200 protein-coding genes, 4 tRNA genes, 1 rRNA gene and 1 pseudogene (2 of these 206 cut by a window edge) are annotated in these 230686 nt (G+C 37.2%); 163 read left to right on the top strand and 43 right to left on the bottom strand.

Annotation, left to right across the window (positions count from 1 at the left end; genetic code table 11):
• The 16 genes from AC6IWN_RS17555 to AC6IWN_RS17630 form a co-directional block, all read left to right on the top strand.
• A 23S ribosomal RNA gene (locus AC6IWN_RS17555) occupies positions 1-2110 on the top strand; it begins 792 nt to the left of the window's first position.
• Positions 2111-2274: 164 nt separating this feature from the next.
• A tRNA-Asn gene (locus tag AC6IWN_RS17560) sits at positions 2275-2346 on the top strand.
• A 35-nt stretch (positions 2347-2381) separates the two neighbouring features.
• Positions 2382-2452 (top strand) — tRNA-Cys (locus AC6IWN_RS17565).
• Positions 2453-2644: 192 nt separating this feature from the next.
• Positions 2645-3211: a GNAT family N-acetyltransferase gene (locus AC6IWN_RS17570; protein ID WP_497989212.1), complete on the top strand. Its 567-nt coding sequence runs from the start codon at positions 2645-2647 to the stop codon at positions 3209-3211.
• Between the two features lie 286 nt (positions 3212-3497).
• Entirely contained in the window at positions 3498-3857 is a 360-nt protein-coding gene (locus AC6IWN_RS17575; RefSeq protein WP_497989214.1) for a response regulator, read from the top strand.
• A gap of 26 nt (positions 3858-3883) precedes the next feature.
• Positions 3884-5932 (top strand): chemotaxis protein CheW, encoded by a 2049-nt coding sequence (locus AC6IWN_RS17580; protein ID WP_497989216.1) that lies wholly within the window; start codon positions 3884-3886, stop codon positions 5930-5932.
• Between the two features lie 101 nt (positions 5933-6033).
• Positions 6034-6531, top strand: a complete 498-nt coding sequence (locus AC6IWN_RS17585; protein WP_497989217.1) for a chemotaxis protein CheW — start codon at positions 6034-6036, stop codon at positions 6529-6531.
• 84 nt (positions 6532-6615) lie between these two features.
• Positions 6616-8442 (top strand): methyl-accepting chemotaxis protein, encoded by a 1827-nt coding sequence (locus AC6IWN_RS17590; RefSeq protein WP_497989219.1) that lies wholly within the window; start codon positions 6616-6618, stop codon positions 8440-8442.
• 298 nt (positions 8443-8740) lie between these two features.
• On the top strand, positions 8741-9382 hold the full coding sequence (locus AC6IWN_RS17595; protein ID WP_497989221.1) for an MBL fold metallo-hydrolase: 642 nt from the start codon (positions 8741-8743) through the stop codon (positions 9380-9382).
• Between the two features lie 174 nt (positions 9383-9556).
• Positions 9557-9627 (top strand) — tRNA-Cys (locus AC6IWN_RS17600).
• A gap of 312 nt (positions 9628-9939) precedes the next feature.
• Positions 9940-11418, top strand: coding sequence for a leucine-rich repeat domain-containing protein (locus tag AC6IWN_RS17605; RefSeq protein ID WP_497989223.1), 1479 nt, complete (start codon positions 9940-9942; stop codon positions 11416-11418).
• Between the two features lie 258 nt (positions 11419-11676).
• Positions 11677-12780: a helix-turn-helix domain-containing protein gene (locus AC6IWN_RS17610; protein ID WP_497989225.1), complete on the top strand. Its 1104-nt coding sequence runs from the start codon at positions 11677-11679 to the stop codon at positions 12778-12780.
• A gap of 18 nt (positions 12781-12798) precedes the next feature.
• On the top strand, positions 12799-13002 hold the full coding sequence (locus AC6IWN_RS17615) for a PLDc N-terminal domain-containing protein (RefSeq protein ID WP_497989227.1): 204 nt from the start codon (positions 12799-12801) through the stop codon (positions 13000-13002).
• The gene (locus tag AC6IWN_RS17620; RefSeq protein WP_497989228.1) at positions 12999-13916 is read left to right on the top strand and encodes an ABC transporter ATP-binding protein; all 918 of its coding nucleotides are present in this window, start codon (positions 12999-13001) and stop codon (positions 13914-13916) included. Before AC6IWN_RS17615 ends, AC6IWN_RS17620 begins: the two co-directional genes overlap by 4 nt.
• On the top strand, positions 13913-14677 hold the full coding sequence (locus AC6IWN_RS17625) for an ABC transporter permease (RefSeq protein ID WP_497989230.1): 765 nt from the start codon (positions 13913-13915) through the stop codon (positions 14675-14677). The genes AC6IWN_RS17620 and AC6IWN_RS17625 overlap by 4 nt, the downstream gene beginning before the upstream one ends.
• Before the next feature lie 98 nt (positions 14678-14775).
• On the top strand, positions 14776-15309 hold the full coding sequence (locus AC6IWN_RS17630) for an inorganic diphosphatase (protein WP_497989232.1): 534 nt from the start codon (positions 14776-14778) through the stop codon (positions 15307-15309).
• A gap of 241 nt (positions 15310-15550) precedes the next feature.
• Here the strand turns inward: AC6IWN_RS17630 and AC6IWN_RS17635 are convergent, their stop codons facing one another.
• Positions 15551-16507, bottom strand: a complete 957-nt coding sequence (locus tag AC6IWN_RS17635; protein WP_497989234.1) for a permease prefix domain 1-containing protein — start codon at positions 16505-16507, stop codon at positions 15551-15553.
• A gap of 8 nt (positions 16508-16515) precedes the next feature.
• Complete coding sequence (locus tag AC6IWN_RS17640; protein ID WP_497989235.1) at positions 16516-16839, bottom strand: PadR family transcriptional regulator; 324 nt, start codon at positions 16837-16839, stop codon at positions 16516-16518.
• 217 nt (positions 16840-17056) lie between these two features.
• Here AC6IWN_RS17640 and AC6IWN_RS17645 point away from each other — a divergent pair, with 217 nt between their 5' ends.
• The 17 genes from AC6IWN_RS17645 to AC6IWN_RS17725 all read left to right on the top strand — a co-directional run bounded on the left by AC6IWN_RS17645 (position 17057) and on the right by AC6IWN_RS17725 (position 33045).
• On the top strand, positions 17057-17575 hold the full coding sequence (locus tag AC6IWN_RS17645; protein WP_497989236.1) for an STM3941 family protein: 519 nt from the start codon (positions 17057-17059) through the stop codon (positions 17573-17575).
• A 192-nt stretch (positions 17576-17767) separates the two neighbouring features.
• The gene (rpsF, locus tag AC6IWN_RS17650) at positions 17768-18055 is read left to right on the top strand and encodes a 30S ribosomal protein S6 (protein ID WP_497989237.1); all 288 of its coding nucleotides are present in this window, start codon (positions 17768-17770) and stop codon (positions 18053-18055) included.
• 103 nt (positions 18056-18158) lie between these two features.
• Positions 18159-18608 (top strand): single-stranded DNA-binding protein, encoded by a 450-nt coding sequence (locus AC6IWN_RS17655; RefSeq protein ID WP_497989239.1) that lies wholly within the window; start codon positions 18159-18161, stop codon positions 18606-18608.
• 74 nt (positions 18609-18682) lie between these two features.
• Positions 18683-18958 carry a 30S ribosomal protein S18 gene (gene rpsR / locus AC6IWN_RS17660; protein WP_497989241.1) on the top strand — a complete coding sequence of 92 codons (276 nt, stop codon included), beginning with the start codon at positions 18683-18685 and terminating at the stop codon, positions 18956-18958.
• A gap of 74 nt (positions 18959-19032) precedes the next feature.
• Positions 19033-19299: a P-loop NTPase family protein gene (locus tag AC6IWN_RS17665; RefSeq protein ID WP_497989243.1), complete on the top strand. Its 267-nt coding sequence runs from the start codon at positions 19033-19035 to the stop codon at positions 19297-19299.
• Between the two features lie 128 nt (positions 19300-19427).
• Positions 19428-20375 (top strand): substrate-binding domain-containing protein, encoded by a 948-nt coding sequence (locus AC6IWN_RS17670; protein ID WP_497989245.1) that lies wholly within the window; start codon positions 19428-19430, stop codon positions 20373-20375.
• An 81-nt stretch (positions 20376-20456) separates the two neighbouring features.
• Entirely contained in the window at positions 20457-21404 is a 948-nt protein-coding gene (locus AC6IWN_RS17675) for a substrate-binding domain-containing protein (protein ID WP_497989247.1), read from the top strand.
• 241 nt (positions 21405-21645) lie between these two features.
• Entirely contained in the window at positions 21646-23028 is a 1383-nt protein-coding gene (locus AC6IWN_RS17680) for a substrate-binding domain-containing protein (RefSeq protein ID WP_497989249.1), read from the top strand.
• A 161-nt stretch (positions 23029-23189) separates the two neighbouring features.
• Positions 23190-24068: a phosphate ABC transporter permease subunit PstC gene (gene pstC / locus AC6IWN_RS17685; protein WP_497989250.1), complete on the top strand. Its 879-nt coding sequence runs from the start codon at positions 23190-23192 to the stop codon at positions 24066-24068.
• Positions 24061-24942: a phosphate ABC transporter permease PstA gene (gene pstA, locus AC6IWN_RS17690; RefSeq protein WP_497989251.1), complete on the top strand. Its 882-nt coding sequence runs from the start codon at positions 24061-24063 to the stop codon at positions 24940-24942. Before pstC ends, pstA begins: the two co-directional genes overlap by 8 nt.
• Positions 24942-25691, top strand: coding sequence for a phosphate ABC transporter ATP-binding protein PstB (gene pstB, locus AC6IWN_RS17695; RefSeq protein WP_497989253.1), 750 nt, complete (start codon positions 24942-24944; stop codon positions 25689-25691). The genes pstA and pstB overlap by 1 nt, the downstream gene beginning before the upstream one ends.
• Before the next feature lie 140 nt (positions 25692-25831).
• A complete protein-coding gene (locus AC6IWN_RS17700; RefSeq protein WP_497989255.1) occupies positions 25832-26848 on the top strand; it encodes a LacI family DNA-binding transcriptional regulator in 1017 nt (338 codons plus the stop codon).
• A 207-nt stretch (positions 26849-27055) separates the two neighbouring features.
• On the top strand, positions 27056-28120 hold the full coding sequence (locus tag AC6IWN_RS17705; protein ID WP_497989256.1) for an acyltransferase family protein: 1065 nt from the start codon (positions 27056-27058) through the stop codon (positions 28118-28120).
• Positions 28121-28295: 175 nt separating this feature from the next.
• Entirely contained in the window at positions 28296-30362 is a 2067-nt protein-coding gene (locus tag AC6IWN_RS17710) for a DHH family phosphoesterase (RefSeq protein ID WP_497989258.1), read from the top strand.
• A gap of 13 nt (positions 30363-30375) precedes the next feature.
• Positions 30376-30822: a 50S ribosomal protein L9 gene (rplI, locus tag AC6IWN_RS17715; RefSeq protein ID WP_497989260.1), complete on the top strand. Its 447-nt coding sequence runs from the start codon at positions 30376-30378 to the stop codon at positions 30820-30822.
• Positions 30823-30847: 25 nt separating this feature from the next.
• Positions 30848-32176, top strand: coding sequence for a replicative DNA helicase (gene dnaB, locus AC6IWN_RS17720; RefSeq protein WP_497989262.1), 1329 nt, complete (start codon positions 30848-30850; stop codon positions 32174-32176).
• Positions 32177-32361: 185 nt separating this feature from the next.
• Complete coding sequence (locus AC6IWN_RS17725; protein WP_497989264.1) at positions 32362-33045, top strand: helix-turn-helix domain-containing protein; 684 nt, start codon at positions 32362-32364, stop codon at positions 33043-33045.
• Between the two features lie 91 nt (positions 33046-33136).
• On the opposite strand, the gene fdxA is transcribed toward AC6IWN_RS17725, so the two are convergent.
• Positions 33137-33307: a 4Fe-4S ferredoxin gene (gene fdxA, locus AC6IWN_RS17730; RefSeq protein WP_497989266.1), complete on the bottom strand. Its 171-nt coding sequence runs from the start codon at positions 33305-33307 to the stop codon at positions 33137-33139.
• Positions 33308-33509: 202 nt separating this feature from the next.
• Here fdxA and AC6IWN_RS17735 point away from each other — a divergent pair, with 202 nt between their 5' ends.
• Positions 33510-33707: a DUF1858 domain-containing protein gene (locus AC6IWN_RS17735; RefSeq protein ID WP_497989268.1), complete on the top strand. Its 198-nt coding sequence runs from the start codon at positions 33510-33512 to the stop codon at positions 33705-33707.
• 75 nt (positions 33708-33782) lie between these two features.
• Here AC6IWN_RS17735 and AC6IWN_RS17740 read toward each other — a convergent pair whose 3' ends face one another.
• The gene (locus AC6IWN_RS17740) at positions 33783-34556 is read right to left on the bottom strand and encodes an adaptor protein MecA (RefSeq protein WP_497989270.1); all 774 of its coding nucleotides are present in this window, start codon (positions 34554-34556) and stop codon (positions 33783-33785) included.
• A gap of 293 nt (positions 34557-34849) precedes the next feature.
• Here AC6IWN_RS17740 and AC6IWN_RS17745 point away from each other — a divergent pair, with 293 nt between their 5' ends.
• From AC6IWN_RS17745 to rpiB, 7 genes are all read left to right on the top strand, one after another.
• Complete coding sequence (locus tag AC6IWN_RS17745; RefSeq protein WP_497989272.1) at positions 34850-36199, top strand: serine/threonine protein kinase; 1350 nt, start codon at positions 34850-34852, stop codon at positions 36197-36199.
• Between the two features lie 23 nt (positions 36200-36222).
• The gene (locus AC6IWN_RS17750; RefSeq protein ID WP_497989274.1) at positions 36223-36876 is read left to right on the top strand and encodes a hypothetical protein; all 654 of its coding nucleotides are present in this window, start codon (positions 36223-36225) and stop codon (positions 36874-36876) included.
• A 474-nt stretch (positions 36877-37350) separates the two neighbouring features.
• Positions 37351-39057, top strand: coding sequence for a glycosyl hydrolase family 18 protein (locus AC6IWN_RS17755; RefSeq protein ID WP_497989276.1), 1707 nt, complete (start codon positions 37351-37353; stop codon positions 39055-39057).
• Between the two features lie 594 nt (positions 39058-39651).
• Positions 39652-40398, top strand: a complete 747-nt coding sequence (locus tag AC6IWN_RS17760; protein WP_497989278.1) for an N-acetylmuramoyl-L-alanine amidase — start codon at positions 39652-39654, stop codon at positions 40396-40398.
• Between the two features lie 105 nt (positions 40399-40503).
• The gene (locus tag AC6IWN_RS17765) at positions 40504-41559 is read left to right on the top strand and encodes an L-threonylcarbamoyladenylate synthase (protein WP_497989280.1); all 1056 of its coding nucleotides are present in this window, start codon (positions 40504-40506) and stop codon (positions 41557-41559) included.
• Positions 41560-41647: 88 nt separating this feature from the next.
• Positions 41648-42106, top strand: coding sequence for a low molecular weight protein arginine phosphatase (locus tag AC6IWN_RS17770; protein WP_497989282.1), 459 nt, complete (start codon positions 41648-41650; stop codon positions 42104-42106).
• Positions 42107-42109: 3 nt separating this feature from the next.
• On the top strand, positions 42110-42541 hold the full coding sequence (gene rpiB / locus AC6IWN_RS17775) for a ribose 5-phosphate isomerase B (protein ID WP_497989284.1): 432 nt from the start codon (positions 42110-42112) through the stop codon (positions 42539-42541).
• On the opposite strand, the gene AC6IWN_RS17780 is transcribed toward rpiB, so the two are convergent.
• Positions 42510-43019 (bottom strand): DUF402 domain-containing protein, encoded by a 510-nt coding sequence (locus AC6IWN_RS17780; RefSeq protein WP_497989286.1) that lies wholly within the window; start codon positions 43017-43019, stop codon positions 42510-42512. The genes rpiB and AC6IWN_RS17780 overlap by 32 nt on opposite strands.
• 223 nt (positions 43020-43242) lie before the next feature.
• On the opposite strand from AC6IWN_RS17780, the gene AC6IWN_RS17785 reads away from it, so the two are divergent.
• Positions 43243-44055, top strand: coding sequence for a YwmB family TATA-box binding protein (locus AC6IWN_RS17785; RefSeq protein WP_497989288.1), 813 nt, complete (start codon positions 43243-43245; stop codon positions 44053-44055).
• Positions 44056-44206: 151 nt separating this feature from the next.
• Here the strand turns inward: AC6IWN_RS17785 and AC6IWN_RS17790 are convergent, their stop codons facing one another.
• Positions 44207-45862 carry a hypothetical protein gene (locus AC6IWN_RS17790; protein ID WP_497989290.1) on the bottom strand — a complete coding sequence of 552 codons (1656 nt, stop codon included), beginning with the start codon at positions 45860-45862 and terminating at the stop codon, positions 44207-44209.
• Between the two features lie 189 nt (positions 45863-46051).
• Here AC6IWN_RS17790 and AC6IWN_RS17795 point away from each other — a divergent pair, with 189 nt between their 5' ends.
• The 4 genes from AC6IWN_RS17795 (at position 46052) to AC6IWN_RS17810 (ending at position 52100) form a co-directional block, all read left to right on the top strand.
• The gene (locus AC6IWN_RS17795) at positions 46052-47224 is read left to right on the top strand and encodes a class I SAM-dependent methyltransferase (RefSeq protein WP_497989292.1); all 1173 of its coding nucleotides are present in this window, start codon (positions 46052-46054) and stop codon (positions 47222-47224) included.
• Positions 47225-47304: 80 nt separating this feature from the next.
• Positions 47305-49863, top strand: coding sequence for a hypothetical protein (locus tag AC6IWN_RS17800; protein WP_497989293.1), 2559 nt, complete (start codon positions 47305-47307; stop codon positions 49861-49863).
• A 50-nt stretch (positions 49864-49913) separates the two neighbouring features.
• Positions 49914-51029: an aminopeptidase gene (locus tag AC6IWN_RS17805; RefSeq protein WP_497989295.1), complete on the top strand. Its 1116-nt coding sequence runs from the start codon at positions 49914-49916 to the stop codon at positions 51027-51029.
• 54 nt (positions 51030-51083) lie between these two features.
• A complete protein-coding gene (locus AC6IWN_RS17810) occupies positions 51084-52100 on the top strand; it encodes a glycosyltransferase family 2 protein (protein ID WP_497989297.1) in 1017 nt (338 codons plus the stop codon).
• A 141-nt stretch (positions 52101-52241) separates the two neighbouring features.
• Here the strand turns inward: AC6IWN_RS17810 and AC6IWN_RS17815 are convergent, their stop codons facing one another.
• The gene (locus AC6IWN_RS17815; protein ID WP_497989299.1) at positions 52242-52925 is read right to left on the bottom strand and encodes a phosphatase PAP2 family protein; all 684 of its coding nucleotides are present in this window, start codon (positions 52923-52925) and stop codon (positions 52242-52244) included.
• Between the two features lie 344 nt (positions 52926-53269).
• On the opposite strand from AC6IWN_RS17815, the gene AC6IWN_RS17820 reads away from it, so the two are divergent.
• From AC6IWN_RS17820 to AC6IWN_RS17920, 21 genes are all read left to right on the top strand, one after another.
• Positions 53270-54445, top strand: coding sequence for a phosphopentomutase (locus AC6IWN_RS17820; protein WP_497989300.1), 1176 nt, complete (start codon positions 53270-53272; stop codon positions 54443-54445).
• Between the two features lie 41 nt (positions 54446-54486).
• Positions 54487-54972, top strand: coding sequence for a DNA-deoxyinosine glycosylase (locus AC6IWN_RS17825; protein WP_497989302.1), 486 nt, complete (start codon positions 54487-54489; stop codon positions 54970-54972).
• Positions 54973-55042: 70 nt separating this feature from the next.
• Entirely contained in the window at positions 55043-55489 is a 447-nt protein-coding gene (dtd, locus tag AC6IWN_RS17830; protein WP_497989304.1) for a D-aminoacyl-tRNA deacylase, read from the top strand.
• Positions 55490-55686: 197 nt separating this feature from the next.
• Positions 55687-57675, top strand: a complete 1989-nt coding sequence (locus AC6IWN_RS17835) for a methyl-accepting chemotaxis protein (protein WP_497989306.1) — start codon at positions 55687-55689, stop codon at positions 57673-57675.
• Positions 57676-57815: 140 nt separating this feature from the next.
• Positions 57816-58364 carry a stage V sporulation protein T gene (gene spoVT, locus AC6IWN_RS17840; RefSeq protein ID WP_497989308.1) on the top strand — a complete coding sequence of 183 codons (549 nt, stop codon included), beginning with the start codon at positions 57816-57818 and terminating at the stop codon, positions 58362-58364.
• A gap of 164 nt (positions 58365-58528) precedes the next feature.
• The gene (mazG, locus tag AC6IWN_RS17845; protein WP_497989310.1) at positions 58529-59311 is read left to right on the top strand and encodes a nucleoside triphosphate pyrophosphohydrolase; all 783 of its coding nucleotides are present in this window, start codon (positions 58529-58531) and stop codon (positions 59309-59311) included.
• Between the two features lie 35 nt (positions 59312-59346).
• A complete protein-coding gene (locus tag AC6IWN_RS17850) occupies positions 59347-59622 on the top strand; it encodes an HU family DNA-binding protein (protein ID WP_497989312.1) in 276 nt (91 codons plus the stop codon).
• Positions 59623-59752: 130 nt separating this feature from the next.
• The gene (locus AC6IWN_RS17855; protein ID WP_497989314.1) at positions 59753-59992 is read left to right on the top strand and encodes an RNA-binding S4 domain-containing protein; all 240 of its coding nucleotides are present in this window, start codon (positions 59753-59755) and stop codon (positions 59990-59992) included.
• 125 nt (positions 59993-60117) lie between these two features.
• Positions 60118-60411, top strand: a complete 294-nt coding sequence (gene yabP / locus AC6IWN_RS17860; protein ID WP_497989315.1) for a sporulation protein YabP — start codon at positions 60118-60120, stop codon at positions 60409-60411.
• Positions 60412-60420: 9 nt separating this feature from the next.
• Positions 60421-61101 (top strand): spore cortex biosynthesis protein YabQ, encoded by a 681-nt coding sequence (yabQ, locus tag AC6IWN_RS17865; RefSeq protein WP_497989317.1) that lies wholly within the window; start codon positions 60421-60423, stop codon positions 61099-61101.
• A gap of 57 nt (positions 61102-61158) precedes the next feature.
• Entirely contained in the window at positions 61159-61449 is a 291-nt protein-coding gene (locus AC6IWN_RS17870) for an FtsB family cell division protein (protein WP_497989319.1), read from the top strand.
• Between the two features lie 81 nt (positions 61450-61530).
• Positions 61531-61604: transfer RNA gene (locus AC6IWN_RS17875), tRNA-Met, on the top strand.
• A gap of 509 nt (positions 61605-62113) precedes the next feature.
• Positions 62114-64402 carry a stage II sporulation protein E gene (gene spoIIE, locus AC6IWN_RS17880; RefSeq protein WP_497989321.1) on the top strand — a complete coding sequence of 763 codons (2289 nt, stop codon included), beginning with the start codon at positions 62114-62116 and terminating at the stop codon, positions 64400-64402.
• Positions 64403-64496: 94 nt separating this feature from the next.
• Positions 64497-65927: a tRNA lysidine(34) synthetase TilS gene (gene tilS, locus AC6IWN_RS17885; protein WP_497989323.1), complete on the top strand. Its 1431-nt coding sequence runs from the start codon at positions 64497-64499 to the stop codon at positions 65925-65927.
• 3 nt (positions 65928-65930) lie between these two features.
• Positions 65931-66449 (top strand): hypoxanthine phosphoribosyltransferase, encoded by a 519-nt coding sequence (hpt, locus tag AC6IWN_RS17890; protein ID WP_497989325.1) that lies wholly within the window; start codon positions 65931-65933, stop codon positions 66447-66449.
• A 101-nt stretch (positions 66450-66550) separates the two neighbouring features.
• Entirely contained in the window at positions 66551-68383 is a 1833-nt protein-coding gene (gene ftsH / locus AC6IWN_RS17895; RefSeq protein WP_497989327.1) for an ATP-dependent zinc metalloprotease FtsH, read from the top strand.
• Positions 68384-68948: 565 nt separating this feature from the next.
• The gene (locus tag AC6IWN_RS17900; protein ID WP_497989328.1) at positions 68949-69749 is read left to right on the top strand and encodes a hypothetical protein; all 801 of its coding nucleotides are present in this window, start codon (positions 68949-68951) and stop codon (positions 69747-69749) included.
• A 91-nt stretch (positions 69750-69840) separates the two neighbouring features.
• Positions 69841-70959, top strand: coding sequence for an ATP-binding protein (locus AC6IWN_RS17905; protein ID WP_497989330.1), 1119 nt, complete (start codon positions 69841-69843; stop codon positions 70957-70959).
• 11 nt (positions 70960-70970) lie between these two features.
• Positions 70971-72443: a vWA domain-containing protein gene (locus AC6IWN_RS17910; RefSeq protein WP_497989331.1), complete on the top strand. Its 1473-nt coding sequence runs from the start codon at positions 70971-70973 to the stop codon at positions 72441-72443.
• Between the two features lie 144 nt (positions 72444-72587).
• Positions 72588-73214, top strand: a complete 627-nt coding sequence (locus tag AC6IWN_RS17915; protein WP_497989333.1) for a hypothetical protein — start codon at positions 72588-72590, stop codon at positions 73212-73214.
• 162 nt (positions 73215-73376) lie between these two features.
• Entirely contained in the window at positions 73377-73805 is a 429-nt protein-coding gene (locus tag AC6IWN_RS17920) for a putative ABC transporter permease (protein ID WP_497989335.1), read from the top strand.
• Here the strand turns inward: AC6IWN_RS17920 and AC6IWN_RS17925 are convergent.
• Positions 73802-74692: a DUF2156 domain-containing protein gene (locus AC6IWN_RS17925; protein WP_497989337.1), complete on the bottom strand. Its 891-nt coding sequence runs from the start codon at positions 74690-74692 to the stop codon at positions 73802-73804. The genes AC6IWN_RS17920 and AC6IWN_RS17925 overlap by 4 nt on opposite strands.
• 338 nt (positions 74693-75030) lie before the next feature.
• Between AC6IWN_RS17925 and AC6IWN_RS17930 the strand changes: the two genes are divergently transcribed.
• The 9 genes from AC6IWN_RS17930 (at position 75031) to AC6IWN_RS17970 (ending at position 83997) form a co-directional block, all read left to right on the top strand.
• Positions 75031-76785: a B12-binding domain-containing radical SAM protein gene (locus AC6IWN_RS17930; protein WP_497989338.1), complete on the top strand. Its 1755-nt coding sequence runs from the start codon at positions 75031-75033 to the stop codon at positions 76783-76785.
• Positions 76786-76797: 12 nt separating this feature from the next.
• Positions 76798-77496, top strand: a complete 699-nt coding sequence (nth, locus tag AC6IWN_RS17935) for an endonuclease III (protein WP_497989340.1) — start codon at positions 76798-76800, stop codon at positions 77494-77496.
• Between the two features lie 443 nt (positions 77497-77939).
• Positions 77940-79403 (top strand): VanW family protein, encoded by a 1464-nt coding sequence (locus AC6IWN_RS17940; RefSeq protein ID WP_497989341.1) that lies wholly within the window; start codon positions 77940-77942, stop codon positions 79401-79403.
• A 58-nt stretch (positions 79404-79461) separates the two neighbouring features.
• Entirely contained in the window at positions 79462-80445 is a 984-nt protein-coding gene (locus AC6IWN_RS17945) for an AIR synthase family protein (protein WP_497989343.1), read from the top strand.
• 46 nt (positions 80446-80491) lie between these two features.
• A complete protein-coding gene (locus tag AC6IWN_RS17950; protein ID WP_497989344.1) occupies positions 80492-80974 on the top strand; it encodes an Lrp/AsnC family transcriptional regulator in 483 nt (160 codons plus the stop codon).
• Complete coding sequence (locus AC6IWN_RS17955; RefSeq protein ID WP_497989346.1) at positions 80971-82134, top strand: aminotransferase class I/II-fold pyridoxal phosphate-dependent enzyme; 1164 nt, start codon at positions 80971-80973, stop codon at positions 82132-82134. Before AC6IWN_RS17950 ends, AC6IWN_RS17955 begins: the two co-directional genes overlap by 4 nt.
• 81 nt (positions 82135-82215) lie before the next feature.
• On the top strand, positions 82216-82692 hold the full coding sequence (locus tag AC6IWN_RS17960) for a chemotaxis protein CheX (RefSeq protein ID WP_497989348.1): 477 nt from the start codon (positions 82216-82218) through the stop codon (positions 82690-82692).
• Positions 82693-82871: 179 nt separating this feature from the next.
• Positions 82872-83363, top strand: coding sequence for a tRNA (cytidine(34)-2'-O)-methyltransferase (locus tag AC6IWN_RS17965; RefSeq protein WP_497989350.1), 492 nt, complete (start codon positions 82872-82874; stop codon positions 83361-83363).
• Between the two features lie 343 nt (positions 83364-83706).
• Positions 83707-83997, top strand: a complete 291-nt coding sequence (locus tag AC6IWN_RS17970) for a hypothetical protein (protein WP_497989352.1) — start codon at positions 83707-83709, stop codon at positions 83995-83997.
• A gap of 90 nt (positions 83998-84087) precedes the next feature.
• On the opposite strand, the gene AC6IWN_RS17975 is transcribed toward AC6IWN_RS17970, so the two are convergent.
• Positions 84088-85149 (bottom strand): ATP-binding protein, encoded by a 1062-nt coding sequence (locus tag AC6IWN_RS17975; protein ID WP_497989354.1) that lies wholly within the window; start codon positions 85147-85149, stop codon positions 84088-84090.
• A gap of 40 nt (positions 85150-85189) precedes the next feature.
• On the opposite strand from AC6IWN_RS17975, the gene AC6IWN_RS17980 reads away from it, so the two are divergent.
• A complete protein-coding gene (locus AC6IWN_RS17980) occupies positions 85190-85450 on the top strand; it encodes a hypothetical protein (RefSeq protein ID WP_497989355.1) in 261 nt (86 codons plus the stop codon).
• 347 nt (positions 85451-85797) lie between these two features.
• Here the strand turns inward: AC6IWN_RS17980 and AC6IWN_RS17985 are convergent, their stop codons facing one another.
• Positions 85798-86583 carry a sporulation initiation factor Spo0A C-terminal domain-containing protein gene (locus AC6IWN_RS17985; RefSeq protein WP_497989357.1) on the bottom strand — a complete coding sequence of 262 codons (786 nt, stop codon included), beginning with the start codon at positions 86581-86583 and terminating at the stop codon, positions 85798-85800.
• Positions 86584-87062: 479 nt separating this feature from the next.
• Between AC6IWN_RS17985 and AC6IWN_RS17990 the strand changes: the two genes are divergently transcribed.
• From AC6IWN_RS17990 to AC6IWN_RS18055, 14 genes and pseudogenes are all read left to right on the top strand, one after another.
• Positions 87063-94070: a DNRLRE domain-containing protein gene (locus AC6IWN_RS17990; protein ID WP_497989359.1), complete on the top strand. Its 7008-nt coding sequence runs from the start codon at positions 87063-87065 to the stop codon at positions 94068-94070.
• A gap of 876 nt (positions 94071-94946) precedes the next feature.
• Positions 94947-95453, top strand: a complete 507-nt coding sequence (locus AC6IWN_RS17995; protein ID WP_497989361.1) for a UPF0236 family transposase-like protein — start codon at positions 94947-94949, stop codon at positions 95451-95453.
• A pseudogene (locus tag AC6IWN_RS18000) lies at positions 95453-96415 on the top strand (ISLre2 family transposase). Before AC6IWN_RS17995 ends, AC6IWN_RS18000 begins: the two are co-directional and overlap by 1 nt.
• 273 nt (positions 96416-96688) lie before the next feature.
• Positions 96689-96955: an RHS repeat-associated core domain-containing protein gene (locus AC6IWN_RS18005; protein WP_497989363.1), complete on the top strand. Its 267-nt coding sequence runs from the start codon at positions 96689-96691 to the stop codon at positions 96953-96955.
• 95 nt (positions 96956-97050) lie between these two features.
• Positions 97051-97686: a hypothetical protein gene (locus tag AC6IWN_RS18010; RefSeq protein WP_497989365.1), complete on the top strand. Its 636-nt coding sequence runs from the start codon at positions 97051-97053 to the stop codon at positions 97684-97686.
• Between the two features lie 2 nt (positions 97687-97688).
• Positions 97689-98225, top strand: coding sequence for a DUF5104 domain-containing protein (locus tag AC6IWN_RS18015; RefSeq protein ID WP_497989367.1), 537 nt, complete (start codon positions 97689-97691; stop codon positions 98223-98225).
• A gap of 187 nt (positions 98226-98412) precedes the next feature.
• The gene (locus tag AC6IWN_RS18020; protein ID WP_497989369.1) at positions 98413-98685 is read left to right on the top strand and encodes a hypothetical protein; all 273 of its coding nucleotides are present in this window, start codon (positions 98413-98415) and stop codon (positions 98683-98685) included.
• Between the two features lie 16 nt (positions 98686-98701).
• Positions 98702-99238, top strand: a complete 537-nt coding sequence (locus AC6IWN_RS18025; RefSeq protein ID WP_497989371.1) for a DUF5104 domain-containing protein — start codon at positions 98702-98704, stop codon at positions 99236-99238.
• A 198-nt stretch (positions 99239-99436) separates the two neighbouring features.
• Positions 99437-99631 carry a hypothetical protein gene (locus AC6IWN_RS18030; RefSeq protein WP_497989373.1) on the top strand — a complete coding sequence of 65 codons (195 nt, stop codon included), beginning with the start codon at positions 99437-99439 and terminating at the stop codon, positions 99629-99631.
• Positions 99601-100116: a hypothetical protein gene (locus AC6IWN_RS18035; protein WP_497989375.1), complete on the top strand. Its 516-nt coding sequence runs from the start codon at positions 99601-99603 to the stop codon at positions 100114-100116. The genes AC6IWN_RS18030 and AC6IWN_RS18035 overlap by 31 nt, the downstream gene beginning before the upstream one ends.
• A 261-nt stretch (positions 100117-100377) precedes the next feature.
• Positions 100378-101319: a hypothetical protein gene (locus tag AC6IWN_RS18040; protein WP_497989377.1), complete on the top strand. Its 942-nt coding sequence runs from the start codon at positions 100378-100380 to the stop codon at positions 101317-101319.
• Positions 101320-101878: 559 nt separating this feature from the next.
• The gene (locus tag AC6IWN_RS18045; RefSeq protein ID WP_497989379.1) at positions 101879-102718 is read left to right on the top strand and encodes a polysaccharide deacetylase family protein; all 840 of its coding nucleotides are present in this window, start codon (positions 101879-101881) and stop codon (positions 102716-102718) included.
• Between the two features lie 317 nt (positions 102719-103035).
• Positions 103036-103734, top strand: coding sequence for a hypothetical protein (locus tag AC6IWN_RS18050; RefSeq protein ID WP_497989380.1), 699 nt, complete (start codon positions 103036-103038; stop codon positions 103732-103734).
• Positions 103735-103834: 100 nt separating this feature from the next.
• Positions 103835-104755 carry a polysaccharide deacetylase family protein gene (locus AC6IWN_RS18055; protein ID WP_497989382.1) on the top strand — a complete coding sequence of 307 codons (921 nt, stop codon included), beginning with the start codon at positions 103835-103837 and terminating at the stop codon, positions 104753-104755.
• A gap of 1014 nt (positions 104756-105769) precedes the next feature.
• Here AC6IWN_RS18055 and AC6IWN_RS18060 read toward each other — a convergent pair.
• From AC6IWN_RS18060 to AC6IWN_RS18070, 3 genes are read right to left on the bottom strand one after another with little or no spacing between them, the layout of a single operon-like run.
• Positions 105770-107173, bottom strand: a complete 1404-nt coding sequence (locus tag AC6IWN_RS18060; protein ID WP_497989383.1) for a sensor histidine kinase — start codon at positions 107171-107173, stop codon at positions 105770-105772.
• A gap of 17 nt (positions 107174-107190) precedes the next feature.
• Positions 107191-107916 (bottom strand): response regulator, encoded by a 726-nt coding sequence (locus AC6IWN_RS18065; RefSeq protein ID WP_497989385.1) that lies wholly within the window; start codon positions 107914-107916, stop codon positions 107191-107193.
• Between the two features lie 30 nt (positions 107917-107946).
• Positions 107947-110325, bottom strand: coding sequence for an endonuclease MutS2 (locus AC6IWN_RS18070; RefSeq protein WP_497989386.1), 2379 nt, complete (start codon positions 110323-110325; stop codon positions 107947-107949).
• 431 nt (positions 110326-110756) lie between these two features.
• On the opposite strand from AC6IWN_RS18070, the gene AC6IWN_RS18075 reads away from it, so the two are divergent.
• The 10 genes from AC6IWN_RS18075 to AC6IWN_RS18120 all read left to right on the top strand — a co-directional run bounded on the left by AC6IWN_RS18075 (position 110757) and on the right by AC6IWN_RS18120 (position 123180).
• A complete protein-coding gene (locus tag AC6IWN_RS18075; protein ID WP_497989388.1) occupies positions 110757-112058 on the top strand; it encodes a S1C family serine protease in 1302 nt (433 codons plus the stop codon).
• 276 nt (positions 112059-112334) lie between these two features.
• Positions 112335-113282 carry a 3'-5' exoribonuclease YhaM family protein gene (locus tag AC6IWN_RS18080; RefSeq protein ID WP_497989389.1) on the top strand — a complete coding sequence of 316 codons (948 nt, stop codon included), beginning with the start codon at positions 112335-112337 and terminating at the stop codon, positions 113280-113282.
• A 70-nt stretch (positions 113283-113352) separates the two neighbouring features.
• Complete coding sequence (gene rlmD / locus AC6IWN_RS18085) at positions 113353-114711, top strand: 23S rRNA (uracil(1939)-C(5))-methyltransferase RlmD (RefSeq protein ID WP_497992222.1); 1359 nt, start codon at positions 113353-113355, stop codon at positions 114709-114711.
• Positions 114712-114763: 52 nt separating this feature from the next.
• Positions 114764-115048 carry a hypothetical protein gene (locus tag AC6IWN_RS18090; RefSeq protein WP_497989391.1) on the top strand — a complete coding sequence of 95 codons (285 nt, stop codon included), beginning with the start codon at positions 114764-114766 and terminating at the stop codon, positions 115046-115048.
• Positions 115049-115348: 300 nt separating this feature from the next.
• Positions 115349-115438 (top strand): K(+)-transporting ATPase subunit F, encoded by a 90-nt coding sequence (kdpF, locus tag AC6IWN_RS18095; RefSeq protein ID WP_497989393.1) that lies wholly within the window; start codon positions 115349-115351, stop codon positions 115436-115438.
• Positions 115435-117123: a potassium-transporting ATPase subunit KdpA gene (gene kdpA, locus AC6IWN_RS18100; RefSeq protein ID WP_497989395.1), complete on the top strand. Its 1689-nt coding sequence runs from the start codon at positions 115435-115437 to the stop codon at positions 117121-117123. Before kdpF ends, kdpA begins: the two co-directional genes overlap by 4 nt.
• A gap of 9 nt (positions 117124-117132) precedes the next feature.
• Positions 117133-119187 carry a potassium-transporting ATPase subunit KdpB gene (kdpB, locus tag AC6IWN_RS18105; RefSeq protein WP_497989397.1) on the top strand — a complete coding sequence of 685 codons (2055 nt, stop codon included), beginning with the start codon at positions 117133-117135 and terminating at the stop codon, positions 119185-119187.
• A gap of 11 nt (positions 119188-119198) precedes the next feature.
• Positions 119199-119759: a K(+)-transporting ATPase subunit C gene (gene kdpC, locus AC6IWN_RS18110; RefSeq protein WP_497989399.1), complete on the top strand. Its 561-nt coding sequence runs from the start codon at positions 119199-119201 to the stop codon at positions 119757-119759.
• Positions 119760-119780: 21 nt separating this feature from the next.
• Positions 119781-122495: an ATP-binding protein gene (locus AC6IWN_RS18115; RefSeq protein ID WP_497989400.1), complete on the top strand. Its 2715-nt coding sequence runs from the start codon at positions 119781-119783 to the stop codon at positions 122493-122495.
• Complete coding sequence (locus tag AC6IWN_RS18120; RefSeq protein ID WP_497989401.1) at positions 122485-123180, top strand: response regulator; 696 nt, start codon at positions 122485-122487, stop codon at positions 123178-123180. Before AC6IWN_RS18115 ends, AC6IWN_RS18120 begins: the two co-directional genes overlap by 11 nt.
• 106 nt (positions 123181-123286) lie before the next feature.
• On the opposite strand, the gene AC6IWN_RS18125 is transcribed toward AC6IWN_RS18120, so the two are convergent.
• Positions 123287-124579: a LysM peptidoglycan-binding domain-containing protein gene (locus tag AC6IWN_RS18125; RefSeq protein WP_497989403.1), complete on the bottom strand. Its 1293-nt coding sequence runs from the start codon at positions 124577-124579 to the stop codon at positions 123287-123289.
• 261 nt (positions 124580-124840) lie between these two features.
• On the opposite strand from AC6IWN_RS18125, the gene AC6IWN_RS18130 reads away from it, so the two are divergent.
• From AC6IWN_RS18130 to AC6IWN_RS18140, 3 genes are all read left to right on the top strand, one after another.
• Positions 124841-126136 carry a LysM peptidoglycan-binding domain-containing protein gene (locus AC6IWN_RS18130; protein ID WP_497989405.1) on the top strand — a complete coding sequence of 432 codons (1296 nt, stop codon included), beginning with the start codon at positions 124841-124843 and terminating at the stop codon, positions 126134-126136.
• A gap of 152 nt (positions 126137-126288) precedes the next feature.
• Entirely contained in the window at positions 126289-126657 is a 369-nt protein-coding gene (locus tag AC6IWN_RS18135) for a VOC family protein (protein WP_497989407.1), read from the top strand.
• A gap of 75 nt (positions 126658-126732) precedes the next feature.
• Entirely contained in the window at positions 126733-127440 is a 708-nt protein-coding gene (locus AC6IWN_RS18140) for a cytochrome b5 domain-containing protein (protein WP_497989409.1), read from the top strand.
• Between the two features lie 80 nt (positions 127441-127520).
• Here the strand turns inward: AC6IWN_RS18140 and AC6IWN_RS18145 are convergent, their stop codons facing one another.
• Positions 127521-127871, bottom strand: coding sequence for a hypothetical protein (locus AC6IWN_RS18145; RefSeq protein WP_497989411.1), 351 nt, complete (start codon positions 127869-127871; stop codon positions 127521-127523).
• Between the two features lie 219 nt (positions 127872-128090).
• Between AC6IWN_RS18145 and AC6IWN_RS18150 the strand changes: the two genes are divergently transcribed.
• The 10 genes from AC6IWN_RS18150 (at position 128091) to AC6IWN_RS18195 (ending at position 136412) form a co-directional block, all read left to right on the top strand.
• Positions 128091-129056: a GNAT family N-acetyltransferase gene (locus AC6IWN_RS18150; RefSeq protein ID WP_497989413.1), complete on the top strand. Its 966-nt coding sequence runs from the start codon at positions 128091-128093 to the stop codon at positions 129054-129056.
• A 269-nt stretch (positions 129057-129325) separates the two neighbouring features.
• Complete coding sequence (locus AC6IWN_RS18155; RefSeq protein ID WP_497989415.1) at positions 129326-129694, top strand: MarR family winged helix-turn-helix transcriptional regulator; 369 nt, start codon at positions 129326-129328, stop codon at positions 129692-129694.
• Positions 129695-129812: 118 nt separating this feature from the next.
• Positions 129813-130883 carry an epoxyqueuosine reductase gene (locus AC6IWN_RS18160; RefSeq protein ID WP_497989417.1) on the top strand — a complete coding sequence of 357 codons (1071 nt, stop codon included), beginning with the start codon at positions 129813-129815 and terminating at the stop codon, positions 130881-130883.
• A 100-nt stretch (positions 130884-130983) separates the two neighbouring features.
• On the top strand, positions 130984-131319 hold the full coding sequence (locus AC6IWN_RS18165) for a hypothetical protein (protein ID WP_497989419.1): 336 nt from the start codon (positions 130984-130986) through the stop codon (positions 131317-131319).
• Positions 131320-131703: 384 nt separating this feature from the next.
• Positions 131704-132060: a PadR family transcriptional regulator gene (locus AC6IWN_RS18170; RefSeq protein ID WP_497989421.1), complete on the top strand. Its 357-nt coding sequence runs from the start codon at positions 131704-131706 to the stop codon at positions 132058-132060.
• Positions 132047-133054: a hypothetical protein gene (locus AC6IWN_RS18175; RefSeq protein WP_497989423.1), complete on the top strand. Its 1008-nt coding sequence runs from the start codon at positions 132047-132049 to the stop codon at positions 133052-133054. Before AC6IWN_RS18170 ends, AC6IWN_RS18175 begins: the two co-directional genes overlap by 14 nt.
• A 254-nt stretch (positions 133055-133308) precedes the next feature.
• Positions 133309-134355, top strand: coding sequence for an FUSC family protein (locus AC6IWN_RS18180; RefSeq protein WP_497989425.1), 1047 nt, complete (start codon positions 133309-133311; stop codon positions 134353-134355).
• 66 nt (positions 134356-134421) lie between these two features.
• The gene (pdaA, locus tag AC6IWN_RS18185; RefSeq protein ID WP_497989427.1) at positions 134422-135225 is read left to right on the top strand and encodes a delta-lactam-biosynthetic de-N-acetylase; all 804 of its coding nucleotides are present in this window, start codon (positions 134422-134424) and stop codon (positions 135223-135225) included.
• A gap of 17 nt (positions 135226-135242) precedes the next feature.
• Positions 135243-136094 carry a TerC/Alx family metal homeostasis membrane protein gene (locus AC6IWN_RS18190; RefSeq protein WP_497989429.1) on the top strand — a complete coding sequence of 284 codons (852 nt, stop codon included), beginning with the start codon at positions 135243-135245 and terminating at the stop codon, positions 136092-136094.
• A 147-nt stretch (positions 136095-136241) separates the two neighbouring features.
• Positions 136242-136412, top strand: a complete 171-nt coding sequence (locus tag AC6IWN_RS18195) for a hypothetical protein (RefSeq protein WP_497989431.1) — start codon at positions 136242-136244, stop codon at positions 136410-136412.
• 462 nt (positions 136413-136874) lie between these two features.
• Here the strand turns inward: AC6IWN_RS18195 and AC6IWN_RS18200 are convergent, their stop codons facing one another.
• The 3 genes from AC6IWN_RS18200 to AC6IWN_RS18210 form a co-directional block, all read right to left on the bottom strand.
• Positions 136875-138227 (bottom strand): ABC transporter permease, encoded by a 1353-nt coding sequence (locus AC6IWN_RS18200; protein WP_497989432.1) that lies wholly within the window; start codon positions 138225-138227, stop codon positions 136875-136877.
• A gap of 67 nt (positions 138228-138294) precedes the next feature.
• The gene (locus AC6IWN_RS18205; protein ID WP_497989434.1) at positions 138295-139626 is read right to left on the bottom strand and encodes an ABC transporter permease; all 1332 of its coding nucleotides are present in this window, start codon (positions 139624-139626) and stop codon (positions 138295-138297) included.
• Positions 139619-140554, bottom strand: coding sequence for an ABC transporter ATP-binding protein (locus AC6IWN_RS18210; RefSeq protein ID WP_497989436.1), 936 nt, complete (start codon positions 140552-140554; stop codon positions 139619-139621). The genes AC6IWN_RS18205 and AC6IWN_RS18210 overlap by 8 nt, the downstream gene beginning before the upstream one ends.
• A 368-nt stretch (positions 140555-140922) precedes the next feature.
• Between AC6IWN_RS18210 and AC6IWN_RS18215 the strand changes: the two genes are divergently transcribed.
• Positions 140923-142329 (top strand): MurL-like N-terminal domain-containing, encoded by a 1407-nt coding sequence (locus AC6IWN_RS18215; protein WP_497989438.1) that lies wholly within the window; start codon positions 140923-140925, stop codon positions 142327-142329.
• A 313-nt stretch (positions 142330-142642) separates the two neighbouring features.
• Positions 142643-143974, top strand: coding sequence for a UDP-N-acetylmuramoyl-L-alanine--D-glutamate ligase (gene murD / locus AC6IWN_RS18220; protein ID WP_497989440.1), 1332 nt, complete (start codon positions 142643-142645; stop codon positions 143972-143974).
• Positions 143975-144232: 258 nt separating this feature from the next.
• Here murD and AC6IWN_RS18225 read toward each other — a convergent pair whose 3' ends face one another.
• The 3 genes from AC6IWN_RS18225 to AC6IWN_RS18235 form a co-directional block, all read right to left on the bottom strand.
• Positions 144233-146524: a transglutaminase domain-containing protein gene (locus tag AC6IWN_RS18225; RefSeq protein ID WP_497989442.1), complete on the bottom strand. Its 2292-nt coding sequence runs from the start codon at positions 146522-146524 to the stop codon at positions 144233-144235.
• A gap of 73 nt (positions 146525-146597) precedes the next feature.
• Entirely contained in the window at positions 146598-148913 is a 2316-nt protein-coding gene (locus AC6IWN_RS18230; protein ID WP_497989444.1) for a transglutaminase domain-containing protein, read from the bottom strand.
• A 304-nt stretch (positions 148914-149217) separates the two neighbouring features.
• Entirely contained in the window at positions 149218-149379 is a 162-nt protein-coding gene (locus tag AC6IWN_RS18235) for a hypothetical protein (RefSeq protein ID WP_497989446.1), read from the bottom strand.
• 251 nt (positions 149380-149630) lie between these two features.
• Between AC6IWN_RS18235 and AC6IWN_RS18240 the strand changes: the two genes are divergently transcribed.
• Both AC6IWN_RS18240 and truA (AC6IWN_RS18245) read left to right on the top strand, forming a co-directional pair.
• Positions 149631-150998 (top strand): MATE family efflux transporter, encoded by a 1368-nt coding sequence (locus tag AC6IWN_RS18240; RefSeq protein ID WP_497989448.1) that lies wholly within the window; start codon positions 149631-149633, stop codon positions 150996-150998.
• Positions 150999-151049: 51 nt separating this feature from the next.
• Positions 151050-151790 (top strand): tRNA pseudouridine(38-40) synthase TruA, encoded by a 741-nt coding sequence (truA, locus tag AC6IWN_RS18245; protein ID WP_497989450.1) that lies wholly within the window; start codon positions 151050-151052, stop codon positions 151788-151790.
• Between the two features lie 108 nt (positions 151791-151898).
• Here the strand turns inward: truA (AC6IWN_RS18245) and AC6IWN_RS18250 are convergent, their stop codons facing one another.
• The 3 genes from AC6IWN_RS18250 to AC6IWN_RS18260 form a co-directional block, all read right to left on the bottom strand.
• Positions 151899-152327 (bottom strand): CBS domain-containing protein, encoded by a 429-nt coding sequence (locus tag AC6IWN_RS18250; protein WP_497989452.1) that lies wholly within the window; start codon positions 152325-152327, stop codon positions 151899-151901.
• 59 nt (positions 152328-152386) lie between these two features.
• Positions 152387-153322, bottom strand: a complete 936-nt coding sequence (locus AC6IWN_RS18255) for a metallophosphoesterase family protein (protein ID WP_497989454.1) — start codon at positions 153320-153322, stop codon at positions 152387-152389.
• Positions 153323-153613: 291 nt separating this feature from the next.
• Complete coding sequence (locus AC6IWN_RS18260; RefSeq protein ID WP_497989456.1) at positions 153614-154369, bottom strand: 3'-5' exonuclease; 756 nt, start codon at positions 154367-154369, stop codon at positions 153614-153616.
• A 545-nt stretch (positions 154370-154914) separates the two neighbouring features.
• Here AC6IWN_RS18260 and AC6IWN_RS18265 point away from each other — a divergent pair.
• From AC6IWN_RS18265 to AC6IWN_RS18275, 3 genes are all read left to right on the top strand, one after another.
• Complete coding sequence (locus AC6IWN_RS18265; RefSeq protein ID WP_497989458.1) at positions 154915-155922, top strand: aldo/keto reductase; 1008 nt, start codon at positions 154915-154917, stop codon at positions 155920-155922.
• 53 nt (positions 155923-155975) lie between these two features.
• Positions 155976-156713 carry a tRNA pseudouridine(38-40) synthase TruA gene (gene truA, locus AC6IWN_RS18270; RefSeq protein ID WP_497989460.1) on the top strand — a complete coding sequence of 246 codons (738 nt, stop codon included), beginning with the start codon at positions 155976-155978 and terminating at the stop codon, positions 156711-156713.
• A gap of 192 nt (positions 156714-156905) precedes the next feature.
• Positions 156906-157190, top strand: coding sequence for a DUF503 domain-containing protein (locus AC6IWN_RS18275; RefSeq protein WP_497989462.1), 285 nt, complete (start codon positions 156906-156908; stop codon positions 157188-157190).
• 583 nt (positions 157191-157773) lie between these two features.
• Here AC6IWN_RS18275 and AC6IWN_RS18280 read toward each other — a convergent pair.
• Entirely contained in the window at positions 157774-158991 is a 1218-nt protein-coding gene (locus AC6IWN_RS18280; protein ID WP_497989463.1) for a 6-phosphofructokinase, read from the bottom strand.
• Between the two features lie 516 nt (positions 158992-159507).
• Here AC6IWN_RS18280 and AC6IWN_RS18285 point away from each other — a divergent pair.
• A complete protein-coding gene (locus AC6IWN_RS18285) occupies positions 159508-160632 on the top strand; it encodes a GNAT family N-acetyltransferase (RefSeq protein WP_497989465.1) in 1125 nt (374 codons plus the stop codon).
• A 182-nt stretch (positions 160633-160814) separates the two neighbouring features.
• Here the strand turns inward: AC6IWN_RS18285 and AC6IWN_RS18290 are convergent, their stop codons facing one another.
• From AC6IWN_RS18290 to AC6IWN_RS18315, 6 genes are all read right to left on the bottom strand, one after another.
• Positions 160815-161459, bottom strand: a complete 645-nt coding sequence (locus tag AC6IWN_RS18290) for a CPBP family intramembrane glutamic endopeptidase (RefSeq protein ID WP_497989467.1) — start codon at positions 161457-161459, stop codon at positions 160815-160817.
• Positions 161460-161560: 101 nt separating this feature from the next.
• Positions 161561-161989 carry a hypothetical protein gene (locus AC6IWN_RS18295; protein ID WP_497989469.1) on the bottom strand — a complete coding sequence of 143 codons (429 nt, stop codon included), beginning with the start codon at positions 161987-161989 and terminating at the stop codon, positions 161561-161563.
• Complete coding sequence (locus AC6IWN_RS18300; protein ID WP_497989471.1) at positions 161979-162431, bottom strand: LytTR family DNA-binding domain-containing protein; 453 nt, start codon at positions 162429-162431, stop codon at positions 161979-161981. The genes AC6IWN_RS18295 and AC6IWN_RS18300 overlap by 11 nt, the downstream gene beginning before the upstream one ends.
• A 312-nt stretch (positions 162432-162743) precedes the next feature.
• Positions 162744-163949 carry an MFS transporter gene (locus AC6IWN_RS18305; RefSeq protein ID WP_497989473.1) on the bottom strand — a complete coding sequence of 402 codons (1206 nt, stop codon included), beginning with the start codon at positions 163947-163949 and terminating at the stop codon, positions 162744-162746.
• Positions 163950-164048: 99 nt separating this feature from the next.
• Positions 164049-165257, bottom strand: coding sequence for a class II aldolase/adducin family protein (locus tag AC6IWN_RS18310; protein WP_497989475.1), 1209 nt, complete (start codon positions 165255-165257; stop codon positions 164049-164051).
• 107 nt (positions 165258-165364) lie between these two features.
• Entirely contained in the window at positions 165365-166852 is a 1488-nt protein-coding gene (locus tag AC6IWN_RS18315; RefSeq protein ID WP_497989476.1) for an aspartate aminotransferase family protein, read from the bottom strand.
• A gap of 378 nt (positions 166853-167230) precedes the next feature.
• On the opposite strand from AC6IWN_RS18315, the gene AC6IWN_RS18320 reads away from it, so the two are divergent.
• From AC6IWN_RS18320 to AC6IWN_RS18370, 11 genes are all read left to right on the top strand, one after another.
• On the top strand, positions 167231-167881 hold the full coding sequence (locus AC6IWN_RS18320) for a TetR/AcrR family transcriptional regulator (RefSeq protein WP_497989478.1): 651 nt from the start codon (positions 167231-167233) through the stop codon (positions 167879-167881).
• Between the two features lie 301 nt (positions 167882-168182).
• Entirely contained in the window at positions 168183-169787 is a 1605-nt protein-coding gene (locus AC6IWN_RS18325) for a xylulokinase (protein ID WP_497989480.1), read from the top strand.
• A 5-nt stretch (positions 169788-169792) separates the two neighbouring features.
• Positions 169793-171160: an aldehyde dehydrogenase gene (locus AC6IWN_RS18330; protein WP_497989482.1), complete on the top strand. Its 1368-nt coding sequence runs from the start codon at positions 169793-169795 to the stop codon at positions 171158-171160.
• Positions 171161-171427: 267 nt separating this feature from the next.
• Entirely contained in the window at positions 171428-172294 is an 867-nt protein-coding gene (gene metF, locus AC6IWN_RS18335; RefSeq protein WP_497989484.1) for a methylenetetrahydrofolate reductase [NAD(P)H], read from the top strand.
• A gap of 164 nt (positions 172295-172458) precedes the next feature.
• A complete protein-coding gene (locus AC6IWN_RS18340) occupies positions 172459-173592 on the top strand; it encodes a GerMN domain-containing protein (RefSeq protein ID WP_497989486.1) in 1134 nt (377 codons plus the stop codon).
• A gap of 346 nt (positions 173593-173938) precedes the next feature.
• The gene (gene nrdJ / locus AC6IWN_RS18345) at positions 173939-176026 is read left to right on the top strand and encodes a ribonucleoside-triphosphate reductase, adenosylcobalamin-dependent (RefSeq protein WP_497989487.1); all 2088 of its coding nucleotides are present in this window, start codon (positions 173939-173941) and stop codon (positions 176024-176026) included.
• Between the two features lie 95 nt (positions 176027-176121).
• Positions 176122-177408, top strand: a complete 1287-nt coding sequence (locus tag AC6IWN_RS18350) for a LysM peptidoglycan-binding domain-containing protein (RefSeq protein ID WP_497989489.1) — start codon at positions 176122-176124, stop codon at positions 177406-177408.
• Between the two features lie 88 nt (positions 177409-177496).
• The gene (locus tag AC6IWN_RS18355; protein ID WP_497989491.1) at positions 177497-178504 is read left to right on the top strand and encodes a DUF4097 family beta strand repeat-containing protein; all 1008 of its coding nucleotides are present in this window, start codon (positions 177497-177499) and stop codon (positions 178502-178504) included.
• A gap of 293 nt (positions 178505-178797) precedes the next feature.
• Positions 178798-179841 carry a [FeFe] hydrogenase H-cluster radical SAM maturase HydE gene (gene hydE / locus AC6IWN_RS18360; protein ID WP_497992223.1) on the top strand — a complete coding sequence of 348 codons (1044 nt, stop codon included), beginning with the start codon at positions 178798-178800 and terminating at the stop codon, positions 179839-179841.
• A 119-nt stretch (positions 179842-179960) separates the two neighbouring features.
• A complete protein-coding gene (gene hydG, locus AC6IWN_RS18365) occupies positions 179961-181379 on the top strand; it encodes a [FeFe] hydrogenase H-cluster radical SAM maturase HydG (protein WP_497989493.1) in 1419 nt (472 codons plus the stop codon).
• Positions 181380-181643: 264 nt separating this feature from the next.
• Positions 181644-182456: a GTPase gene (locus tag AC6IWN_RS18370; RefSeq protein ID WP_497989495.1), complete on the top strand. Its 813-nt coding sequence runs from the start codon at positions 181644-181646 to the stop codon at positions 182454-182456.
• On the opposite strand, the gene AC6IWN_RS18375 is transcribed toward AC6IWN_RS18370, so the two are convergent.
• Positions 182453-184132, bottom strand: coding sequence for a DUF3298 domain-containing protein (locus AC6IWN_RS18375; RefSeq protein WP_497989497.1), 1680 nt, complete (start codon positions 184130-184132; stop codon positions 182453-182455). The genes AC6IWN_RS18370 and AC6IWN_RS18375 overlap by 4 nt on opposite strands.
• 446 nt (positions 184133-184578) lie before the next feature.
• On the opposite strand from AC6IWN_RS18375, the gene AC6IWN_RS18380 reads away from it, so the two are divergent.
• From AC6IWN_RS18380 to AC6IWN_RS18390, 3 genes are all read left to right on the top strand, one after another.
• Entirely contained in the window at positions 184579-185115 is a 537-nt protein-coding gene (locus AC6IWN_RS18380; protein WP_497989499.1) for a CDP-alcohol phosphatidyltransferase family protein, read from the top strand.
• Between the two features lie 262 nt (positions 185116-185377).
• Positions 185378-185692, top strand: coding sequence for a DUF2089 family protein (locus AC6IWN_RS18385; RefSeq protein WP_497989501.1), 315 nt, complete (start codon positions 185378-185380; stop codon positions 185690-185692).
• On the top strand, positions 185676-185885 hold the full coding sequence (locus AC6IWN_RS18390) for a hypothetical protein (protein ID WP_497989503.1): 210 nt from the start codon (positions 185676-185678) through the stop codon (positions 185883-185885). Before AC6IWN_RS18385 ends, AC6IWN_RS18390 begins: the two co-directional genes overlap by 17 nt.
• An 89-nt stretch (positions 185886-185974) precedes the next feature.
• Here the strand turns inward: AC6IWN_RS18390 and splB are convergent, their stop codons facing one another.
• Positions 185975-187015, bottom strand: coding sequence for a spore photoproduct lyase (gene splB, locus AC6IWN_RS18395; protein WP_497989505.1), 1041 nt, complete (start codon positions 187013-187015; stop codon positions 185975-185977).
• A gap of 266 nt (positions 187016-187281) precedes the next feature.
• Here splB and AC6IWN_RS18400 point away from each other — a divergent pair, with 266 nt between their 5' ends.
• From AC6IWN_RS18400 to AC6IWN_RS18425, 6 genes are all read left to right on the top strand, one after another.
• Positions 187282-188451, top strand: coding sequence for an IS110 family RNA-guided transposase (locus AC6IWN_RS18400; protein ID WP_497989507.1), 1170 nt, complete (start codon positions 187282-187284; stop codon positions 188449-188451).
• Positions 188452-189055: 604 nt separating this feature from the next.
• Positions 189056-190987, top strand: coding sequence for a 1,4-alpha-glucan branching protein GlgB (glgB, locus tag AC6IWN_RS18405; RefSeq protein ID WP_497989509.1), 1932 nt, complete (start codon positions 189056-189058; stop codon positions 190985-190987).
• 3 nt (positions 190988-190990) lie between these two features.
• Entirely contained in the window at positions 190991-192223 is a 1233-nt protein-coding gene (locus tag AC6IWN_RS18410; RefSeq protein ID WP_497989511.1) for a glucose-1-phosphate adenylyltransferase, read from the top strand.
• Between the two features lie 17 nt (positions 192224-192240).
• Positions 192241-193362 carry a glucose-1-phosphate adenylyltransferase subunit GlgD gene (gene glgD / locus AC6IWN_RS18415; protein WP_497989512.1) on the top strand — a complete coding sequence of 374 codons (1122 nt, stop codon included), beginning with the start codon at positions 192241-192243 and terminating at the stop codon, positions 193360-193362.
• Positions 193363-193386: 24 nt separating this feature from the next.
• The gene (gene glgA, locus AC6IWN_RS18420; protein ID WP_497989514.1) at positions 193387-194826 is read left to right on the top strand and encodes a glycogen synthase GlgA; all 1440 of its coding nucleotides are present in this window, start codon (positions 193387-193389) and stop codon (positions 194824-194826) included.
• Positions 194827-194990: 164 nt separating this feature from the next.
• Positions 194991-196406 (top strand): glycogen synthase, encoded by a 1416-nt coding sequence (locus tag AC6IWN_RS18425; RefSeq protein WP_497989516.1) that lies wholly within the window; start codon positions 194991-194993, stop codon positions 196404-196406.
• Between the two features lie 121 nt (positions 196407-196527).
• Here the strand turns inward: AC6IWN_RS18425 and AC6IWN_RS18430 are convergent, their stop codons facing one another.
• Complete coding sequence (locus tag AC6IWN_RS18430; protein WP_497989518.1) at positions 196528-197046, bottom strand: spore coat protein; 519 nt, start codon at positions 197044-197046, stop codon at positions 196528-196530.
• Positions 197047-197284: 238 nt separating this feature from the next.
• Here AC6IWN_RS18430 and AC6IWN_RS18435 point away from each other — a divergent pair, with 238 nt between their 5' ends.
• Positions 197285-197731 (top strand): DUF6591 domain-containing protein, encoded by a 447-nt coding sequence (locus tag AC6IWN_RS18435; RefSeq protein ID WP_497989519.1) that lies wholly within the window; start codon positions 197285-197287, stop codon positions 197729-197731.
• Between the two features lie 176 nt (positions 197732-197907).
• On the opposite strand, the gene AC6IWN_RS18440 is transcribed toward AC6IWN_RS18435, so the two are convergent.
• A complete protein-coding gene (locus tag AC6IWN_RS18440; RefSeq protein WP_497989521.1) occupies positions 197908-198789 on the bottom strand; it encodes a MerR family transcriptional regulator in 882 nt (293 codons plus the stop codon).
• Positions 198790-199208: 419 nt separating this feature from the next.
• On the opposite strand from AC6IWN_RS18440, the gene AC6IWN_RS18445 reads away from it, so the two are divergent.
• Complete coding sequence (locus AC6IWN_RS18445; protein WP_497989523.1) at positions 199209-199685, top strand: acyl-CoA thioesterase; 477 nt, start codon at positions 199209-199211, stop codon at positions 199683-199685.
• Positions 199686-199835: 150 nt separating this feature from the next.
• On the opposite strand, the gene AC6IWN_RS18450 is transcribed toward AC6IWN_RS18445, so the two are convergent.
• The gene (locus AC6IWN_RS18450; protein ID WP_497989525.1) at positions 199836-201794 is read right to left on the bottom strand and encodes an endonuclease MutS2; all 1959 of its coding nucleotides are present in this window, start codon (positions 201792-201794) and stop codon (positions 199836-199838) included.
• Between the two features lie 609 nt (positions 201795-202403).
• Between AC6IWN_RS18450 and AC6IWN_RS18455 the strand changes: the two genes are divergently transcribed.
• Positions 202404-203243 (top strand): peptidoglycan-binding domain-containing protein, encoded by an 840-nt coding sequence (locus AC6IWN_RS18455; RefSeq protein ID WP_497989526.1) that lies wholly within the window; start codon positions 202404-202406, stop codon positions 203241-203243.
• Between the two features lie 316 nt (positions 203244-203559).
• Here the strand turns inward: AC6IWN_RS18455 and AC6IWN_RS18460 are convergent, their stop codons facing one another.
• From AC6IWN_RS18460 to AC6IWN_RS18480, 5 genes are all read right to left on the bottom strand, one after another.
• Positions 203560-204756 (bottom strand): macrolide family glycosyltransferase, encoded by a 1197-nt coding sequence (locus AC6IWN_RS18460; RefSeq protein ID WP_497989528.1) that lies wholly within the window; start codon positions 204754-204756, stop codon positions 203560-203562.
• Between the two features lie 55 nt (positions 204757-204811).
• Complete coding sequence (locus AC6IWN_RS18465; protein ID WP_497989530.1) at positions 204812-205360, bottom strand: PadR family transcriptional regulator; 549 nt, start codon at positions 205358-205360, stop codon at positions 204812-204814.
• Positions 205361-205594: 234 nt separating this feature from the next.
• Positions 205595-207649: a thioredoxin domain-containing protein gene (locus tag AC6IWN_RS18470; protein WP_497989532.1), complete on the bottom strand. Its 2055-nt coding sequence runs from the start codon at positions 207647-207649 to the stop codon at positions 205595-205597.
• 194 nt (positions 207650-207843) lie between these two features.
• A complete protein-coding gene (locus AC6IWN_RS18475; RefSeq protein WP_497989534.1) occupies positions 207844-208239 on the bottom strand; it encodes a hypothetical protein in 396 nt (131 codons plus the stop codon).
• 65 nt (positions 208240-208304) lie between these two features.
• Positions 208305-209036: a VanZ family protein gene (locus AC6IWN_RS18480; protein ID WP_497989536.1), complete on the bottom strand. Its 732-nt coding sequence runs from the start codon at positions 209034-209036 to the stop codon at positions 208305-208307.
• A gap of 248 nt (positions 209037-209284) precedes the next feature.
• Between AC6IWN_RS18480 and cax the strand changes: the two genes are divergently transcribed.
• From cax to AC6IWN_RS18535, 11 genes are all read left to right on the top strand, one after another.
• A complete protein-coding gene (gene cax / locus AC6IWN_RS18485; RefSeq protein WP_497989538.1) occupies positions 209285-210331 on the top strand; it encodes a calcium/proton exchanger in 1047 nt (348 codons plus the stop codon).
• A 427-nt stretch (positions 210332-210758) separates the two neighbouring features.
• Positions 210759-210977, top strand: a complete 219-nt coding sequence (locus AC6IWN_RS18490) for a hypothetical protein (protein WP_497989540.1) — start codon at positions 210759-210761, stop codon at positions 210975-210977.
• Positions 210978-211065: 88 nt separating this feature from the next.
• The gene (locus AC6IWN_RS18495; RefSeq protein ID WP_497989542.1) at positions 211066-211299 is read left to right on the top strand and encodes an HPr family phosphocarrier protein; all 234 of its coding nucleotides are present in this window, start codon (positions 211066-211068) and stop codon (positions 211297-211299) included.
• 360 nt (positions 211300-211659) lie between these two features.
• The gene (locus AC6IWN_RS18500; RefSeq protein WP_497989544.1) at positions 211660-212235 is read left to right on the top strand and encodes a xanthine phosphoribosyltransferase; all 576 of its coding nucleotides are present in this window, start codon (positions 211660-211662) and stop codon (positions 212233-212235) included.
• Between the two features lie 89 nt (positions 212236-212324).
• Positions 212325-213461, top strand: a complete 1137-nt coding sequence (locus AC6IWN_RS18505) for a BMP family ABC transporter substrate-binding protein (RefSeq protein WP_497989546.1) — start codon at positions 212325-212327, stop codon at positions 213459-213461.
• Between the two features lie 36 nt (positions 213462-213497).
• The gene (locus AC6IWN_RS18510) at positions 213498-215021 is read left to right on the top strand and encodes an ABC transporter ATP-binding protein (RefSeq protein WP_497992224.1); all 1524 of its coding nucleotides are present in this window, start codon (positions 213498-213500) and stop codon (positions 215019-215021) included.
• Positions 215018-216118 carry an ABC transporter permease gene (locus AC6IWN_RS18515; RefSeq protein WP_497989548.1) on the top strand — a complete coding sequence of 367 codons (1101 nt, stop codon included), beginning with the start codon at positions 215018-215020 and terminating at the stop codon, positions 216116-216118. The genes AC6IWN_RS18510 and AC6IWN_RS18515 overlap by 4 nt, the downstream gene beginning before the upstream one ends.
• Positions 216112-217059: an ABC transporter permease gene (locus AC6IWN_RS18520; RefSeq protein WP_497989550.1), complete on the top strand. Its 948-nt coding sequence runs from the start codon at positions 216112-216114 to the stop codon at positions 217057-217059. Before AC6IWN_RS18515 ends, AC6IWN_RS18520 begins: the two co-directional genes overlap by 7 nt.
• Before the next feature lie 887 nt (positions 217060-217946).
• A complete protein-coding gene (locus tag AC6IWN_RS18525; RefSeq protein WP_497989552.1) occupies positions 217947-218408 on the top strand; it encodes a DUF2691 family protein in 462 nt (153 codons plus the stop codon).
• 103 nt (positions 218409-218511) lie between these two features.
• Positions 218512-218901 carry a hypothetical protein gene (locus AC6IWN_RS18530; RefSeq protein WP_497989554.1) on the top strand — a complete coding sequence of 130 codons (390 nt, stop codon included), beginning with the start codon at positions 218512-218514 and terminating at the stop codon, positions 218899-218901.
• Positions 218902-219024: 123 nt separating this feature from the next.
• Positions 219025-219378: a DUF2691 family protein gene (locus AC6IWN_RS18535; RefSeq protein ID WP_497989556.1), complete on the top strand. Its 354-nt coding sequence runs from the start codon at positions 219025-219027 to the stop codon at positions 219376-219378.
• A gap of 166 nt (positions 219379-219544) precedes the next feature.
• On the opposite strand, the gene AC6IWN_RS18540 is transcribed toward AC6IWN_RS18535, so the two are convergent.
• Entirely contained in the window at positions 219545-220558 is a 1014-nt protein-coding gene (locus AC6IWN_RS18540) for a CPBP family intramembrane glutamic endopeptidase (RefSeq protein WP_497989558.1), read from the bottom strand.
• Positions 220559-220890: 332 nt separating this feature from the next.
• Between AC6IWN_RS18540 and trxA the strand changes: the two genes are divergently transcribed.
• The 5 genes from trxA to pulA all read left to right on the top strand — a co-directional run bounded on the left by trxA (position 220891) and on the right by pulA (position 226944).
• Positions 220891-221217 carry a thioredoxin gene (trxA, locus tag AC6IWN_RS18545; RefSeq protein ID WP_497989560.1) on the top strand — a complete coding sequence of 109 codons (327 nt, stop codon included), beginning with the start codon at positions 220891-220893 and terminating at the stop codon, positions 221215-221217.
• 390 nt (positions 221218-221607) lie between these two features.
• Positions 221608-222291, top strand: a complete 684-nt coding sequence (locus AC6IWN_RS18550) for a Crp/Fnr family transcriptional regulator (RefSeq protein ID WP_497989562.1) — start codon at positions 221608-221610, stop codon at positions 222289-222291.
• Between the two features lie 10 nt (positions 222292-222301).
• Positions 222302-222982 carry a DNA alkylation repair protein gene (locus AC6IWN_RS18555; protein ID WP_497989564.1) on the top strand — a complete coding sequence of 227 codons (681 nt, stop codon included), beginning with the start codon at positions 222302-222304 and terminating at the stop codon, positions 222980-222982.
• 161 nt (positions 222983-223143) lie between these two features.
• Positions 223144-224748, top strand: a complete 1605-nt coding sequence (locus AC6IWN_RS18560; RefSeq protein ID WP_497989566.1) for an MBL fold metallo-hydrolase RNA specificity domain-containing protein — start codon at positions 223144-223146, stop codon at positions 224746-224748.
• A 222-nt stretch (positions 224749-224970) separates the two neighbouring features.
• On the top strand, positions 224971-226944 hold the full coding sequence (gene pulA, locus AC6IWN_RS18565; RefSeq protein ID WP_497989567.1) for a type I pullulanase: 1974 nt from the start codon (positions 224971-224973) through the stop codon (positions 226942-226944).
• An 82-nt stretch (positions 226945-227026) separates the two neighbouring features.
• On the opposite strand, the gene AC6IWN_RS18570 is transcribed toward pulA, so the two are convergent.
• Entirely contained in the window at positions 227027-227749 is a 723-nt protein-coding gene (locus AC6IWN_RS18570) for a nitroreductase family protein (protein WP_497989569.1), read from the bottom strand.
• Positions 227750-227994: 245 nt separating this feature from the next.
• Here AC6IWN_RS18570 and AC6IWN_RS18575 point away from each other — a divergent pair, with 245 nt between their 5' ends.
• Both AC6IWN_RS18575 and AC6IWN_RS18580 read left to right on the top strand, forming a co-directional pair.
• A complete protein-coding gene (locus AC6IWN_RS18575) occupies positions 227995-229950 on the top strand; it encodes an HD-GYP domain-containing protein (protein ID WP_497989571.1) in 1956 nt (651 codons plus the stop codon).
• 515 nt (positions 229951-230465) lie between these two features.
• A protein-coding gene (locus AC6IWN_RS18580; protein ID WP_497989572.1) for a CsbD family protein crosses the window boundary here: on the top strand, positions 230466-230686 show its 5' portion. The gene runs 7 nt beyond the window's last position; 221 of the gene's 228 nt are visible here — the first part of the coding sequence; the start codon lies at positions 230466-230468; its stop codon lies off the right edge, out of view.

Raw genomic sequence — 230686 nt, forward strand, 5'->3', positions numbered from 1 at the left:
TGGTGATGAGGTGTGGATAGGGGAGAAATTCCAATCGAACCCGGAGATAGCTGGTTCTCCTCGAAATAGCTTTAGGGCTAGCCTCGATATAGATTAACGGAGGTAGAGCACTGAATTGCCTAGGGGGCGTCAAAGCTTACCGAAGCATATCAAACTCCGAATGCCGTATAATTGTTTATCGGGAGTCAGACTGCACGAGATAAGTTGGGTAGTCAAAAGGGAAAGAGCCCAGACCACCAGCTAAGGTCCCAAAGTGCGTGTTAAGTGGAAAAGGATGTGGGATTTCGAAGACAACTAGGATGTTGGCTCAGAAGCAGCCATACATTCAAAGAGTGCGTAATAGCTCACTAGTCGAGAGGTCCTGCGCCAAAAATGTCCGGGGCTAAAACACGTCACCGAAGCTGTGGAATTGCACATAAGTGTAATTGGTAGAGGAGCATTCTTAAAACGACGAAGCGTTACCGTAAGGAGGCGTGGAGATTTAAGAAGAGAGAATGCCGGAATGAGTAGCGAGATAGAAGTGAGAATCTTCTAGGCCGAATATCCAAGGTTTCCGGGGTAAAGCTGATCTGCCCCGGGTAAGTCGGGACCTAAGGCGAGGCCGAAAGGCGTAGTCGATGGACAACAGGTTGATATTCCTGTACCTTATATAGACAGAACTGTGGGGACACGGAAGGGTAGGAAGAGCCGGGAATGGAAAAACCGGTTCAAGCACAAAGGTTAGTCTGGGAGGCAAATCCCCCGGATGTTACTGAAGTGTGATGAGGAGCGAATTTAAAGTAGTGAAGCTTCCGAACCCATGCCGTCAAGAAAATCCGCTATTGTTCTATGTAAGCCCGTACCGTAAACCGACACAGGTGGATGAGGAGAGAATCCTAAGGCCGACGGGAGAAGCATTGTTAAGGAACTCGGCAAAATAACCCCGTAACTTCGGGAGAAGGGGTGCCTACGCAAGTAGGCCGCAGAGAAATGGCCCAAGCAACTGTTTAGCAAAAACACAGGTCTATGCAAAACCGTAAGGTGAAGTATATGGGCTGACGCCTGCCCGGTGCTGGAAGGTTAAGGGGAGAGGTTAGGAGCAATCCGAAGCTTTGAACTTAAGCCCCAGTAAACGGCGGCCGTAACTATAACGGTCCTAAGGTAGCGAAATTCCTTGTCAGGTAAGTTCTGACCCGCACGAAAGGCGTAATGATTTGGGCACTGTCTCGACAATGCACCCGGTGAAATTGAAATACCAGTGAAGATGCTGGTTACCCGCGCCAGGACGGAAAGACCCCATGGAGCTTTACTCTAGCTTGATACTGGGATCCGGTAATGCATGCACAGGATAGGTGGGAGGCTGTGAAGTTGTAACTCTGGTTACAATGGAGCCACTGTTGGGATACCACCCTTGTGTTACTGGATTTCTAACATTCAGCCGTAATCCGGCTGGTGGACAATGTCAGGTGGGGAGTTTGACTGGGGCGGTCGCCTCCGAAAGGGTATCGGAGGCGCTCAAAGGTCTTCTCAGAATGGTTGGAAACCATTCGAAGAGTGCAAAGGCAGAAGAAGGCTTGACTGTGACACCGACGGGTGGAGCAGGTACGAAAGTAGGACTTAGTGATCCGGTGGTATAAAGTGGGATTGCCATCGCTCAACGGATAAAAGCTACCCTGGGGATAACAGGCTTATCACTCCCAAGAGTTCACATCGACGGAGTGGTTTGGCACCTCGATGTCGGCTCATCGCATCCTGGGGCTGTAGTAGGTCCCAAGGGTTGGGCTGTTCGCCCATTAAAGCGGTACGCGAGCTGGGTTCAGAACGTCGTGAGACAGTTCGGTCCCTATCCGGCGTGGGCGCAGGATATTTGAGAGGAGCTGACCTTAGTACGAGAGGACCGGGTTGGACGAACCACTGGTGCATCGGTTGTCATACCAATGGCATGGCCGAGTAGCCAAGTTTGGAAGGGATAAACGCTGAAGGCATCTAAGCGTGAAGCCCCCCTCAAGATAAGATATCCCATAGCATAAGCTAGTAAGACCCCTGGAAGACTACCAGGTAGATAGGACAAAGGTGGAAGTGCGGTAACGTATGTAGCTGATTGTTACTAATAGGTCGAGGGCTTGACCTTAAAAGGTTTAACAGTAAAGAAGGAACGAAAGTTCTTCGGATGACATTTTCTTGTGTAGGTTTTAGTCAATATCAAACAGAAATAGCTTTATGGGATTTCTGTTTTTTACATTATAAGGGTAATTGATAAAATTCTCCTTTTACAGAGGTATTGAAATCAATTATTCCTCGATAGCTCAATGGTAGAGCACACGGCTGTTAACCGTGGGGTTGTAGGTTCGAGTCCTACTCGGGGAGCTACTTCTGAAATATAGAAGTTTATATATATGTACGGCGACATAGCCAAGCGGTAAGGCATGGGTCTGCAACACCCTGATCACCAGTTCAAATCTGGTTGTCGCCTCTAATATTATTCAGCTCTAGTATCTAACCGATGCTAGAGCTTTTTTCGGAAATTCAGTAAGTTAATAGGATTTGTGAAACTATATTAGCAAAATATCTTTCAAGTTAATGTATACTTGAATGCAATTAATTTTTACTTATTAAATTCTTATTATTAAAAGGTAGTAATCCTACCTATATTTTGGAGGACATTATGATAGAGCTAAAGATAAAACCCACAATAACCGGCAAGAGAATTATACTCCGTCCGTTCATAAACGAAGATTTAATAGATTTGGAGGAATGCTTAAAAGACCCGGAGGTAAATAAGTTTACCGGAAGCGATTCGGACTATGATAAAGAGGCAATCCGTGAATGGTACAATACAAGAAATGATCAAGTCAATCGTCTGGATTTAGCGATCGTAGATAAAACGACCAATAGGTTAGTTGGAGAAGCAGTGGTAAACTTATATGACGAAGAAAAAAGTAGTATGAACTACCGAATTTTAATTGGTCCAAGAGGCCGAGATAAAGGATTCGGAACAGAAGCGACCGAATTAATGGTGGACTACATATTTATGAATACAGATTTAAAACAGCTTATGTTAGGTGTGTATGCGTTTAATCCGAGGGCACAAAGAGTGTACGAGAAGGTTGGATTTGTATTAGAAAGTATCGATAAAGATGATTTGGAATATGAGGGGCAAATGATTGATGCATATAATATGATATTAACGAGAGAAAATTGGAGAAGTAATATTAAAAATCAATCTTTATAAGTTAAGGTATAGTTTATTAATCTTATAATCGAAAAGGAAGTGAGAAAAGCTCGCTTCCTTTTTTTATTTAAAAATAACTTTAACTAAAAGAAAAACACAGTATTAACAATTTAATTGTTGGTAGAATATCATTTGTCGGATGATGTACATATATAGTATATAATGTCCTTTTATGCACATCCATGTTGCTATTTAGCATAATTAGGTATATAATATGTAATAAAATAGCAATAAATTTATACATGGAATGTGCAATACAATAAAAAGTCAATAGTGGGGGAATGAAATGCAGAAAGTATTAATTGTTGACGATGCACCATTCTTAAGGATGATGGTAACTAAGTTACTTACTGAGAATGGATATGAAGTTGCCGGTGAAGCGGAAAATGGTGAAATCGCTGTACAAAAGTATAAGGAATTGAAGCCGGATATTGTTACAATGGATATCACAATGCCGGTAAAAAGCGGTCTGGAAGCATTAAAAGAGATTATTGAGTATGATAGAGAAGCAAAGGTGGTTATGGTAACCGCTATGGGTCAACAGAGTATGGTATTTGAAGCAATTCAGCTAGGTGCAAAATCCTTTATCGTAAAACCGTTTAAAGATGATGTTTTCATCGCAACAATTAAGCAGGTTATCAAATAATATTACGGTTAAGGGAGGGCATACATTTGTCAAATTATAATTCCAATGATGTATTAGAAATGTTCATTTTTGAATTTTCTCAATTAATAAATCAATTGGAAGATCAGATCCTAGCAAATGAAAAAATGAATAGTTATACGGAAGATTCAGTAAATGAAATATTCCGTATTATGCATACATTAAAAGGGTCTTCCGCAATGATGGGTTTTGAGAATATATCAACTTTAGCTCATTCGATGGAGGATCTTTTTTATTGTATTCGCAATGGACAGGGAGAGTTGATAGATTATTCTGAGCTAGCAGATATTCTCCTTGAGTGTGTAGATCTTCTGAAAGTTGAAGAATTAAGAATTAGGGCTGGTCATCCGTTGGGAGATGTAAATGTGGATCTTATCAACCGGATTAAAGGGTTGGTTCCGAATCAGAGTCAGGAACGGAAAAAAGCAAAGTCATCCGCTTTCGGTGGTATATTATTGGAACCATTATCTGGTGAGGAGAATGATGGACAAGAAAGTTTTTATTATTATGCTCATATTCATTTTGAAGATGGAATCGGAATGGAAAACATGCGTGCCTTCTCGATTATACATGATTTAGAAGGGGTACAAAAGGACATATATCATATACCGACTGATATCGTTGAAAATATGAATAGTGCTGAAGTGATTCAAAATGATGGATTTATTGTGTTACTTAAATCAAATTGTTCTTATGAGACAATAGAGAATATTCTTAAAAAGACTGTCTTTTTAAAGACGCTTGAATTAAGTATAATACCGGACGAGCAAGAGTTTAGGAAACAATTAAATCATCTTTTAAAGAGTAATGGCATGTTAGTCCAATCGGTACAGGAACATGAGAGCTGCAACAAAAAAGATATGACTAATGATCTGAAATCGGTCAGTACCCAACAAAGCATAATCAGTGTTAATGTATCTAAACTAGATAAATTAATGGACCTGGTGGGTGAGATGGTTATTGCTGAAGCGATGGTAATCGAAAATTCTGATTTGGCAGGACTTGCGTTAAACAATTTTTATAAATCAGCACAGCATCTGAATAAGATTACGACAGAAATTCAGGATACGGTTATGGCTATCCGAATGGTTCCGCTTTCTGCAACATTTCATAAGATGTACCGTATTGTTAGGGATATGAATAAAAAATTAGGCAAGGAAACGGAACTGAATATCATTGGTGAAGACACAGAGGTAGATAAAAATATCATTGAACATATCTCTGACCCATTGATGCATCTCATTCGTAATTCCATCGATCATGGGATTGAAATGCCGGAGGAACGTATAAAAAATGGTAAGTCAAAAAACGGGCTAGTTACGATAGAAGCAAAAAACTCCGGCAGTGATGTTTTAATTCAGATTAAAGATGACGGAAGAGGTCTTGATAGGGACAAGATATTACAAAAAGCGAAAGAGAAGAACCTATTGAACGTACCAGAGACAGAGATTACAAACAAGGAATTATTCAGTTTAATATTATTTCCCGGCTTTTCAACAAATGACGAGATTACTGAGTTTTCGGGTAGAGGTGTTGGGATGGATGTGGTATCCAGTAATATCAACGAGGTTGGAGGATCCATATCAGTTGACAGTGTCCCGGATCAAGGGACTACCATTACATTAAAGATACCACTCACTCTGGCAATCATTGATGGTATGAACATTAAGGTGGCGAATGCTTATTATACGGTACCTACTATAAATGCAATAGAGTTTTTCAAACCGGAGAGTAATCATATTATTGTGGATCCGAACGGAAATGAAATGATCATGGTGAGAGGTCAATGCTTCCCGGTATTAAAGCTTTATGAAGTATTTAATATTAAGGGAGCAAAAACAAAACTTACTGACGGCATAATAATTATGGTTGAAGATAATGAAAAAACGTTTTGTTTATATGCAGACGAACTATATGGTCAGCAGCAGGTAGTGGTGAAAAGTTTACCCGAGTATGTACGAAAAACCAAGAAAATTCATGGACTATCAGGATGTACGTTACTTGGAAATGGAGGAATCAGCCTAATTCTCGACATAGCCGCATTATCGAGATTTTGATGAGAAAGTAAGTTATTAAGACATGTTGGTAAATGTATCTATGAGGAGCATTTCCTTGTAGTATTACATACGGATTAGAATAAAATGAGAGGGGATTTGTTATGCCGGAAATTGATATCAACGAGCTTGCGTATGAAGAAGATACGCAAAAAGGAAGATACTTAACCTTTACACTTGGGCTGGAAACATATGGATTAGAGATTAAGTATGTCACAGAAATTATAGGGATTCAAGCAATCACAGAATTACCGGAGCTATCAGAATATATAAAAGGCATTATTAATTTGAGGGGAAAGATTATACCTGTCATGGACGTAAGACTTCGTTTCAGAAAGGAGTACCGGGAATATAACGACAGGACTTGTATTATTGTAATTAATATTAATGATGTATCAGTAGGATTAATTGTGGATAGTGTATCAGAAGTATTATCAATAAAAGAACAGGACATCGTGGAGCCGCCAAAGATCAATAAGGGATTACAGAATAATTACATAAAGAATATTGGTAAAGTCGGAAGTGATGTAAAGCTTTTACTTGATTGTGAAAAATTACTCTCTGAGGATGAACTGGTTGTCATTGACGAAGCAATATCATGACAAATTACTAGAACAAAAGAATATTGATAAGATAATACAAGAGTTAGATAAAAATTTTTAATGTGAGCTGAAGGAGAAAGGATTATGATAAAAAAATTTGTGGATTTAAAAATAGCAATTAAATTAATTTTGGGATTTATATCAATAGCTATAATTGCATGTGTCGTGGGTGTAGTGGGACTAGTTAATATAATAAATATTAATAAAGCGGACAGTCAACTGTATCATGGTAATACCGTGGGAATTCAGATATCAGCGGAGGCTAATATATCTTTTCAAAGATTAAGAGTAAACCTATTTAAGGTAGTCACAGATAGTGCTAAAAATGACGAACATTTAGCTAAGATTGAAAGCTATAAAAATGATATCAATAAAAGTTTACAAACATATAAAGAAACCATTTTTTCAGCAGAAGATAAAGCTAAATTTGATGAAGTAGAAAAAAATATAGCACCTTTTTTCACTGCAGTTGATGACATGGTTGCTGCAGCTAAAAATAACGATATCAGCAAAGTGAAAGATATATTACAAGGAGATGGTCAGACAAGTGCAGACAACTTGCAGGGAACCTTTGATAATCTTCTTAAATTTAATTTAGAGCAAGGCAAGATAAAATCGGAAAGCAATGATCAAGTCGCTAATCAAGCGATTATAACGATGCTTATAATCATTGCAATAGGTGCAGTTTTATCTATAATATTAGGTCTTTTAATATCAAGAACCATCAGCAAACCAATCAATGTTATGGTAAAAGCAGCAAATAGATTGGCACTTGGTGATGTTGATGTGAAGGTGGATATTAATTCTAAAGATGAAACCGGTCATCTTGGAGAAGCATTCCAAAAAATGATCACAAATATTCGTTCCCAGGCGATGACCGCAGAACGTATCGCAGACGGTGACCTAACCGTTGAGGTAAAAGTTAGTTCTGAAAATGACTTGCTTGGTTTAAAACTTTCTGAAATGGTAGCAAGAAATAATGAAGTACTCTCCAATATTGCAGCAGCTTCTGAACAGGTAGCAGCAGGATCAAAACAGATATCCGATGCAAGCATTGCTTTATCCCAAGGTGCTACAGAGCAGGCAAGCTCCGTAGAAGAGTTAACTGCTTCCTTAGAGCAGATATCAGCACAGACTAAGGTGAATGCAGATAATGCCAACAAAGCTAATGATTTGGCTGAGATTGCAAAGACCAATGCATTAAAGGGAAATACACAGATGAAAGAGATGCAGAATGCAATGGCTGATATTAATACATCTTCTTCAAATATATCAAAAATCATTAAAGTAATTGATGAAATTGCATTCCAAACCAATATCCTAGCGTTAAATGCTGCAGTAGAAGCAGCACGTGCAGGACAACATGGAAAGGGATTTGCTGTAGTTGCAGAAGAAGTAAGAAATCTTGCTGCAAGATCTGCGAATGCAGCCAAGGAAACTACCGATATGATCGAAGGATCTATACAAAAGGTAGAGACCGGAACTCGTTTTGCCAATGAGACAGCAGAAGCCTTAAATAAAATAGTAGATGATGTAGCATCAGCGGCAGCGTTAGTTAACAATATAGCCATTGCATCGAATGAACAGGCAATCGGTATAGAGCAGATCAATCAGGGTATCATGCAAGTATCCCAGGTTATTCAAACCAATTCAGCTACTTCGGAAGAGAGTGCGGCTGCAAGTGAGGAACTGTCCGGCCAGGCAGAGCTTTTGAAGGATACTGTAAGCAAGTTTAAAATTAAAAGAATCCATTCAAAATATGATAGATTAGATGATATCAGTCCGGAGCTTTTACATATGTTACAGAACAAATTCAATAAACGAAATGCACAAGCAGAAGAAGCTCCTCTTGAAAAGTCAGATAAAAAAATTACGATCTCATTATCTGATAACGAATATGGGAAGTATTAATAGCCAGCAAATCCCCTAATCATATATTTGGTAGAAAGGTCATTCCTTTCAGTACAGTAAAGTGCTGGAGAAGGATATGACCTTTCTTCATTTATGGAATTGGAGGGTAATAGAAATGCATAATATTAATACAGCAAAGTAAAAGACTAAAAAATAAAGAGCCAATGTATGTATGACATGCGAGATATTTTTTATATTATGTTATAATAAGTGTTATAAAAATTATAATTTAATGAACTATAGTTATTAAGCGTAAAAAATATTTGTGTAATCTTTTTACTAAGGGGGAAATGATGTAATGCAAATTAGAAAAATAAAAAGCAGGGGAGTTTTATTTACATATAGTAATCCAGGGTGGGATTTAAATGTTTACTTAATCATTGGTAAAAATTATAATTATATTATTGATACGGGGTTAGGGTCTTTAAGTGTTGAACCAATAAAGGAATACTTAAAAAATGATAATAGAACGACAATTGTGATAAATACACATTATCATTGGGATCATATTTGGGGAAATGGTTCGTTAAGCGATTGTATCATTGTATCCCACAAATTATGTAGAGATATGATTCAATCAAAATGGGAAGAGATGATACAGAAGAATAACCAGTATTGCTATGGTGAAGTTGAAATTTGTCTTCCCAATTTGGTTTTTGAAGAAGAACTATATTTCGCAGAAGACAAAATTAAATTATTTCATACACCTGGACATACATTAGATTCAATAAGTGTTTTAGATGAAGAAGATAATGTACTTATACTTGGTGATAATATCGGTGACAGTATGGATGATATTATTCCTAGTATTTATTGTGAGAAGGATGTTTATATTAAAACTATGAAAAGATATGAAGATATGGATTTTGATATTTGCATATCAGGTCATAATACAATTCTAAAAAAAGAAGTGGTAGGTAAAATAATAAGTAGCATGTAGTTAGAATATGATTCATTCGCAACATTCTTATACTGAGAATTATGGGTGGACAATCCCACTTATAATTTAAGGATATATTTCAATATGATTAAAACATAGTCTATTAAAAAAGAAAGAATGATATATTTTGTATTGACGTATTAAAATTGTGTCATTATAATATATATATTCTGTGGCGACATAGCCAAGCGGTAAGGCATGGGTCTGCAACACCCTGATCACCAGTTCAAATCTGGTTGTCGCCTTGAAAAAGAGAGAATGTATCACGTAAGTGATGCATTCTCTCTTTTTCTTTAGGAAGAACCCAGATTTGAACTGTGTTCAACATCGGTTGTCGCCGCTACTTTTTAAACGGTGAATTAAAATATCAATTTACGAAAATATATTCTGTATCACGTAAGTGATGCATTCTCTCTTTTTCTTTAGGAAGAACCCAGATTTGAACTGTGTTCAACATCGGTTGCAGCCGTTACTTTTTAAACGGTGAATTAAAATATCAATTTACGAAAACATATATTATGAGATATGTTACTGGGCACATGATAGGAGGGATATAATTGATAAGAAAACGGACAACATTATTTTTAAGTTTAATGATATTATTGTTATTCCCTATTTCGTCAATAGAGAATGCAGACGGTCATACTTTTATTAAGGTAAGCTCTACAAATACAATAGTCGAAAATAATAAGAGAATAAATTTTTCTGATAAAAATCTAGAGGCAGCAGTAAGAGAAGTAATAGATAAACCTAACGGGGAAATATATGCAAATGATGTGGACATGATTGAGGAATTAATTATTAATAATAAAAATATTTCCGATTTAGAGGGCATTCAATATTTAACTGGTCTAAAAAAATTAAATTTGATGTTTAATGACATACAAGATATTAGCCCGTTAAGAAATCTAAAGAATCTTCAAATGCTAAATTTAGGTTACAATAATATATCAGATATTAGCCCAATAGGAAACTTAATCAAACTAACAAATCTTAATTTACAAAGCAACAAGATTTCTAATATTGATATACTTATGAATTTAGTAAACTTGGAATCTTTAAGTTTATATAACAATAGAGTAAGCGATTTACGTCCTTTAGGCTCATTGGTAAAACTAAAGGAATTAGATTTGTACATTAATAATATTCAGGTGATAAAATCTCTAGATAGATTGGTAAACTTAGAAAACTTATCATTAGGAATGAACAATATATCAAATATTGATTCTTTAAAGGGACTGACTAAACTTAAAATACTAGAATTAGCCCAAAATAATGTTTCTGATATAAAGCCTATAAGTGGATTAAACCAATTAAACGATTTATATCTATACGGTAATCAAATAACGGATATAAGTCCTTTGAGTTCATTAAAAAACTTGAAGTATCTCGAGCTTTCAAATAATAAAATATCTGATGTAAGTGGATTGAGATTATTGAAGAACTTGAAGCGATTGAATATATCGAACAACGAATTAAAAGGTGTAAAAGGTCTTGGTTCATTAAAAAGTTTGGAATCCTTAGTATTATCGTATAACCAGATTAGCGACATAGATGAATTAGGATCATTAAATAATTTGCAAAGCTTAAATCTTAATAATAACAAAATTAGAGATGTTAAAAGTTTAGGTAAATTGAGAAAATTAATGATTGTAGATATATCTCAAAATCAAATTAATGATATAACTCCATTAAGGATGCTGGATACATTAGCATTAACAAATATAAATTTTTCAGGAAATCCATTACCGAAGTATGTAATTGATGATCAACAATACCAACAGTTAATACTTACTGTGCTTTATCCCAATATAGATAAGGCGGTTGAAAAATACTATGGTGAAATAAGACAATATATGAATGATGGAATTATAGATATAGAATCAACTAATGATGGCTTTAAAATAAAGGTTATAATAGAAACATTTGTAGGAGCACATAACCCTCCTTATGGATTGGATACGATTACTTTCATCAAAAGTGATTCCGCGATAAAGGAAGTGGATTTTAATCATCAAGATGCAAATACTTTATAACTTTAAAAAGGCCGTAAAGGAAGCAACGGTTAGGGAGAAGAGATATCTGGTAAGATGCATCTTCTCTTTTTCTTTATTAACCAATCAATAATATTAGCTGTATTTTAGTAATTGGTTAACTTACGGTTAACAATATTTACATAAGTTAACTATGGGTCCATTGAAATAATTGGGAATCAGAGATACAATGAATTTAGCTTTAAAAGATATAGTGTCAAAGGATATAGTGTGAAAGGATATAGCTTAGGGAGGAGAATTTTGGACTCGATACAGATAGGAAAAATAATTTCTGCAAAGCGGAAAGGGAAAGGGATTACACAGGAGGAGCTGGCGCAGCATCTCGGTGTATCAAAGCCAGCGGTGTCAAAATGGGAATCCGGTCAAAGCTATCCGGATATTCTTCTTCTGCCGGTGATGGCAGCCTACTTTAATATCTCTGTCGATGAGTTGTTAGGCTATGAACCACAGATGACCAAAGAGGATATAAGAAAGCTTTATCATAAGCTCGCAAATCGATTCGCCAAAGAGCCATTTGAAGAGGTCTATGAGGAATGTGAAGCTTATCTTAAGAAGTATTATTCCTGCTGGTTCTTGCAGTTTGAGATTGCCGTTTTGTATATTAATCATTGCACTCTTGCAGGGTCACCGGAACGAATGAATGAAGTAATTCAAAATACACTTACGGTATTCGATCGAATAGCGAAATCTGCTGATGATATCAGTCTTGCCAAGCAAGCGCTTCTCTTGAAAGCGTTCTGCTATCTCAGCCTGAACGAACCAATGGAAGCAATTGATATATTGGAGACGATGAAAGAGACCCCTCTTCAACCTGAGACACTTCTGGCCAAAGCGTATCAGATGAAGGGAGATAAAGAAAAAGCCATGGAATATCTGCAGGGGAATGCTTATATTAATTTGAGCAGTTTACTGGGTCTTGCACCTGATTTTTTCATGATGTATGCGGATCAACCGGAGAGGATGGATACGTATTATCAGATCTTTATTAAACTCTGTGATTTGTTCGAGTTAAAGACGCTGTATCCCGCAAGACTGTATACAATCTACCTGGTAGCAGCCTCGGTGTATGTGATGCAAAATAGACCGGAGGAAGCGATGGATGTTCTCGAGGATTATCTAGACTTGGTAATTCAAAGCTATGGTAAAGAATTCACTCTTCACGGTAACTCAATATTTGATGTTCTTGATAAATATCTTGCTACTGTTGATATAGAAACTACATCACCAAGGAGTTCAGCGGTCATTTGGAAAGACGTTAAGAATGCAATTCTGAATAATCCGGCTTTAGCACCACTAGAAGGCATGGATCGGTTTAAAAAGCTGAAGAGACGCATGCCGGAATAAATAGAAAGGAGAATTATGATGGAGGAGATATTAAAGTATTTACCATTTATTATACCGGTTTTGGTGATCGAATGGGGTCTGTTGATAGCAGCACTAATACATGTATTAAAGCATAAATCATATCGTTTTGGCAATCAGGTACTGTGGATTATTTTGGTTGTATTCATTCAAATCATTGGTCCAATACTATATTTTACAATCGGAAGAGGCGAGGAAGAATGAATATATTAGATCTTGATCATGTTTATAAACGGTTTGGTAATACAGAAGTAATCAAAGATTTGTCTTTATCTGTTCCGGAGCATTCGGTGTTTGGATTTATCGGGAAGAATGGTGCCGGTAAGACTACTACAATGAAGATGATTCTGGGTTTCTTAAAGCCGGATGAGGGAGAGCTTAAGGTTTGCTCGGAGAAGGTGGTTTATGGGAATACCAAGACAAATCGCCACATCGGATATTTACCGGATGTTCCCGAGTTTTACGGCTATATGACGCCGAAGGAATATTTAAAATTATGTGCGGAAATAACCGGATTAAACGCGGATGTGACAAAGGAAAGAACAAAAGAGTTGTTAAATATGGTAGGACTGGAAGGGATAAACCGACGTATTCAGGGCTTTTCCAGGGGGATGAAGCAAAGGCTTGGAATTGCTCAGGCACTATTAAATGAACCGAGATTATTAATATGTGATGAGCCGACCTCCGCTCTGGATCCGGTGGGAAGAAAAGAGATTTTGGATATCTTGGCATTAGCAAAAGAAAGAACCACCATCGTATTCTCTACCCATATCCTATCGGATGTGGAACGAGTGTGTGATAGAATCGGAATTCTCGATAGCGGAATGCTAAGGATGGAAGGAACCGTTGACGAGATAAAGGATCATTATCGTACGGATACGCTAAGGGTAGAGCTTTTACAGGAGGCAATGATAAACAAAGTAGCAGATGATATGAAGAAGTTACCGTTTGTCCGATGCATCAGTATAACAGAGAATAAGATTGATATCGTATTATCAAAGGTGCAAGAACAAGGGATTCAGGTGATGTCCTACCTGGTAGCGGAAAAGATCCCCGTTCTTCGTTATGAGATATTAGAGCCTTCTCTAGAAAATGTTTTTATGGAGGTGATTTCATGAGAGAATATATCGCATTCGTAAAAAAGGAGATGCTAGAACAATTTCGTACCTATAAAATGCTCATTCTCATCAGTGTGTTCTTTTTGTTCGGTGTGATAAGCCCGCTATTTGCAAAGCTCACACCGGATATTCTATCCGGGATGAAAATTGAGGGGATGACGATTCAAATCCCTGATCCAACCAAGATAGATGCATATAGTCAATTCTTTAAGAATTTTAATCAGATTGGATTGCTGGTGTTACTGCTCGTATTCGGTGGAACCTTATCCAATGAACTTGTGAAGGGAACACTGGTTAATGTACTAGCGAAAGGTCTGTCACGCGCAACGGTTATATTATCGAAATTCACCTCTGCGGTAATACTGTGGACGGTCGGATATTTGGTAGCAGTACTAACATCATATGGATATACCCAATATCTATTTGGTAATGCAGCTGAACCAAATTTAATCTTTTCTTTATTTTGTTTATGGATATTCGGTTGTTTCTTAATATCACTTATATTACTATCCAGCACATTAACAAACGGAAGCTTTGGCGGGCTTATTGTGACAGTAATTATATTGGTTGTTTTGTTCATCATCAGTATAATTCCGAATGCCTGGAAATACAATCCCATAACTTTGGCATCTAAAAATCTTGATTTGTTAAAGGAATCAATGAAAGTAAGTGAGCTTTATCCCGCATTAATTATCACAGCAGTATTAACAATAGCATCCTTATATATTGCCATTTCTTTGTTCAGAAGAAAGAAAATGTAAAACTTACTGTATTTTGCTTCATAAGAATGATATAATCTTGGAACAATATCAGAAACTAATCGAAAGACAAGATTATATTTGAGGAGGAGCAAAAGAAGATGAATAATATATGGCATGACATCAGACCGGAACGAATTCAATCTAAGGATTTTGTGGCTGTGGTGGAAATATCAAAGGGAAGCAAGAAAAAATACGAGCTCGACAAGGAGACTGGTTATATAATTCTAGATCGTATCCTTCATACATCAACCCACTATCCTGCAAATTACGGATTTATTCCAAGAACTTACGGAGATGACAATGACCCGCTAGATGTCCTAGTTATGTGCTCCGAAGCAATTGAACCGATGTCTCTGGTCCGCTGCTATCCAATCGGTGTAATGAATATGATTGATAATGGTAAGGGTGATGAGAAGATCATTGCGATTCCATATAATGACCCGACCTATAATATGTATACTAACATCAGCGAGCTTCCGCCTCATATCTTCAATGAGATGAGACATTTTTTCAGTGTGTATAAGGAATTAGAGAATAAAGATACCGCGGTAAATGAATTCGGTGGTCCGGATGATGCGGTAGCGATTATTGACCACTGTATACAGAATTATAAAGATAAGTTTATTAAATAAGAAAAAACGGTAACAGTAAAGCAAATTCGCTGCTACAAAATAAATAATTAGTAGGAATAATGTTGTATTGCCATAATGCACTGTTTGGAAGATTATATTTATCATTTGTATTTTGATGGCGAACATTTATGTACGACAATCAAATACAAATTTTAAATATTGTCTTCCAACCTGTGTGTGAGATAATACAACATTGTTCCTTAATAGAATTATTGTTTTGTAGCAGCGAATTTTAGATGAATTACGATTTGTTATCGCCCTTCATAATGCTGTAGGCCGCACTGAACATTCCAAATAGTAAACCTGTGACCGGGAAGATAATCCAGTTAATAGACCATAGATTAAATACCAGTCCGGATATTAAGAATATTATGACAGCAAGTGGCCATACGATGGAGGCAACTGCTCCGATTAATTTATCCTCTTCTTTCTTACTGGGTGTATAGTCACCAATTTTTAAAAGTCGTTCATAGTAGGACTTTTGATTACCTCTGACCACAAAGATCATCACAGCGATATCGATAATGAGCAGCATAATCGTTAGCCCGAGTTGATTGACGAGGTCACTAGCATTCGACGTAACAAATAAGCAAATCGGAGACAATATAATAAGGCATACACCGATGATGACACTCAGATTGAACATGGGGGTAAATTGTTTATACTCTTGATTAACTTCATTTTCTAAATCGTAAGGAAGAAGGACACCTTCTTCGATATACTTGTAGGGCTCTAAACTCATGCCTGATTTAATAAATATTCCGACCGCTACTGCAATCAGGATAAAGAGTAATATAATTCCGGAATTATCCGGTACACGGATGATGTCGTTATCATCTAAAGCAGTGATAAGTATCAATACGATCGGTGATAAGATACATAAAAATACACCGAGAGCGACTTGAATACCGTTTGCCTTCTTTGCAGCCTTGTATTCCATAACTTCATCGCGGCTTACTGTACGGGTAACATTCTCATCATTACTTGATTTTAATCCCAATTCACTGGTTAGCTCGTCGATATTACCGAACTCAGAGATAACGATCCCGATTGCTTCATTTTCTGACTTACCCTGACTTTTTAGTTCCTGATATTTTTCTTCCATATTAGTGAGAATATTGTTCTTTATCTCACTAACCTGCGCTGTTCTAGGCAGCCCGGCGAACATATTCTCTAGATAGGTTCTGATTGTTTCCATAATTACCTTCACTCCTTAATAAATCGATTGATTACATCCTTGGTTAGTACCCATTCCTTGCATTTCTCCCTGTAGTATTGAGTACCACTCGGGGTGATTTTGTAATAAGTACGCCTTTTTCCAAAGGTTTCTTCTCCATAGAAGGATTCAATATACCCATTGTTCTCAAGTCGGTTAAATGCTGAGTATAGGGTAGTTTCTTTCATGATATATTTTTCTTTCGAATGTTCCTTGATGTTTTTCGATATCTCATATCCATAAGATTCACCTTCTAGGAGGAAATATAGGATGATAGTGTCATTGTAGCCTCTAATTACATCGCTGCTTATCAAATCGTAACCTCCTTGACTAGGATTTATGATGGCGCGCGATCCATCATTTATACTACTCCATCTGTCGTAGTAAAATAAGTATATCACAATTACTACGACAGGTAAAGTACTTTTGATATATTTTGCAAATTTTACTAATTTTCATTTTACTTATTGCAAATAAATTAAGATAAAGTTAAAATGATTTTAGTTTGTTAGCTAAGGGGGGGGCTGTTCGTTGGGAGAAATTATTATAGAGAAGATAAATTACAAGGCATTTGTTGTAATGCTGGCCAATTTGTTTTTCTTAATAGCGGCGGCAGCGATTGTGATTCTTGGCTTAAGAGAGAATAAGGCGGTTTATAGTTTTCCGGGTATGGCAGCAGCATTGGCATTTTTAATTGGCTTTATTGTCTCGCTGATTAATGTGTTGCAGGTGAAAAGCCTGATTACAATTACGATGGAGGGGATTATCGATAATTCTACAATGAGTGCGGCTGGGTACATATCATTTGATGACATCAAGGAGTTCATAATCGTAACGGTATATGGGAAGAAAGTGATCGCAGTCATTCCGAAGAACATTGATGACTTCTTATCAAAATTAGGTGGGGTGAAGCGCCGCCTGGCAAAACGTAATATTAATCTGAATTTACCTCCGGTTATGATTCCGATTGATCTTGCAAAAGATATGGATCCGGAGGACATCCTATCATTATTAAAGAAAAGGTTGTCGGATAATAACAGTTTATACTAACTTTTACAGTAAAATTCACAAATTTAATAGAGACATAAAAAATAAGTTGTAATATGTACTAACCTATGGTATCATAGTTAATTGTGATATGTTATACTATAATTTCCTTGTTCTTTAAATGTGATTATGATTCTTCGTCAATCAGATTACATTAGAAAAGAGCCAGAGACCAGAAGGAGGTGCTAAACAACTATGAATCAATATGAATTAGCCTTAGTTGTAAATGCAAAAATCGAGGATGAAACCAGATTAGCTACATTAGAAGCAGCAAAAGAACTTGTAACCAGATTCGGTGGTAACGTTACTAATGTTGATGACTGGGGTAAGAAAAGATTAGCTTATGAAATTCAGAAAATGAAAGAAGGCTACTACTACTTCATCCAATTCGAATCTGATTCTACAGTTCCAGGCGAGATCGAGCAGAGAGTTCGTATCATGGAAAATGTTATCAGATATTTGTGCATCAGAAAAGATGCTTAATGAATAGCAAGCCGGGTTCAGTTACACATTAGGGTGTAGGAACATTGATTTGGCTTGTGGATATACTACCCTAAGGCGAACTTATTAAGGGAGGTATTAACTTATGAATAAAGCTATATTAATTGGACGTTTAACCAGAGATCCTGAGGTTAGATACTCACAGGGTGAGAATGCTACCGCAATTGCGAGATTTACTTTAGCAGTAGATCGCAGATTCAGAAGAGCCGGTGAATCACAGGAAGCGGATTTTATAGGCTGTGTTGCTTTTGGCAAACAGGCAGAATTCGTGGAAAAGTATTTCAAGCAAGGCATGAAGATGGTATTGGCAGGTAGAATTCAGACCGGTAGCTACACCAACAAGGATGGAATTAAGGTATACACGACTGATGTGGTAGCAGAAGATATTGAATTTGCTGAAAGCAAGGGAGCGAGCTCAGATATGGGCGGACAAGGTGGATTCCAAAGAGAATTCAAACCGGAACCAAGTTCAGCGATGGGGGATGGATTTATGAATATCCCTGACGGTATTGACGAAGAATTACCATTTAACTAGATTATAACAACTGGAATAAATGAGTGAATTATATTCACTAACTTTATTAAATTTCGGATAAGGAGGTCATGTTCATGCCATTCAAGAAAAGCAATGATGATAGAGGCGATTCTCCGATGAAGAGAAAATCCTTTGGTCGTAGAAGAAAGAAAGTTTGCGTATTCTGTGCTGATAAAAATCACACAGGTATCGATTATAAAGATGTAAACAAATTAAAGAGATATGTATCAGAGAGAGGTAAGATTCTTCCTAGAAGAATTACCGGTAACTGTGCAAAGCATCAAAGAGCTTTAACAGTAGCTATTAAGAGATCAAGACACATCGCTTTAATGCCATACACAATGGACTAAATTAAATTTGAAAGCCGTTTCATAACTTAGGTTGTGAAGCGGCTTTTTTTCAAGTCTCTGTAAGCGGGCACATTTTGGGCACAAGCGTGATATTTAATACACATATGCATGAGCTTGGATCCTATGCTGACAGGATGAATCAGGAAGTCTCGGGGGATAGTAAAATTATTAGTATGGTTACTGGATTGGTGGAAGGGGAACGTTCTTATATTATTATACCGGGGGAACCAACAGGAAAGAGCTACGCGATGGATATCGCGCTAAAATTCCGAATTAGCTACGAGCAGATTTTAGACACCATCAAAAAAATAATTCTTAACACATATCCTAGAGCATTATAGTTCAACTAGTATATGGAAAAGTCTAATAAGCGGTTATTATAATTTCTGTCATATAATATATTAGTTACAAGATAGTTTCTATTAAAGGAATACTGATATTTTCGTGATTCCTTTGGAAAGAAGATAAGATGAAGCGAAAGAAAATTGTAACGAATATAGCTGTAATTGGCTTGCTTTTTATCCTCTTTGTGGTGTGGGATCAGATATTTATTAATAGAGCATTACCAACTTCAACTACACCATCTGTAAAGAATTACAACTTTTATCTAATTACAACAGATAATCAAGATGAATTTTGGAAGTATATAAATGAAGGGGCATCGGACATGGCAGCACTTACCGGAGTTCGATACTTTTGGAGATACCCGGACGAAAGGAATCCTCAAAAGCAAATTGATGTTATTAATGAAGCGATTACGCAAGGTGCAAGTGCATTATTAATAGCAGCGGATGATGTCAGAAAATTATCGGGAGTTGTTGAGGATGCTAAGGCTAAAGGTATAGAGGTAATCTATGTAGACGCACCTGCAACTGAAGAGGCGGTTACGACACTTTCAACGAATAATTATGAAGCAGGCTTTGCAGCAGGAGAAAAGATGATTGCCTATCTGAAAAAGGAAAAAATTGAGGAGGGATCGATCGGAATCATTACGTTTAAAGATAAAGTGACAGAAGTTCAACGGGAAGTGGGATTCCGCGATGCTTTAGCAAAAGAGCCTAAATTTGTAATTGTTCCAACGGTATATTCAGGACTATCCGCTGATTCAGCAGAGGTTAAGGCTGAATTGTTAATGAATACGCACGATGATTTGGTAGGAGTGTTTGCAACAAATGAACTCACTAGTGAGGGTGTTGGTAAAGCGAATAGTCAGGTTAAAAATAAGTATACTGTAGTTGGGTTTGACAAATCGGAGAAAACAAATAAATTATTAGATGAAGGAAGTATAAATGTAATTATTGAACAAAATCCATATACTATGGGGTACGTTGGCATGGCAGAGGCTATCGCTGCAGTTCTCGGCAAAAAAACAGGGCCCATTTTTTTTAATACCGGATTTAATATATTGGAGAAGTAATGGAATATATATTATAGAAGTTCATTTCATATAGTTATATGAGACATATATATATGAATATCGATTGGAAGGCTGGTAAAGATGGGGCTGAAAAAAATAATTATAAATATTGCTATAATCGCGCTGGCATTTATGATGTTTGTTTTATGGCACCGTTCTTACTTAGAATCTTCCGTACAGACGAATGCTTCTAATGTAAAATATTATAAAGTATATCTTATAACAGTAGATAAAGGATTTCAATATTGGGGAATGCTCAATCAAGGAGCATCCGATATGGCAAAATTGGTTGGGATTCAGTACGTATGGGATGCACCGGAGGTCAGAAGTACGAAGGAACAAATTGAGATTATTAACAGGGCTGTAGAAAACGGAGCAGATGCATTATTAATAGCAGCAGATGATCCTAGAAATATATCAGGTGCAGTAGAGGATGCTAAGGCTAGGAATGTAAAAGTGATTTATGTTGATTCGCCCGCATATGAAGAGGCAGTCACAACACTGACTACTGATAATTATGAGGCCGGCGTTAAGGCGGGGCAAACAATGCTGTCCCTTCTTAATAGCGCAGGAATCAAAAGTGGAGCTATCGGTATTATTAATCTGGCAGAGAAGGCGAACACAAAATTAAGGGAAGATGGATTTAGAAAAGTAATTGAGGAGGATGGAAGGTTTACTATCCCACCCACCATATATACAGCTACGGATAAACCGGAAGATACTCAGGTAGCGGCAGAAAAGATGATTAGTGAGACCAAGGATTTGGTGGCACTCTTCGGTACGAGTGAAGGAACCAGTATTGGTGTTGGTAATGCAAACAAGGCAAATAATAATAAATACATAGCAGTAGGGTTTGATAAAACTCCGAATATTCTGAAATTGTATCGTGAGGGAAGTCTAAAAGCCATTATTGCTCAAAATCCATATACCATGGGTTATCTTGGAATGGCAGAAGCTGTAGCTGCGATATTAGGTAAGGATACTGGTCCGGATTTTATCAATACAGGTGTTTCTGTAATTAGTGAATGAAATAAATTAGAGTAGCTTTATGGTAGATCTGCCATCTAACTTAATATAATCATTATTCCGGCGTAGAGTTCGATTTAAACGAATTCTGCGCTGGATTTTTCTATATATACCATGGATTTACATAAAATTAACAAAATTATACATACCCTTAACGCTTGTCTGATATTAGATTTCACAATGAAGAAGTTATAATTAGTTCGTAATCATGTGAAATGAATATTAAATAAAAAGGAGATGTATCATGAAAAAATTTCTATCTATCGTTTTATTAATTGCATTGGTAGCAACCGGCTTTTCTAATGTTCCGACATCTGCTTCAGCAGCATCGCTCAAGGGAAAAGTAGTATTCTCAGGCTCAACATCAGTTAACCCACTCCTTCAGGCACTCGGTGAAGCATTTATGAAAAAGCATCCAGGTGTCAAGATTGTTGAGCAGAATGTAACGGGTTCCGGCTCAGGTATTTCAGACGCAAAAGATCTTAATAGTGGCGTTGATTTTGGTATGTCCAGTAGAAAACTAACAAGTGATGAGGCAAGTGAATTAAATAAATTCCAGATTTGCTTAGATGGCCTAGCAGTAGTAGTAAACAAGAGTAATCCGATTAAAGGAATTAGTTCAGCAGGACTTTATAAGATTTATACAAAGAGCTCTTCTGCAAAGAATTGGAATCAGATTAAAGGTTCCTATTCCTCCAGTGTAAAGGTTGCTCCATTTGGTCGTGAGGCAGGCTCCGGAACCAGAAGCTGTTTTGAAGATTTCTTTAAGGCTGATTATGGCGCAGCACTCCCTAGCGGATATGATGTAGCGCTTGATGGATCTCTCTCAAGCACCGGTGTTATGCAGACGACTGTTCAAAAAAATAAAGGTGCAATCGGATATATGTCCTTTGGTGATATGGATGAGAGCAAGGTAAAAGCATTAATGGTGGATGGTATCGAGCCATCCAAGTATACAGTAGCAGATGGAAGCTATCCGATTAAGAGACCTTTCTTACTTGTTTATAATAAGAAAAAGGCTCTGAGCCCTGAAGCAAAGGCATTCGTAGATTTTGTAAAGAGCTCAGACGGGCAGGCTATTATTAGCAAGAAGGGCTTTGTAAAGAACAACCTCGTTAGAGTAAAGGCTCAAAAAATTAGCTTGAACAAGACTTCACTTACTCTTAAGCCAGGAGCAACAGCAGGCATAACAGCTACAGTAACTCCTTCCAATACGACAGACAAAGCAGTGACATACACATCATCAAATAAGAAAGTTGCTACAGTAAGCAACTATGGACTTGTAAAAGCAGTTGGAGTAGGAACAGCTGTTATAACAATTAAAACCAAGGATGGTTCTAATGTTGTTCGTAAGTGTACTGTAAAAGTTATTCATCCAGTATCAAGTGTTAAATTAAACAAAACAAGTGCTTCAGTAGCAGTAGGAAAAACACTTACATTAAAAGCAACGGTTAATCCAACCAATGCAACAGATAAGTCTGTTACCTGGAAATCCTCTAATACCAAAATTGCTACAGTGACATCCAAAGGTGTTGTTAAGGGTAAGAAAGCAGGAACAGTTACAATCACTGCGACTTCTAAAGAAGGTGCAAAGAAAGCTACCTGCAAAGTAAAAATTGTTAAATAAGAGTACATTGATCAATTGATAGCAACCGTTAATTAATGAATCCATCCAAAAGAAGGAAACATGGTTGCAAGAAGGTGAATGGCACTGCAGCCTGGCAGTGCCATTCACCAATTCAAGACAGATAAAATACCTGAATATCATCTCATTTTTAAGGAGTATATATGAATAATAAAAGGATACATAGAAACAATAGCATATTCAAAACAATCGTTTTTTTCTTTGCTTTTATTACGTTTCTATCAGTAGTTTTAATCGGTATATTTATGGTTGCAAATGGAGGACCCAGCATTATTAAGGTGGGCCTAAAAGATTTCCTTCTAGGATCAATTTGGGACTCTGCGAATGATCCACCTAGGTATGGAATATTAAACTTCATTTTGTCTTCTTTCTATTCGACTTTCTTTACCGTACTGATCGCAGTTCCTATATCTATTCTGGTGGCGTTGGCAATTGGCCAGTTGATGCCAAGAAGTGTTGCCTCTGTATTGCGCGCAATTATTAGTCTACTGGCAGGAATTCCTTCAGTAATATATGGCTTTTTGGGACTTATTTTCGTAGTTCCGTTTGTTCAGAAATTATTTGGTCTTTCATCAGGGTTAACGATGCTCTCTGCGATAATTGTTTTAATCATCATGACCTTACCTACCATTATCAGTGTTAGTGAAACCAGTATAAATGCAGTAAATGAAGGATATATAGAGGCTGCTTATGCACTCGGAGTAAGAAAAGAGTTTGCACTTTTTACGATTGTATTACCGGCAGCGCGTTCCGGAATTATGGCAGCAGTATTGCTGGGTGTGGGAAGGGCAATTGGGGAGACGATGGCAGTTATGATGGTTGCAGGTAATATTCCGCAGATGCCATCAGTGCTTAAGCCCGTTCGATTTCTTACAACAGCGATAGTTACAGAGATGTCCTATGCTACAGAACAAACCAGGGGGGTATTAATTGGAATTGGACTTGTACTATTTGTATTTGTTTTTCTAATTAATTCAGTATTTCGATACTTTATTAAAAAGGCGGGTAAGGTGAATGGATAAAAATTTATATAAAAGACAAATAAGACCGGGCATTATTGCTGTAAGAGGATTGATTTATGCAGTTACTTTTATTGTAATTAGTATGGTTGTTGCAATTATTATATATCTTATTGTAAAGGGACTACCTTATGTCAGTTGGAATTTCTTAACCACAGCACCCTCGCGTTTGGATGAAACTTATGGAATCGCGCCTATGATTATCAACACATTATATACCGTCTTACTTACACTCATTGTATCAATACCGGTTGGAATCAGTACGGCAATTTATCTTGCTGAATATTCCAAGCCAGGTAGAATTATCAATGCCTTTCGTTTCTCTATTGAGATTCTTGCGGGCATTCCTTCTATCGTTTATGGATTATTTGGTCTTGCATTCTTTGTAAATACCTTTCGAATCGGCAGCAGTAGCGGTTCTATGTTGGCTGGGGCATTAACCTGTACCTTGATTGTACTGCCAACGATGATACGTACTACAGAGGAAGCATTGCTTCAAGTCAATCCGACGTTCAGAGAGGCGGCCTATTCTCTGGGAGCTTCTAAACTACATATTATCCGTACTATTTTACTGCCGGGAGCTTTGCCGGGAATAGTAGTAGCGGTAATACTCAGTATAGGGAGGGTAGTCAGTGAGTCTGCTGCACTGCTTTACACCGCCGGTATTGATTACAACATGCCCGCGAATTATTTGAAGCATATTACGGAATCAGGAGCAGGATTGACCGTTCAGCTATATCTATATGCAACAGAAGGGGGCTCTCCTGATTGGGTGCCTTATGCTATGGCGGCAGTGCTGATCATTCTGATATTTATTATTAATATGACGGCTAATATTATTGCAGGTATATTCAAAAAGAAGGTGAGTTTAAAATAATGAGCATTATTACTACGAAAAATTTAAATCTTAAGTACGGAGAAAAGAAAGCTCTGAATGATATCAATATGGAGATTCAAAAAAATGAGATCACAGCATTGATCGGACCTTCCGGCTGCGGAAAATCAACATTTTTAAGAGTAATTAACCGCATGAATGATACAATCGCTAATTGTAACGTAAGTGGGCAGGTGATTTACGATAACATCAATATATATGATCGTGACGTTGATCCCATGCTGATACGTAAAAGGATTGGTATGGTATTCCAAAAGCCCAACCCCTTTCCCTTATCCATATATGACAATATATCATATGCGCCCAAGTATCACGGTAAAAAGAAAAAAGAACTGGACGAAGTAGTGGAAAGTAGCTTAAGAGCGGCAGCTCTATGGGATGAAGTGAAGGATTCTTTGAATAAGAGTGCATTGGCATTATCCGGGGGTCAGCAGCAGCGCTTATGTATCGCGAGGGCAATCGCCTTAAACCCGGAGGTGATCTTGATGGATGAGGCAACAAGTGCTCTGGATCCTATCTCTACATATAAGATTGAGGATCTACTGGCAGAACTAAAGAAAACCTATACGGTAATCATAGTGACGCATAATATGCAGCAAGCTTCAAGAATTGCCGATAAAACTGCCTTTTTTCTTCTAGGTGACCTTGTGGAATTTGATTCTACCAAAGCAATATTCTCAAATCCTCAAAATAAAAAAACCTTAGATTATGTAAGCGGACATTTTGGCTGATCGTAGGGGGTCAAATTTCAGGTTGCATAATAATGCGAATTGTCGTATATTAGAGTTGGTTCATCCACTTTACTAATGAGTGGTGAAGTTCTGTTTGACTTGGTTCAATCAGTTATTAACAAACAGGAGGAGGTACCAACATGGTGTCTATGAAGGACATCGCTGTCGCATGTGGAGTGTCTGTTGCAACCGTAAGTAAAGCATTGAATGGACATAATGACATTGGAGAAGAAACAAAAGAGAATGTCAAAAGAACAGCGAAGGAGATGGGGTATTTTCCGAACTCATCAGCCAGAGCATTAAAAATGAATAAAAGTTATAACTTGGGAGTTTTGTTTGTTGATGCATCGCGTAGCGGTTTGACCCATAACTATTTTGCCTGTATCCTAGAGAGTTTCAAAATAACGGCAGAAACGCATGGATATGATATTACGTTTATTAACGGAAGTAAGCAGCGGAAGGACAGAATGTCTTATGTTGATTGCTGTAAGCATAAAGGTGTAGACGGAGTTGTTATAGCCTGCATTGACTTTGACGATCCAGAGGTAACCGAATTGATTCAAAGCAATATCCCTATTGTTACGATTGATTATATGTTCAATAATCGGATAGCAATCATGTCTGATAATATAAAAGGGATGAGAGATCTGTTCCAATATATTTATGATTTAGGGCATCGAAAGATAGCCTATATTCATGGCGAGAGCAATTTGACCGTAACAAAAAACCGTTTGGCTAGTTTTTATAATATAGCAGAATCACTAGGAGTGGATATTCCTGATGAATACATTGCAGAAGCTCCTTATCGCAATACTGAGCTGACGTCTCAGGTAACTGATCAAATGTTAAACCTGAGTGTTCCACCAACCTGTATTATGTTTCAGGACGATTTTGCAAGTATTGGTGGTATAAACATAATTAAATCGCGAGGATTATCGATTCCGGAGGATATCTCAGTGGCCGGATATGATGGGATTCAAGTGGCTAAATTTATAGATCCTGTTCTTACTACGGTGAACCAAGCTACCGATGAGATGGGTAAAATCGCTGCAGAAAAACTGATTTCATTGATCGAAAAGCCGAAACTTACTTTGATTGAGCAAATAGTAATTCCGGGAGAACTAGATAAAGGTGCTTCGGTTAAGAGGCTATCATAAGATATAAATATATTAATTATAAAATGCATCTATAAATACCATCAAATTGGGGTATTGATAGATGCTTTTTAATGAAGAATAGAAATGTTAAATAATGTAATTTCCGATATGAGCTACATAAATTAGCCTGATTATCTATCAATCATGACTATATTATTTTAAAAATGACATATTATTAGAAACGGTGATTGTTCTGGGAGGCTTAGAATGAAAAATATAATAACAAGTTGGTATCATCCGGAACTTCGTAATGATTACAAACTTGGTTCACAAAGAAATTATTATCTGGATAATCTGAAGTTTGCACTTATCATACTGGTTGTAATCGGGCATTTTTCAATGCGAATGACATATGTACAAAAGATAGTATATATCCATCATTTTATATATATGTTCCACATGCCTTGTTTTATATTTATCAGCGGTTTCTTTGCTAAAAGATTAAATCGAGATGGTAAGCTCCGAATTGATAAGATATTCTCAATCCTGTGGATGTATTTGGTGTTCCAGATGGGATATGTAGTTTTGAATATTCTCTTTGATGCGCATGAAGAAGTGAAACTATTTGAAGGGACGTCAGCCCCCTGGTATCTTCTTGCGCTATTTGTGTGGTATTTATGTGTACCGATGATTGAGAGAATAAAAACGGTCATTCTAATTCCGGGTTCCTTTGTGATTGGCTTACTTGCCGGTTATATAACATCATTGAATGATGTTTTTTCGCTATCAAGAGTGCTTGTTTTCTTTCCTTTTTTTATAATTGGTTTTTGTTTGGGACAGGACAAGCTGGAGTGGATATTGGGTTTGAGGATTAGGATCCTGGCAATCCTGTTTTTGGTTGGCGTATTCATCTGGATGATTAATGATTGGGATATTGTAAAAGAATACTTTAATATTGTATATGGATTTTCTCCGTATAAAGAGGCTTTTGCAGATCATACACAATATGGGTACATTGTTAGAGGAGTATGGTATCTTTTGGCAACTTTGCTCTCGCTATCATTTATGCTTTTAATCCCAAGATCAAAGACATTCTTTACCATATATGGAGAACGGACAATGCAAGTTTATATGATGCATATATGGGTTCGTAATGCATTAGGATACACTGGATTTTTTATTGCACTCAAGGAATATCCACAGTTTGTCTCAGTATTGGTGGTGATAGGGTGTATTCCATTGGCATTAATCCTATCTAACAAATGGTTTGAAAAGTTGTTTGAAATCTTAATGGCACATAAATTATTTAAAGCAATCATAAAGAAAAATTAACCAAATATTGAATCCATTTGTAAAAAAGAGAAATTGATAAGATTATTATCTTCCCTAGAAGGGCTGTTGGTGATATAATCAACCTAACCGACTTTATAATTTTCTAATCTAGACGAAGATTTGAGACGAAAAGTTAATCCATTGATCTTATAAATTCTTTAAGGAGTTCGATATTATGATTCGAAAATTAAAGCTCAGAGGAGCATTGAGGTTATATTTATTGTGGCCAATTATTTTGACCGCACTTTTGTTGTGCATGAATTTGAGCGTTTATGCTATTAATAAAGATGCTGCTATCGTCTCAGTGTTATTTACTGTTTTATATTTTATATTTGCCATGGCGATCTACTATTCAAAACGCAACCCGATTGCTTCTGAATTAGTACGTTATGCGATGGATTACGGACAGGTTCAAAAGAAGCTTCTAAAGGAGTTACATCTCCCATATGCAATACTCGATGTAGAAGGAAAGCTTCTATGGGGTAATGATGAGTTTATGGATATTGTTCATGAGAAATCGATATCCATGCATTCCATTACAAAGATGATTCCTGAGATAACGCCGGAGGTGCTACCCCAAAAAGAAAAAGATGAGATTATGCATATCTCATTTCAGGACCATAATTATATGGTGCTATTACGCAAGGTTGTTACCCCTGATTTTGATGAGGATATGGAAGAGAATCTTGAGGACACCGAACGTATATGGAATGATCGAAATGCATTAATAGCGATGTTTTTGTATGATGAGACGGATAATATCTCCTTACGAAAGGAAAATAAAGAACAGAAACTGATTACCGGTTTATTATATATTGATAATTATGAAGAGTCATTGGAAAATATCGATGAAGTAAGACGTTCTCTATTAACTGCGCTGGTTGACCAAAAGATTAATAAATATATGCAGAGTATTGATGCAATTATTAAAAAGTTAGAAAAAGATAAATACATCTTTGTATTTCAACAAAAATACCTTCCGATACTCCAGGCAAGCAAATTTTCTATTCTCGAGGAAGTACGCGGAATTAATATGGGTAATGAGATGTCTGTAACCATCAGTATTGGTATGGGTGTGAATGCAGATACCTATGCAAACAGCTATGAATTGGCAAGAGCTGCGATCGATTTAGCGCTTGGTAGAGGTGGAGACCAGGTGGTTATCAAAGACAAGGATAAGGACAAGATATCTTATTACGGTGGTAAAAGTGTATCAGTTGAAAAGAGTACCCGTGTTAAAGCAAGGGTAAAGGCGCATGCATTCCGAGAGTTTATTGAGGGTAAAGATAACGTTGTTATAATGGGACATAAAATCGGCGATGTTGATTCTCTAGGATCAGCGATTGGTGTGTATAGAATAGCAAAGAATTTTAATAAAAAAGCACATATTGTAGTGAATGAGGTCACTTCCTCACTTCGCCCAATGATAAATAAATTTATTGGTAATCCGGATTATGAAGAGGATATGTTTATAAAAAATGAAAAAGCAAGGGATATCGTGGACAGTAATACGCTGCTGGTTATTGTAGATGTTAACCGATCAACCTATGTTGAGTGCCAGGATTTATTGGATTATACCAAGACAGTGGTAATCTTTGATCATCACAGACAGACAAAAGATGCGATTGACTATGCAGTATTATCCTATGTTGAGCCCTACGCTTCCTCTACCAGTGAAATGATTGCGGAGATTATGCAATACATCGGTGGTAACTTAAAATTAAAACCGATTGAAGCAGATGCATTATATGCTGGTATTATGATCGATACAAATAATTTCCTGACAAAGGCTGGTGTTAGAACCTTTGAGGCAGCAGCATATCTACGTCGAAACGGAGCTGATGTAACGAGAATCCGAAAGTGCTTCAGAAGTGAGATATCGGACTTTAAGATTAAAGCAGATGCCATCAGTAGCACAGAGGTTTATTTAAAGCATTATGCAATTACTGTTTGTGCAAGCTCAGATGTAGACAGCCCTATGGTTATCGGTGCACAGGTTGCAAATGAGCTATTAAACATTACAGATATTAAGGCATCTTTTGTATTCACCGAGTATAATGATAAGATATTCATCAGTGCCAGATCAATTGATGAAGTGAATGTTCAAGTGATTATGGAGAAATTCGGAGGAGGCGGCCATTTGAGTGCAGCCGGTTCCCAATTAGTTAATACAACGATAAGAGAAGCCATTATTAAAATTAAAGCAACTCTGGACGAGATGACTCGCGAAGGTGAGCTGTAAAGGAGAGAAATCAATGGAAGTTATTTTATTACAAGACGTAAAGGCCCTTGGTAAAAAGGGTGAAATAGTAAAAGTAAACGACGGTTATGCAAGAAACTTCATATTCCCTAAAAAACTAGGTTTGGAAGCAACGAAGCAAAATCTGTATGATTTGAATAATCAAAAAGCGGCTGAAGCTAAAAAGCAAAAGGAAATTCTAGAGGAAGCACAGGCTTTAGCAAAGAAGATTGAAGAATTCAAGGTGAATTTATCTATTAAAGCTGGTGAAGGTGGAAAAACCTTTGGATCGATATCCTCCAAAGAGGTTGCGGCAGCAGTAAAAGAACAATATGGAATTGAGATTGATAAAAAGAAAATTCAATTAAATGATGCGATTAAGCATGCCGGATCCTTCACTGCAATTGTAAAATTACATTCACAGGTAACCGCAGAGCTACAGATTAAGGTAGACGCAGTATAAGGAAAGGCCGTAAGGGGGAATACCAATGGATGAATCATTAATTAAGAGAGTACTTCCGCATAGTGCTGAAGCAGAGCAATCTGTAATCGGTTCCATGATTATGGACAGGGAAGCCATTGTTGCAGCCTCTGAATTATTAACCGGTAACGATTTTTATGAAAAGCAATATAGTATTTTGTTTGATACAATGGTTGAATTATCAAATGAAGGAAAACCGGTCGATCTGGTTACACTTCAGGATCGACTAAAGGAAAAGGATGTGCCACCACAGGTAAGCAGCCTGGAATTCATCAGAGATTTGGTTACATCAGTTCCAACCTCTGCAAATGTGAAATATTATGCGCAAATCGTTCATGACAAGTCAATTTTGCGTAAGTTGATTAAAACAGTGGAAGAAACGGCGAATGATTGTTATCTGGATAAAGAGAAGCTTGAAGTCATTCTTGAGAAAACAGAAAAGCAGGTCTTTGATATCGTTCAAAATAGAGGAACGAAGGACTTTACCGATATAAAAGAAGTAGTACTTAGAACAATAGACAGCATTGAAGCAGCGGCTAAAAACCAGGGAAGCGTGACTGGTGTTGCAACAGGGTTTTATGATCTGGACTACAAAACAGCGGGACTTCAGCCATCGGATTTGATTCTGATTGCGGCGAGACCTTCTATGGGTAAGACTGCATTTGTACTTAATATCGCGGAGTATGTTGCGATTAAGTCAAATATACCGACCGTTGTATTCAGTTTGGAGATGTCGCAGGATCAGTTAGTAAAGCGTGTGCTTGCGATGAACTCCAAGGTGGATTCTCAGGCACTACGTACCGGTAATCTCTCCGGTGAGGATTGGTCAAGCTTAATGGAAAGTGCAAGAGCGGTGGGTAACTCAAATCTGGTGATAGACGATACTTCCGCTATATCCATCAGTGAACTTCGTTCTAAATGTAGAAAATTAAAGCTTGAGAAAAATCTTGGGCTTGTTATAATCGATTACCTTCAGCTGATGACCGGTAGTAAAAAATCAGAATCCAGACAACAGGAGATTTCAGAGATTTCAAGATCGTTGAAATCCTTAGCCAGAGAAATCAATGTTCCTGTAGTTGCTCTATCACAGTTAAGCCGTGCGGTTGAGCAGCGCCCTGACAAGCGACCGATGTTGTCCGACTTACGTGAGTCCGGTGCGATTGAGCAGGATGCTGATATTGTTATGTTTCTCTATCGTGATGATTATTATAATAAGGATACGGAAGAGCCCGGTGTATCTGAGATAATTATCGGTAAGCAGAGAAACGGTCCGACCGGTACAGTGAAACTGGCATGGTTATCACAATTCACGAAATTTGCAAATCTGGAGAGATAACACAATATATAGTAGTAAGAAATGTATTAGGCAAGAAATGTAGAAAAGAGGAACCTATTTATGGGTTTCCTTTTTTTATGTCGATAAGTTATATGTAAATATGTGGAAATTATATTGCATTTGAAAGTTGCTATGTTATAATGTAAAAAGTGGAAAATAAATACATATTCAGGGAGGGCAAACGAGTGGAAGAAGTTAGGTATATGATTTCTGAGGCTGCAAAGCGGGTGGACGTAGAGTCTCATGTACTCAGATACTGGCAGAAAGAGCTTGCTCTACCGATTTCACGTAATGAGATGGATCAGCGTTATTATAAGGAATCGGATATTGAGTTGCTGAGAAAAATAAAACTTATGAAAAAACAAGGGTTTGGATTGAAAGCAATTAAGATGTTCATTGAGAATGAAAGCTTACCAGATTCACTTGATGCTAAAACTGATATACAGGACCGTGATATGCAGAAAGGGGATAATAAGGAGGATAAGGATATAGACATGATACAGGAGGACAAGCTAATAGAAAAGGAAGAAGGGACAAGCCTAGTTACCGAAGAGGGCAGACAAGAGTTAAAGCCACAGCAGGAAACAAAAATGGAGCAGTTCAAATCCATCATGAATCATATCATTCTTGATGCATTAAAGGAGAACAACGGCACCTTAACGGGTGAGATTAATACCCATGTTACTGAAAATGTGGTGCGAGAGATGAGTTATCTGATGAGAGTTCAGGAGGAAAAGGAAGAAGAGCGCTTTAAGAAATTTGATGCCACCCTCCGTGAATACCAAAGAAGCAAAATGCTGGCCGCAGCCAGCGTGGATAAAAACAGAAGGAAATCGAAGTTCTTTCAAAAAAATAACGTAAAGATTTAATTATCTAATAATAACAAACAAAAAGAGGATATAACAAAGCCAATAAATTAAAGTTTAATGGTTTTGCTATATCCTCTTTTTATGTATCATATTATTGTGCAGAAATTGCACTTGTAGGACATGTGTCAGCACATGCGCCACAATCGATACAAGTAGCAGCGTCGATTTCATAATGAGAAGCGCCTTCAGAAATAGCACTTACTGGGCAGTCGCCTGCACAAGCACCACAGCTAATGCATTCATCGCTAATAACGTAAGCCATTGTAATTACCTCCTTTTTAAACAATCGATTACATTTTAATATATGCTAGTGATTTATGCAAGTAAATTCTAGTACTTTATTCTGGTAAACGCATAATTTGACTCCTTGACGGTTTGAATACGTTGGAATATAATAAGGCATAGCCATGAGATTTAATACATTGGTAACTACAAAATTAACATAAATTAAAGGAGGATTTAATATGTCAATAACTAAGGATATGACTATTGCTCAGGCAATTTCTACTAATCAAAATATTATACCGGTACTTTTAGATATTGGTATGCATTGTCTTGGTTGTCCTTCTGCACAGGCAGAGACACTAGAAGAAGCAGCTATGGTTCACGGATTGGATCCGGAGGACTTAATGAACCGAATTAAAGCTGAGATCGGCGAATAATTCTGAGTCAAACAATTATTAAACAAATGAAAGAGGCTGATGTGAAAGGGTTTCCTTTACCATCAGCCTCTTCTTTTACATTACAGATAATACCTGTAAAGCGTGACTTTTAACGATTATTTCATAATGTTCCTCATAATAAGTGGAGCTTGCATAAGTAAATCGCTCTACCTTTCCGAATTCGGATATAATATTACAGATTTTATTGAACTCCTCCGGAGTGTGATCAGAGATACTAATTACTAAATAGTAAATTGAGGTAACCGGATTCTTATATAAGGTATTGATACCATGATAGGTTCCAAGCAAAATATTTGATAATTCAATAACTTCTTTTAACGAACGGAAGGAATAAATCTTTACTAATTTAGCGATAGGCGATACCCCTGGTTTTTCAGGAGCATCATTGGAGTCGATTTCAGCTGTTTCGAGTACATCCTCTTTTGCGCTGTCTTCATTCTCTTCAGAGAGATCATCTTCAGACTGATCAAAACAATTAATTATCTCATCAGCGTAGGACTCTTCATCGTCATCCTCTGTATCATGATCACCATGAACGTTGAAGGAAGAAAACTTTGAAAAGCGAGTATCTAATTCATCTGGATCTTCTACTTTGGTTATCACTAGGATAAGACATTCAGTAGAAACCGGTATCGCTTCTATCATAAGCGGAATATCATCCACCTCAAAACCGAACTCATAAAAAGCCTGTTGAATCATATCACGGAATAACTCTTTTGCTTTCTCAGTACCATATGCAAGCTCACTAATCTTTAACTCACGGTCTATTAAATCACTTTTATTCAAGGTACATCTAATCTGATTGTCACTAATTTTTTCTATCTTCATAAAGTACACCCCTTTCTAAAAGGAACTGATTGACGCAATACGAAAACCATCCATTGGTGTAAAAAAAGTATAATTTAAAAAAGTAGTAAAGTCAATATGCCCCAGTATTAAATTTGTATTTTATAGAATTCTAAATATTACAGTAAAATACATGATTTGACATTGTTAAATCCTACAAAAAGTCTAGAAAAGTTTGTGAAAAAGGTCAATAGAAAATTAGTTGATGTATTACCATTATTTGTATATAATTAAGGTGACTTAAATCTGCTTTAGTATTGATAGGAAAGGAGCGAATGCAACAAGAAATCTGGTTTCAAAAGTATCAAATCTTGGGTTTAATTGGCAAAGGAGGCAGTGCCAAGGTATTTCTTGCAGAACACATCAAATTAAAATCACTTCGTGCAATCAAATTCATTTCTAAAAACCATCCCCTATACGATTTACAATTGAAAGAAGCATTTGTATTAAAAAATCTGAAACACTCTGGTATTCCTATTATCTATGATATTGAAGAAAATGAAGATGGTTCCTATATTATTGAACAATATCTAGAAGGTGATACTCTAAAAGATACATTATCTAAAAACGGCCCGCTTCGAGAAAACATTATAATCAACCTTGGACTTCAACTATGTAATTTATTGCAGTATCTCCATTCCATTGAACGGCCAATTCTGTATCTTGATTTGAAGCCTGAGAATATAATTCTATGGGAAGGAAGTCTAAAACTTGTTGACTTTGGCAGTGCATTATATATGGATGAAACAGAGTCTGAAGCACACTATTACGGGACTAAGGGGTATGCTGCACCAGAACTATATACGAATCAGCACATTGATGAACGCTGTGATGTATATGGCATAGGATGTCTGTTATATTACATGGTTACCGGCCAACCAATAAGACAAGTTGGAACAGAGAAAGAGCATATCGATTATACTGGAGCATGTTCTAAGAAACTCAAGAAGGTGATAAGTCGTTGCCTCAGGTTTAATCCTTCTCAAAGATATGCTTCCGTTACCAAACTTTATACAGGATTATTCGAATTAAAAAAACATATACAGTATCAAGCAGAATTAAGTCGGCCAGTAACGGTAGCAATCGGTGGTTCACATCCTTATATCGGAGTGACTCATATGGCTTTTCGCTTAGGTAAGTATTTATCAGGAGCAAAGTTAAGCTGTCTTTATCTAGAAAAAAATGATACAGGAAGCGTATGGTCATTAAAAGGTGTCAGTGATAAAGTTGATATTAACAATGGGATATACATAATAGAAGGAATACCTATGGTTCCGGCTCACTTAAGCCCAGAGATAAACGATGAGGATTATCGCTATATCATTCGAGATTATGGATGTGTAACCGAAAAAAATAGGGCGCAGTTTTTATCAGCGGATATAAAGTTGTTCCTTCTGGGAGCAAAGGAATGGGAAGTCGATTCAGCGATAAAGAATATTCGCATGTTTTCTGAACATAATGAGGTTCGATTTTTATTTAACTATATGAACGGGAAGCAATTTCAATGGATTATGAGGCAGCTTCCTATGATAAATGGTGATCGAATTCCATATGAGCCTGATCCGTTTGCCCCGATAACCCGTCAGAACGGTTTAGAATTATTTACGGAAATTCTCATGAATTAACAACTGATTCGTTTTGTAATTACATGAGATATAAAGGGGGGATTATATTAAGAAAGAGAAGGAAGAATCATGGGTGGGATAAGCTGTACCAACCGAAGACTAGAAAGGTAATCGGACTAATCGGCACCCATCATGGTGTGGGTGTTACTTTTACCGGACTTATGCTCGCATTTTATATGGGAGAGGAACTAGGGATGAGAACAGCGTACCTAGAATGTAATCCGCATCGTGATATGGATCTAATCCGATATGCCTATGATTGGAACGATGAAGAGGAGAATTCATTCTCCTTTCACCAGGTAACCTGTTATTCTAAGGTGACTTCGAAGCAGATTGCAGATATCATGAATGAGGATTATGAGTGCATGATTCTAGACTTCGGTACGGCTTTCAAGAGTAATAGAGAAGAATTATTAAGATGCAATACAAAGTTTGTAGTAGGGGGAAGGACTGCCTGGGATATACAAAAGCTTCAGAATTTTATTGAAGAAGCCGCGAGGTTAAGTGATATCACCACTTGGAAGTGCTTAATTCCTATGGTAACTGAGAAAAATGTAAGTAAGATAAAAAAAGATTTAACAACAGAGGTCCTGGCCGTACCATTTATTGAAGAACCGGTAGTGCCCTCTAAGATCATTAACCGTTTTTGGGAAAGGGTTTTCCAAAGAGGAATATAGTTACAGGAGTCGCTTTTGAAGGGATAAGTATAACATATCACAAATGAACTTCTTATCCGAAAAAGTATATGAGAAACACGTTAACGAAGATATCGTAGCACCACATTCCTGTTACATACGACCTTACCTTGAATAAAACACGGTGTAGTGGTTAAGCTTTTTATAAAAGGCAAACACAGTAGTAATTGTAATCTGCTAACTGACTTAAAAGCCCTCTATACTTTTTTGGTTAGTTGACTTGAGTAAAGTTATGAACGGTTATGTCTAGTAGTAAGTCCGGGATGGTTTATAAGCAGGCCTTCCATAGTGATATTCAGAAAACTTGCCAAGAAAAGGGGCACCTAACTTGAAGATTTCTGATGAAAACTACGGAAGGCCTCTTTTTTGGAAAAAAAGTCGATTTTGGTAATGACGATGAAGCACATTAATGCTATAATATTGTAAAATGTGCAAATGATTTATTTGGAGGATACTATGGAGAAAAAAACGAAATTAGCGATTATCGGCTCTGCTTTAGCTGTAATAATCTTAGTGATTGCCTTGATATCAGTGATTGTTGAGAAGTTTACTCCGAGCAAAGAAATTATGAAATTAACGGATTACTATAAATTAAAGGATTCAGAGGTAGAAGTTATACTTCAGGATGAGTTCTACGATAAAAAGGGTGTTTTAATCAATGATAAAGTATATATAGATTATGACACTATTATTGGGCATTTTAATAAGAGATTCTATTGGGATAAGAATGAAAATATATTAACGTATACAACTCCAACCGATGTTATAAGGGTGGAAGCGGATACGAAGGAGTATAGTGTAACAAAGAGTACGATACAAACAAAGAATGCTGTCGATTATCCTATCGTAAAGGTATTTGCTGATCAGGTTTATATTGCTCTGGACTTTGTGAAGCAATACTCTGATATGAATTATAAATTATATAAAGATCCAAATCGTATTGTGGTTAATTACAAATGGGGAGACTACCTTTACTCTTCCGTGGCAAAGGGTACACAGATTCGCTTTGAGCCAAATATTAAAAGCCCAATTTTACGCCAGCTTGCAACCGGAACCAATCTACAATATGTAGATAAAAAGGAAGCTCCCAAGAAGGGCTTTGTTAAGGTTATGACGGAGGATGGAGTAAAAGGTTATGTTAAGAAAAATATGGTAACCAAGGGTGAATATAAAAAGGTCGAAAGCAACTATCAGGCTCCACAGTATACCTCACAGACACGACCGGGTAAGATAAATATGGTATTTCATCAGGTGTTTAATAAGAGCGCATCTTATTATATGGAAGGGCTGATTAATAAAACCAAGAAGGTAAATGTCATCGCTCCAACCTGGTATAGTATCAATGATGAGTCCGGCACCTTTACCTCTAATGCAATAGATAGTTATGTGAAAAAGGCAAATAATCTTGGTATGGAAGTATGGGCAGTTGTAGATGATGTGAATAAGAAGATCAATATGAAGGAGCTGCTCTCCTATACATCAAGAAGAGATAAATTATCCAATGCATTAATAGAAGAGGCGCTAACACATAGACTTAATGGTATCAATATCGACTTCGAAACGATTCCTCTAGAGGCTGGTAAAGATTATATTCAATTCTTACGAGAATTATCGGTTAAGTGTCGTAATAATGGTATCGTTCTGTCGGTAGATAGCTATGTTCCATCTGCATATTCCAAATACTACGACAGAGAGGAACAGGGCGTTATCGCGGATTATGTGGTGATTATGGCGTATGATGAGTTCCATTCCGGTTCAGATAAACCCGGCCCCGTGGCTTCCATTGGGTTTGTAAATGAGGCGATTAAGAATATTCTTGATATGGTTCCGAAGGAAAAAACAATTATCGGCATTCCGTTCTATTCAAGACTTTGGAAAGAAACGAATGGCGAGTGGTCTTCCAGTAGCATATCTATGAAAGAGGCCAAGAATCTTATTGCGAGTAATGGATTAAAAGCAAAATGGGATGATAAAATTGGTTGCCATTATGTAGAGTATAAAAAGGATGGTTCTACCTATCGTTTATGGCAAGAGGAAGATAAGTCAATCGAAGAAAAGATGAAATCAATCTACAGCGCTGATATGGCAGGCACAGCAGCATGGAAACTTGGACTGGAAAGCGAAAGTGTGTGGAATGTAATCATTCGTTATCTTAATAAATAAGTACAAAAAATGCAAGTGAGCTGATGTAAAATATTAATTTAATATAGGAGCAAAGTATATTGCCTCACACACAGGTTGGAAGGACAGCGTTTGTCCTCCAAACAGTGCATTATGGCAATATTACTTTGCTCCTATCAATTATTATTTTACAACAGCCTTTTGTATAAATTTTTCACTATCTCTAATGCATTATTTCTTCTATAATTATTGTCCAAAATCATAAGTGAATATGACAACTTTAGCATTGGTGCCGGAATAACGATAGCATATTGTCTTTTTGTAGTCTATGTATATGAAATTATAATGCTGCTATATGGTTGGTATATTTATTTATAGATAACTCATTTTTCCCATGAGAGGTGAGGAAGGGAAGTTATAAAGTGCTTATAATGTGGAATAGGATAAATTTTGCTTGCCTTTTGTTTAAGATAATTCATTTTCATCATGGGAGTGTATAAGGGATGGCGTAGTTAATTTTAATGACCAAGGATAGAGCTGCTGATATAACTTTCTTCTGGCTTTGGTGTATTTTGCTTAGTATACCGCAGGGTTCCTGTTCATAAGATATAAAGAGCATATTTGTGGAAGTCTGTTATGAAAAAATATTTTAGTGTGTTCTTTCTATTATTTGTCTTAATTGCTATTATAATAACCTCAGAGCCTTCTTTGAAGGTTATGAAGCGTATTTTCTTTACCCAGGGGAAAGATTCGGGTAGTCAAATCGTAGTTGTAATTGATCCGGGGCATGGAGGAAGAGATCCCGGTAAAGTGGGTATCAATAATATTCTTGAGAAGGATATTAATTTAAGTATATCCATGAAGTTAAAGAACCTGCTTGAGCAAAATGATATTAAGGTCTATATGACAAGAGAAGATGACAACGGATTGTATTCCCAATCGGATGCGTATAAGAAAAGAGCAGATTTGGATAACCGGGTGGACTTTATTCATGAAAAACATGCAGATATTGCAATCAGTATCCATGAGAATAGTTTTCCTGAGGAGTATGTTAAGGGAGCACAGACTTTTTATTATGATAAATCCTTAGGAGGGAAAGTGCTTGCCGAGATGATTCAAGATCAAATGAAGAAAACGATAGCGGATGGTAATCATCGTGTTGCTAAATCGAATACGTCATATTATATGTTAAGGAAGACAGAATGTCCTTTGGTTATTGTGGAGTGTGGATATTTAACGAACTATAAGGAGTCATCACTTTTAATAAAAGATGACTACCAGGAGAAGATGGCATGGGGAATTCATCTTGGTATCATGCAGTATATTAATCAAAGCGGACTTAAGGCAGGGAAAGCTGCTTTGGAGGATTCTTCTGATAAATAAAGCGAATTCTGTCGCTAATAGCAAAAATCAACTGTTTGATATTATTAGTTATTCATGCTATAATGTGAGTTACGGTTATTATCTTAACCATAGGGAGTACGAATAATGATTACTAAGATAATTAAAATAGATACAGAAGATTGGCAGGGAAAAAGTTTAAAAGATGCCAAAGAAATACTGGAAAACGGTGGGCTTGTAGCATTTCCTACCGAAACTGTATACGGATTAGGTGCAAATGCGCTTAATGAGAATGCTGCCAGAAAAATCTATGAAGCAAAAGGGAGACCTTCTGACAATCCACTAATAGTACATATTGCTTCTATAAGTGATATGGAAGTTTTAGCGAGAGATATTCCGGATACGGCTTATCGATTGGCGGAGGTGTTTTGGCCGGGGCCGCTTACGATTATACTAAAGAAAAAAGATTGCGTTCCGAAGGAGACAACAGGTGGACTTGATACGGTTGCTGTTCGCCTTCCAGCGAATGAAATTGCAAGACGATTGATTAAAGATTCTGGAGTCTTTGTAGCGGCGCCAAGTGCAAATCTATCCGGAAAACCTAGTCCAACAACCGCTGGTCATGTCATTCAGGATATGGATGGAAAAATTGACATGATTATCGATGGAGGGAAAGCAACGCTTGGTTTGGAATCTACAATTGTGGATCTGTCAGGGCAAGAGCCTATGATTTTAAGACCCGGTTGTATTACTAAGACCATGCTTGAGAATGTTATTGGGGAAATTGATTATGACCCAGCGATACTAACGATGAATCCGGATGTGAATCTAGTGCCGAAAGCACCGGGTATGAAATATAGACACTATGCGCCGGAAGGAACCTTAACCATATATCAAGGAAATATTGATGAAGTGGTGAATGCGATCAATACAAGAACTTTACAGCATTTGGAACAAGGACAGAGTGTCGGAGTAATCGCTACGGACGAAACCAAGGATTTGTACCGATATGGGACGGTAAAAACGATTGGTTCCAGGCAAAATGAGGCAACGATTGCTGCAGGGCTGTATGCTATTCTTCGTGAGTTTGATGAAATTCATACAGAATACATTTATTCTGAGAGCTTTGCAGACAATAGCTTGGGACAAGCTATTATGAACAGACTGCTAAAAGCAGCAGGTTATCATGTTGTTAATGTATGAACAGATTTAAAAAGAGAATGTGTGGATTTAAAATCAGGGGACAAAAAGTGTTTTAGCTGTGCTAACTTGCACAATATCGGAGGTCTGTATGGGGCAATATAAAAAGTTAATATTCGTTTGTACAGGAAATACTTGCAGAAGCCCTATGGCTGAAGCGATCTATAAAAATTTAGAAAATGTAAGTGAAATACAGGTGCTTTCACGTGGATTGGTAGTGCTATTTTCTGAGCCAATCAATCCAAAAGCTGAAATTGTATTGAAAAAACACGATTTGGAATTACCGGGTCATGTTTCAAAAGGCTTAAAGGAATATGACATTGACGATGATACCATGATTCTGACTATGACGGAGAGTCAGATGAAAAAAATTCTTGAGGATTATCCTGATACCAAAAATATTTTTACAATTAAGGATTATGCCGGTGAAATAGGCGATGTAGTGGATCCGTATGGTGGGACACTAATGGATTATGAGGAATGCTACATCGAGTTAGGAAGGCTGGTTAAAAAGACATTATATAAACTTAATGAAGAAATGGAGAGATAACAGATGATAGCATTAGGAAATGATCATGGTGGATATGAAATGAAAATAGCCATAATGAAGTATCTGGATTCCAGAGGTATTGAGTACAAGGATTATGGTTGTGGCAATGTAACTGCAAGTGATTACCCGGATTATGCGCATGCTGTAGGAAGAGCAATTCAGAACAAAGAATGCGAGCTGGGAATCTTAATTTGCGGTACAGGAATTGGTATATCGATTGCGGCGAATAAAATGAAAGGAATTCGTGCAGCGTTGTGCCATGACTGTTTTAGCGCAGAAGCCACCAGATTGCATAATAACGCCAACATTTTAACGATGGGTGCCAGAGTAATCGGTGTTGGACATGCACTAAAAATTGTAGAGACCTTTATTGATACTCCTTTCTCAGAAGATGAGAGACATATTAGGAGAATTCAAATGCTGGAAGAGGATTAAGTTGCTCAATTTCATTGATCGGAGTTTGAAGTTGAACAAATTGTTTGTTATAAATTATATTTAGTAAAGAATTCAGGGTTCGTAAAGCATGGGTTGATTCAATCTGCGTAATTAAACCTTGTTCGGTCGCATCACATAACTCATCAAGATCCATAATACGAACAGTACCGTCTTCATATAGAATGACATCGAGCAACAAGTCTTCTATGATGACGGTATTTTTTTCGTAATCTTTTTTTGCTTGAATGATATCACAATACCAATAAACTACATTGTTATCACAATTATATACTTTGCTGACTTTGTAACCTTTATCCAGATAATAAGCAGAGATTCCCCGACATATATCCTTTCTTGGATGAAGGGTAACCCACTTTGTAATAATTAAATTCTCTTGAATTACTAAAATGATATCGTCTTTCAGACAGATAAGCTCATTCGGGATAAAACGCCTTCTATAAAGTGTAGGTACATTCATAGAATACCTCCTTTTAGGAAAACTATATGCTTTGGGGTGGAAAGTTTTAACTCATTATATCATGAAAATTTGAAACGGTATAGGAGAACCATAAGAAAATATATTACTTTATATGCCTAAATTACCACAATATACTAATCTTTTCTTAAAGTCGAATAAAACTCCAAAATATGGATAAACTGATGAATGAATTAACTACCACCAGCATGTGAGGAGGATTTCGATGGATAATATAAAATTAGATCAAATTATAGAAAAACTAAAGTATACCTTCACTTTAAAACAGACCAGAATTACTTTATATATTGTTATTGTTTTATGGGTAGCATTAGGTGCACAAGTATTTATGAATCGTATGTTTACAGATCAGGTTCAAATTACGGAGGCATTTGTAAAGTCAGATACATCAAAAATGGAAAGTAGTTTACAAGTGGTGGCAGAATATAATAAAAAAACGTTAAGTGAAAATGAAAAGAAAATTATTATTAATAACCTTGCAAATGCAATCGGTCTGGTGATTGATAAGGACATCACCGTAACGAAAGATGCAACAAGAAGTGAAAGTTATTATTTTAAGAAAGCAAAGAAAGCTTATACGCAATTGGAAGTATCCAGTGTAAAGGAAAAAGACGGTCAATCTACTGCAATCAGGCATTATATTATTGCCAGACTTAATATATCTGATGGGATCAGTAGTATAGATAGATATAAGAAGGAACTAGAGAAAGCCATTAAAGCACAGGGAGTTAAGAATATTCAGACGACTTTAAAATACGAAGGTAGTAAAAATGGGACCTTAAGTAAAGATCAAAAGCATAAGATGGCTACCATGCTGGTTAAGGATCTGGAGGGTAAGATTGCAATGGAATACGATGAGGGAGATCTGTATACTGTGTACGGTTATACAGGGTTGTTGAAGGATTACGTGAAATCTCTAGGAAACAAGATTAACATCCAGATAGCCATAACCTATAATGAATTGACAAATAAGACGACAATTACGTTGGCTACACCTGTCTTGAATGACAGTTATTAAGATTAATTATTAAGGGAGCACATTACTCCGATAAAGATTTCCAGGCGATAAGCAACCGAAGGCTTACCTTTCTTGAAAGCTTACGGGATAATATTGCTCCCTAATATTATATCATTACTATTTCACGAAGGCGTATTCACAGAAGAGGCTTTTAGTACCAGCGCCTTCTTCCGCGATGACGTCTTCTTCGATTGAATATTTCATTTAAAAAGATAACGCTTACTAAATCATGAAGAAAATCACGCCTTGAATCGGACGGAAATAAATTGATGCTCTCTGCCTCTACCGTTGGTTCCTCCAAGGAGTCCTTAAGTTTGGCATAGATGCGGTCTACTATCCTTTCCACGGATACTTTATCAGGGTTCTCATCGAACATAAGACTTCCGTCATACTCCAAGAAGTCAGCCTCGCTGTCTACTTCAAGCTGAATCATCTTTGCTGTCTTCGGATAAAGATGGCGGATATAGATTATATCTTTCTCGGAATCATGGGTGTTATCATAACCATATAGAGGAAATAATGGTACACCCATTGGTGCAACATATGGGTTCGTATTCGTTGAAAATACACTCTGAGAATCTGTTCTCCCTGCCATCATACCCAGTTCAGAGAAAGGTGTGATAGGAGTCCGATTAGCGTTCGGGTTTGTAGTTGGCATCGGAGCTGGTGAAGGAGTAGCAGCGCCCGGTGTGGTTGGAGCAGTAGCACCTGGTGTAGTAGGAGTAGTTGGAGCAGCAGGTCTATTCATGTCAGCCGGAGAAGGAGCGGCAGTGCCTGGCGTCATGGAAGGTGTTGGAGCAGTAGTGCCTGGAGTCATGGAAGGTGTTGGAGCAGTAGTACCCGGTGTAGTTGGAGCAGCAGATCTATTCATGTTAGCCGGAGAAGTTGTTGTAGTTCCCGGCATAGGTGAAGTCATAGGGGTTCCCATCGGCCTGGAGTTTGTAGTGGGTGATTGTGTGCTCGGATTCATAAATGAGGGCATGTTGTTCATATTATTTTGTGGTCCACCTTGCGGGAAAGAACGATAAAAATATGGAGGGAATCCACCTGGTGCAGTTCCGGTTCGGTCTTGATTTAAAATAGGAGATGTAACAGGTGAGGTTGGTGCCGGCATACCACCTGTTCTAGGAGTCGTTCCACCCGGTGTAGAAGGTGTAGTAGACGGCACTCCGCCCGGCAAGGTTGAAGGGAAGCCGGGAGTCATTGAAGTCGGAGGTGTACTAGGATTCATAGAGCCAGGCATGCCACCTATTCTAGGAATCATTCCGCCCGGCATAGAAGGTGTGGTAGGAGTCATTCCGCCAGGCATCGGGGAGGTTGAAGGAGAGCCGGGAGTTATTGAAATCGGTGGTGTGGTAGGAGCCATTCCGCCGGGCATCGGAGATGTTGACGGGGTTCCGGTTCCTGGTAATGTAGGAGTTGTTACACCAGGTGTGTTTACACCGGGAATTCTGGTTCCGGGTGTAGAAGATCCACTTGGCCCAGTAGATGGACTTGGAGTAGAGATATTAGGAATGGCGGGATATACCTGACGCTGACTTCCTGTACTACTTTCTGACCCGGGTGTGGTTGGAGTAGGGATTCCGGTTGTAGAATTTATCTGGGATCCTGCTGGAGTATTAGGTGTAGTAGTATTATTAATACGTTCTTGACTTATGTTTAAAACTTTTGATGAAGACTTCTGTGATGTGCTGGTTGAGGACTTACCAGAAGAACCAGGAGTCTTCATACTTTGAGAATTTGCATTATAATTTGGCACTCTATTGCCTCGGTTGGTGCCATAACTTCTGCCCATAGTAAACGACATATAAGTACTCCTAAGCTTTTTGTTATAATATATGCAGGGCATAGAATATATGTGAAATGGGATTTTTATGATGAATATATCAAATTTTATAATAATTAGGTTGTACTATCGGTGAAAAGCCTTTAAAATAGAGAAGGAATCATAATAAATGCCGAAATAAGTAAATTTTATGATAGATTGGATAAAACAATGGATCAAATAATTAGGGAAACATTCGAAGAGGCAATAAAAAACCAAGTATTAAGTATTATTATCTCTAATTCATCGGATAGAGAAAAAATAAATAAAATAAAAATAAGGCCGGTAATGTTAAAAGAAGTATTATATTATCAGGTATCAGAATATATCGGTAATCAAGTGTTTCATGCGAATTACCTGACTGAAGAATTATATAAGCTGCTCCCGGATTGGTTTTGCGGATTGTTTCGACAGGCAGAGATAACTACCGGACGCGGCAAGGTAATTATACTAATCAGTAAAAAGGGAAAAGTAACGGTAATGAACAAAGACAACAGGCAAGAAGATGCAGCGAAGGAACAGGCGGAACTGTCTCATAATAAGAAGAAAAAATATATTCTACAGGATAATGTAGCGTTGCCGTTTTTGATCGACCTTGGGGTAATGAATAAAGATGGGGTGATCATTAAGGCAAAATCGGATAAATTCAGACAGATCAACCGCTTTCTTGAATACGTGGAGGATATTCTTCCACATCTTGATAAAGGGAAAGAATTGACGATTCTGGATTTTGGATGCGGCAAATCATATCTGACCTTTGCATTATATTATTATTTGCGTATATTAAAAGGTTATCAAATTAATATAATCGGATTGGACCTTAAAACTGATGTAATCAAACATTGTAATGAATTAGCCAAACAATATGGCTATGATAAACTCCGATTTTTTGTCGGAGATATTGCATCTTATAAGGAATGTTCATCGGTTGATATGGTGGTTACTTTACATGCATGTGATACCGCAACGGATCATGCCTTATATAAAGCAGTAAATTGGGGTGCGAAGGTTATTTTGTCCGTCCCATGCTGTCAACATGAATTGAATCAGCAGATTAAAAGTGCTACATTAAAGCCGGTTTTAAAATATGGAATTGTGAAAGAACGTATGGCGGCATTAATAACAGATGCGTTGAGAGCAGAGCTGCTTGAACAGCAGGGTTACCGTGTACAGTTGCTTGAATTTATTGATATGGAACATACGCCTAAGAATATTCTAATACGTGCGGTTTTGAAGAAACCTTCTCAAAAGGAAGGTGAATCTTCGAAGGCGGAACTAGAAAGTTGTATGGAGTTTCTGGGAGTTAATCCATGTTTACTAAAACTATTCAGGGATGGTAATTAACTATCATTATATGAGATTGATTTTATCCAATAAAAATCATACAGTATTAATGATGCTTTGATGGCATCATGGAGGTATCGATGTTAAAATATGTTTATCGGGCGATTATATTAATCGCAGTATTTATAGGAGCTTTATTTTATTTTAGTAAGGATATCAAAGAGGTGGTATTTAATGTAGATAATACCATTGCAATGGAGGATGCAACACTTCCATTGGTAACATTAAAAACCGACGACCGGGTGATGAATATGCTGCATGGTTATAGTAGTAATATTGCGGCGAATAAGGTCAGGGAAGCAGTGACACCGCTCGGAGCAGATCAAACCTTTGAAGTCCTATTTAAAAATGATTATTATAAAGTAAAAAAACTAAATTATGAGGTTAGGGAGTTTGTTGGTAATAAATTAATCGAAAATTCGTCTGTTAGTGTATTTGAAAATAGTGATGATTATAAATCTGCTAAAATCAAATTAAATGCGACTTTGGAACAAGGAAAAGATTATGCAGTCAAAATCACCTTAATTACGAGTAAGAGTGACAAGATATACTATTATAATCGTGTTATAGTGAGTGGGGATGCTCGTGTAAAGGATGATATCGATTTTGTAATGAACTTTCATAAAGCTATTCTGGATAAGAAAACAGCAGAAAGTATGCAATTATATCTGGGGACACCGACCAATCTTGATAAAAAACCGAATCTTGCAAATGTATCAATGGATACTTCTGATTTAGATACAATCAGCTGGGGCAATTTAAAACCTACCGTAATCACAAAAGTGGTTCCGACTGTGAAGGAAATATATGAGCAAATGGCGTTAATCGAGCTGAATTATTATATTGAAGCTAAGGTCAATGGTAATACAGAACGATTCCGGGTAACGGAATTCTTCCGTATACGTTACGGTACCGATAGAATGCATCTTTATAATTACGAACGCCATATGGAATCAATATTTGATGTAAATATGGCAGATACAGCTAAGAGTCAGCTTAAGCTGGGCTTAACGTCAAATACTCAGATACCGTATATGCCATCAGTTGATCATAATAAACTGGCATTTGTTCGGGATGGAGCGTTATGGTTATATGATTTAAATAAGAATGAGGTAACCAGAATCTTTTCCTTTGAACAGAAGAAGTCGGATTACATTCGTGACCTTTATAACCAACATGATATCCGTATCCTCGATATGGATGCAGAGGGTAATATTGATTTCTTGGTATATGGATATATGAATCGCGGTCAATACGAAGGCCATGTGGGAATTTTGCTCTATCGTTTTGTTAAAGCAGAAAATCGTATAGAGGAAATGGTTTACATTCCGGTGGAAGAACCCTATCAGAGCTTAAAGGAGAATATCGGTGATTTAACCTATGTCAGTACGAATGCGGTATTTTACTTTAATATCTATAATGCAATTTATGCATATGATATGATAACGCAAAATTTATCCGTCATCGCATCGAATGTTGATAAAAACCAGGTGGTTATCCTACCAGGCAGTAAGGTTGCCGCATGGCAGGATAATGCGGATTTAAAGAAATCCAAAAAGGTTAATATCATGGATTTGGATACGGATAAAATACAGTCAATTGCAGCACCTGATGGATATAATATAAGGTTACTGGATAAGATAGATACAAATATTGTATATGGATATGTGAAGAATAATAGTATTGCTTCCTTGGTGGATGGTAGCATTGTTGCTCCTATCAGTACCGTGGAGATTGCTTCCGCGGATAAGAGAATTTTAAAAACATATAAAAAATCAAACTATTTTATAACCGGAGTATCAGTTAAGGATAATATCCTTGAGCTTCATAGAATAAAGAAATCGGGAGATAACGGGAACTCTTATGAAGCAGCACCTTCCGATTATATTATGAATCAAATAAAGGCAGAGAATCCTTTGATTGGGGTGGTTTCTAGGAAGTCGGATAAGGGATTTAAAGAATACTATATGGTACTTCCCAAAGGGTTCGAAATGGTAACAAAGCCCAAGGTTTTGACTACTGTTAACACAGTAATCAGCCAGGATCCGACACTTCGATTGCCCGAAGTAGAGCAAAAGCATACCTATTATTATCCAAATGTCACAGGTGGAATAGCCGGTGCATATGAAAATGCTTCCGATGCTATCGCAGTGGCAAGAGATAAAGTGGGTGTCGTAATGAGTAACCGTAATCAGCTCGTGTGGATGAGAGGTGTACAGGCGATTCTTGGTGAGCATACAATTGCAGACTTAGATTCAATGAGTTGGCAGGTGGGTTCTGACCAAACAGTTCAAAAATGTATCAAACTGATGCTTCAGCATCAGGGAACCGATGCATCACTCGATAAATTAAATATTCAGGGAAGCAGTGCTTATCAAGTATTGAAGGACTACTCAAGGTACAATCCAATCAGGTTGACAGGTACCTCTCTGGAGGATGCATTGTACTATATAGCAATGAATCGACCAATACTTGGCATGAAGGATTCCACTCACGCAGTACTAATCTATGGATATGATCAACAAAATATTAAGGTGATTGACCCATCTACGAATAGTGTGAGAAGAATCGGTTTAAATGATGCCAGACAGATGTTTGAGTCTGCAGGTAATGTATTTATATCATACCTTGAACAATAAAAAAGAGACAGAATGATTAGCCGCAGCAGATCGGCTGGATGGAGGTAAATATGGACGAGAGAATTAAAGTATTAGCGCATAATTTGGTTAATTACTCAATGCAAGTAAAAAAGGGTGACAAAGTATATGTTCATTATAATGGACCCGCCACTCAGGATTTAGCCAGACAATTAGTGAAAGAAATCTATATAGCTGGAGGATTACCGTTTACACATTATACGGATGCGAAGTTGCAAAGAGAAATCCTCTTAAACTGTACCGAAGAACAGTTATCACTTATGGCTAAAATTGATGCAGCAGAGATGGAAGAAATGGATTGCTATGTTGCGGTAAGAGGCTCTGAGAATGCAACAGAGTTAGCTGATGTCCCCGCTGAGAAGATGAGAATGTTCGATACCTATTATCAAACACCGGTTCATCATGAAGTACGTGTTAAGAAAACCAGATGGGTAGTACTACGTTATCCGAATTCAGCTATGGCACAGCTTGCGAATACAAGTGTGGAAGCATTTGAAGATTTTTATTTTAAAGTTTGTAATCTGGATTATTCAAAAATGGGTGAAGCAATGAAAAGCCTAATTGCATATATGAATAAAACGGATAAAGTAAGAATTGTGGGACCAGGAACAGATTTAAGTTTCTCTATCAAAAACATTCCTGCAGTACCTTGTGCCGGGGATCGCAATATTCCGGATGGAGAGGTATATACCGCTCCAGTACGTGATTCCATCAATGGAACATTAGCTTACAATGCACCGGCAGTATTCCAAGGCTTTACCTTTGAGAATATAACCTTCCGTTTTGAAAATGGTAAGATCGTAGAAGCAACTGCAAACGACTCTGAGCGTATCAATCACATTATGGATACCGATGAGGGAGCAAGATATATCGGTGAATTTGCGATTGGTGTAAATCCTTACATCATCAAACCGATGAAGGATACCTTGTTTGATGAGAAAATCATGGGATCATTCCACTTTACACCGGGTAATTGTTATGAAGAAGCTCCGAACGGTAATTCCTCAGCAATCCATTGGGATTTGGTATGCATCCAGACTCCGGAATACGGTGGCGGAGAAATCTACTTTGATGATGTACTGATTCGTAAAGACGGACGTTTTATCGTGAAAGAATTAGAATGTTTAAATCCGGAGAATTTAATATAATATTTTAGAGAAACTATTTGAGCTGTCCTATGGCAGCGTGGAGGTTAAGTTATTATGAAATTACTTACAGCAGCAATACCTTGTTATAATTCGGCCGCTTATATGAGTCATGCTATTGACACTTTACTCACCGGCGGGGAGGAGATAGAAATCATCATTGTAAATGATGGCTCCTCAGATGATACTCAGAAAATTGCAGAAGAATATCAGCAAAATTATCCGAGTATTGTAAAGGTGGTTCTTCAGGAGAATGGGGGACATGGTGAAGCGGTAAATACTGGTTTAGCAAATGCAACAGGCGTTTATTTCAAAGTTGTTGATAGTGATGACTGGGTAAATGAAAACGCACTGAAGCAAGTAATGGAAGCTCTTAAGAGTTTAATTGAAGACGGTAAGAGTCCTGATTTATTCTTGGCTAACTATGTATACGAGAAGGTAGATGCAAAAAAGAAAAAGGTAATTAATTATAACTGGGCATTGCCGAAGGATCGGGTTTTTACTTGGGATGAAATTATGCATTTTAAGCAAAGCCAGAACATACTGATGCATTCCACAATTTATCGTACAAAACTACTGAAAAGCTGTGGAATTCGTTTGCCAAAACACACCTTCTATGTGGATAACATTTTCGTTTATCAACCGTTGCCATATGTAAAGACGTTGTACTATATGGATGTGAATTTGTACCGTTACTTTATCGGAAGAGCAGATCAATCGGTTAATGAACAGGTTATGATTCGTCGTATAGACCAACAGCTTAAAATTACAAAGATTATGATAGAATCTCATGATCTGATGCAAATCAAGAGCAAAAAGCTTCAAAATTATATGATTAAGTACCTGTCTATGATGATGACGGTTAGCACGGTCTTCTTAATTAAGGAAGGCAGCGACGAGAGTCTTGCGAAAAAGGAAGAGTTGTGGGAGTACCTAAAGAACTACGATAAGCATTTGTACAAAAAGATTAGATCTCAGATACTCGGAAGATCAATGAATTTACCGGGCAAGTTCGGAAGGAAAATCATTGAGATGGGTTACAACATCACCCGTAAGATTTATGGATTTAACTAAGAAGTAAAGAATGCCAAAAGATCGCTTTATGTAATAGATAAAAAAGGGTTAATATCCTCAAAAATCTGAGGACATTAACCCTTCTTTTGTTTTATGTGTTGCAATGTTGAATATAATAATTAAGGTTGATTTGATAGAGTATTAAGTATTTGATAATTTTTGCTCCGCACGCTTGGGTAGCTTTGCCCAGAAGGGAACATAAACAATAAAGTATAGGATAGTGCATAAAATCATCGCTCCAAACACATCCAAAATCGAGTGTTGCTTTAAAAATACAGTGGACATACAGATGGAGATTGTTAATACTAAGGAACCCCATTTTATCCATTTTATTTTACCAAGGCGTTCGCTTTTACTGATTGCAATGAATGCTCCAATGGAGTTAAATACATGAATACTGGGGAATACATTAGTAGCAGTGTCTACACTATATATTTTTGCAAGCATATCAATGAAGATATTACTTCTACCCAGAGAATTTAAATCCACTCTAAGGTGATGGCCATTAGGGAAAATGGTATAAATAAAGAGGCATATGGTCATCCCGCTGAACAAGAAAGCACAGCATTTGTAAAAATCCTTTTTTGAAGTGATTAAAAAATATGCCACAGTTACGAAGATATATATAAACCATAAAAAATATGGGATAATAAATACTTCATTAAATGGAATAAAATCGTCCAGTCTAGAGTGAATTACATTAAAATGAGTAGTAACGGTGCGTTCCAGATAACTGAACCAAATAATATATATAAAAAAATATGATAGGATAAGACCGTGCTTGTACTTTGTAAAAAGTGATTTGAAAGCATTCGCTTTTTTCATAATTATCACAACCCTTCTGAAGTCCATTCTTACATGGCTTCGTAAATTATAGCACAGATAGTAAGGGATAACAATATACCAAAACTTACTTTATAATATGAAGATATGAGCTGTAATACCTTATAATGCAAGGGAAGACAAATTCTACCAACCATATTATTTATCAAATTGTGTTGTTTTTACTCATTAAAAACAGGATAGACAAAATGCGTGTTAAAGTCATTTGTGCAATTTAAAAAGAGTATTGTATAACATGGACATAAGAAGGAATTCTAATTATAATAATATTAACTACTGGTTTGTATGTCATGGAGCCATTAATGATCCAAATAGGAGGTAGAAAAATGAAACGTGTATTTATCATTGTGCTAGATAGTGTTGGGGTGGGAGAGTTACCTGATGCAGATAAATATGGAGATGTGGGAAGCCATACCCTTTATGCTGCATCTACGAGTAAATATTTTAATATGCCGAATATGAAGAAGTTAGGTCTATTTCAAATAGAAGGTGTGAAAGAAAAATTTGCTAGGGAACAATCGGATTCGTCGTTTGAAGGAACAGTCGCAAGAATGATAGAGGTTTCACAGGGAAAGGATACCACAACCGGACATTGGGAGATAGCAGGAGTTATCTCAGAGAATCCTTTTCCGACTTATCCCAAAGGATTTCCACAGGATGTTATAAAAGCCTTTGAAGAGAAAACAGGGCGAAAAACAATCTGTAATCTTCCGTATTCAGGTACAGACGTAATTCGCGATTATGGAAAGGAACATGTAGAGACAGGGGCTCTTATTGTTTATACCTCCGCCGATAGTGTGTTTCAGATTGCGGCTCATGAAGATGTTGTACCGCTTCAGGAGCTATATCGTTACTGTGAGGTGGCCAGAGAATTATTATCCGGAGAGCATGGAGTGGGTCGTGTTATCGCCAGACCATTTACCGGGGTAAGTCCTGACTACAAACGAACCTCCAATCGTCACGATTATTCACTCATTCCACCGCTTACGATGCTTGACCAACTTAGTCAAAATGGGTTGGATGTGCTGGGAATTGGCAAGATATATGACATCTTCGCGGGAAAAGGGGTTACCGACACAGTTCGAACCCACGATAATGCAGAAGGGATTGAATTAATCATAGAGCATACCCGTAGAGAATTTGAGGGGCTTTGCTTTGCAAATCTGGTAGATTTTGATATGATTTACGGACATCGCAATGATGTGGACGGTTATGCAAAAGCCTTAACTTATTTTGATGAGCAGTTACCGAGAATACTGGAAGGCATGAAAGAAGAGGATATCTTAATTATCACTGCAGATCATGGATGTGACCCATCTACTCCATCCACAGACCACTCCAGAGAATATATACCTTTAGTAGCATATGGAAAACGTGTGAAACAGGGATTAAACCTTGGAACCAGAGGATCTTATTCTGATATTGCTGCTTCAGTTTTAGAGTATTTTGGGGTGGAACAAAAGGTTGCAGGAACTTCATTTTTGAAAGAACTACTAATGTGAATTAATGAGAAACATAATTCACATTAGTATGGAGAAGAAATATGGAACGAATAACACACCCGATATCACCCATTTATAATAAATCATCAAGAATCTTAATTCTTGGATCTTTCCCTTCTGTAAAGTCCAGGGAGGGAGAGTTCTTTTACCATCATCCGAGAAATCGATTCTGGAATGTGATAAGCACTATCTATCAGGAACAGTTGCCGGTAAGTATTGATGAGAAGAAGGATTTCTTACTTCGTAATGGAATTGCAGTATGGGATGTAATCCAAAGCTGTGAGATAGTTGGCTCCTCTGATAGTAGTATAAAGAATGTTGTCCCAAATGATTTAACTGCGATTTTAAGAGAAGCGGATATACAAGGGATCTTTACGAATGGGAATGCGGCATATCAATTATATCAAAGATATATCTTGCCCCTCACCAGGAGGGACTGTATCAAGCTTCCATCGACCAGTCCGGCGAATGCCGCAAGCAGTCTGGAACAGCTATTGCAGGAATGGGCATGCATTAGAGATAAATAATAATTCATTCAAATGAAAAAGAGAGAATTGCTGATGCTCAAATAATGGGTGTTGTCAAAGGGAGGAACTTATGAGAATTGTAATACAGCGAGTATTGGAAGCAAAGGTTAACGTAGATGGAGAATGTATCGGCTCTATTGGAAAGGGTTTTTTGATACTTCTCGGCGTCGGTAAAGGAGACACCAAGGAGATTGCAGATCGTTATATTGACAAAATTATAAAAATGCGAATCTTTGCCGATGAGAATGGTAAGACAAATCTATCCTTACAGGATGTTGAGGGCGAAGTACTTGTGGTATCTCAGTTTACGCTGTACGCGGAATGTAAGAAGGGAAATCGCCCCGATTTTATTAATGCAGCAGGTGCGACCCTAGCAAATGAATTATATAAGTACTTTTTAAAATGTATAGAAGAACGTTTAGGCAAAGTGCAATCCGGTAAATTTGGTGCAGATATGAAAGTATCGTTAATCAATGACGGACCCTTTACCATTGTATTAGATGAATCGATATTGTAGATAATATGATTGTTTTACTAGGGACGGTGTATTGTCCAGAATGAATCTATTTCACTTCCGGTTAGCATTAATAGAAAGGTTCCAGATTTTACAAACTTCACTTTAATTTCACCATTATTTCAATTAAACAAGAGGGAAACTTGTAGAAAATTTGTATAAACTGTTGGTATACAATAAGAAGGGGTGAACTTAAATTAATGAAGAGCATTAAGACGAAATTGATTGTATCATTTGCGACACTTATCGTGGCAGTAACCTTGGTAATGGGAATTGTCTTCATAAGAAGCGGTTATCAATCACTGAATGACGAAGCTGAGAAATCACTAAACATTATGGCGGAGGATGGGGCAAAATTAACGGAAAGCCGTATTGAGACGTTAATGACTACGCTTAATATTATTGCAAAGAAGAAAGAAATTGTTGACATGGGTTTGGATGTCAATACCAGTGAGTTGAAAGAAGAGCTTCATAAAACTAATTTTATTGATTTAGCATATGTTCTACCAAACGGCTATGCCAATTATACGAATGGTACAATGAGTTTGGTGAGCGATAGGCCGTATATAAAGAGTGCATTAAAGGGTAAAGCGGATATGTCCGACGTTATATTTAGCAGGGTTACTAGAAAGCCTGAGATAGAACTCAGTGTTCCGGTAGTAAAGGATGGTAAAATTGTTGGAGCGTTACTGGCAAGAAAAGAAGCGGACACGCTGGAAGAATTGATTAAAGATAGAGGATATGGCAAAAAAGGATATGCATTTATGATAAACGGTGAGGGCAGATACATAGCATATCCGGATACCGAGAAAGTGTTAAAACTATATAATCCGATTACGGAAGCGCAGAAGAGTAAGAAGGATACTTCCCTTTCTAGGGCTTTTAAGTCGATGTTAAAACAAAAGCAGGGCGTCGTAAGCTATACGGAGGGGAATAAAAAGTATTTTGCCGGGTATGCTCCAATCGAAGGAACGGACTGGGTTTTTGCAATAACAGCGAATCAAAATGAGGTATTCTCTACCATACCAGAGATGATTCGAACTATTATTATTGTAATGGTTCTAGTGTTAGCGGTAAGTATTGTCATTGTTTATTTTCTGGATCATAGAATCACAGGACCTTTAATAGGTATTACCAAGGTATCGAAGCAGATTGCTAATCTGGACTTTCAAGTAAATATATCAAAGAAATATTTAAAACAAAAAGATGAGATCGGTACACTTTCAGGCACATTTGAGATATTAGCTTCCAAACTTAGAGAAATCATTACCCAAATATCAGAGGCTGCAATTGATGTAACAGCGTCTGCTCAGGAACTGTCTGCGACTTCTCAGGAATCTGCCCGCATTTCTCTGGAAATATCCAATACCGTGGAAAGTATATCAAACGGAGCATTGGAGCAAGCGAAAAATACGGAAGTGGGAGAACAGAATGCAATTTTGCTTGGCTCTAGAATCGAGAAAAATCTTAAGCAGGTTGTGAACCTAAATGAAACGACTGAAACGGTAAATGATCTCGTAAAAAGTGGTTTACTAGACGTTGAACGGTTATCGGAGGCTACAAGAAAGAATAAGCTAGCAACCGATGAAATATGTGAAGTAATTACACAAACTCGTACTAGCTCTGAACAAATCAGAGAAGCGAGTAACGTGATTGCGGATATATCGAGACAGACGAATTTGCTTGCTCTTAATGCATCGATTGAAGCTGCCAGAGCTGGGGAGGCTGGAAGAGGGTTTGCGGTCGTTGCTCAGGAAATTCAAAGAATGGCGGATCAATCAAATTCTTCGACACAATTCATTGATGATATTATAAATGAACTTCTTCAAAATGTGCAAAATTCATCGCAGAGCATGGAGAAAGTAAAGGTTACTTCAGAGCATCAACAAGAAAGTGTTAACCAAACCATTGAAAAATATCAGAATATCGCGAGCGCAATGGTGAGTTCCGAAAAAGCACTAAAGAGATTAAATGAAACGGAACAGGATATGGTCCATGCTAAGAATGAAATAGTAGACATGCTACAGTCCTTAGCTGCAATAGCGGAGCAGAATGCTGCAGGCACGCAACAAGCAACCTCCTTCGTGGAGGATCAGGTAACATCTGCGCAGACATTGGCGGAAACAAGCACAAAATTATCTTCCTTAGCGACGAATCTGCTCTCAGTAATTGACCAAGTAAAGATATAATAATTGAGAATAATTCTCTATAAATAAAATAATATTTGAAATAAATGTATAAACTTTCCCATTTTACAAACACTATAATTAGTAAATGTGATAACAATTAACTGCATACTCAAAATACATTAAATGGAGGAAGATAATACATGAAAGCAACAGGTATAGTAAGACGAATAGATGACCTTGGTCGAGTGGTTGTGCCTAAAGAGATTAGAAGAACCTTAAGAATTCGTGAAGGAGATCCTCTTGAGATCTTCACCGACAGAGAAGGTGAAATCATATTAAAGAAATATTCTCCGATTGGAGAATTGGGACAATTTGCAAAACAGTATGCGGATTCATTGAATCAAACAACCGGATATATCGTTGCAATTACGGACAAGGATCAGTTTATCGCAGTTGCCGGACCTACGAAAAAGGATTTGATTTCTAAGGGAATCAGCCATGAGTTAGAGGAAGTCATCAATGAGAGAGAAGTTATTGTGGCCTTTAGAGAAGATAAAAACTTTATTAAAATTATGAATGAAGATGATACAGAATTTTTATATCAGGTAATCACCCCGATTATTAGTGAAGGTGATGCAATCGGATCTGTCATTATGTTGACCAAGGACTCAAAGACGAAATTCGGGGAGTTGGAGATAAAACTCACTAGTACGGCAGCAGCATTTTTAGGTAGACAAATGGAACAATAAAAAATCATTAGAATAGGATGCTGAAAAGTTAAAATTACAGCATCCTATTGTTATATCTTGTAATCTTGAAAAGTACTGTTATAATGGGCATAAGAATTTGATATTTATGGAATATTGTGTAACAGGATGATAAGGATGATAGAATACGAAAGAAGGAGAGGGCGATGGCAAAGTATAATTTCGATGAATTTATGGATATAATTCGAAAGCTCAGAAGTGAGGAGGGGTGCCCTTGGGATAGGGAACAAACGCATGAAAGTTTAAAGAGCTGTTTGATAGAAGAGTGCTATGAGACCATTGATGCGATTAATAATAAGGATGACGAAAATCTTTGTGAAGAGCTTGGAGATGTGCTACTACAAGTGGCATTGCATAGTGCTATTGCAGAAGAGAAGACCGAATTTGATATCGATCAGGTGGTATCAGGTGTGGCTGAAAAGATGATTCGCAGACATCCCCATGTGTTTGGAGATGTGGTTGTTGATAATTCACAGGGAGTAATCAAAAACTGGGAAGAGATCAAGAAGGCGGAAAAGAATAATAAGAGCTTAACACAGGAAATAATTGACATACCAAATGCGTTTCCTGCTATCATTCGGGCAGAAAAAGTACAGAAGAAAGCGGCAAAGTCAGGAATGGATTTTGAGGGGTATGAACAAGCGCTCGAAAAGGTTTACGAAGAGCTTGACGAATTGAAAAAAAGTATTGAAAATGGGGGTAAAAGTATAATAGAAGAGGAATTTGGAGATGTGCTGTTTTCAATGGTTAATTTGTCTCGCTTTTTACAATTAAATGCAGAAAATTCCTTGACAAATGCCACTAATAAGTTTATAAATAGATTTGTAGATGTCTTCGCTCTGGCTGAGAGGAGGGGACATAATCTATTCGAACTATCCCCTATGGAGCAAGATGTTTTATGGAGGGAAGTAAAAAATTCGTTAGATTGAGAATATAACAATTACTTTAGAGGAGGAGCAAATCCATGAACAAAGCAGAATTGGTTGCAGCGATTGCAGAGAAGACAGAATTTTCTAAAAAGGATTCAGAGAAAGCATTAAAAGCTTTTATTGATGTAGTTACAGAAGAATTAACAAAAGGCGAGAAGGTTCAATTGGTTGGGTTCGGTACATTTGAAGTATCCGAAAGACCTGCTAGAACCGGAAGAAACCCTTTAACGAAGGAAACGATTACAATTGCTGCTTCTAAAGCGCCTAAGTTCAAAGCAGGCAAGGCTTTAAAGGATGTTATCAACGCATAGTTGATTAAAAACAAAAGAGGCTGTTTTAAATTCCGATTCCGTTAGGGTAAAGGCTTTTAAAACAGTCTTTTTTATATATTCAAAATACGATAAGGATAGAAACAAGCAGCCAATCATATTGGAGGGAATTGTGAGACTAGATAAATTTTTAAAGGTATCCAGGATAATTAAGAGAAGAACGATTGCAAACGAAGCGTGTGATGCTGGTAGGGTTATGATTAACGGTAAGCCGGCAAAGGCGTCCGCAAACGTAAAAATCGGTGATGTGATAGAGATTGGGTTTGGTACGAAAGCAGTCAAGGTAGAAGTACTAGATGTTCAGGAAACGACCAAGAAAGATGATGCGAAAGAGCTTTACAAATACCTATAGTTATCGGGTATCTATTATACGGATATGTCATGAAGTAGCAAGTCTTCTCATATACTTAAAAAGGTATATCTTGTTCCATTTTTGGAGTGAGAAATCCTAAGGTATAATATGAGGAGGCTTTTTCTATGGAAGAGAAACTACAGAATAACGTACTTAAAGGACATAAATTAAATATTAATGCGAGAAAAGCTGCAATGATAACAGGAGTAAATGATGTGTTGTCCTTTGATGCTGGGGAAGTACTGCTTCAAACAGAGCAGGGTGTTCTAATGATTCGAGGCAGTGAGCTACATGTAAATCGGTTGACGCTTGAAAAGGGAGAGGTCGATATTGACGGAAGAATAGACAGTCTGACCTATTCGGATGGAGCAAACGGAAACAGATCCGGCGAATCTTTATTTGGCAGGCTATTTAAATAGGAGGCCTGTATGAATCAAGCAATCACAGTGGAAGTTCAGTTTTTTTTCATATCAGTGCTCTCCGGCGCGCTCTTATTACTGGCTTATGATATTCTGCGTGTCTTTCGCAGACTGATTAAGCATGGTGAGTTTAGCGTAGCGTTTGAAGATCTGATCTTTTGGGTCGTGGCTGGATTAAGTATCTTTATTATGATGTATAAGGAGAACAATGGCATTATCCGAGGGTTTTCTATTATGGGTATGGCGATTGGAACCATATTATATCACTTTGCTCTTAGTGAGGCATTTGTGAACATTCTTACGAAATTAATAAAAACATTAATAAGCCCATTGGTTTTTCTTATAAAAAAGGTAATTAAAACTGGGAAATTAGTCGGAAGAAGGGTCAAGAAAGTAGTATTTCGTATCAATAACCAATTGAAAAAATGGACGCAATCAGTTAGAATAAAGTTATCTGCAAAACATCAGGCTACACTTCTAAAAAAACAGAAGCAATTAGAAATTAAAAATCAAAAAAAGAAGCGAGCAGATGATATAAAACTTGCCAAAAAGAAGGCAAGAGACAAGAATAAAAACAAGAAAAATCCGAAGAGGACTCCTGCACAGAAAAATGACGGGCAGATAGATGGGGAAAGAAGAACTGGACGAACGGTGGAGGTTAAACCAATACCGATTAAGAACAAGAGATAAATGAAATATAGTTGTTTGAGGGTGGACAAGTAGTTTTGTATAGTAGGAGATGGGTTTATGAAGAGGAGAAGAAAGAAAAACAGGTCAGGCTTAGGAATCGTAGCGTTTGTTGTTCTGATCTTTTGTGGAATCGTATCCTATAGCAGAGTTGGGTTGGCACAAGAGCAGACGGAGGCACAGCGTACCATCACAAGGCTGGAGGCTGATTTGGCAAAGCAGGATCAACGTGCGGCTGATATCAAGGAGCAAAAGGAATATCAGAAGACAAGACAATACATAGAAGAAATCGCCAGAGAGAGACTTGGGCTGGTTTATAAGGATGAGATAATTTTTGAGCCAAAGGAATAAATTCGAACTTGAATGGATATTCTTTTGAATAAAATGATTGACAACCTATTAGTAAGAAGATATAATAGGGTTCGTGACTTTGGCGAAGTAGCTCAGTTGGCGAGAGCACGCGGTTCATACCCGCGGTGTCGGCGGTTCAAATCCGTCCTTCGCTATTTTGTAATTTAGGAAGCTGTGAATAATAGCTTCCTTTTTTGTTTGAATTTTTTTGCAATCTTCTACACAATAAAAACAACATATATTAATTCAGTGTAATGCTAGAAATGAAATGTTGCATCCTTCAGTGAAAATTTAGTATAAATATTAGCATATATCGATTAAATTTATTCTTATACCATATGGTGGTTTAATAAGATAGTTAAAACACATTATTTAGTGTTTGAACCATGAGGAAGTTTGTGAATTGTATGATTTATATATAAAAATCTGTATTTTTATTATCTTACTTTGAGGGTTCTCGAAGTATTTTTTTTGTTATGGTCTTAAAATAAATCAACTCCCTTTATTCGTGATATTCGCCATTTCCATGGAGTTATTGTCAAAAACTTTAAGAATCAGCAGGATTTATTTTGACAAAGATTTTATCTTGGCATGCCTATAATAACAGCACAGTCTAGAGCCAGTAGTGCAAATATTAATGGCAGAAACGGGAGGAATATTCATAATGAAAGGCATAAACAAACGAACCATACTAGTTCATATTTTGGGTTTTGTTGTATCGAGAGCAACATTCTTTGGGATGAACCCATTGGCGATTGGTTATTTTACGGCTTCATATCTTGGTAAGACGGGGGGCGGACTGGCATTCATCGTATCATTTCTTGGGGTTGCTTCAGTCATGAATCCTGCTCAGATCTTAAAGTACTCGTTGGCGCTGATTGCCAGCTTAATTCTGTTTGAGTTACCGATATTCAAAAAAAGGGCGGTTCCGGCAGCCGCAATGTATACGATACCATCGGTATTTCTATTTATATTTTCCGCGTTGGAGATTTCACCATCTACAAAGATAATTAATTTTGTTACACTGGCTCTTTTGGAATCCGTTATCGCAATCGTGTCCTCAGTGCTTTTTAAGAACGGAGTTGATTATATAAAACAAAGTGCGAAGGGATTTAAAATGACCAATGAACAAATGGTCAGTATCGCTGTAATCATGGCTGTCTGTGTATATGCAATCCCGGATTTTCAAAGTGATTATCTGGCACCCTTGGAGACGGTGGTTTTCTTCATCATTATCTTCTTCACCTATAAGTACGGTGTAGGGCAGGGGACGATTACCGGAGCAGTATGTGGATTTGTGCTTAGCCTTAGGGGAGCTACCTTATCCGATGTGGGGATGTTGACGATGTTAGGCATTATACCGGCTATCTTTCGAGAGATGGGCAGATTTCCAACTGCTACGATATATCTTATAACCGCTGCGCTTTTAAGTTCATTAAGTGAAAGTATGAAACTCAATACCAGAGAGATTGGTGCACTTGTATCTGCGGTGATTGCATTTCTTCTACTTCCGAGGGGTATTATATATCGTGTTGACGCGGCCGGAGGAACCGGGCGTCAGGAGATGTTGGCAACTCAGAATTTGAAAAAGATTGCAAAGACCAGAATGAGAATCTTCTCGGAATCATTCTTAAAATTATCGAAAACGTTAGATACCATATCGGAGAGCCAGACAAAGTTATCTCAGGATAATGTAAATCGTATTTTTGAAGATATATCGGACAAGCTATGTAAGAACTGTAAAAACTGTGATAAATGTTGGGAGAAGATGTTTAGTCAAACCTATCAGGCGGCATGCGAGATGTTTGAGGTAGCTGAAAAGAGGGGAACCATTCAACGAGAGGATATACCGGATTATTTTGCGCAGGATTGTATCTGTGTGGATGATTTCATTCGTGAGACGAATCGGGGGTTTGAGATTGCAAAATTAAATCAGATATGGAATAGTAGAATATCGGAGAGCCGTGAAGTGATTGCGGAGCAGCTAAAAGACGTATCCTCAGTGATTCAGGATATTACCGGAGAAATCTATGAAGCAATTGAAGCTCCAAGATCGGAGGAAGAGCGTGTAATCCGAAGGTTGGGTGCGGAGCATATTCAGACCCGGGATATCACGGTGTTTGAAAGGGGAGATAAGCGTAAGGAAGTATATCTAACAGCCGCAACCAAAGGTGGAAGGTGTATCACTGCCAAGGAGGCAGCATCTTCTATATCGGAGGCACTGGGTGTGAAGATGAGAGTGTCGGTGGCCTCAAAGACAGTAGTATCCAAGGAGTACGATAATTTTATCTTTGTGGAAGACACCAAGTTTAAAACTCTAACCGGTGTAGCTAGGGCGATGAAGGAATCTGTGTCCGGAGATAATTTCTCTGTGTTGAATATGGAATCCGGGGAGTGCATGTTGGCATTATCGGATGGAATGGGAACAGGGAAGGAGGCAGGAGATGAAAGTGAAACTGTGATGTCACTGCTAGAGCAGATGATTGAGTCGGGATTTAAGGCAGAGACCGCGATTAAATTGATTAACTCTAGTCTGGTCTTGAAATCTGATCGACAAACATTTTCTACAATAGATTTATCCATCATTAATCTTTTTACAGGGATGTGCGAATTTATTAAGATTGGAGCCGCGGCTGCATTTATAAAGAGGGAAAGCTGGGTGGAGACAATTACCTCAACGACCCTACCGATCGGTATGTTCGGTAATGTGGATTACGATACAGTGACGAAGAAGCTGTATGAGGGGGATATTATCATTATGGTTACGGATGGAGTATTGGATAGTTTAAAGGAGGAGAATAAGGAGGAAGAGATGGAAAAACTAATTATGGAAATCAAAAGTAGAAATCCTCAGGAGATAGCAAATCGAATTCTTGACAAGGCTTTATCCCAAAGTAATTATACTCCGGTGGATGATATGACTATTATAACAGCCGGTATTTGGCTAAAATAAAGAAATAAACCGAAAATATCATTGAAATATTAAAATAAAACGGTTAGAATATTATTGATATTTTCTTGAAAAACATTGAAAAGATAGGATAATAATGATTCAAAGAGCATTGGACTACATCAAATTGAATAAGATGATAGAAAAGGGAGATAGGATAGTTGTAGGTGTATCCGGTGGCGCTGATTCTGTCTGCCTTTTGTGTGTCTTAGTCAAAGTTTGCAAGGAACTTAGGGCGGAACTTGTCGTGGTTCATGTAAATCATGGCATCAGAGGTGCTGAAGCGGAAAGAGATGAGCGTTTTGTAAAAGAGTTATGTGAACTCTTACACCTTGAGTATATTACGTATACCTATCTAGTGAAAGATATAGCGCGTGAACAGGGACTTTCCGAAGAGGAAGCAGGGAGAAAAGTCCGTTATGATTCATTTTTGGAAACATGTCATCTGAAAGAGTGTAATAAGGTGGCAATTGCACATAATAAAAACGATAATGCGGAAACCATTTTATTTCATCTGTTTCGTGGAACAGGGATGAGAGGGCTGTCCGGAATTGAAGCGAAGCGCGTGATGGCTGCAGATTTTGGTGAGATAACACTCATCAGGCCGTTGTTATTCGCAAAACGTACAGAGATTGAAGAATTCTTACAGAATGAGGGTATCGGCTATCTAACTGATTCTACGAATTTGACTGATGATTATACGAGGAATAAGATCCGTAATCGTGTGTTATCCTATGCGGTTAGTGAGATAAACTCCGGGGCGATTGATAATATCGGTGAAACAGCACTCCAGCTTCGGGAAGCGCTTAACTATATTGAAGCAAACGTAATGAAGTGTTTTCATAAATTAGTGGATTCGGACGGTTCCTTCTATCGTATATCCGTGAAGGAATTTGAAGTGGAAGACGCTGTAATTCAAAAAGGTATTATATTAAGAATATTGGAGCTGTTGGCAGGGAAACGTAAGGATATTGAGTCAAAACATGTTGAGGCGGTTTTGTCTCTACTAAATAAGCAGGTGGGTAGGTGTGTTCATCTGCCATATGAGCTGGTAGCAGAGAGGGAATATGATTCCCTACACTTTCGAAAAAGGGAAGAAATGAACAATTCTAAGGACTTAAGCGACATTGAACCGTTACAAATTGTGGTACCTGGAAGAATAAAGGTTCCTGGGACCCTGAAAGTAATAGAAACAGAGCTTTTGTCATATAAAAAAGATACCCCAATCCCGAAAAGTAGTTGTATCAAATGGTTTGATTATGATAAAATAGAAAATGCTGTTGAAATCAGAACGAGAAAAGAAGGAGACTTTCTTCAAGTAAATGCTTTAGGAGGAAGAAAAAAGCTAAAGGATTATTTTATTGATCAAAAAATTCCGAAGAAGCTAAGAGATAGTCAGCTTCTTATTACCGATGGCAGTCACGTTATGTGGATTCCCGGAATGGGAGAGCGTATTAGTGAAAAATATAAAGTGAATGATTCCACTCAAAACATACTATTGATGAAAATGATTAATTTGGAGGACTAAATTATGCTAAAAAACGTTAAAGTCATGATATCAGAAGAGGACGTAGACTTAAGAATTAAAGAATTGGCGGAGCAGATTAGCAAGGATTATGAAGGTCAAAGCGTTCACCTGATCTGTATCTTAAAAGGAAGCGTATTCTTCTGCTGTGAATTGGCAAAGAGAATCACTGTTCCGGTTACCTTAGATTTTATGTCTGTATCCAGCTATGGAAGTGAGACAGTAAGCTCAGGTAGGGTTCGAATTTTAAAGGATCTGGACGAATCCATTCAAGACAGAAATGCTATCATTATTGAAGATATCATTGATTCCGGAAGAACCTTGGCACATCTTAAGGATTTGCTAGGCACTAGAGCTCCGAAGAGCTTATCCATCTGTACGCTGTTAGACAAACCGGACAGAAGGGAAAAAGAAGTAGAAGTTAAATATGTTGGCTTTGTAATTCCTGATGAATTTGTAGTAGGTTATGGTCTTGACTATGATCAACTCTACAGAAATCTTCCTTACATCGGCGTTGTAGAATAAGTGCAGTAGTTCTTATGTGAGAGTAGAACATCTTTTCGGGGTTAACGTATAATTAATAGATAAGATAGATTGACTAATATAATTTGTAAGGAGGTTGTTTAGTGAGAAAACAGATAAAAGGTTATGGTTGGTACATTATCATTTTACTTATTGTGATAGCTACCTTATATGCTTCTAAAACCTTTAATTTTAAGGATTCAGGCGATTATTCCAAAGCCCAATTCATGAAGGACGTTGAAAATAAACAGATTGATGCAATTCACATATATCCAAGTCAGGATATGCCGTTTGGTCAGGTGACGGTAACTACAAAGGATAAAAAGGAAAAGTCCTTTTACGTCGGAGATATCAATGTGATTGACAAGTATGCATCAGATCAGGGTATCGTTCCAATCACGAATAAGTTGGAACGACCAAGTATATTCTTAACATCAATTTTACCGTATGTATTGGTATTCGTGATTATAATTGTACTGTTCTCCTTTCTGTCGAATCAGGCATCCGTTGGTGGCGGTAACAGTAAGGTGATGAATTTTGGCAAGAGTAGAGCCAAGATGACCACGGACGAGAATAAGAATGTTACATTTAAAAATGTAGCGGGTCTGGAAGAAGAGAAGGAAGAGCTAAGAGAGATTGTAGATTTCTTGAAGTCGCCTAAGAAGTATATTCAGCTTGGAGCAAGAATACCGAAGGGCGTTCTCTTGGTAGGACCTCCGGGAACCGGTAAAACGTTACTCGGTAAGGCAGTAGCTGGTGAAGCGGGTGTTCCGTTCTTCTCCATCTCAGGTTCCGACTTCGTTGAAATGTTTGTTGGTGTAGGTGCTTCCAGAGTAAGAGATTTGTTCGAGGATGCAAAGAAGAATTCCCCTTGTATCGTATTCATCGATGAGATCGATGCGGTTGCAAGACGTCGAGGTACCGGTATGGGCGGCGGACATGATGAAAGAGAGCAGACCTTAAATCAGTTATTGGTTGAGATGGATGGCTTCGGTACAAACGAAGGAATCATCGTTATGGCAGCCACCAACCGTGTAGATATTCTCGATCCCGCAATTCTAAGACCAGGCCGTTTTGATCGTAAAGTAACCGTAGGTCGCCCGGATGTGAAGGGAAGAGAAGAGATATTGCAGGTTCATGCAAAGGGTAAACCTTTGGGTGATGACGTAGATCTAAAACAGGTAGCTCAGACAACTGCAGGCTTTACCGGAGCAGACTTAGAGAATTTATTAAATGAAGCAGCAATTGGTGCAGCAAAAGATAATAGAAGCTTTATCACTGATGAAGATATCAAAAAGGCATTTATCAAGGTAGGAATTGGTACCGAGAAGAAGAGTAAGGTTATCACGGAGAGAGAAAAGAGAATCACTGCTTTCCATGAAGCGGGTCATGCGATTCTATTCCATAAGCTTCCGGATGTCGGACCGGTTTATACCATATCTATCATTCCTACCGGTAACGGGGCAGCAGGTTTTACGATGCCACTTCCGGAAAAGGATGAGATGTTCAATACCAAGGGAAGAATGAAGCAGGAGATTATCGTAGATCTTGCCGGCAGAGCAGCAGAAGAATTGATATTGGATGATATCACAACTGGTGCATCCCAGGATATCAAGGTAGCGACAAAAACGGCTAGAGCAATGGTTACCCGTTATGGATTCTCTAATTCCATCGGTATGGTAAACTATGATAATGATGATGATGAAGTATTCATTGGTAGAGATTTGGCACATACTAGAAGCTTTAGCGAGAGCGTTGCTAATAAGATCGATGAAGAAGTTCGTACAATTATAGATGAGTCTTATCAGGAAGCAAAACGTATTTTGACTGAGAACAGAAAAGTGTTGGAAGCGTGCGCAGAGCTGTTAATACAGAAAGAAAGAATTTCAAGGGACGAATTCGAAGCATTGTTTGAAGAAACAGCTACAGTTCTTTAAGTAAAAGAATGCCCGACCATACAAAGTCCAATGGTTGACTAAATATCGACATATTTTGTGCAAAATGATGAAAAACGTTTAAATAATTTGTAAAGTTTGTGCACACTTATTTATAAGAACATGGTATACTTTGTATGTAAACCCCAATACATTATATAGTTTTTGCTACACCCCCCATAAGTAACAAAAATACCTTCTCCGAAAAAGGACAGTCCCATAACTGTCCTTTTTTATTTACAAAAAAGTGAAATTGCCCAGTGTATAAATCGCTTTTAGGCAAGGTGTACTTATTTAATGCATAAATCGCTTTCTGGTAGGGTGCACATACTTAGTAGATAAATTGCAATCGAACAGGATGCATAATTTGGTCATGTATAAACACTCAACAGCTCCGTAACCCCGGGGCTGTTTTAATATAAAAAATAATAAAATCTGTCATATAATTTACTCGCTGGGTTACATTATAATAATTGACTTCCCAAAATCATTCATTATAATAAGAGTTAACCATCGATACGAATCAATTATCGTAATATGAATTCTGAGAATAGAGGAACATGTCAATATGGATGAGATAAATCAGATTGAAATAATAAAGAGAAATCCGGCAGTAATCATTTCTGCCGAGAACCCTACCGAGGAGATGATGTTAGCAGCAGTTTCCTGTAACGGATTATTATTGGAACACATCAAGAATGCACCATTGAAGGTGCAGGAGATAGCGATGGAGCAGGACGCCAGAGCCATCAGATATATTACGAATCCCTCAGAGGAGATGATGAAAAAATCGGTTGATAGCAACTGGATCAATCTGCAATACATACAAAATCCCACAGATGAGGTGATTCGCCAGGCCATCTCCTATGCAGGGTGGGCAATTCGATATGTGGAACACGCTAAACAGGAGCAGATGATATTAGCAGTTCGAAAGAACTTTGATGCGATTAAATATATTGACGATCCCACCGAAGAGGTTCAGCTGGAGGCGGTAAGATCAAGCTATGAAGCACTCAGATATATGAAGGAGCCAACCTACATTACTGAACTTGAGGCTGTCAAGAATAATGATAAGGCTTTTCTCTTTGTTAATGAGATAACCAAGGAGAAGATACTTGACTTTTTAAAGGTTAATATTCAGGTTCTAAAATATTTAAACAGAGAGATTACGGAAGAAGAGCTTGTAGAAGTGCTAAAAGAGGTGTTGGCTAGTGATGAAGTGGAAGAAAAGTATGTAAGAAACTTTATTAATTACAGTACCGTCAAAGACAGTGCAATCCGTCATATCGATAAACTGAAGCTAATATATCAATATGGCAGCAGACGAGCTAAGAAAATTGCAGTTGATGAGAGGCTAAAAATATATTAGCATAACGAAGAATTATTTGAGAAAATGAGATGTTTATAGAGAAAATAGTACGGATACCTTTATTCATGGGTATTAAAGCATGGAGGATAATATGAACTTTAAGGATACATTAGCAAGTGTGGATTTGGTATTAGCGACCGGGGAGGTTCCATTAATTGTGGGAGAAAGCGGGATAGGAAAGACAGCCTTGGCAAATCTGCTTGCAGAAAAAAATGATTGGAGTCTGATTGTGATTGACGGTAATTTGCTAAAGGAAGGTGAAATCGGCGGTCTTCCCACGATAGAAAGCTATCCGGGTCATGACGGAGAAGGTCACAGTACTGAGAAAAAGATTACTGTATATGCAATACATAATAAATTAAAAGAAATAGACGATGAGATAGCGAAGGGAAAAACGGTGCTATTATTTATTGATGAAATAAACCGGTGTGAACATACGGTTCAGCAAGAGCTGATGAATCTTATCTTAAACAGGGAGATTAACGGTTACCAACTGGCAAAAGAAGTTCATATCCTTGCTGCTATGAATCCGTCAGGAAGATATGGATCGGATTATGATTATCAAGTGGTAGATATGGATCCTGCACAGGAGAATCGATTTGTGTGGCTGTTCATGGAGCCGGATGCATTTCAATGGATGGACTGGGCAGAGGGAGCCGGGCTGGAGCAAAAGGTTGTTGAATTTATCGCTACCTTTCCGGAATATTTAATTAAGAAGAACGGGGATGACATACATGCAACCCCTAGAAGCTATGAGAGAATCTCGAAAACATACCGGATATACAAAGAGAGCAAGGATTCCATATCAAGATCCGTGTTCATTAATGTACTTGAGGGCAATGTGGGTAAGATGATTGCAGCTGAATTTATCAGCTTTGTTGAGGCAGATTACAGTCCCTTACTAACCTATGAGGAAGTGTTTGTAAATGATTTGCTACCTACGCTATCCGAACGAATTACCAAAGAAACGCATACAAGACTTTATATCGCTGGTAGGAATATTCTCAAGAGACTGGAGAGGGATATTCTTAACAAATCAATTGATGCAGATAATTATGTCAGTCAATTAATTGCATTGTTAAAGCTGTACCCGGTAGATCTGAGAGTCGGAATAATGAAGGATATTAGAAATGGGTATCCTGGAGTTTATAAAATAGCAATAGAGGATGAAAACTTTGTGAATCTGTATTACGAAGCAATGCTTCAATAAGGGGATAATGGATGGAAAATTACTTTGTGGATGGAGCAGAACGGCTTCTGATGGATGCAAAGGAGCTGGTCAACCGCTATAGTTTGGAATGGATTAAGGATAAGGATATAAAATTTGAGATACCGGAGGAATTTCGTGTACAATTTTTCGGTATAATTGACAAAGTCAGCTTAAGCCTGATGGAAGACAGAGATAACTTTTATGGGTACTTTCTCTTTCAGATGGCAAGGGATATCCGATTTGATATCGGTGGTCCAACCGGAGTTGTTTTTAAAGGAGCGGGCTATGTGATTAGCTTTAATCCGTTGATGTATCTGATGCTTAGCAAGGAGCAGATGAAAGCAGCCATAAAGCATGAGATACTTCATATACTATCACTGCATTTTGTAAGGGCAAAAGCTTACCTTGGAACCTATGATGATCTGGCTGTGAATATGGCGATGGATATTGTGGTCAACCGTTTTCTAGATCATCTGCCACCTTATGCGACCACGCTTGAATGGGTGAACTTGAAATATGGGCTGCAACTAAAGGCAGATGAAGCCTTTGAAAGCTACCTCGAGAAAATTCAAGCTGCGCTAAATCAACAGGAGGAGGTTGAAACTGAGGACATGGAACAATCGGACACAGATAATAAATCCCGTAAGGAAGATCCATATGATAACAACCTAAAACCTGACGATGTGAATGATACAACCGAATTTGATTGGTTTGAAAATGAGTACAGCGTGGAGAAAACACATGCGATATGGAACGATTCAGAAGAGTATGAGGATAAGGTTCTTCTGGAATTTACAGAGAAGGCGGTAGATAGTGCCGTGAAGGGAGAGCTTCCTTCTTATCTATCAGGACTAATCGAAGGATTAAAAAATAGCGGTGGAGAATTACCCTGGAATTTGTATCTGGATCGATTAATGGGAACCATGGAGAGCAGAAAAAAGAAAACCGTTACCAGAAGAAATAGAAGACAGCCGCAGCGCATGGATCTAAGAGGTGAGCTTAGGGATCATAAAGCGAATCTGATTGTTGCGCTGGACGTTAGCGGGAGCATTAGTGATGAGGAATTTCTTCAGGCTATGAAGGAAGTGCTTGGTATAGTCCGCAATTATAAGCATGAAATTACGATTGTGGAATGTGATGATGAAATCAGGAGAAGCTATAAGGTCAAAACGGAGAAGGATATAAGAGAAAGGCTGAAAGAAAGAGGAGCAACAAGATTTAGCCCGGTTATATCTTATGCTAATTCGTCGAAGGTGAACCTTCTTGTGTTCTTTACCGATGGCAAGGGAGAGGAAAAACTGGAGGTAATTCCAAGGGGATATAAAATTCTGTGGGTGATATCTGGAAGAGGAGATCAGATTTCTCTAAGAGAGCCTTACGGTGTAGTGAAAAAACTCAAGAATATCGCGGTGAAGGATACGGAGCTGGAGCTTGCAGATCCTCTCAAGAGTGGCTTTTCCATGATGAATCAGGAGGAAGGATAGATTTAAGCGAGTGAAAAGACAAATTAAGAGGATTAACTCATGGGATTGTTAATTACGAACGAGCTTAATCATCTGATTTATATAAAATTGGTATGATTGATTTCACTTTAAGTGATTGTTTTTACAGGAAGGCAGGTGCAGCTTATGTTACTTTCAATCAAACATCCGGAACTTTTTCAAATCAAGGATAGCAATGGAAGAGAGACTTATGGAGGGAATCAGGCGTGGTATCCGAAGTTCTGGGCTAGGAGAGCCGGATGTGGTGCCACCTCAGCAGCAAACATAACAGCCTATTTGGCTAGAACCAGAGAAGCGTATGTCGGGCTTTATCCACAAAGAAGCAGGAGTAAAGTGGATTTCGTTCATCACATGGAAGAATTATTTGAATATGTAAAACCAGGCCCTATGGGTGTGAATCATGTAGATAAATATATTGAAGGTATTCAACAATATGCGAAATCCAAAGGGATCTCTTTACGGACAAATCTGTTATCCGCTGAAAAAGAAACAAAGAACAAAAGAACTAAGCAGGAATTAATAGAATTCGTTCAAAAAGCCATGGAGTTGGATGCTCCCATAGCTTTCCTGAATCTATCAAGAGGAGAAGAGAGAATCCTTCAAGATTGGCACTGGATTACCATAACTTCAGTTCAAATAGAAGAAAATCATATCTGGGCGATTGCATCCGATGAAGGATATGCACGGAAGTTTGATTTGATGTTATGGTATTTAACTACAGGCATGCATGGCGGACTTATTTATTTTGAGTAGGGATGAAAACGAATCCATCAATATTTGGTATCACAGTAGAGTTGATTCCAACTAGGTCGAGGATAGATATTATCGGATTGATGTGTACATACTTTAGATATGAAGTAACGCGCGTTCCTTTCACATATAACATGAAGATGCTTGCACTGAAAGGATTATTCCATGCTAATTGCTTATAATAAATATATGAAATATATCTTTCTTTTTATCACCGGGGGATTTGCCTACGGTATGATAGAGGACATTTCTCGAGGATATTCGCATATCTCCATGTTTGTTGCAGGAGGGATCTGTTTTATCTTAATTGGGCTTCTTAACGAGGTGTTTACCTGGAGAATGTCCTTGATTAGTCAGATGGCGATATCCTCAATCATCGTCACGGTAGTGGAGTTTATCACCGGGTTAATCGTCAATGTTTGGATGAAGCTGAACATATGGGACTATACCCCTCTTCCGTATAATGTCATGGGACAAGTATGTCTGTTATTTACGAACCTCTGGTTCTTCTTATCCCTATTTGCGATTTTACTCGATGACTATCTCCGCTATTATTTTTTGAAAGAGGAAAAACCCCGGTATAAAATATTCTAGTCTATTAAAATACAATATTTATCGAGTAATTGTACCGGGTGATAGGAAAGCTTTGAAGTACGTAAGCCCTCATCACCTACATCCTCTTCTCGGTTGATGTATTTGATACCATATTGCTGTGCCATATCAGCAGCAAATTCCTTAACAATCATCTGATAGGAACCGGGATAATCACGGACAGCCTTCTCGATATGACAGTGTAAGGTATCATTTACAATCTCACCGATTGACAGTGCGACGATATTACCGTCCACTTCGATAAATGCTCCGGGAAGGTTGAACTTATCTAAAAACTGCAATAGTTCCAGAGTTCGTGTTAGCTCTTCCTGTGCTAAGGACGCATCCTTGCCATGATTGAGTTGATAATCTTTAAGAAATTCCTCAACTCTTCCCAGATTATCCGAAGTGATTCGCTGATATTTATAATCAGGGTAAAGTTTTTTGAATTTGTTAATATGATTTCGTTGACCGCTGTATCGACGACCTGCCATGTTAGCAAGATCATCTGCCAGATACAGATAATCGGCCCAGTCTCTGTTTGGATGACCCGGGATTGTACCGCCGTATTGATCTACCAAAGTAGGCACAGCCTCTTCGGGTACAGTACAAAACCATAAGGGCAGATCATTTTCTTTGCAATATTCCTTCAAGGCATCCATAGCCTTGTCTAGAGATCCCCCACCCACCGGAAAGGTGAAGGATGTTCGATTTAAGAATTTCACCTTATACAGTATCATGTCATCAAAGATGGTAAATTGAGTTTGATAAAAGTCTCGCCACATATACATAGCGCCAATCGTGTAGTCACTGGTGCGGCTTACTTTATATTTGAAATATTCGACTGAGTCTAATATATTATCAGCCGTTATAGATTCAAACGTTAGCATAATTACCTCCACATGGTTCTTAAGTTAATAGTGTTGCGCATAGAACTAGTTTTATCCTATTAAATGTAAACTTATCCTATGAGAATTTATTATAGCAAGTATCATACCATTTTTATATAGCAAACATAAAATAAAATTTTTATAAACTGGGTAGATTATATTTTCAATATTATGATAGAATGGAATTATAGATGAAATTATTAGTAGGTTAAAAGATGTGTTGATTATGAAAAAAGTTTGTTATTACCTATTCTAAGGTAGGCAGTGAGAATTGACGAATGAAACAATCTTGAGCTCTTTTAACATTCTAATTAATATGTCATAGAACGGTGGTCAACATGAAAATACTTTTAGTCGCAGTTAATGCGAAATATATACATTCTAACCTAGCGGTTTATAGCTTAAAATCATACGCAGCACGCTATGCGGATTCGATTCAGATTGCGGAATTGACAATTAATCATACTGAAGAAGAGATTTTGAAGCAGGTTTACCTTCATCAAGCAGATATTGTCGCATTTTCCTGCTATATCTGGAATATTGATATCATAAAACGGTTATCATCAGAATTGAGGAAGATACAAAAGAAGGTTAAGATATGGTTTGGCGGCCCTGAAGTATCCTATGATGCAGTACATTGCCTGAAGCAGAATCCACAGGTGGATGGTATCATGATCGGCGAAGGGGAGCAGACTTTTTTAGAATTTACTCAGTACTATATTGAGGGGAATATCGCCCTAAAGGATATTCGTGGATTGGCATATAGAGAGAGTGCTTTACTGACTCAGGATCAATATGCTTTGACGGTTGAGGAACAGAGTACTATCACTGTGACAGCCGAACGACTTCCTATGAATTTAGATGATATACCATTTCCTTATGAGGATATGGAGGTGTTTCGAAATAAGATTATTTATTATGAGAGCAGCAGAGGATGTCCTTTTTCCTGCAGCTACTGTCTGTCCTCTATTGATAAAAGGGTAAGGCTAAGAAGTTCTGAGCTAGTGAAGAAGGAATTAAAATTATTCTTAGACTACCAGGTGCCTCAGGTAAAGTTTGTTGACCGTACCTTTAACTGCAATCGTAAGCACACCATGGATATATGGTCCTTTATTAAAGAGAATGATAACGGAATTACGAATTTTCATTTTGAAATATCCGCAGATCTTCTGAATGAGGAGGAGATAGACTTTCTATCGACACTGAGACCGGGACAAGTTCAATTAGAAATCGGTGTTCAAAGTACGAATTCGGATACCGTCAAGGCCATTCATCGACAGATGGATTTTGAGGTTTTAAAGAGGAATGTGAATCGAATTAAGGATGGTAAAAACATACACCAGCACCTTGATCTAATCGGAGGACTTCCACATGAAGGTTACGCTTCCTTTGAGAAATCCTTTGAAGATGTATACCGGTTAAAGCCTGATCAGCTTCAGCTTGGTTTTTTAAAAGTACTAAAGGGTTCTTTGATGCACTTAGAAAGCGAAAAGTATAATATTGTGTACCACGACAGTGCACCTTATGAGGTGCTTTCTACGATGAATTTAAGCTACGATGAGATTCTTCAATTAAAAGGAATTTGTGACATGGTTGAGGTCTATTATAACAGTGCGCAATTCACGTATTCGATTCTTTATCTTGAACACTTTTATGAATCACCGATGAAACTGTACCGAGCGCTTAGTGATTATTATGAGAAGAATGGATGGGCTTCCATTGCGCATAACCGGATACGTAGATTTGAAATATTATTAGAATTCTTTCAAGATATCGTGCTGGAAGGTAAGGAGAACTGTTTGGAAGAAATCACATTATTTACTGAGATATTGGTATTTGATGTATTTATTAGGGAGAGCATGAAGGCGAGGCCTGACTTTGCTCCGGAGAATCCATTACAGGACAAGCTTCGCGAACTTTATCGAAGTTATGAGACAGATCGCAGGATGATTCACATAGAACAGTTTCATTATGATGTTATTAATTCAGCGTTAACAGGCGAGGTGATCAAAAAGACACTTACGATTATGTTTGATTATAAAAACAGAGATCCATTAAACAAATCAGCACGGTTAGTAGAGATAGAGGTATAAGGAGGGTTATTCTTGGCCAAAAGAAAAATATCGTTAAAGGAACAGGAAAGAACTGACCGCATCTTAGCTGCACTTGACCGGGAATATAGTACGGAGTATAAGTGCTATCTCAATCATGAGAATCCTTGGCAGCTATTAATTGCTACAATATTAAGTGCCCAGTGTACGGATGAGAGAGTTAATATCGTTACTAAGGATTTGTTTCAAAAATACACCAGTATTCAGGCCTTTGCTGAGGCAGATCAGGTGGAGCTTGAGAAAGATATTCATTCCACCGGCTTTTATAGAAATAAAGCGAAGAATATTATTGCCTGTGCGAAGCAGCTGGTAGAGAAATATGATGGTGAGGTTCCAAATGATCTGGAGGCTTTGACAAATCTAGCAGGGGTAGGTCGGAAAACGGCTAATGTAATTCGTGGTAATATCTTTCATGAGCCTAGCATCGTGGTGGATACTCATGTTAAACGAATATCGAAGCACCTAGGGTTTACGAAGGAAGAAGATCCGGTCAAGATAGAATTTGATCTAATGGAGAGACTTCCAAAGGATCACTGGATTTTATATAATATTCAAATTATAACGCACGGTAGAGGACTTTGTACGGCAAGAAATCCCAGATGTATGGAGTGCTTTTTAAGAGAAGACTGCATTTTTGCAAATCAGAAGGACAAGAAGACAAATAAACCTACTCAAAAATCAAAAAAACCTTGATTGATAGGAGAAAGTATCATAAAATTATTTTTGTACCTTGCTGTTAATATAGTAAGAATGAATCGTATCGGTATAGGACAGACTACCGAAGGCTTCATAGTTTATAGCAACAATGTAGTGATAGAACATGATAAGATCATTGTTTGTTTTATTATAGGTAGAAAAGAATAAAAAGAGGTGAAATGAATGAACTTTTATAGTAAAAAATCCAGAAGAATTATCGCTAGAGTTATCGTTATAATTTTAGTACTTGCATTAGTTGTACCTTATATAGTAAGTGTGTTAATGTAATCCCGGACATTAGGTGTACCATTGGGAACTTAAGGAATTCGGGTCTTGAATAATCTTAGGTTTATGATACAATAGGAAGAAGTTACATAAATCACTATGAAATTACGGGTTTTACGATATTTAGTATAAGTTAGTGGAAACGGAGGGTGAATATGAGCAGATTAAAAATTGTTTTTTGCGTAGTATTCCTTTTATTAATATCCGCAGTATATGCAGGAAAGCCTGCGATAGCGGCAACAAATGAAGAAAAGACGATATACAAGGGTGTATTTATAGACAAAGTGGATGTAAGCGGGATGACAAAAGATCAGGCGGAAAAGGCTGTTAATGATTTTATTAATAAGCTTCGCGGTGATCACGTAACATTATCCGTAGGGGATTATGTTGTATATAAAACCTTAGGAGATTTGGGCTATAAAGCAGATGTACAAGAGGAAACTGCCCAGGCACTTAATATAGGCCGTTCCGGTAATTTGGTAAAAAGATATAAGGATATTAAAGATACTGAGAATGGAAGTGTAACACTTCCTCTTAAGTTTACTTATGATAAAGAAAAGATTAAAACCTTCGTATCGAAGGATGTGAGTAAATTTAATAAAAAACCGGTGAATGCCTCTGTAGCTATGAAGGGTGGAAAACTGGTTTATACAAAGGACGTTGTAGGTAAGAAGGTAAGTGTTGATGAAACCACAAATCTTATAACAGCAGCGATTGACAAATGGGATCGCAAGGACATTAAGATTAAAGCAGCAGTGGAAGATGATCAGCCTTTATATAACTTGGATGTTGTTAAGAAGTGTGATACGTTATTAGGTTCCTACACAACAGAATATGCCAGCTCAGCAGCAGGACGTGCTGCGAATCTTGCAAATGGTGCAAGATTGATTAACAACATGGTTTTATATCCCGGAGATACTTTTTCTGCTTATGATGTATTAACTCCGTTTACAGCAGCAAACGGATACCATGTAGCGGGAGCGTATCTTAATGGTGAGGTTATTGACAGCGTTGGTGGTGGTGCGTGCCAGGTTACAACTACCCTGTACAATGCAGTGTTAATGGCGGAGCTGGAAGTTGTACAAAGACAACCGCACTCAATGACAATCAGCTATGTTGATTTATCAAGAGATGCTGCAATTGCAGGTACGTATAAGAACTTTAGATTTAAAAATAATACGAAGGTTCCGATTTTGATTCAGTCATATACAGTAAACCGTAGAATTACCTTTAAATTATATGGTGATGAAACTAGAGATACGAAGCATCGTACGATCAAATATGTATCGAAGACACTATCGGTTAAGCAACCTTCAAATGAAATTATCACCAAGGATCCTTCAAAACCGGTTGGCTATCGTGAGGTGACGACTCCTGCACATACCGGATATAGAGCAGAGTTGTATAAGGTGGTATATAAAGATGGCGTGGAAGTGAGTAGAACACTCATTAACAAAAGCTCTTATCAGGCTGCAGCACGTCGTATAACGATAGGAACAAAAGTCGTAAAAGAGAATAAACCAACAAATACACCGACAAAAGCACCTACAAAGACACCGACGAAACCGCCGGTTAATAATGAAGGTGATCAGAATAATACCGGAAATCAAGCACAGTAAAGAGTGATTTGGTATCGAATACATTAGGAATTGATAAAATGCTAGTTGGAGAGATATGATGAAGATTGGGAAAGTATCCGAAACAGTCCTGAAACGGTCTGTACTAAAACAAATTGGACATAGACGTGAAGAAGTACTGGTAGGACCCGGCGTAGGGGAAGACTGCAGTGTACTTGCATTAGAACAGGATGAAGTTTTTGTATTGTCAACCGATCCCATCACTGGAGCTGTAAAGGATATTGGAACCTTAGCGGTCAATATTACTGCTAACGACATCGCCTCTAACGGAGCAGAAGTATTTGGGTTAATGCTTACCATTTTATTACCGGAAGGAACAGAGGAAGTAGAACTTCGGTCTATCATGCAAGACATTGAATCCGAATGCAACAAGCTAAATCTGGAAGTAATCGGTGGTCATACGGAGATTACCAAAGCGGTAAACCAACCAATTGTAACGGTAACCGGTGTTGGTAAGATGAAGCGTAATGAGATGATAAAAACAGCGGGAGCGCGTCCTGGTCAAGAGATCGTCATGACTAAGTGGGCTGGTCTTGAGGGCACTGCAATTATAGCTGCCGAGAAGGAAGAGGAACTCAAAACCAAATATGCAGCAAGCTTTATAGAAAATGCCAAAGAATTTATCAACTATTTATCAGTTGTACCGGAAGCGATGGTGGCACGAGCCGTTGGCGTGACATCAATGCACGATGTCACAGAAGGTGGATTGTTTGGAGCTCTATGGGAAATTGGTGCAGCTTCCAAGGTTGGTCTTGAAGTGGATTTAAAGAAGATATTATTAAAGCAGGAAACAGTAGAGATATGCGAATTCTATGATCTGAATCCGTATATGTTGATTTCCAGCGGATGTATGTTGATAATCACAGATAGCGCAAATCAACTGGTGGATACCCTGAAAGCGAAGGGAATTACAGCGGCAGTGATTGGAAGAATAACTCAAAGTAATGATAGAATCATTATTAATGACGAGGAAAGACGTTACTTAGAGCCTCCAAAGAGTGATGAATTATATAAGATAATGTAATTAATGTTTAATGTCATCTGCTAAAAAGCAGTAAATGGAGGTAAGTATGAGAGAACGAATCTTAAAGGCCATTGATAAAAATAGTAAACTATCCCCTGCAGATTTAGCTATTATGTTAGGCAGCACGGAGGAGGAAGTTGTAACTGCGATCCAGCAGATGGAGGATGAGTCCATTATCTGTGGTTATCCGACTCTGATTAATTGGGATAAAGTAAATTGTGAAAGAGTAACCGCACTAATCGAATTGAAAGTTACACCGCAAAGAGGATTAGGCTTTGATAAAATAGCGGAAAGAATATATCGTTTTAATGAGGTGCAATCCGTTTATCTTATGTCAGGTGGATTTGACTTAACCGTTATCCTTGAGGGTAAGACGATGAGAGAAGTTGCGAACTTCGTATCGGAAAAATTAGCCCCTATGGATGCAATTTTAAGCACCGCTACTCATTTTGTATTGAAAAAATATAAAGAGCACGGTCTTCCACTGGTACAGATGAAACAAGATGAAAGGATGTTGATTACGCCTTGAGAAATCCATTAGCAAAAACAGTAGTAGATATGCCTCCTTCCGGAATTAGAAAATTCTTTGATATTGTAAGTGAGATGAAGGACGCGATATCCCTTGGTGTGGGTGAACCTGATTTCGATACTCCTTGGCATATTCGTGAGGAAGGTATTTATTCCTTAGAAAGAGGAAGAACAATCTATACCTCCAATTCCGGTTTGAGAGAATTAAGAGAAGAGATCAGTACTTATTTAAAAAGAAGATGTAATTTAGAATATGATTATAATAATGAGGTTATCGTAACGGTAGGTGGAAGTGAAGCAATTGATATTGCTTTACGCGCTATGATAGAGCCGGGTGACGAAGTGTTGATACCGATGCCCTGTTATGTATCCTATCACCCATGTACCGTGTTAGCCGGTGGAACTCCTGTAATCATCGAACTAAAGGGAGAGAATGATTTTAAGCTGACAAGACAACAACTGCTTGATTCCATAACGGATAAAACAAAGATATTGATTCTGGCATATCCGAACAACCCAACTGGAGCGATTATGGATTACGATGATCTGAAGGATATCGTAGATGTCATCATAGAGAAGGATATCATCGTTATATCGGATGAAATATATTCTGAGCTTACGTACGATAAGGAACATGTATCCATAGCTACCTTCCCCGGAATGAGGGAGAGAACCATTGTTATTAATGGATTTTCCAAATCTTATGCTATGACAGGCTGGAGATTGGGTTATGCAGCTGGGCCGGCATTAATTATTGAACAGATGACGAAAATCCATCAGTTTGCAATTATGTGTGCACCAACGAATAGTCAGTATGCTGGAGTGGAAGCACTCAAAAACGGAGATGCTGATGTGGAACTGATGAGAGATGCTTATGATAAGCGCAGAAGATTTCTACTACATGCCCTTCGCGGTATGGGGTTAGAGTGCTTTGAACCTTATGGAGCGTTCTATGTATTCCCTTGTATCAAGAGTCTTGGGATGACATCGGATGAATTTGCCACAAAGTTACTTCAGGAAGAAAAAGTTGCTTTGGTGCCTGGAACAGCCTTTGGAGAATGTGGGGAAGGATATCTTAGAATTTCTTATGCATATTCCATTGATAACTTAAAAATAGCACTAGAAAGAATCGAAAGATTTGTTGTAAAGCATAGAGCATAGGAAATATTGACGAATTAGTTGAAATTATGGCGGATTATGTGTTACAATGGAAATACGTATTGATAAATAGGAGGTAGTCGAATGGCTAATGTCAATGTCAATGTTGATCATATTAATCCATTCATTATGGCAGCAGCAAAGATATTTAAAGAAATGTGTTTTATTGATGCCAAAGTTGGTAGACCATATATAAATAGTACATCTACATTTGCAGATAACTTAATCATTATGATCGGATTTACAGGGGAAATGAAAGGTCAGGCAATGATTTCATTTAACAATAAGATAGCTTGTGATATTGCATCAAAGATGATTATGATGCCGGTATCTGAACTGGATGATTTGGCGAAGAGTGCTATTGGTGAACTTGGTAATATGATTATGGGTAATACAGCAACGATCTTTTCTACGAAGGGAATTGCAATCGATATCACCCCGCCGACCATTGGCAATGGAACGATATCATTTACAACAAATTATGCAAAGAATATATGTGTTCCCCTCACCTATGAGGACAACAAAATAATTGAAATTAATATAGCGATAAAAGGTGATTAATTCACCTTTTTTTCTATATATCTTCTTGAGAAAAGTACAGTTTAGCGATTATACAATGTCTTATAAGACATGTATAAACGATATGTTTTACATTAATAGGAATAAACAATTAGATGCTATGTTCAAGTTTCTACTGTGAAGGAGAAATAGAACAAAGTAGATTTTGGAGGTTATGATTAATGAATATAGTATTATTAGAGCCTGAGATACCGGCAAATACCGGGAATATCGGCAGAACTTGTGTTGCAACCGGAACGAAGCTTCATTTGATTGAACCAATGGGCTTCCGTCTAAATGAAAAGGAAATCAGAAGAGCCGGGCTGGACTATTGGAAAGATCTAGACGTAACTGTTTATGACAGTTACCAGGACTTCTTAGAGAAGAATCCGAATGCCAAGATCTACATGGCAACCACGAAGGCGCAGCACTCCTATACCCATGTGGAATATGAATCGGACTGCTTTATTATGTTCGGTAAAGAAAGCGCCGGAATCCCTGAGGAGATTTTACTTGAGAACAAGGAGAATACGATCCGTATCCCCATGATCGGAGATATCAGATCCCTTAATCTTGGTAATTCCGTAGCCATAATTCTCTATGAAGCCTTAAGACAGAATGACTTTGAAGGCATGAGAATGGAAGGCCAGCTTCACAAATATAGCTGGGACTAGAGTTCAAAACAATTACAAAAAGGCGGTTATACTGGACGACTATATACAGCTCCGAGAATATCGTAACTTCATTCGATTATGCTAAGGCAAAAGATGAGAGGTTAACGGTGTTCTCGGAGTTTTTTTGTTATTCAGTAATGTAGAATATATGAACATGGAACAATTATGAACCGGAATAATTAGAATACTAAGTTAATCTTGATTACGATAGAATAAAACATAGGAAAATGTTGGATTTTATAATTGAGTATGATAAACTGATAGTAGCCACAGCTGATCCTTACTATATATAAAGTTGGAAAGGTAGAAACTTATAATCCAATAAAGAATAGAGGAAGATGGAATGAAAAAATATAAGATATTATTAGGAGTATGCGCATTAACAGACCTGATTGTTTTTGCATTAAATTTTTATCAGACACAATTCCGAGGAGGAAAGCTAGATAACCTTGGAGTATTAGTTTTACTCATTATAATCAGCCCGGCTGTAGTAGCAAATATATGTGGAATGATTTCGTACTTCATACATAAAAAACACGAAACTATCGCTTCCGCGTTGTATACAGTTACGATGGGGTTTTCAGTCCTTGCAATATTAATAAATGCTCTATTTGTACTTATAACTATGATTTAATAGCTGATAGTAAACATATAAAAGAGAAAAGCCAGTCAAAGAAAAGCACTGCATATCATAATATAAGTATGATATACAGTGCTTTTCTTTTTATGATGCTGACTCGATATAATTCGATTCGTGGTCATTAACGATAATGATATCACTACGGAAGGAAAGTAAATTCTTAAGGTCATCCCGGTTGGATTTTATGCGCAGTTGACTTTGTTTATCAAATACTACGGATACCTTTTTGGTAAATAGGTTGTTATTCGAATATTCCTCGATAACAAAACTAGCGTCGTATTTTGAAATCAACTCGTACGTTGACATCAGACCGATTCCGCTACCACCATCTTCTGCATGTGTGGTAATCTGTTTTACTCCGATATTAAGCAATACCTCAACCTTGAAGGGATTTCCACTATCCAATATATCAATAAAATAATATCCATCTGCTACTCCAATATTGATCATGACTTTCCGGTTGTGCTCTTTTTTTGTTGCAATAATGGCATTCTCAATCAGATCTGCAAGTAAAGTTCTTAAATCTTCTATATCTATAATAGTATCTGTTAAATACTTTACACTTCCAGTTAATGAAAAATCAAGGTTAATATACAGCCTACTTGCCTTCTGAAGCATATAAGAGAATAAATTATCGATTGGTAGAACATCAGTTTTCGTAAGCTGCTTCCCGGTAACTTCATAGGTGCTTATAATACCAGCTCGTTCTTTCGTCATATTCTGTAATTGTGCAATTAATTCTTTCGCTTTAGCGATATGCAATTGGTGATCTGTTTCGTACTCCACCGATAATAGATACTCACGTAGAGCTAGTTCCATAGATGGGATTAACTTATTATCACTGTGAATAATTTTCGCTAATTCGTCATTATGAAATTTAAGATCATCAATTTGCTTATCTTTTTCATTTATGATTTCTTGAAGTGCTTCCGTTTCTTTTGCATTTATCTTCTCAATGTATTTTTGAGAAAGTCTACTTTTCCACCAATATAAAATTGAAAGACCACATAATAGTGTGAAAAAAACCGGTATGGTGAATACAAGATAAGCTTGCTCCCTAAAACCAAAAAATGAGATTGCAAATAATAAATTTATACTTATATAAAAGCCTAAATCATTGGAAGCATAGTCATATAAAAAAGGCATACCTTTCTTCAAACGTTTGAATTGAAAGGGGATGATCGCTATGCAAGTTTGTGCAATACCGAGTATAAATATTGCTATTGAATCAGGTGGAAATTCGTGGGTAAACAATTTGATTATGCTGCAAATAGGGTACGCTATAAATGAGCTAAGTACAAAATATACGGAGGATACACCAAAGGAGAAAATCGATACAATTAAAGCCAGCTTTGGGGTGACTTTAAGCGAAACAACAACAAAACAGGTAAATATGAGAACCATAACAAGAAAACTGAGAGGTTTGATGTGGGTTCTCATTAAATAAATCATTGGTAATATAGGAATTAATGACAAGCCAAAAGATAAATACACTTTTTTACTAGGCGTTATATGTAAAAGCCGGGTAAAAGTATAAAAGCAAGATATCAATGTGAATAAATATTTTACACAAGTAGCAAAAATAAGCTCACCTTCTTTAAAGTAATGATTATCAACATAAAGCACCACACAGCAACCAATATAGAAATCTTCCTATTTTAAGTAAATTTAAAGAAAAAATAGGAGGACGAAAACATGGCTGATTTTTGGAAAAAAATTTGGGGATGGTTTGGTTTATAATGTGAACAAGCTGCACATATGTGTGGCTTGTTTTTCTTTATCTAGATAACCGATCTAGTATTCATTCTTTATTTTGTTCGCGTAATAAAAGATAAACTCTGTTATCGTTGGAACACCTTTATCCGGGTTAATCCTGGCGGTGTAATATTTGAGCAAATCTTCTATATCCGTAGTCTTCCAGGCTTTACTGATTGCATTCTGAATTGCTCGTTCCACGCTGGATTCCGTCTTTTTGTATTTCGTACCAATGATATAACATAAATTCTGTGCCGGTTTGTCAATAACAATCTGTATTGCATCGAGAAGGTATTGAAAGCCTACAACCTTAGGACTAATACCAATGTTATTCAACTCTGTGCTGATTCTGCGCACGATACGCTTATTACGAATGTCAGGATCTTCTGTAGTGGCATGCGTCGTAGAGGATGCAAGTCTCTGGCTATGTACAATTGGCTTCATAATACTTATGAAGTCAATAACCTTTTTCACAGAGTAATCCTCTTGATGCTTTGACATTATGAAATCAGCACCAAGCTGACGAACTAAATCATAAGTAATCTGGCTCGAATTATTGGTAGTAATCAAAATATACGGCTTTGTGTCAAGCGAAAGGTCATTAATTCCCTGTAAAACAGCTATGCCATTACCACTGCCGTTATGTAGTTCAAGATCCAGGACTATCACATCCGGCAAGTAATCCTTTATATAATCGATTGCTGTATAGGAACTATTCGTAATTCCTAATAATGTGATATCTTCTAAGTCACTTATATAGTTGGAAAATTCATTACATGCTGTCGTATCATCTTCTACAATTATAATAGAGATAGTATCTGCCATATAACCTCCTAAAATGATATATTCCAATTGCTATCATATATTATTAAAATACAAAAACCAACGAAAAGCAACATATTTTGGTACGAAAAGGAATATATTTTAATATTAATTTTATATAAACTGCTTTAGTGGAAATTCATACAGATTTTTTATGATTTTCGGGTTAAATATAGTAACGATTGATAAAATCAAGTTGTATGAAGGAGGAAAATAAATATGATATGTATGTAGGCTTATAATTGTTCTCATTTCTATCATGGCAACATGGAATAGGATAAATGTATGAAAGGAAAAATGTACCTTATATTAGTAAATAGAGATTAATAATGATAAAAAGTGACAATAACATACAAAATATAATAATATTTATCATTTTATTGTAAAACAGGTATAATATGGTATAATCGTATCTGCGTGATTAATTTAACAATTAATCAGATAAAAATACAAAAGATAAAATAGCAATGGAGGATTTAAGGGTGGGAAAATCATTTAAACGAATAGTTGTTATGATACTTGTACTATGTATGACCATAACAACTGCCACTGAGAATGTGTCAGCACAAGTATTTAAGAAAGACCCTGTTAGTACCGGGTCAAAACAAACAGTTAGCACAAAGCCGGAGAAGCATAAGCTAACAAAAAGAGAAAGAGTAATTAAGAAAACAACGAATTCTACAACATTTCAAAATGATAATGGATCCAAGGAACTTGTTATGTATAGCGGAGATGTTCGCTTTAAGAACAAGGATGGAGAACTATTAGACTATGACCCAAGCTTAGTTGGTATTACTACAGAGGATATCAAGACCAATAAAAGATTGGAAAATTATAAATTCCAGAATAAAGAGGGTGATAAAAAACATTATCTCCCACAGAAACTCACTGAGGATACCCCTATCCTTATGGTGAATAATTCTTATGAGATGGCCTTCCGCCCTGTGTTTGCAAATGAAGAAGTGGAAGCAACTGATCTGGAACAAAATGATATAGTAGATCAATCCATCAAGGATGATAAAGATACGACAAAAAGTGAAAAGGTTGATCAAACTCTCAATGACACAGAGAAAGATGTAAAGCTTGACTCTGTGACGGATGATACAACCAAGGTAGATACAATCGATCAAGTTCTTGATAAGGTAGATCAATCAGCCTTGCCGGAGGAATCCGATCTAAAGTCAGCTTCGGTATCGAATGAAGAGACAACTGATTTATATGATGAGACAACTGAAGCACCGACAAAGGTTACCTATTCTACCCAGGATAAAAACATGCAGGTGGAATATGTATCTCAAGATACCGGTATGAAGGAGAATATCGTATTAAATGAGAAACCAGAGTCCAATGTATTCCTTTATGATTTAAATCTAAAGGGTATTGTTCCGAGAATGAACACACTGGATGGCGGAATCTCACTCTATGATAAAGAAACCGGAGACCTAGTGGGCGGCATCGAAGCTCCGTTTATGAATGATGCAACCAATAACGCATACAGTAAAGACTTGCATTATACACTCGGACAGAAAGAAGGGGAAGAGGATTCCTATGTTTTAGCGCTTACTGTCAGCGAAGATTATTTAAACAGTACGGACAGAGTGTATCCGGTAACAATCGATCCAACCGTTACTTGGTTTGGAAGCGAGGATATCTCGGATGTATATATTATAAGTAAAAGTCCTTATGACGATATGAACTTTTATTCAAGTGGGGTAACTACATTTTCAGTTGGTAACGGAGCACAAGGAGTATTCCGTACCTATCTACGATTTACTGATTTTACGAAATTGATTGACAATCAGTATATCGACAGTGCCAAGTTGACCTTATATGAAACGGATAATGGAGGCTCCGGTGGAACGGTAGAAGCTCATCGAGTAAAAGCGGATTGGACAAAAGGAGATATCACATGGAATACTCGTAAGGATTATACGGCAGCATTCTATGATTCCTTTACCACAAGCGGCAAAAAAGGGACAGCAAAAACATTAGATCTTACTGATCATGCAAGAGAAATTGCAAATGGATCATATACAAGTTATGGTATCTTACTTCGTGATGCAGATGAGACAAGCTCCGGAGTATATTCCCAATACTATAGCTCTCGTTGTAGTACTGATTCCTATAAACCGAAATTATCAATCGTATACTATGATGGACCAACGATTGCAAGTAGTGTAACGGTTAATGATCAATACATAAAACCTGGAACCTATACTACTGTAAATTGGGCAGGGATATCATCACAGTCATTAAACCATGTGGAATATCGCTTGGCTACTTATAATTCTACTAATACTGATGTTATCGATGAGTCGTATATTCCATATTCCTCCTCAACTCAAATTGGAACTACGAGCTCAGGTAGCAAGACGGTATCTGGTAGTAATACCTGGCCAGCAGGCTGCTATCGTATATTTGTACGAGGAGTTGATAATGGTGGAATTGTAGGAACAGGCAAGGGTGCAACAATTTATGTAGATGGTACTGCACCAACTGGATCTATATCATTTAGTTCACCTGAAGATGGTATACCAGATGGTAGTAATGGTTGGTTTAAAACAGCACCAACAGTGAAGTTTAATGCGAGTGATGCAACTAGTGGTGTACAAAGCGTCTCTTATTCTGTTTCTATAAACGGTGGAGCTGTCACAACTGCAACTACAAAAGTAGGAGGAACCTTTACACCGACCCCGACTGCAGCGGGCACCTATAGTATTACTGAGAAAGTTATAGACGGAGCAGGTAATATTTATACATCACCAGCAAAGACATTTAAATACGACCCTACACCGCCTAGTATTTCTATTTCAGAAAATATTGAACCAGACGGAAATGGTAGCTGGTATAAAACAGCACCAATATTAACATTTAAAGCAAGTGATCCAGTAAGTGGCCTTCAAAGCTTTACATATTCCGTAACCGGTGCAGATACAGAAAGCAATTCAATTTTAAACGGGAGTACTACTTATAAATTAGAAAAAGCAGGTACCTATAATATAACATTAAATGCAACAGATAAGGCAGGAAATTCAGCTCCTGCAGCAAAGTATGCATATTATTATAGCCCAGCTAGTGGTGTAGTAACGTTGATTTCTGTAAAGAATATAGAAGATAATAGTAACGGATGGTATAAAGCAAAACCAGAAGTAACCTTTGACGCTAGCTCTGCAAGCGGAATTAAAACAATTACCTATACAGTAACCAATACAGCAACGAATACAGTAACCAAAACGGGTACGATATCACCCGGAGGAAAAATATCAATAGATACTCAGGGAACCTACAAGGTTTCTGCGAACATTACTGATGGAGCAGGTAATAACGTTCCGGCTACTCCAATAACGGTTAAATATGATTCAACCATACCAACTGCGTCCATCACTGCTGATCCACTTAAACCCGATGGTAGTAATGATTGGTATAAGACTGCCCCGCAGTTAACCTTTAATGCGAGTGATTCATTGAGTGGTCTGCAAAGCTTTACATATTCCATAAACGGAGCAGCTTCGAGTCCAATTAATAACGGAGATAGCTATAACGTAGCAACAGCTGGTACTTATAATATATCAATAACAGCAAAGGACAAAGCGGACAATCCAAATTCACCAACTTATAAGTATCAATTTGATCCAACTGCTCCAAATATAACATTATCTGCGTCCACGGCATGGGATACCGTTAATACAATAAACTTAAGCGTAACGGATGCGGTAAGCGGATATGATGCAACTTCAACTAAGTGGGCATTAGGCTCCTTCACAACAGATAACTTCCCGTTATCTGCTGCAAGCTCAGTCACCGGAAGCTCTATTCAGGTTTCTCAAAATGGGGTATATACTGTTTATGCCAAAGATAAAGCCGGAAACCCCTCTGTAAAGACAATTACGGTTGGGCATGTCTATAACCCTGCAAGTCTTGGCAGCTTTACCTATAGTGCGACAGATTTCAGTATCGATTCACCGGGATACACCATGGCATTTACACGTTTCTATGATTCGCAGAATAATGCTGTTGGTTTATTCGGCAAAGGCTGGAGCTTTGCTTTCCAGGGTAGCTGTATGGACTATAGCAATACCTATAAAGATGCAAAGGGAATTACACAGACAATTAAGCTTACGAATATAAAAGTAGTGTCATTACCTGATGGTAGCAAAGACTTCTTTGAACTAAAAGGAAGTGCATACGTAGGACTGAACACCAGAGACAAGCTTGTTAAAAATAGTGATAATACATTTACAATAACTAGTATTGATAGAACCACTTATCACTTTACTGCCAGTGGTTATCTTGACATGATTACAGATCAAAATAATAATATTGTAAAAATCACTGTAGATAGTACAGGTAAGATAAGTAAGATAGAAGACTCTGTACATAGAATATACCAGATTGACTATGACGAATCCGGGAAAATTAGTTCAATTACTGATCCAGCAGGAAGAGTATTCGGGTATCAATACGATAATGGCAACTTAACAAAGAGCATCTCACCAACCGGGAAGACCGTTGATGAGTATAGTTATAATTCAAATAATTGCCTAACAAGTATTAAAGATGCCTTTGGTAATGTGAAGCAGAGTGCTTCTTATGACGCCGCCAAGACTTGGAGAGTAATCAAAATTACAGATAGTGATGGAAAGGCAACCTCCTTTACTTATGATGACTCAAATTATATAACAACTACGACTGATTCAGATGATAACAAGACGGTCACAACATATGATAAATTAATGCGACCAATATCAACTTCAGATGGTGAAAATGTAACGGGTACTACAACTTATCTAAACAATTATGATGATATCGACCAGTCAACTGACGAGGATGGTAATGTAACAACGTATACATATGATGGTTATGGGAATATAACAAGTAGTATTACAACGGATGACAGTGGAAGCATAACAGAAGAGATTAAGTATGTGATTACTTATTATAGTTTAGACCATATTAAAAAGTGTATTGAAGATTCAACGGTCACTAGTTATGAGGAAGAAACAGGAGTGACCACAGATAAAACAATCACAACAACAGAATATGATGAGAATGGTAACTTACTGATGCAAGAGGTTAATGATGGAATGACTGTTAACACTACATCCTATACTTATTATTCGAATAGATTGGTAAAAAGCGAAAAAACGAAGGATGGTACCGAGACTAGTTATACGTATGATGATAAATATTGGTATCCGGAAAGTACAACGGTAACAAAGGATGGAGAAGTTGCAGATACTACCAGTTATCAGTACAATGAATTAGGCCAACTCATTAATTCTACAGATGCAAAGAAAGTTATAACTACATTAATCTATGACACTTTGGGTAATGTTATAAAACAAGAAATAAAGGATAGAGAAGGGTCGTCACGAGTGATTCGTACGGTTTACGATTCATATGGAAGAGTTCTACAGAAGATATCACCAATGGAGTACTCTACCGAACAGGATAGCATTACAAAAGGAGATAACGGAATAGCAACGAATGAGAGCTATAATGACACTACCGCCGGAACTAGTTATTCTTACGATGCGATAACCGGTAAATTGACAACTACTGCAGTAAGTAGCTATAGTGTAAAATATAATTCGAAAGGTGATGTTACAGCTGTATCCGTAAAGGGCAATAAAGGGGATGGTGAAGAAGGCGTATCAAGTAAAACCTTGGCATCTTATTCTTATACCTCTGATACTGATGAGTTACTAAAGGAAATAAATTATGCGAATGGTGGGAAGATTGTTTATGACTATGATAACGATAAAGTAAAAGGCATAAGGATTGACGGTAATATTAATTATTCCTATGAGTATAGTTATAACGAAGATGATAACTTGAAGACAAAAAAGGATTATGACAATAGTACCACCACCTCCTATACGTATAACGAGGATTCTTCCACAACGGTATCCGTAACGAAGGGAACAGGAGAAGTACTTGGAGAAGAAATAGATCATTATACGATTGGATCAGATGATGTGAGCCTCGACCAGGTATTCAATAATAAAACTTATAGCATAAAGGTTGACAGCGATAATAATAAAGATTCTTTCTCTACAAATGCAAATGAGATTTATTCAAAATCTTATCAGTATGCGAATGATGATTCGAATGACAAACTAAATGAAACTAAGATTATGAATGGAGATACAACTGTTTTAGGTACAAATTATCAATATAGCGGAAATGGTCAGCTTGAAGAATATAAGAATACTTACTCAAATACATCTTCCAATCTGACATATACCAATGATAACTATGGAAATATCTCTACGATAAGTTTAAACGGTGTAGAACAATACCATTACTATTATGATATTGCCGATGAGCTAATTCGTGTGGATGACCATGTTCAAATGAAAACCTTTACATATGAATATGATACCCATGGCAATATATTAAACAAAAAGGAATACACCTATACCACTGAGACAGAGTTGACTGGTGAAGTTGCTAGTAGTACAATTAATTATAAATATAATAATAGCGAATTTCCAGATGAATTAACTAATTATAATGGTCAGGAAATAACTTATGATGAGTTGGGTAATCCGCTAAGCTATCTTGGTTGGAATATGGAGTGGAAGGCTGGTCGTGAGCTTAACTCGATGAATAAAGGGACAGATACTATTAATTATCATTACAATGATAAAGGTATCCGTACCTCAAAAACAGTAAATGGAGTTACTACCACTTACACCACAATTGACGGACGTATTACAAGTCAAGATGATGGTACGAATAAAATATACTTCCGTTATGACAAAAATAATCAACTGGTTGGATTTAACCGAAATGGTACGGAATATCTCTATGTATTAAACGGTCAAGGAGATGTAATTGGTATTCTAGACAATGCGGGTAAGCAATTAGTAAGTTATAATTACGATGCATGGGGACTTTGTACAACACTGAGTGACACATCTGAAAGTGACTTGGCAAAAATTAATCCTATGAGATATAGGGGATATTATCTTGATAATGAGACGGGATTCTACTATTTACAGAGTAGGTATTATGAACCGAATGTGGGTAGGTTTATCAATGCTGATGAACCAAGTATGCAAAAGCTGAATACGGAGAATCCTATTTGTTCTAATTTATTTGTGTACGGTAATAATAATCCAATTATGAATATTGACCCTAGTGGATTCAAGAAATTGAAATTAGGTGCTTGGTTCATTTTGACAGTTGATATAGGAATAATAATTTTTCCAATGCTTTTTACTTGGAATAGAGTATTGAAAAGTGGAAAAATTGGAGTTTCAGTTGGTCAGAAACTTATTGATAAGTTAGCTAAAGTTGCAGCAAAAGGTTTGCGTAAAATTATGAGTAGAAAACATATGCTAATATTGATAACTGCATTGGAAGGCTTAGATGATGTTTTAAGTAAATTTAGTAAAATATCAATCGGTTTTCTTGCAGAATATTTATTTGATATTGCGGATGGTAAACGAGATCACAAAATCAATCTTGATAAAATATTTTAATACATTATGGGAGGCACAATGGATATATTAAAAGAAATTTACTGGACGGCACTGATGCCTTGTATTCCAGCTATCTATTTTTCTAAAACATCTACAAAAAAGCCTAGGAGCATTAAGGACATAACGCTTGTGTATGTATGTTTTTCGTTGATTTATGGAGGTTATTTTCTTAAGGCCAAAGAAAAGGAGATAAGAGGTAATTCCATTATATGTCTCATTACATTGATAATTACATACCTCTTAGTTCTATTGATGCATTTAATTTACAAGAAAATGAAAAAAAAATATTAGCTTGGTCTTATGTATAAGAGTAACAAGAACCTTCGAGTTAATTAACATCATATAGAATAAATGATAAGCTCCCTTTTAAGTTGATAGTTGAAATAATAAAACTGTTCACTTTTAAGGGAGTATTTTTCTCTTTTTATTAAAGTTGTCCTTTAAATAGATTGTAAGTGAAATTTGTATACGGAAAATAACCTTTCCGTGTAAATTAGCACTTACACTTATACCAGTAAATATAGGGAAAGCTGATTTAAAAAGATCTATAAGGTTATTATAGAGTTTATGTAAGAGGATTTAATTCCGATAATAGAAAAGTATGTGAAAAAAGAATTACATCCGCAATTAAAGGGTTAGTACCACTTATTGTAGATGGAATATTTGCAGCCGTATCAGAGTCATGGGGAACATTGATTGCAAAACTTATTGATAAATATGATAATGACAAAAATAAGGGGATATTATGTTAGCGTAAAATTACTATAGGATATATGTAAAAATACAACATTTATATTTTGGGGTATTAGAAAAGCACCTCTTTGTGGTAAATTAGGTTTGTCAAGAACTTAATAAATACAAAGGAAGGTGCTTTTCATGTATGAAATTATACTACAATGTTTAACTCAAAATCTAGAGGGTTTCGCAAAGAATCTTTCGGATACACTTTTAATCAAGAAAGATGCTGCAGATTTGGCAATCGGGGTTAAAAAAGGAACGGATGAAATGGGAAGAAATATCATGACTATACTTATGGAAACAATGGATGAGGTAATAAGGAAGGAGCCAGGTAGGTCTGATAGCTATGAAATTGTTCATGCAAACGATTCCAATACCTTGCTGTACTGTCTTGGCAGCTTTAGCTATAAGCGAACTTACTACAGGGATAAGAAAACAGGAGAATACACATATCTCAGTAATCGCCAATTCGGGATAGAACCCAAGTCGAAAACCATGGAAGATTCTAAGGCACTTGCCTTACAAGAAGCGGTTGAATCAAGCTACCGTAAAGGAAGGCTTTGTGCCAGTGTTAGTGAATCCCTTTCAAAAGGAAGCATAAAGAACTTAATACACAGTCTGTTGTGGAAATGCCGGAGCCGATAGTGAAAGAAAAGAAGAAAGTAAAAATCCTGCATATAAATGCGGATGAAGACCATGTGTCGGCACAATTTTGGAACAAGAAGGGAGACTTGCAAAAAAACGAAGATAGGACAAAGTATAATACTATCATCCCTAAGTTGGTCTATATTTACGAAGGAACAGAGCGGGAATCCCCCACAAGTAAGAGGTGGAAGTTAATAAACACTCATTATTTTAGTGGATTGTATGAAGGGGAAAAGAATACAGATTTATGGTTGAAGGTGGCTGATTACATAGATAAGAATTACGATACGCAATATTTGGAGACAGTGTATCTGTGTGAGGATGGTGCTAATTGGATAAAGCAGGGACTATCATGGATAAATAAAAGCCGTTTTGTAAAAGACAAGTTCCACTTAAAGAAATACATCCATAAAAGCGTCATACATATGGGAGAACAGGTTGATACCATGAAGCAAATGATAGAGGATGAATTTAGTTTCGAGGATAAAAAGGCAATTAATGAAATCTATCGCAAGCTAATTGAATACGCAGAAAGCGAGAGCAAAAAAGAAGAAATAGAACAGGCTAGAAGGTATATCATGAACAATTAGGGAGGTATTATAATCTATAATGACAGCGGTCATGAAATTACCGGATGCAGTGCGGAGGGGCATGTCAGTCATGTACTCTCATCAAGGTTGAGCAGCCGACCATTAGGTTGGTCAAAAAAGGGAGCCGACAAGATGGCAAACTTAAGAGCATTTGTATGGAACAAGGGTAATATATATGATTTGGTTTTATACCGGAAGTACAAGGAAATGAAGGAAGACGCAGATGAAGAAAGGGATAGCATAGTAATGGGAGCACGGAAGCGTATGTCAAAGTATAATAACAGCATAAATCACAGTATAGGCGCTTTAAATACAGGGAGATCTAACTGGTTGTATGAAACAATGAAACACTTCCGTGGAATCTGCGGATAATTCTACTTAATCCTCTTAATAATTCAAAAGCGTACTCTAATAGTTCAGTCAAGGATGCGAAGCACTGCCAAAGCGGCGAAGTCCTTGAGTGAACTATTAGAGTATGATAAATACAAAAAAGAGGATTAAGCTCTTGAAAATAAAAGTAAAATCAATATAATAAGGATTAACAAATCTATTTAACACATCAAGGGAAATTTCTGCCCATACAAATCCTATACTAACTAAACGCAATCGGATATTATTGGATTAGTTGACTGTCATAATAATGAAGTGGTATGTTATAGTTATGACGCATGGGGGAAAATTCTAGGAATAGAAGGGGACGAAGCGAGTACGTTAGGCGACTTAAATCCACTCCGCTATCGTGGATATTATTATGATAATGAAAGTGGACTCTATCTGCTGACCTCAAGATATTATGATCCAAACATGGGAAGATTTATTAGTTCAGATGACCCTAGTTCTATAATGTTAAATAGCAAGAATCAGATTGGTGCGAATTTATTTACTGCAGTAATAACCCAATTAATTTTATAGATCCAAGTGGACATTCTGTTAAAGAAATTACAAGAGAGCTTGCTTACTGGATTATCGGTAATCCGTTTAATGCTAAGGTAACTCAGCATCCTAAATTGGCTGAAGCATTAACCGGAATACCTGTTTTGGATATATTTTATGCTGCAGGTTTTGTTAGAGATAGTAAGGGAAATTATCATGCACGACCCAATTGCTTACAGCAAATTGGCGGATATAACACATTTTATGACATCATTTTTGATTATGCTACAGATATGCAGACTAAGAAATATAAATTTAGTACGAAAGACGGTAGACAGTACATCTTGTGGGCATGGAAAGGAAATTATCTTAATTTAGGTGCTGGTGCTGAAATGGGAATATATTCAAATAAGTCAGGGGTTAAAGGGGCAGTGAATGTTACTTGTCCAAGTGACAAACATTGGTTAGTTGACACAAGTCTTGCAATGCCGATGACACTTAAATTGGTATATAAGAATAAAACAATAATTAATTACAATCCTAGTAAGGATAAAGATCATCCTTATAAAAAGGTATGGTGGATAACAGGATTTAATCCGTATAAACAAGGAGTTAAAGCAAAGCAACTGACAGTGAAAGTTACTATTGACTTTTCAGGTAAAAAAGATATATTTAAAGCATTTCATGATGCTTGGAAAAAGAAAACTGATAAGTGGACTTATGACACAAAGAATTATAAAGCCACATTTACTTATGAAAGAGAGGAATAGTCATGAAAAAAATTTTTTTTATTATTATTATGTTAATGAGTATAATGTCATTATGTTCATGCGCTATTGGGAAGACAAGGTTAGAATTACTAAATTCAGATAGTGAAGAGGAAAAATCCAATGCCCGTATGGAACAGGTGACTGAAGCAATCAAAAAACATGATAAAGAAGCTATAAAATCCATATTTTCAAAACAGGCTATGAGCGAAACAAAGAACTTGGATGATGGGATGAATTATCTTTTTGATTTAATTAAAGGCAACATAAAGTCATGGAAAAACGAAACATGGGCTTCTGAAAAAAAAGTGGAAGGTGTAAAGAAGTCTGTAGAAATTGATTCTTGGTATATAGTGACTACAGACGAGGGAGTTTATAAGTTTTTCCTACTCGACTATGCGACAGACACTATAAATCCGGATAATGAAGGTTTGTATTCATTACGTGCTATAAAAGCAGAGGATGAAGAAACGCAGTTTACCTATATGGAGCATATGAGGATTCCGGGTATTTATATACCAAAGACATCCTCAAGCAAATGAATTATGATTTCATTTACATAATTTTATTTACCGAATATACGTAAACACACATCTACTGGAACCATTAAAGCAGGTTTCAGTAGATTGTTTTTTAAATATGTATATACAGCGGATCAAACTTGATAAATTGGAGTCTTGAAGAATGTTATTATAAAGAAACGTTATTCAGTTTGACACAAGCCTTGCTATGCCGATGACACTTAAATTGGTATATAAGAAAAAAACAATAATTAATTATAATCCTAGTAAGGATAAAGATCATCCTTATAAAAAAGTATGGTGGATAACAGGATTTAACCCATATAAACAAGGAGTTAAGGCGAATCAATTGACAGTAACTATTAAAGTAGATTTTTCTAGTAAAAAAGATATATTTAATTCATTTTATGATGCTTGGAATGGTATATCAGATAAGTGGACATTTGATAAAAAGAAATATACCGCTACTTTTAAGTTTTGAGAGGAGATGAAAAACTGTGAAAAAATATTGTTCAATATTTCTAATATTAATTAGTATAGTGTCATTATGCTCATGTTCGCTTGTAGGCTCTAGGTTAGATGGGTTAAACCAGGCTAGCGATGAGGAAGTAGCTGATGCCCGTATGAAACAAGTGGTAGAAGCAATCAAAAAGCATGATAAAAATGCTATAAAATCCATATTTTCCAATCAGGCTTTGAGTGAAGTAAAGAATATCGATGATGGGATGAATTATCTTTTCAATTTAATTCAAGGCGATATTAAGACATGGAAAAATGAGAGGTTAGGTTCTGAGGGACACATAGAACATGGGAAAAAATCTATAATAATCGACTCTTGGTATACAATTACTACAGACGTGGGAATATATAAAGTTTTTTTAATAGACTATACAATTGACACTATTAATCCGAATAATGCTGGCTTATATACATTACGTGCTATTAAAGCAGAGGATGAAAAAACACAATTTACCTATATGGAACATATGAGGATTCCGGGTATTTATATACCAAAGACATCCTCAAGCAAATGAATTAAGATCTTATTTACATAATTTTATTTATCGAATATATGTGAACTCACATCTACTGGAACCATTAAAGCAGGTTTCAGTAGATTGTTTTTTGGGTATGTATATCCAGCCGATCAATCTTGATAAATGGGGTATTTAATCTATGACATTTTGGGTAATGTTATAAAGCAAGAAGTAAACGATGGAGAAGGGTCACGAGTGACTCGTACAGTTTATAATTCCTATGGAAGAGTTCTACAGAAAATCTCTCCAATGGAATATTCCCCCGGACAGGATAGTTTTACAAAAGGGGATAACGGAATAGCGACGGATGAGAGCTATAATGATAATACTGCAGGAACTTGTTATTCTTACGATCAGATATGGAGTTTACTTCTCCTTGTGATAAGTTAATAAAGACCAAAAAGCTATCTACCGGTATCGCGTACGAGTTTGATGATGGACATAAGATAATAATCAACAAGATGAAAGATGATACGTATGATGTGCTAAATAAGCTTACATCAAAACAGAAAAAGTATCTTCGTAATATATTTGGTGATGTATATTTCGAATCATCGTTTGAATTCATGAAGAAAATATATGCGTTAACCCCGGATGCGATAAGCTATTTTGCGCCTATGAGTGAAATTACATTGAAGAAAGAATTGCTGGAATTTAAAAATATTATTATTCCATATCAAGATTCAAATGGCTTGTATTGCTTTGATACCAATAATATTAAGGGATTTCAGTATGGAAATCCTCAAAAAAGTAAAATAATTATTATTCAAATATTTATTGAGAATAAAAACTGTACGCTTTCCTTAGTAGGGGATAATATTAAACAAAATGATATCGATTTGATGTTATCATCAATTAATTTAACTGATAAATAAAATGTGGTTTTACCCGATTGTTGAATCACACATTGATACTCTTAAAATCTGCATATAAAATTTTATGTATATTAATGAATTAACACAATATATACTGTCTGTAATAGGTAAAAATGGACATTCTATAATGCCCAAATATATAAATAAGCATATAGAAATCCTTACATAACATCAGTGCACACAGGTAGGGGAAGATAAAGTAAAATATGCTCAGATAACCGAATTAACTGATTATGGTATTTTACTTAAGGGGAAGTGTAAATGAGAGTTCGTGTTTTAATGATATGTTTAATAATACTGATTTTCTGTTTTTGTGGTTGTAGTAAATCTAATAGAACGGATAATGATGAAAGAGGGATCACTCCTACAATCATAGATACTAATAATGGTGTAGGTATAAAAGATCGGGTAACACCGATTATAACGAATGTTTCTAGTGAACCTACTGTCGCACCATCTAAAGATAATGTTAAAGAGCACAATTATGATAAGTATCTTAAAAAGATATGGGTAGTAAAAGATTGGAATAACACTGGTTATATATCTTCATCTTTTTATATAACTAGTATAATGAATGGAGAAATAACCGGTAAATTATCAACATGTGATATAGCTACGCCTGAATTCTATATATATGACTTTGAGAATAGTTCGAATATGGGAAATTTATCTGGCACTATTGAAGATAGTAAGGGTTTATGCAAATTTAAAGACAATGCTGGGAACAATGGAAATATTATATTGGATTTTAAAGGGAAAAATGAGATAGAGGCAGTCATCAATTATGAAAGTAAGGGTGATTCATATAAAGATGAACATTTAGGAGGGAGATTTCTTTTTCGACCATATAATTTGTCTGATATTGAAGGATTCAAAACAGATAAAAAGAATTCTTTTAGTACATACCTAAACTCCTGGGAAAAAATAAGTTTTGTATCTGGAGAAATTAAATCGATTGATAAAACTCAGCCTGCAGCTTTTCTTACTGATAAGGATGGTAATATACTTTATGAATTTAGTGCGGGGTTTAAAATCGGATCTGTTATAAAAAAAGCCTTTATCAAAGATATAAATAAAAATGGTCTAAAAGATATCTTAATAACTACATATTTCAAGGAGGATCCGGATATTGAGGATATAACGTGGATATTTCTCCAAAGAGGCGATGGTATGTTTTATAGTAGTGATATTATAGAAAAATAAGCTGGTCCTTATGATTTAGATAAGCAAGTAGAGTCTGTTTTTGAAATTATCGGAGCAGAATCAAACGAAAACAGGACCTGCTTAAAGACGTCTCCTTAGCTAAAGATCAGACAAAGGCAATAGTAGATACATTTTATGAATTTGTCATGAAGAAGGTTGATAAAGAGTAATACGTTCTTAAATGGAGAGATATGCAAACGGGAACTTTACTAAGGAAGAATTAAATTTGAATAAGGGCAAAAATTACGAAAGAGCAAATGATTGATTTCGCTAAACAAATTATAGAAGTATAATAAGAGGACTAAGATTGGTGCAAAGTGTGATTGGCCAAATAAAGGGGGTAAGATTCTTTGAATCTTACCCCTTTACTACGTCCTCACGTACCATTATTCATATTATTATTCTGTAAAACGACAATAACCAACGAAAAGTAACTTTTTTGGGTATGAAAAGAAATATATTTCTTAATCGATTTTGTATAAACTATAAGATGCATTTCAGAAAACTTAACAAACAGATTAATGCAAACTACTTACAGTGTTGACAAGGGGAGAAGATTATGAGAAAAGGTGTTGTCTTATGTTCGATTATTGCTATAACGACTTTATTATCGGGGTGTATGTCAAAAACGGAACCACCGGATACATCATTAGATAGTGAGATAATCTACATAGCATCGATGCCCACCGATAAATCGGGTGGAAGTGAAAATATCAGTACAACACCGCGGCCTATTATAAAGCCCGTTATTAAAGAAACCGAAGACGATATTAAGTATAAAATAAATACAAAGGAATATGAAATTAAAAGCAATAAGGGTAAACCATTCAAGGTAAAATATGCTCAGATATCCGGTTTAGCGGATAAAAACAAAGAAAATCAGATTAATGATACTCTTAAGTCATCCATGACGAGTTGGCTCAATGAGTATTGCGAGTGGGCGCACAGATTTAAGGTTGATATAACCTATAAAACTTCGAATTATTTATCGGTTTTATATACAGTAGAGTGGGAGAATAAAAACGGCGCTGATTTAATAAGCGATTATACGCGTATTGGCACAATTATAGATATTGAAACGGGTAATAGGATTTATTTAAATAATATTATAGAGGATACAAAGGGGTTGAAACAAATCTTTAAAACCTACGATTATGGAAATGATTTTCCGCCACCAATCGATAATGAGGAGGCTAATGAAATACTACATGATACCTCAATGTCTGAAAAGGATTATATAGAGGAAATACGAAGGACATCTGATCCTGAGATATACAAGGATTTATCAGAATATCTGACCAATAAATCATCATTTTATCTAAAAGGTGATCAATTGGTTATAACAAGAGATCAGTACAATTTAGATGACCTATATATTGAATTAAGTGTTTCAAAGTGAATTAATATATTAAGTCATGTTTATTTTGCAGCATAAGAGAGCAAGGTTGATTTGGTTATAATTTGATGATAGATAATGATTAAGTTTTAGAATTTTGACAATCTTACAAAGCATAGCGAACCTGGTCTTGTATCGATTGAATATGATAGAAACAACAGACTATGGAAAGTAAATAAGTGCTATGTATTTAATAATGGAGGGTTTGCTGTTATCGAACAAGATACGGGGAAAACCGTAAAAATGTTATTGGAAAAATAATAATGATGTTTGTAGCATAAAGTTGCTGGGTTCAGCCAATGGAGGATTTATATTAATAAATGATGTCGGATGGTGGTTTAATGGTTTTAAATTTTTATGGAAGAATTCCTGAAGAGGAATCTTTTAATATACATGTAAACAATGAAGTTAAGGAAATTAGTAGCCTAAACTCATGTGTTACTTTTGAAATTCTTGAAAGTAAGCAGTATCAAATTGAGATTTCCCAAGAGGTTTCAAAAAGCAATAGAAAACCAATATGTATCGGTTTCTATATACTCACTATGTTTCTTCAAGGGATATTTAATATATTGATCATGAAAACGGATTCAAGATGGTATAAAAAAGTGAAAGCGTATTGTATCAATGTGAAAATGTATGTTGATGTACAAAAGGATACCGAAATTCACTTCATGTACATAAACTCGAAATACGATGAGAAAAGGGGAAAATGGTCCCTGCCAATATTTAAAATGGACTCAAATTGGAATGCAGATGTTAAGTATATAGTAAACCCCCTTGATTTTACGAACCAATATTATAATTACTTTAGGCGAGTTTTATCAATTTCAGCTATAGCAATGCTATTAATTGGTACGATGCTGTATGCCGCTACCATTAATGCGAATCATTCTGAAGTCATTATCATTGCTGTTTTTACCATAGCTGCTATAATACTCATAGGAGCATTGCTGTTATTGCAATATCAAAAGTATCGGTGCCTTTATAGAGCATTTTGTGAGCAGAATAATCTGGTGTAGCTAGTCCTAAATATTACAAATGAAAAAAAGATGAGCTTAAGAATATACCAACTATGATAGATTTTAGGGGGTGCTATTGAGTAAATCTTGGAGGAACATAATGAAAAGAGATGGTGCTAGAAGAGTTAAATTATTAATACTAATATGTATAATATTATTACCCTTAATGTCTTGCACGTCAAAGGAAGATAAAGAGGTATGTGATAAAATTGAAAACCAGCCTACAATCGCAAGCCAAGATAGGCTGGTTAAAAAAGACATTGACATAAAAGACAATGATGATAAAGAAAATCAATCAATAAAAGTGGTCTTAAAGAGAATAAGCCAGAAAGAATTTGATACCTGGGTAAAAAAGAATTATAAAGGATGTACACAACCTAATGGTGAGCCCCTCACAAAGCCCGAGATAGCGGACTTCGATTATCCTTATGTTGAAGGAATAGATAATCCAGAGTTAAAAAACAAAATTAATAAGATTATAAAAACTGCGATTTTTAATAAGGAATTTTTCTCTAGGCCAATCTGTGGGGTGGAAATTGCTACAACACCGAACTCCGAATTTGAATCACCAGGTGTTATAATAAACAACAATATTTTAAGCATTCCTATTACATTGTATTGGAATGTAGAAAAAGGCAATTACAAGTCTATGTCAGTAACAATAGATTTGAAAACTGGAGATAGATTATATTTGGAAGATATTATTTCCTTAAATGAAACATTTGCAAGAAGATTACTATATGAAGATGATTTTTTTATTAATTTTGATTATTTGGGGGTAACAGTTAAAGAAAGTATATATGGTATGTGTGGTTTGAGAGAACTTTCCCGAAGTGAAGCAAGTAAAGAACTATTAGATGATTTAAGAGATAATGAGGCAAAAGATAAAAAAGTAGATACATATTACTTGACGAAGGATGGTATTATACTGACACGTTATGCAAACGATGGAATACCTTTGGAAATAAATATTCCGTTTAAAAATTTAAAAGATTATATTAAGATTAAAAGTTGGGAATAAATCATTCTAGTGAAGGGAGGAGAGTGTATAATTCGATTTAAGAAACATCCACCGGAAAATCTTCTTTCTAAAGCGTGGATTTATTATTTGTTTAGAAGATATGACAAAGCAATAAAAGTATATAATGAGATTTTAGAAAATGGCTCGAAGATAATAATGTACAAAAGGGATTCCTATTTGCAGGAAGTGCCTGATGTTAGGCTATATGTATATAGTTGTTTGGCAGATTGCTATATAAAGAAAGGAGATACTGTAACCGGAAGAAAGTATATTGATCAAATATATGAAGTGAAAAGTGATAAGGAATTACCGAAACATTTTATACGGAAAATCGAAGGATTGATAAGGTAATAACCAAATATAGATCAAAACCAACATAAACCAACGAAAAGCAACGAATTTAGGTACGAAAAGGAATATATTATTTTGATTTTTTTCTGTAAACTGTGATCAGATGATAATTTGTGTGCGCAAATTAATGCAACCGGATATCAAGGTATGGAAGGTGATGAAGATTATTATCTGGAATATATCTGAAAATCCTACTGATTATACTCCTATCAAGCGATAAGCATTTAAGATTCTAACAATGTAGCAACCATATATGTCTATAATAGATTGGGGAATGTATTAAGAATGTGGTAAACGGTAGAAGTCAAGCGCGAATAAAGCGTGTGGTTAATGAATCCTTTTGGAATAGTATTGCTAATGTCTTTGAGGGAGTATAATCAGGTTGGGATAGACTAACAGATGATATATTAGTTGTAAGTAGGTTTTAGATTGTAATACCTAAAGTGACAATTAAGTGATTGAATAATATAATGTAGAGGCTGCACAGTTTATCTGGTGCGGCCTTTTTGATGTTGTAATCAAAAGCAGTATAAAAGCATAAAGGGATGTTGAAAAAATAATTTGTAGGAATAATGTTATATTGCCATAATGCACTGTTCTTCCAAGCAGTGCATTATGGCAAATAACATTGTTCCTTAAAAGAATTATTTTTTTCCCACACTCCTATTCTGGTGTCTTCTTCAAGGAGAAGGAGAATTCGGTACCGACTCCCTCGGTACTGATTACGTTAATATTCTCTCCATGTGATTGAATAATTTCCTTCGTGATGGAAAGGCCGAGGCCGGTGCCCTTCTTGTCCTTACCACGGGAGGAATCAATCTTATAAAAACGTTCCCAAATCTTCTTAATGGAATCCTTCGGAATACCGATACCGTAATCTTTCACCGAAACCATAACTTTTTCACCCTTCTCGGTTGTGGTTACCTTTATCGTTGCATTGGTATGACTGAATTTGATGGCGTTATCAATTAGGTTGTATAATACCTGCTGGATTTTACCCATATCGGCGTCTACCAACGCTTCCTTCGCAAAGAAGATGAGGTTGAGAGTTACCTTCTTATTGCGGCAGGTTCCTTCAAAGCTTTCAGCAGTCTTTTTGATAATCATGTGTATGTCAAAGGTGGTAATATCAAGCATACCGCCTTTGTTCTCGATTCGGTTAAGCTCCAGAAGGCTTGAGGTTAGCTTGGTTAAACGGTCAGCTTCAAATAAGATGATATTCAGATACTTATCCTGCATCTCATAGGGAATCGTGCCATCCTTAATGGCTTCTGCATAACCCTTGATAGAGGTAAGCGGAGAGCGAAAATCATGAGAGATATTTGCAACGAATTTTTTCTGATAGTGATCCAGATTCGCTAATTCTCCGGACATATAGGTGATGGCAGCACCGAGATCACGATATTCACTCAGACCTTTTAAAACCAGAGCATAATTATAGTTACCGGAGGAGTATTCCTTTGCCGCCCTCATCAAATTCTTCATCGGTACGGCAGTGATGTAGTAGATGTATAAGAACAGCAGGAATAGGAGAGGGAGAAATATCAAGGAGCATATATTAATCACATCAAAATAATATACGGACTCGTCCTTAATGCTTTTCTGGGATATATGTAGAATGATATATCCGCTTAAATCGTAGTTGTAAGTCACCTTACGGGTTAAACTGATCATCGGCTCGGTAAAAACATTATTATAATAATTATTTTTTGATATATTTTCATTCAAAAGGTTTTGATCCAGATCATTGACGTTGAGTGATACAGCATTCCCGCTGCTATCGGCAATGATAACACCATCGGGATTAACAACCCACACACGAATGCCCAGGTAGGTCTCGATGGATTTGAGTTGAAGAGTTAGGTCGGATAAGGAATGTTCTTCTCCATTGAACGTGGAGAGATATTTGTCTTGAATCAAATCCGCTTCCGCTCCAAGGCATTCAGTTTTATCAGCCGTCAGACGGCTCTCCAACAGACTCATGCCATATGTGTTCAGAAGTACGAAGATTAGTACCCCTGCAAATAGATAACATATGATTAGTCTGGACCATAAGGTATTCTTCATCAGTGATACCAACCTTTCTATTTCTTTTGAGCTTTTGTATCGAATTTATAGCCGATTCCCCATACAGTGGAGAGGCTCCATTCGCTGTGATCCTTTATTTTCTCACGAAGTCGCTTGATGTGGACATCCACAGTTCGGGTATCACCAAAGTATTCATAACCCCATATATGATCTAAAAGCTGCTCCCTGGTAAATACTTGATTTGGATGGGAGGCTAAGAAGTATAATAGTTCTAATTCCTTTGGTGGCATTTCTATAGTATCTGAATAATATTGTACAGAGTAGTTACTGATATTGATAACCAGATCGGGATAGGACACATAGTCACCGGACTGCGCGGGTTGTTCTTCCTTCGGTTCCTCTTTGGTTGATGGGCTAAAGCGGCGTAATACCGCTCTTACTCTGGCAACCAGTTCTTTAGAGTCAAATGGCTTGATTACATAGTCATCAGCGCCTAATTCCAGACCCAGTACTTTATCAAAAATTTCTCCCTTTGCAGATAGCATAATGATAGGAGCCGTAGAAGTTTTACGAATCTCTCTACATACTTCATAACCGTCTATGCCAGGAAGCATGAGGTCGAGAAGAACGAGATTAGGTTTATATTCTTGAAATTCCCTGATGGCTGCTTCACCATCGTTGACTATCATTGTATCATAACACTCTTTGGTTAAATATAGAGAAATCAGTTCGGCGATATTAACATCATCATCTACGATTAATATTTTTTGCTTGGCTATCATCCTATACTCCTTTCAATTTATCCTATGTGATTATTTGAATTCCACGATGGTTACACCGTGATCACCTTCTCCGGCACCACCGACACGGAAGGAATTCACGTATTTTAATTTCTTCAAATGTGCTTGTATTGCATTACGTAGAGCACCTGTTCCGCGGCCATGTATAACGGTCACCTGAGGTAGATGTGCAAGATATGCATCGTCCAGATATTTATCAAGTTCTGCAAGTGCTTCATCAACTGTCTTGCCAATCAAGTTAATCTCTGGGTGGATACTAGCGGACTTCGACATCTTTATCTTACCGCTTTGGGTCTTGGTATAGCCCGGTGCGGTGATTGAATTATCTTGAATGATTTCAATATCCTTAATGTTAACCTGGGATCGTAGGATACCCATCTGTACGAATAGATCTCCCTTGGCATTCGGAAGTGTGCTGACGGTGCCATTTAGCCCGAGGCTCAGTACTCTGATGGACTCACCCACCTTAAGATCCTTAACATTTAACTTCTGACTGGAATTTTGCTGCTTCTTCTGGGATAAGGTGGTGTTCTTGTTCATGTGCTCACGTAAGGAGTTTCGTTCATTTTCCATATCCTTAATGTTAGCACCGCCCTGCATCCATTTGTTATATTTACGAATGCTCTGGTCTGCAAATTCTTTTGCTTCTTGAAGGATACTTGCAGCTTCTTCTTTCGCTTCTTTTAAGATACGATCACGGCTGGCGTCCAAATTTTCATTCTTACGATCCAGGTTCTTCTTAAGTTTTTCGATTTCTTCCTTGTAGCGACTGATTTCGCTTTGCTCTTTCTCGATGGTAATTCGGCTTGCCTCCAGATCACTGAGAAGATCTTCAAAGCTTTTGTCCTGCTTGCCGATTAATTCCTTTGCATCGTCAATAATATAATCCGGAAGACCAAGTTTTGAGGAGATGGCAAATGCATTACTTTTGCCGGGGATACCGATCAATAGTCGATAGGTCGGTCGTAATGTCTCGATATCGAATTCACAGCAGGCATTGGATACACCATCTGTGGAGAGTGCATAAACCTTCAGTTCGCTGTAATGGGTAGTTGCCATCGTTCGAATCTTCCTTGAGTGAAGTGAGGAGAGAATCGAGATCGCAAGTGCCGCGCCCTCGGTCGGGTCGGTACCTGCACCAAGTTCATCAAACAGTACCAGGGAGCCGGTATCAGCTGTTTTTAATATATTTACGATATTGGTCATATGTGAAGAGAAGGTACTGAGACTTTGCTCGATGCTCTGTTCATCTCCGATATCCGCATATACTTCTTCAAACACTGCAAGCTCTGATCCGTCAAATGCGGGGATATGAAGTCCCGCCTGTCCCATCAAAGTTAAAAGACCGACTGTCTTTAGAGAGACAGTTTTACCACCGGTATTGGGACCTGTAATAATCAGCATGGAGAAATCCTGACCCAGCATGATATCAATAGGAACTACCTTCTTAGGATCAATCAACGGATGACGACCCTTCTTAATATTAACGATACCTTTATTATTAAAATTTGGTTCGGTGCCCTTCATCTGTTTGGAGAGGGATCCTTTGGCGAAGATAAAATCAAGTTCCGATAATGTATAAAAATCACTCTCGAGGCTATCCATGTGCTCGGCTGCCTGATTACTCAGATCAGCAAGAACCTTCTCGATTTCTTCTTGCTCTTTTATGGAGAGTTCTTTTAGTTCATTATTAAGACGTACAATCGCCATCGGTTCCACGAATAGTGTGGAGCCTGTGGAGGATTGGTCATGAATCATTCCCTGAAACTGGCTCTTGTATTCTGCACGTACCGGAAGGCAATAGCGACCATTTCTCATCGTGATGATGCTATCTTGAAGCATGGTTCTAGAGGAGTTAAGGATGGAGGAAAGCTCACTGTGAATCCTGTCATTCGTGATTTTAATCGAACGTCTCACTGTTTTTAAGCTTGGACTGGCATCATCTGCAATCTCTTCCTCGGAGATGATGCATCGCTTAATCTCATTATTCAGTGGCGTTAAGGGCTCAAGTTGTGCGAAATATTCGGTTAAGGAATCCTCGGTTTGGTTCTCGTTATCCTTGCCTGTGTAGCCCCCATACGCTTTCACACGAAGTGCAGCGTCCAGATCGGAGCTGATGTGCAAAAGCTCTGTTGCGTTCAATGCAGAGTCAATCTTTAAGCGCATAAGAGAGGGACGGATATCATGGATACCGCTAAAGGATACACTTCCTCTTCGAAGGATACGAGACTGTGCATCAGTGGTTTCCCTTTGCTGCTTACGAATAGACTCAACATCTGTGCCCGGCAGCAGGTTCGCACATAACTCCTTACCGTAACCAGTGGCAGCAAGTGCGGTCAATTTATCTATAATTTTACGATATTCTAATGTTCTTAATGCTTTGTCGTTCATTACATTTACCTTTCCTATGAATGTTACATTCTTTGATGTGATAAAATAAGCATGGTTGCATGACTTCTATAAATCTATAACTATTTTACCTTATCTTGTAAAGAAATAAAACAAATAATTATGGGAAATTCGTGTTTTTCGGGTTGAAATCAGCGAAGTGTCAATATATCATAGAAGAATTCATTTTGTAAAGGACTACAAGTTCCGTAAATCGTGACTTGTGAAAAAGAATTGAAGTTCTCTGGTAAATATTATATAATTTGATAGGATAGTATAGATACCGCCAATGCATCTTCGAGGTTGTGGACAGGGCAATTATTATGGGGAATTTTGTTTACAGAAAATTCATTCCGCGTTCACAAGTTGAATGTAAAATAGGTAATACGTATCACTGATTTTCGGCTTTATATACTTCGATAAGGAGATTGGGAATGTCTGATCAGGAAAAGGACAAGAAGGAATATGAATTTATAAAAGAGTCAGTGGTAGAGCAGAAGAAGAGGAAATTTAAAAAGTGGATTTTCCCCCCGCTTCTTACTCTATTACTTGCTATATTATTTGGTTTAGTTGCTTCGGTTACAATAATAGTTGCAGAGCCGAGGTTAAAAAAGCTGTTTGAAAATGATGACGCTAGAAAACCGGTATATTTACCATCGGATGATGTATCGGAGAATATCACACCCCCGACCAGTCCGACCGGTTTCGCTACTCCTTCTCCGAAGGTAACTCCGATTGTAGTAAAAGATAATACGCCTGCGGATATTAATGATTATGTCAGCATGAATAATGATATGAAAGAATTAGCGGCAAACGTAGGGAAATCGATATTAAGAGTGAAAAGTAAATTTGCTACTGAGGACTTGTTTAAGAATTCTGTGATGAAGACGGTTAACTCTAGTGGACTGATTGTGTTTAAGAATTCAGATCATTTAATGATTTTAGTATCCTTAGACAAGGTGAAAGATGCAAAAAGCATTCGAGTGGTATTGAATGATACGGTTTCTGTGAATGCTAAAATTTTGGATTACGAATCAGAATTGAACCTTGCAATAGTAACGATACCGATCTCTGAGATTCCTACCGTATATATGAATGATTTGGAGGTTGCTAAATTAGGGGAATCCTATTCCGTATCCATTGGTAATCCGATCATCGCTCTGGGTAGCCCGAACGGTCATGCCGAATCGTTGGAATATGGAATGGTAACCAGCAAAGGGAATTCCTTTGGGATAACAGACAATGAGATGGATTTGTTTAATACAAGTATCATTGATAATAAGAGTAGCGACGGAATTATTGTTGACTTAAAGGGACAAGTAATTGGAATTATAACTCAGACGCTGAAGGAAAAAGGATATGAGAATATGAATACCAATATCGGTATTAGTAAGTTAAAACCGATCTTAATTTCTTTGGGGAATAAGACACCACGTATTTACTGTGGGGTTAAAATAGATGATATGAATTCAGAGACTAAGGCACAATACGGGGTAGGAAGCGGTATTTATGTCAAAGATGTAATTGCAGATTCCCCAGCATTTAAAGCCGGTATTCAGAATGGAGATATCATTCTTCAAGTGGAAGAAAGCAGTATATTAAGCTCATCTAATTTTTATGAGACGATTAATAAATACAAGGCAGGAGAAAAGGTTAAGTTTAGAATCCTAAGATCCGTACAGGGTAAGGATACGAATGTTGGCTTAACCGTTACACTAGCTAAAAAGGCAAAATAATAGAAGTAAATTTATGAATGTTGTTAAGTGAGTGTCCGGTAGGTGCCATTTATCAACATTCTTTTTATATAAAAGGAAAAGCGAAATTCCTTTTATATAATAGCCTTCCAGGATTATGCTCACTTTGCGGCAATGTAGTTTTGCATCGCAACCGCTCAGGTGCGAGAATGTGTCAAAACACATTCTTTGTAATAGAATTCAATTTATACTTTATATATCTTTTTTTGTAGGGTATAATAGTAAAGATATGAAATGCGAATTAGAAAGGTATGGAAAATGAGATTTATTAAAGAATTAAGAGAGAATGACTTTATAAAAAGTGAGATATACCTGTGTAAATCAAAGCAGACTTTAACCGGAAAAAGCGGTAAAAGCTATGGATCTTTGATATTACAAGACAGAACAGGAACGATTGATGCAAAGATTTGGGACTTTAGCAGCGAGATAGGTCAGTATGAAGCAATGGATTTCGTACATATCGATGCGAGAGTAACCAGCTTTCAGGATTCTCTTCAGTTAAATGTAAGCAGAGTCTATAAAGCGCAGGAAGGCGAATATTATCCGGAGGATTATTTTCCGGTTACGAATAAAAATATAGAAGGAATGTATACAGAAATCAAGAATTACATCAGTGGAATCAAGAATGTGAACTTAAAAGCACTTGCAGAAGATTTCTTTGTCAATGATAAAGACTTTGTAAAAAGTTTTAAATATCATTCAGCAGCTAAGAGCGTTCATCATGGATTTGTCGGAGGGTTACTGGAGCATACGTTGAGTGTAGTTAAACTTTGTGATTACTACACTACCAGCTATCCGATTCTTAATCGAGATTTGTTAATTACTGCCGCGCTCTTTCACGATATCGGAAAGATGGAGGAATTATCAACATTTCCGGAGAATGATTATACGAATGATGGACAGCTTCTCGGCCATATTTTTATAGGTGCGAACAAGGTGGGCAATCACATCAAGAAGATGAATAAATTCCCCGCTATGCTTGCGAATGAGCTGATTCACTGTATTTTATCGCATCATGGTGAGTTGGAATACGGTTCGCCGAAGAAACCGGCAACCGCAGAGGCGATGGCACTGCATTTTGCAGACAACACGGATGCGAAGATGCAGACTATAACGGAGCTTCTTGATAGTGCAGATCCAAAGCTGGAATGGATGGGTTATCAGAGATTGTTTGAATCAAATATTATGCGTAGCACGAAGAATTAGTTTGGGCTATTAACGCACATTAGTAAGATTGTAACATAATCGCAAATAGATAGGATGAATTGGTCAAGTGATGTTAAAGAAGAACGATCAGGTTGAAATAGTAATTGAAGATATCGGCTCCGAGGGAGAGGGAATTGGCAAATATGAAGGGTATACTCTATTTGTTAAGGATACCGTCATGGGAGACAGAGCACTGGTTCAGGTGATGAAAACTGGAAAAACCTATGGTTATGCAAGGTTGATCAAACTACTTCAACCATCAGAATATCGAGTGGAACCACGCTGTCCGATTGCAGCTCGTTGTGGAGGGTGCCAGCTTCAGCACGTAGATTATCGTAAGGAGCTGGAGTATAAGGAACAGAAGGTTCGTAATTGTCTGTTAAGAATCGGTGGTTTTACTGAGATAGAGATGGAGCCAATCAGTGGAATGGAAGACCCTTGGTATTACCGTAACAAATCTCAATTTCCGGTTGGCCGTAATAAGGATGGAAGTATAGCAATAGGATTTTATGCAACTAGGACGCATTCCATTATTGATACGGAACGTTGCTATATCGGTGCCGAGGTAAATATCAAGGTACTGGAATTCTTAAGAGCATATATAGAAGAATATAACATTGAGCCTTATCAGGAGGAAAACCATAAAGGGTTGCTCCGCCATATCCTGACCAGAGTCGGCTATCAGACCGGTGAGATCATGGTATGCCTGGTTGTAAACGGAACAGATATCCCACATAAGGACAAGCTGATTGAGGGATTATCAAAGATAGAAGGTATGAAGAGTATTTGCTTGAATGTGAATAAAGAGAAGACCAATGTAATACTTGGAGGTCAGGTGATTCCACTCTGGGGGGAACTCTATATCACAGATAAAATCGGTGAGGTAAGCTATCGCATCTCCCCGCTCTCTTTCTATCAGGTAAACCCGGTTCAAACAAAGAAGCTCTATGATATCGCACTGGATTATGCGAATCTGACCGGTGACGAAGTGGTTTGGGATTTATATTGTGGTATCGGTACAATATCCCTGTTTCTAGCTCAGAAGGCAAAGCAGGTATATGGCGTGGAGATCATACCTCAGGCCATAGAGGATGCCAGAAAGAACGCAGAAATTAACAATATCCATAATGCCCAGTTCTATGTTGGGGCAGCAGAGGAAGTCCTCCCAAGAGCGTACAAAGAAGATAAAATCTATGCAGACGTCATTGTTGTAGACCCTCCCAGGAAGGGATGTGATCAAACACTACTAGATACCATCCTTACGATGGCACCGAAGCGAGTGGTCTATGTATCCTGTGATCCTGCAACACTTGCAAGGGACTTAAAGTACCTTTGTGAGAAGGATTACAAACTCGAAAAGGTTCGGGCAGTGGATCAATTTAGCCATAGTGTTCATATTGAGAGTGTGGCACTGCTTGTAAGGGAGTAGTTAACTAACGGTTTTAATTAAAGATTAAGATTACTAACTGGTGGAGGATGATATGAAAAAGACTACACGATGCTATTATTTCTTTGTTATTATAAGTATAATACTTGGAATTTTACTTGCAACTGTGTTATATAGACTAAACCAAGGATTTGAGACACCAACAGAAGATAATTTGTATATCTTTCTTCGAAGTTGTAAATATCATCTTTTATTAGGGTTGTTTTTCTCGACATCGTTAAGTATAGTTTTAAAATGCATTATGGAAGATCTAGAATGGAAGATAGCTTATTTAAGAAATAAAGTTGATCATATGGAAGATGGCAAAAATATTAATTAGAAATCAACACCAGCAAGAACAATCAATATTACAATAAATAAGACAAGGGTAAATCTATGATATTGCATAGATTTGCCCTTGTCTTATTTATAAACGTAACAATACCATTATAATACATAGCTTTCTTAAGAACTTCTTAATAGAATGAATTTCATCCTTAATACCACCCTAATAGGATCTTCGCTATAATAAAGATGCTTAAGCAAAGTACGAATATGAGTAGACATGTTTGGTTAGAGATTTGCTAAATTAATGAAACCTTGTACAGGTCTATATTATTGGAATAGGAAGTGAGTAAGGATGAATGTTGTATTAATAATATCCGCTTTGATAGGGGTTATGTTATTAGGTTATTTATTCTATGTTTTATTTAGAGGTGAAAATTTATGAGTATGATTTTGTTACAAAATATTATATTTCTCATTTTACTAATTGGATTAGCAATTCCACTTGGTATCTACATGTATAAGGTTATGACAGGACAAAAGGTCTTTATTACCCGGATAATAGCCCCTGTTGAAAAAAGGATATATCGCATGTTAGGGGTATCGGAAGATAATGAAATGAGTACTAAAAAATACATCTGGAGTGTATTTGTATTTTCGGGAATTGGCTTGGTAGCATTATTTTTATTGCTTTTATTACAGGGACTGCTACCGTTTAATCCGGAGAACATGAAGTCTGTAAAATGGGATTTGGCATTTAATACGGCTGTAAGCTTTATAACGAATACAAATTGGCAGGCGTATTCAGGAGAAACAACTTTATCTTATTTTACACAATCAATCGGATTAACGGTCCAGAACTTTGTATCAGCAGGAGTTGGGATTGCGGTGCTCTTTGCGTTAATTCGAGGTTTTACCTCTAAAAATAAAAAGACAATCGGATGCTTTTGGCATGACCTGACAAGAGTAATTTTATATATTTTAATTCCTCTTTCACTTATTTTAGCAATTATATTAGTATCACAGGGAGTGGTTCAGTCATTATCCGGTTATGTCAATATAACTACTTTGGAGAAGGGTGCATCCCAAGTTGTTCCATTAGGCCCAGCAGCAAGTCAGATTGCGATAAAGCAGTTAGGAACCAATGGCGGTGGATTCTTCGGAATGAATTCAGCATATCCGCTGGAGAATCCAACCGCATTATCGAATTTATTGCAGATGCTCTCCATCCTGATCATTCCCGCCGCTCTTTGTATTTCCTTTGGTAAGGCGGTAAAGGATTCTAAGCAGGGAAGAACGGTCTTGGTAACCATGCTCATCCTATTTGTTGCCGCGCTTGCTATTGTTACAGTTAGTGAGAAATACGGTGCCGCTTCTTACCAGGGAGTAACAGGAACCGGTAATATGGAAGGAAAAGAAGTTATCAACGGTATTGGAAGCTCCGCACTATGGGGAACCGCTACTACCGCAGCATCAAATGGATCGGTGAATTCCATGCATGATAGTTTTACTCCAATTGGAGGCATGATACTGATGTTTTTGATGCAACTAGGCGAAATAGTGTTTGGAGGAGTGGGTAGCGGATTATATGGGATGATTGCATTTATCATACTAACAGTATTTATAGCCGGATTAATGGTTGGGCGTACTCCGGAGTATCTTGGAAAGAAGATTGAACCGTTTGATATGAAGATGGTATGTTTGATTATATTGGCGCCTCCTCTTCTGACCCTATTAGGTACCTCAGTTGCCGTAATGCTCCCGCAGGTTACATCTTGGCTGACCAACTCAGGGGCGCATGGATTTTCAGAAGTTCTCTATGCTTTCTCATCGATGGCAAATAATAACGGAAGTGCATTTGGTGGATACAATGCAAATACCGTATTTACGAACGTTGTAGGAGGAGTAATTATGATGATAGTCCGATTCTTACCAATGTTTGCAACCATTGCACTTGCAGGAAACCTAGCGAATAAGAAGAAGGTATCTGCATCAGAGGGAACTTTATCAACAAGCAATACGATGTTTGTAGGATTGTTAATAGCAATCATCTTTATCATAGGTGCATTAAGTTTTTTACCTGCGCTGGCTCTTGGCCCAATCGCAGATCATTTTACAACATTGAAATAGGGTGGTCATATGAATAAGAAAAATAAGAATGAAATATGGATGGATGCAATAAAGCAATCCTTTGTAAAGCTTTCACCCCGGATTCAAATGAAAAATCCGGTTATGTTAGTGGTGTATATTGGATCAATTATGACAACGATTTTATATATACTAAGCTTCTTCGGTATCAGTGATGAAAATGCCGGATATACACTTGCAATCGCACTAATCTTGTGGTTTACCGTTCTGTTTGCTAATTTTGCCGAGGCGATCGCAGAAGGACGTGGTCGGGCACAGGCAAATTCATTGCGCAGTGCACGAAAAGATGTTAAAGCTAAAAAGTTAAAGGTACAGAATAATCATGATGATTATATAGAAGTATTGTCCAATACGTTAAAACGTGGCGATATCTTTTATGTAGTTGCGGGAGATCAGATTCCCATGGATGGGGAAGTAATCGATGGAGTTGCTTCCGTGGATGAAAGCGCGATAACAGGAGAATCCGCACCGGTAATCAGGGAATCAGGCGGAGATCGAAGTGCTGTAACAGGAGGAACGACGGTAATATCTGACTGGTTGGTAGTTAAAGTTACAGCTGAGGCAGGAGAAAGTTTTCTCGATAAGATGATCGCCATGGTAGAAGGCGCATCCAGAAAGAAGACCCCTAATGAAATTGCTCTTCAGATTTTATTAGTTACGCTAACGATTATATTTTTGGTAGTAACTGCGACCTTACTCCCATTTTCAGATTTCGCAAGCAAGCAGGCGGGTAATGGTAAGGCAATATCGATAACGAATATTATAGCATTACTGATATGTCTGGCACCTACTACAATCGGAGCGCTATTATCTTCTATAGGTATTGCTGGTATGAGTAGATTAAATCAAGCAAATGTGCTTGCAATGAGTGGCCGTGCCATAGAGGCAGCAGGAGATGTAGATGTACTCTTGTTAGATAAAACCGGAACAATTACACTGGGCAATCGACAGGCTAGTGAATTTATCCCTGTCAAAGGAGTAGGAGAAAAGGAGCTCGCTGATGCGGCTCAACTTTCCTCAATCGCAGATGAGACAGCGGAAGGCCGGAGCATTGTTGTATTGGCAAAAGAGAAGTTCGGTATCCGTGGGAGAGAGTTAACTAAATTGAATGCAACCTTTATCGAATTCTCTGCCAAAACCAGAATCAGCGGCGTGGATTTTCAAGGCAATGAGATTCGCAAAGGGGCAGCCGATGCAATTAAAAATTATGTGCAGGACAGGGGAGGAAGTTATCCTGAAGAATGCAATGAGATAGTAAAGGGGGTCGCCGGAAAAGGCGGTACACCTCTGGTAGTTTCTGCTAACAATAAAGTATTAGGCGTTATATATCTTAAGGATATTGTAAAGAACGGAGTCAAAGAGCGGTTTGATGATTTGAGAAAAATGGGTATTAAAACCATTATGATAACCGGTGATAATCCAATGACAGCGGCAGCGATTGCGGCAGAAGCCGGGGTTGATGACTTTCTGGCTGAAGCAACACCGGAAGCGAAATTAGCCCTGATTCGAGAATATCAATCCACCGGACATATGGTCGCGATGACAGGAGACGGGACGAATGATGCACCGGCACTCGCTCAGGCTGATGTTGCGGTTGCCATGAATTCGGGTACACAAGCGGCGAAAGAAGCCGGAAATATGGTAGATTTGGATTCCAGTCCAACTAAGTTGATCGATATCGTAAGAATCGGAAAACAGCTTTTGATGACCAGGGGAGCATTAACTACATTCAGTGTGGCAAATGATGTAGCAAAATATTTCGCTATCATTCCTGTCTTGTTTTTTGGTATTTTCCCGGAATTATCTGCGTTGAATTTTATGAACCTTACCAGCAGTAGAAGTGCAATTCTATCCGCAATTATATATAATGCACTTATTATAGTCGCATTAATACCCCTTGCATTAAAGGGTGTAAAATACAGAGAACTTCCTGCAAGTAAATTACTTTCCAGAAATCTTCTTATTTATGGACTGGGAGGGATTATAGCCCCATTTATAGCAATTAAATTGATCGATATTATTTTGACCCTATGTGGTCTGGTGTGAGGTATGATGATATGAAGAAAATCATAAATGAATTTCGACCCGTAATTATTTCCCTTTTAATATTTACGATACTATGTGGTGTGTTATATACTGGTGTTATTACAGGGATATCACAAGTGTTTTTTCATAACAAAGCGAATGCAAGCATTATAACAATTTCATTAGGTGACGGAACCGAAATGAAAATTGGATCAGAGCTGATTGCACAAGAGTTTACGAAAAAGGAGTATCTGATCGGCAGACCATTAGGTACCTCCAATCTATCGCCTAATAGTGAGAAGTTACGTCATGATGTGGAAGAAAGAATTAAGTGGTGGCATGCTTTTGACCCTGATAATGCAGAGGATATACCGATGGATCTTATTTATGCCTCGGGAAGCGGGGTTGATCCAAACATATCGGTGCAGGCAGCGAGGTACCAAGTTAAAAGAATTGCAAAAGCACGTAACATGGAAGAGAAAAAGGTTGAAGATATCATTTCGAGGTATACCGCAGATAGATTCCTAGGTATATTCGGGGAAAGGACAGTTAATGTTCTTAAAGTCAATCTTGCCTTGGATGAAAAATTATAAGAATGATTGAAGGGATAATTTATGGAGGAAAATAGTGATAACCGACCAAACCCTGATCTTTTATTAAAAAGCATATCGGCAGATAATAGAGGCCGTGGGAAATTAAAGATATTTCTTGGCTTTGCTGCAGGCGTAGGTAAGACCTATGCAATGCTTGATGAAGCACAGGAGCAATTAAAAAATGGGCTTGATGTTGTTGTCGGGTATGTGGAACCACATACCCGGCCTGAGACACTTCAGCTACTAAATGGCTTACCCTCAATTCCTCCACTCTTAATTGAGTATAAAGGAATACAACTAAGGGAGTTTGATTTGGAATCAGTATTAAAAAGGAAACCGGATATTGTCTTAGTTGATGAACTTGCACATACGAATGCTATTGGGGTACGTAATAGAAAGAGATATCAGGATATCGAAGAATTATTGAATGTCGGAATCGATGTGTACACTACAGTTAATGTTCAGCATATAGAAAGCTTGAATGATATTGTGGAAAATATCACCAAAGTTTCAGTGAAAGAAACGATTCCTGATTATGTTTTTGATCAAGCAGAACTAGTTAAATTGATTGATATTGCTCCCGAAGAGTTATTATATCGATTCAACGATGGTAAAATCTATCGACCGGAGAGAGTGGAAACAGCGACTCAGAATTTTTTCACAAAGGAAAATCTGCGTCTCTTACGTGAAGTTGCACTGAGAAAAGTTGCGGAACGAATTAGCAATGAAAATCAAAATGATTATATCCATACGGAAAAGACAATTAATCAACGATTTCTGGTGTGTATCAGTCCATCCCCTTCATCAGCCAAATGTATCAGGTGGACTGCCAGAACGGCGGAAACCTTTCATGCTCCCTGGTCTGTCTTGTATGTAGAGACGATGGACAATATGGCGCTGTCAGAGGATCAACAGAAGAATATTAGAAGTCATATGGATCTGGCAGCTAGACTAGGGGCACAAATTATTACATTGAATGGTGTTGACATCGCCTCTACTATTATTGAGTATGCAAAGATATCGGGTATCACAAATATTGTTGTTGGCAAAAGCAGAAGAAAAAAGAGTATAAAAAGTCTGTTTCAGACAGATTTAGAAGATATGTTAATCCAAAGTTTAAGAAATACGGAAATATTTATCATTCCTGACAATGACTCAACTAACGTTTACAAGAAGCCAAAGCAATTTAAATGGAGGGAAAATTTTTATTTTTCATGGAAAGATACAATCAAAAGTATAGTATTATTGTTTTTGGCAACGTTAATATGTTTACTTTTGCAAAAATTGAATATAGGTGATCAAAATATAATTATGGCGTATATTCTGTCAGTCTTGATGATATCAAGATTCACAACGGGGTATGCTTACGGAATTGTTTCTTCTATGCTCAGTGTAATGATTTTTAATTTCTTTTTTGTAAAACCATATTATACGTTTACCGCAATACAACCAGGCTATCCGATTACCTTCCTTATTATGTTATTGGCAGCATTGCTCACTAGTACAATGGTATTTCGAATTAAGACTCAGGCAAAGGTTGCGATTAATCGAGAAAGAAAAACTGAGATCTTATATGAGATAAATAAGAAACTTCTTGTAACCAGAGGCTTGGATAATATTATTGAATTAACAAATGATTATATTACCTCAATATTTAATAGGGGTGTTATATTTTATCCAGAGGATCCGGTAGATGGGAGCAAAGGATTTTATCAACAACCACTCAATGATGTAAATCCAAATGCTCCTCTTTTAGTAACAAAGGACGAAGAAGCCGTAGCTCATTGGGTTTTTGTAAATAAGAAACGTGCTGGTTCAGGAACGGATACACTCATGGGAGCAAATGGTTTTTATATGCCAATTATGTCACAAGGAACGGTTCTCGCTGTACTCGGTATATCCTGTAATCATGCCAATCCATTGAATCACGAAAATCGGTCGTTCTTGAGGATGATAGCTTCTCTTGTAGCAATGGCATTAGAGCGCCAACGATTATCCGATGAGCAAAGAAATATTATGATTGAGACTGAAAAAGAAATCATGCGAAGCAATCTGCTCAGGGCGATTTCTCATGACTTGCGTACACCACTCACAGCTATTTCAGGTGCTACCTCCGCAATACTTGAGAATAAACATACAATGAAGGAAAGTACCCATGATAAATTATTACTGGATATTAAAGATGATTCTCAATGGTTAATCCGTATGGTAGAAAATCTTTTATCGGTAACTCGTATTAATGAAACTACTACAAATCTGTCAAAGACTCCACAGGCAGTGGAAGAAGTGGTGTCTGAGTCATTATCCAGAGTGAAAAATAAATATCCGGGTCATAACATATCTGTGAAAGTACCGGAAGAGCTGCTGTTAGTACCTATGGATGCAACCTTAATTGAGCAGGTGATTATTAATTTGTTAGAAAATGCAATCAAACATTCTACGAGGGAGTCTCTAATTGAATTTACAGTTACAAAGAACGCAGATAATGCTATATTTGAGATAAGTGATAACGGAAGGGGTATTCCGGTGGATGAGTTACCTAAATTATTTGATGGATATTCATCCGGAAAAACAAAAAGCCCTGATTCCTCCCGAGGGATGGGAATCGGACTATCAATTTGCCGATCAATCATACAAGCTCATGGTGGAGTAATTGAAGCGGAAAACAAAAAGGAAGGCGGAGCAAAGTTTCGATTCACCTTGCCGATGGAAGGAAGTGAAAGCGTTGGATATTAAACAACTTATATTAATCGTGGAGGACGAGAAGGGTATTAGTAATTTTATGTCTTCTATATTGGAATCTAATGATTATCAGGTAATAAAGTGTACCAGTGGTATGGAAGCGATATCTGTTACAGCCAATCGATCACCAGATTTGATACTACTGGATTTAGGTTTGCCTGATATGGATGGCCTGGTGGTGTTAACAAAAATTCGTGAATGGTCGCAGGTTCCCATTATTGTTGTAACAGCACGTGGAAAGGAAACAGAGAAAGTAAAAGCACTCGATTTGGGTGCAGATGATTATATTACAAAACCATTTGGTACCTTAGAACTTTTAGCCCGAATAAGAACAGCGATCAGACATAAACAAAAAGGGTATAATCCGCTGGAAACAGATAAAATTTGTATTGGTGATCTTGAGTTAGATATTGTGAAACGAAAAGTGTTTATGAAAGAGGAAGTAATTCATTTTACACCGATTGAATATAAAATACTGGTTATTCTCATGCAAAATGCAGGAAAAGTATTAACTCTAGATTTTATCAGTAAAGAAATATGGGGGCCATATACAAAAGAACATAATGCTCTTCGGGTTAATATGGCAAATATCCGACGTAAAATTGAAATTAACCCAGCAGAGCCTAAGTATATTCACACGGAAGTTGGAGTCGGCTATTGGATAGTAGATGAGATTTAATAATTTTTTATATAAGATGAAAATGCAAAGTAGAGATATTATGTATAGTGCAATGATGCAATTGTATGCTTGCTGCATATTCTACATTGCATAATATCTCTCAAAACTATTCGATTAACTTTATTATATCAAACTGTGAAACAATTAAAGTCCAGAGTTGAGGGTAATATATCATAATGTTCCATATACCGCTACCGTTCAGTTTATATTGAATAATCAGATCGTTTAACGCATTGATACTTCTAGCGTCAATAAACCATACAACATGATTAGCAGGGGTACTGATAAAAAACTGGTTATAATAAAAAAATGGTGTTTGTGATGTCTCATCAAATTGAATGATTGCACCGGTATTATAAGCTAAATCAATTGCTGAAGTTACAGGTAAAGAATTAGCAACGGTTTTACCTTGAATATAAGGCAGAGGCCAATCATAACCTATAACCGGCTTACCGATGGTTAGTAAGTTTGGATCTATTAAGGTAATCAGATAATCGGTAAGAGTCTGTATGTTTTTTATATTACTGATTGGTCCGGGTGGATTAGAATTACTTCCCCAAACAAACCTGATAAATGTTAGACCATTTGCTACAAGAGCGAATTTTGAATAATCTATTTTTGCAATATTCAAATTATTGTTCACAATTTGCGACTGATAATTGAACGTAATAAAAAATAGATAGCTTTCCGTTTTTAACCGTTCTGCTATTCTATTAGCGAATTCAAGATATAGGAATTGATTATCTACACTCACAAAATTGAAAACTATATTAATACCTTGATAACCTTTGCTTTTCATAATTCTTATAAAATTTTCGATATTTCGGATTTGGTTTTCTTTATTCAGTAAAATTGAGTAAGATAATTGAATATCGGGTTCTCCTTGCCGTGAAAGAGTAGTAGCTAATAAGAGAGGGACAACATGATACTGCTTTGCTGTTGCAATTATATCGGTATCATTTTGATAGGTAATTATTTCACCTTTTTCTGTTGTCGTATAATTAAAGATGGAAAGATAAGTTAGATTGGGTAGGGTTTTAATTAATGTTTCCTTCTTTATATAAGGAAATGCAAAACCGTTGACTACTACATTAGCCTTCGTATCGTAGCTGATAACTAAAGTTTCCCCCGGATATAGATAATTTCTATCTGATAATACCGGATTATTGCCCAGAATCTTCAATATAGGTACACCATATAAATCCGATATACTTTGTAAACTATCACCTTCTTGAACGATGTGGGTTTGTTTTGGATATGCAATTATAATTGACTGTCCGATTATAAGGTTATAAGGATATTGTAAGCCGTTATCAATAATTAATTTTTCTGCTGATATTCCATACTTCGCTGCTATTATATTTATAGTATCTCCTTCTTGCACTACATATATCTCCATATAATGTCCTTTGATCCTATTAACCTATCTATATATATTATGAAACTCTATATTAAAATATCTTCATTTTTATGACTTTTAATTATAATTTAGTCCGACAAGTCTATTATTATAAATTGCGTTATAGATCAAATAATCTAGTATTATTTAGTCCCGTGAAATTTAATGGAAATTAATTCAAATATATTAGATTAGTTTAATAAGTAGTATTTAAAAATTCATTACATATATTATACTAATGCTAATTCTTTAAGGATTCTTATGGAGATATATATCGTTCAACCTGATGATACCATTGAGGGGATTGCGGACAAATTTAACATGACAGTTGAAAGATTAATTAGTGATAACGGGTTGATTAATTATCGTACTTTAGTTCAGGGTCAAGCTTTAGTTATTCTCAAACCTCAAAAGATTTATATTGTTAAAGAAGGAGATTCATTGTCCTCAATTGCTGAATCGAATGGAGTTACCATAATACAGTTAATCAGTCTGAATCCATTTCTATATAATAGAACGTATATATATCCGGGTGAAACTTTAGCAATTAGTTATAACACAGAAGAAAGTATAATTACAAATGGTTTTACCTTCTCACATATTAATAGAAATACTCTGGTTAAAACCATGCCATATTTAACTTATCTTTCGGTTTTCAATTATCGATTATCAAAAGACGGTAATATTACTACTTATGGTGAAGATACAGACATAATTATGATGTCAAAGGAGTACGATACAATCCCGCTATTAATGATATCTGCATTATCACCGACCGGAGAACTAGATTTGGAATATGTGTATAATTTATTATTAGATAGTGTAAAGCAAGAAAATTTGACTAAGAATTTACTAGAAATTGTTCGGACAAAAGGATTCTTAGGAGTAAATGCACTTATGACTAACATAAACGTAGATAATCAAAATCTGTATATTAATGCATTGAGCAAGCTATCGGAAGCGGTAAGGGCAGCAGGATATCTTTTTATTCTTACGATTAATCCTAATATTCAAGTTACTGATACAGGCCTAACTACTTATGAAAAACTTGATTTTAATTCTATTTTAAAAATTGTAGATAATCTAATCTTTATGCAGGAAGTATGGGGAAAAAATTATAAACCTCCTGCGCCTGTAATCTCAGTTCCTGCAATTGAATCTTTCGTTGATTATGTAACCACATTAATTCCTTCCAGTCTAATATCGATTTGGATTCCTCTTATTGGGTATGATTGGTCTTTGCCATATGCTCCGAATACTTATGCAATATCATTGTCTTTGGATTCCACTTTAGTCCTTGCATCGGTAGAAAATGCTATTATTCAATTCGATGAAGCTTCTCTAACACCATATTTTAATTATCAAGCATCTTTTGATAGTTCCCCAGAAAATCATATTGTATGGTTTATCGATGCAAGAAGTGTCAATGCTGTTAATAATGTTATCGACAAACATCAATTAGCTGGTACTGCAATTTGGAATATCATGAACTATAATCAGCAGTTATGGTCACTTATGGTTTCTCATTTTAGCATAGTCAAACAACCGGTCAAATAAATAAAGTATTTACAATGCAAAGCGGAAGGAGGATATATCTATTTATATTGACATATTACTTGTTTGTAATTACAATTTATGTAAGATGTTTGAGGTGGTTTTCAATTAAGTAGTTTAGATGAAGTAGAAATAGTTAGCAAAGGAGAATTATAATGTATAGGGCAATGATGCAAATGTACGTGAAGGGAAGCGTGGAGGCAGTTGAGCTATATTTAAAAGCATTTGATGGAACGTTAGGGTTTAATGTGAAGAAGACAGAATCCACATATTATCACGCAGAGATCGATGTCTGTGGACAAACATTAGCAATAGCGGAAGCTGATGTGGATAAAATCATCCCCGGTAATACGATGCAATTTTGCTTTCATTATGGAGAAGGGAATGAGGAGGATGTTAAGCAGGCGTACGATGTGTTAAAAGAAGGAAGTGAAATTCTGGTTCCACTGGCTCCTTGCGATTTTAGCTCTTTGATGGCAGATTTTATTGATAAATTTGGTGTAAGATGGTGCCTCTTTGTATAATGAACACAGTATATTCAATAATATAATCAAAGACGCACAGGAACATGACAAAATTACATGTTAGGAGGATTCATTATGTTTGAGGAATTAGGTGGACTATTTGGTTGGCTTTTAGTCATTGCCTTTGTAGGTACCATACTGAATTATTGTTTAAAATATGTGAATAAACATTTTGGTAAAAAGATTGCGGTTAGTCCCCTTGGTAAGAAAATCATGAAAGTTCTCATGACGATCTTTGTTAGGAAACACAAATATTTTGGCTTTGCGACGGTAGCTTTACTATTGGCTCATTTTATAGCGCAATTCTTAAGGTTTGGAATAAATGTAACTGGTTGTATTGCAGCTGTTATAATGATACTTCAGGTTTTGTTAGGTATATATGCGAGTGTTAAAAAGAAGCCAAGAAAAGGAGCATGGTTTATCGCTCATCGTGTAATTGCGGTACTGATTATTCTTGGAATCGCGATTCATCTCATTATTCCGAATTCATTAAATTCTGCATTACCAAAGGATAATACGAATCAAGCCTCTGATTCTGCAGATACTTCAAATCTACAAACCTTTACGATGGACGAGCTATCTAAGTATAATGGGGAAAATGGCAATAAAGCATATGTTGCATACAAAGGCTTAGTGTATGATGTTACAAATGTCAGTGAGTGGAGAAATGGAACGCATCATGGACAAAAGGCAGGAACAGATCTGACAGAAGTTTTAAGTGAAGCTCCTCATGGTATATCAGTATTAGATGGGTTAACAGTAGTTGGAAAACTAAATAAGTAAATAAGACTGTATATAAATAAAGGGCTCTTTACAACCCGGCATTGAAGCCGGGTGTAAAGAGCCCTTTATCAAATTACTTCTTAATCACATGGAGATTCGTCATCAATATAAGCTTCATCACATTCTACAAAGGACTCGCTAGTTGAAGCAACAGCACCAAACTTAAGAGGAATATCAATACAGATTTTCTGGGTGATCAGGTAATGGCAGCAGTCCTTACATTCACAGTAGGGATCGATTGTTACGGTTGGAATACCACAGCATTTTGTTTTAATAGCACCTGAGATTACATATGGTTCAATGGATACTGGCAAACTTATTTTAGCTTTTTGATGTACAACCTTCTCACATTTTTTTATAAACTCCGGTTGCTCTGTTGCATATACTTCTTTTTCTTCATAAGAATTATTATCATGTTTAGAATCTGACATATTATATTATTTCCTTTCGGTAATTTTACATTACTAATATATTCATGTGGGCTTGTAATCTTTAAAGAGAAAGAATGTATTATAAAAATATATTGCAAAATAAGGAAACACAGAGTACGATGACATGGATAGGTGGTATGGAATGAGCAGTAAAAATAAGTGTATGATCAAAAAGGTATGGGCATATTAAATTGGGATTTAACAGAATGAGGAGAAGACATGACGAATACACAATGGGTAAAACAAAAGAAATATTTGAACCAGGAAGATTATCAGTTGATTAGTAAGTTGCAAATGGTATGCGTTGGTGCGGATGAAATCGCTCTGAAGCTAGAGTTGGATTATAAATTGGCAACTGCTGAGGACAATCAAGATAAGAAAGATAAAAATGAAATAAATGAATTTATGTTCTTTGAAGAACAAGAACTAATTGGTTATATCGGAATAGGTAATTTTGGGGGAGTAGGGATGCCGCTTGAGATAGCAGGAATGGTTCATCCGGCTTATAGAAGACAGGGTATCTTTACAACATTACATGAACTGGTCATGAATGAGTGTAGGAGAAGGAATTCCCGTGAGATTTTAGTACTTAGTGATAAGAAGTCAATCTCCGGTCAAGAATATATACAAAAGCTTAATACAGAATATGATCATTCCGAATATGAAATGTTTCTGCGAGAAGACACTCCGGTTGCAAAGGAAGAGCAGCTGTGCGGAATAAGTCTTCGTAAGGCTATGAATTCTGATGCATTTGAAATCGCAAGACAGAATGCGATCTACTTTGATGATCCTTTACCGAAAGAGGAGGAGATCAAAGAGATTTTATGTAAAATTAAGAACGAAGAAGATAGAGAGTCGGATGATATCATTCTCCCAGAGGTGGAAGAAAAGCGAGGAATGCAAATTTATCTTGCATACAAGGGTGACAAAATCGTGGGAAAGACTCATCTTGAGACAAATCCTCAGGTTAGTGGTATCTACGGACTGGGAGTACTGCCGGAATACCGAGGAAAGGGTTATGGCAGAGCAATCTTATTGAAAGGTATAAGCGTAATGAAAGAATCCGGCATCAAAAATATTATGCTTCAGGTTGCTGCGGAGAATGCAACGGCTTTAGGGCTATACAAATCCTGCGGGTTTGTGGAAACCTCTACTATGGATTATTATAGATTATATAATGACTAGTTGTTAAAATCCTTTTGTAAGATGCTATCAGCGATAGAACAAATGTTATGATGGCATCTTATAAAATATATTTCCGAAACAGTTATTGACAAGTATAATTAATAGGTTTATGATGCAAATAGTGTATATACACTAATAGCGATTTGGCGAATATCGCAAAGAGAGGAGATCATAATCACTGAAGTTGAGTATTATGTACAATATAAAGGATGAAAAATAATAAATCAGTCCCCTCCGAGTGTAATTGTCTGAATTTACGGAGAGCTTCTTTGGCAATTACGAAGTTATATGATGAGAAGATGTCAGCCAGTGGACTAACCATTAGCCAATTTGCAATATTAAAGCATGTTGATCAGCATGGAGGGCCACTTAGTGTCAGTGATCTTGCCTTGATTCTCAAGTTGGATCGTACCACATTGGTTCGAAGCCTAAAACCGTTGGAAGCATCGTCTCTAATTATTGATATATCTGACAGTCAAACAAGGAATCGCCAATTGCAGTTAACCGAGGAAGGCCTAAAGAGGTGTAAAGAGGCAGGTGCCCTTTGGGAGAATGCGCAAAACCACGTGGAGCAGAAAATCGGTAAAGAAAATCTGGAACAACTGACCGCACTTTTATCAATGGTTGAGAACATTTGATCATGCATAAACATGTGCATATTAATGTCTGTAGATTGCTTACCCTAAGAATGTGCTTATGCACATTCTTTTTAAACAAAGTCATCGTGTATATACACGGTAAGAAAGGAATAGCATTATGGTAGTTGATAATATGAATACAGAAAGAATGAGTATTGAACATATGATTCAGCAGAAGGCATATGAGCTGGGTTATGAAAAATGCGGTATTATTCGCATTGAGGATATGGAAGGCTTTGATTTGAAATTATCTGAACGAATGGAGAAGGTTCCCTCCTCAAAGCCATTTTATCAGAGGCAGGAGCGGTTGACGAAGTTAAAAGAGCAATACCCCTGGGCAAAATCTATTATTGTGGCGGTTTCCCATTATGGACATTATAAGGTTCCGGAGTATTTGACAAATCATATCGCAAAGATGTATCTATTCGATCCGCGCGTAAACCAAGCTTCCAAGGAATATCTGGCAAGTGAGAAGTTCGAGGAATATATACGTAGCATGGGATTTCAGATTGCGTCTGAACGCAAGTTTGGACTTGTTGGGCTGCGTTGGGCTGGTATGAAGGCAGGCCTTGGAATTATTCGAAGGAATAATTTCTTTTATACCGAATCGGGATCCTGGGTGGAACTCGAGGCATGGATTACGGATCAGGAGCTAGAGCTGATCGAATCAAATAACATAAAGGGCTGCCCGGCAGGGTGCTCACGTTGTATTAAGGCCTGTCCTACCTGTTCCCTATCCGAACCATATACGATGAATCCCCTAAACTGCATATCCTTTCTTACCACCTTTGGTGGCCGAGATATGGCAGGGTTAGCGGAAAGAGAGAAATTTGGATCCTGGTATTATGGATGTGATGCTTGCCAGGATGCATGTCCAATGAATCACAAGAAATGGAAGGAAATAGATGAGTTCCCGCATGATGAAGAGGTATTACGAAATCTTACTCCGGAAAATATCATGAATATGAATGAGGAATATTATAGAACGCATATCCAACCGAAATTCTTCTACCTGACCCCGGATGATTTGTGGAAGTGGAAGATGAATGTATTGAACTATCTGCAAAATAACTACAAGCAGAGCTATGGTCAATATATTATAGAAGCATGCAGTCATGATAATCAGAAGATAAGAGAATTGGCGAACAAAATTGCTAAAGAGTTGTCTTTGTCGCCAGAAAATAGTTAACATGGACTATGGGAGAACAGTGGAAGTGACAGGAAAAATATGCTATGATTTTTATGAAGTCTTATTTATACTTTTGTGATAAGGTACGGAGGATAAGATCATGGGTATTGGAGAAATTGCCTTAGTAATCAGTCTTTTAGTATGTGTGGGTATCATCATTATTATTATGATCAGATTTCAATCACCGCAGGAGAATCAGGAACATTATGGTGAAGTGATTAAGAAGAATCAATTTGTTGATCCAGACTTTAGGGAGAAAGGTATTCGTGTACGAAAGACGATTTTCTCTATCTCCCTTTTAATTGACGGTAAGAAAAAAACGTACTATTGTAGAGAAGGATTTTATCACTCGGTGGATGCTGGCGATAAGGTTAAAATCATACATAATAAAACAAACATTGTTGATTTAATTGATGAAAATGAATTTATTATATAATAACAGAATAAAAGTATAATGCTATGCCTGGGTTTTCCCGGGCTTTTTTGTTGCGTATCCAGCCAAGGAAGAGCATACCATCATATCAATTATTGACTAATAACAACAAATCTCAATACCAATAAATCTCAATACCAACAAATCTCAATATCAATAAATTTCAATAACAATAAGTCTTAAATAACAACAAATTTCAATATCAATAAATCTTGAATAATCATAAATCTTAAAAAACACCTAATCTCAAAAGTATATATTTCAAATCACATTCTAAATAGTATCACATTCTAAATAGTTAGTAATTCTGAATAATATGAAATGTTTAATAATATTATATTGACAATGATGTATGTCGTACAGTATAATAATTTCGAGGTGATAAACATGGAGTCTAAAAATGATTTGATCAGTTCCCTAATTGTGGAGCTAAAAAGAGGCACGTTGGTATTATTGGTATTAAGCCAATTACGTACGCAGGAATATGGCTATTCCCTGGTGCAAAAGTTGGAGGAGAGCAAAGCACCGATTGAAGCAGGAACACTATATCCGCTTTTGCGCCGACTAGAAAAGCAGAATCTGCTTATCAGCGAATGGGATACCAGCGTAAGCAGACCACGTAAGTTTTACAAATTAAGCGAAGAAGGAATCGAAGTATATAAGCAACTGAAAAAAGAGTGGAGAGCGATCTCCGGTTTGATGGAGGATTTATTAAAGGAGGAGGAAGAACATGAAATTGATTGATCGATATATCTATGCTGTAACAAAGCATCTACCGGAAGGTACCAGAGAAGATGTTGCGAAGGAGCTACAAAGTAATATTGAAGATATGCTTCCGGAGAATCCTTCCGAGGAGGAAGTATATCAGGTTTTGCATAAGTTGGGTAACCCCTGGAATCTTGCAAATGAATATAAACCACAGAAGAAATATCTAATCGGGCCCGGTTATTATGATCAATATATCTCCACCTTGAAGTTGGTAATCGGTATCTGTGTTGTGGTATTTGCAGTAATTGGAGCTATAGCAAGCGGTGTTGATATGGCGGAGCAAGGCATTGATTTGACCAATTATTCAAAATTATTCTCCGGGCTAATATCCTCAGTGATAGAAGGAGCATTTCAAGGAGCATTCTGGGTAACATTAGTATTTGTAATACTTGAAAGAAGTGGTGCGGAGTCAGGACATTTTCCGTTCTCTAAGAAAGAGTGGACACCGAAGGATCTGCCCGAATTACCAATTCCAAATCAAAGATTGATTTCACGCTGGGAGATTGTGGGTTCCATGTGCTTTACGATATTCTTTACCGTGATATTCTGCCTTAAGCCCGAACTGATTGCTATATATATCAAGGGTGACAGCGCAAATGCAAGCGTAACACCAATGTTTAATATTGATAGACTTCAGGTATTTATTCCATTCATTCTTCTGCTTGCTTTATTGCAGCTAGTCTTATTCATCTGGAAATATCTGAAGGGCAGCTGGAATGTGCCTTTAGCGATAGCGAATACGGTATATAATGTGGTATCCTGCATTTTACTTACGCTTATAGTTACTGATAAAACCATATTCAATCAGGATTTTTATTCTGTAATATCAGATATCCCAGGTAGTTCATCACAGCTTGCCACAGAATGGGTGAACAGGGGAGTGTGGATATTTGTCGCTGTTCTTCTGGTGATTTGTATATGGGATAGTATAAAGGGATTTTTAAATAGTGGAAGTCGTTCCAAGAACTAAGTTTTATAATTAGATGATTGACTTTTATATATTGAATAATAAATAGTATGAAATAGAAGCCGGTTCCTCTCTGATTAATCAGTTGGAAACCGGTTTTTATGTGGTATTAGAATTATGATTTTTTTACATAATATGATTAGTATGTTAAAAGCTTCTATTCTCAATTCTAATATGATAATTAAATTACGCATATTGATGACGGCAAGTAATGATAAATGCTTTTGATATACGATAATTAATAAGGTGGGTAGATCATGAAGAAAGCGATGAATTTTATCAAGCTAAAGAAGGAAGCGTATCTATTTGATACAAAACTATATATATTTAAAACATTTGCGGCAGTATTAACAGCCTATCTCATTGGTCATCGTTTGCCATTTGTACAAAAGGATATGATATCAATCTTATTCGGTATGATGATGACGCTGGAGCCGGTTACAGTTACCGGAATCCGTAGTGGCTTAAATCAAATTATTGCAACGATTCTTGGTGCATTAGCAACCACAGTTATAATCTTGTTCATCGGGATTAATTTTATTACGGTGGCTCTCTCTGTATCAGCAACACTTTTGCTCTGCTTGAAGATAAATTGGAGAGAAGTATCCCCGGTTGCAATCTTTACATCGATATATATGACGCAATATGTTCAGTACACGGTAAAGGGTGAACCAAGCGAAGTATTAACATTTTTACTCAGAATCCTTGCTTTGAGTTTTGGCGTATTTATTGCTATCCTATATAACTTCCTCTTTTCCCTGTTTTTCTATCAGAGGATGGAGAGGAAAAGAATTGCACACCTCTTCGGCTCCATTTCTGCGCACTTTAATTATATTAGAGTTGGGCTGATGGAAAACCAGGTTAGTGTATTTTATCGTGAAAAAGAAACGATATCATCAACCTTTGCGGGGATTGACTGGCTCATTTCACTACTCCGTGATAAAGAGAGGGAAGAACAATTCAAAAAAAGGATAAGTCCAAATTCGAGACACCAAGAAGTCATCACATTTAAAAAGATGCTATTTAGTTTAAGAAACATTACGCACCTTATCTATGATATGCTCTATTTATTGACGAATGATACGATGGTACTCGATGCAAGAGAACGGAAAGAGATTGCTGAAATCCTAGACAGGTTTATTAAGGAGTGCAATAGAATGGCCATATATTACGAGAACAACAAAAAAAAGGATCCGATACCCGAAGCTACGGTTGAAAAGTCATTGAAAGCGGACAGTAGAATGTTGAGTGATTTAATCGGAATCAAAGACATGCTAAATCGGTTGAAAGTAATTCAAATATAGCAGAATAAGGTATGACAGAGCCCATATGTCAATATAATTTATTAATTATGTTAACGGGGTTTTTCTATGAAGCGCATAAAACCACAAAATATTATATTACTATTACTTGTTTATGTACTATGCTATGCTCTGGGTGGAGGAATAGCATTGATCGCAAATGCCCATGAAAAGGTTAAAGAAGCAGCCGGGGATAACTGGGGTCTAGGCTTTTCGACAGAGGGAAAGCAACCTACAGGAACCGCTACAACGCAGGAATTAAAGCAGTATGATGCTTACTATGTCGGAGACTGTAACAAGAAGGTGATCTATCTTACCTTTGATGCAGGTTATGAGAATGGATACACTTCAAAGATACTCGATGCACTCAAAAAGCATAAAGTGAAAGCAACTTTCTTTTTGGTAGGGAATTATGTGAAAACCAGTCCTGATTTAGTAAAGAGAATGGCTGCAGAAGGTCATATCGTAGCAAATCATACACTAACACATCCGAATATGTCCAGTATATCTACAATGGAAAGTTTTCAGAAGCAATTGGTGGATATGGATCAATTGTGCAAAGAAACAACAGGAGTTACCATGAAGAAGTATTACCGTCCTCCACAGGGGAAGTTCTGTGAAAGTAACTTAAAGATGGCGCAGGAGCTGGGGTATAAGACATTTTTCTGGAGTCTAGCTTATGTGGATTGGTATATTGACAAACAGCCTACAAAAGAGCAAGCATTTAAAAAGCTGCTTGGTAGGATTCATCCGGGTGCAATTGTTTTGCTTCACAGCACATCCAAAACAAATTCTGAGATATTGGATGAACTGTTAACCAAATGGGAAGAAATGGGTTACACCTTTGGAACACTTGATGATTTGGTACAATGAAAAGAGGGTGGTACACCATGTCAGCAAAGTTGGCACTAAAATGGGTATTGTTTTGGATTGGATTATCTCTATGTTTTAATGTAGGTATATACATATTTTTAGGACCGGGTAAGGCGCTTGAATATTTTGGTGGTTATGTAATTGAACAGAGTCTGAGTGTTGATAACTTATTTCTATTTATCATGGTATTCTCGGCCTTTGGAATCAAGCAGGAATATCAGCGACGCGTATTGAATTTCGGAATCGCAGGAGCAATTATACTAAGATTATTATTTGTCCTTCTAGGTGTAACGATTGTGAATATGTTTCACTGGATATTATATATATTTGGGGGAATTCTGATCCTTGGTGGTGCAAATATGATCTTAAAGAAGGAAGAGGAAGCCAATTACAAGGATAGTCGGATTATTAAGATCTTGGGTAAGGTAATTCCTATCACGGATCATTTGGAGGGGAATCATTTCTTTGTAAAAAAGAATAAGGTGCGATACGCAACCCCCCTATTTGCAATATTAATTCTGATCGAGTTTACAGACATATTATTTGCGATTGATTCCATTCCCGCAATCTTTTCGATCACTACAGATACCTTTATTGTATATACCTCGAATATTTTTGCGATTCTGGGATTACGGAATATGTATTTTCTGTTGGGTGAATTGCACGAAAGATTTCGCTATGTGAAGTATGGGGTGGCAGCTATTCTAGTCTTTACAGGCCTAAAGCTCTGCGCTACATTTTTTGACGTAGAGATTCCGATTACCTGGTCACTGGCGATTATATTCTTAATATTAATTGGCAGTGTAGTTATCTCTATGTTAGTCACTGAGGAGAAGCCGTCCTCTGTAAATCACAACCCAATCAGGTGATTTTACAGGGTATGTAATAAATAGCGATCTATTAACCAATACTAATTCGAATAGTTGAAACCTTTATTGTACTATTCGGTGTTGGAGAATATTTTTACCGCATGGATTATACACTGAAAGGTAATTCGGATATGGAGGTACTTCAGATTGTACAATGATGTAAATGATAATATTTTGATGGGAGAGGAACCAATACAGGAGCCCGCGCAGGCTCCCTCACCGATTATTATTCCGGTGCCCACGCCGCTGTCCTCCCCGGAGAACGATGAAGAAGAAGTTCCGCTCGAGAAACCTGACCATGACTTTGATCGATCCTAGAAAATAGAAAGGTTTATAGCCAGCAGAAAGCAATTATTAACAGAAATATTAGTGAAATAAAAAGTAAAACCGTAAAATGAACTCATTAAGTGGAAAGTTGAACAGAGCAAAGCACTTATATTTATGAAACTTACTGAAATTGTTGGTGCAAAATTATCAGATATAAATAAACCTTAGTTATAACATATTTTTCACTAACTAAATCGGGCTGTTAAAAAATCTCCAATAGAGTGATGTTATGTTCCCATAATGCACTGTTTGAAAGAGGCGCTCCTTAGATTTTGTATTTCGAAGGCGAACAAACTTGTTCGACCAGAGAAATACAAAACAAGGGGAGTGTCTTTCAACCTGTGTGTGAGGGAACTAACATTGCGATAACGGAGATTATTTAACAGCCCTTAGTAAACTTAATCTTTGTTTATCTATATCTTAGTAAACCTTAATTTTATTAACTATTCTGCCTTAATTGCTTTTTGCTCGTAAAACCTTTCCGATGAGCTTGAAGCTAACCTTCTCACCGTTATAGAGGATTAGGCCTTTGTAGATCTTACCGGCTAACATGATGAAGGCAAGAGTGAAGAGCAGCAATACCGCAAAAGCTAAGAGGCCTTCTCCAAGACCGGTCATACCGGTAATCAACTCCGAAGGAACGGAAAACGGTGCGGTAAACGGAATATATCTTGCTATATTTAAGAAACCGGAATGTCCGGAGAGTGGTGCAAAATATACGATAATCCAGCTGATGATAATCGGGAACTGGAATAAAGCCTGTGTGGAGGCGACATCTTCCGGCTTTGATACCATACAGCCTGCAACACCTGCCAGTACGCTGTAGAACAGAAAGCCTACGCAGAAGAACAGGATTGCAAGAATAACAGATGGTGCGGATAAGGCAGTCTCACCGATATTGTCTTTAAAGAAATTAATTACGGCAACTACGGAATTATGGTAGTTCGGATAGAGGGAATGAGCAATTGCATTACCGCTATATAAGCCCACAAAGCCTGCGACTATCCAGGTTACAAATTGGATTAAAGCCATTGTGGTTACTGCAAGTACCTTACCGGTAATTAATGCATAGGGGTGAACGGAGGTTAATAAAGTTTCTACCAGCTTAGAAGTCTTCTCGGTAGATACTGATTTACTAACGGTTTGACCATACAATAACAACATAAAATACAGAATAAAGCTGAACAGCATTGGTGCTATAAGCTTTATGACCATAGTGATTTCACTATTGTTCTCACCAATATTGGAGTAACTATTGACAACGGGCTGCATTACTTTGGTCAGTACCTCTGCCGACAATCCGGATTGAATCAACTTATTGGAATTGAAAGCAGTGGACATCAATCCGACCAAAGCCTCCGCTTTTCCGTTTGAGATGGACGAACCATCGGGAATCACTGCTTCTAGCTGGAAGCCAGTCTCGGTTTTTGTGATAAATACTACGATGGATTCCTTAGAATCTTTTTTTGCACTGGTAACCACACTTTCACGTGACTGCTTTGATACATCGATATATTTAACATTCGTGTAAGGTGCTTTCTTTAGCTCCGGATTCATTGCTTGGAAATCCGTGGCGGGTAAGCCACTTTCGTCTGATACATAGACTGTTTTTATCACATTTTTATCCTGATTCTCTGCTTCCCCGGACTTATGATCCGGCTTAGCATCCAGTATATTTATTAATACGATTGCGCCGATAATCAATAGTGCAACCAGTGCAGTTACCAGTTTAAAAGCGATACCCTTAGTCTCTTGCTTAAAGGTAAATCGATAAACGGATGACCATCCTTTAAAATTCTGTTTCATAATATCTCCATTCCGCCGGGCACGTACCTTGGCACCGGCACAAGTTTATGCTAATCTCTGCCAATCATTACACTGTTTTAAATATCTTAATTAATTCCTTTAGTTTAATTGTATTACCGCTATGAAGAATTAAGGTTTCAAAGATTTTAGCAACAAAGCGGAACATTAACATGATAAATATAATTAATAACAGAATGGAACCGGCTATCATCAGCGGGCTTATTTTTCCGACTAATATAGCACCCGGAAGCAAAAATGGGGAGGAAAGAGGGAACAGGTAAGCAAATGTAACAAATCCATTGGAGCCACTACCCATTAATATATTAGCAGCTGCAATTCCGATATAAGCGCCCACTGCATTCGTCAAGGTGAATATCTGTAGTCCTTCCCTTAATTCCTCAAGCTTACTTACAGTCGCTCCTGCCAAGCCGGCCAAGGTTGCGTAGAATAGCATGCCTAATAATATAACCAATACGCATATCACTAAGTTTATAATATTGATATTACTGAATATGTTTGTCGGTAATTTGGAGGATAATAAGTCCTTTCCGTCACTGGTAAGAAGCGAAGCGGATATTTTATTGGAAGCAAATACAATAAGGATTAAGGATCCGATTTGTAAAATTACAGCACTTAGCATCGCAATCGTTTTTCCTACCATCAATGCCAAAGGTTTGACAGAGGTTAGAAGATATTCGATAACACGTGTAGATTTTTCAGTCGCTATTGAGGTAGCAATCTGTGTACTAGCCATGATATTAACCATTAATATGACAAATAAGATACCATAGATGAACCAGTATTCGCTAAAGGATATCGCGGTGTTTTCGTTTATAATCGGGTTACCACTAACATCAGCAAGGGTTACCTTTGTGGTTACCTCTGCTTGAATAAGAGCGGCTTTATCCGGGGATACACCCAAGTCTTTCAGTTTAAGGATGTTAAACTGCTTCGTCACTTCGTTACCTAAATCAGTGAGACTTAACTCTTTTACCGGACCTTTAGAAGCCTTATAAAAATTAAGATTATACATATTATTCTTTTCACTGATTGTTAAAATAACAGAACTTTGTTCGGAACTTTGTATTCTATCTCCAACCGTATCATGCTTCTCTGTGAGGGGTGTAAAGGTAATATCACTCAGCTTATCAACTTGCTTTACGCCAGATAAATCCATGTCCTTTAGAGAGGTTTTATTCTCGACATATACCTTAGTGATTGGGCTTTTGCCATCGGCAGTACCATTCGTTCCGGAGGTTAATACCGTTATGACCGGAATAGTAGCTACAGACAGTATAATTAATATCAAGTAAGATATTAAGAATGCCTTGCTTTTTACTGTTTGAATAAATGTGAAGGATAAGACATCCTTCCAACCGGTAAGATTATTCTTATTCATGAATTTCCTCCACCTTTTCAATGAATATTTCATGTAGTGACGGTTCGCGTAATTCGAACTTGATAATCGGTACCTTATCACTGATCAACTTAGCTAAGAATTCCATAGCCTGATCTTCACCATGTACCTTGAGATGATATTCGCTAGGGGTCTTATTCTCAATAAATAAACCAAAGGACTGAATATAGGGAGCCAGTTCAATATCGCTCTTTACAAAAAGGTTTACACGGCCATATCCTTTTTTGATTTGGTTTAGGTTACCTTGAAGAACTGCTTTACCACGATTTAATATCGTAATATCAGAACAAAATTCTTCTATCGTTGGCATCTGATGGCTGGACATGATCAGATATTTTTCTTTTGCAATCTCTTCTTTGATGATGGATTTGAATAAATCGGTATTCACAGGGTCGAGTCCGCTTAACGGTTCATCTAATATAATTAATTCCGGATCGGAGATCAGTGCTGCCATCAGCTGAATTTTCTGCTGATTACCTTTTGACAATTGGTCAGCACGTCTAGCCTTAGCGGAAGATTTTGCTTTTGTCTTAGGAGGGAAGATATATTCATCAACCTCCAATCGGTCGGACCAATGTTTAATACGAGCCATAGCATCTTGCTTTGATACATTACGTAGTTTAGCAAAGTAGAGCAGCTGGTCAAGTAAGGAGAACTTCGGATACAGTCCACGCTCCTCGGCGAGATATCCCACATTTGTCTTTACGGGGTCAAGTGCTTTTCCGTTCCATAGAACATCGCCCTCATTCTTGGCTAGCATTCCAAGAATAATTCTAAGAGTTGTGGTTTTGCCGGCGCCATTCGTTCCGAGCAATGCGTATACGCCCGGTTCATTAATTGAGAAGCTGAGATTATCAACTACCGTTTTATCTCCATATTTTTTTGTTAAGTTGTTAACACTTAAAGACATATAATCCCTCTTTCTGTATCATGTCGGATCTTGATACGTTGCTTTTTATAATAGAATAAATAATTAAATTTATCGAAACAACGTAATAATACCATAATCTGGGATGAAGTTGAAGATGAAAAGGGAAATTTTAATGAATTTATAATAATATTACATTACAATAAATAAAGCATTGAATTCTTATTCCTTGAAGAATATAATAAGCATAGCTGTTTTTCTTGTTTTATAGGATATTTATCGTAAAGTGAAGTCAGTGCCAAAGCACATTCTTTGTTCTCTTGTGGAGAAATAGCGGTGTATTATTGTTGTTAGGAGATATAGTATGAACAATGTTATTGTTAGAAGTGAACGTGTACTAGGAGGTTTCTATGCAGAATAAATTCGAGGAACTTAGAGAGAAGCACCCTGTTTTTATATATGAAAAATACGAGATTGTTGATCAAGAAGATATCATTACATTAAAATTTTATTTCCATATCGGGGAGGAGATTTATTTTACCCCAACCTGGGAATTTTCGAAAAAACATATCGATATCAATTATAAATATGAGGATGTCGTAAATAAACTGGCATTTAACTTAGGGTTAGTTGAACTGATCAGTTATTGGAAATGTGCCTGTTCTCCCCAGGTAATCATTAAAGCCGGATATATTGATGAGAAACAGATTAAGTGGTGGAAAAATCAATATTATTTAGGTCTTGGAGAGTTCTTTTATACGAATGGAATAAGTACCAGTGAAGAGGATTTCATGCAGGTTATCGTGGACTGTACAGAAAACTCTATTTCACCCGTGAACTGCTTGCCAAATAAAGAGAACTTCTTCCATACAGAGTATAGCAAAACCGGATGTATGATACCGGTAGGGGGAGGAAAAGATTCTAATGTTACTTTAGAACTACTAAGTGACAGAAAAAACACCAACCTATGCTTTATGATTAATCATAAGGAAGCCTCAGAACGCTGTGCCGCAATTGCCGGCTACGCAGAAGAGGACATCCTAATTGTAAATAGAAGACTGGATAAAGTACTACTGGAGCTAAACAAGCAGGGATATCTGAATGGACATACACCATTCTCTGCAATTGTTGCTTTTTCCTCTGTTTTAGCTGCCTATCTGATGGATAAGCAGTACGTTGTGCTCTCGAATGAAGCAAGCGCAAATGAAAGCACAGTGGAGGGTACTGAAGTAAACCATCAGTATTCGAAGAGCTTTAAATTTGAAAGTGATTTCGTTAACTATGAAGCGCAATACGTTGGAAGTCAGGTACACTACTTCAGTTTATTAAGACCCTTTAGCGAATTGCAGATTGCAAAATATTTTGCATTACATGAAAAGTACTACAACATATTCCGAAGTTGTAACGTGGGAAGTAAGATTGATCAATGGTGCGGTCATTGTTCAAAATGCCTGTTTGTTTACATTATCCTATCTCCATTCATATCGCTTGAGCGTCTGAAAGAGATATTTGGCAGTGATATGCTAAATGATGAGAGTATGCTTGAGACATTTGAGAAGCTAATCGGTATCTTGCCGGAGAAGCCCTTTGAATGTGTCGGTACCTGTGATGAAGCGAACACAGCAATCTGTATGACTATCGATCAATTGGAAAGCTCGGGTCAAGGCATGGCATTACCGAAGCTTTATGAATACTACAAGAACAAGGGATTATACAAGTCCTTCCGTAACAGAGAAAATCCTTATATTAAATATTATAATGAGGAAAACCAGGTACCGGAGGAATTCGTAAACAGAATAAAAGAATTAATGTTATAGATTAATGTGAATTATAAATAGCATAATACACATTAAGGATAGGCAAGTTATGATGAGTGTAAGTAAAGCATAATTCACACGCAAAGTATAAACAAGTATTGCTAGTGAGAAAATGTAAAACCGTTGGGAGTAAATCAATATTATATTGTATTAAGTGGAAGATACTTATAAGAAGTTGTACGTTTTAGAGAATAAGAATTTATTGCTCTACCTTACAACTTCCTGTGGGTGTCTTTCAAACTGTGTATGAGGGAATATAAGATTGTCACCATTATGCAATCTGCGCTATCTCAAGAGAAAGAAGGGACATAATATGATTCAACAAATATGTGATCTATTAGATGAAAAAAGAATTCTTATACTGGGATTCGGGAGAGAAGGGAAATCTACTTATCGTTTTCTACGCAAGCATTTTCCGGATAAAGTAATTGGAATTTATGATAAATGTGGAGTAAAAGACAGTTTGCCAAATACCGTGATATACAGTGGTGATTCCTATGAGGATATATTACCGGAGTATGATCTGGTTATGAAGAGCCCCGGAATTGTATTAAATCGAAATGATCACTTACAGCTAGAAAAGTTCTCATCACAGACAGATCTATTCTTGCAGTTCTATGGATCACAGACAATTGGTATCACCGGTACAAAGGGAAAAAGTACAACATCTTCCCTGTTAAACCATATCCTTCGTCATGCAAACGAGGAAGCGATATTAGTTGGTAATATCGGAGTACCAGTATTGGATATGTTGGAGAACATTAATCAGAAGACGATAGTGGTTTTTGAATTATCCTCCCATCAGCTTGAGTATGTAATGCATTCACCTCATTATGCAGTACTGTTAAACATATTCCAAGAACATCTCGATCATTATGGGTCCTTTGAAAAATATAAGCAAGCCAAAGAAAATATTTATAAATATCAGAGAAAAGAAGATATACTTCTTTATAATCCACAGTTCTTTCACCCTGACGATAGCTACGAGATGAATACAATTACCATTACAAATGACCGGATGGATGCAGATGTGGTTGTGGAGGACAACCGGATCAATATTAAGGGGGAGGATATTACCATCAATGAAAATGAAATTCATTTGATGGGAAATCATAATATTTATAATATCGCGGTTACTTATGCAATTGCAAAATCCTTCGGAATATCCAAAGAGGATTTTATTGAGGCAATTAAAACCTTTCAACCTCTTCCTCATAGAATGGAGTTTGTAACCGAACAAAATGGGGTTAAGTTTTATAATGACTCAATATCAACTATCTGTGAAACTACAATGAATAACGTCAATAGTGTGGATGATGTGGATACCGTTATTCTTGGAGGAATGGATCGTGGAATTGATTATCAGCCTTTGGTGGATTTCTTAATTGAATCCGATATTAGAAATATAATCCTCATGCCGGATACCGGTTGCCGGATAGAGAAGCTATTATTAGAAAGTGAAAAGAAGCGTGAGGAACAAAAATTATATATGGTATCTGGCGTGGAAGAAGCGGTTGAGATAGCAAAGAGAGAGACAAGGAAGGGTACTACCTGCTTGTTTTCACCGGCAGCAGCCAGCTATGGATTTTTTAAGAACTTTGAAGAGCGTGGAGAAACATTTAAAAAATTTGTACTGGGAATATAAATATGTAAAGGAAAATGCTAAAAAACAAATCATTACCTAGAAGAATTAAAATCGTACCTGTACCTAAATAAAGGAAAGGTTGTTATCAAGAGAATAAATAATAGAACAAGTCTTTTCTATTTCTATTATTTATTTTTGATAACAACCTTTTTTGTTTCGATAATTAATTTAAAAAACCTATATTAATTAAATCAAATTTTAAGAAGTGTGAATTGTATCACTTCAATCATGTATTATTCGGCTTATCGAGTTAAGACATTATTTTACCTTAATGCTCTTGGTTACCATCGAACCATATACTTTCTTTCCATTAATTGTTTTATAAGCTCTTACTTTGAAGTAATAAGTCTTGCCTGTTACGAGTCCGGTTTTTGTAAAATTGGTGGTAGTTGCTCCAGCTGATTTAATTAAAGTGTATTTTCCCGTTAGTGATGTAGAGTAGAATACCTCATATCCGGTTACGCCGGTAACTTTATTCCATTTGATAGTTGCTAATTTCTTTCCGGTAGTAACAGTAACAGTTGGGGTTCCTATTTTAATGCTAAAAGTTTTAGTTATAGTACCGCTATAACCTCCTATACCGCTGATCTTTATTGTAGCGGTGCCTGGAAGTACATTATTAGCATAGGTAACCGTATAATCAATTCCTTTCTTCAGAACTGTTAAACCATCTTTTAAAGTAATACCCGGAGTAATAGCGGTGGTAGTATAATTGAAGGTGGTTGAGGATAGAGTCGCGGTCATGGAAGATATTAATTTTTTGCTTATTTTAACAGTCGCATATCCTCTTATATCATTATAATTAACCATACTGATTTTATAATATATTTTATACTCACCCGGTAATTTATAGGTGGGCTTTGTTGTAGTAAAATTAATGTTATTTGTACTATAGGTTATGGTAGTACCTTTGGGAGCGGTTACATTAATGGAATGACTGTACCCATCATAATACAATGCAGTGCCACTAACCTTTACACCGGCAATATTTGCTTTGTTGATAACAAAAGTCTTATTAATAGTTCCTGTATAATTACCAATTCCGGTAATGGTTATTTTGGCGGTTCCCGGATTGATATTATTAGAATAAGTTACAGAAAAGTCTTTTCCAAGGGTCAATCCTTTGATTGTAACAATGGGCTGTTTTGTTTTACCATCATAGGTATAAGCGTTTGTAGATACCGTCGGTATTAAGCTGGACAAATTCGCTTTACTAATCGTAAATGTCTTTTTGATGGTACTGCAATACTTATTAATTCCGGTAACAGTAACAGTTGCTGTACCGGCATTGATATTATTAGAATAACTGGTTCTAAAATCGGTACCTTCGTGTAATCCAGCCACCGTTACAACCGGTTTTTTCGCTGTTCCGTCATAAACATAGTTTGTAGTTGATAATGTACAAGCTATATTTGAGATTGGTGTGGCAGGAATATAGTTGTCGGTAGGAACCGGGGGTAACGGATAAAGGTACGAAGAGCCGACAGAGGAAGGCAGATCAGGAGAGTGCTCCCTATCAAATAAATCTGATCCAGCCATGAAATAACGATAAGATATCGTTCCGTTATAGTCAGTGTAATCATCCCAGGTAGCATCCACATAATAAAAATTCTCATTATCAGCCATAACCATATTCCAAGCATGACCACCGGCGTTTGGATAGGTTCCGCCCATACCAGTTACGTAGACATTAGGAACGCCAAAGAGATTCAGTAGATATTGTAGAGTTTTAGCATATCCTTCGCATACCCCGCCTCTTCCATCAAGAATACCAACAATATTATGTGCATAGGGCTCTAAAGATGGATTGTTGTTACTATCATATAAGTAATCAATATCGGTTATAATTTTATCATGGACAACTTTCGTAATCTGATAATTAAAGGTAAGACCGGTGACAAGGGATCTGTATTCATTTACTTTATTCTTAATTATATTATCACATACTGATCTTTCCTGTGGTGTATCATAATCAGAGGTTGTTAAGATATATACTTGTGTCACATTTCCTGTTAAGCTGTTATAACTATATAGAATAGTGTTACTAAGCCAATAATATTCGGGGTGATCATTCCGGAACATAAAATATGTAGCCACGGCATCATTCTTAGTAAGTGATAAAGTATTCAATGGTATTGCAAACATATTAAGATAGGGTACACCGTTTGCAGTGACCGTTGACGCATACAGATTTGATGTATTCGGGAAATTGGTAGCAAAGGAATTATAAAGTGCAACCTTATCCGCACCATCCGTAGTTTGAGCTATATTGGTTTTTCCCCAATTTTGATATCTGTCAGATAAATCGCTATTATATGTTGCTGAGCGTGCTAAACCAAGGGTAGGGTTTGCAACTGGCTTAATATCTGTTTGAAATGTATCATCAACCTGGATTGCTTGTATCGGTAAATAATCACCATTATGTACTGTATCAGGTGCTTGATTAAGGTAGTCGATTGTTTGGGTTGTATTAGCTTGAACTGTTGTTAAAGGGATTAATATATAAACAAATAATACTAAGGGGAAAAAATATTTTTTAAATTTATTCATATGCACTCACTTTCAAGGTTTTTTATTGGATATTAGCCATTGATCCGGAATGTTTATTATAACTATTCATTTGTTACTTCACTTTTATATAATTCACTTTTGAATATGAACTATAAATTTTCTTCCCGTTAATTATTTTATAAGCTCTTACCTTGAAATAATAGGTCTTGCCTTTCTTTAGTCCGCTCTTTGTTAATTTTGTGGTGTTTTTTGAAACACTTTTCACTAAGTGATATTTCCCCTTACTTGTTGATGCCATAAATACTTCATAGCCTGATATGGAAGATACATTAGTCCAGGTTAGTGAAGCTTTCTTTGAGAGGGTCGTAATCTTTACAGTAGGAGATCCTATTTTGATAGTAAATTTCTTTATGACTTTGCTACTATAATTACCCAATCCTGTTATTACTACGGATGCAGTGCCGGGGTTTACATTATTAGTGAAAGTAATATTGTAATCTTTTCCTCGAATAAGTGTTTTAGATCCGTCCTTTATCGTTAGTGTAGGAGCTATAGCGGTACCCTTATATGTAAAAGTAGTGGCGGAAAGCTTTATGCTTGTGGAAGTGATTGTTTTTTTCGCTATGAGGAAGGACTTCTTAACAGATCCAGTATAATTACCGATTCCTGTAATAGTTAAATATGCTTGCCCTGAATTGGTATTATTGGTATATTGCACCTTGTAATCCGTATCCTCAGACAACCCTGTAATTAACAAATCAGGAAGAATAGCGTAGCCTGTATATGGAAAGGTTGTTGTTAATAGTGCAAACATCTGATCCTGTAACTTCATTGGCTTAATGGTAATAATGGCGCTTCCGCTCACACTGCCGTTGTAGTTCTTATTCGTATATTTGTATAGAATTTTATAACTTCCTGCTTCCGTGTAGGATGGAACGGTATCGGAATAGGTAACGGTATTGGTGCTGTATGTAATATCTGATCCTTTTGGAGCAGGTATGATTAAGGAATGTTCTTGTGTATCATAAATAACAGTTATGTTAGCAGCTCTTGTAGTACCAAAATTCGCTTTTGCAATGGTAAACGACTTTGAGATTACGCCGGTATAATTGCCAGTTCCGACAATGAAGACGGTACCGGTTCCGGCATTGATATTATTCAAATAATATACTTGATAATCTACGCCCTTTGTTAGTCCATCTACAGTGACTGTGGGAGTTTTTGCTGTACCATCATAAACATAAGAAGCGCCTGATATGTTACTTATCTTATCATCAATAGAAACAGGGGTGGTGCTATCGGTGGAGTTGTATTTAACAGCAGGTACCTTAGGTAACGAATATAGATAGGAGAAGCCATCATCACTCGGTTGATCCGGTTTATGCTCAACATCAAAGGTTGTACTGCCGCTAAGGAAATAATCATATACTATTCCCTTTGTAGCTCTATCATCCCAGGTAGTATCTACATAATAAAAAGAACCATTATCCGCCATAGCCATATTCCAGGCATGACCGCCCGATCCGTTTTGAGTAACTGCCATTCCTTCCACGTACAAATTCGGTATATGGAGCAAATTTAAGATATATTGATATGCTCTGGCATATCCTTCACATACTCCGCCGGTTCCATCTAAAATTCCAACGATATTATGTGCATATAAATTAAGAGAGGGTTCGCCATTCTCATACAGATAATCAATGTCGTTGATCATCTTATCATGAACAGCTTTTTCTTTTGCATAATTTGTGGATAATCCATCTGTTATTTTTTTATATTCAGCCACTTTACTTGATATCTTTCCATCCACTATTTTACGCTCATTTGGAGTATCATAATTCGGGGTGGTAATAAGATAAATGGTTTTAACATTCTCACCATCGTCTGATAAGGAATATATTATGTTGAAATCAAGCCAATAAATTTCTGGATGATCACTTTTAAAGGTGTTATAAGCCGCAGCTGCATCTTCAGGTGTAAGTGAAACAGAGCCAAGCTGAATGGTGCTCATTATGTAAAAAGTCTGGAAGAGATAAGTTGTTTTTTCTGCTGTAACATTGATCGTGTTCGCTGGTGTTGTTGCCGATGCAATCATATCATATAGAGAAACCTTATCAATTCCATCTGTGCTAAGCATCAACTGTGATTTTCCCCAATTTTGATAGAAATTTGAAAGTGTATTCGAAGAATATCGTAATATTGAGTTTGAGATCTGAAGCTGTGAGAAAGTTTGCGCATTAACCTTTGGTTTGAAGGTGTCATCAACCGGAATTGCTTGTGCAGTTACAAAATCATTTACCTCATGTGAGTTATAATAAGAGGTTCCTTCGTGTGAAGTATGTACATCAGCTGCATTTGCATTAGTTACCGGCAAAAACATATAAAGAATAATAACTAGCCACATATATAGAAGTCTTTGTTTTTTCATAGTGTAAGCTCCAATCGTATTATTGGTTATAAACCCTAACTGTATATATTATATCATGTCTCATTATTTAAGACTTGATTTTTGACTGTTGTAGTATAAAAATATGAGACGATTTAGCCCTGATATGTGATAGAATTTTTATTTACAACAAATCTATGTACAGTAAATTATAACCATATATCTGGTAAAAAGCAAACAAGTTAAGATTAAATATTTATTAACGATTCATTACAGAATGAAGATTTATGGCTTTATAATAAAAGAAGGGGCTATTGTTTACAAAAGCCCCTTCGAATTAGCTATTTCATTGATTCTTATTATTTCTTGACTTCTCGTGCTTACCTTCATGAACTCCGAGGATTTGCCCGTTTTTCATACCAACATCTTCATTGTCTTTGGGTTTCATCTTTCTTAGCTCTGCATTACTCTTTTCACGATCCTTAATACGGTTTTTATTATTGTCCATTGTTAAATTCATTCCTTTCAAAGTAGGTTTTATTTAGTATTTACAAAGGGGGGATAGATTATTTCTAACAAAAGATATAAAAATATGAAGAATTGTAGTAAAAGAAGTGAGATTGCGATATCCCAATATTCAATTTTTAGTATAAATTATGGTTTGCACAATGAAATGAATTGAGCTAAAATGAGAGAATGCGTTAATGACATAAAACAGGATAAGACCTGAATCTGACATCATATACAAAGGGGTATATTATGAAACAGCAAGTGAAAAACAACAGTGGGATTACGGAAGGCGTAATCTGGAAGCAACTACTAATCTTTTTCTTTCCCATTCTTTTTGGAACCTTTTTTCAAATGCTGTATAACACAATCGATGCAATTGTGGTTGGGCGAGTAGTAGGAAAGGAAGCGTTATCAGCGGTTGGTGGGATTACCAACACATTGATTAATTTATTAATTGGTTTCTTTGCCGGTATATCTTCCGGTGCAACGGTATCAATTTCACAATACTATGGTGGTAAAAATGAGAAAGACGTCAGCAGAGCGGTACATACAGCGATTGCTTTGGCGATAGCCGGTGGAGCCGTTATCACTGTAATCGGTATCTTTGGGGCACCATATGCATTACAATGGATGGGAACACCGAAGGATATTATGCCTTATTCGGTTACCTTCTTAAGAATTTATTTTTGTGGAACTATTGCAAATCTACTATATAATATGGGTGCAGGAATCTTAAGAGCGATTGGGGATTCCAGAAGACCATTGATTTACTTGATCTTAAGTTGCTTTGTAAATATTTTGCTTGATATATTGTTTGTAGTTGTGTTCCGTTGGGCGGTAATGGGCGTGGCGTTAGGAACAGTTATTGCGCAAATGGTCAGTGCATTCTTGGTATGCTTAACCTTAATGAGGACAAAGGACTGTTACAGACTACAGATTCGTAAAATACGTTTTCACAAAGATATGTTAAAGAAAATTATTCGGATTGGTTTACCAGCAGGTTTTCAATCCTTAATGTATACTTCAACAAATGTAATTATCCAATCAAATATGAATCATTTCGGAACAAACACTATTGCTGCATGGACAGCCTATAGTAAAGTGGACGGTATCTTTTGGATGACCATAGGAGCCTTTGGTATCGCCGCAACAACATTTGCAGGACAAAATTATGGAGCAGGAAAATATGACAGAGTGAAAAGGGGTACTAAGGTTTGTTTGGGAATGGCATTCTCAGTGGCTATTGCGCTTAGTATATTACTTTATTTTGCCGCACCATTTGTGTATCAATGGTTTACAAAAGATCCGAGCGTAATAGAGAAAGGAATGGAGATAATACATTTTATGGTTCCGGGCTTCCTCTTATATGTATGTATTGAAATCTTGTCGGGTACATTAAGAGGAATGGGAAACTCACTTGTTCCGATGATTATAACTAGCCTGGGAGTGTGTGCACTGCGCATCGTGTGGCTGTTAACGGTAGTACCGATCTTTCCGGATATAAGGACAGTAATGTTTAGTTATCCTCTGGCTTGGGGTGTAACCTCATTACTATTTATCATCTATTATACCAAATATACTAGAAAACATCTGATATCTAATGTATACTTTCAATAAGTATAGTGAATAAAAAGGTATCAATGCCTTTGAAGATTGCAGGAGGAAACCTTGAGAAATATAAAATTAACGATAGAATATGATGGAAGCCGCTATAGTGGGTGGCAACGACTTGGCAAAGGTGAGGCGGAAAATACCATTGAAAACAAGATTGTGGAAGTAATAAAGAAGATGACCGGTGAGGAGCCGGAGCTAAATTCCGGGAGTAGAACCGAAGTAGGAGTACATGCTTATGCGCAAGTCGCTAACTTTAAGACAAGCTGTACATTAAAACTATTCGAAATTAAAAATTATTTTAATCGATATCTTCCGATGGATATTGCGGTGATTGATGTAGAGGAGAAAGAGGAGCGCTTTCATGCAAGTTTGAATGCAAAATCCAAAACCTATCTTTATCGGATTGCCATCGGTGATGTACCCAGTGTGTTTGATCGAAAATACACCTATTATTGCTTCAAAAAGCCGAATATAGAGTTGATGAAAACGGCTGCAACACAATTAATTGGAAAACATGATTTTATTAAATTCTCATCCGTTAAGAAGAGTAAATCAACAGTAAAGGAAATCTTTGTGATTGATATTTATCAGGATGAAAAAGAGTTACAGATCACAATCAAAGCAAATGATTTTCTTCATAATATGGCACGAATGATTGTCTCCACACTACTTGAGGTTGGATTGGGTAACCGAAGTATCGATGTTATCGATAATATTTTAAACCCAAGCTCGGTGGAGAGCGGCAGTGCGCCAGCTAGTGCACAGGGATTATTTTTACAGGAAGTGGAGTATTAAATAGAACACTCACTGATTGATATCACAGGCGATTGATTATGTACGCCGGAAGATAAAGTCAGTGAGTGTTTTCATTTGCAATATCAAATTTTGTTAATAGTTAACATATTAATATAAACTGTTACCTTGTTCAGAGATCCCTCTTAAAGCATCTTCTGCGTTATCCTGATATCTTGGCTCGAGTGAGATATCTCCTAATGCAACGATACCAACGATATTGTTGTTCTCTACGATCGGTAATCTACGGATTTGTCTGTCGCTCATCAACTGGGCTGCATCGGTTATATCCATTTCGGGATTACCGAATACGACTTTATCCGTCATGATATCTTGCACTTTTTGTGAGGTAACATCCCTACCTGTAGCCACACTTCGTACCGCAATATCTCGGTCTGTTACGATACCGATCAGTTTATCCTGTGTGCACACCGGAATAGATCCACAATTATACTGCTTCATCAGTTGGGCGGCTCTCACAATGGAATCATCGGTACATAATTTTGCGATGTCCTTCGACATGATATCTTTTACCTTCATACTATCACCTCCAGTAATAGATTGCCCCGATATGATGTTTTTATCAAATGAAGATATTGTTATTCGTCATCACAATCATTACAATGCTTAGATAATGGGTGTAGTCTACAATCAAAATCCTCTACAGGTTGCGGTCCTCTCACCACAGTTCTTCGAATTTTCATGTTACCATCATCATCGGCTGCAACTCGCCAGTCCACCATTAAGATTTCACCATTAATTATTTCTATACCTGCAATTCCTCTGGTTCGAATGCAACAGCCGGTATTAAAATAGGGTAGTTCATTAAGTTTTGGATATTTCGGACGGTGGGTGTGACCGCAAATTAACATCATCCGATGTGCCTCGATCCATTTGTTATACGCTTTTTCAACTTTATGACGCTTGTACATATTACGTGCAGGGCTTGCAGGATTTTCAAATCCTACAATATGCAAGAAACGCCATATATAGCGAAGCAGAATCATGGATAAATGCCAAGCCTGGTCATTCATAAAATCTCCCTGATGACCATGAACGATAAGAATTTCCTGCTCGGTTTTCTTATTTTTTAATACAACCGCTTCTTTTGGCTCCAGGTTGCGAAATAATTCAACTCGTTCCTGTTTATATTCGTCATAAAAAGTATAGTAATTATCCTTTACAAATCTTTTCGAACGTAAGTAAATGTTATGGTTACCATATAGCATAGTCATACGTTTGTCATCAAAGAATTTTTTTAATACGATAAATACATCAGTATGTGCTAATCGAATATGCTTAAATTTTTTATATTCCCAAAGCTCATCGCCGTCACCAACTTCAATATAATAATATCCTTGCTTATAATAATAGTTCAGAGCATGTAAAAATAAATTTTGGTTTCGTGTAAATCCATCCGATACACTATCGTCTCCACGATGTACATCGCTAAAAAAAATATATTTGGAATCTTTATCAAAGTACTGTAATTCAGCATTCTTGTAGGCTCTGGTTAACCGTTTATCCGTATTCATATTGTCACCTCGTGCTTCCTTAGTTCTTATCTATATATCAACCGAAGAAATTAATTTATAGTTTCTTCAGCTTAATTAAAAAAGCGGCAAAACTATAGGATATTCCATACCTATTAGTATATTGCCGCTCTCTAGAGTTATTCAGTTTTTTGTTTTTAATTAATAATAAAATTAACATGGATACTATGAATATTTAAGCTGGACTGAAGACTAACAGAGTTAACAGTTCAAAATAGAACACTTATAACAGCATTGTCTGGAGCAAGGCTATTATCAGAAGCGTGGGATTTATCATGATTCTTTGAGAAATTGTCCGGTCTTCCCCATCTGATACGCTAATTTTATCAGGCTTACTTCCTCTTCTGACATCGGCCGTTGGTACATTTTTTCAAACTGATTGATTAGACCTTCATAATCGATAATTTTCTTGATCTGTCTAGGTTTGAATTTTGCATAAATCAGAGTTGGGTGATATACAATGGGTGCCATCATCGGAGTATAAATTGCTTTTAGAACTTCGCCGGTGTAAATGGCATCGTGTAAGGCATCATGAAAGGATAGGTTGAGCGGAAGTCCAAGTGATTCGACGGTATAAGAAAGTCGCAGAAGCATCTTCTTCGGTTTGTTAAGATGTAGGGAGGCGTAGGGCTGTACATCGAGAAATAATTTTGGCATCCGATCTTTATCCAATTGGAAATATTCTACCGAGCGATATAAAACCTTCATATCGGATTTACCCCAACAGCAAAGTATCGCATTCGGGTCATCAATAAATTCAAGAAAGTCGTTAAAAACGCGATGGAAAGGTTGCTCATCGGTTACTTGCTCTGTAGTAATACCGGTCAATTCGGTGATAAAGGGCGATACCACACGAAAGATAGATGGTTTCACAAAACGATTGAAAGTTGAGATTACATTAAAATCTTGATCCAACTTCACAGCACCGATTTGTAAAATTTCATACGATAAGGAGGTCTTTTGAACTTCATCAGCGTGAATCTTTTCAGAAGCTTGATTAAATTCCATATCAAATACGATGTAATGCATGAAAACCCACCCTTCTAAAATAATAGTTCATTAGTATTCTATCATAAATATCATAATTATAAACTTCTTTAACCCTAACGTAAATAAAATAATAAATCAAAACTTACAATTGGATTTTAGAAAAACTAATTTAATTTGGTTATAAATTGAATGAGGATAAGTAATAGTATTAGGAATAAGATAAAAATCAGTTCATCTACTTCTTAATTATTCTAAAATAAATAACTTTACGATCATAAAATAATAATTATGTCTATATTGCCTTGAAATAGGAAGTAGTTCCTGTAGATAAAACAATTAGCAAATTTGCGAGTGTAATTCCTCCTGCTAGTTCGATTTGCGAGCGACCGACGTATCAATCAGGTCGGAGCGAAACGTAAAAAACGCAGGAGGAATTACCCGAAAATTTAGCTTGTTTTATCAACGGTACTACCTCCTATTTCAAGGTTAACAAGCTCTACACTTTAAAATTCAAAATAATAGTGGTATGATAATGCCAGTAGGTTGAATGGTTAAAAGGTTGAAAAATGAAAGCGAGGGATAGTATGGATCAGGTAACATTGGGAAAGACAGGGATAAAGGTGAATCGTAACGGTTTCGGTGCGCTGCCGATTCAAAGAATAACAAAGGATGAGGCTGCTCATCTGTTAAGAAAAGCATTTCAAAATGGAATTACATTTTTTGATACAGCCAGATTTTATACGGACAGTGAGGAGAAAATCGGATATGCATTAAGTGATGTAAGAGAGCATATCTACATTGCTTCAAAAACTATGACCACGAAGGTGGAGGAGTTTTGGAGTCAGTTGAAAACTACACTGGAACAGTTAAACACCAATTATCTTGATCTATATCAGTTCCATAATCCTGCATTTTGCCCAAAACCCGGCGATGGCACGGGGCTCTATGAGGCAATGCTTGAGGCGAAGGAAAAAGGTATGATTCGCCATATCGGTATTACAAATCATAGACTTGCGGTAGCAATAGAAGCGGCAGAGTCCGGGTTGTATGAGACGATACAGTTTCCATTTAGTTATCTGGCTTCAGAAAAGGAGCGCGAATTAGTAGAGCTTTGCAAGAAGAATGGAATTGGTTTTATCGCTATGAAAGCGCTGTCAGGAGGATTGATTACCTGTTCCGCAGCCGCATATGCATATCTGGCGGAGTATGATCATGTTCTTCCAATCTGGGGAATTCAAAAAGAAAGTGAATTGGATGAATTCCTAAGCTATATCGAGAAACCTCCGATTCTGAATGAGGAGCTGAAGGAAGTGATACGTAGAGACCTTGAGGAACTAGTGAAGGACTTTTGTAGGGGCTGCGGTTATTGTCTTCCCTGTCCGGCCGGAATTGATATTCAGAACGCAGCAAGAATGTCATTAATGGTGCGACGTGCTCCGTTATCTGTTTATCTGAATGATCATTGGAAGGAAAGTATGAAGAAGGTTGAGGATTGTATTCATTGTAATCACTGTAAGAATCATTGTCCCTATGGACTGGATACACCGAAGCTTCTTGCTGAGAACTGGGCTGATTATCAAACTTTCTTATAATAGAGCAATCGATTAGATGGAGTTATATATCAATGCTGGTTAATGGAGGAAGGATGAATAATTATAGGTTAACAATCCAATACGATGGTAGCCGCTATAAGGGCTGGCAACGTCTTGGCAATGGTGAAAATACCATACAAGATAAGATAGAACAGATGCTGACCAGAATGATCGGTACAGAGATTGAGATTATAGGATGCAGCAGAACTGACGCAGGTGTGCATGCACTCGGTCAGGTTGCGAATTTTAAGAGCCATACCAAACTAGAGCTTGATTCGCTTGGGAAATATCTCAACCACTATTTGCCCGAGGATATCAGTATTATACATGTGGAGCAGGTACCGGAGAACTTCCACGCGAGGTATCAATGTAAGGACAAGACATACCTGTACCGGATTTGGAATAAGGAGTTCAGTCATCCATTTTCACGCAAATATTCCATGCACGTTGTGGATACACTTAATGTGGAAGCAATGAAGGAGGGCGGAACCTATTTTCTAGGGGAACATGATTTTACAGCCTTCTCGAATGCGAAATCAAAGAAGAAATCAATGGTTCGTACTATCCATAGCATTGATATCTTGGAAAAAGACGGATTTATTGATATCAGGATTTGCGGTGACGGATTTTTATATAATATGGTTCGGTGGATTGTGGGTGCATTGATAGATGTAGGACTCGGTAAGAAGGACAGTAGCGTCATTCCTCTCGCAATGGACTCAAGGCAAAGGGGTATCTCAGGTGATCTTGCTGATGCCTGTGGACTGTTTTTAGAAAGCATCACGTATTAGTAAATAAAGTTATAACATAGCGTATATCGTTACTAATCAGTACTGAACTGTAAACAATAATGAGTTATTGGATAACTATATCTATGCGTTTTATAATCAATAAAAAGGTTTTAGAATATCAATTTAACTTTATAATCAAAAAGTGATTATAGAATGACAAATATTTTTACTTTTATTAAAATGGAGGAAATTATGACAGTAGGAACCGCTGCAGTTAAGATTCATCTTCCGTGGGTGCATTCTCTCAAGGAAAAACGCATGGTCGTAAAGAGTCTGTGTGCCAAGGTAAAAAATCAATTCAATGTATCGATTGCAGAAGTAGAGGAGCAGGATATCCATCAAATCCTGGTACTTGGTTTTGCGGCTGTAACCACAGATCATGCTCAAGCGGATAGTATAATTGATAATGTTATTAATTTTATTGAGAGTAATACTGAGGGCGAAATAGTGGATATAGAGAGAGAATTTGTAATATAGTACGAATTGACAATATATGGAAAAGCCGATAAAATGAAATTAGCGAAATAAAAATAAGATTAAAAGGCGGTGATTTCAGATGGGCGATAAAAATCCAAAAAAAGCACCAAAGAAAAAAGGCGGAGGTTCAGCTGCTGGATCAACTAAGAAAAAATAATAGAAAAAGAAGATGTTGCAAAATATTAGTCAGGCTGTTTGCTGAGTGGGTGGATTTTCTCTTACCCCAGACCGGATATTGTGTACCATCTTCTTTTTTGATATTTACGATAAAACAAATGAGTGAGGGAGTTCCAAGATGTGACTACTAATGTTAGCAGGAGTATGTGCCTATATTATTAAGGGAATGAATGGGTTATCCCTCCAATCTTTATATTACCTGGAAGGAAAGAAAGCATATTGCAATACCTGCATGGTATTCTCGGTTAAATGACGTATATTAATCAAAAAGACCATATAAGGAGCTTATTCCACTCAGTATATGGTCTTCTTGATACTATATAAGTATTGATATAAACTTAGATATAAGTTTTATATCAGTGCTTTTTGCTATCCGTCATCAAAATAAGCTTGACGGAATATTTGTTTATAATCTATGTAATAGTTTTTCTGCTCTAGGCGCTCTTAACATGCTTGCTTCAGGCATATCAAACCCAAGGAGCGGTTGCAGATAATATTTAAATTGATCCGTCACATTATTTCCTTTTGCATTGATAAAATTTTCCGGCATAACTTTGGTTTTACCGGCAACTTTATGAAGATCAGTCATCTTATAATCAACGGAATAATAACCCGTACGATGAATAGTGATGGAGCCATCAATATTATGCCAGATGGCAAATTGTGCAGCCTTTTCCCCTACCTCTCTGGCTTCATGCTGATCAACCTGTGATACACAGCCCATGAAGGAACGCTGCAGATAACCCAAAGTATCGGAACGAACACGAGTAATTCCTAGCTTTGACTTGATTTCCTGAGAGAGAAGATCACCAAGAGCACCGGTACCGGATAGCTGTATATTTCCATGTGCATCCGTTTCGTTCTTTACCAGTTTGGTTACGATCGGAACACCATTTTCATCCGTAATACCCTCTGATACGGCGATGATACATCTACCGTATTTATTATATACTTCTTTTACATCCATTAAAAATTGATCTACGCTAAAGTGCCGTTCCGGAAGATAGACCAAATGTGGGCCATCATCGGGATATTTTTGCGCCATTGATGAGGCAGCAGTTAAAAAGCCGGCATGACGTCCCATAACAACGCCGATGTGAACACCCGGAAGGGCTCTGTTATCCAGGTTTAATCCAATAAATGTTTGAGCGACGAACTTAGCTGCGGAAGGGAATCCGGGCGTATGATCATTGATCTTAAGGTCATTATCAATGGTCTTGGGAATATGGATCGCTCGGAACTCATATCCTGAGGATTCTGCCTGCTCATTAACGATACGAACCGTATCAGCCGAATCATTTCCTCCTATGTAGAAGAAATATCTCACGCCATGGGCTTTGAATACGTTAAAGATTTCTTTGCAGTATGCATTGTCCGGCTTGTCTCTTGTAGAAAACAGAGCTGAGGAAGGAGTTATCGCAACCTGCTCAAGATTATGAGTTGTCTCTTGGGTCAGGTCAAGGAAATCTTCATTAATAATACCGGTTACTCCGTTTACTGCACCATACACTTTTGTGATTTGTGGAAACTTTCTCGATTCCAATACAGCGCCAACCAATGATTGATTAATAACTGCGGTTGGTCCGCCGCCTTGTGCTACTACTACTTTTCCTTCAAGTACCATACAATTGTTTCACTCCTTTACTTTTCGTTTCATGTAGAATAAGATTCTTCCTCCGTATACTCAGTGCTTATGATCTTGCGGTATTTTACTCTGTGGCAGACAAAAATGGCTTGGAGAATGTCTGCATTAACATATCCTTCGTAAATTTGTGACCCGTTGTACTAAGTTAGTCCAAGGTAAAGTATTTAGTTAGCTAAATTTATTCTATCAGAAAAGCCAAAATATGTAAATAATAACCTTGGTACAAGTATCTATTTGAGTTATATGCAATTTAAAATAGATTCATGATTATGTAACTAATATTTGAAGTAGTTATAATCGATTAATTATGACAGGATAGCTATGCATATTGGTAGAATTGCACAGAACGTTCTATTCATATTGTATAAATTGAGTTTATAAAAATTTTATATATTGCAAAAATACTTAATTTAAATTATTGTAAGGGTGGATGATTCAGTATAAAATTCGAGCTGATTCTTCACTTAGGTCGCAAGACTTCAAAAGAGGTGCATAATGGTTGAGATAAAAGAAGTAGAAAGCAAAAGAGATCAAAGATTATTTGCAACATTTCCCACCGAATTATACAAAGATGTACCCCAGGCGATTCCGGATATTATATTAGATGAAATGGATAATTTTAATCCTAAGAAAAATCCTGCCTATGAATATTGTGATGCAAAGCAGTTTCTAGCCTTTAAGGAGGACAAGTGTGTAGGAAGAATTGGTGCTATAATCAGTAAGGCTGCGAATGAAAAATGGGGAACAAAGAGAATTCGTTTCTCAAGAGTAGATTTTATTGATGATATTGAAGTATCTACCGCTTTATTTAAAGCAGTGGAAGATTGGGGCAAAGCAGAAGGCTTAAGTGAAATTCATGGTCCGATCGGGTTTTGTGATATGGATCAGGAGGGCATGCTCGTAGATGGATTTGATACCGATGGTATGTTTATTACAATCTATAACTTCCCGTATTATGTAACACATATGGAGAAGCTGGGATTTATCAAGGATGCGGATTGGTTGGAATTTCGTATCTATATGCCCGATAAAATTAATGATAAATTGAACAAGCTTTCGCAAACAGTACTGAGAAGGCATAAAATAACACTGGTAGAGCCGAAGAGCCGTAAGGAAATCAAAACCTATATCAAACCTGTTTTGGATTTACTAAACACCTGTTACTCCGAGCTCTATGGAACGGTAAAATTAAGTGATGCTCAAATTATAAAGTATGTAAATCAATTTATTATGATTATCAATCCCGAATATGTAAAGTTGCTACTAGATCTGGAGGGAAAGCTGATAGGCTTTGGTTTGGCAGCCCCCTCTATGAACAGAGCGGTCAAAAAAAGTAACGGAAGACTATTCCCATTCGGATGGTATCGTATCCTAAGGGCACCATTTCAGAAGGCTGAGGTTCTTGATCTATATCTGATAGGGGTAACCCCTGATATGCAGAACAAAGGATTAACCGCGGTACTGATGAATTCTATGACGATGACCGCAGCAAAGAATGGCATAAAATATGCAGAGACAGGGCCGGAATTAGAAACAAACCATCAGGTTCAAGCGTTGTGGAAGCACTATACAACCGAAAATCATAAGCGCAGGCGTTGTTGGATTAAGCCGATTGTATAATTGCTCGGGATGTTGTAAGTGAAATCTCTATATCGAAGCAATATCACTTCATCAAGAGTTTTCACTTACAAAATACCTATTTTTAGTTAATGAAATAATCCTTTAATCGGATGTTTGGACGGTAGCGGTTGATGACAAATTTATAGGTAAACGAAGAGCATATAAAATACGATTATAAGCCATTAGATTACCATAATAACCAACACACCGCAAATATTTGCTAATAAGTGTGAAATCCAGCATATACAAATATTTTTAGTTTTATAAAATAGTATGCCATATATAATACTATCAATAAAAATCCAAGTTATATCGTATATAACTACTATTGGCGAACCCATTGAAAAATGTCCTAAAGCAAAAATCAAGGATGTGATTATAATTGCAACTCTGATATTGATGCAAATGCCTAATTTCCTTTGAAAGAAACCTCGGAAACAAATTTCCTCCGTTAATGCCAGTATAAAAAGCTGTGGGATAAGTATAAACAAATTGTCGAAAGCAAGCATAGGCTGAGTTCGCTCAATCACATGAGCAAAGTAATCAGGTACTATTAATTTTGATAAAAAAAGTGAAGCGAATCCTGTTCCAATAGGTAATAATATTAACCACCAGTATTTTATTAAATCTTTATGTAGCCCTTTAATTCTAAATCCTATTCCAGCAAAAGTTTGTTTTCTGACAATCTTTTCAATAAAAATATAAGGAATGATAAATATATATAAACCTACTTGTATTGTGACTATCAATCCCCAAATAATTGTAGGTAATAATTCTTTAACAAACATTTCTTTGTTTCTGATTAATGATTTCTTTTCGGTGTTCATAATCAATTCCCCCGCTTCATAATATAAGTAAATTCTAGCTGCATAGTTCCATACTGTCAACGAGTAGGAGGGTAAGTTACATTATGGCGTGGTAAGTTGCGTTACTTACGGTTTTGTAACGCTCGTAATCCTGCATTTATTTCTCTGGTATCTTTTATTTGAAGTAGCTGTCCAATAAGATTGACGGTAAGGTACACAATAAGAACAATCCCCACTAAAAGCATAATTTGAAACAAACTAAAAATTTTTCCGATTAAAATTGAAAATCCTATGATGATTATTTCCAGAGCTAACAAATGTAGAACTTTACGGATGATAGTCTGACGCAAGTTTAGCTCCTTGCGTGAATATAGGATAATCGAAGGCAGAGTACCTAACGTCGCACCAATCAGAGGTGAATAGAACGCATCGAAACCGAATGTTGTTTCTGGCTGAAGTATTGGTCCAAAGATCGCCGTTGCCACATTAAGACAAGCGGTGACTATAAAGAATTTTATTGCGCAACTCCGCAAAAACGAACTAAAACTCATTATTCTCCCCTCCTAACACTTTTTTCAGCGAGGAAACATAACGGCGGGAAATGATAATTTCTTCCCCGTTAAAAAGCCTTGCTGAGAATCTACCATTAAAAATTGGATATACGCTGTCAACTTTCATCAAATTTACCACCATTGATTTTGAACAACGAAAAAACCGCATGAACTTGTTAGCTTCCTCAAATTCATACAGCTTAACTCGTAATTGGTATGTTTTATTTTCGGTATAGGCGAATACTCGATTATCCACGGCTTCCACATAAAAAATGTCCGTTAAAAATAGTTCGACCATCCTTTCATTTTCATAGCCAAATAAAGAAGTGTCGGTTGATTTTATAAAATCGATAATATTATTCACCTTGTCTGTTATATTGTAACATTGTATAACTACCTGCTCAGTCTGATTTTGTTCTATTTCTTGAATCGATACCTTCATTTTTTGCCTCTTATATGCACTTAATATAAAAACTATGCGATGTATTCTCTCAACCTTATTGAGCAGAAAACGTCGCATAATCAGTTTAGCATATTCGGACCTGAATTTCCATGATGTTTTCATAAACCCTCATAAAGAAACCTCGTGGGCAAAAAGTGTTCATGATGTCTATCAGGGTCCTAAATTCTATTTTGATTGACATCTTTGTATTAAGCTTTTTTTCATTTGAAATAAGTAATTTTAGCATTATTATGTCCTCTGTTAATTGAAATATAGAGCTGAACAACTAGGTTATTCAGCTCTATGGGGGGACTATATTAATTTCGATTCTTGCATTTTAAGTGCAATCGGTAGTTCGATGATGGTAAGAACTACGATGCATAGCATGGGGATTTCGATGTGTCCGGAGATACCTTGTGCTATATCAAAAAGGTAGACGAACAATGCACCAGATATCTGACCCATTAAGAGGATTACCCCGAGTGAGGTGCCCTCGGGAAGAGGGTATGCCTCTTCGGTACCGTGCTGGAACAAAATCGGCGCAACTCCCATCGTTAAAAATCCTGCTGCTCCGGCTAATATATTTAGTAATAAGTAGTTTCCAACAAAGGTAAATGCTAGATAAATCGGAATAAGCAGAGCAACATTTCCCACAAAAAATATGGTTCGTTTGTGTAGGCTGTCTGAGATAATTGGCAATACCACTGCACCTACAATTCCTGCTAATACAAACACTGTACCGATTACTCCGGCCCCAGCGGAAGTGATTCCCCTGGGAAGAAGAATGGTCTCCAGCAAAGTGAGCAGTGTGTTAAAGATTCCGATTGATATAAAACATATCATTAATACCTTGAGAAATTTTTTATTCTTAAATAATTTATGTATTGATTTAATTGAGATTTCTTCTTTTTCGGCACTAGGACCGGGTGGTGCGACAGCCGGTTTTTCTCTGGTGAAAACAATTGCGATTACAGCAGAGACTGTGGCGATGATGGCAAAAACCAGGTATACATCTTTGATACTGGATTTATCAGCAATCATCGGAGCTAATAGCATAGGAACCGCAAATCCGATATATTGAGCCATAGTCAGTATGCCGCCTGCGGTAGCACGTTCCGAGATTGGGAACCAGTTCGCGGGAACCTTGGTGGAGATATTTAGTAAGAATGGTTGACCGATTGCTATAATGAATTGGGCGATCAAAACTATCGTAAAGTTGTCAGCAAAGATGACTCGTGCAAAGCCAAATACGGCGGTGATCAATGCACCGACAATTAGTGAAAATCGATAGCCGAATTTATCCACTGTCCAGGAAGCCGGTATGGAAAATATGATATACATAATCATATAGCTCATGGAAAACATGGCGATACTCAGAGTGTTGACTCCATAGTGCTTCTCAGCAATACTAGAAATCGGTGCGAGGGTAAGCCACATCATCTCAGTGGATATGATACTGGGTATTATTGCCAGCAGTATCACAAAGCGATAACTCGATAAACCATTTTCTTTTGACATATGTCCTCCAATCTTATGCAATACGCATTTTAACCGGAAGTATAATTCTTGTAATCATAAACCGGTATAATATAATTTGAAATCCCAGTTGGAAAGTCGTCACGATTTATGATTAGCCTGTTTTGAATATTTTTTCAGATAAACAAACCTCATCAGCTTGCTTTCCAAAGGATTAATATATTTTACTTTACCAAATAATGCCGCGCTTATCAAGGCATTGCAGTTTTTCTCAGCAACCATTGCTACAGCCTGTGCATCCTCATTTGTAGCTGCACAGCAGAGTGCTCCGTTATTGTGAAGAAATACTGCGGAGGTCTTGCGCAATGCGGTGGTTACACTCTCAGGCTCCATCGGAGTATTATGAACCTTGGTACCGGCTATCTGAGCGAAGTCATCGAGAAGAGGGTGTAATAATATACCGGTAGTAGATACAGAATGAATTCCCGGAGTATCACTATGATGAATATGGTGAATGTCATTATGCTTTTTATAGATCTCATTATGTAAAGAGGCTTCTAATAAGAGCTCCTTATCGGATGCGAATAGCTCAGAGTACCTATCAAAAGGAATATCAAATGTCTTATCCGAGAGGACTAACTTAAACCCATGTTCCGTTCTTTCGCTATCACAGGGCAAAAAGGGAAGCTTAACAGATGACGAGGTCGAGTTTTTCGCCAAACGTGAAAGTGCGAAGTTTCCAAGGTCTACAGGATCAAATTCGGTTTTGCGAGTAGAATGAAGATACTCTTCTTGAATGAAGAGCTTGCAAGCCTCTTCGAGTTCCGTAGCAACTTGGAACGTGGATTGATAATCTTTATTAAAGCATAGTGCACCATGATTTTTCATAATAACAGCAGAACCGCTAGATAGTGATAATGCTTTTGCTACACCCTTACGAAGCTTTTTTGTTCCGGGGAGTCCGTAATCCGCACATAAAACGGTACCTTTGAGAGAGGAGAAATCCTTGGATACCGGTATGGAATCACGTCCAAGGACACTCACCGCCGAAGCATAGTCCTGATGTGTATGGATTACAAAGTTAACATCACTATGGAGCTTATACACTTCCGCATGAACTCCTTTTTCAGAGGAGGGCTTTATATTACCGCTATAGCTACAGTCGATAATCGCTACTTCTACGATTTCCTCCGGTGTCAAGGAGACATAATCCCGCCCACTTGGAGTAATTACAAAATGGGTATCGCTGATGCGGCAACTTACATTACCCCAGGTTCGAGCAATCAGACCGGATTCTACCAGCCTTTTTCCGGCTGCGATGACAGTTTCTTTTGCTTCTAAAATTGTCATATTAACCACCATGCCTTTCATCATAAATCTGCAGCTTTGAATAACTAATCCAAAGCTGCGAGAGAGATATTACATAAATCATATCAGAATATTTATTAATTATTTGCTTATGTATTCTGCTCCTGTTGTACTCCAACATTGGCGAATACTCGATCAAAACGTGCTAATACATCATCAATCATTTCTTCAGTATAGGCTGCGCTGGTGTAGAGACGGCTACCTGCCAAGGTAACGATTCCTTCCGCCATATATGCGGCACCCATATGTTCCATTTCTTTTTTACGAATTGAGGTTGCTTTTAATACAGCAGGAATTTGCCATGGTTTACTCCAGTTGATTGAATAATGCATAGTTCCGACTGTCTCAAGATGGCAGATGGATCCTTGATTAAATGCAACAAATGGCAAGTTATATTTTTTGATTAATTCCTGTAATCCTTTTGTGAGACGATCGCCCATCTCGCCGGATTTTCTCGCGGCATCGATACGCTCTATCTCGCAGAGAGTATAATAACCGGCTACACAGCTGAGTGGATTTGCTGCCATTGTACCACCGATTAAAGCTCTTTTATATTTGTCACCGGTTTGAATGCCGGCTGCAAGATATTTCATATATTCCTTCTTGCCGCCAAGACCGCCTGCACCCGGATATCCACCTGCTACGACTTTACCGAATACGGTAAGATCCGGCTCTATACCAAAGTAACCTTGTGCCCCTGCCATGCCAACACGGAAGGCGGTTACTACTTCATCAAAGATCAACAGGGCGCCATATTTACGACAGAGTGCCTCAACTCCCTTACAGAAATTCTTGTCTACAGGTCTGGTTCCGCTCTCAGGTCCCAGTGGTTCTAACATAACGGCTGCGGTTCCACCATGTAATTGGTTACGTCTGAGTTTTCTTTCCAGATCTTTTAGGTCATTCGGGAAGAATTCCCCTGTTTTCTTAAAATTAAAATGAGGAACACCGTGAGCCTGGGTCCATTTGGAACCGGGGATACGGATACCAAATGCGAGCTGATCACTCCAGCCATGGTAAGCACCACCCATTTTAAGTACGTTCTTCTTCTTCGTCGCGAGACGTGCAACACGAATTGCTGCCATACAGGCTTCGGTACCGGAGCCCAACATACGGAACATCTCAACGGATTTAAAATTATCTGCTATCTTCTTAGCAAGCTTATATTCAAATTCATGGAACAAACCGGTAGAAGGACCACAGTCATTTAACAGATCGATTACTTCTTTACGAACCTCAATCGGATTGCTTCCGATAACGGTAGGGCCTCCTGCCTGAAGGAAGTCATAGTAACGATTACCGTCAATATCGTATAAGTAAGCGCCCTCCGCTTTTGTAAATACAAGAGGGAAGGGATGGTTAAAGGCAAGGTTATGCTGTACACCACCGGGGATCAATTGCTTAGCCTCTTCGATCATTGCCTTAGATTTTGCACATTTCTTATCATAATACTCAGTTATGTAGTTTTTTAAAGCGTCCGGTTTGATTGTATAAATCGGTTTTTGAATTAGTTCGTCAAGCTGCTTTGTAATAGCAGCGGTGTCCGGATATTCAGAAATTGAATAACGGTTATCCATAAACCCTCCTGTTCTGCATAGGTTAGCAAATTGAAGTCAACCATGCACTTCTATAATTAAAATAGTGAATGAACACTCACTCACCCAATAGTATAGCACTATGATTAAAAAAGTCAATAAAATCCATAGATAATTATGGAAAATAATTAACATGATTTGTTTAAAAATTTCACATTGAAAAAATAACTAAATATGGTAAAATATGAGTGAATACTCACTCACAAATAACTGTGAATTATTGAAATGCATAATTCACAGTTAGAAGTTTGTGCCTGCGAAATCCTCGGCGCAAACTAACACAAAGAGTAGACATGTTATGCTAGTGTGAATTATTGAAATGCATAATTCATATTAAAAAGAGAAAGGCTGGGTTGATATATGAATATAGATTACTTTAAAGATATATTTAAGAAATTACCAGAAGAAAAACAGAAAAAGATATTGAATTCTGCAATTGCTGAATTTGCGGAAAGTGGCTTTGACAGTGCTAATATTAATACGATTGCGTTAAATGCCGGTGTTAGTGTCGGATCCATGTATAAATATTTTGATAATAAAGAGGATTTATTCTTATCCGTTATCCATTATTGTGTGATGAAGCTAAGAACAATCTTATATGATGTGATACAGGGAGAGGAAACTTTCGATCTTCGAGTAGAGAAGATTATCAAAGCAATTCAAGCATATTCCCGAGAAGAGGTTTATCTAACAAAGCTCTATAATGAGATGGCTACAGAGAGCCGTTCCAATCTGGTATGGAAAATCGTATCCGATATGGAGAACACCGCATCAGAGCTATACGCAACATATATTAAAGAAGCACAGGAGGCAGGAGTGGTTCGTAAGGATATTGATGCGAGATATTTTGCATTCTTCCTGGATAATTTGTTCATATCTCTTCAATTCTCCTATGCATGTGAATACTATAAGGAGCGTATGAAGCTGTTCATCGGGGAAGAGGTATTTGACAATGATGATCTTGTATTAGAGCAGCTGATGAAGTTTATACGAGGAGCATTTTTTTCTTAATGTGCATTATTGAAAAACATAATTCACATCTCCAAGTTCGTACCTGTGAAATCCTCGGCACAAACTAACACAAAGGGCAGACAAGTTAAGCTTAATGTGCATTATTGAAAAACATAATTCACATCTCCAAGTTCGTGCCTGTGAAATCCTCGGCACAAACTAACACAAAGGGCAAGTATATTAAGTTTAAGTGAATTATTGAAGAACATAATAGAATTAATCATAAATCATCAATGTGTACAAGAATATATAATCTAAGCGTAAAGCATCACAATGCAATTTAGGAACGGAGGGAAACGATATGTCGGTTCATATTATTGCCTATGATGTCGGTACGACCGGTGTCAAGACGTGTATTTTTGAAATCACTGACCACATTAGATTGGTGGCTTCTACGATGGAGGGATATGAACTTTATGTCCTAGATAATGGTGGAGTAGAGCAGGATCCTAGCCAGTGGTGGAGTGCGATGTGCAATACGACGAAGGAAGTATTAGAAGTCAGTGGATTATCAAATAAAAGTATATCGGGTATATCCTTCTGCTCCCAGATGCAAGGGCTTGTGCTTGTGGATTCAGAAGGTAGGCCGGTGCGCCGTGCGATGAATTATATGGATCAGCGTGCACATGAGGAATTAAGAAAGGGCTTAGAACACGGGCCCCAGATATCAGGTATGAATGCATTCAAATTACTAAAATCCCTTTCGATTACTGGAGCTGTTGCAGCAAGTGTGAAGGATCCGGTATGGAAATACAAATGGGTGGAACAAAATGAACCGGAAGTATTTCAAAAAGTGTATAAATGGCTGGATGTAAAGGAATTCTTAATATGTCAGTGTACCGGGGAGTTTGTTATGACACCTGATAGCGCTTTTGCGGCATTATTATATGATATACGCAAAGGAAAAGAGGGTTTTAGCAAAGATATCTGTGACATGCTTGGTGTAAATATGAAGCATCTTGCAAGAATAGTACCCTGCACTGAGATAGTGGGCACGGTGTCAAAGAAAGCAGCCGCTATGCTTTTCCTTGCGGAGGGAACACCGGTATTTGGCGGTGGCGGAGATGCGACATTAATTGGTGTCGGAGCGGGTGCAGTGGAGCCCGGCGATACACATATCTATTCAGGAACCTCGGGTTGGGTATCTACGGTGGTGAAAAAACAGATGGTGGATATTAATTCGATGATTGCAGCTATTGTTGGAGCAGATAAAGATACATATAATTATTTTGCAGAATTAGAGACTGCGGGGAAATGTCTGGAGTGGGTTAGAGATCATCTGGCACTGGATGAAATCGATATCTATCTTGAGAAGAAGCGTGTTTCAGACAGTCCCGAAGCAATTCACAAAAGCCTATATGATTATATGATGCATGCAATTAAAAATGTTCCGGCAGGTAGTAACGGAGTGATCTTTACTCCCTGGCTTCATGGGAATCGATGTCCGTTTGAGGATTCGAATGCACGTGGAATGTTCTTTAATATCAGTTTAGAAACTGGTAAAACGGAGATGATACATGCCGTGCTAGAGGGGATCTGCTATCATCTGCGGTGGCAGTTGGAGGCACAGGACAAAAAGATTAAAACCTCCAAAGTAATTCGATTTGTTGGAGGAGGAGCTTTAGCACCGCTTACCTGTCAGATGCTTGCTGATATGCTTGGCAGAGAGATTGAGACAGTGGAAAATCCGCAAAATGTTGGAGCTGTCGGAGCAGCGTTGGTTGCATCCGTGGGGTTAGGTATCATCGATAAATTATCGGAGGCGAAGCAGCTGGTGGCTGTGAACCGTAATTATAAACCGGAACAAAAGAATGTAGAGATATATAATCGAAACTTTAAGATTTTTAAATCATTGTATCGTAATAATCGTTTGAATTTTAAAGCATTGAATGCCGAAAGGTCGTGAGCCGTATGTCAGATATAAAAGAGGTAGTATTAAAGCAGCAAAACTATTTTACCAAAGGGGAAACGTTAACACTTTCTTATCGTATGGAGGCACTGAAAAAGCTGCACTCAACGATAAAAAAATACGAAAATGAAGTATTGGAGGCTTTGAAGAAGGATTTAAATAAAGCACATTTCGAGAGCTATGCCGCTGAGGTGGGAATTATCTATACAGAGCTAAAAGATGCAATCCATAATCTGCATCGATGGAACAAGAAGAAGCGTGTAAAAACACCAATCGTACATTTTATCGCAAGCTCTTATATCGTGTCGGAACCCTATGGGAATGTTCTGATTATGTCACCCTGGAATTATCCTTTCCAGCTGACGATTGCGCCGTTGATTGGTGCAATCGCAGGTGGAAATTGTGTGGTGGTTAAGCCATCTGCCTATTCCCCTCATACCTCAGCGATAATGGGGAAGATTTTAAGAGAGTGTTTTGATGAAAAGTATATTGCAGTGATTGAAGGTGGCAGAGAAGCAAATCAGGAGCTTTTGGAGCAACGCTTTGACTATATCTTCTTTACCGGAAGTGTGAGTGTGGGTAAGCTTGTTATGGAGAAGGCATCTAAAAATCTTACTCCGGTGACGCTGGAGCTGGGAGGGAAAAGCCCATGTATCGTAGACAAGCATGCAAATCTTGAGCTTGCTGCCAAAAGGATTATATGGGGCAAGACATTGAATAGTGGTCAGACCTGCGTCTGTCCTGACTATCTCCTGGTTCACAAGTCAGTAAAGGTAGAACTGCTGGAGAACATGAAAAAGTATATTAAAGGATTTCTTGGAGATACCCCATACAATAATCCGGATTATCCAAAGATTATTAACCGGAAACATTATGAACGTCTGAAGGCATTATTAGACAATGGGAAATTAATCACCGGAGGGGAGTATAATGATGACACCAATCAGATTTCCCCAACGATTCTCGATCAGATTACGTGGAATGACCCCGTCATGCAAGAAGAAATCTTTGGACCGATTCTGCCCGTGCTGGAATTTGAGTCGATAGATGAAGTAATTGAAACAGTAAACAATCATCCCAAACCATTGGCACTCTATCTGTTCACCGAGGATAAAGAAGTGGAGAATAGAGTAATAGAACGAATTCCGTTCGGTGGAGGATGTGTGAATGATACGCTGGTGCATCTGGCAACCTCATATATGCCATTCGGAGGAGTTGGAGAAAGCGGAATGGGTGGATATCACGGCAAGTGGAGCTTTGACACCTTTACTCACAAGAAGAGTATCTTAAAGAAGTCAAATCTAATCGATATCAATATCCGATATGCACCGTATAGGGACAAACTGAGATTATTAAAGAAACTAATGTAGTCGAACTTCACAGTCAGAAAAGTGAATAATGTGGAGTCAAAAAAATTGATGGATAAGTGTATGGCTTACCAACTACAAATAGGGTTTTTACATCCAAGCCAGTAATGTGTATAGACAGTTTTTAGAAAAATAGGTATAATTTTATAAAGACTTATTATGTCACTTAATCATGTGGGTGTCATAAGTCCGAACAAGCGATAGAAGAATGGAGTATTATCCTTCCTAGTTTCGATGGACTTGTGGTACCTTTTTTAATATGGAGGAAATATGCAGATAGCGTCCCAATTTCAAGAAAAGAAAACTGTTTTGTCCTTTGAGGTGTTCCCGCCGAAAAAGACAAGTCCGATCGAGACAATTTATGCTACGCTGGATCAACTAAAGGATTTAAAGCCTGATTTTATCAGCGTAACTTATGGTGCAGGAGGCAACGCCGGTGATACCACGACCTGCGATATTGCAGCATCAATCAAGCAAAAATATCAGATTGAACCATTAGCGCATTTAACCTGTGTGAATTATACCAAGAATGAGATATTGCAGATTCTTGACCGATTAGAACAGAACGGAATTGAGAATATATTGGCTTTACGAGGGGATATAAACCCTGAAGTTCCACCTAAGCATGAGTTTTTATATGCCTCTGACCTCGTGGCATTTATACGCGAAAGGGGAGGGTTTCATGTATCAGGAGCCTGTTATCCGGAGGGGCATGTTTCGTCAGAAAACTTAATCGATGATATTTTGAATTTAAAGAAAAAGGTGGATGCAGGTGCGGAGCATCTGATTTCTCAGTTGTTTTTTGATAACCAATATTTTTATTCCTTCCTTGAGAAAGCAAGAATTGCAGGAATTGGCGTACCGATTGAAGCAGGAATCATGCCGGTAGTGAATAAAGCACAAATTGAGCGAATGGTTACCTTATGCGGGGCAAGCCTACCACCTAAGTTTACAAAGATGCTTCAGAGATTTGAGCATTCACCGGAAGCATTACGAGATGCCGGAATTGCATATGCGATTGATCAGATAGTGGATTTGATTTCACAAGGGGTGGATGGAATTCATCTATATACGATGAATAATGCTTATATTGCAAAGAAAATCAGTGATAGTATCTCAGGATTGATGAAAGTATAATGGACTATAAATATTTCCTTCACCGAATAAAGTCGTAATCGCATGGTAAAGCTTGAAGATATAGAAGGACAGTTAGCCATTTATAAAAGGCTTTCATACTATATATAAAAACATATTTTAAAATACTGTTTTATAAGCTGATTAATCATGAAATGGAGGTAAATATGAAGAAGATAAGTCGATTCATTATGCTGGCTATGGTGCTGGTTTTATTAGATGGATGTGGAAAAGGAAAAGAAAGTACACCACAACCCACCCCATTAACTACTCCTACTCAGCAAGCGGTAACAACATTGCCACCGGAGGATGTTAAGGATAATACTTCTGATAGTGAACCTCAGAAGGATGATAATGCAAAGTTACTGCAATATTATCCGATGCAGGCTGATACAGAGTATGAATATCAAGGAAATGGCAATGAATTTGCAGCCTATAACAGAACAGTAGATTATATTGATACAACGAATAACATTATGCAAACAAGAATGAACAATGGTGGTACAGAAACGGTAGAAGTCATACAAGTGAAGGATGGTAAGATCACCGTTATTAACAGGACACATGAATGTTATTATCGAGATAATCTCATGGATAAGCCACTACCGGAGAAGAAACAGGAAATACTTTTAATGGAACCATTAAAAAAGGGCACGAGTTGGACTCTTGGGGATGGTACAAAGCGTTATATCTCAGGAACAGATGTAAAAGTAGATACTCCTTCAGGACAGTATATTACCATAGAAGTCACCTCATTGGATAAGAATGGAGAGGCAAAGTACTATTATGCACCCAAGGTAGGATTGGTAAAGAATATTTACTCATCAGGGGAGTTGGAGGTTTCCTCCTCTCTTAGTAAGGTCAAGACAGATAAACCATTTGTTCAGACGATACGCGTATATTATCCTGATACCAAGGAGAAAATTCATGTAGAACAGTTGTCTTTGTCTTTTAAAACAAATGACGCTACCAGACTGGTGCTAGAGAAGGCACTCCGTCAGAAAGCATTGAAGGAAACCTATCTTCCGATTGTAAGTACCAATACGAAGATTAATAGTATGTATAGGGGTAAGAATGGGATCGCCTATATTGATTTTTCACAGGATATCATTAAGGACATGAATGTCGGAAGCGGTTTTGAGGAGAGGATATTACAGAGTATTACGAATACCGTTGGTAATTATTATAATGTTAACAAGGTTTATATCACTGTGGATGGTAAGTTGTATGAATCTGGTCATATTCTGAAGAAGAAGGGTGAAGTCTTCAAGGTGAATATGAGTAATGTAATCGAGGAATAATAACAACCATAGGAACCATATATCAGAGGGAATCGGTGAATGGTAGCAATAATCGATCTTGTAGATTCAGTATATAAGAAACCAGGCTTAAAGGTACTGTTGCAAATCAATAATGATTTGTAATAGTACCTTTTTTATTCTAAATTAGTAGTCATTACTATTTTAATGATTGACATATATATTGTGCTTGGCTATAATATAAACACAATATATAGTAATTAACAAGAAATATTCGCAATACAGGATATATCCATAAAGTGGTTTTTACATAGTCTTAAGGATTAAATTGCTAAGTAAATGATAAAAATAAGAATAAGTACAAGTAAGATTGTATTGGAGGATAAACATGAAATTAAAATTAAACGATGAATTTTTAAATCAATATAAGAATATGGTTAGCCCACTAAGCCCGCTCGGTGAGTTTGTTTACCTACGTACATATGCAAGATACCTAGAGGACAAGAAGAGAAGAGAAAATTGGTATGAAACAGTACTGCGAACAACAATGTACAATGTTGATTTGGGAATTCGTTATAAAGAAAAACATAATATTACCATTGATATGACTAAGGAGGAAAAGGAGGCAAAACTTTTATTTGATAATTTGTTTCATCTAAGGAGTTTCACTTCCGGCAGAACGCTGTATATGGGAGGAACTGAGATCGTAGAAGAGTATCCTCTTTCAAACTACAACTGTTCCTTTACAGATATTATGAGCTTTCATGATTTGGTGGATGTTTTTTATCTGTTAATGGTAGGAAGCGGGGTAGGAATCCGAATTGATAAAAATAGAATAATGCAATTTCCTAAGACCAGATCTTTTGAACTGAAGAGCAGGTATGATGGGTTGCTTCGGCTGGTTACATTAAAGGAGGATATGGAGCATACCACTTTAATAAGGGATAAGGCTGATACAACGAAGACAACCCTAAGGATCGGTGATAGCAAAGAGGGCTGGTGTGAAGCACTTGAACTTTATTTTAAACTGATTGTAGCTGAGGATTATCAGGATATTAATACTGTTACGATAGATTATAGCTATGTAAGGCCGGAGGGGGAACGTCTAAAACGCTTCGGTGGAAGAGCCTCAGGTCACAAATCCATTCAAAGAATGTTTGAAAAGATACATCATGTAATAAGTGTGCGTGAAGAAGGAAGATTAAAAACAATCGATATCCTTGATATCGCTACTATTATCAGTGAAAATGTTGTATCCGGCGGGGTCAGACGAAGTGCGATGATGGTTATATGTGATGAAGATGATGATGAAGTGATCAATGCGAAAAGAGATATCTATAAGGTGGTGGATGGAAACTGGATTGAGGATACCTCTATCTCGCACCGTAAGATGAGCAATAATTCTGTACTATATACAAAACGCCCCTCTATCGACAAGATTAAGGATATTATTGAATCTATACGAATCAACGGAGAACCTGGATTTATCAATGCTACAGAGGCAGGAAGAAGGAAGGATACCTTCCGGGGATGTAATCCATGTGGCGAAATCCTGTTGCAATCGAAGCAATGCTGTAACCTGACCACGAATAATCTCACCGCATTTGTGAAAGAGAATTATCTGGATGTAGAGGAACTGAAAAGGGTACTAGGGCTTTCCACCAGAACAGCGATTAGGATGACTCTTGTTGAGGTTGAGCTTCCGGAATGGAACAAAATTATGCAAGAGGATCGTATCATCGGAATCTCGCTGACCGGCATGATGGATATGGTGAATAAAGTTGGGATGAGTTATAACGAGCTTGGGCAGCTGCTTGATGAATTAAGAGATACTGTCCATAAAGAAGGAGAACGTTATTGCAAAGAGCTTGGGATAAACACACCGAAGCTCATGACAACAATTAAACCGGAAGGAAGCTTATCCACACTTCCTTGTGTTAGTTCCGGTGTTCATTATTCCCACTCCAACTACTATGTGAGAAGGGTTAGAATCTCAGTAACTGATCCTTTATATCAAATGATTGAGCGTTTAGGTTGTTATCCAATTTATAATGAAGTTGGTCAATCCGATGAGAACTGCACAGTAAAGGTAATTGAATTTCCTGTTAAAGCCCCTGAGGGCAAGACAAAATATGATGTTGGTGCAATTGAACAATTGGAATTATATAAAATAACAATGGATCATTGGACAGATCACAATACTTCTATTACAGTTCATGTAAGAGAGAATGAGTGGGATGATGTGATTCTTTGGGTATATGATAATTTTGATGTTATGGTGGGAATTACCTTACTCCCTTTATTCGAAGAAACCTATCCATTGCTCCCTTATGAGGCAATCGAGAAGGAGGAATATGAAAGTAGAATTCTTGAGATGAAGCCACTCGATTATGAACTCCTTGCAAAGCTCGATGATGCGGAGGATTGGGAGATCATTGATAAGGAATGTGAGAGCGGTGCGTGCCCGATTCGTTGACACAACATTCAACATAGCGTTTTTACCACTCAAATGGGTTAATAATTAAAGATAGGGAACATAAAATATAGTAATTATACCCGTGAGGTAAATCTATGTTAGTTCTTTATGAAGTGAAGCCCCAAGATACGATCAGCTCAATTGCTCAGCAATTTAATATTAGTGAAGAAAGATTAATTATGGAGAACCAATTGGATCCTAACAATACGTTAAGCGTTGGTCAGATTATTATTGTTGCAAATCCGTCACAGACCTATACCGTGAAGGAAGGAGACACATTATACGGGATTGCTCAGGAGAATGATGTTACCGTCATGGACTTATTAAGGAATAACCCGGAACTTAGTAATCAAAATGTTCTAGGAGTAGGTGAGGAGCTTGTTATTCGTTACGATACGAAAGAGAGGCAAATCGGAGTGAACGGAATGACATTTACTTTTATAGATGAAGAGACACTTAGAAAAAGCTTGCCTTTTTTAACTTATATTACAATTATGGGATCACAGGTTCAATACTCAGGAGTGGTAAATGATATTAATGACACTGATATTATTCAATTGGCGAATCAGTATGGAGTTGTTCCACTTTTACTGATATCCACTTTGTCTGAGTCAGGTCAGGGTAATCCTAACCTTAACCATATAATATTTAGCGATGTGGCTTTACAGAGCACATTAATCGAAAATATCATTGAGAAGCTAAAACAAAAGGGTTATCAAGGAGCGGTGTTTGGGTTTGAGAATGTGCAGGAACAAGACCGTGAGCGATATACGGACTTTATTGTAACAGCTTCTGCACGTTTGCATGAGGAAGGACTTCTATCCGGGGCAGTACTCGTCCCTGATACCTTCGGATATGCGCAAGGGTATCCTATTGATCACAATTACTTCGCTAGAATCGGTCAAAGTGTCGATCAAGTGATATTACTATCCTATCAATGGGCAACCAGCTATATACCACAATTTTATCAAACAACCTATCTATATCTACGAGATTATGTTAGGTATGCCGTCTCACAGATAGCGCCGGAGAAAATATATTTAGGGATTACCAGAATAGCATATGATTGGGAGCTTCCTTATGTAGAGGGTGAATCCATTGTAACATCGCTTACATTACCGAGAGCAATTGCTCTGTCAAATTATGAAGGAAGCACCATATACTATGATGAAACTACACAGATTCCATATTTTGTATACACGGATTTTGGTGTTAAACATATCGTATGGTTTAAGGATGCCAGGCAAATCATTGCGTTATTAGAACTGGTGAATGAATATAACCTGGGAGGTATCTGTGTATGGAATATCATGTATTTTTATAATATTTGGTTGATTGTAAATACTAAGTTTGATATTACAAAGGTACTTCCTGTGACATGATACGAATAGTCCTTTCACAATTAGCACTTCCTTTTCTACTACATATCAGTTATAATTTTGACAGTAATACGAAAGGAAGTCAAAAATAATGAAGATTTTAATCTTTTTGTTATTAATATTTTTATCGATATTTTCAACAGGTGTCTTTTTTGCATTAACATATAGCGCAAGTTCGAGACGTCGTAAAATGGCGCGACTATATAAGGGTGAGTTGGATTATACTCAGACAGTAAGTTTGGTTGGGATAGAATCCATAGAGATACAGCGTTTTAGTGAGGATGTCTTCTTCGTGGAGAGTGAATCACAGGAGCTGATTATTAGTGAATATAAGTCCCGTAAGGTATTTAACAATGATTATGCGGAGGCAATAACCGAGGGCAACCGGTTAATAATTACCGGTGTTGATTCAGGAACGCGTAACACGAAGAAATATTACAGAAGAAGTGAGTTTGGTATACCTGCTTCCTATAAGGGAAGGATAATGGTTGGTGTTACAAGCGGCAATCTGTATTCTGACATTAATCTAAATCTGGCACAATTTAAGGCCAATAGTGAGAGCGGAGATATTCATCTGGAGGAAGTGACTGCTGAGGATATCGAGGTAACAACAAGGAACGGCCTGGTGACGGTTATGAAAGCAGAGGGAAATCGAAACGTTCGATCGGAAAGCGGATATATTAAAATCTCTTCGGGCAGCGGTGATAGTGAGGTAGAATCTGTATCCGGTGGTATCACATTACTAAATAATTCGGGATTTGTGAAGGCAAGTACTGCAAGCGGTGGGGTGTTAATCACCTCGAAGAAGGGTGGAGGAATTATCCATTCCGCTACCGGAAGAATAGATTATACACTGCAAGAGATAACTGACCCGGTATCACTCACATCTGGAAGTGGTGATATTATGGTTCATTTGAATGATAAAGATAGTTTTTTCTTTAATGCAACCAGTGAAAACGGCGTAATTAACACCTACTTCAACCAACAGGAGACACATAACGAACAGGGAAGACAGGTGGTACAAGAGGTTGGTGTGAATCCATCCTTCACGTTTGAGATTGCTACCACATCCGGTGATATAACAGTAAATCGCTACTAATATATCCTGAGGTGAATCAATAAATTACATTTACAAAATTAGAAATTTAGGTTATAATTGTTAATAATATGACAAATAGTTCGTACTGATAACGAGGGTTAGCCCGAGTGGTAAGGCGAGAATAGAGAATACCTTATATCCTGATTTTTAAGTTCAAGGTGTTAAGTATGTAGTGTGCTGAAGCTTTGTTATTCTATACAGGAGATGATGGGCGAATACTATCCTTGTACCTTACCGGTATAAGGATTTTTTTATGGGAAATTTATAGAAAGCGAGTGGATCGTATGACGAATATGAAGGAATTAATTAAGAAATTAGAAGAACAAAGAATTTTATCAAAAGAAGAGTTTGTTCAGCTTCTCTCGGAGATATCACCGGAGGATACAGAATTTTTGAGAGAACGTGCACAGGCGACCGCACAAAAGTGTTTTGGTAATAAGATATATACCCGTGGGTTAATCGAGTTTACAAATTACTGTAAGAATGATTGTTATTATTGCGGTATCCGTAGAAGCAATCGTGATATAGAACGTTATCGACTTACCAATGAGCAGATTTTAGAATGCTGTCAGGAAGGACATCGTCTTGGTTTTCGAACCTTTGTATTACAGGGTGGGGAAGACGGAACTTATTCCGATGAGGATGTTGTTGATATTATTAAGATGATTAAGAAGGATTTCTCAGATTGTGCGATTACCTTATCCATTGGAGAAAGAAGTTATGAAAGCTATAAGAAGTTCTTCGAGGCAGGTGCTGACCGTTATTTGTTAAGACATGAAAGTGCGAATGAGGAGCATTATAGTAAGCTTCACCCGGAGAATTTAAAGTTAGAGAATCGTAAGCAATGTCTTAAGAATCTCAAAGAGATCGGCTTCCAGGTGGGAGCGGGCTTTATGGTAGGATCACCGTTCCAAACATTAGAGAATATTGTTGAGGATTTGCTATTTATTAAGGAGCTTTCTCCTGAGATGATCGGTATAGGTCCTTTTATACCGCATCATGAGACTCCATTTGCAGAGTATACACAGGGAACATTGGAGCAGACATTAAAGCTGATTAGCATCATACGATTAATGATGCCTAACGCGCTGATTCCTTCCACTACCGCACTGGGAACCATCAATCCAAATGGTAGAGAATTCGGTATGCAACATGGAGCAAATGTTGTAATGCCAAATTTATCGCCTACTTCAGTTCGTAAAAAGTATGAATTATATGATAATAAGATCTGTACCGGTGATGAGGCAGCAGAATGTCGTTTTTGCTTGGAGAGAAGAGTAAATAAGATCGGATATGAATTGACCGTGGATCGCGGCGATTTCTGTGCGATTCCGTAAATAAATTAATGAAAGGGAACCATCTGATAGATTACTGGGACAGTAGATTGGTAGAGGAATGGATTACAATTACCGGAGTACATATTACCCTAATATCAGTGGAATAAGGAGAGAAGATCATGTATGATATAAAATCAAAAAAAGCACAGGAATTTATTAATCACGAAGAAATATTAGAAACCCTAGAATATGCAAAAGCGAATAAAAACAATAGAGAATTAATCGATAGCATACTAAAGAAGGCAGAAGAGATGAAGGGCATCTCCCATCGTGAAGCCTCCGTGCTTTTAGAATGTGAACTTGAGGATGAGGTTCAAAAGATATATGAACTTGCAATTAAAATCAAGGAGAGATTTTATGGCAATCGTATTGTAATGTTTGCACCGTTATATCTGTCTAATTACTGTGTGAATGGTTGTGTATACTGTCCATATCATTATAAGAATAAACATATTCCTCGTAAAAAGCTAACGCAGGAGGATATTAAGAGAGAAGTTATTGCACTTCAGGATATGGGTCATAAGAGATTGGCTTTGGAGGCTGGTGAAGATCCGGTAAATAATCCACTTGAATACATTCTTGAAAGTATTAAGACAATTTACTCCATCAAACACAAGAACGGAGAAATCCGTCGTGTCAATGTGAACATAGCAGCAACTACTGTGGAGGATTACCGTAAGTTAAAGGATGCAGGAATCGGTACTTATATTCTGTTCCAGGAGACCTACCATAAGGAATCTTACGAGGAGCTACATCCAACCGGTCCAAAACATAATTATGCTTATCATACAGAAGCAATGGACAGAGCGATGGAAGCTGGAATTGATGATGTAGGCTTAGGCGTTCTGTTCGGTCTAAATATGTATCGTTATGATTTCGCGGGAATCCTGATGCATGCAGAACATCTGGAGGCAGCACAGGGTTGTGGACCTCATACCATCAGTGTGCCACGTATCAGACCTGCGGATGATATTGATCCAGATTCGTTCCAGAACTCTATCTCCGAGGATATCTTTGAGAAAATCGTTGCAATCCTTCGTATTGCAGTTCCTTATACAGGACTTATCGTATCAACCAGAGAATCTCAAAAGAGCAGGGAGAGAGTATTAAAGCTCGGTGTATCCCAGCTCAGCGGCGGTTCAAAGACCAGTGTTGGTGGGTATGCCTGTGAGGAAGAGGATGAAGAAAGCTCCGCTCAATTTGAAGTAGATGATACCAGAACGCTGGATGAAATCGTAAATTGGCTTCTTGGTTTAGGTCATATTCCAAGCTTCTGTACCGCCTGTTACCGTGAAGGAAGAACGGGTGACCGTTTTATGTCACTGGTGAAATCCGGTCAGATTGCGAACTGCTGTCAGCCGAATGCGCTTATGACCTTGAAGGAGTACCTGATGGATTATGCATCCCCGGATACACAGGCGAAGGGAGAGGCCTTGATTGAGAAGGAGATGGTTAAGATTCCGAATGAAAAGGTTTATAATATCGCGAAAAATAACCTCACAGAAATCAAGAATGGTAAGAGAGATTTCAGATTCTAGTATATTCCCAGAATATTGAATTTTCAGATGCATAAACAGGAATGCATATGATACAATAGAATTCATAAAGCAAAATAGTTAGAAGTGAATGCTTTTGTTGCTAGTCGCAAAAGGATTCACTTCTTTTCAATATTCATACAGTTGCTTAAGAATATATGTTTTATAATTCTTAGGGTATATAAATGAATGTGCATATTATAAACATTTTTATAAAAACCGTTACTTTGATACTCACCTAAAGAAGAACGATAGGAGGAAAACACTATGAATAAATTAAGTTCACCGGAGGCAACCCAACTTCATATCGGAATCTATGGAAAAAGAAATAGTGGAAAATCGACCTTAATCAATGCTCTGATCGGAGATAACTTATCACATCTTTCTGATGTGGAAGGAGCAACGATGGATTCTGTATATAAAATGATTGAAATTGAAGGAATCGGAGCCTGTGTATTAATTGATACCGTTGGCTTTGATGATGATGGATCTATGGCACAGAATAGAATTGAAAAAACAAAATTAGCCATGCAAAAGACGGATATTGCATTGATCGTATGTAGCGATGAGGATGTTACCCTTGAGCTTGAGTGGGCGAAAGAATTCAGAGCACGCAAGGCTCCTGTTATCATGGTAATTAATAAGATTGATCAGATTACGAATACGGATAAAATCCGTAATAAGATACATGATTCAATTAAGATAGAACCTCTTAAAATCAGCGCTATCTCAAGAATGGGAATTGAGCGAATTAAGGAAGAGATTATTCATAATCTACCTCAAGTTATTATTACTGAAAAAGCGGTAGATGAAAGTGTTCAAGAGGAGGATACGGTTCTTATTGTTTTATCACAAGAGCTCTCTGTTTTATCAGAAAGCCTTGTGACGAGTTATATTCATACATTAACAGAACTTTTAATTCAAAAATGTATCGTGATTACCACAACAGAAGATAAATTTGAAGGTGCGCTCTTAAGTCTAACAGATGTTCCAAAGCGCATAATTACAGATAGTAAGTCCTATCAAGAGATATCAACCAAAGTACCGGAGGGGAGCAGTATTACAACCTTCGGGTGTTAATGGAAGGATTTCCAGAAGGGGCCGTCAATATTGATATAATCATTGAGGTCTTCAAAAGGGATCGCGAATTTAGGAAATCCGGACGCATAAGGAGCGATTTCATATGGATAAAAATAAATAGTAACGCTGTGAGAGGATAGCATAAAATTCGGCTTTTCGGAGATACCCTTGAAGCTGTCTTGGAAGTACTTTGAATCATCGGATGAACTATCATCAATAATCTGATTTTTTATTGAATTATTAATTACAGTGGCATAGTCGCTACCACTCGTGAATAAGTCCTTGAACTGATAAAAACTGCCGTCGTTCGTATCAATATAATAGAAATCCATGATTGGCATGCCATGTGCGGCTCCAAAGTTAAAATCATATCCGTCCTTTTCAATGATCAGTAGATTTTTCATCAGCTTAGCGTTGAACGTGTCTGTAGCAGATAGTTTATCCTTTTCCCTTAATCCGGCTCTGTTATCAACAAAACGACTTTTCAGTGTAGCATTAATTTTGTTCTGTACATAAGAATTAGAAAGTCCTGAAAGTACGGGATAATATACCGCTACATATTTGTTGGGCTTATACTTAACTTGCTTAACAGTAATGTTATCTGTCAACTTTTGAGTGGTTATATTTTGCCAAATTACAGTACCATCCGTCTTATAATAGGTGAGATCACGATCAATAGAAGCTTTAATCACGTTGCCGTATAAGGTTAAAGTACCTCGTCCCTCATACTTCGGTAAATGGGAAGCGGGCTTCCCGTTTGTATCAATGAAATAGGTATATTTACTGTCGGTAACAGAAGCGTAACCATTATGAAAGCTACTGATATCATATAAAATATAATTGGTCAGCTGAACTCCGCTTGATTTAAACAGTGCAGCAGGCATCGCACTTGTCGTCACACCATTATGCTGTCTTTTTAATGCAAATATATTGTCGCCCATGTAGATGATCTCACTGTAGACTGCTTTGAATACAACATTTCCTTTCAAATCAATTACACCATAACTGCTAGCCTTATTATTAAAATAGATGATATATCCATCTTCGATATCGATGGGGTTATATTTTGTATTTAATTCATAAGTTTCAAAGATTTTACCGGTTTGATCGATTTTTAGATATACCCCATCCCCTTTGTAGGCGTATGCAATATGATCCTTGTTAAAGTTGCCGGCATATAGATACTGTGGTTTGATGATTTCATTACCGTTCCCATCAACATAACCATAAAGGTCTTTTTTGTCGCTTTTTTTTGAGATTACGGAGAATCCATTTGCAAAATCTGAGATCATATTCTTGCTTGTATAAATAATATTACCTGCGGTATCAATTAATAGATACTGACTGCCCATATAAACGACTGCGTACCCGTCATGAAAATCGTTCGCCATAGTGAATGCGGGGTTTATCACATAATCGCCTTTACCACTGATATACCCATAAGTTGGAACATCATCAACCATCTCGTATGTAGGATACACTCCGGGATCATTCTCTGAACCAATAACAGGCCCTTGGGTAACAGAGGGTAGCGGGGTCATGGTTGATTTTGGAGTGATATTTATAGATTGATTTATTTCTTTCTTAACATCATGCTTCGTTATCATTATAATAGTTATTATACTAATTATAATCAAAAGTAAGGCACAAATTAACGTGATGGTACGAGCTCTCATAGAGATAATCCTCCTCAAAAACGAATATATAAAAATAATCGAATGATTTATAATAGTATGTGATAAATCATTCGTTATCATGTTTCCTATGATAATACTATTAATACTAATTATTATAAGTTGAAATAAGGGGATAGTAAAGAGAATCCATATTAAATCTATGTCACGTTTGTATTACACAAAATTAATATAATTTATATAACTTTAAAGAGAGATAGGGGTATGTTGCAATACAAATAATTCTATTAAGGAATAATGTTATTTGCCTCACACACAGGTTGGAAGAACAGCATTCATATTTTTTCTTCCAAACAGTGCATTATGGCAATATAACATTATTCCTACAAATTATTTATCTTGTAGCGCCCCCACAAAGTTTGTTCCTGATTAATCCTTGGCTCAAACTTTATATGCACATAAATCCTGCGCAGGAATGGAGGTTGGGAATGAAGAAGGTACCGAATTATTTGACGATATTAAGAATTATACTAACACTCGGATTACCGTTAATGGTTTATCATAATTGGATTTTTATTACGCTGTTCCTGTTATGTGGAATTACCGATGTGCTTGACGGATATGTTGCGAGGAAGTTTGACTGTAAGACTACACTTGGTGCAAAGCTAGATTCCATCGCCGATACCATCCTTTTTATTACATTAACCGGGTGCATCTACTTAATGATGGGAGATAAGCTGAGGCAGTATCTTGTATGGCTTTTAGCGATTATCACTGTACGAGTGGCAAATGTTCTAATTGCATATGTAAAATATAAATGTTTTCTTATGATACATACTCTAGCCAACAAGGCTACCGGAATGTGCATTTATATCGTAGTGGTTTTATATCAGCTTTACCCGGTGGATGCGATTGTCTATATTGCTTTGTTTTTTGCGCTGCTATCCGCCCTGGAAGAGACTTTAATTCATATAACACAAAAGAAGCCTGATCCGAATCGAAGAGGGTTGTTCCTTCGCCTGTAGGGTTAACCAACGACTTCATATAGCTGCTTAAGAATATATGGTTTGCATTTCTTGTTTTACATAGGATTGTGCATAGTGATTATTGAGGTTATGACTAGGGTATGGTTTATGATACTTATATCATATTTGGAATACTATAATAAATATAATAAAAATATAATTAAAGTTATTCTTTATATAATTTTTAATAAAATTAAATATTGACTTTAACATTATTAAGATTTAGAATGATAATAGGAAATATGAGGAAGGAGGTATTGAGATGGCAATAGATATTATTCCGGATTGGATTGCTAATCTGGAAGAAGAAGATGTGACATTCATAAAAAGGTTTTTGATGGCATCAGGATCCTTGAAAGAGATTGCTAATCAATATAGCGTGACCTATCCGACAGTGCGACTACGACTTGATAAGCTGATTCAGAAAATTCAAATCAGCGATGACACAACGAATGACCCATATGTATCATTGATTAAGAGGCTGGCGGTAAATGATAAGCTAGATTTCGATACAGCAAAGATTTTAATATCAGAGTATAAGAAACAAAAGGAGGGGAAACATGGTAACTATGAGTAGTTTATGGATACTAGTTATGGAGTTGATTGTATTTTTAATTATAGTAGCAGCCATAATAGTGGGTTTGATTTTTCTGATACTTTACTTTATTCGCTATAATGCAAAGCAAAAAAGCCAGTACAACAACGATAAAGGCAACTATCAGAGTAATCATCAGAATGAAATTGATAAGATGAACATAAATGACCTATAAAGATATCGACTTTGTTAAAATAATAAACAGTAGGAACGATGGTATAACAACACAGTTCTTACTGTTTATTTATTTTGAAAAGCCTCTTATTATATAATATATTTGATTTCTGCATTTTCAAAAATGCAATTAATTTCACGAATGAAAAATTCCTTGATTTCAGCTAACTGATCTTTCCGATACACATATTTACCATAGCCGAACTGGCCGTATTTGAAGGTTCGTTCTTCATCCGTCATTGGCAATGTATTGTCCGGGAATACCTCGGTGATGATATTTTTTGCTCTGGTGGTATAGCGATGTGATATTACTTCGAAGGTCAGTGGATGGTGTAATTGTTCTGGTAGTGATGCTTTTATATTCAGTAATAACTGGTGGTAATCCTCCTCCCAACCCTCATATAAAAAGATCGGTGCAAGTATAAAACCTAGTGGGTAGCCGGCGGATAGAATCTTTTTGCACGCTTCGATACGCTTGGAAGAAGAGGGAGTACCTTTCTCAAAATCAAGGATCACCTTCTCTGTATTCAGGGTGAAACGAATCTCAGTGTGATTATTATGAGGGGCATCTAATAAGGTATCGACATCTGTGAATTTTGTAACAAAGCGAAAACGCCCCTGTTCATTATTACTAAAATATATTATGGTATCGCGCAAAAGTCCTGAATAAGGCTCCACCGGTACCGGGTCAGAAGTTGCAGACCCTTCGAAGATTGTGATGTCAGGCAAACGTTGATTAATGTAATCTTGAGCCTGCCCAAGAATATTCTCAAGGTTAACATTGATCCTCATATATGGCTTATCTCCTAGATTCGTGTTCAGATAACAATATTGGCATTGGCCGCTACATCCGGACATAAGGGGAAGCTGATAATGTGCGGAGGGCTTACAGGATTGGAAAGCACCTCCCTTTTTTATACCCACGACTAGGGTTTTCTTACCATAACGATAACGCTCATACAGGTTATCACCTATTAGATTTTCTTTGATTTTATTTCCGCGTAATTCTATGATTTCAATATCTTTTTCCTTTACAAATCTTTGATAAATCTTTTTCCCAAGCTCGTAATCTAACGCGTTTTTTTCAAATAATATCAGACTTGGAGTAAACATAACACACGTATAATCCAATTATCCTCTTTCGAGGGTGTTTGGATTATTTCCTTTCTCCCCAAAAGAGTTGGGGTAATCTTATTACTCCGTTATAATAATAAAGCACTGTGGATTTGTTTCTATAATACTACAGCCATGACTGTTCAGAGGTGACTCAGACCACAGCTTTTCGTCTTCACTGGTAATTAGCTAGTTAACGCATCGACGTTTATATTTACGTGAAAACACAGCCGAGATTCCTGTGGAAAACAACAGTGCAAATATTATTTTAGGAGGTATCTATCATGTACTTTGTCGGGATCGACATTTCCAAGTACAAACATGACTGCTTTATCACTACCGAATCAGGCGAGTTTGTTACTAACTCTTTTACCATCAAAAATAGTAAGGATGGTTTCCAGGAACTTCTTACAGTACTAACATCACTTAATTCTCAAGAAGAAATGCGAATAGGGTTTGAAGCCACTGCTCATTATGCCCTTAATCTGAAGTTATTCCTTGAAAAAGCCCACTACAGCTTCATGGAATTTAACCCTATACTTCTTGCTAAATTTAACAAGTCTCAGACCTTACGACGTACCAAAACCGATGCTATAGATTGTACTTCTATAGCTCGTTGGTTAATGACAGTAGACTACAAACCCTACCCAATAGGATTTTATCATACATATTCATTAAAGTCATTAACTCGTCTTCGAGATACTCTTGTAAAACAAAGAAGTTTTTATCTCGTTAAGATAACCAATGTTTTGGATCACACTTTTCCTGAATTTAAGCCTTTCTTCCATAATCGTTTCAGTAAGACCTCTTTATATCTTCTTGAAACATACGGTTCTGCTGAAAGAATGGCTCGTATGAACACTGCTTCCTACGACAATCTTCGAAAGATTTCCAGAGGTAAGTTTTCTATGCAGAAGTTCTTAAAACTCAAGGAGCTTGCTACTAATACTGTCGGTGAAGATAATGAAATATTCTCTTTGCAACTCCAAAGCCTCATTAACCTGTACAACCAAGCTTCCAAAGAAGTTAACTTGATTGAAGAACAAATCATTTCTCTAATACAGGATATTCAGCCCAGATCACTTACCATACCAGGCATTGGTGCTTTGTCAGCAGCCGTTATCTATGCTGAATATGGCGATTTATCGAAATTCAATTCACCTGCTCAAATGTTGTCTTTTGCCGGATTAGAACCTGGGTATTATCAATCAGGAACTTCGGAACACGGAGGTCACATGGTTAAGCGCGGTTCTTCTCATCTAAGATTTACGCTTATGAACTTATGCATACCTTTGATACAGTACAACATGGTATTTGCTGAATACTACGCTAAGAAACGTGGCGAAGGGAAAACTCACCGAGTTACCTGCTCACATGTCATCAAGAAACTTATCCGCGTTATCTTTATATTAGAGAAATATAACATGAACTTCGACTCTTCAAAACTCCGCTGATTGTGTAGTGGCAACCAGCAACACTATATCTCAACTTTTTATAACTAATTCTTGAAAGGTTTATTAAGGTTACCCTTTTTTAAATTTCAAGTTTCTTCAAAAAAGCTTGACTTTGAATAGCTAGTCACCTCTTTCTGTGTTGACTGACGGTATTATCTGCAAGTTTAGCGAAAGTATACATTATCTATTTAGAAAAGTGTTGGTGCAATAAATAATGATAAGTGTTGTAAAAGCGCTTAGCATCATGGTTATTATCAATATGCTAGCGATAATGAAGCGATAAGAATTGCAAAACATAGCATATTGACAGTAAATCGAATGATAAGGACTTTTAGAACACTTATCATATTATGTAATTCGTTATTCTTTCGAGAATGGTACAAGCATATTATTTAGTAAGAAAAGGTTTACTTCCTGTTTTATCTTAAGTGCTTAAAAAGTATTCGTATTAATCGATACTCGAATAAGAAATAATCTGATAAAACAGAAAAAAGTATGAATTATTTTCTAACCACCCTCATATATATAAAATGTTAATTACAAATTTAAGACGGAAATCAAAGTATAGCAGGGTAGTTGAATGAACGTGGGAGGGTTAAATAAGATGCCAAATAGAAAAAATACCGGGATAGGATATGAGGATGAAATAGATTTATTTCATAAAGGTGTTAATTATCACATTCATCATGTGCTCGGGGCTCATAGTATGGTTGATGGTGATAAACAGGGTACGCTTTTTCGGGTATGGGCTCCTCATGCAATATGGATTAGTGTAGTCGGTGAGTTTAATCAGTGGAATACACAGAACCATAGAATGGAAAAGATGGAGTCAGGAGGCATATGGTCTCTATTTATCCCGGAGGTTGCCGCTCATGATTTGTATAAATTTGCGATTGGAACAGGTTCAGGAGAGATTTTATACAAGGCAGACCCTTATGCATTTTATTGTGAAGTCAGGCCAGATACCGCTTCTGTTGTATATGATTTAACAAAATATTCGTGGTCGGATAATGCATGGCAGCAAAATAAAAAGGATAATGTTCATTTCGATAAACCGATGGCGATATACGAGGTTCATCTTGGTTCCTGGAGACTTACGGAGGATAGGAAATGGATGAATTATCGAACCTTGGCGGTGCAGTTGGTAAGCTATGTGAAGGAGATGGGTTTTACACATATTGAATTAATGCCTGTTATGGAGCATCCGTTTGATGGGTCGTGGGGCTATCAGGTGACAGGCTACTATGCGGTCACCAGTAGATACGGTTCACCGGAGGATTTCATGTATCTGATTGATTTGTGCCATCAGAATGAGATTGGTGTAATTCTGGACTGGGTACCGGGGCATTTTCCTAAGGATGCACATGGGTTATCCATGTTTGATGGTGCTCCTTTATATGAGCCTTCGGACTCAGGTAGAAGGGAACATCCGCAGTGGGGCACTCTGATTTTTGATTATAGCAAATATGAAGTAAAGAGCTTTCTTATATCAAATGTAATCTTTTGGTTAGAGTATTATCATGTCGACGGCTTTCGTGTTGACGCAGTAACCAGTTTGCTTTATTTGGACTTTGCTAGGGATCACTTTATACCAAACTGTTTCGGAGGGAGAGAGAATCTTGATGCTGAGGTTTTCCTAAAAGAACTGAATAAAGCGGTTCATATGCTTCATCCGGGTACATTAATGATTGCTGAGGATTCCAGTCAATGGCCACATGTGACTGGTGCAGTAGAAGATGGAGGTCTCGGATTTGACTTTAAGTGGAACATGGGATGGATGAATGATACATTGAGATATTGCTCCATGGATCCGTTGTTTCGTAAGGGGAATCATGATTTAATTACATTCTCCATGACCTATGCTTTTTCGGAGAATTTTATGCTCCCGTTATCCCATGATGAGGTTGTACATGGTAAACAATCTCTACTCGATAAAATGTTTGGAGATTATAATCAGAAGTTCGCAGGATTAAGAGTACTCTATGCTTATCAGTACGCTCACCCGGGGAAGAAGCTGATCTTTATGGGTGGAGAATTCGGTCAGTTCATTGAATGGAAATACGATGACAGCTTGGATTGGCATCTGTTAGGATATGATATGCATCGCAAGATGTCACATTATATGAAAGAACTAAATCAGTTTTATCTACAAAACAACAGCTTATGGGAGGATGACGGAGGATGGAATGGCTTCCGGTGGATCAGTCCTGACGATCGAAATAGCGGAATTCTTGCATTTATTCGAACATGTCGTTACAGCGAGGATTTCATAATTGCTATCTTTCATTTTACACCTGTACTTAGAGAAAATTATGTTCTAGGGGTACCATCAGCTAGCGCTTATAAAGTGATATTTAACTCGGATAAAGAATGTTATGGAGGAAATCAGGCTTCTAAGGAACAAATGCTTCCTATGACGGAGAAACCATGTCATGGGTTTGAACAATCGATAACATTGACGGTAGCACCCTTATCCGCTTTGTTTTTGAAAGCGGAGAGTGAGACTACTTATTTGACATCAATAAAGGAGGATTAATGAATGGTAGAAAAAAAATGTGTGGCAATGCTTTTGGCAGGTGGGCAGGGAAGCAGACTGGGTGTTTTGACAAAGAATACCGCTAAGCCGGCTGTTCCCTTCGGTGGAAAATATAGAATTATTGATTTTCCACTTAGTAATTGCACCAATTCGGGAATAGATACAATCGGAGTATTAACCCAATATAAGCCCCTAAAGCTAAATTCTTATATCGGAATCGGGCAGCCTTGGGATCTTGATAGATTGAACGGTGGGGTAACAATCTTACCTCCCTATATGAAACAAACAGCAGGGGAATGGTATTCCGGAACGGCAAATGCCATATACCAGAATATCGAGTTTATTGATACATATAATCCTCAATATGTACTAATCTTATCAGGGGATCAGATATATAAGATGGATTACAGCGCCATGCTGCAATTTCATGAGGAGAAGAAAGCGGATGCAACCATAGCGATTCAGGAGGTTCCGTGGGAAGAAGCAGGACGGTTTGGAATTATGAATACAGATGATAAGAATAAGATATATGAATTTGTGGAAAAACCGAAAAAGCCGATCAGCAATAAGGCATCGATGGGAATTTACATATTTAACTGGAAGAAACTCAGGCATTACCTGATTGAAGACCAAGACAATACCTCTTCTACCAACGATTTTGGAAAGGACATCATTCCAAAGATGTTAAGAGATAGTCAAAGGATGTTCGCTTATACATTTAAGGGATATTGGAGAGATGTTGGTACGATTGATAGTCTATGGGAGGCTAACATGGATTTGCTAGAGGAGACGCCGGAGCTGGATCTCTATGATTCGGGGTGGAAGATCTATTCCAGAAATCCGGTGGAGCCTCCACACTATATCGCTTATGGGGCGAATGTAAAGCGCTGTATTATAACAGAAGGTGGCATCATATATGGTGATGTCTATCACTCTGTATTATTTTCTGGTGTAAAGGTTGCCAGAGGAAGCAAGATTCATAATTCTATTCTGATGCCGAATGTAAAGGTTGGAGAAAACACGATAATTGAGAATGCATTCATTGCGGAAAATACAGTACTGGGTGATAACTGCTATATTGGATATCACAGAAGAACAGAGGAGGAGAAGCAGGAGCCAAGTGAAAGTAATATCACGGTGGTCGGTGAAAACTTAGCCATACCGTCCGGTTTTAAACTAGATCAAGGAAGTATGATTGATGAGGATAACTTTAGAGAATATCAAGCGGTTGTTTAGTGGGAGGAGGTTACATCATGAGAGATACAATGGGGATTATTTATACCGGTGACAGCTATGTCAGCCTACAGGAGCTTACAAGACGAAGGTCAGTTGCAGCATTGCCTTTTGGAGGTAGGTATCGTGTTATTGACTTTACCTTATCGAATATGATTAACTCAGGCATTACGAATGTAGGCTTAATTACACAGAATAACTATCACTCTCTGATGGATCATCTTGATTCGGGGAAGCAGTGGGACTTGGATCGAAAAAGCGGGGGATTATTTATCCTTCCCCCGTATGTCAGTGCGGACAATACCGGCTGGTACAGGGGAGAGATAGAAGCGTTCCATTGTAATATGTCATACATTCGCAAAAGCCCTCAAAAGTGTGTGATCATCTCCGGAAGTACGATGATCTGTAAGGTGGATTATCAGAAGGCGATGGATTTTCACAGGGATAATCATGCAGATATCACAATGATATATAAGCAGGAAGCAAACTCCTCCAAGGAAGAGCTATCAAGACACACCTTGTTACAGGTGGATGAAGATAATAGAGTATGGGATATTGCAGTAAAACCGTCTACAGCGATGACGGATAAGGTATTTATGGAGATGTACATCGTCGATAAGCATTTATTCGAATATCTGGTGGAGGAAAATGCTGCTCGTGGTCGATACGATTTTTATAAGGATATCTTTATAAAGAATAAGGATAAATTAAAGATACTTGGCTATCCCTATGGGGGGTATCTTGCCAAAATTGATAGCATAAAGTCTTATTTTAAACATAATATGGAGCTTTTAACGCAGGAAATTTACAATGAGTTATTTCATCAAACAGGAAAGGTTTACACCAAAGTAAAGGATTCGGTTCCCGCAAAATACGGGGAGAAAGCGGTATCTACCAATTCTCTGATAGCGGATGGTTGCGTTATTGAAGGACAAGTAGAAAACTGCGTGCTGTTTCGTGGAGTGAAGGTCGGTAAGGATACAGTGATAAAGGATTCGATTATTATGCAGGGCTCAGAGATTCATGACAAAGCTGTATTGGAAAATGTGATTTTGGACAAATCGGTCATAGTACGGAAAGGAAAGCATTTGATCGGCCAGCAGAGCTATCCGATGGTGGTTCGCAAGAATGCGGTGATATAAACAGTATAATCAATGGAGGTATCTATGTTAAATATATTAATGGTGGCCTCAGAGGCAAGCCCGTACGCGAAAACAGGTGGTTTGGCCGATGTGGTGGGATCCTTGCCGTTCGAGCTGAAAAAGAAGGAAACCGAAGTTCGAGTTATCTTGCCGAAGTACGATACAATACCATGGGATCTCAAGGAACAGATACGGCATAAATGTTACATCTTTGTGGATATCGGTTGGAGACATGTTTACTGTGGAATCGATCAGGCTGAGTATAATGGAGTGATTTATTATTTTATCGATAATGAATATTATTTCAAAAGGGATCGACTATATGGCCATATCGATGATTGTGAGCGTTTCGCCTTCTTTTGTAAGGCAGTTCTTGAGAGTATCCCGCATTTGGACTTTATACCGGAGGTACTTCATTGTCATGACTGGCAGGCAGGTATGGTGCCGGTACTGTTGGAGGCGCATTATCGAAAGAATAATTTATATAAGAACATGGTCACTGTTTTTACAATACATAATCTAAGATATCAAGGTATCTATGGAATTAAGGAATTTAAAGATTGGTTTAGCTTGAGTAAGGATTACTTTACGAATGATAAGCTGGAATTCTATGAAGGAGCTAGTTTTATGAAGGGCGGGCTTGTGTACTCACGTGTAATTACCACGGTTAGTAAAAATTATGCTGAGGAGATTAAGTTACCCTATTATGGAGAAGATTTGGATGGATTACTGCGTGCACGGAGTCATGATTTTCATGGGATTTTGAATGGAATTGATTATAGCGAATATGATCCGAAGAAGGACAGCTTAATTTATCAAACATATTCAAAATCGAACCTTACGGGTAAGGCAGTAAATAAGGCGGCTCTGCAGAGAGACTTAGGACTGACGGAGCAGGAGGATATTCCTCTGATTAGTATGATATCCAGGCTGGTGGATCAGAAAGGGTTTGATCTGATTGCTTGTATAATCGAGGAGATGTTGGAGGAAGAGGTTCAGTTTGTTGTACTAGGAGTGGGTGATGAAAAGTACGAGAAGCTCTTTGGATGGGCGCAGAACCGATATCCGGGGAAGGTATCCTCAAAAATTAGCTTTGATAATAATCTTGCACATAAAATCTATGCCGGCTCGGATTTTTTCCTGATGCCATCTTTATTTGAACCATGTGGACTCGGTCAATTAATTAGTATGAGGTATGGAACACTTCCGATTGTCAGAGAGACAGGAGGGTTAAAGGATACTGTTTTTTCCTATAATGAGGAGACACAAGAAGGAAACGGTTTTAGTTTCACCAATTATAATGCGCATGATATGTTGCATACGATTAGAAGAGCATTGTGGATTTATAAGAAAAAAACCTTAAAGCATAAATTGATAAAGACAGCCATGTCCTGTGATTATAGCTGGCAAAGTTCAGCACAAAAGTATAAGGAGTTATATGAATCGATTGTACTAAACCAATGATAATTGAATAAGTAGATATCGAAGAGTGAGTACAATGGTAATTATATAGATATTTAGATTGAGTTTTATTTAAAAGACGTGCGTGTAACATAGTAAAAAGATATGGAACAATGATAGAATCATCAATTACAAAATAGGATAAATGATAGAGTGGGTGGGATAAAATGAATAGAACGATAAAAATTCTATATGTAAGTGCGGAGATATCACCGTATGCCAGTGCTGGTGGGCTTGGGGAAGTTGCAAGAAGTTTTCCCGTAGCCCTATGCAGGGAGGAATCGGTCGAAGTGAGAAGAGTAATGCCTTTATATAAGCAAATTGACAAGGACTTAACATATCTACGGGATTATCCGGTATGCATGGAGAAATCTTTTGAAAGCTGCATATTAAAGGTAGATCCGAAGGAGCATCAAATTCCTACCTACTTTATTGGTAATGCTCACTACTTTTACCGAGATCATATCTACTCTTATGAGGATGACGGGTTACGCTTTTTTTTCTTCTGTAAAGCAGTGGTACAGTTGATTGGTACGATTAATTATATTCCGGATATTATTCATCTTAATGACTGGCATACCGGATTTCTTCCGTTATTATTAAAAAGTATATATCCTAATATTAAAACCGTATTCACGATTCATAATATCTCCTATCATGGATTTATCCCATATGCATACCTGAGTAATCTGCTATATGAAAAGGAAGCCAAGGAACTTGGGTACCCGGAAGATTTGAATTTTATGAAAGCAGCGATTCTATATTCGGATGTTGTTACTACCGTGAGCCCCGGTTATGCAAAGGAGATTATGACTACCCAGAAACATACCGGGATGGAAGAGATAATAAAGCGGCGTAGTTCACCGATAATTCCAATACTAAATGGGATAGAGATTGAAAGCTATAACCCGGCTAAGAAGGGAGAAATCGCTTATCCGTATGATATTAATAGTATGGAAGAAAAGAAGAAGAATAAATCTTTCTTACAAAAAGAACTGGGATTAAGTGATACGGATATACCGCTTGTCGCTATGGTCACCCGATTAGAGTATGAGAAGGGAATTGATCTGCTAATTAAAGCAATCAGTTATTTGGATATGTCTGCTATTCAGCTTGTTATTCTTGGTTCAGGCAAGCCATATTATCATGGGATGCTAGAAGAAATCAGTAAGGGCTACAAAGGAAACTTAATATATAATTCTCATTATGATGTGGATTTGGCCAAAAGAATCTATGCAGCAGCAGACATTTATCTCATGCCATCAAAATATGAGCCCTGTGGTTTAGGACAGCTTTATGCCATGCGTTACGGAGCGATACCTGTGGTGAATCCGGTAGGTGGACTAGGGGATACTGTTTGTTTTGATGAGACAAAATCGGAGATATCCTCGGGATTTTACATGGAGGAGTGGACCGGTGAGGCATTATATAAGGCAATCAGGCTGGCGGTTAAAACATATTACACCGTAAGCTGGAAGAGTATGATGATGAATGCGATGAAGTTCGATTCATCCTGGGAGCGAAGTGTTAGGGAATACCTTAGCGTGTACAGAGATTTGTTGAAGCGATATAAACAAAATTGAATCGATTAGAAAAAGTAATTGAAATAAAAAGTCGACGACAGTAACGAGCCTTCCGGTAGGGTAATGCAATTCAGGTGGAATGCTCGTTCATTGTTTCGCCGACTTGATTCAAAAGACGTGTTTAACTTGGGCTGTACATGCCTTTGCTTTGCATATAAGCAAATATGGACTCACCATGCTTTTGTTCTTCTTTTTGTATGTGATTTAATACATCACGTATCTGTGTATCTTTGAATTCAAATATTGAAGTATTATAGGCACCGGAAACATATTTTTCAGTCATAAGCATATCAGTGCAAAGCTCTTTGTCTGAAGCTTTGAAAGGAGAATTACCACTGCTTTGCATATTAACAGAGTCTTGTTGTGACATAGAGGTGGAGCTTGTGTTGGATTGCGCACTTTGCCCACTGCTTTGTCCACCACTTTGATTCATGGAAGGGATTTGTCCACTTAATAATTGGGTTATTGTTTGTAAATGTCCTTTTTCACTCTGAGCATTAGCTCGGAACACTGCCTTCAACTGCGCATCACATGCCAGGTTCTCATAATTCTCATATTTTGTAATACAATTTTGTTCATGAGTTTTTGCATCTTCTAATAAAAATTTTTCTTTTGTAGTTAACTGTACGTTACTAATCATCGAATTCCTCCATTCGGCCCATTTTTATATTGGGCATCAGGTCTTATTTGTCATGGAAGAGCTTGGACTTTCCACATGCATACCTGCTTGATTAGTATTTTTCATAATTGGATTAATTATGCTTTATAACTTAAGAAACTTCTAATATTTTCATTCCGAACAGAATCTTTTCAGCATATGATATAGCATCAAGCGACGCAATCAGCTTTGATAGTATCCTTTTTAAGGAGGATCAGATATGTTACGAAAAATGATAATATTAGCTTCAATATTTGGAGTAATTATGCTAATAGCAACGGGCTGCGGGCAAAAAGATGAAAATGATATTAAAGGTACAAAAAGTCCAATGAAAGTGGCAGTGAGTAATACAACACAATGGCCTAAGGGTCTGGCAGCCGATTTTGTTCCAAAGCTTAATAAAGGAATCGTAAGCTACACATTGAATGCCAAGCGGGGCTGCTTAATTATAGTAGATAAGATTACAGTGGAGGATTATAACAAATATGTGGATGCTGTGATAAAGGCAGGCTATTCGCTGGATAAGCAGGAAGTAAGTGCAGATCACAGCTACTACTACTCCGCTAAATCAGCAAATGGTTCTGTAATATCCGTGTGTTTTATATGGGAAGAGAAATCAATGAATATCATGTTAGATATGTCAAAGAAAGAATCGTCAAAAGAATAGATAAGAATGATACGTAAGTAGGCTGTGAATATTATGGTATACACCCTTTTGACTGCATGCATTGATAATGCACATACTAATCATAAAAAATATGACTTAATCATTATGGTGACATATCATAATATTCGCAGAGTTAACTAATAAATCATTCGGTTTTTTAAATGAAAAATGATATATTATTCCACATATTTATCTTTGGAGAAATAACTAAACGCTTTAGCGATATAATCAGAAGCTCCTTCTCCGTATTTTTCATCTGTTATTTTACGAATTACATCACTGTTAAGATAACCGTCAATCACCATATCCCAATATCCGGCTCCCATATCAATTCCCATACTGTTTTCCTTCACCTGCATTATAATATCTTGAATTATATATTGGATCTCCGGTGATGAGATATCTCTTGTCATATCTGACGTAAGTGCTTTGTATAGTGCGTTATTTCTCTCAATAATATCATCTTTGTTTTCACACAGTGACTTGGATTTTTCCATCAGTTCTGAAAAATGTTCAAGGTTTTCTTTCATAGCCTGAGTATAATTTTCGATGCTGCCAAACTGTTTAATTGCTAGTTTGGCTACCCTTGATTCGTCTTCTTTCACTTTTTGAATAAACGTATTAAAGGCATCCACACTTCCCCAATACTTTATTACCTCATCAGCCTTCTCTTTTTTAAAATGCTCTAATGCATCAATATATTCACTTAAATCAAATTCCTTAAAACTCACTACGGGTTCTCCTTTCTCTAACTTCTCCAATAGTTGTATCAGTCGATCTGTTCGTTCTCGTTTTATATAAAGTAATTTTTTCTGCTGTTTATAAGCTGTGATTTTATCATAATCCGGTTTTTGCAAAATCTCCTTGATCTCTTTTAACTTAAAATCCAGTTCTTTAAAGAAGAGAATCTGCTGCAGTTGTTCCAGAGCAACATCATCGTATAGGCGATATCCTGATTCAGTGACGTTGCTGGGCTTAAGTAGACCAATCTCATCATAATATTGTAGGGTTCTAATACTAATTCCGGTTAGTTCCCCTACTTGTTTTACCGTTTTCATATTCATCCTCCATAAGTGTTTAAGACAATGACGCTTATCTGTGCCGGCAGAGCTTTCGATCATTTCTATAGCTCTATAGTACACTATTACGGAACGTGAGGGTCAATATATTTTTGTAAATATTAACTTAAAATTTTGGAGAAGTACTCTATGCCAGTTAAGAAAGAAGTGAAAATCATGGTGGTGCTTTTAAGAAAATCAATTCGTATTAAAGTACGTGTAATTTAAATATGACTACTTGAATTGATATCTATTAGCCCTGTCTATGCATGAGTCGAAACTCTGTTTACCCAAGTGTAGGGTTGTAAAAAAATAAAAAAAGGAGTATCCTTTTGTTAATTCAATTAAGTAAATCAGATAGAAGAATAAAGATAAAAACAAGATGAAATAAGATGTGTTCTTTAGGATGGAGGGAACAAATGAAAGATAGTAATACGATGACAAATGATTTGGTATCAGAAAGTGATAACCAATTAAGAAAAGAAATTCAACCATATGAGCGTATAGCAAAGTATTATGAAACAGACCAAATGGCTGTAATACACCACTCGAATTATATTCGATGGTTTGAAGAAGCGAGAGTAGATTATCTGGATCAAATCGGCCTTGGTTATGGAACAATAGAGGCAGCAGGCATCTATTCTCCGGTACTTGGAATAACCTGTGAATATAAATCAGCGGTACGCTTTAACGAGAGGGTTGTTATTAATGCAGAGCTTGTATTCTTCAATGGCATCAAGATGAAGCTCAAGTATACGGTTTTGGATAGTGAATCAAAGCAAGTTCGTGTAACCGGAACTTCAGAGCATTGCTTTGTAACTACAGACTTTAAACCGATCAGCTTAAAGAAAACACAACCTAAGATGTATGAAATCTTACTTGGGTGCTTAAAATAGAGATTATTCTGTACTTATAGTACAAGGTGATACACGGTTAGCAAAAGGAACATAATTAATATGCTGCAGCGGCTGTTATAGAAAACCCCAGCTATGCCATGATAAAATGACCGACCTGGTATATCATGATGGCATAGCTGGGGTTTTGTTTTACATTAAGTCTTTGGGATTACGCTTTATCTCCAGATCAGGATGATAACCTTTTGCCATCTTGTGCATCGCCTTTCGGTTTGCTACAGTATCAAAGATAATGGAGAAATCATAATCTTCCGGATACATTTGGTCAGCAGAGACCTTCAGCTGCAAGCGCTTATGACTAACAAACTCCTTTTTCTTTTGAATCTGAACACCAACCTCACCCTTTTCATTCGCTGTTCGATATACAATACCGACTTTTTTTTGTGGATAAACCATTACACTATCTCCAACTTGAAATCTTTGGCTACGTGTATTAACAATCTTTACGGGTGTAGCCTTTAATACCTGTGGGATTAGATTACCTGTGGTAGATTCCGTCTGAATCGAATTAGGAGAGGATTCTTGATAAAGAAATGCATCCTCCGGTGTAGCATGATGAGTTCCGGTATGTTTTATATAAGCTTCTTCATAAGCTCTTTTTAGCATATGCTGAGGAAGACCAAGACGTTTAGCGATATATAAGGCGCAGCTTTCTCCTGCCTCCCCAAGCTCCAATTGATAAAGAGGCTTAAGACTCTCTCGGTCAAATGCCATTCTGGCATTGAGAAAACCCTCTGTTTGGCTGGCATATTCCTTGATTTCCGGATAATGAGTTGTCACTACAAACAGACACTCCTTCTTCCTTAATTCCTCTAGAACTGCAACCGCAATACCCATTCCTTCTGCAGGGTCAGTACCGGAACCTAATTCATCTAATAATATAAGGCTATCCCTGTCTGAAGAGGATAAAATGTGAATAATATTCATGATATGAGATGAGAATGTGGATAAGTTCTCTGAAATACTCTGACCATCTCCAATATCACATAGGATCGTATTATTCAAACATAAATCTGCTGATTCACAGGGTATATGCAAGCCACATCCCGCCATCATCTCAAACAAACCAACGGTCTTAAGGGTTACTGTTTTTCCGCCTGTATTTGGTCCGGTGATAACAATGCCTCGAATTCCATTTCCAATCGTAAAGTTTAAAGGAACACAGCAAGAAGGATTGATTAGAGGATGACGCCCGTTCTTTATATGAATTCTACGTTGTGTATTGATTATGGGGGACACGGCCTTCATATCCACACTCAGCTTTGCCTTTGCAAAGATAAAATCTAGGGTTTCCATTCCTTCGATATTCAACCTGATTTCAGAAGCTTTCTCACTGACTAAGTCTGACAAAACATAAAGAATACGACGCTCTTCATTACTCTCCTCGATTTCCAATAAGGACAATTCATCCTTCAGCTTGGAGGCAGCAGTTGGTTCTATAAAATAAGTGGATCCACTAGAAGAGATATCAAGTACAGAACCATTTACCATATTCTTGCATTCCTTTTTTACCGGCAGGACATAACGTCCATTTCTCATTGAAACAAAACTCTCACTAAACCATTCCTTCTTTGATCGTAACTGATTTTCTAATTTAGCTTTCACCTGGGAAGCAATTTGGTTTATCTTGCGTCTGATATCTTTTAAATCCTTCGATGCATTATCATCAACAGTATTATTACGAATGCAATGATCAATCTCGTCGCACAATTCAGAAAAATTATAAAAGGAGTAGCCATAGGATGCAATATCTACGTTCAAGGATTCGGCTCTTTGAAGAAATGTTTTCATTCTCTTACAGGAATTAATAAATAATCCGATTTGAGATAATTGTTCCGGTATCAGCATAGCTCCCTTTTCACTAAGCTCTAGCAACATCGGGATGTCCTTCATCGATGCCAGAGGGGGTGAGCCAATTTGATCCAGTATTTTTCTGGCTTCAGTGGTTTCCTTAAGACTAGCCAGTACCTTACGTTCATCAAGGTAGGGCTTTAATTCTTTCAGTTTGTTTTTCGTATGCTCGGATATAGCATTTTCACAGAGCATATCGATTATTTTATTAAATTCTAAAGTTGTTATTGAATTTGTCATGATATAATCCTCCAATTAAAAATGCCCACGGAACGACTACCATTACAATATGGCAGAATACTCCCGTGGGCATAGATACTGTTTTATTAGATGAATGAACGATATTCACAAGTATAAAAATAGCGTAACAGGGGATACCTATTACGCCTTATGCTTGGCCATGAGTTCTCTCAAATCACCAATATAATAAGACAGTTCTGAGTATTGACTGTAAAGGTAGAATGATGGGTACAAAAAATAAAGTACACAAAGTGCACCCAATCCTATTCAATTATGTGCTAGTTAGCACAAACCTCTATTACAGTTAATACCGACATCAAAACCATCCTTTCAATCTTAAAATTATATTTACTATAAATGTATTTTAACATAGTCTTGTAAGAAGTGTCAAATATTGAATCTTATTAAGCGAGAAGTAGGAAGTGATTATTGCAAAATACCAGAGTGAATGTAGACATGTTAAATAGTAGTGGAAAGATATAACATTATATCCAAATGTTACACAGTAATTAATTAAATATTACGTAAATGTTAAATAATATGGTTGACAATGTAATATATGTGTAATATAATCATTTACAGAAATCGTAAAAATAAAGGAGCACTATCATGAGAAATAAAATTTTAATAAAAATATCCGCTGTCTGCATGGCGATGTTAATGGCTTTCACACCTATTAATGTTTATGCTGCCACTATTATAAAAAGAGGAGATCATGGAAAGGAAGTAAAAGAATTACAAGCTTCGTTACGTGATATGGGATACTTTAAATATCATAAACTGACAGGTTACTATGGTAGTATAACGGAAGATGCAGTTAAGCGTTTTCAACGATCGAACGGGATCAAAGCCAGTGGAATCGTAGGAAAAGCAACAAATAAGGCACTGGAGAAAAATTCGCAGGATGTAACTACAGGTAAGCGTGTAGCTACAATGTCCACTAGGGTTGAGAATTCACCAAAATTGGTAGGTAGTCTCGATTGGTTTAAACAGGTCAGAGCATTATGGAAAAGGGGTATGGTAGCGGAGATAACGGACGTTGAAACCGGAAAGACCTTTCAGGTGAAACGAACCTATGGTACGAATCATGCGGATATTGAACCTCTTACGATAAAAGATACAAAAACCATCAAAGAAATTTGGGGTGGATTCAGTTGGAAGAGAAGAGCGGTAGTGGTTCGATTTGACAATTGTATATTGGCAGGTTCTATGGCGGCGATGCCACATGCGGGAGTGGATAAAAAACCTGCGAATGCGATACTGCAGAAACGAAGCGGAGGCTATGGCAAGGGATATAATCTTGATGCTGTTAAAAATAATGGAGCGAATGGTGTAATGGATTTGCACTTTAAGAATTCTAGAACACATGGAACCAATAAAGTTAAAAAGTCCATGCAGGATATGGTAAAGAAAGCCGCTAATTATATAAAAACACTCAATATAAATTAAGCTAAAAGATATTTATTTGTTATAAACATTAGCATTGATATTTGAATATAATAAAATTTGTATTGGCATATTATCGTACGAAGGAGCTATTATAAATGAAAATCATAAACGGAAGGGAGTATTCCGCAAGAATTGATTTTCATTATAATAGCTCCTTTGTATTGCTTACTATCTGGTGTTTATCTTTACAAATAAATGATACTAGGTAATGCTTGAACAAATATTCATTCGAATAATATCCTTAACACACCTCATAAAGAGCTTAGTTAATTATATGCAGTGGTTTACAATACGGGTATCATTTTACGTAATATCCTTATACTTTCTTCGAATTTTTGTAATGAATATAATCAAGGATAGCATCAACACCCTTAAGATATCCTCCGGCTTGGATAAAGCTATCCTGAATATCCCGTGCATGTTGATAAAAATTTTCCGTTCTTAAGATATGATTGGCATTGGTGCGAAGCAGTTCTGCGTTGATGGAGTCCGGATTTAATGAGGTACCGGCGCCTAACTCAGCGATTCGTTTTGCAACCGCTGGCTGATCGTTCGTCATCGGAATCGCTATGACTGGAACACTATGATAAAATGCTTCGCTTACGCTATTTAATCCTCCATGGCTAATGAATAGGTCTGCCTGCTTTAAGACCTCAAGTTGAGGTATGTAATTACGAACGATATAATTTTCTGGGATATCTCCCAATTGGGTAATATCGATTTTGTTTCCAACCGATAGGATGACCTGATAATAAGTATTGGAAAATGCCTTCAATAAATGCTGGTATAAATCCAGACATTTATTATTAATCGTACCCATAGAGATGTAGATTAACTTTGTATAACGTGATTTGTTTATGATAAAATCCGGCTCCTCATATCGTTTCGATATGGATGGACCAATAAATTGATAGGAGTCATCGAGTGCATCACTGTTAGGATGGAAGTACTTTGAGGTATATACTAAATTGAATTCCTCCTTTTTGAAAAATATATCATTTAACGTGAGAAAAGGAAGCTTCCATTCCTTCTTCACCAGCTCCAATTGATGATAGAGATAATCAAGTTGAAGATGATAACCTGGTTTCAGCATGGAGGGAGGGATAGGTGGTTGCTCCATCACGAAGGAGGAAGAGGAGGAGATAGCAGGGATATGTAGCTTTCCGGCGATGATATTACCGGCACCGAACATAACATCATGGATTAGATAGTCAAATTGCTGGTCAGATATCCGATTCAATACAATCTTCATGATAGCATGATCAAAGCCAAGCATATATTCCATTAGTGTATAAAAAGGATGATTACCATGAGGCATAAATTGCTGAACAAATTCATTAAATTCTTCGCCTAGATCCATGAAGATAGCACCATGTGATTCAATCTTTCTCTGAAATTCCTTTGTGGAGAAATAATATACTTCTTCTCCCCTGTGAACTAATTCCTTTACGATTGGCAGGGTGGGGTTAATATGTCCGTGAAGATTTCCATTGAGAAACAAAACTTTTGCCATAAATACCTCCATTCAGCAGCACACTACTTAAGTATTCTAATAATTAATAGTAGGGTTAATGATCACTTGTAAACAATTCTCGGGTTTCATCACACCACCGTAGCGTTCCCTCCGCATTGATGATACCAAGACGCAGTGATGCCAGCCAGTAGGGAAAGGCTTCTTGCTTCTTGGCATTTTCATCCACACAATAGGCTTCTTCCATCAATTTATATTGTTTTAGATTATTTTCATTGCGTATACGTACTTCCTCAACCATATTCAATACATGTTCCTTCGGCATGTAATTCCCAAAGGATAATTTTAATAGTAATTCAGAACGTGGAGGCAGAATCTCTGGCGGCTGGGTAAGCCAGATTAAGAACTCCTCCTTGCCCTTCTCAGTTATGAGATAGGTTTTGCGTCTTTCATCTGAGTCAGAGCTTTGTGGAGTAATCAATTCTTCCTCCGTTAACTGCTTTAATACCGGATAGATATGTCCGAAGTTCTCATTCCAGAAGTGCGATATGGTCTTGTCGCAGAATTTTTTGATATCATATCCGGAACAGGGCTTCATACTTAGTACACCCAAGATTGCGTATCTTGTTTTGTTTTTTGTGGCCATAAAATGCCTCCTTGCGAAATATGTAACTTAGGAATTAAAAACTACGTGATTCATGTACCCGTAACTTTATATCCTCTGATATGGATGATTGTAATGAATGATATTGACTTATAGCATACTGTTGCATGCTTAGAATATTATTTAAAATATATCAGGCTGATACTATAAAAATATATCAGGCTGATACAATCATAATATATCAGCCTGATACATATGTCAATATAATTTATTCTTTTAATGGCAGTTCAACACATTGGTCGGAGCCATACAGTTATGATTTTCACATACATAGTAAGTGGTTTTTTCATTGATGATTCTATAATCTTCGATGAAATCCGCTATTTCTTTCACTTCCTCACAATTATTTTCGGTCTTGAGGAGTACAACGGTATTTGGCTCAAAGTTCATTGATATATAGTCAATCAAATCCTGGTAACCTTCATGCTCATTCGCGACACACACAATCTCCTTGGTTGGATATAGGGCTTCTAAGAAGGCCATCAGAGCGAAACTATGGCCGGCAGGGTAATCCTTGACTTGTCCTGCCAGGAAGCGTAGCTGTTTGTTGGCACATTCGATAAAGTGTTGATTCGCTGTAATATTAGCGAGTCGCTGTAATACATATCCTGCCACTGAGTTACCGGAGGGCATTGCTCCATCATATACTTCCTTTGGTCGGTAGATTAACTTTTCTGCATCATTGGCATTCAAAAAGAATCCACCATAGCGCTCATCCCAGAATAGATCAATCATTTTATTGGCTAGGAAGGAGGCTCTTTTTACATACTCGGGGTCAAAGGTAGCATCATAGAGCGATAACAATGACATGGCATAGAACGCATAATCATCAATTAACCCAAAATGAGAAGCTTTTTCATCCCGGTACGTAACATAGAGAAGACCATCGGGATCGGTGAGCCTGGTATTAATGAATTCAGCAGCACGTTTAGCGATGTCAGCATACTCTTTGTTTTGGAATACCTTTGCTGCGGTCGCATAGGCATGAATCATTAAGGAATTCCAGGAAGTAAGAGTCTTGTCATCCTTATGAAGCTGCGCTCTGTTCAAGCGATAGGAATACATCTTGTTACAAAGACGTAGAACACGCTCGTTGTCTGATTTTAATTCATGCGATTTAATCAGATTGGGGATGGATTGCCCATGTTCAAAATTACCTTCCTTTGTAATATCAAAGTACTCGCAGAAGAAAGAACCATCCTCATTACCTAACACGGAGCAGACCTCATCAGGGGTAAATGTATAATATTTACCCTCAACGCCTTCACTGTCTGCATCCTGCGCGCAGTAAAAACCACCCTCCGGATCGGTCATTTCCCTTCTGATATAATCTAAAATCTGTTCCGCAACCGTACGATAAACTGTTTCTTTGGTATGCTGATAGGCCTCAGTATAGACGGTAGCCAGTAGTGCATTATCATATAACATTTTTTCAAAATGAGGGACCAGCCATTTTGCATCTGTGGAATATCTAGAAAAGCCGAACCCGACATGATCATAGATTCCGCCACGGTACATGTGCTTTAGTGTATTCTCTACTTTGAATAGGGAGGATTCATCTCCTTCTAATTTGGCGTGGCGAAGTAGGAACATCAAATTATGAGGAGTGGGAAACTTTGGTTCATTTCCAAATCCACCGTAATCATGATCAAAGTTCTGATTAAACTGTGTTACAGCGAGGTTTATGATATCCTTTGTGACAGAAGCACCTGCTGAGGAGGCTTCAAATTCATGCTTCATGATATCACCGAGTTTCGTTCCCGTGTTAATGAAATCGTCTGGATCCTCGTGCCACTGCGTGGCAACCTGACTTAATAAATCCATCAATCCAAGAACACCATTGCGTGAATTCTTAGGTAGATAGGTTGCAGCAAAGAAGGGTTTTTGTTCCGGAGTCATCAGTATGGTAAGCGGCCATCCACCATGTCCTGTTGTAACCTGACAGATGGTCATATACACGGCATCAATATCCGGGCGTTCTTCCTTATCAACTTTGATGCTGATGAACTCATCATTTAATAGCTCAGCGATTTCCTGATCCTCGAAGCACTCATGAGCCATAACATGGCACCAGTGACAGGTCGAGTAGCCAATCGAAAGAAAGACCGGCTTGTTCTCTTCCTTCGCTTTATCAAAAGCTTCCTCACCCCAGGGATACCAATTCACAGGATTATATTGATGCTGTAATAGGTATGGGGATTTTTCGTTAGATAATTTATTCGGGATTTGGGTGGTTTGAGTACCCTTATTCGTGACATGCTCTGTTTTCATAGACACACTCCTTATCGTCATGTTATTAAATCAAAATTCTGATTTGATTATTATGCGTATAAAGAGTGAAATTTATAAGAGTGGTTAATAGAATATACTTAACCAGATTATGGTAATATAAAAAAATAACTGTCCACTGAGTTGGTAAATCAGTGGCAGTTATTTTTTGCGCAAGTTTTTAAAAATTATATCAACTACCCAATTTTCCAAACAATTAATGATGCTAGAACTAACCAAACACCGCCAAGAAGTATCGTGATATTCCCAAAACCAAATTCGACTATATTATTTTTGGAGAATCCATTATGATAAGGACGTGAATTTCTATCCTGAACAGTGAATTCATTATCCATAAAGCTAGTCTGTGCTGCATTTTCTGAACCGATATTACTGATATTAATACCGGAGGGGTTGCCTTTTAGTGTCATTAAGACACCAATCAGGGCGAGGAGTATACCCTCAACGGATAAGATGTCCATAAAATGGAAGTCAGTCATATAAAAGATGAGGAATGCAAGTGGGATACCGATTACTAGATAAATAAGTGAATAAAGTAAGCAGAACATAATTTTTCGTGCGAATTGTTTCATTGAGAATCCTCCTGTTTTGTAATTTGTTTTGGTTGCTCGTGTTAAAGAATGCTTGAAAAAGGTGATTAAAAGGAATAAGGATTTTTCGTATTGCGATTAATGTGCTTATCTACTATATATATTTTAGTCAGCAGTTCGTTGATTATGTCCATTTTGATGATGCAGAATACGAGGAATGCGCCGGCAAAATTAAGAATCACGTCATCTATATCACAACTACCCACCTGTAATATCAGCTGTAGTATTTCTACACTTACGAGGATAATCAGTAGCGTTAGTATGAACTTGTGCCACTTTTGTAAGGAAGCGGATACGGCTGGGAGCAATAGTCCCATCGGTGCAAATAAGATGAAGTTACCGAATATATTATCTATAATAATCTGATTATTAATTGTATTATTAAAAGAAGCATACACATATCCGATTATAGTTCGAAAAGGAATGAAGTTGCAGTTGTTACTTATATATCGAAGGAAGTCGACTCTATATCCATAAAAATGCTGTCTAAATCCACCGAATAAAACGAATAATAATAAAATTGAATAGAGGGTGAGTAGTGCGATTGCGAAGGATCTTACAAATTTACGACGTTTTCTTTCCATTAGACCCCATACTATAAATATTGTTCCTAACAAACTAGGAATTCCAATGACAAGGCACATGGGAAGTACAGAATCTAAATCAAAGGATGCATTCTGTAATGCCTGGAGTACAAAGAATCCCATAAAACCTAATACAAATAAATAAAAGATGATACCAATTCCGGTAAGAAGGTGTGAGTGTGTTTTTTTAATCATATGATTTTCCTATCCTCAGTAATATTTATCATTTATTATGTGTTGATTCCAATATTATACTTTATAATGGAATGAAAATCTACGTCTTTATTCGAATAGGAGAATAATATTTCTTATTAATAAGTAAATAATTGATATTGATATTTGAAAATATTACCTATATAATAACAGAAGTCGTAATTATTAATTAGGGTTAAGAACCTTATATTACAATCATAAATAATACATACGCAAGGGGAGAATGTGTGATGAAATACTTAAAGATCTTACTAATCAGTATACCGTTTTCAATCGCAGGATATATTCTAAAATGGGACTCTACACTTATGTTTATATTAGCTTGTGTAGCAATTGTTCCATTAGCAGGGTATCTTGGATCTGCGACAGAGGATATAGCAGTGTATACCGGGCCAAAGGTAGGTGGTTTCTTAAATGCTACATTTGGTAATGCTACGGAATTGATTATCAGCTTTTTCGCAATTAAAGAGGGACTGTTTGATGTTGTAAAAGCTTCATTGGCCGGTTCTGTACTTGGTAATATATTGTTGGTTCTTGGCTGTAGCATATTCGTCGGTGGCATAAAGCATAAAGAATTAAAGTTTGATACACAGCAGGGTACATCAACTGCCACGATGTTATTATTTGCGGTAATCGGATTATCACTTCCTGCTATTTTCACCTGGAATGCACCGGAATCATTGGTTACCTCAAAGTACGAAAGTTTCAGTGTTATAGTCAGCATAATCATGCTTGTTATCTATGTGGTCGGTATGATATATTCCTTCAAGACGCATAATGATTTATATGGTGTGGATCATGCAAAGGACATTGTAACGCAATGGAAGCTGCCGGTCAGTATAACAATATTAGGTGCTGCAACTGTATTTATCGCTGTGGAATCTGAGATTCTTGTTAAGAGTATTGAACCAATGACGAAATCGGCTGGCATCTCCGAGATGTTTATCGGTCTGATTTTAATACCGATTGTCGGAAATGCAGCAGAGCATTCCACAGCGGTTATTATGGCTCTTAAGAATAAGTTGGATATCTCAATAGAAATTGCAGTCGGATCCAGTTTACAGATTGCGTTATTTGCAATTCCAATATCTATATTATTTAGTTTATTCTTTAGTCCGATGAGCATTATATTTAAACCAATTGAATTATTCCTATTCGGTTCCAGTGTCTTTATTGCAAATCATATTGTAAAATCAGGCAGAACGAACTGGATGGAAGGGTTGAAGTTAATGTCTGTATACTTAATAGCAGCAGTTGGTTTCTTTATAGTAGGATAATAAGGAACTGAATAAATTAAATTCTTAAACGTTAAAGCTACATACTTATACAATCCGGTGATATATTACCCACTAAAATATACAACTTGATTTAGCTTAGTTGAATCTTTGTAGAATAATTAGAGAAATCAAGACCGAATTCATAAAATCAGAGAAACTCTCATCATCTGTTTCTTCCGGTTTCAGGAATTCGGTCTTTTTTGATACTCTGTCAAATAATTATCCTGTTATACAGTAATCACACAATTGTCTTGTCATACATTAATTAGGAAGAAGACAATTAATTTTTTACCTAATATTCACAGAAAGCTGATTTTGGATTTCACATAAACAGGATATAGTATAGATAGATTGATAAACAGTTACGGGGATTGAGTATAGAAGGTACTCAAAGATCGTAGATTTGTTGAAAGGTGTGACCATTATTATGCGAAGGTTTTTCCATGAAGCTTACCAAGCAGGAACCATTATTGAGTCTTATCAGGGTATGAAGGAATATTCGGATTTCTTAGCTGAGTTTAATGATTTATATGATTCTGAAGAACGTGAATGCGATGATGAATTTAATGAACTAGAAGACGAAGAAACATATGATGAGGAAATGGTCGACTGTTTTATTTATATGGGGGAGATGGATTACCTTTAGGCATCAGCTTAGGGCAAATTATTTATTACACAGTAGTTCAATCATATAAAGATTTGTTTTACTAAAGGAAAAGAAAGGAGGAAGTTAAATGAAATTTTGGATCAAGTTAGATAGCTTTGAGAAGATTAAAAAGTTTGTAAATATAACTAGCCATGTGGATTATGAATTGGATTTGATTTCAGGTAGATACGTTGTAGATGGAAAGTCTATTATGGGAATATTCAGCCTGGATTTATCAAGACCAATTCTGGTTAATGTGTTACAGGAATCGGATGGTACACCGAAAGAGCTAGAAGAATTTATAGTAGATTGTTACGTATAAGATAATATTAAAATACTAATAAAAAATACTCTCTGTATGATACAAGTTGATTGTATCATTTTTTTTTGATTATTTATGACTTCAATTTATAACAGCACACAATTTTGGGATCGATCAATAAATATTGGGAGGTGAATTTCTGGAAGTCATGATTAAATTTTACAATAGAAATAGCCGGATTTTTACTATACTTATCATTATCTATAGGTTTCTTCTATTTATTAGATAATATTAATTATTTATAAGTTTAATTAATGAATGGGATTAATTTCACTAATTTGTAAAAACATAAAAGACAAGATAATATATAGGAGTGTTGGAATTAGTAACAATTAAAACCTTACAAAAAGTGGGTATCATATGCAATTATTAAAAGACAGAATTCGTAAAGATGGAAAGATTCGATCAGGAAATGTATTAAAGGTTGATAGTTTTTTAAATCATCAAATGGACATCGAATTATTTGGTGAAATTGGGAAAGAGTTCAAAAAAAGATTTCAGGATAGTGAAGTAACAAAAATTCTCACGATTGAGGCATCAGGAATTGGAATTGCATGTATCGCAGCTCAATATTTTCATGTTCCTGTTGTATTCGCTAAGAAAAATCAGACAAAGAATATCGCCGGTGAAGTATATACCAGCCAGGTGGAATCCTTTACGCATGGACGTGTATATGACATCATCGTGTCCAAACAGTTCATCAATGAGGAGGACAAGATATTAATTATTGATGATTTTCTTGCAAATGGAAAGGCCTTGATCGGACTTTCGAAGCTGGTTAAGGATGCCGGCGCAACTCTGGTAGGTGCAGGTATAGTAATAGAAAAGGGATTTCAAGAGGGCGGTTCGGTAATTAGAGAAAGTGGTATCCGTGTAGAATCTCTGGCAATCGTTGAAGCAATGAGTGAAGAAGATGGAATAAGGTTTCGTGATTAAGATTTACACTGGGCGGCGAGCCTTGTAAATAGAGAACTTAGGGAAAGACAACGAGACTGCAATCTCGGTACATTTAAGGAGGAGAAAGAATGTTTAAGAAATTTGTATCAATTATCTTAGTAGCTGTTTTGGCATTATCATTAGCAGCATGTGGCGCTAAGGACGACAAAAAAGACACTAACAGTGCTACCGAATTTAAGGCTGTTGCAAAAGACAAAATCAAAGTAGCAGTAATCCATATTGGTGATCCTGCTTCCGGTGCTGGTTATACCTTTGCACACGATCAGGGAATCGTAGCTATGCAGAAAGAACTTGGACTGAAGGATGATCAGATTATCCGCAAGAACAATGTAAATGATACGGATGCTGTTGCTATCAAAAATGCAATGGAAGAATGTATCGAAGATGGCGCTAATATTATCTTTGGTACAAGCTGGGGTTATATGGATACCATGGAAGAGCTTGCAAAAGAAAATCCTAAGGTATTATTTGCACACTGCTCCGGTTATAAGAGCAACGGTAAGAACTTCGTTAACTACTTCGGACGTATCTACCAGGCACGTTACCTTGCAGGTATCGCAGCAGGTAAGAAAACAAAGTCTAACAAAATCGGTTTCGTAGCAGCTATGGATGTTAAGAACTCAGAGGTTACCGGTGGTATCAACGCATTTGCAATGGGTGTTGAATCCGTTAATCCTAACGCTAAGGTATATGTAAAAGTTACAAATACATGGTATGATCCTACATTAGAGCAGCAAGCAGCAGAAGCTTTACTTGATGCAGGTTGTGATGTTATCGGTCAGCATGCTGATACAACAGCTCCTCAGTTAGCAGCTCAGGCTAAGGGTGTATGGGGTTGTGGTTACAATTCTGATATGACCAAAGATGCTCCTGAAGCTCACTTAACCGCTCCAATCTGGAACTGGGGTGCATACTATACAGCAGCAGTTCAATCTGTTATTGATGGAAAATGGTCTGGACAGAACTACTACGGTGGTTTAAAAGAAGGATTAGTTGATGTATCTCCTCTTTCTAAGAACTGTGCGGAAGGAACTCAGGCAGCAATCGATGATGCTAAGAAGAAAATGTTAGATGGCTTTAAGGTATTCGAAGGTGACCTCTTTGATAATAAGGGTAACCAGGTTTGCAAGAAGGGTGAATCCTTATCTGATCAAGATATCACAGGCAAGATGAACTGGTACTACAAAAACGTAGTTGTTGAATAATTATAAAATTAGGCTGGTGGCATTGTGGAAAATAAGATGAAAGAAACAATGGCAATCGAACTTAAACAAATAACAAAAACATTTGGGTCGGTTGTGGCGAACAACAAAATAGACCTATCCGTTAAGCAGGGCGAAATACTCGCCCTGCTTGGCGAAAACGGATCAGGTAAAACAACTTTGATGAACATGTTGTCAGGTATTTATAAACCAGATAGCGGTTCTATTTTAATTAATGGGCAACATGCCACAATCAATTCTCCGGAAGATTCCATCAATCTTGGAGTTGGTATGATTCATCAGCATTTTAAGCTGGTAGAGGCATTGTCCGCAACAGATAATATTATATTAGGATCAAAAGAAAAGGGAATCTTCCTTAATAAAAAACGAGCAGATAAAATCAGGGAAATCAGTCAGCATTTTGGACTTAGCATTGACCCCGACAAAAAAGTGTACCAGATGTCCGTAAGCGAAAAGCAAACAGTTGAAATATTGAAAGTGCTTTATCGTAAGGCGGATATTTTGATTTTAGATGAACCGACTGCGGTTCTTACTCCTCAGGAAACAAAGCGTTTGTTTGAAATCTTACGTTTGATGAAAAAGGAAGGGTGTGCCGTTATTATCATCACCCATAAGTTGAACGAGGTTATGGAAATCAGCGATCGTGTCACCATCCTTCGAAAGGGTGAAAGCGTTGCCTCGGTAAATACTTCTGAGACCAGCGCGCAGGAACTGACAGAATTAATGGTGGGAAGACCGGTTGAATTATCGATTAATCACCCAACAACCACATTTGATGAAAATTTATTAGAGGTGCATCACCTAACCGTAAGTGATGAAGAAAATTTTGAGATGATCAAAGATATTACTTTCGAGCTAAACCGTGGAGAAATTCTTGGTGTAGCCGGTGTTGCTGGCAGCGGTCAGAAGGAATTATGTGAGGCGATAGCAGGCCTTCTTCCTGTTAAGAAGGGTGCCATCCTGTATCATAATGAAAACTTGGTTGGTAAGAGTCCAAATGAAATTATAAAAATGGGTATTAGTATGAGCTTTATTCCTGAAGATCGTCTCGGAATGGGTCTTGCGGCGTCAATGGGTATGGTGGATAATATGCTCCTCAAGACGTATAACGAAGGAAATAGTCCTTTTGTTAGCAAGAAGGAAGCCAGAGAGTTGTCAAAACGTCTGGTGAAGCAGCTTGATATCGTGACCCCCGGTGTAGATACCCCGGTAAGAAGATTATCCGGTGGTAATGTACAAAAAGTACTTCTTGGCAGAGAGATTGAATCCGAACCGAATGTATTGATTACCGCTTATGCGGTACGTGGACTTGATATCAATTCCTCTTATACCATCTATGATTTATTAAATGAGCAGAAGAAAAAGGGTGTCGGAATACTGTTTATCGGTGAAGATCTTGATGTTATGCTGGAGCTTTGCGACCGTATTATGGTATTATGTCATGGAGAAATAACCGGTGTAGTGAATACAAAGGATACAACGAAGGAAGAGCTTGGCTTACTGATGACCGGATCTTCCATCAAGAAAGGAGAATCCAAATGACAAACGGGAACAGTAAAACGAAGCAGGAACCGCTGATTCGTGTTGTAAAAAAAGCAGAAATTTCATTTGGAAAAACCTTAGCCTTATATCTATTAGCATTAGTTGTGGCAATTATAGCCGGCGGAATCTTTATTTTCGCAATCGGTAAAAATCCGTTCTCCGTATATGCAACGATTGTAAAGGGAGCCTGGAGAAGCGAGATATCAACAAGAGCAACCATTAAAATAGCAATTCCTCTCTTGATTGCATCCATCGGTATCACTCCTGCCTTCCAGATGAAGTTCTGGAATATCGGAGCAGAAGGACAGATTATCATGGGTGGTATCTTTGCGACCTACTTTGCATTATTCTTTGATAACCTTCCACATGGTTTATTAATTCTTCTGATGTTTGTGGCAGGTATGGTCGGAGGCGGAATATGGGGATTGATTCCAGCATATTTTAAAACCAAATTCGGTACAAATGAGACATTATTCACATTAATGTTAAATTATATCGCATTATATCTGATTAAGTTTTTAACAGAAGGACCGTGGAGAGATCCGGCATCCTCCGGCTTTCCAAAAATCGCATCCTTTGCAGATAACGCCAGATTAGATCTCATCTTTGGCGTACATGCCGGATGGGTGATTGCATTAATTCTTGTGGTATTTATGTTTATTTACTTAAAATATTCAAAGCACGGATATGAAATCAGTGTAGTTGGTGAGAGCATCAATACCGCTCGCTATGCCGGTATGAATGTTAAGAAGATCATTATTCGAACAATGTTTCTTAGTGGTGCTATTTGCGGTATCGCTGGCATGACTCAGGTCAGCGGTGCAGCATATACCCTGGGCGCAGGCGTTGCTGGTGGTGTAGGCTTCACTGCAATTACCGTTGCTTGGTTGGCTAAATTAAACCCCGGTATTATACTGGTTGTCACAGTTCTATTCAGTATGCTTGAGAAGGGCTGTAGCGTAATGGAGAGTACCTTCCAAATCTCTGCATTTGCATCCGGAATATTGCAGGGAATTATCCTCTTCTCCATCCTTGGCTTTGACTTCTTCACCAGATATCGCTTTGCATTAAGAAAGGGGAGACAAGCAGAATGTTAATAAATTTTTTATTTGCCTCAATTAAAGCCGGTACTCCTCTTCTATTCGGTACAACCGGTGAAATCGTAACTGAGAAATCAGGAAGTCTAAACCTTGGTGTAGAAGGTATGATGTATATGGGAGCATTCTTAAGCTTCTATACCGCATTTCATACCGATAACCTAATATTGTCCCTTCTGGCTGCATTTGCAATCGGTGTATTTGCATCATTGATTTATGCTTTTCTGACCGTAACCATGATGGCAAATCAGAATGTATGTGGCTTGACCTTAACCATCTTTGGTATTGGCTTTGCAAGATTCTTCGGAGCAGGCATGGTAGAAGGCGGTAATGCACCGAAGCTTTCCAAACAGTTCATGTCCGTTATCAGTGAGAAGAAGCTTCCGCTTCTAGGTGATATTCCGGTAGTCGGCAAGCTGTTATTCTCCCATAATATATTAGTGTATTTTGCTATAGCAGTTGCAATCCTATGCACAATATACATGTTCCGAACCAGAGCCGGTCTGAATATGAGAGCGGTTGGTGAAAATCCCGCAGCTGCAGATGCCGGCGGTATCAACGTAACCTTCGTAAAATATGTACACATCATGATCGGTGGTGGTATCTGTGCCCTTGGTGGTGCATACCTCGCATTAGTAAATGGTGGTGGTGTATGGAATAACGAAGGTGTAGTAAGCGGACAGGGTTGGATCTCTGTAGCACTCGTTATCTTCGCCAGCTGGAATCCGGCGAAAGCAATCCTTGGATCCTTGATCTTCGGTGCCTTCAGCGTACTACAGTTCTATGTTCCGAAGAATGTAATCGCAATTCCGAATGCATTCTATGTAATGCTTCCGTTCCTAATCACAACGATCGTTCTGATTATCACTTCCATGCGTAAGAGTAAGGAAGGAGCACAACCGGCTAGCTGTGGTATTAACTACTTCCGAGAGGAAAGATAAATTCGATTGGCTGAGTGTGTTATAGGGTTAGTATATCGATGTGTTTCATCGGAATGTAGTTGGTAAGTAGTATAGATATAATAAAATAATAGTGTTTAAAAAAAATCCTTAAGAAATACCGTGATATACCATGCTGTAATGTTTGAGAAGGCGAAAGCAATTCAAATATTACAGAGGGGAATGAGCGGAATTCTTAAGGATTTTTTGTGTTAACTTTGTTGTTGATATCATTTTCTTATATCAATGTGTAATAGAACTTCAATAATAAACAAGATACGTACTATATATACAAATATTAACATTGATTTTACTTGTATTACTAAATGCAGGGTAATATAATTAGAAAAGGTACTATATATCAATATTGGTATGATTACAAAAAATAGTGGTGTAGGAAGTTTAACATAAAGATAGAATATTTGATTCTGATAAAAGTGGTTTACCGGTTTACGGTTTAATGGTAGAGGTAATAGGTACGGGTTTTATTATACACAAACAGAGGAACTATATTACTGTATTATTTTTTCAAAACGGAGGATTTGAAATGAATAAGTACAAAAAGTATTTTAGAAAATTTCTAAAATTGTTTGGGATAACTTTTTCTATTGCAGCATTAATTCTTGTACTATATGTATTTTTAATAACACATGATGTTATTTTTTTAATTATAGGTACTGCTGGATCTTTATTCTTTTTAATGTGTTGGCTTCTTATGCTTAAGGTAATTATAAAAATAAATGATAATCTATAAAATCTATGTAAATATAATCATAAATCGCATCAGTGACTCATGTTAAGAATCGAAGGGTGATACTATTTGAAAAACAGCACACGTAGCACATTCATACATGATATTGCTAGCGAGTAACGGTAGAAAAGAGATTATTATGAGAGGTATAAGATTTTTTATTCCTAATAAATATGATAAATACTTATTGAAAATTTTTGAGCTAATAAATTGTGTGGAATATACTTGGTATATATCTCAAGATGAAGTGTTATTCTTTGACGAGATAGAATGTCAAGTTAGTAATGATTTTTTTAAAACTAGGTGTTTACAGGGTGAAAATTTTATAAAAAAGATAGCTGAATGTAATTGTTTGATATATTTAGTTAATATTCAAGCATATCCTGTAGGTGCATTAAAAGATAACATCTTAACTTATGATGATTTTATAAGAAGCAACTGTGAGATAGTTTTATTATGTGTTGATTCAAAATATGTGGATTTATATAGTAAAAACAATGAATTTACATGTAAGGTCTTTGAAATGTGTATACAGAATAGCTTTGAGAAGGTTGAATATATAACAGATGAAAATGATGAAAGAATAAGATTGAGTTTATGACTTCAAGGAAACTAAAGAACTGTATGCATTGTTAAAGGCATCTGGTAGCTGTAATTATATATTTTGGTAAGTAAATTGGTCAATAAGAATGGAGATATAAAATATGAGTTTTCGATTTTTGAATCTACCGTTATTTATTATTATGTGTAGTTTTTGTAGTATATCGTTAATATATATTGCTTTGGTTAGACGTAGAATAGATAGATTAGGATTATTAATTATATATTACTCTTCTGCATTGATTGGTTTTCTTGCTATTTTATCTAGGGTTTTTGATGAAGTGCTTGTCCAGTATCAAAAATATACAAAAAATATCTTTTGTATATTAATGGGATTACTTATAGTGATATTTATAACTATAATATATATGGCTTTGACTCATAAAGGTGATGAACATTCAAAAAAACTAATAAGGGCTGGATTTTTAGTAATAATAATTGGCATGATACCCGTAACGATTATGTTGATTTTAGATTTAGTTGGAATAGTTTGAGACAGCCAAATATTTTGAAAGGAGAAGAATGTACGTATTAGATATAGAAGTCAAAAATCTATACAATAATTATTTATTTAAAATATTTAATAGAAATGCCAAGCTATTCATGGAAAACTATATATGAGGATTTTATATATTTCGAAAATGGAGAAGAAAACCGGCATTTTTAGTAATGATGTAATGAATGGTGATGAATTTTTAAAATGTATATCTAGAAGCAGTTACTATATGATATTTTGTGATATAAAAGGATATCCCGTCGGCAAAGAAATAACCGAAATAAAAACTTTTGAGGATTTTATAGATAGTTCCTGCGAGATGGTTATTCTTTGTACTGATTCGTGTTATATTGAATTTTATTGTAAAGATCGAGACATCTTAGATTTGGTTTATAATAATTGTGCAGGAGATGGTTTTGAAAAAGTCGAATACATATATGAAGACATACCTGGCAGGAATTTAGTTGCATGGTAAACTGGTGGAATCTTTACGTCACTTTACTAAATAATAAAAACAAAATTGGGTTCAACCTTCTATAGATAGAAATAGAGGATATTAGAGCGTTTACAACATCTAATATCCTCTATTTTTAACTAAATCAGTGCAAAATTGCTGTGAAAAATCAAAGCAATTCCAACTGCTAAATTTTTTGTATCGAAAGTATGCTGGAGCCAATTTGTACAAGAATGAAGATAATCATTAAGCAGCAAGTAAAGGCATAACGGTAAAAACCCTTTGGAGTTTTTTCTTTTTTTATGTACCAGCGTACCTGTTTTCGATATATTATCAGTATCACAATCGCTGCAATTGCAAATGCAAGGTTCATAACAAGAGAGATGCCACCCTGTATGGGTTGACTGAACCTTTGTGTGATAAATAGGTATACTTCGCAGAATATGAAATTATTAATGATATGTAGCAGGATAGACCATTTGATGGAGTACTCAATAGCTACGTAGCCTAATACTAATCCAATAAATGCTGCAAAGATTCCTTGAGCCAGATTTCCATGGAATGCTCCGAACAATATCGCAGATAAAACGATTGCAAAGCGATCCCCATACTTTTGAAGACGACGAAGAACAACACCTCGAAAGATTAATTCTTCGGTAATGGGACCAAGGAAGGAGACATAGAGGAACATCGATATTGTATTTGATTGTCCAAACTCCTCTAGTATTTTTTCTACACTTAAGTGAAATTGATTAAATAGAAACTCGAGTCCGCTACTGATCGGAATGATAAATCCCTGCACAGACATGAATATGATAAAGATTAGGGCGAATTTTTTTGGTGTCATCTTAGCTTTAGCAATAAACAATCTTTTTACTTTCTTTGGATGAATACAACGATAATATAGTAGAATTAATGGTATACCGAATAATATCGCTAACATATAACCTGCACCACTACTGGTTAGGACATTCGTTAATTCCTTCATATGTTCTGGAGTACTATAATATTTATAATCTTTAATCATTAGGTATACCACTAACACAATTGAGGATACGAAAGTAAAAAAGATCATAATCATTTCATAGATTAGAAGACCACCAATAACATAATTAACCGAGTTCTTGACTTGTTTTTTGATTGGAACAGGAGGCTTTGCTACAATTGGATTAAGAGTGGGCTGTATGGGCGCTTCATTCATAAGAATCGGCTCCTTTCATATATTTCAAGTAATTTCCATTATAATAATATTTAGGTGAAAAGTCTATGCCTAGTTTGAATAATCCCCTTCATTGTATTTGTGGTAACAGAAACGGTTGGTTGTCATACTACAGAGATCTAACAATTGCACATAAACTGCAAATGCTTTCAAAATGATATTACTATTTCTGTAATTATTTTAGTGTATTTTATTGTGATAATATCACAGATATATCCTCCCAAGAGTGTTATAGTAAGCCTAGATAAAGACGCGAAGAAGTGTTGGTTGCTTGGATAATCATTGTATGTTGAAGCATCGCCTTGGGCGATAGAATGGAGGATATTATGGCTACGATTAAAATCACAAAGAATAATTTTGAAGAAGAGGTTTTAAAATCGAAGGAACCAATTTTGCTGGATTTCTGGGCATCATGGTGTGGACCATGTCGTATGGTAGCTCCTGCATTGGATGAGATTTCAGATGAGGTAAAGGGCTTTGCCAAAGTAGGAAAGATAAATGTTGATGAAGAGAGTGAATTGGCTTCAAAGTTTCGAGTTATGAGTATCCCGACCCTGATGGTTGTAAAGGATGGAAAGATATCTTCAACTGCAGTCGGTGCAAAACCCAAAAGAGATATCCTTAAGATGTTAGGGGCGTGATTATAATAGAACATTAGCACACTACACCACGAAAAAAACTAAATTGAGAGATTTATGCTTATCAAATATAATCCAAAGACAGGATAAGGGCACATGGAATAGTTCGAGATGTTGATAAAGGAAAGAGAGATATACTATCAAATGCAACTGTATGAAGTCGTTGGTGCTTAGGTCATGTGTTTTATGACCTTATGCACCACTACGTACTTCATCCAAGCGAGAGCGTGTTGCATGTGAAAGTATATCTCTCTTTCCTTGTTTGGTGTCGTCATGTGCCCTTATCCGTTCGGAATTAGTCAAAAAGTGCCCTTATCCGTCCCTTTGTTAACTCTTGATAATTTAGTGAAAATCCGCTATGCTATTGGTAAGAGATAGTATGGAGGTAATAGAATGATAGATAAGAAGGAGGATCTGGTTTTCTTACAGGATACGTTAAGCTTTTGGAAGGATATCACAGATATACAGAAGAATTCATTGAGACAAGTGATAAGCAAGAAGCATTTTAATGTTGGCGAGTTTATGCATAGTAATTCTGAGAATTGCTCCGGTTTATTTTTAATCAAAAGTGGGCAGGTACGAGCATATATCGTCTCCGAAAGTGGGAAAGAGATTACACTTTATCGTTTGTTTGACCGTGATGTGTGTATCTTTTCAGCCTCCTGTATGATGAAAAACATATCCTTTGATATCTATATTGAGGTTGAGAAGGAGACACAGGCATACTTGATTCCTACCTCAACTTTTAATAAATTATCTACGGAGTCCATACCTATTCAGACCTTTACGAATAACCTAATGGCTTCACGTTTTACGGATGTGATGTGGATTATGGAACAGGCATTGTTTATGAGCTTTGATAAACGTCTCGCCACATTTTTGATTGAGCAGTCTAATATAGAGGAAGCGGATCTTCTGGGGATTACGCATGAGAAGATTGCAAATCATCTGGGCACGGCGAGAGAAGTAGTAACCAGAATGTTAAAGTATTTTCAGAATGAAGGTATGGTACGACTAAGCCGAGGTACAATACAGATTATTGACCGGGATGGTCTTGAAGATTTATCGGAAAGATGAAGGTAGAAGAATGGAAAAAACAATACGTGAACAGCTCGAAGAGCTGTCGGAGGAAAAATACCGTGTATTTACCGCATCCCTAACGCCCGGAAGAGAGAATATACTGGGGGTTAGATTACCTGCTTTAAGAAAGCTGGCATCCAAGATCGTGAAGGAAGATTGGAGAGCGTACCTGAAGGAGGCATCCGAGGATTCGATGGAGGAGCTTATGCTCCAAGGCATGGTGATTGGTGCTTGTAAAGCAGATATTGATGAGGTGCTTACACTTGCTGCGGATTATATCCCTAAGTTGGATTGCTGGTCGGTATGTGACAGCTTTTGTACCAGCTTGAAGATAACAAAGAAGCATCCGGAGCAGATGTGGGACTTTATTCAGAAATATTTTCATTCAGAACGGGAGTATGAGATTCGATTTGGGGTGGTAATGCTTTTAAATTATCTAACACCGGAGCATGCGCCTACTGCTTTTGAACATTTTGACCGCATCAAGCATGAGGGGTACTATGTAAAAATGGCAGTGGCATGGGTTATATCGATCTATTACATTCATCTTCCGGAGCTTACCGTGCAATATTTGAAGAAGAATCAACTGGATGATTTTACGTATAACAAAGCACTGCAAAAAATTACAGAGTCATTAAAGGTGGATGCGAATACGAAGGCTTTCATCCGTAGCATGAAGAGAAAATAATTATAATGAGAATGTTGCATACGATCTTTCATAGATGTAAAGTTTATGCGATATTCTCATTATTTGCTTATCATGGATGTAGAAGATATGTTGCAATTTTCACTAAATTATGACAAAATGATAGTATGATTAATACATTGAAAGAATAAGGGGGAACTACCATGAGATTAACATTTTTAGGTGCGGCACATGAAGTTACAGGAAGCTGTTATCTTCTAGAGGCTTGCGGCAAAAACATACTGATTGATTGTGGTATGGAGCAGGGAAAAGATACCTATGTCAATGTGGAGATTCCTGTGGCATCCGCGGATATCGACGCAGTGCTATTGACGCATGCTCATATGGATCATTCGGGTAAATTACCATTAATATATACACAGGGATTTCGAGGAGCGATACATACCACTAGTGCCACGAGTGCACTATGTGATATTATGCTTCGTGACAGCGCACATATTCAGATGGCCGAAGCGGAGTGGAAGAATCGAAAAAGCAGACGTGCCGGTGAGCATCAGGCACTTCCGCTCTATGATATGGAAGCGGCCATGGCTACAACCAGATTGTTTGTATCTCATGAATATAAAGAAAAATCTTCGATATTTAACGGAATTGAGATACGCTTTATCGATGTAGGACATTTGCTTGGTTCCGCCAGTATTGAGGTTTGGATTACAGAGGAGGGTGTGACAAAGAAGATTGTATTCTCCGGAGATATCGGTAATCTGAATCAACCATTAATTAATGACCCTGAATATATAGAAGAAGCAGATTATGTTGTTATGGAATCTACTTACGGCGATCGCAGTCATGGTGAGCTGCCGGATTATATCGGGGATTTAACCTCAATTATACAGAAAACCTTCGATCGAGGAGGAAATGTTGTAATTCCTTCTTTTGCAGTGGGTAGAACACAGGTTTTATTATATTATTTACGCAAGATTAAGGATGAGAAACTCGTAACTGGCCACGGTGATTTTAAGGTATATGTGGATAGCCCGTTAGCGATAGAAGCAACACAGATTTTTCATGAGCATATGATTGGATACTTTGATCAGGATGCGATGAATCTAGTAAATAAGGGAATTAACCCCCTCTCCTTCCCGGGATTATGCACCTCCATTACCTCTGACGAGTCCAAGGCGATAAATTTTGATGATGCACCGAAGGTAATCATCTCCGCATCCGGTATGTGTGAGGCGGGACGAATTCGCCATCACCTAAAGCATAACTTGTGGAGAAAGGACAGTACGATTGTATTCGTCGGATATCAGGCAGTAGGAACACTGGGACGTATGCTTTTGGAAGGCGCAACCGAAGTAAAACTGTTTGGTGAACCGATTCAGGTTGCTGCTGAGATCTGCAAATTAGCCGGTGTAAGCGGTCATGCTGACAGAGAAGGTCTTGTTAAATGGTTGGGTAGCTTTAAGAAGAAACCGGATAAGGTGTTTGTTGTTCACGGTGATACGCAGATTTGCGAATTCTTTACCGAATACATCTCCAAAGATTTGGGATATACTGCATACGCTCCGTTTAGCGGAACGACCTATGATTTAGCTGGAAATGTATTAGTGAAGGAAGGGAAACCGATTACTGCTGATACGAAGACGGAGGAAAACAAAGCGGTACCGGATACTGTATATGACCGACTTGTTATTGCGGGGAAACGATTGGCAGCAGTGATTACGCATAATAAAGGAGGAGCCAATAAGGATCTGGCAAAATTCTTGGGGCAGATTAATTCACTTTGTGACAAATGGGACAGATAATTCTCATATAATATAATATAATAGAATAGATGAATGAGTAAGGAATTACTCGTTATAATAGTAAAAGGTATTTCAAAAGCAAACCATTCGAGGAAAGCTGAGAGATACCTTTTTCCTTTCCGAAAGTAATGTAATCTGTGAAGATAATTACGCATTAGAAGGTCAACCAATTCCTTTATAATATGACAACTATTAAATTATCGGTATCCGTTGGAGGTCAACTTGGAAAATTATAAATTATTAGAATATTATCGTATGTTTTCAACAAAAGAATTTGAAGAAGCAAACTATTATTCAGGGAATGATTTGGGGGCGCAGTGGACAAAGGAAATGACACATTTTAAAGTATGGGCGCCCACGGCCGAGCTGGTGGTCTTAAACTTATACCGAAGTGGTTATGAAGATGATAAATTTCAAACAATCTCTATGAATAAGGATGTTGCAGGCACCTGGAGTGTTATTGTAGAGGGAAATCTAAATCTTATATATTATACCTATTCCGTAACAGTGGATGGTGAGAATAATGAGGCAGTTGATCCCTATGCGAAAGCGGTCGGTGTCAATGGGTTACGCGGGATGGTCATTGATTTAAAAGCAACAAATCCACCAGGGTTTGAAGAGGAGCATCATCTGCCCATACTGAACTACACAGATGCCGTTATCTATGAACTGCATGTTAGGGATTTTTCTGCGGATATTAATTCTGGTATGGTGCATAAAGGGAAATATCTTGCATTTACAGAGAGGGGAACAAAGAACGGGTATGGTGATACAACCGGAGTGGATTATTTGAAGGAACTAGGAATCACGCATGTTCATATCTTACCGGTATTTGATTATGCTAGCGTGGATGAAAGCAGGATGAGTGAATCTCAATATAATTGGGGGTATGATCCGAAGAATTATAATGCTCCGGAGGGCTCCTATTCAACTGACCCATATCATGGAGAAGTCAGAGTGCGTGAATTAAAGCAAATGGTACAGTCGCTCCATCAACAGGGAATACGCGTTGTGATGGATGTGGTATATAATCATACTTGGGAAAATAAGGACTCGAGTTTTAATAAAATTGTTCCGGGGTACTATTATCGATTAACGTCGGAGGGGTATTTTTCGAATGCGTCAGGCTGTGGCAGTGAAACTGCATCGGAACACGTTATGATGCGAAAGTTTATGGTGGACTCTTTATTATACTGGGCAAAGGAATACCATATAGATGGTTTCCGATTCGACTTGATGGGAATTCATGATATAAGAACTATGAATGAAATTAGATGGGCTTTAAATGAGGTTGATCCTGATATTCTTGTATACGGAGAAGGTTGGACGGGAGGACTGAGCCCACTGCCGGACTGGGAGAGAGCATTAAAGATTAATATAAAGCATATGGATCACGGAATTGGTGTGTTTAATGATAATCTGCGTGATGGTGTGAAGGGGAGTGTATTCGCCGGAACGGAGAGAGGCTTCATTGGCTGTAGAACCGACATGGAGAACACCATTAAGTTCGGTGTTGTAGCTGCCACTCAACATGATACCATTGATTATTGGAGGGTGTTATATTCCAACTCCTATTGGGCAGCAGAACCTACGCAGTGCGTTAATTATACTTCGGCTCATGACAATCTGACGTTATGGGATAAGATAAATCTTACCGATCCTTCATTAAACAGAGAAGAGTTAGTAAGAATGAATTTATTATCCGCGGCTATCATATTAACCTGTCAGGGAATACCGTTCTTTCAGGCAGGGGAGGAATTCTTAAGAAGCAAACCGCTGAATGCTGAAAAATTATTATTTGAAGGGAACAGTTATTCTTCACCAGATTCCATCAACAGTCTGAAGTGGAATGACAGGACACAGAATAAAGAGGTCGTGGAATATTACACAGGGCTAATCGCTTTTCGTAAGGCACACAGTTCATTAAGAATGACGAAAACTGAGGAGATACAGCAATATCTTCGATTCTTCGAATGGCTGGAACCTAATATTGTAGCTTATCAACTCACACATCCGGATGACAACGAAATCTGTATAATCTATAATGCAAACAGAGACGCAAAGACCATTCAGATTCCGGAAGGTCAGTGGGAAGTTCATGTCAAAGGGAAAAATGCTGGTACCCGAATACTGGAGCAGGTATTTGGTGGGGAAGTTGTCGTAGAGCCTATCTCCATGACGGTCTTAGTGAGGTAAAGGTGACTGGGGTGCAATATCTTATTGTTCCGAAAAAGGATTATATTGTACCCCAGCCACATATTACATAAATATTCATTGTCTAGCCTTTCGTAAACACCGCTCTATTTCCAAGTTCGAATTTGCCACCTGCACCGATTTCAAAATGGGCTTTAGCAATTCCCAGGTCTATGAGCTGGTGACTATCGGTTTTCGTTACTTCACCCGTTACTATTCCGTTCTCATAGCAGAACATGACAGGTTGGCGATTTATCGCGGAGGGAGCTTTTTGTACAGCCTTCATTCCTTCCGTAAACCATTGTGGGGCAGGTGTAATTGCCGTACTTAACTGCTCAATGGTTTTTGTTCCACGATGGGCTAGTTTATAGATTGCATTCTCCTTAAAGGTTTTCTTCTCACTAACATTTCCGATGGATATGACCAATACAAGTGTTTCGCCATCATCAATAGAGCAGGGAAGTTTCTTACGGTTGTAGGTTCCGGCTATCCAACAGGTACCTAGTCCAAGCATAGTTGCCTCCAAAACCAGTAATTCTCCGTAATATCCTACTTTCTCTTTCAGGTGTGGGTCATTCGTCTTTCCTACCATAGCGATAAAGCTATCCACTCCACTAAACATACCATAGCTTGAAGTAATACCTTGAAAAGCTTCCTTGCCATGCTCTACTAACTGGATGGATAATCCACTTTGCTCGTTATATTGCTCAATCAAGGAGCGTAATTGAGATATTTTATCCGGTGTTATGGAAGTACCAAGGTAGGTACGCCTAGATTGTCGTAAGTTAATTGCTTCGATTTGATTCATGTTAAAATCCCTTTCATTACGATATTTTATATGAATGTTGCGAATGAATATTTATGTAATCTACTTTAGCATAAATAAAGAAAGGATTACAATTATCAAATATAGTATAAGTGTAACAATCCCCAGAAAATAACATCGAAATTTCGCGAATTATGTTTGACAGTATTATGGAAATAACCTAAACTGAGGTTATAGATATACTTACGATAAACATGTTTAATAGAGAATACAGGGGGATAATATACGTGAGAAGCACTAATTCATCTGTCCTGGTACTGATTAAAACAATAAAATACATATTAATAGCAGCAATCCTTTTGATACTTATCGCAGTAGTTGTATTGTATAAGTATAATACCCGTAGAGAATATGAGGACAAAAACATTCTAAATATATTCGGTAAACAAAGAATGTATACTCAGATGATGGGTAAAGACGCCAATCGGTTATATTATCTGGTGAAAGAGAAAAACCAGTCTGATATTGGGGAGGCAGAGGTCGAGATCAATAAAGAGATTGCTAGTCTCCGAATAAATTTACAGGAGGAAAGGGACAGATTTGCATCAAATCTGGTAGCTTTTCATAACTACAACATTAATGTAAATGGGAGAAAAATACATATTAATGCAAAGGTAATTAATCAGTCAGAGTATTTAACACAAATTGATGCACTCTGGAAAGAATTTGATCAAGCAATTCATGACATTATTGAAGCGGATAATACACAAGAGATAATTAGTGGTGCAAGGTTTGTTAATAATAATAATTTATTGTTGCTCAACCTTTCAGAAAGCCTTTTTCAGCAGGTTCAAGATAGCACAATTAAAACAGATAAAAGATATGAACATGTTGCATATGCATTAATTGGTTTGCAGATTTTTATCATAATTGTGTCATTGATCGGATTAAGTAATTATTTATTTCGACCATATTATCAGTTATATAGAGGGCTATCGGATATAGGACTTACTGAGATGAAAACTCATAATAATCTATCGATCCAGAAGAATATGAAGCCGATGGTTGATGAGGTAAATGGGATATTCTTAAAAATTACGAAATTGATTTCATTGATCGAGAACATGAATAATAATAATTCATTCATGGAGATATTGACTTACATAAATAATACATTTTCTACATTTATACCATTTAATTACATTGGTATCGCTTTGATGAGCAATGATAAGAAGATGATAAAAGCATCCTATGGTGTAACGGACGGCTCGGTTATGGGATTGACAGAAAAATTAATGGGATTAGGTTGGTATCTGAATGAGACAAGCCTTGATAAGGTACTGGAGTCCGGAGAAGCCAGAATTATCAATGATTTGGAGCAATATTGTGATGGAGCCCCGTTAAAGCTTTATAACAAGATGCTTCTGGAATATGGAATTAAGGCATCAATTGCTTTACCGTTAAAAGTCAACAAAGAACCGGTGGGCATGATTTTCTTCTCCAGTATTAACAAGAATGTTTATACAATAGAGCATTCTAATTTTTTAGGCACTTTGGCAAATAGTATTGCAATCAGTTTAAACCAGAATATTATAACCAAAGATATCATTTTCAGTAGCATCCTGGCACTGGCGAAATTATCAGAGGCGCGTGATGAAGATACCGGAGAGCATATGGAGCGTATGGCGAAATATTCAAGATTGATCGCCAAGTTATTGTATGAAAATGAATTATATACCGATACAATCACACTGGAGTACATCGAAAAGATATATGAGTTCAGTCCTTTGCATGATATCGGTAAGGTTGGGATCATGGATGACATTCTGTTAAAACCCAGCAGGCTGACTGAGAATGAATTTGAAGAAATGAAAAGGCATGCTAAGTTCGGTGGACAGGTGTTAAGGACAGCTGATAAAAACCTGCATGATAAAGGAAAGAGCTTGTTCGGAATCGGAATCGAGATTGCAGAGGCTCATCATGAAAAATGGGATGGATCCGGTTATCCCTTCAGGAAAAAAGGAAATGAGATTCCGTTAAGTGCAAGGATTGTAGCAATTGCGGATGTGTTTGATGCACTAACAAGTAAGCGTCCGTATAAAGAGGCATTTCCACTTGAAGATTCCTTCCGTATTATCGAGGAGGGAAGAGGAAAGCATTTTGATCCCACCATTGTTGATGTATTTTTACAAAATCGTAATCAAATTGAAAAGCTTTATCATAAGTTCAATAAAACTATATGAATTGACGGCTGGCGGACGTTTTCTTACGAGGGACGGTTGTTAGCCTGAGGTATTCTATTTGATGGTGAATGCACCCAAATATCAGTTTGTGTAGTTTATCACATTTAGGTTAATGAATAGCGTATGTATTATTATCCATACAGAAGACACGTTTTCACTCGTTGTCGCACGTAGTGGTTCATAAGGTCGTAACAGATGTTCCATCTGTCACAACCTAAGAACCAACGGCGACAAACGGTCTCTGTATCGATTAATAATACATACGCTATTTTAAAAGTATTGAAGTGATAAATGTATAAAGAAAGTATGGACGCAATAAAAATAGTAGAACCTCAGGCTATTCACCTGTTTTTGAAAAAATCGTGAGGAGACCTTTTTAACGCTTGTGTAGGTTATTATATTTTCAATTTAATAAAAATTTTATGTCAATATTTGAATAGTATAGGAAGGTTTTAAAATGCAAATATTATAACATAAGCAAATATCTGACGGCTTATTTTTTGGAGGTGTTTCATATGGGGAAAATAGAAAACGCAAAGGATAAGATTGTAGGAAAGGTAGTGGAAACAACAGGTAAGATTACAAATGATCAGGAACTTGAATTTACCGGAAAATTTAAGAATATGACAACAGAAGTGAAAGACAAATTCGGTAATGTAAAAGAAAACATGTTCCAGGAAGCAAATAATCTTATGGATCGGGCAAACGAGAAACTGAAAAATAAAAAAGATAAGAT

It is taken from the genome of Variimorphobacter sp. HTMS_6 (assembly GCF_059717775.1).

Coding starts and splice junctions, on each gene's coding strand:
- AC6IWN_RS17570 (WP_497989212.1), top strand. CDS start 2,645: ATGATAGAGCTAAAGATAAAACCCACAATAACCGGCAAGAGAATTATA.
- AC6IWN_RS17575 (WP_497989214.1), top strand. CDS start 3,498: ATGCAGAAAGTATTAATTGTTGACGATGCACCATTCTTAAGGATGATG.
- AC6IWN_RS17585 (WP_497989217.1), top strand. CDS start 6,034: ATGCCGGAAATTGATATCAACGAGCTTGCGTATGAAGAAGATACGCAA.
- AC6IWN_RS17590 (WP_497989219.1), top strand. CDS start 6,616: ATGATAAAAAAATTTGTGGATTTAAAAATAGCAATTAAATTAATTTTG.
- AC6IWN_RS17595 (WP_497989221.1), top strand. CDS start 8,741: ATGCAAATTAGAAAAATAAAAAGCAGGGGAGTTTTATTTACATATAGT.
- AC6IWN_RS17615 (WP_497989227.1), top strand. CDS start 12,799: ATGGAGGAGATATTAAAGTATTTACCATTTATTATACCGGTTTTGGTG.
- AC6IWN_RS17620 (WP_497989228.1), top strand. CDS start 12,999: ATGAATATATTAGATCTTGATCATGTTTATAAACGGTTTGGTAATACA.
- AC6IWN_RS17625 (WP_497989230.1), top strand. CDS start 13,913: ATGAGAGAATATATCGCATTCGTAAAAAAGGAGATGCTAGAACAATTT.
- AC6IWN_RS17630 (WP_497989232.1), top strand. CDS start 14,776: ATGAATAATATATGGCATGACATCAGACCGGAACGAATTCAATCTAAG.
- AC6IWN_RS17635 (WP_497989234.1), bottom strand. CDS start 16,507: ATGGAAACAATCAGAACCTATCTAGAGAATATGTTCGCCGGGCTGCCT.
- rpsF (WP_497989237.1), top strand. CDS start 17,768: ATGAATCAATATGAATTAGCCTTAGTTGTAAATGCAAAAATCGAGGAT.
- AC6IWN_RS17655 (WP_497989239.1), top strand. CDS start 18,159: ATGAATAAAGCTATATTAATTGGACGTTTAACCAGAGATCCTGAGGTT.
- rpsR (WP_497989241.1), top strand. CDS start 18,683: ATGCCATTCAAGAAAAGCAATGATGATAGAGGCGATTCTCCGATGAAG.
- AC6IWN_RS17670 (WP_497989245.1), top strand. CDS start 19,428: ATGAAGCGAAAGAAAATTGTAACGAATATAGCTGTAATTGGCTTGCTT.
- AC6IWN_RS17675 (WP_497989247.1), top strand. CDS start 20,457: ATGGGGCTGAAAAAAATAATTATAAATATTGCTATAATCGCGCTGGCA.
- AC6IWN_RS17680 (WP_497989249.1), top strand. CDS start 21,646: ATGAAAAAATTTCTATCTATCGTTTTATTAATTGCATTGGTAGCAACC.
- pstC (WP_497989250.1), top strand. CDS start 23,190: ATGAATAATAAAAGGATACATAGAAACAATAGCATATTCAAAACAATC.
- pstA (WP_497989251.1), top strand. CDS start 24,061: ATGGATAAAAATTTATATAAAAGACAAATAAGACCGGGCATTATTGCT.
- pstB (WP_497989253.1), top strand. CDS start 24,942: ATGAGCATTATTACTACGAAAAATTTAAATCTTAAGTACGGAGAAAAG.
- AC6IWN_RS17700 (WP_497989255.1), top strand. CDS start 25,832: ATGGTGTCTATGAAGGACATCGCTGTCGCATGTGGAGTGTCTGTTGCA.
- AC6IWN_RS17705 (WP_497989256.1), top strand. CDS start 27,056: ATGAAAAATATAATAACAAGTTGGTATCATCCGGAACTTCGTAATGAT.
- AC6IWN_RS17710 (WP_497989258.1), top strand. CDS start 28,296: ATGATTCGAAAATTAAAGCTCAGAGGAGCATTGAGGTTATATTTATTG.
- rplI (WP_497989260.1), top strand. CDS start 30,376: ATGGAAGTTATTTTATTACAAGACGTAAAGGCCCTTGGTAAAAAGGGT.
- dnaB (WP_497989262.1), top strand. CDS start 30,848: ATGGATGAATCATTAATTAAGAGAGTACTTCCGCATAGTGCTGAAGCA.
- fdxA (WP_497989266.1), bottom strand. CDS start 33,307: ATGGCTTACGTTATTAGCGATGAATGCATTAGCTGTGGTGCTTGTGCA.
- AC6IWN_RS17735 (WP_497989268.1), top strand. CDS start 33,510: ATGTCAATAACTAAGGATATGACTATTGCTCAGGCAATTTCTACTAAT.
- AC6IWN_RS17740 (WP_497989270.1), bottom strand. CDS start 34,556: ATGAAGATAGAAAAAATTAGTGACAATCAGATTAGATGTACCTTGAAT.
- AC6IWN_RS17745 (WP_497989272.1), top strand. CDS start 34,850: ATGCAACAAGAAATCTGGTTTCAAAAGTATCAAATCTTGGGTTTAATT.
- AC6IWN_RS17750 (WP_497989274.1), top strand. CDS start 36,223: ATGAGATATAAAGGGGGGATTATATTAAGAAAGAGAAGGAAGAATCAT.
- AC6IWN_RS17755 (WP_497989276.1), top strand. CDS start 37,351: ATGGAGAAAAAAACGAAATTAGCGATTATCGGCTCTGCTTTAGCTGTA.
- AC6IWN_RS17760 (WP_497989278.1), top strand. CDS start 39,652: ATGAAAAAATATTTTAGTGTGTTCTTTCTATTATTTGTCTTAATTGCT.
- AC6IWN_RS17765 (WP_497989280.1), top strand. CDS start 40,504: ATGATTACTAAGATAATTAAAATAGATACAGAAGATTGGCAGGGAAAA.
- AC6IWN_RS17770 (WP_497989282.1), top strand. CDS start 41,648: ATGGGGCAATATAAAAAGTTAATATTCGTTTGTACAGGAAATACTTGC.
- rpiB (WP_497989284.1), top strand. CDS start 42,110: ATGATAGCATTAGGAAATGATCATGGTGGATATGAAATGAAAATAGCC.
- AC6IWN_RS17780 (WP_497989286.1), bottom strand. CDS start 43,019: ATGAATGTACCTACACTTTATAGAAGGCGTTTTATCCCGAATGAGCTT.
- AC6IWN_RS17785 (WP_497989288.1), top strand. CDS start 43,243: ATGGATAATATAAAATTAGATCAAATTATAGAAAAACTAAAGTATACC.
- AC6IWN_RS17790 (WP_497989290.1), bottom strand. CDS start 45,862: ATGTCGTTTACTATGGGCAGAAGTTATGGCACCAACCGAGGCAATAGA.
- AC6IWN_RS17795 (WP_497989292.1), top strand. CDS start 46,052: ATGGATCAAATAATTAGGGAAACATTCGAAGAGGCAATAAAAAACCAA.
- AC6IWN_RS17800 (WP_497989293.1), top strand. CDS start 47,305: ATGTTAAAATATGTTTATCGGGCGATTATATTAATCGCAGTATTTATA.
- AC6IWN_RS17805 (WP_497989295.1), top strand. CDS start 49,914: ATGGACGAGAGAATTAAAGTATTAGCGCATAATTTGGTTAATTACTCA.
- AC6IWN_RS17810 (WP_497989297.1), top strand. CDS start 51,084: ATGAAATTACTTACAGCAGCAATACCTTGTTATAATTCGGCCGCTTAT.
- AC6IWN_RS17815 (WP_497989299.1), bottom strand. CDS start 52,925: ATGAAAAAAGCGAATGCTTTCAAATCACTTTTTACAAAGTACAAGCAC.
- AC6IWN_RS17820 (WP_497989300.1), top strand. CDS start 53,270: ATGAAACGTGTATTTATCATTGTGCTAGATAGTGTTGGGGTGGGAGAG.
- AC6IWN_RS17825 (WP_497989302.1), top strand. CDS start 54,487: ATGGAACGAATAACACACCCGATATCACCCATTTATAATAAATCATCA.
- dtd (WP_497989304.1), top strand. CDS start 55,043: ATGAGAATTGTAATACAGCGAGTATTGGAAGCAAAGGTTAACGTAGAT.
- AC6IWN_RS17835 (WP_497989306.1), top strand. CDS start 55,687: ATGAAGAGCATTAAGACGAAATTGATTGTATCATTTGCGACACTTATC.
- spoVT (WP_497989308.1), top strand. CDS start 57,816: ATGAAAGCAACAGGTATAGTAAGACGAATAGATGACCTTGGTCGAGTG.
- mazG (WP_497989310.1), top strand. CDS start 58,529: ATGGCAAAGTATAATTTCGATGAATTTATGGATATAATTCGAAAGCTC.
- AC6IWN_RS17850 (WP_497989312.1), top strand. CDS start 59,347: ATGAACAAAGCAGAATTGGTTGCAGCGATTGCAGAGAAGACAGAATTT.
- yabP (WP_497989315.1), top strand. CDS start 60,118: ATGGAAGAGAAACTACAGAATAACGTACTTAAAGGACATAAATTAAAT.
- yabQ (WP_497989317.1), top strand. CDS start 60,421: ATGAATCAAGCAATCACAGTGGAAGTTCAGTTTTTTTTCATATCAGTG.
- AC6IWN_RS17870 (WP_497989319.1), top strand. CDS start 61,159: ATGAAGAGGAGAAGAAAGAAAAACAGGTCAGGCTTAGGAATCGTAGCG.
- spoIIE (WP_497989321.1), top strand. CDS start 62,114: ATGAAAGGCATAAACAAACGAACCATACTAGTTCATATTTTGGGTTTT.
- tilS (WP_497989323.1), top strand. CDS start 64,497: ATGATTCAAAGAGCATTGGACTACATCAAATTGAATAAGATGATAGAA.
- hpt (WP_497989325.1), top strand. CDS start 65,931: ATGCTAAAAAACGTTAAAGTCATGATATCAGAAGAGGACGTAGACTTA.
- AC6IWN_RS17900 (WP_497989328.1), top strand. CDS start 68,949: ATGGATGAGATAAATCAGATTGAAATAATAAAGAGAAATCCGGCAGTA.
- AC6IWN_RS17905 (WP_497989330.1), top strand. CDS start 69,841: ATGAACTTTAAGGATACATTAGCAAGTGTGGATTTGGTATTAGCGACC.
- AC6IWN_RS17910 (WP_497989331.1), top strand. CDS start 70,971: ATGGAAAATTACTTTGTGGATGGAGCAGAACGGCTTCTGATGGATGCA.
- AC6IWN_RS17915 (WP_497989333.1), top strand. CDS start 72,588: ATGTTACTTTCAATCAAACATCCGGAACTTTTTCAAATCAAGGATAGC.
- AC6IWN_RS17920 (WP_497989335.1), top strand. CDS start 73,377: ATGCTAATTGCTTATAATAAATATATGAAATATATCTTTCTTTTTATC.
- AC6IWN_RS17925 (WP_497989337.1), bottom strand. CDS start 74,692: ATGCTAACGTTTGAATCTATAACGGCTGATAATATATTAGACTCAGTC.
- AC6IWN_RS17930 (WP_497989338.1), top strand. CDS start 75,031: ATGAAAATACTTTTAGTCGCAGTTAATGCGAAATATATACATTCTAAC.
- AC6IWN_RS17940 (WP_497989341.1), top strand. CDS start 77,940: ATGAGCAGATTAAAAATTGTTTTTTGCGTAGTATTCCTTTTATTAATA.
- AC6IWN_RS17945 (WP_497989343.1), top strand. CDS start 79,462: ATGAAGATTGGGAAAGTATCCGAAACAGTCCTGAAACGGTCTGTACTA.
- AC6IWN_RS17950 (WP_497989344.1), top strand. CDS start 80,492: ATGAGAGAACGAATCTTAAAGGCCATTGATAAAAATAGTAAACTATCC.
- AC6IWN_RS17960 (WP_497989348.1), top strand. CDS start 82,216: ATGGCTAATGTCAATGTCAATGTTGATCATATTAATCCATTCATTATG.
- AC6IWN_RS17965 (WP_497989350.1), top strand. CDS start 82,872: ATGAATATAGTATTATTAGAGCCTGAGATACCGGCAAATACCGGGAAT.
- AC6IWN_RS17970 (WP_497989352.1), top strand. CDS start 83,707: ATGAAAAAATATAAGATATTATTAGGAGTATGCGCATTAACAGACCTG.
- AC6IWN_RS17975 (WP_497989354.1), bottom strand. CDS start 85,149: ATGCCTTTTTTATATGACTATGCTTCCAATGATTTAGGCTTTTATATA.
- AC6IWN_RS17980 (WP_497989355.1), top strand. CDS start 85,190: ATGCAAGTTTGTGCAATACCGAGTATAAATATTGCTATTGAATCAGGT.
- AC6IWN_RS17985 (WP_497989357.1), bottom strand. CDS start 86,583: ATGGCAGATACTATCTCTATTATAATTGTAGAAGATGATACGACAGCA.
- AC6IWN_RS17995 (WP_497989361.1), top strand. CDS start 94,947: ATGTATGAAATTATACTACAATGTTTAACTCAAAATCTAGAGGGTTTC.
- AC6IWN_RS18015 (WP_497989367.1), top strand. CDS start 97,689: ATGAAAAAAATTTTTTTTATTATTATTATGTTAATGAGTATAATGTCA.
- AC6IWN_RS18020 (WP_497989369.1), top strand. CDS start 98,413: ATGCCGATGACACTTAAATTGGTATATAAGAAAAAAACAATAATTAAT.
- AC6IWN_RS18035 (WP_497989375.1), top strand. CDS start 99,601: ATGGAGTTTACTTCTCCTTGTGATAAGTTAATAAAGACCAAAAAGCTA.
- AC6IWN_RS18040 (WP_497989377.1), top strand. CDS start 100,378: ATGAGAGTTCGTGTTTTAATGATATGTTTAATAATACTGATTTTCTGT.
- AC6IWN_RS18045 (WP_497989379.1), top strand. CDS start 101,879: ATGAGAAAAGGTGTTGTCTTATGTTCGATTATTGCTATAACGACTTTA.
- AC6IWN_RS18050 (WP_497989380.1), top strand. CDS start 103,036: ATGATGTCGGATGGTGGTTTAATGGTTTTAAATTTTTATGGAAGAATT.
- AC6IWN_RS18055 (WP_497989382.1), top strand. CDS start 103,835: ATGAAAAGAGATGGTGCTAGAAGAGTTAAATTATTAATACTAATATGT.
- AC6IWN_RS18060 (WP_497989383.1), bottom strand. CDS start 107,173: ATGAAGAATACCTTATGGTCCAGACTAATCATATGTTATCTATTTGCA.
- AC6IWN_RS18065 (WP_497989385.1), bottom strand. CDS start 107,916: ATGATAGCCAAGCAAAAAATATTAATCGTAGATGATGATGTTAATATC.
- AC6IWN_RS18070 (WP_497989386.1), bottom strand. CDS start 110,325: ATGAACGACAAAGCATTAAGAACATTAGAATATCGTAAAATTATAGAT.
- AC6IWN_RS18075 (WP_497989388.1), top strand. CDS start 110,757: ATGTCTGATCAGGAAAAGGACAAGAAGGAATATGAATTTATAAAAGAG.
- AC6IWN_RS18080 (WP_497989389.1), top strand. CDS start 112,335: ATGAGATTTATTAAAGAATTAAGAGAGAATGACTTTATAAAAAGTGAG.
- rlmD (WP_497992222.1), top strand. CDS start 113,353: ATGTTAAAGAAGAACGATCAGGTTGAAATAGTAATTGAAGATATCGGC.
- AC6IWN_RS18090 (WP_497989391.1), top strand. CDS start 114,764: ATGAAAAAGACTACACGATGCTATTATTTCTTTGTTATTATAAGTATA.
- kdpF (WP_497989393.1), top strand. CDS start 115,349: ATGAATGTTGTATTAATAATATCCGCTTTGATAGGGGTTATGTTATTA.
- kdpA (WP_497989395.1), top strand. CDS start 115,435: ATGAGTATGATTTTGTTACAAAATATTATATTTCTCATTTTACTAATT.
- kdpB (WP_497989397.1), top strand. CDS start 117,133: ATGAATAAGAAAAATAAGAATGAAATATGGATGGATGCAATAAAGCAA.
- kdpC (WP_497989399.1), top strand. CDS start 119,199: ATGAAGAAAATCATAAATGAATTTCGACCCGTAATTATTTCCCTTTTA.
- AC6IWN_RS18115 (WP_497989400.1), top strand. CDS start 119,781: ATGGAGGAAAATAGTGATAACCGACCAAACCCTGATCTTTTATTAAAA.
- AC6IWN_RS18125 (WP_497989403.1), bottom strand. CDS start 124,579: ATGGAGATATATGTAGTGCAAGAAGGAGATACTATAAATATAATAGCA.
- AC6IWN_RS18130 (WP_497989405.1), top strand. CDS start 124,841: ATGGAGATATATATCGTTCAACCTGATGATACCATTGAGGGGATTGCG.
- AC6IWN_RS18135 (WP_497989407.1), top strand. CDS start 126,289: ATGTATAGGGCAATGATGCAAATGTACGTGAAGGGAAGCGTGGAGGCA.
- AC6IWN_RS18140 (WP_497989409.1), top strand. CDS start 126,733: ATGTTTGAGGAATTAGGTGGACTATTTGGTTGGCTTTTAGTCATTGCC.
- AC6IWN_RS18145 (WP_497989411.1), bottom strand. CDS start 127,871: ATGTCAGATTCTAAACATGATAATAATTCTTATGAAGAAAAAGAAGTA.
- AC6IWN_RS18150 (WP_497989413.1), top strand. CDS start 128,091: ATGACGAATACACAATGGGTAAAACAAAAGAAATATTTGAACCAGGAA.
- AC6IWN_RS18160 (WP_497989417.1), top strand. CDS start 129,813: ATGGTAGTTGATAATATGAATACAGAAAGAATGAGTATTGAACATATG.
- AC6IWN_RS18165 (WP_497989419.1), top strand. CDS start 130,984: ATGGGTATTGGAGAAATTGCCTTAGTAATCAGTCTTTTAGTATGTGTG.
- AC6IWN_RS18170 (WP_497989421.1), top strand. CDS start 131,704: ATGGAGTCTAAAAATGATTTGATCAGTTCCCTAATTGTGGAGCTAAAA.
- AC6IWN_RS18175 (WP_497989423.1), top strand. CDS start 132,047: ATGAAATTGATTGATCGATATATCTATGCTGTAACAAAGCATCTACCG.
- AC6IWN_RS18180 (WP_497989425.1), top strand. CDS start 133,309: ATGAAGAAAGCGATGAATTTTATCAAGCTAAAGAAGGAAGCGTATCTA.
- pdaA (WP_497989427.1), top strand. CDS start 134,422: ATGAAGCGCATAAAACCACAAAATATTATATTACTATTACTTGTTTAT.
- AC6IWN_RS18190 (WP_497989429.1), top strand. CDS start 135,243: ATGTCAGCAAAGTTGGCACTAAAATGGGTATTGTTTTGGATTGGATTA.
- AC6IWN_RS18200 (WP_497989432.1), bottom strand. CDS start 138,227: ATGAAACAGAATTTTAAAGGATGGTCATCCGTTTATCGATTTACCTTT.
- AC6IWN_RS18205 (WP_497989434.1), bottom strand. CDS start 139,626: ATGAATAAGAATAATCTTACCGGTTGGAAGGATGTCTTATCCTTCACA.
- AC6IWN_RS18210 (WP_497989436.1), bottom strand. CDS start 140,554: ATGTCTTTAAGTGTTAACAACTTAACAAAAAAATATGGAGATAAAACG.
- AC6IWN_RS18215 (WP_497989438.1), top strand. CDS start 140,923: ATGCAGAATAAATTCGAGGAACTTAGAGAGAAGCACCCTGTTTTTATA.
- murD (WP_497989440.1), top strand. CDS start 142,643: ATGATTCAACAAATATGTGATCTATTAGATGAAAAAAGAATTCTTATA.
- AC6IWN_RS18225 (WP_497989442.1), bottom strand. CDS start 146,524: ATGAATAAATTTAAAAAATATTTTTTCCCCTTAGTATTATTTGTTTAT.
- AC6IWN_RS18230 (WP_497989444.1), bottom strand. CDS start 148,913: ATGAAAAAACAAAGACTTCTATATATGTGGCTAGTTATTATTCTTTAT.
- AC6IWN_RS18235 (WP_497989446.1), bottom strand. CDS start 149,379: ATGGACAATAATAAAAACCGTATTAAGGATCGTGAAAAGAGTAATGCA.
- AC6IWN_RS18240 (WP_497989448.1), top strand. CDS start 149,631: ATGAAACAGCAAGTGAAAAACAACAGTGGGATTACGGAAGGCGTAATC.
- AC6IWN_RS18250 (WP_497989452.1), bottom strand. CDS start 152,327: ATGAAGGTAAAAGATATCATGTCGAAGGACATCGCAAAATTATGTACC.
- AC6IWN_RS18255 (WP_497989454.1), bottom strand. CDS start 153,322: ATGAATACGGATAAACGGTTAACCAGAGCCTACAAGAATGCTGAATTA.
- AC6IWN_RS18260 (WP_497989456.1), bottom strand. CDS start 154,369: ATGCATTACATCGTATTTGATATGGAATTTAATCAAGCTTCTGAAAAG.
- AC6IWN_RS18265 (WP_497989458.1), top strand. CDS start 154,915: ATGGATCAGGTAACATTGGGAAAGACAGGGATAAAGGTGAATCGTAAC.
- truA (WP_497989460.1), top strand. CDS start 155,976: ATGAATAATTATAGGTTAACAATCCAATACGATGGTAGCCGCTATAAG.
- AC6IWN_RS18275 (WP_497989462.1), top strand. CDS start 156,906: ATGACAGTAGGAACCGCTGCAGTTAAGATTCATCTTCCGTGGGTGCAT.
- AC6IWN_RS18280 (WP_497989463.1), bottom strand. CDS start 158,991: ATGGTACTTGAAGGAAAAGTAGTAGTAGCACAAGGCGGCGGACCAACC.
- AC6IWN_RS18285 (WP_497989465.1), top strand. CDS start 159,508: ATGGTTGAGATAAAAGAAGTAGAAAGCAAAAGAGATCAAAGATTATTT.
- AC6IWN_RS18290 (WP_497989467.1), bottom strand. CDS start 161,459: ATGAACACCGAAAAGAAATCATTAATCAGAAACAAAGAAATGTTTGTT.
- AC6IWN_RS18295 (WP_497989469.1), bottom strand. CDS start 161,989: ATGAGTTTTAGTTCGTTTTTGCGGAGTTGCGCAATAAAATTCTTTATA.
- AC6IWN_RS18300 (WP_497989471.1), bottom strand. CDS start 162,431: ATGAAGGTATCGATTCAAGAAATAGAACAAAATCAGACTGAGCAGGTA.
- AC6IWN_RS18305 (WP_497989473.1), bottom strand. CDS start 163,949: ATGTCAAAAGAAAATGGTTTATCGAGTTATCGCTTTGTGATACTGCTG.
- AC6IWN_RS18310 (WP_497989475.1), bottom strand. CDS start 165,257: ATGACAATTTTAGAAGCAAAAGAAACTGTCATCGCAGCCGGAAAAAGG.
- AC6IWN_RS18315 (WP_497989476.1), bottom strand. CDS start 166,852: ATGGATAACCGTTATTCAATTTCTGAATATCCGGACACCGCTGCTATT.
- AC6IWN_RS18320 (WP_497989478.1), top strand. CDS start 167,231: ATGAATATAGATTACTTTAAAGATATATTTAAGAAATTACCAGAAGAA.
- AC6IWN_RS18325 (WP_497989480.1), top strand. CDS start 168,183: ATGTCGGTTCATATTATTGCCTATGATGTCGGTACGACCGGTGTCAAG.
- AC6IWN_RS18330 (WP_497989482.1), top strand. CDS start 169,793: ATGTCAGATATAAAAGAGGTAGTATTAAAGCAGCAAAACTATTTTACC.
- metF (WP_497989484.1), top strand. CDS start 171,428: ATGCAGATAGCGTCCCAATTTCAAGAAAAGAAAACTGTTTTGTCCTTT.
- AC6IWN_RS18340 (WP_497989486.1), top strand. CDS start 172,459: ATGAAGAAGATAAGTCGATTCATTATGCTGGCTATGGTGCTGGTTTTA.
- nrdJ (WP_497989487.1), top strand. CDS start 173,939: ATGAAATTAAAATTAAACGATGAATTTTTAAATCAATATAAGAATATG.
- AC6IWN_RS18350 (WP_497989489.1), top strand. CDS start 176,122: ATGTTAGTTCTTTATGAAGTGAAGCCCCAAGATACGATCAGCTCAATT.
- AC6IWN_RS18355 (WP_497989491.1), top strand. CDS start 177,497: ATGAAGATTTTAATCTTTTTGTTATTAATATTTTTATCGATATTTTCA.
- hydE (WP_497992223.1), top strand. CDS start 178,798: ATGAAGGAATTAATTAAGAAATTAGAAGAACAAAGAATTTTATCAAAA.
- hydG (WP_497989493.1), top strand. CDS start 179,961: ATGTATGATATAAAATCAAAAAAAGCACAGGAATTTATTAATCACGAA.
- AC6IWN_RS18370 (WP_497989495.1), top strand. CDS start 181,644: ATGAATAAATTAAGTTCACCGGAGGCAACCCAACTTCATATCGGAATC.
- AC6IWN_RS18375 (WP_497989497.1), bottom strand. CDS start 184,132: ATGAGAGCTCGTACCATCACGTTAATTTGTGCCTTACTTTTGATTATA.
- AC6IWN_RS18380 (WP_497989499.1), top strand. CDS start 184,579: ATGAAGAAGGTACCGAATTATTTGACGATATTAAGAATTATACTAACA.
- AC6IWN_RS18385 (WP_497989501.1), top strand. CDS start 185,378: ATGGCAATAGATATTATTCCGGATTGGATTGCTAATCTGGAAGAAGAA.
- AC6IWN_RS18390 (WP_497989503.1), top strand. CDS start 185,676: ATGGTAACTATGAGTAGTTTATGGATACTAGTTATGGAGTTGATTGTA.
- AC6IWN_RS18400 (WP_497989507.1), top strand. CDS start 187,282: ATGTACTTTGTCGGGATCGACATTTCCAAGTACAAACATGACTGCTTT.
- glgB (WP_497989509.1), top strand. CDS start 189,056: ATGCCAAATAGAAAAAATACCGGGATAGGATATGAGGATGAAATAGAT.
- AC6IWN_RS18410 (WP_497989511.1), top strand. CDS start 190,991: ATGGTAGAAAAAAAATGTGTGGCAATGCTTTTGGCAGGTGGGCAGGGA.
- glgD (WP_497989512.1), top strand. CDS start 192,241: ATGAGAGATACAATGGGGATTATTTATACCGGTGACAGCTATGTCAGC.
- glgA (WP_497989514.1), top strand. CDS start 193,387: ATGTTAAATATATTAATGGTGGCCTCAGAGGCAAGCCCGTACGCGAAA.
- AC6IWN_RS18425 (WP_497989516.1), top strand. CDS start 194,991: ATGAATAGAACGATAAAAATTCTATATGTAAGTGCGGAGATATCACCG.
- AC6IWN_RS18430 (WP_497989518.1), bottom strand. CDS start 197,046: ATGATTAGTAACGTACAGTTAACTACAAAAGAAAAATTTTTATTAGAA.
- AC6IWN_RS18435 (WP_497989519.1), top strand. CDS start 197,285: ATGTTACGAAAAATGATAATATTAGCTTCAATATTTGGAGTAATTATG.
- AC6IWN_RS18440 (WP_497989521.1), bottom strand. CDS start 198,789: ATGAAAACGGTAAAACAAGTAGGGGAACTAACCGGAATTAGTATTAGA.
- AC6IWN_RS18445 (WP_497989523.1), top strand. CDS start 199,209: ATGAAAGATAGTAATACGATGACAAATGATTTGGTATCAGAAAGTGAT.
- AC6IWN_RS18450 (WP_497989525.1), bottom strand. CDS start 201,794: ATGACAAATTCAATAACAACTTTAGAATTTAATAAAATAATCGATATG.
- AC6IWN_RS18455 (WP_497989526.1), top strand. CDS start 202,404: ATGAGAAATAAAATTTTAATAAAAATATCCGCTGTCTGCATGGCGATG.
- AC6IWN_RS18460 (WP_497989528.1), bottom strand. CDS start 204,756: ATGGCAAAAGTTTTGTTTCTCAATGGAAATCTTCACGGACATATTAAC.
- AC6IWN_RS18465 (WP_497989530.1), bottom strand. CDS start 205,360: ATGGCCACAAAAAACAAAACAAGATACGCAATCTTGGGTGTACTAAGT.
- AC6IWN_RS18470 (WP_497989532.1), bottom strand. CDS start 207,649: ATGAAAACAGAGCATGTCACGAATAAGGGTACTCAAACCACCCAAATC.
- AC6IWN_RS18475 (WP_497989534.1), bottom strand. CDS start 208,239: ATGAAACAATTCGCACGAAAAATTATGTTCTGCTTACTTTATTCACTT.
- AC6IWN_RS18480 (WP_497989536.1), bottom strand. CDS start 209,036: ATGATTAAAAAAACACACTCACACCTTCTTACCGGAATTGGTATCATC.
- cax (WP_497989538.1), top strand. CDS start 209,285: ATGAAATACTTAAAGATCTTACTAATCAGTATACCGTTTTCAATCGCA.
- AC6IWN_RS18490 (WP_497989540.1), top strand. CDS start 210,759: ATGCGAAGGTTTTTCCATGAAGCTTACCAAGCAGGAACCATTATTGAG.
- AC6IWN_RS18495 (WP_497989542.1), top strand. CDS start 211,066: ATGAAATTTTGGATCAAGTTAGATAGCTTTGAGAAGATTAAAAAGTTT.
- AC6IWN_RS18500 (WP_497989544.1), top strand. CDS start 211,660: ATGCAATTATTAAAAGACAGAATTCGTAAAGATGGAAAGATTCGATCA.
- AC6IWN_RS18505 (WP_497989546.1), top strand. CDS start 212,325: ATGTTTAAGAAATTTGTATCAATTATCTTAGTAGCTGTTTTGGCATTA.
- AC6IWN_RS18510 (WP_497992224.1), top strand. CDS start 213,498: ATGAAAGAAACAATGGCAATCGAACTTAAACAAATAACAAAAACATTT.
- AC6IWN_RS18515 (WP_497989548.1), top strand. CDS start 215,018: ATGACAAACGGGAACAGTAAAACGAAGCAGGAACCGCTGATTCGTGTT.
- AC6IWN_RS18520 (WP_497989550.1), top strand. CDS start 216,112: ATGTTAATAAATTTTTTATTTGCCTCAATTAAAGCCGGTACTCCTCTT.
- AC6IWN_RS18525 (WP_497989552.1), top strand. CDS start 217,947: ATGAGAGGTATAAGATTTTTTATTCCTAATAAATATGATAAATACTTA.
- AC6IWN_RS18530 (WP_497989554.1), top strand. CDS start 218,512: ATGAGTTTTCGATTTTTGAATCTACCGTTATTTATTATTATGTGTAGT.
- AC6IWN_RS18535 (WP_497989556.1), top strand. CDS start 219,025: ATGAGGATTTTATATATTTCGAAAATGGAGAAGAAAACCGGCATTTTT.
- AC6IWN_RS18540 (WP_497989558.1), bottom strand. CDS start 220,558: ATGAATGAAGCGCCCATACAGCCCACTCTTAATCCAATTGTAGCAAAG.
- trxA (WP_497989560.1), top strand. CDS start 220,891: ATGGAGGATATTATGGCTACGATTAAAATCACAAAGAATAATTTTGAA.
- AC6IWN_RS18550 (WP_497989562.1), top strand. CDS start 221,608: ATGATAGATAAGAAGGAGGATCTGGTTTTCTTACAGGATACGTTAAGC.
- AC6IWN_RS18555 (WP_497989564.1), top strand. CDS start 222,302: ATGGAAAAAACAATACGTGAACAGCTCGAAGAGCTGTCGGAGGAAAAA.
- AC6IWN_RS18560 (WP_497989566.1), top strand. CDS start 223,144: ATGAGATTAACATTTTTAGGTGCGGCACATGAAGTTACAGGAAGCTGT.
- AC6IWN_RS18570 (WP_497989569.1), bottom strand. CDS start 227,749: ATGAATCAAATCGAAGCAATTAACTTACGACAATCTAGGCGTACCTAC.